Origin of the sequence: Kordia zhangzhouensis (genome assembly GCF_001005305.1) — a bacterium.
GTDB lineage: Bacteria > Bacteroidota > Bacteroidia > Flavobacteriales > Flavobacteriaceae > Kordia > Kordia zhangzhouensis.
The window spans coordinates 346028-576713 of record NZ_LBMH01000003.1 but is presented as its reverse complement, the minus strand read 5'-3'; the positions used below and the strand labels follow the sequence as shown (position 1 = coordinate 576713).

205 protein-coding genes and 6 tRNA genes (2 of these 211 cut by a window edge) are annotated in these 230686 nt (G+C 33.9%); 106 read left to right on the top strand and 105 right to left on the bottom strand.

The genetic code is table 11. The annotated features are described in order from the left end of the window. The 3 genes from AA088_RS05935 to AA088_RS05925 all read left to right on the top strand — a co-directional run. Positions 1-353, top strand: partial view of a hypothetical protein gene (locus tag AA088_RS05935; RefSeq protein WP_046744012.1) — the 3' portion only. Its footprint begins 46 nt before the window's first position; 353 of the gene's 399 nt are visible here — the last part of the coding sequence; the start codon falls outside the window, past its left edge; its stop codon occupies positions 351-353. A 125-nt stretch (positions 354-478) separates the two neighbouring features. After that, positions 479-1033 (top strand): class I SAM-dependent methyltransferase, encoded by a 555-nt coding sequence (locus AA088_RS05930; RefSeq protein ID WP_046744011.1) that lies wholly within the window; start codon positions 479-481, stop codon positions 1031-1033. A gap of 36 nt (positions 1034-1069) precedes the next feature. Further along, positions 1070-2611: a glycine--tRNA ligase gene (locus tag AA088_RS05925; protein WP_046744010.1), complete on the top strand. Its 1542-nt coding sequence runs from the start codon at positions 1070-1072 to the stop codon at positions 2609-2611. A gap of 71 nt (positions 2612-2682) precedes the next feature. On the opposite strand, the gene AA088_RS05920 is transcribed toward AA088_RS05925, so the two are convergent. The 13 genes from AA088_RS05920 to AA088_RS05860 all read right to left on the bottom strand — a co-directional run bounded on the left by AA088_RS05920 (position 2683) and on the right by AA088_RS05860 (position 13326). After that, positions 2683-3249, bottom strand: a complete 567-nt coding sequence (locus tag AA088_RS05920; RefSeq protein WP_052752799.1) for a hypothetical protein — start codon at positions 3247-3249, stop codon at positions 2683-2685. Positions 3250-3356: 107 nt separating this feature from the next. Then, positions 3357-6743 carry a hypothetical protein gene (locus AA088_RS05915; protein WP_082106577.1) on the bottom strand — a complete coding sequence of 1129 codons (3387 nt, stop codon included), beginning with the start codon at positions 6741-6743 and terminating at the stop codon, positions 3357-3359. 132 nt (positions 6744-6875) lie between these two features. Further along, positions 6876-7295: an arsenate reductase ArsC gene (locus tag AA088_RS05910; protein WP_046744008.1), complete on the bottom strand. Its 420-nt coding sequence runs from the start codon at positions 7293-7295 to the stop codon at positions 6876-6878. A gap of 172 nt (positions 7296-7467) precedes the next feature. Further along, the gene (locus AA088_RS05905) at positions 7468-7806 is read right to left on the bottom strand and encodes an ArsR/SmtB family transcription factor (protein WP_046744169.1); all 339 of its coding nucleotides are present in this window, start codon (positions 7804-7806) and stop codon (positions 7468-7470) included. 72 nt (positions 7807-7878) lie between these two features. Then, positions 7879-8613, bottom strand: coding sequence for a hypothetical protein (locus tag AA088_RS05900; RefSeq protein ID WP_046744007.1), 735 nt, complete (start codon positions 8611-8613; stop codon positions 7879-7881). Between the two features lie 111 nt (positions 8614-8724). Then, a complete protein-coding gene (locus AA088_RS05895; protein WP_046744006.1) occupies positions 8725-9111 on the bottom strand; it encodes a VOC family protein in 387 nt (128 codons plus the stop codon). Positions 9112-9123: 12 nt separating this feature from the next. Beyond that, positions 9124-9639 carry a DUF4199 domain-containing protein gene (locus AA088_RS05890; RefSeq protein ID WP_046744005.1) on the bottom strand — a complete coding sequence of 172 codons (516 nt, stop codon included), beginning with the start codon at positions 9637-9639 and terminating at the stop codon, positions 9124-9126. 131 nt (positions 9640-9770) lie between these two features. Next, on the bottom strand, positions 9771-10457 hold the full coding sequence (locus AA088_RS05885; protein ID WP_156168428.1) for a hypothetical protein: 687 nt from the start codon (positions 10455-10457) through the stop codon (positions 9771-9773). 110 nt (positions 10458-10567) lie between these two features. Continuing rightward, positions 10568-10993, bottom strand: a complete 426-nt coding sequence (locus AA088_RS18795; RefSeq protein ID WP_046744003.1) for a response regulator transcription factor — start codon at positions 10991-10993, stop codon at positions 10568-10570. Next, on the bottom strand, positions 10994-11932 hold the full coding sequence (locus tag AA088_RS05875) for a 2-hydroxyacid dehydrogenase (RefSeq protein WP_046744002.1): 939 nt from the start codon (positions 11930-11932) through the stop codon (positions 10994-10996). A gap of 5 nt (positions 11933-11937) precedes the next feature. Beyond that, positions 11938-12303: a cupin domain-containing protein gene (locus tag AA088_RS05870; protein WP_046744001.1), complete on the bottom strand. Its 366-nt coding sequence runs from the start codon at positions 12301-12303 to the stop codon at positions 11938-11940. 152 nt (positions 12304-12455) lie between these two features. Then, on the bottom strand, positions 12456-12656 hold the full coding sequence (locus tag AA088_RS05865) for a hypothetical protein (protein ID WP_046744168.1): 201 nt from the start codon (positions 12654-12656) through the stop codon (positions 12456-12458). Between the two features lie 148 nt (positions 12657-12804). Then, complete coding sequence (locus AA088_RS05860) at positions 12805-13326, bottom strand: GNAT family N-acetyltransferase (protein WP_046744000.1); 522 nt, start codon at positions 13324-13326, stop codon at positions 12805-12807. Between the two features lie 289 nt (positions 13327-13615). Between AA088_RS05860 and AA088_RS18195 the strand changes: the two genes are divergently transcribed. After that, positions 13616-13789: a hypothetical protein gene (locus tag AA088_RS18195; protein WP_156168426.1), complete on the top strand. Its 174-nt coding sequence runs from the start codon at positions 13616-13618 to the stop codon at positions 13787-13789. Between the two features lie 55 nt (positions 13790-13844). On the opposite strand, the gene mgtE is transcribed toward AA088_RS18195, so the two are convergent. The 8 genes from mgtE to AA088_RS05820 form a co-directional block, all read right to left on the bottom strand. Then, positions 13845-15197 carry a magnesium transporter gene (mgtE, locus tag AA088_RS05855; protein WP_046743999.1) on the bottom strand — a complete coding sequence of 451 codons (1353 nt, stop codon included), beginning with the start codon at positions 15195-15197 and terminating at the stop codon, positions 13845-13847. Then, the gene (gene rsmA / locus AA088_RS05850) at positions 15178-15966 is read right to left on the bottom strand and encodes a 16S rRNA (adenine(1518)-N(6)/adenine(1519)-N(6))-dimethyltransferase RsmA (RefSeq protein ID WP_046743998.1); all 789 of its coding nucleotides are present in this window, start codon (positions 15964-15966) and stop codon (positions 15178-15180) included. Before rsmA ends, mgtE begins: the two co-directional genes overlap by 20 nt. 6 nt (positions 15967-15972) lie before the next feature. Continuing rightward, on the bottom strand, positions 15973-16416 hold the full coding sequence (locus AA088_RS05845) for a hypothetical protein (RefSeq protein ID WP_046743997.1): 444 nt from the start codon (positions 16414-16416) through the stop codon (positions 15973-15975). Positions 16417-16420: 4 nt separating this feature from the next. Further along, a complete protein-coding gene (locus AA088_RS05840; protein ID WP_046743996.1) occupies positions 16421-16735 on the bottom strand; it encodes a DUF4286 family protein in 315 nt (104 codons plus the stop codon). A gap of 35 nt (positions 16736-16770) precedes the next feature. Further along, the gene (locus tag AA088_RS05835; RefSeq protein WP_046743995.1) at positions 16771-18555 is read right to left on the bottom strand and encodes a tetratricopeptide repeat protein; all 1785 of its coding nucleotides are present in this window, start codon (positions 18553-18555) and stop codon (positions 16771-16773) included. 367 nt (positions 18556-18922) lie between these two features. Continuing rightward, the gene (gene serS, locus AA088_RS05830; RefSeq protein WP_046743994.1) at positions 18923-20194 is read right to left on the bottom strand and encodes a serine--tRNA ligase; all 1272 of its coding nucleotides are present in this window, start codon (positions 20192-20194) and stop codon (positions 18923-18925) included. A 261-nt stretch (positions 20195-20455) separates the two neighbouring features. Then, positions 20456-21802 carry an HTTM domain-containing protein gene (locus AA088_RS05825; protein WP_046743993.1) on the bottom strand — a complete coding sequence of 449 codons (1347 nt, stop codon included), beginning with the start codon at positions 21800-21802 and terminating at the stop codon, positions 20456-20458. Further along, complete coding sequence (locus tag AA088_RS05820; protein WP_046743992.1) at positions 21792-22724, bottom strand: bifunctional riboflavin kinase/FAD synthetase; 933 nt, start codon at positions 22722-22724, stop codon at positions 21792-21794. The genes AA088_RS05825 and AA088_RS05820 overlap by 11 nt, the downstream gene beginning before the upstream one ends. Before the next feature lie 215 nt (positions 22725-22939). On the opposite strand from AA088_RS05820, the gene AA088_RS05815 reads away from it, so the two are divergent. Beyond that, complete coding sequence (locus tag AA088_RS05815; RefSeq protein WP_046743991.1) at positions 22940-26260, top strand: reprolysin-like metallopeptidase; 3321 nt, start codon at positions 22940-22942, stop codon at positions 26258-26260. A 59-nt stretch (positions 26261-26319) separates the two neighbouring features. Here AA088_RS05815 and pth read toward each other — a convergent pair whose 3' ends face one another. From pth to AA088_RS05800, 3 genes are all read right to left on the bottom strand, one after another. After that, positions 26320-26961: an aminoacyl-tRNA hydrolase gene (pth, locus tag AA088_RS05810; RefSeq protein WP_046743990.1), complete on the bottom strand. Its 642-nt coding sequence runs from the start codon at positions 26959-26961 to the stop codon at positions 26320-26322. Positions 26962-27039: 78 nt separating this feature from the next. Continuing rightward, a complete protein-coding gene (locus AA088_RS05805; protein WP_046743989.1) occupies positions 27040-27642 on the bottom strand; it encodes a 50S ribosomal protein L25/general stress protein Ctc in 603 nt (200 codons plus the stop codon). 25 nt (positions 27643-27667) lie between these two features. After that, a complete protein-coding gene (locus AA088_RS05800; protein WP_046743988.1) occupies positions 27668-28609 on the bottom strand; it encodes a ribose-phosphate pyrophosphokinase in 942 nt (313 codons plus the stop codon). 156 nt (positions 28610-28765) lie between these two features. On the opposite strand from AA088_RS05800, the gene AA088_RS05795 reads away from it, so the two are divergent. Both AA088_RS05795 and AA088_RS05790 read left to right on the top strand, forming a co-directional pair. After that, a tRNA-Leu gene (locus AA088_RS05795) sits at positions 28766-28847 on the top strand. A gap of 642 nt (positions 28848-29489) precedes the next feature. Continuing rightward, positions 29490-29699: a hypothetical protein gene (locus AA088_RS05790; RefSeq protein ID WP_156168424.1), complete on the top strand. Its 210-nt coding sequence runs from the start codon at positions 29490-29492 to the stop codon at positions 29697-29699. A 336-nt stretch (positions 29700-30035) separates the two neighbouring features. Here the strand turns inward: AA088_RS05790 and AA088_RS17565 are convergent, their stop codons facing one another. Beyond that, a complete protein-coding gene (locus AA088_RS17565) occupies positions 30036-31091 on the bottom strand; it encodes a M57 family metalloprotease (RefSeq protein ID WP_052752798.1) in 1056 nt (351 codons plus the stop codon). Between the two features lie 303 nt (positions 31092-31394). Between AA088_RS17565 and AA088_RS05780 the strand changes: the two genes are divergently transcribed. After that, positions 31395-31940 (top strand): hypothetical protein, encoded by a 546-nt coding sequence (locus tag AA088_RS05780; protein ID WP_046743986.1) that lies wholly within the window; start codon positions 31395-31397, stop codon positions 31938-31940. Positions 31941-31979: 39 nt separating this feature from the next. Here the strand turns inward: AA088_RS05780 and AA088_RS05775 are convergent, their stop codons facing one another. After that, a complete protein-coding gene (locus AA088_RS05775; protein WP_046744166.1) occupies positions 31980-33299 on the bottom strand; it encodes a DUF2254 domain-containing protein in 1320 nt (439 codons plus the stop codon). Between the two features lie 159 nt (positions 33300-33458). Here AA088_RS05775 and AA088_RS05770 point away from each other — a divergent pair, with 159 nt between their 5' ends. Further along, positions 33459-33809 carry a hypothetical protein gene (locus AA088_RS05770; RefSeq protein ID WP_046743985.1) on the top strand — a complete coding sequence of 117 codons (351 nt, stop codon included), beginning with the start codon at positions 33459-33461 and terminating at the stop codon, positions 33807-33809. Here the strand turns inward: AA088_RS05770 and AA088_RS05765 are convergent. Then, positions 33793-34248, bottom strand: a complete 456-nt coding sequence (locus tag AA088_RS05765) for an alpha-ketoglutarate decarboxylase (RefSeq protein WP_082106587.1) — start codon at positions 34246-34248, stop codon at positions 33793-33795. The two genes, AA088_RS05770 and AA088_RS05765, sit on opposite strands and share 17 nt — an antisense overlap. A gap of 194 nt (positions 34249-34442) precedes the next feature. Between AA088_RS05765 and AA088_RS05760 the strand changes: the two genes are divergently transcribed. Together AA088_RS05760 and odhB are read left to right on the top strand one after the other, a co-directional pair. Then, the gene (locus AA088_RS05760) at positions 34443-37214 is read left to right on the top strand and encodes a 2-oxoglutarate dehydrogenase E1 component (RefSeq protein ID WP_046744165.1); all 2772 of its coding nucleotides are present in this window, start codon (positions 34443-34445) and stop codon (positions 37212-37214) included. A 101-nt stretch (positions 37215-37315) separates the two neighbouring features. Continuing rightward, positions 37316-38539: a 2-oxoglutarate dehydrogenase complex dihydrolipoyllysine-residue succinyltransferase gene (gene odhB, locus AA088_RS05755; protein ID WP_046743983.1), complete on the top strand. Its 1224-nt coding sequence runs from the start codon at positions 37316-37318 to the stop codon at positions 38537-38539. A 312-nt stretch (positions 38540-38851) separates the two neighbouring features. On the opposite strand, the gene AA088_RS05750 is transcribed toward odhB, so the two are convergent. Continuing rightward, positions 38852-39292, bottom strand: coding sequence for a retropepsin-like aspartic protease (locus AA088_RS05750; protein ID WP_046743982.1), 441 nt, complete (start codon positions 39290-39292; stop codon positions 38852-38854). 127 nt (positions 39293-39419) lie between these two features. Between AA088_RS05750 and AA088_RS05745 the strand changes: the two genes are divergently transcribed. The 8 genes from AA088_RS05745 (at position 39420) to AA088_RS05710 (ending at position 44585) form a co-directional block, all read left to right on the top strand. Further along, positions 39420-40187, top strand: a complete 768-nt coding sequence (locus AA088_RS05745; RefSeq protein WP_046743981.1) for a TatD family hydrolase — start codon at positions 39420-39422, stop codon at positions 40185-40187. Positions 40188-40245: 58 nt separating this feature from the next. Continuing rightward, positions 40246-41274, top strand: coding sequence for an asparaginase (locus AA088_RS05740; RefSeq protein ID WP_046743980.1), 1029 nt, complete (start codon positions 40246-40248; stop codon positions 41272-41274). Between the two features lie 57 nt (positions 41275-41331). Beyond that, positions 41332-41419: transfer RNA gene (locus AA088_RS05735), tRNA-Ser, on the top strand. Positions 41420-41496: 77 nt separating this feature from the next. Further along, positions 41497-42225 (top strand): MotA/TolQ/ExbB proton channel family protein, encoded by a 729-nt coding sequence (locus AA088_RS05730; RefSeq protein WP_046743979.1) that lies wholly within the window; start codon positions 41497-41499, stop codon positions 42223-42225. A gap of 30 nt (positions 42226-42255) precedes the next feature. Further along, the gene (locus tag AA088_RS05725) at positions 42256-42666 is read left to right on the top strand and encodes a hypothetical protein (protein ID WP_156168422.1); all 411 of its coding nucleotides are present in this window, start codon (positions 42256-42258) and stop codon (positions 42664-42666) included. Positions 42667-42668: 2 nt separating this feature from the next. Further along, the gene (locus AA088_RS05720) at positions 42669-43286 is read left to right on the top strand and encodes an ExbD/TolR family protein (RefSeq protein ID WP_046743977.1); all 618 of its coding nucleotides are present in this window, start codon (positions 42669-42671) and stop codon (positions 43284-43286) included. A gap of 14 nt (positions 43287-43300) precedes the next feature. Next, positions 43301-43786: an ExbD/TolR family protein gene (locus AA088_RS05715; protein ID WP_046743976.1), complete on the top strand. Its 486-nt coding sequence runs from the start codon at positions 43301-43303 to the stop codon at positions 43784-43786. Between the two features lie 88 nt (positions 43787-43874). Then, on the top strand, positions 43875-44585 hold the full coding sequence (locus AA088_RS05710) for a porin family protein (protein WP_046744164.1): 711 nt from the start codon (positions 43875-43877) through the stop codon (positions 44583-44585). Here AA088_RS05710 and AA088_RS05705 read toward each other — a convergent pair. The 8 genes from AA088_RS05705 to pyrH all read right to left on the bottom strand — a co-directional run bounded on the left by AA088_RS05705 (position 44580) and on the right by pyrH (position 56093). Further along, positions 44580-45191, bottom strand: a complete 612-nt coding sequence (locus AA088_RS05705; RefSeq protein ID WP_046743975.1) for a hypothetical protein — start codon at positions 45189-45191, stop codon at positions 44580-44582. The genes AA088_RS05710 and AA088_RS05705 overlap by 6 nt on opposite strands. Continuing rightward, on the bottom strand, positions 45192-46649 hold the full coding sequence (gene rpoN, locus AA088_RS05700; RefSeq protein ID WP_046743974.1) for an RNA polymerase factor sigma-54: 1458 nt from the start codon (positions 46647-46649) through the stop codon (positions 45192-45194). A gap of 45 nt (positions 46650-46694) precedes the next feature. Further along, on the bottom strand, positions 46695-47474 hold the full coding sequence (locus tag AA088_RS05695; protein ID WP_046743973.1) for a DUF6263 family protein: 780 nt from the start codon (positions 47472-47474) through the stop codon (positions 46695-46697). Between the two features lie 186 nt (positions 47475-47660). Continuing rightward, the gene (asnS, locus tag AA088_RS05690; protein ID WP_046743972.1) at positions 47661-49103 is read right to left on the bottom strand and encodes an asparagine--tRNA ligase; all 1443 of its coding nucleotides are present in this window, start codon (positions 49101-49103) and stop codon (positions 47661-47663) included. 434 nt (positions 49104-49537) lie between these two features. Next, complete coding sequence (locus AA088_RS05685) at positions 49538-51970, bottom strand: efflux RND transporter permease subunit (protein ID WP_046743971.1); 2433 nt, start codon at positions 51968-51970, stop codon at positions 49538-49540. 47 nt (positions 51971-52017) lie between these two features. After that, positions 52018-54540: a DUF5686 and carboxypeptidase-like regulatory domain-containing protein gene (locus AA088_RS05680; RefSeq protein WP_046743970.1), complete on the bottom strand. Its 2523-nt coding sequence runs from the start codon at positions 54538-54540 to the stop codon at positions 52018-52020. Between the two features lie 182 nt (positions 54541-54722). Continuing rightward, positions 54723-55277, bottom strand: a complete 555-nt coding sequence (gene frr, locus AA088_RS05675; RefSeq protein ID WP_046743969.1) for a ribosome recycling factor — start codon at positions 55275-55277, stop codon at positions 54723-54725. A 108-nt stretch (positions 55278-55385) separates the two neighbouring features. Next, a complete protein-coding gene (gene pyrH, locus AA088_RS05670) occupies positions 55386-56093 on the bottom strand; it encodes a UMP kinase (protein WP_046743968.1) in 708 nt (235 codons plus the stop codon). A 166-nt stretch (positions 56094-56259) separates the two neighbouring features. Between pyrH and AA088_RS05665 the strand changes: the two genes are divergently transcribed. Continuing rightward, positions 56260-56502, top strand: coding sequence for a hypothetical protein (locus AA088_RS05665; protein ID WP_046743967.1), 243 nt, complete (start codon positions 56260-56262; stop codon positions 56500-56502). 85 nt (positions 56503-56587) lie between these two features. On the opposite strand, the gene tsf is transcribed toward AA088_RS05665, so the two are convergent. The 4 genes from tsf to rplM form a co-directional block, all read right to left on the bottom strand. After that, positions 56588-57553: a translation elongation factor Ts gene (tsf, locus tag AA088_RS05660; RefSeq protein WP_046743966.1), complete on the bottom strand. Its 966-nt coding sequence runs from the start codon at positions 57551-57553 to the stop codon at positions 56588-56590. Between the two features lie 104 nt (positions 57554-57657). Continuing rightward, on the bottom strand, positions 57658-58440 hold the full coding sequence (gene rpsB, locus AA088_RS05655) for a 30S ribosomal protein S2 (RefSeq protein WP_046743965.1): 783 nt from the start codon (positions 58438-58440) through the stop codon (positions 57658-57660). 173 nt (positions 58441-58613) lie between these two features. Continuing rightward, positions 58614-59000, bottom strand: coding sequence for a 30S ribosomal protein S9 (rpsI, locus tag AA088_RS05650; RefSeq protein ID WP_046743964.1), 387 nt, complete (start codon positions 58998-59000; stop codon positions 58614-58616). Position 59001: 1 nt separating this feature from the next. Continuing rightward, positions 59002-59457, bottom strand: coding sequence for a 50S ribosomal protein L13 (gene rplM / locus AA088_RS05645; protein WP_046743963.1), 456 nt, complete (start codon positions 59455-59457; stop codon positions 59002-59004). A gap of 381 nt (positions 59458-59838) precedes the next feature. On the opposite strand from rplM, the gene AA088_RS05640 reads away from it, so the two are divergent. Continuing rightward, a complete protein-coding gene (locus tag AA088_RS05640) occupies positions 59839-60771 on the top strand; it encodes a hypothetical protein (RefSeq protein WP_156168420.1) in 933 nt (310 codons plus the stop codon). Between the two features lie 45 nt (positions 60772-60816). Here the strand turns inward: AA088_RS05640 and AA088_RS05635 are convergent, their stop codons facing one another. From AA088_RS05635 to AA088_RS05610, 6 genes are read right to left on the bottom strand one after another with little or no spacing between them, the layout of a single operon-like run. Then, positions 60817-61647, bottom strand: a complete 831-nt coding sequence (locus AA088_RS05635) for a TerC family protein (RefSeq protein ID WP_046743961.1) — start codon at positions 61645-61647, stop codon at positions 60817-60819. A 14-nt stretch (positions 61648-61661) separates the two neighbouring features. Beyond that, the gene (locus tag AA088_RS05630) at positions 61662-62855 is read right to left on the bottom strand and encodes an SGNH/GDSL hydrolase family protein (RefSeq protein WP_046743960.1); all 1194 of its coding nucleotides are present in this window, start codon (positions 62853-62855) and stop codon (positions 61662-61664) included. Positions 62856-62867: 12 nt separating this feature from the next. Beyond that, positions 62868-63830, bottom strand: a complete 963-nt coding sequence (locus AA088_RS05625) for an acyltransferase family protein (RefSeq protein ID WP_046743959.1) — start codon at positions 63828-63830, stop codon at positions 62868-62870. A 2-nt stretch (positions 63831-63832) separates the two neighbouring features. Further along, positions 63833-64492 (bottom strand): methyltransferase, encoded by a 660-nt coding sequence (locus AA088_RS05620; RefSeq protein WP_046743958.1) that lies wholly within the window; start codon positions 64490-64492, stop codon positions 63833-63835. Positions 64493-64503: 11 nt separating this feature from the next. After that, positions 64504-66024: a B12-binding domain-containing radical SAM protein gene (locus tag AA088_RS05615; protein ID WP_046743957.1), complete on the bottom strand. Its 1521-nt coding sequence runs from the start codon at positions 66022-66024 to the stop codon at positions 64504-64506. Between the two features lie 34 nt (positions 66025-66058). Further along, positions 66059-67129 (bottom strand): radical SAM protein, encoded by a 1071-nt coding sequence (locus AA088_RS05610; protein WP_046743956.1) that lies wholly within the window; start codon positions 67127-67129, stop codon positions 66059-66061. Positions 67130-67345: 216 nt separating this feature from the next. On the opposite strand from AA088_RS05610, the gene AA088_RS05605 reads away from it, so the two are divergent. Beyond that, a complete protein-coding gene (locus tag AA088_RS05605) occupies positions 67346-68470 on the top strand; it encodes a hypothetical protein (RefSeq protein WP_046743955.1) in 1125 nt (374 codons plus the stop codon). After that, positions 68467-70056, top strand: a complete 1590-nt coding sequence (locus AA088_RS05600) for a glycosyltransferase family 39 protein (RefSeq protein ID WP_046743954.1) — start codon at positions 68467-68469, stop codon at positions 70054-70056. Before AA088_RS05605 ends, AA088_RS05600 begins: the two co-directional genes overlap by 4 nt. 67 nt (positions 70057-70123) lie before the next feature. On the opposite strand, the gene AA088_RS05595 is transcribed toward AA088_RS05600, so the two are convergent. Together AA088_RS05595 and AA088_RS05590 are read right to left on the bottom strand one after the other, a co-directional pair. Further along, on the bottom strand, positions 70124-71128 hold the full coding sequence (locus AA088_RS05595) for a sensor histidine kinase (RefSeq protein WP_046743953.1): 1005 nt from the start codon (positions 71126-71128) through the stop codon (positions 70124-70126). A gap of 394 nt (positions 71129-71522) precedes the next feature. Continuing rightward, on the bottom strand, positions 71523-72578 hold the full coding sequence (locus AA088_RS05590) for an SGNH/GDSL hydrolase family protein (protein WP_046743952.1): 1056 nt from the start codon (positions 72576-72578) through the stop codon (positions 71523-71525). 216 nt (positions 72579-72794) lie between these two features. Between AA088_RS05590 and AA088_RS05585 the strand changes: the two genes are divergently transcribed. Continuing rightward, a complete protein-coding gene (locus tag AA088_RS05585; protein WP_046743951.1) occupies positions 72795-73628 on the top strand; it encodes a 2OG-Fe(II) oxygenase in 834 nt (277 codons plus the stop codon). Positions 73629-73643: 15 nt separating this feature from the next. Here AA088_RS05585 and AA088_RS05580 read toward each other — a convergent pair whose 3' ends face one another. From AA088_RS05580 to AA088_RS05555, 6 genes are all read right to left on the bottom strand, one after another. Beyond that, the gene (locus AA088_RS05580) at positions 73644-74783 is read right to left on the bottom strand and encodes a lipopolysaccharide biosynthesis protein (RefSeq protein ID WP_046743950.1); all 1140 of its coding nucleotides are present in this window, start codon (positions 74781-74783) and stop codon (positions 73644-73646) included. Further along, entirely contained in the window at positions 74776-75825 is a 1050-nt protein-coding gene (locus AA088_RS05575; protein ID WP_046743949.1) for a glycosyltransferase family 4 protein, read from the bottom strand. Before AA088_RS05575 ends, AA088_RS05580 begins: the two co-directional genes overlap by 8 nt. 42 nt (positions 75826-75867) lie before the next feature. After that, positions 75868-76704: an FkbM family methyltransferase gene (locus AA088_RS05570; protein ID WP_052752795.1), complete on the bottom strand. Its 837-nt coding sequence runs from the start codon at positions 76702-76704 to the stop codon at positions 75868-75870. Between the two features lies 1 nt (position 76705). Beyond that, positions 76706-77632 carry a GNAT family N-acetyltransferase gene (locus AA088_RS05565; RefSeq protein ID WP_046743948.1) on the bottom strand — a complete coding sequence of 309 codons (927 nt, stop codon included), beginning with the start codon at positions 77630-77632 and terminating at the stop codon, positions 76706-76708. 3 nt (positions 77633-77635) lie between these two features. Beyond that, positions 77636-78622: a polysaccharide deacetylase family protein gene (locus AA088_RS05560; protein ID WP_046743947.1), complete on the bottom strand. Its 987-nt coding sequence runs from the start codon at positions 78620-78622 to the stop codon at positions 77636-77638. Positions 78623-78744: 122 nt separating this feature from the next. Continuing rightward, entirely contained in the window at positions 78745-80181 is a 1437-nt protein-coding gene (locus AA088_RS05555) for an ArnT family glycosyltransferase (RefSeq protein ID WP_046743946.1), read from the bottom strand. 100 nt (positions 80182-80281) lie between these two features. Between AA088_RS05555 and AA088_RS05550 the strand changes: the two genes are divergently transcribed. Then, entirely contained in the window at positions 80282-81022 is a 741-nt protein-coding gene (locus AA088_RS05550; protein ID WP_046743945.1) for a glycosyltransferase family 2 protein, read from the top strand. 31 nt (positions 81023-81053) lie between these two features. Next, entirely contained in the window at positions 81054-82472 is a 1419-nt protein-coding gene (locus AA088_RS05545) for a B12-binding domain-containing radical SAM protein (RefSeq protein WP_241483385.1), read from the top strand. A 66-nt stretch (positions 82473-82538) separates the two neighbouring features. On the opposite strand, the gene AA088_RS05540 is transcribed toward AA088_RS05545, so the two are convergent. The 6 genes from AA088_RS05540 to AA088_RS05515 form a co-directional block, all read right to left on the bottom strand. Continuing rightward, positions 82539-83639, bottom strand: coding sequence for an SGNH/GDSL hydrolase family protein (locus AA088_RS05540; protein ID WP_046743943.1), 1101 nt, complete (start codon positions 83637-83639; stop codon positions 82539-82541). A 5-nt stretch (positions 83640-83644) separates the two neighbouring features. Next, positions 83645-84397 carry a class I SAM-dependent methyltransferase gene (locus AA088_RS05535; RefSeq protein ID WP_052752794.1) on the bottom strand — a complete coding sequence of 251 codons (753 nt, stop codon included), beginning with the start codon at positions 84395-84397 and terminating at the stop codon, positions 83645-83647. Then, on the bottom strand, positions 84394-85779 hold the full coding sequence (locus AA088_RS05530; RefSeq protein WP_046743942.1) for a B12-binding domain-containing radical SAM protein: 1386 nt from the start codon (positions 85777-85779) through the stop codon (positions 84394-84396). Before AA088_RS05530 ends, AA088_RS05535 begins: the two co-directional genes overlap by 4 nt. 139 nt (positions 85780-85918) lie before the next feature. Then, positions 85919-86704 (bottom strand): class I SAM-dependent methyltransferase, encoded by a 786-nt coding sequence (locus AA088_RS05525; RefSeq protein ID WP_046743941.1) that lies wholly within the window; start codon positions 86702-86704, stop codon positions 85919-85921. Beyond that, positions 86697-88160: a B12-binding domain-containing radical SAM protein gene (locus AA088_RS05520; protein ID WP_046743940.1), complete on the bottom strand. Its 1464-nt coding sequence runs from the start codon at positions 88158-88160 to the stop codon at positions 86697-86699. Before AA088_RS05520 ends, AA088_RS05525 begins: the two co-directional genes overlap by 8 nt. Continuing rightward, entirely contained in the window at positions 88153-89058 is a 906-nt protein-coding gene (locus AA088_RS05515; RefSeq protein ID WP_046743939.1) for a hypothetical protein, read from the bottom strand. The genes AA088_RS05520 and AA088_RS05515 overlap by 8 nt, the downstream gene beginning before the upstream one ends. 182 nt (positions 89059-89240) lie before the next feature. On the opposite strand from AA088_RS05515, the gene AA088_RS05510 reads away from it, so the two are divergent. Continuing rightward, positions 89241-91868 (top strand): DUF5916 domain-containing protein, encoded by a 2628-nt coding sequence (locus AA088_RS05510; protein ID WP_046743938.1) that lies wholly within the window; start codon positions 89241-89243, stop codon positions 91866-91868. Positions 91869-91983: 115 nt separating this feature from the next. Here the strand turns inward: AA088_RS05510 and polA are convergent, their stop codons facing one another. Then, positions 91984-94815 carry a DNA polymerase I gene (gene polA, locus AA088_RS05505; RefSeq protein ID WP_046743937.1) on the bottom strand — a complete coding sequence of 944 codons (2832 nt, stop codon included), beginning with the start codon at positions 94813-94815 and terminating at the stop codon, positions 91984-91986. A gap of 180 nt (positions 94816-94995) precedes the next feature. Between polA and AA088_RS05500 the strand changes: the two genes are divergently transcribed. Next, complete coding sequence (locus tag AA088_RS05500; protein ID WP_046743936.1) at positions 94996-96306, top strand: metallophosphoesterase; 1311 nt, start codon at positions 94996-94998, stop codon at positions 96304-96306. 87 nt (positions 96307-96393) lie between these two features. Continuing rightward, positions 96394-96690: a thioredoxin family protein gene (locus AA088_RS05495; RefSeq protein WP_046743935.1), complete on the top strand. Its 297-nt coding sequence runs from the start codon at positions 96394-96396 to the stop codon at positions 96688-96690. On the opposite strand, the gene AA088_RS05490 is transcribed toward AA088_RS05495, so the two are convergent. Beyond that, positions 96687-97340 (bottom strand): polysaccharide deacetylase family protein, encoded by a 654-nt coding sequence (locus AA088_RS05490; protein ID WP_046743934.1) that lies wholly within the window; start codon positions 97338-97340, stop codon positions 96687-96689. The genes AA088_RS05495 and AA088_RS05490 overlap by 4 nt on opposite strands. 10 nt (positions 97341-97350) lie before the next feature. After that, the gene (locus tag AA088_RS05485; RefSeq protein WP_046743933.1) at positions 97351-100629 is read right to left on the bottom strand and encodes a DUF2723 domain-containing protein; all 3279 of its coding nucleotides are present in this window, start codon (positions 100627-100629) and stop codon (positions 97351-97353) included. 161 nt (positions 100630-100790) lie between these two features. Here AA088_RS05485 and AA088_RS05480 point away from each other — a divergent pair. The 4 genes from AA088_RS05480 (at position 100791) to AA088_RS05465 (ending at position 105630) form a co-directional block, all read left to right on the top strand. After that, positions 100791-100863, top strand: a tRNA-Gln gene (locus AA088_RS05480). Between the two features lie 338 nt (positions 100864-101201). Beyond that, positions 101202-102872, top strand: a complete 1671-nt coding sequence (locus AA088_RS05475; protein WP_046743932.1) for a peptidase domain-containing ABC transporter — start codon at positions 101202-101204, stop codon at positions 102870-102872. Then, positions 102866-104227: an HlyD family secretion protein gene (locus AA088_RS05470; protein WP_046743931.1), complete on the top strand. Its 1362-nt coding sequence runs from the start codon at positions 102866-102868 to the stop codon at positions 104225-104227. Before AA088_RS05475 ends, AA088_RS05470 begins: the two co-directional genes overlap by 7 nt. 2 nt (positions 104228-104229) lie before the next feature. Beyond that, positions 104230-105630: a TolC family protein gene (locus AA088_RS05465; protein ID WP_174442399.1), complete on the top strand. Its 1401-nt coding sequence runs from the start codon at positions 104230-104232 to the stop codon at positions 105628-105630. A gap of 33 nt (positions 105631-105663) precedes the next feature. Here the strand turns inward: AA088_RS05465 and AA088_RS05460 are convergent, their stop codons facing one another. Next, positions 105664-106488, bottom strand: a complete 825-nt coding sequence (locus AA088_RS05460; protein ID WP_046744161.1) for a universal stress protein — start codon at positions 106486-106488, stop codon at positions 105664-105666. Between the two features lie 155 nt (positions 106489-106643). Here AA088_RS05460 and rimP point away from each other — a divergent pair, with 155 nt between their 5' ends. The 3 genes from rimP to infB are packed head-to-tail and all read left to right on the top strand — an operon-like array spanning position 106644 to position 111210. Further along, positions 106644-107108: a ribosome assembly cofactor RimP gene (rimP, locus tag AA088_RS05455; RefSeq protein WP_046743929.1), complete on the top strand. Its 465-nt coding sequence runs from the start codon at positions 106644-106646 to the stop codon at positions 107106-107108. 13 nt (positions 107109-107121) lie between these two features. Beyond that, positions 107122-108354, top strand: a complete 1233-nt coding sequence (gene nusA / locus AA088_RS05450; protein WP_046743928.1) for a transcription termination factor NusA — start codon at positions 107122-107124, stop codon at positions 108352-108354. Between the two features lie 45 nt (positions 108355-108399). Then, positions 108400-111210 (top strand): translation initiation factor IF-2, encoded by a 2811-nt coding sequence (gene infB, locus AA088_RS05445; protein WP_046743927.1) that lies wholly within the window; start codon positions 108400-108402, stop codon positions 111208-111210. A 74-nt stretch (positions 111211-111284) separates the two neighbouring features. Here infB and AA088_RS05440 read toward each other — a convergent pair whose 3' ends face one another. Next, positions 111285-111683, bottom strand: a complete 399-nt coding sequence (locus AA088_RS05440; RefSeq protein ID WP_046743926.1) for an SPOR domain-containing protein — start codon at positions 111681-111683, stop codon at positions 111285-111287. A 212-nt stretch (positions 111684-111895) separates the two neighbouring features. Between AA088_RS05440 and AA088_RS05435 the strand changes: the two genes are divergently transcribed. From AA088_RS05435 to AA088_RS05345, 19 genes are all read left to right on the top strand, one after another. Beyond that, the gene (locus AA088_RS05435) at positions 111896-113194 is read left to right on the top strand and encodes a cytochrome c3 family protein (protein WP_046743925.1); all 1299 of its coding nucleotides are present in this window, start codon (positions 111896-111898) and stop codon (positions 113192-113194) included. Positions 113195-113227: 33 nt separating this feature from the next. Then, positions 113228-116386, top strand: coding sequence for a TAT-variant-translocated molybdopterin oxidoreductase (locus AA088_RS05430; protein ID WP_046743924.1), 3159 nt, complete (start codon positions 113228-113230; stop codon positions 116384-116386). A gap of 34 nt (positions 116387-116420) precedes the next feature. Further along, on the top strand, positions 116421-117812 hold the full coding sequence (gene nrfD, locus AA088_RS05425) for an NrfD/PsrC family molybdoenzyme membrane anchor subunit (protein WP_046743923.1): 1392 nt from the start codon (positions 116421-116423) through the stop codon (positions 117810-117812). Then, positions 117805-118329 (top strand): DUF3341 domain-containing protein, encoded by a 525-nt coding sequence (locus AA088_RS05420; protein WP_046743922.1) that lies wholly within the window; start codon positions 117805-117807, stop codon positions 118327-118329. The genes nrfD and AA088_RS05420 overlap by 8 nt, the downstream gene beginning before the upstream one ends. Before the next feature lie 8 nt (positions 118330-118337). Beyond that, complete coding sequence (locus tag AA088_RS05415) at positions 118338-118904, top strand: c-type cytochrome (protein WP_046743921.1); 567 nt, start codon at positions 118338-118340, stop codon at positions 118902-118904. Positions 118905-118932: 28 nt separating this feature from the next. After that, positions 118933-120333 carry a DUF4779 domain-containing protein gene (locus AA088_RS05410; protein WP_046743920.1) on the top strand — a complete coding sequence of 467 codons (1401 nt, stop codon included), beginning with the start codon at positions 118933-118935 and terminating at the stop codon, positions 120331-120333. A gap of 26 nt (positions 120334-120359) precedes the next feature. Continuing rightward, positions 120360-121427 (top strand): cytochrome c oxidase subunit II, encoded by a 1068-nt coding sequence (locus AA088_RS05405; RefSeq protein ID WP_046743919.1) that lies wholly within the window; start codon positions 120360-120362, stop codon positions 121425-121427. A 31-nt stretch (positions 121428-121458) separates the two neighbouring features. Beyond that, on the top strand, positions 121459-123255 hold the full coding sequence (locus tag AA088_RS05400) for a cytochrome c oxidase subunit I (protein ID WP_046743918.1): 1797 nt from the start codon (positions 121459-121461) through the stop codon (positions 123253-123255). Between the two features lie 92 nt (positions 123256-123347). Next, on the top strand, positions 123348-124370 hold the full coding sequence (gene ruvB / locus AA088_RS05395) for a Holliday junction branch migration DNA helicase RuvB (RefSeq protein ID WP_046743917.1): 1023 nt from the start codon (positions 123348-123350) through the stop codon (positions 124368-124370). Positions 124371-124531: 161 nt separating this feature from the next. Further along, the gene (locus AA088_RS05390; RefSeq protein ID WP_046743916.1) at positions 124532-125866 is read left to right on the top strand and encodes a cytochrome P450; all 1335 of its coding nucleotides are present in this window, start codon (positions 124532-124534) and stop codon (positions 125864-125866) included. A 3-nt stretch (positions 125867-125869) separates the two neighbouring features. Continuing rightward, a complete protein-coding gene (gene queG / locus AA088_RS05385; protein WP_046743915.1) occupies positions 125870-126796 on the top strand; it encodes a tRNA epoxyqueuosine(34) reductase QueG in 927 nt (308 codons plus the stop codon). Positions 126797-126949: 153 nt separating this feature from the next. Beyond that, positions 126950-129247 (top strand): NADP-dependent malic enzyme, encoded by a 2298-nt coding sequence (locus AA088_RS05380; RefSeq protein WP_046743914.1) that lies wholly within the window; start codon positions 126950-126952, stop codon positions 129245-129247. A gap of 98 nt (positions 129248-129345) precedes the next feature. Next, positions 129346-129927, top strand: a complete 582-nt coding sequence (gene ruvA / locus AA088_RS05375) for a Holliday junction branch migration protein RuvA (RefSeq protein WP_046743913.1) — start codon at positions 129346-129348, stop codon at positions 129925-129927. 65 nt (positions 129928-129992) lie between these two features. Further along, positions 129993-137165 (top strand): T9SS outer membrane translocon Sov/SprA, encoded by a 7173-nt coding sequence (sov, locus tag AA088_RS05370; RefSeq protein ID WP_164484231.1) that lies wholly within the window; start codon positions 129993-129995, stop codon positions 137163-137165. Positions 137166-137241: 76 nt separating this feature from the next. Further along, positions 137242-137622, top strand: coding sequence for a glycine cleavage system protein GcvH (gcvH, locus tag AA088_RS05365; RefSeq protein ID WP_046743911.1), 381 nt, complete (start codon positions 137242-137244; stop codon positions 137620-137622). Then, on the top strand, positions 137615-138007 hold the full coding sequence (locus tag AA088_RS05360; RefSeq protein ID WP_156168418.1) for a VanZ family protein: 393 nt from the start codon (positions 137615-137617) through the stop codon (positions 138005-138007). Before gcvH ends, AA088_RS05360 begins: the two co-directional genes overlap by 8 nt. Positions 138008-138063: 56 nt before the next feature. Then, positions 138064-138780: an energy transducer TonB gene (locus AA088_RS05355; RefSeq protein ID WP_046743910.1), complete on the top strand. Its 717-nt coding sequence runs from the start codon at positions 138064-138066 to the stop codon at positions 138778-138780. Positions 138781-138886: 106 nt separating this feature from the next. Then, complete coding sequence (locus tag AA088_RS05350; protein WP_052752792.1) at positions 138887-139687, top strand: energy transducer TonB; 801 nt, start codon at positions 138887-138889, stop codon at positions 139685-139687. A gap of 425 nt (positions 139688-140112) precedes the next feature. Then, positions 140113-142221, top strand: coding sequence for a hypothetical protein (locus AA088_RS05345; RefSeq protein ID WP_046743909.1), 2109 nt, complete (start codon positions 140113-140115; stop codon positions 142219-142221). 288 nt (positions 142222-142509) lie between these two features. On the opposite strand, the gene AA088_RS05340 is transcribed toward AA088_RS05345, so the two are convergent. Continuing rightward, entirely contained in the window at positions 142510-143403 is an 894-nt protein-coding gene (locus AA088_RS05340; protein WP_046743908.1) for an MBL fold metallo-hydrolase, read from the bottom strand. A 158-nt stretch (positions 143404-143561) separates the two neighbouring features. Here AA088_RS05340 and cyoE point away from each other — a divergent pair, with 158 nt between their 5' ends. The 14 genes from cyoE to tsaB all read left to right on the top strand — a co-directional run bounded on the left by cyoE (position 143562) and on the right by tsaB (position 155725). Then, entirely contained in the window at positions 143562-144473 is a 912-nt protein-coding gene (cyoE, locus tag AA088_RS05335; protein WP_046743907.1) for a heme o synthase, read from the top strand. A gap of 3 nt (positions 144474-144476) precedes the next feature. Further along, positions 144477-145058: a cytochrome c oxidase subunit 3 gene (locus tag AA088_RS05330; RefSeq protein ID WP_046743906.1), complete on the top strand. Its 582-nt coding sequence runs from the start codon at positions 144477-144479 to the stop codon at positions 145056-145058. A gap of 46 nt (positions 145059-145104) precedes the next feature. After that, positions 145105-146187 carry a cytochrome c oxidase subunit 3 gene (locus AA088_RS05325; protein ID WP_046743905.1) on the top strand — a complete coding sequence of 361 codons (1083 nt, stop codon included), beginning with the start codon at positions 145105-145107 and terminating at the stop codon, positions 146185-146187. A 34-nt stretch (positions 146188-146221) separates the two neighbouring features. Continuing rightward, positions 146222-146611 carry a cytochrome C oxidase subunit IV family protein gene (locus AA088_RS05320; RefSeq protein WP_046743904.1) on the top strand — a complete coding sequence of 130 codons (390 nt, stop codon included), beginning with the start codon at positions 146222-146224 and terminating at the stop codon, positions 146609-146611. A gap of 275 nt (positions 146612-146886) precedes the next feature. Next, on the top strand, positions 146887-147588 hold the full coding sequence (locus AA088_RS05315; RefSeq protein ID WP_046743903.1) for a hypothetical protein: 702 nt from the start codon (positions 146887-146889) through the stop codon (positions 147586-147588). 5 nt (positions 147589-147593) lie between these two features. Beyond that, positions 147594-148295, top strand: coding sequence for an SCO family protein (locus tag AA088_RS05310; protein WP_046744158.1), 702 nt, complete (start codon positions 147594-147596; stop codon positions 148293-148295). Between the two features lies 1 nt (position 148296). Then, positions 148297-148827, top strand: a complete 531-nt coding sequence (locus tag AA088_RS05305; protein WP_046743902.1) for a DUF420 domain-containing protein — start codon at positions 148297-148299, stop codon at positions 148825-148827. Continuing rightward, entirely contained in the window at positions 148828-149061 is a 234-nt protein-coding gene (locus tag AA088_RS05300; RefSeq protein WP_046743901.1) for a hypothetical protein, read from the top strand. 135 nt (positions 149062-149196) lie between these two features. Beyond that, entirely contained in the window at positions 149197-149898 is a 702-nt protein-coding gene (locus AA088_RS05295) for an ABC transporter ATP-binding protein (RefSeq protein WP_046743900.1), read from the top strand. Further along, complete coding sequence (locus AA088_RS05290; protein ID WP_046743899.1) at positions 149891-151120, top strand: ABC transporter permease; 1230 nt, start codon at positions 149891-149893, stop codon at positions 151118-151120. Before AA088_RS05295 ends, AA088_RS05290 begins: the two co-directional genes overlap by 8 nt. Positions 151121-151136: 16 nt before the next feature. Beyond that, a complete protein-coding gene (locus tag AA088_RS05285) occupies positions 151137-152399 on the top strand; it encodes an ABC transporter permease (RefSeq protein WP_046743898.1) in 1263 nt (420 codons plus the stop codon). 41 nt (positions 152400-152440) lie between these two features. Next, the gene (locus AA088_RS05280; protein ID WP_046743897.1) at positions 152441-153610 is read left to right on the top strand and encodes an efflux RND transporter periplasmic adaptor subunit; all 1170 of its coding nucleotides are present in this window, start codon (positions 152441-152443) and stop codon (positions 153608-153610) included. 23 nt (positions 153611-153633) lie between these two features. Then, a complete protein-coding gene (locus AA088_RS05275; RefSeq protein ID WP_046743896.1) occupies positions 153634-154965 on the top strand; it encodes a TolC family protein in 1332 nt (443 codons plus the stop codon). An 82-nt stretch (positions 154966-155047) separates the two neighbouring features. Further along, complete coding sequence (gene tsaB / locus AA088_RS05270) at positions 155048-155725, top strand: tRNA (adenosine(37)-N6)-threonylcarbamoyltransferase complex dimerization subunit type 1 TsaB (RefSeq protein ID WP_046743895.1); 678 nt, start codon at positions 155048-155050, stop codon at positions 155723-155725. Here tsaB and AA088_RS05265 read toward each other — a convergent pair. The 4 genes from AA088_RS05265 to AA088_RS05250 all read right to left on the bottom strand — a co-directional run bounded on the left by AA088_RS05265 (position 155722) and on the right by AA088_RS05250 (position 158296). Next, the gene (locus tag AA088_RS05265; RefSeq protein ID WP_046743894.1) at positions 155722-156573 is read right to left on the bottom strand and encodes a mechanosensitive ion channel family protein; all 852 of its coding nucleotides are present in this window, start codon (positions 156571-156573) and stop codon (positions 155722-155724) included. The genes tsaB and AA088_RS05265 overlap by 4 nt on opposite strands. 88 nt (positions 156574-156661) lie before the next feature. Further along, positions 156662-157030, bottom strand: a complete 369-nt coding sequence (locus tag AA088_RS05260; protein ID WP_046743893.1) for a DUF1304 domain-containing protein — start codon at positions 157028-157030, stop codon at positions 156662-156664. 84 nt (positions 157031-157114) lie between these two features. Next, the gene (locus AA088_RS05255) at positions 157115-157315 is read right to left on the bottom strand and encodes a dodecin family protein (RefSeq protein ID WP_046743892.1); all 201 of its coding nucleotides are present in this window, start codon (positions 157313-157315) and stop codon (positions 157115-157117) included. Positions 157316-157390: 75 nt separating this feature from the next. Further along, positions 157391-158296: a NifU family protein gene (locus AA088_RS05250; protein ID WP_046743891.1), complete on the bottom strand. Its 906-nt coding sequence runs from the start codon at positions 158294-158296 to the stop codon at positions 157391-157393. A 433-nt stretch (positions 158297-158729) separates the two neighbouring features. Here AA088_RS05250 and AA088_RS05245 point away from each other — a divergent pair, with 433 nt between their 5' ends. Beyond that, positions 158730-159734, top strand: coding sequence for a PorP/SprF family type IX secretion system membrane protein (locus AA088_RS05245; protein ID WP_046743890.1), 1005 nt, complete (start codon positions 158730-158732; stop codon positions 159732-159734). 71 nt (positions 159735-159805) lie between these two features. Here AA088_RS05245 and AA088_RS05240 read toward each other — a convergent pair whose 3' ends face one another. Both AA088_RS05240 and AA088_RS05235 read right to left on the bottom strand, forming a co-directional pair. After that, positions 159806-160984 (bottom strand): VWA domain-containing protein, encoded by a 1179-nt coding sequence (locus AA088_RS05240; protein ID WP_046743889.1) that lies wholly within the window; start codon positions 160982-160984, stop codon positions 159806-159808. Positions 160985-161033: 49 nt separating this feature from the next. Beyond that, complete coding sequence (locus AA088_RS05235; RefSeq protein ID WP_046743888.1) at positions 161034-162068, bottom strand: SIMPL domain-containing protein; 1035 nt, start codon at positions 162066-162068, stop codon at positions 161034-161036. A gap of 249 nt (positions 162069-162317) precedes the next feature. Between AA088_RS05235 and AA088_RS05230 the strand changes: the two genes are divergently transcribed. The 3 genes from AA088_RS05230 to AA088_RS05220 are packed head-to-tail and all read left to right on the top strand — an operon-like array spanning position 162318 to position 165835. After that, positions 162318-164549 (top strand): tetratricopeptide repeat-containing sensor histidine kinase, encoded by a 2232-nt coding sequence (locus AA088_RS05230; RefSeq protein ID WP_046743887.1) that lies wholly within the window; start codon positions 162318-162320, stop codon positions 164547-164549. Further along, positions 164550-165281, top strand: coding sequence for a LytR/AlgR family response regulator transcription factor (locus AA088_RS05225; RefSeq protein ID WP_046743886.1), 732 nt, complete (start codon positions 164550-164552; stop codon positions 165279-165281). 38 nt (positions 165282-165319) lie between these two features. Continuing rightward, the gene (locus AA088_RS05220) at positions 165320-165835 is read left to right on the top strand and encodes a gamma carbonic anhydrase family protein (protein ID WP_046743885.1); all 516 of its coding nucleotides are present in this window, start codon (positions 165320-165322) and stop codon (positions 165833-165835) included. Position 165836: 1 nt separating this feature from the next. On the opposite strand, the gene murI is transcribed toward AA088_RS05220, so the two are convergent. The 8 genes from murI to AA088_RS05180 form a co-directional block, all read right to left on the bottom strand. After that, the gene (murI, locus tag AA088_RS05215; protein WP_046743884.1) at positions 165837-166616 is read right to left on the bottom strand and encodes a glutamate racemase; all 780 of its coding nucleotides are present in this window, start codon (positions 166614-166616) and stop codon (positions 165837-165839) included. A gap of 182 nt (positions 166617-166798) precedes the next feature. Next, positions 166799-167302, bottom strand: coding sequence for an OmpH family outer membrane protein (locus AA088_RS05210; RefSeq protein ID WP_316931674.1), 504 nt, complete (start codon positions 167300-167302; stop codon positions 166799-166801). A gap of 53 nt (positions 167303-167355) precedes the next feature. Further along, positions 167356-168252 carry an OmpH family outer membrane protein gene (locus AA088_RS05205; RefSeq protein WP_046744157.1) on the bottom strand — a complete coding sequence of 299 codons (897 nt, stop codon included), beginning with the start codon at positions 168250-168252 and terminating at the stop codon, positions 167356-167358. A gap of 47 nt (positions 168253-168299) precedes the next feature. Next, a complete protein-coding gene (bamA, locus tag AA088_RS05200) occupies positions 168300-170921 on the bottom strand; it encodes an outer membrane protein assembly factor BamA (RefSeq protein WP_241483384.1) in 2622 nt (873 codons plus the stop codon). Between the two features lie 7 nt (positions 170922-170928). Further along, the gene (locus AA088_RS05195; protein ID WP_046743881.1) at positions 170929-171669 is read right to left on the bottom strand and encodes an isoprenyl transferase; all 741 of its coding nucleotides are present in this window, start codon (positions 171667-171669) and stop codon (positions 170929-170931) included. An 18-nt stretch (positions 171670-171687) separates the two neighbouring features. Next, positions 171688-172374: a type IX secretion system protein PorG gene (porG, locus tag AA088_RS05190; protein ID WP_046743880.1), complete on the bottom strand. Its 687-nt coding sequence runs from the start codon at positions 172372-172374 to the stop codon at positions 171688-171690. A 100-nt stretch (positions 172375-172474) separates the two neighbouring features. Further along, complete coding sequence (locus AA088_RS05185; protein ID WP_046743879.1) at positions 172475-173362, bottom strand: NAD kinase; 888 nt, start codon at positions 173360-173362, stop codon at positions 172475-172477. Continuing rightward, on the bottom strand, positions 173363-174019 hold the full coding sequence (locus AA088_RS05180) for a CBS domain-containing protein (protein WP_046743878.1): 657 nt from the start codon (positions 174017-174019) through the stop codon (positions 173363-173365). 94 nt (positions 174020-174113) lie between these two features. Between AA088_RS05180 and AA088_RS05175 the strand changes: the two genes are divergently transcribed. The 9 genes from AA088_RS05175 (at position 174114) to AA088_RS05135 (ending at position 184301) form a co-directional block, all read left to right on the top strand. Beyond that, positions 174114-174833 (top strand): pyridoxine 5'-phosphate synthase, encoded by a 720-nt coding sequence (locus tag AA088_RS05175; protein ID WP_046743877.1) that lies wholly within the window; start codon positions 174114-174116, stop codon positions 174831-174833. After that, positions 174830-175600 carry an alpha/beta fold hydrolase gene (locus AA088_RS05170; RefSeq protein WP_046743876.1) on the top strand — a complete coding sequence of 257 codons (771 nt, stop codon included), beginning with the start codon at positions 174830-174832 and terminating at the stop codon, positions 175598-175600. Before AA088_RS05175 ends, AA088_RS05170 begins: the two co-directional genes overlap by 4 nt. A 126-nt stretch (positions 175601-175726) precedes the next feature. Continuing rightward, the gene (locus AA088_RS05165; RefSeq protein WP_046743875.1) at positions 175727-176980 is read left to right on the top strand and encodes an OmpP1/FadL family transporter; all 1254 of its coding nucleotides are present in this window, start codon (positions 175727-175729) and stop codon (positions 176978-176980) included. A 19-nt stretch (positions 176981-176999) separates the two neighbouring features. Next, positions 177000-178514 carry an SGNH/GDSL hydrolase family protein gene (locus AA088_RS05160; protein WP_046743874.1) on the top strand — a complete coding sequence of 505 codons (1515 nt, stop codon included), beginning with the start codon at positions 177000-177002 and terminating at the stop codon, positions 178512-178514. Positions 178515-178746: 232 nt separating this feature from the next. Continuing rightward, positions 178747-180072 (top strand): trigger factor, encoded by a 1326-nt coding sequence (gene tig, locus AA088_RS05155; protein WP_046743873.1) that lies wholly within the window; start codon positions 178747-178749, stop codon positions 180070-180072. A gap of 82 nt (positions 180073-180154) precedes the next feature. Next, a complete protein-coding gene (gene clpP / locus AA088_RS05150; protein ID WP_046743872.1) occupies positions 180155-180847 on the top strand; it encodes an ATP-dependent Clp endopeptidase proteolytic subunit ClpP in 693 nt (230 codons plus the stop codon). A gap of 27 nt (positions 180848-180874) precedes the next feature. Then, positions 180875-182107 carry an ATP-dependent Clp protease ATP-binding subunit ClpX gene (gene clpX, locus AA088_RS05145; protein ID WP_046743871.1) on the top strand — a complete coding sequence of 411 codons (1233 nt, stop codon included), beginning with the start codon at positions 180875-180877 and terminating at the stop codon, positions 182105-182107. A 10-nt stretch (positions 182108-182117) separates the two neighbouring features. Then, entirely contained in the window at positions 182118-182927 is an 810-nt protein-coding gene (locus AA088_RS05140) for a LytTR family DNA-binding domain-containing protein (protein ID WP_046743870.1), read from the top strand. Between the two features lie 117 nt (positions 182928-183044). Beyond that, on the top strand, positions 183045-184301 hold the full coding sequence (locus AA088_RS05135) for a serine hydrolase domain-containing protein (protein ID WP_082106570.1): 1257 nt from the start codon (positions 183045-183047) through the stop codon (positions 184299-184301). A gap of 236 nt (positions 184302-184537) precedes the next feature. Here AA088_RS05135 and AA088_RS05130 read toward each other — a convergent pair whose 3' ends face one another. The 6 genes from AA088_RS05130 to AA088_RS05105 form a co-directional block, all read right to left on the bottom strand. Then, positions 184538-185278, bottom strand: coding sequence for a methyltransferase family protein (locus tag AA088_RS05130; protein WP_046743869.1), 741 nt, complete (start codon positions 185276-185278; stop codon positions 184538-184540). Position 185279: 1 nt separating this feature from the next. Further along, complete coding sequence (locus tag AA088_RS05125) at positions 185280-185858, bottom strand: phosphatase PAP2 family protein (RefSeq protein ID WP_046743868.1); 579 nt, start codon at positions 185856-185858, stop codon at positions 185280-185282. 3 nt (positions 185859-185861) lie between these two features. After that, positions 185862-186422 carry a phosphatase PAP2 family protein gene (locus tag AA088_RS05120; protein WP_046743867.1) on the bottom strand — a complete coding sequence of 187 codons (561 nt, stop codon included), beginning with the start codon at positions 186420-186422 and terminating at the stop codon, positions 185862-185864. 71 nt (positions 186423-186493) lie between these two features. Beyond that, positions 186494-187540: a helix-turn-helix domain-containing protein gene (locus AA088_RS05115; RefSeq protein WP_046744155.1), complete on the bottom strand. Its 1047-nt coding sequence runs from the start codon at positions 187538-187540 to the stop codon at positions 186494-186496. A 243-nt stretch (positions 187541-187783) separates the two neighbouring features. Further along, a complete protein-coding gene (locus AA088_RS05110) occupies positions 187784-189403 on the bottom strand; it encodes an OmpA family protein (RefSeq protein ID WP_046743866.1) in 1620 nt (539 codons plus the stop codon). Positions 189404-189591: 188 nt separating this feature from the next. Then, on the bottom strand, positions 189592-191109 hold the full coding sequence (locus tag AA088_RS05105) for a GH3 auxin-responsive promoter family protein (RefSeq protein ID WP_046743865.1): 1518 nt from the start codon (positions 191107-191109) through the stop codon (positions 189592-189594). 131 nt (positions 191110-191240) lie between these two features. Here AA088_RS05105 and AA088_RS05100 point away from each other — a divergent pair, with 131 nt between their 5' ends. Beyond that, positions 191241-192035, top strand: a complete 795-nt coding sequence (locus AA088_RS05100) for a DUF2797 domain-containing protein (RefSeq protein ID WP_046743864.1) — start codon at positions 191241-191243, stop codon at positions 192033-192035. 57 nt (positions 192036-192092) lie between these two features. Here the strand turns inward: AA088_RS05100 and AA088_RS05095 are convergent, their stop codons facing one another. The 5 genes from AA088_RS05095 to sppA form a co-directional block, all read right to left on the bottom strand. After that, positions 192093-192734 (bottom strand): LysE family transporter, encoded by a 642-nt coding sequence (locus AA088_RS05095; RefSeq protein ID WP_156168416.1) that lies wholly within the window; start codon positions 192732-192734, stop codon positions 192093-192095. An 89-nt stretch (positions 192735-192823) separates the two neighbouring features. Next, complete coding sequence (locus tag AA088_RS05090; protein ID WP_046743862.1) at positions 192824-193348, bottom strand: GNAT family N-acetyltransferase; 525 nt, start codon at positions 193346-193348, stop codon at positions 192824-192826. Further along, positions 193345-196056: an AsmA-like C-terminal region-containing protein gene (locus tag AA088_RS05085; protein ID WP_046743861.1), complete on the bottom strand. Its 2712-nt coding sequence runs from the start codon at positions 196054-196056 to the stop codon at positions 193345-193347. Before AA088_RS05085 ends, AA088_RS05090 begins: the two co-directional genes overlap by 4 nt. A 173-nt stretch (positions 196057-196229) precedes the next feature. After that, positions 196230-196946: a queuosine precursor transporter gene (locus AA088_RS05080; protein WP_046743860.1), complete on the bottom strand. Its 717-nt coding sequence runs from the start codon at positions 196944-196946 to the stop codon at positions 196230-196232. A 172-nt stretch (positions 196947-197118) separates the two neighbouring features. Further along, a complete protein-coding gene (gene sppA / locus AA088_RS05075; RefSeq protein WP_046743859.1) occupies positions 197119-198885 on the bottom strand; it encodes a signal peptide peptidase SppA in 1767 nt (588 codons plus the stop codon). Between the two features lie 267 nt (positions 198886-199152). Between sppA and folK the strand changes: the two genes are divergently transcribed. Further along, positions 199153-200274 carry a 2-amino-4-hydroxy-6-hydroxymethyldihydropteridine diphosphokinase gene (folK, locus tag AA088_RS05070; RefSeq protein WP_241483383.1) on the top strand — a complete coding sequence of 374 codons (1122 nt, stop codon included), beginning with the start codon at positions 199153-199155 and terminating at the stop codon, positions 200272-200274. Positions 200275-200397: 123 nt separating this feature from the next. On the opposite strand, the gene AA088_RS05065 is transcribed toward folK, so the two are convergent. Further along, a complete protein-coding gene (locus AA088_RS05065; RefSeq protein ID WP_046743858.1) occupies positions 200398-200928 on the bottom strand; it encodes an RNA methyltransferase in 531 nt (176 codons plus the stop codon). 284 nt (positions 200929-201212) lie between these two features. Between AA088_RS05065 and mutS the strand changes: the two genes are divergently transcribed. From mutS to AA088_RS05050, 3 genes are all read left to right on the top strand, one after another. Beyond that, entirely contained in the window at positions 201213-203786 is a 2574-nt protein-coding gene (gene mutS, locus AA088_RS05060) for a DNA mismatch repair protein MutS (RefSeq protein ID WP_394332083.1), read from the top strand. Positions 203787-203908: 122 nt separating this feature from the next. Beyond that, positions 203909-203981, top strand: a tRNA-Gly gene (locus AA088_RS05055). Between the two features lie 19 nt (positions 203982-204000). Continuing rightward, positions 204001-204085, top strand: a tRNA-Leu gene (locus tag AA088_RS05050). A gap of 238 nt (positions 204086-204323) precedes the next feature. Here AA088_RS05050 and AA088_RS18770 read toward each other — a convergent pair. Both AA088_RS18770 and AA088_RS05045 read right to left on the bottom strand, forming a co-directional pair. Then, on the bottom strand, positions 204324-204449 hold the full coding sequence (locus AA088_RS18770) for a hypothetical protein (RefSeq protein WP_262494923.1): 126 nt from the start codon (positions 204447-204449) through the stop codon (positions 204324-204326). A gap of 7 nt (positions 204450-204456) precedes the next feature. Continuing rightward, on the bottom strand, positions 204457-204636 hold the full coding sequence (locus AA088_RS05045) for a hypothetical protein (protein WP_046743856.1): 180 nt from the start codon (positions 204634-204636) through the stop codon (positions 204457-204459). A 106-nt stretch (positions 204637-204742) separates the two neighbouring features. Between AA088_RS05045 and AA088_RS17560 the strand changes: the two genes are divergently transcribed. Then, entirely contained in the window at positions 204743-205099 is a 357-nt protein-coding gene (locus tag AA088_RS17560; protein WP_052752790.1) for a helix-turn-helix domain-containing protein, read from the top strand. 918 nt (positions 205100-206017) lie between these two features. On the opposite strand, the gene AA088_RS05035 is transcribed toward AA088_RS17560, so the two are convergent. Together AA088_RS05035 and AA088_RS05030 are read right to left on the bottom strand one after the other, a co-directional pair. Continuing rightward, on the bottom strand, positions 206018-207196 hold the full coding sequence (locus tag AA088_RS05035; protein ID WP_046743855.1) for an acyl-CoA dehydrogenase family protein: 1179 nt from the start codon (positions 207194-207196) through the stop codon (positions 206018-206020). A gap of 105 nt (positions 207197-207301) precedes the next feature. Continuing rightward, a complete protein-coding gene (locus AA088_RS05030; RefSeq protein WP_046743854.1) occupies positions 207302-208015 on the bottom strand; it encodes a tRNA1(Val) (adenine(37)-N6)-methyltransferase in 714 nt (237 codons plus the stop codon). A 78-nt stretch (positions 208016-208093) separates the two neighbouring features. On the opposite strand from AA088_RS05030, the gene AA088_RS05025 reads away from it, so the two are divergent. After that, positions 208094-208285, top strand: a complete 192-nt coding sequence (locus AA088_RS05025) for a hypothetical protein (protein WP_046743853.1) — start codon at positions 208094-208096, stop codon at positions 208283-208285. Between the two features lie 81 nt (positions 208286-208366). Here AA088_RS05025 and rimM read toward each other — a convergent pair whose 3' ends face one another. Together rimM and AA088_RS05015 are read right to left on the bottom strand one after the other, a co-directional pair. Then, on the bottom strand, positions 208367-208894 hold the full coding sequence (gene rimM / locus AA088_RS05020; RefSeq protein WP_046743852.1) for a ribosome maturation factor RimM: 528 nt from the start codon (positions 208892-208894) through the stop codon (positions 208367-208369). A gap of 70 nt (positions 208895-208964) precedes the next feature. Next, complete coding sequence (locus AA088_RS05015; protein WP_046743851.1) at positions 208965-209468, bottom strand: 30S ribosomal protein S16; 504 nt, start codon at positions 209466-209468, stop codon at positions 208965-208967. A 314-nt stretch (positions 209469-209782) separates the two neighbouring features. On the opposite strand from AA088_RS05015, the gene dnaE reads away from it, so the two are divergent. From dnaE to AA088_RS04985, 6 genes are all read left to right on the top strand, one after another. Beyond that, entirely contained in the window at positions 209783-214165 is a 4383-nt protein-coding gene (gene dnaE / locus AA088_RS05010; protein ID WP_046743850.1) for a DNA polymerase III subunit alpha, read from the top strand. A gap of 141 nt (positions 214166-214306) precedes the next feature. Then, positions 214307-214723 carry a carboxypeptidase-like regulatory domain-containing protein gene (locus tag AA088_RS05005; RefSeq protein WP_082106568.1) on the top strand — a complete coding sequence of 139 codons (417 nt, stop codon included), beginning with the start codon at positions 214307-214309 and terminating at the stop codon, positions 214721-214723. Positions 214724-214753: 30 nt separating this feature from the next. Beyond that, positions 214754-215770: a transglutaminase domain-containing protein gene (locus tag AA088_RS05000; RefSeq protein WP_046743848.1), complete on the top strand. Its 1017-nt coding sequence runs from the start codon at positions 214754-214756 to the stop codon at positions 215768-215770. 168 nt (positions 215771-215938) lie between these two features. Beyond that, positions 215939-216259 (top strand): thioredoxin, encoded by a 321-nt coding sequence (gene trxA, locus AA088_RS04995; RefSeq protein ID WP_046743847.1) that lies wholly within the window; start codon positions 215939-215941, stop codon positions 216257-216259. A 172-nt stretch (positions 216260-216431) separates the two neighbouring features. Further along, positions 216432-217361 (top strand): DUF58 domain-containing protein, encoded by a 930-nt coding sequence (locus AA088_RS04990; RefSeq protein ID WP_046743846.1) that lies wholly within the window; start codon positions 216432-216434, stop codon positions 217359-217361. Positions 217362-217447: 86 nt separating this feature from the next. Further along, a tRNA-Asp gene (locus AA088_RS04985) sits at positions 217448-217521 on the top strand. Between the two features lie 263 nt (positions 217522-217784). Here AA088_RS04985 and AA088_RS04980 read toward each other — a convergent pair. Beyond that, positions 217785-218285 carry a DUF456 domain-containing protein gene (locus AA088_RS04980; protein ID WP_046743845.1) on the bottom strand — a complete coding sequence of 167 codons (501 nt, stop codon included), beginning with the start codon at positions 218283-218285 and terminating at the stop codon, positions 217785-217787. A 136-nt stretch (positions 218286-218421) separates the two neighbouring features. Here AA088_RS04980 and AA088_RS04975 point away from each other — a divergent pair, with 136 nt between their 5' ends. From AA088_RS04975 to AA088_RS04950, 6 genes are all read left to right on the top strand, one after another. Beyond that, the gene (locus AA088_RS04975; RefSeq protein ID WP_046743844.1) at positions 218422-218790 is read left to right on the top strand and encodes a BlaI/MecI/CopY family transcriptional regulator; all 369 of its coding nucleotides are present in this window, start codon (positions 218422-218424) and stop codon (positions 218788-218790) included. Then, complete coding sequence (locus AA088_RS04970) at positions 218787-220283, top strand: M56 family metallopeptidase (protein WP_046743843.1); 1497 nt, start codon at positions 218787-218789, stop codon at positions 220281-220283. Before AA088_RS04975 ends, AA088_RS04970 begins: the two co-directional genes overlap by 4 nt. A gap of 12 nt (positions 220284-220295) precedes the next feature. Beyond that, the gene (locus AA088_RS04965; RefSeq protein ID WP_046743842.1) at positions 220296-221435 is read left to right on the top strand and encodes a tetratricopeptide repeat protein; all 1140 of its coding nucleotides are present in this window, start codon (positions 220296-220298) and stop codon (positions 221433-221435) included. Positions 221436-221494: 59 nt separating this feature from the next. After that, positions 221495-221974 (top strand): hypothetical protein, encoded by a 480-nt coding sequence (locus tag AA088_RS04960; protein ID WP_046743841.1) that lies wholly within the window; start codon positions 221495-221497, stop codon positions 221972-221974. A 133-nt stretch (positions 221975-222107) separates the two neighbouring features. Then, on the top strand, positions 222108-222521 hold the full coding sequence (gene parS, locus AA088_RS17555) for a type II RES/Xre toxin-antitoxin system antitoxin (RefSeq protein WP_052752788.1): 414 nt from the start codon (positions 222108-222110) through the stop codon (positions 222519-222521). After that, a complete protein-coding gene (locus tag AA088_RS04950) occupies positions 222521-222985 on the top strand; it encodes an RES family NAD+ phosphorylase (RefSeq protein WP_046743840.1) in 465 nt (154 codons plus the stop codon). Before parS ends, AA088_RS04950 begins: the two co-directional genes overlap by 1 nt. Before the next feature lies 1 nt (position 222986). Here the strand turns inward: AA088_RS04950 and AA088_RS04945 are convergent, their stop codons facing one another. The 4 genes from AA088_RS04945 to AA088_RS04930 all read right to left on the bottom strand — a co-directional run bounded on the left by AA088_RS04945 (position 222987) and on the right by AA088_RS04930 (position 226426). Beyond that, positions 222987-223823 carry a DoxX family protein gene (locus tag AA088_RS04945; protein ID WP_046743839.1) on the bottom strand — a complete coding sequence of 279 codons (837 nt, stop codon included), beginning with the start codon at positions 223821-223823 and terminating at the stop codon, positions 222987-222989. 24 nt (positions 223824-223847) lie between these two features. Beyond that, positions 223848-224264, bottom strand: a complete 417-nt coding sequence (locus AA088_RS04940; RefSeq protein WP_046743838.1) for a hypothetical protein — start codon at positions 224262-224264, stop codon at positions 223848-223850. 96 nt (positions 224265-224360) lie between these two features. After that, positions 224361-225488 (bottom strand): glycosyltransferase family 2 protein, encoded by a 1128-nt coding sequence (locus AA088_RS04935; RefSeq protein WP_046743837.1) that lies wholly within the window; start codon positions 225486-225488, stop codon positions 224361-224363. Further along, positions 225485-226426, bottom strand: coding sequence for a lysylphosphatidylglycerol synthase domain-containing protein (locus tag AA088_RS04930; RefSeq protein WP_162199672.1), 942 nt, complete (start codon positions 226424-226426; stop codon positions 225485-225487). Before AA088_RS04930 ends, AA088_RS04935 begins: the two co-directional genes overlap by 4 nt. Before the next feature lie 90 nt (positions 226427-226516). On the opposite strand from AA088_RS04930, the gene ruvC reads away from it, so the two are divergent. From ruvC to AA088_RS04910, 4 genes are all read left to right on the top strand, one after another. Next, on the top strand, positions 226517-227092 hold the full coding sequence (gene ruvC, locus AA088_RS04925; RefSeq protein ID WP_046743835.1) for a crossover junction endodeoxyribonuclease RuvC: 576 nt from the start codon (positions 226517-226519) through the stop codon (positions 227090-227092). Between the two features lie 63 nt (positions 227093-227155). Further along, positions 227156-227443, top strand: coding sequence for a hypothetical protein (locus AA088_RS04920; RefSeq protein ID WP_046743834.1), 288 nt, complete (start codon positions 227156-227158; stop codon positions 227441-227443). Next, positions 227443-228567 (top strand): radical SAM family heme chaperone HemW, encoded by a 1125-nt coding sequence (hemW, locus tag AA088_RS04915; protein ID WP_046743833.1) that lies wholly within the window; start codon positions 227443-227445, stop codon positions 228565-228567. The genes AA088_RS04920 and hemW overlap by 1 nt, the downstream gene beginning before the upstream one ends. 71 nt (positions 228568-228638) lie before the next feature. Next, positions 228639-229388 (top strand): cyclase family protein, encoded by a 750-nt coding sequence (locus AA088_RS04910; protein WP_046743832.1) that lies wholly within the window; start codon positions 228639-228641, stop codon positions 229386-229388. A 4-nt stretch (positions 229389-229392) separates the two neighbouring features. Here the strand turns inward: AA088_RS04910 and AA088_RS04905 are convergent, their stop codons facing one another. Further along, positions 229393-229785 (bottom strand): hypothetical protein, encoded by a 393-nt coding sequence (locus tag AA088_RS04905; RefSeq protein ID WP_052752787.1) that lies wholly within the window; start codon positions 229783-229785, stop codon positions 229393-229395. A 212-nt stretch (positions 229786-229997) separates the two neighbouring features. Next, positions 229998-230390, bottom strand: coding sequence for a hypothetical protein (locus AA088_RS04900; RefSeq protein WP_046743830.1), 393 nt, complete (start codon positions 230388-230390; stop codon positions 229998-230000). 136 nt (positions 230391-230526) lie between these two features. Between AA088_RS04900 and AA088_RS04895 the strand changes: the two genes are divergently transcribed. Then, positions 230527-230686: the 5' portion of a hypothetical protein gene (locus tag AA088_RS04895; RefSeq protein ID WP_046743829.1), read on the top strand. The gene runs 101 nt beyond the window's last position; the window shows 160 of its 261 coding nt (coding positions 1-160); it begins with the start codon at positions 230527-230529; its stop codon lies beyond the right edge, outside the window.

The following is a 230686-nucleotide window of genomic DNA, read 5'->3' as shown; positions in this document are numbered from 1 at the left end:
CACTCTCGGCAATGACAGTATCTATGATACTTATTTCTATATTCAATTATAATGATAATAAACAGAAAAACGAGTATTTAGAAAAAGAGAAAGTCTTGGTACAAGAAGAATTAACAGAGATTATCAAAAATTATGATCACTTTGGAAAAGTATCAACGACCAAAGCAACACAAGTACAACTAGAAAAAGAAAAAGTGAAAGCATTGCTTAAAAGGATACAAGCAAGCGTATTGGACTATGAAACCATTATTGATTATCGCAAGCAAATGATTGAATTACGTAAAAGTAACCGACAAATGCAGCAAGAACTTAATCAAGGAATGTCTTCTGGTGACATGAACACAAGCTATTAATTCAAGTCTTCTTCGTTTTAAGAAATAGCAAAGAATCCTAAAAAAGTAGTATAATTTCTGAATATTTTCTTTACTTCGCATAGAATAAAAATTGACCACTAAAAAAGTGTAAAAAGGTTCTTCATTTGGATAAATTAAAATTTTTTAGAGAAGCTATACGCGATATTAAAACTTCTGGAACTATTTTTCCCAGTTCACGATTTCTGACTCGAAGAATTGTAAATACAATCGATTTTTCAAAAGCCAAAGTTATTGTTGAGTTTGGACCAGGTAACGGAATTATCACTAAAGAAATTCTCAAAAGAATACCAAAAGATGCTATTTTAATTGCTTTTGAAATTAATGATAAGTTTTTTCAATCTCTTGAAAAAATTAAACATTCACAATTGATTATTGAAAAAGTTTCCGCAGAAAAAGTAGAATCGATTTTAAAAAAACACGGTTTTGATAAAGCAGATTGTATCATCTCTAGTTTGCCTCTTACTAACATTCCCACAGAAATTAGCGACCGAATTTTAGACAATTCGTATAAAGCAATGAAAAAAGATACGCTCTTCGTTCAATACCAATACAGTCTTACATACTACAAAAAACTAAAAGAAGTTTTCAACGATCAGGTCAAATTATCATTTGAAGCATTCAACATTCCTCCCGCTTTTGTATACATCGCAAAAAAATAGCTTGTAGCTGATTCACAAACGTTTTATATTTGCGCCATGGCAAAACAAGACGATCAATTTAAAAAGGTAATATCGCACGCAAAAGAGTACGGTTATATATTTCAATCAAGTGAAATATATGATGGTTTGAGTGCTGTTTACGACTACGCCCAAAATGGTGTAGAACTCAAAAAAAATATACGCGACTACTGGTGGAAGGCTATGGTGCAAATGAATGAAAATATTGTAGGAATTGATGCTGCAATATTAATGCATCCAACCACGTGGAAGGCTTCTGGTCACGTAGATGCATTCAACGATCCGTTGATTGATAATAAAGACTCTAAAAAACGCTATAGAGCAGATGTTTTGGTAGAAGAATATTGTGCCAAAATTGAAGCAAAAATTGAGAAAGAAGTTACAAAAGCAGCAAAGCGTTTTGGAGAGGCATTCAATGAAAAAGAATTTTTAGCAACCAATGGACGCGTTGTAGGATACCAAGAAAAAATTGATAGTATTTTGTCTCGCTTGGCAAGATCATTAGAAAATGAAGACTTGGATGATGTCAAAGCTTTGATAGAAGAATTGGAGATTGCCGATCCTATATCTGGTTCAAAAAATTGGACAGACGTAAAGCAATTCAACCTAATGTTTGGAACAAAGTTGGGAGCTTCTGCAGATACCGCAATGGATTTGTATTTGCGACCTGAAACAGCGCAAGGTATTTTTGTAAACTTTTTAAATGTGCAAAAAACTGGGCGTATGAAAATTCCGTTTGGAATTGCACAAACAGGAAAAGCTTTTCGTAACGAGATAGTGGCACGTCAATTTATCTTTAGACAAAGAGAGTTTGAACAAATGGAAATGCAATTCTTTGTGAAGCCAGGAACTCAGAAAGAATGGTATGAACAATGGAAAGAAAGTCGCTTAAAGTGGCACTTGTCGTTAGGAATGGGAGCGGAAAACTATCGTTTTCACGATCATGAAAAATTAGCGCACTATGCAGATGCTGCTGCAGATATTGAATTTAAATTCCCGTTCGGTTTCAAAGAATTAGAAGGAATTCATTCACGCACAGATTTCGATTTAAGTCAGCACGAAAAATATTCAGGAAAAAAACTTCAATATTTTGATCATGAATCTAAAGAAAGTTATGTGCCGTATGTTGTAGAAACATCTATTGGTCTAGATCGTATGTTTTTAGCTGTTTTCTCAAACTCGTTGGTAGATGAAACTTTGGAAGATGGTTCTGAACGTACTGTATTGCGCTTGCCAGCTGTATTAGCACCAACAAAAGCTGCGGTATTGCCTTTGGTAAAAAAAGATGGATTGCCAGAAATTGCTCGTGAAATTATTGATGATCTTAAGTTTGATTTTAATGTCATCTATGACGAAAAAGATGCTGTAGGTCGTCGCTATCGTAGACAAGATGCCGCAGGAACACCTTTTTGTATTACGGTAGATCATCAAACATTGGAAGATCAAACGGTAACCATTCGTCATAGAGATACAATGGAACAACAACGTGTTAAGATTGAAGATGTTCGAGGAATCATCAATAAGGAAGTAGACATGCGTGCTTGGTTAATGAAGATGTAATAATCTGATATAAAAACATAAAAAAAGCTGTTCCTTAAATAAAGAACAGCTTTTTTATTTTGCTTTTTATTTTAGAATCTATATCCTAAAGAAACACCACCTCTAAAGGTAAACTCTGGAGAATTATCATCTAATCCAATATTACGTCCACCACCAAGTGAAATTTCTAACATGAATCCTCTTTTATTTACCCATTTATTTCCTATTCCAAAACCAGCAGCAACATCAAAATAATCACGTTCTGGAGCATCAACATCAAAAATGCTATCATAATCTTCTCCAGAAGCAAATTTTGTAAATACTTCTACAAATAATCCTTTAGCTCCATAATCTTGCTTGTTAAAAAAGTAGAATCTAAAAAATGGAGTAATAGCAAACTTTTCATAATACCCATCATCACTATCTCTAAAATTAGCAAATAGAGAAGCTCCGTATCCATAAGAAGTATCACTTACACGCTCATAAGTAAGATCGATAGCGGAGAAAAAAGCGGCGTCAAATACGTCTAAACGAAGCTCATTTACACGATTACCTACGTTATAAAAATCATCTTGTTGTGGTGTAGTTTCTTGAGCAAAACTCTGAAATCCTGTAAAAAATAATAATGCTGTAATGCATTGAGTAAAAATTTTTCTCATAATAATTAACGGTTTTGTTGTTACATGTTGCTTGTTATATCAACAATCATACCATCATTAGATTCTAGAAGAAAGAAAAGGTTGCGTAGGCGTTTATAAAATATATGTTAAAAGAACGCTCGTAATTGTACATTCCCTGTATGAATGGTTTTAGAAGTTTCGCTTTTTCTTCCAAAATAAGATAAGTTTAAATCTAAGAATTTGGTTAATTTTTTTTGAAGTAAAAGATTCCAAGTAAAGTTGGTGCCTGGTTGTAACCCTTCAAGCATTTGATACCCAACAGGAGAGAAAGCATTTCCTGAAAAATCATTCGTAAAGTAATTGAACTCACCATTCAACGAAATTTTTTGCTGATTGCTATATGCAAAAGAAACACCTAGTTTTTGTTGAGTTAAAGTTTCCAAATCTCCAATTAGATTTTCTTTGTTTTCAAGCCTATAAAAAAGACTGAAGCGACTATTTCTATTGAATATATAGGATAAAGTAGGTTCTATTTTAAATAGACCAATTTTAAAATTTTTGTTTAAGAAATTTTCTGAAATGCTTTCTGTTTTTCCTGTACTTGCTATAAAATCAGTTAACCAGAAATTGCCAATTTTGTGTGTAAATTGGAGTTGATGTGAGGTATTGATGTTTTCTTGAGATCCAACTGAAAGCAAATTTTTCGATTGAGCGCTCAAATAGGTATATGATGTCGTATATTTTTGTTTTCCCCTATTATAAAACAAAGCATTTCGTAAAGTTTGTGTTAGCCCTAATACATCTTCTTCATTTCTGCTATTAAAAGGATTAAAATTAAAATTATCATTGTTTCGGAGAGTCTTTCTGTCAATTAAAAATGATGTTTGATTGTAAAAATGCGATAAAAATTTCTTTAGTCCTATAGTATTGTTATTGTTCCATTGTGCAGGGTTTAAAGTAATTACCTGACTAAATTTAGTTTGATGTGTTTTAATGAAAATTTGATTGGGCAATAATACACGTACATAAATAGCTTCGTCAGGAAATTGAGCCAATTCAAATTCATTCAACTCTTGAATACCATTGTTGTTATAATCATTCCAAGTATAAACACCTTGTCCAGGATCTACTTGTATATATGTAAATTCTTGTTGCGGTAATGTGCCCGAGTTGGTTTCGTATACCGTATTTAACAAGGCTTTGTTGTCAAATAATCGCTGTTGGTATACAAGACGTGAATTTAAAGACTTTTCATCTTCAATACTTTCATCCTCTTGTTGTAATATTCTATAATTAACAAACAATGATAACTGTGTACGTTCATTTTGAATCAATCGAGAACGCATAAAATAAGTGTTAGAAGCGTTCACTCGTTGTAAATTTTCGTTGCGTAAACTATCATTTACTCGGTGTGTATACCCAATTTCAGCATGAATCTTTAAACTATCACCAACGCCTACAAAACCAGTATAGGCTTTGAATCGTTGGCTAATAGGAGTAAAGTTTTTAGTGGTTATTTCTTTTTGTTCATTACCTTCTAAATCGACACGAGCTCCTATCCAACTTTTCTTGAAACTATAGGCAGTTTTTGCAAATAATCGTAAGAAATCCGATGTAGTTGTGGTGGTTTCACTAGTCAAATAGCTTCCGCTAGATTGCACTCGTAATTTTCCAAACTGTAAATGAGTGTTAAGAACATGTCTATTTCCTGTGGCATTATTGTCAAAATCTAAATATTCAAAACGGTATTGAGCTGTTCCATTTTTTTTGTTTAAAAAATTCAATCCAGCAGCCAAAAATTGTTGAGTTCCTGTATTCAATCGATTCTGTAAGTTCCAATCTCGATTAAACTCAATGGAATATAATCTTTCTATGGTTTGAAATTGTTCGTCAATATGAGTTAAATCTGCAAAACTTTCAATTTTCCAGTTTTTGTCTAATAATTGTTGTTTTACACGAACTTTTGCTGCCAATCCTTGGTTATTTTCATCATCCAAAGAAGAAAATAAATTCTGATCGTTAGTACTAAAACCAACTTCAAATTGCATGTTTGTTTTGTTACTTGGAGTGTAAGCTCCATTTACGACGGCAACTTGTGTTTTTGTTGGAGCAACTAACTGAATAATAGGTTCGTAATTTCCTTGTGGAATGCCTGAAATGGGAGCAATGTATTCATAAATTCGTCCATTAGAAGCGGTGTTGGACAATATATAGTTTCCCTGATTGGCTCCAACAAGCGTAAAACGAACATCAAAAAGGGTGTCATCTGGATTATTGGAAAAAACAAACACTTCAACTCCATTGATGAGTTCTTTCCTATATAAAATTCGATTTTCTGAAAAAGCTTGTTCTACAGCCGAAGGAGCGCTCATTAAATCTTGATTATCTCCAGCCTCACGTAAAATAGAAACTTGTTCTTCAGACAAATTTTGTTGTATAGGTTGATTTTTAGAATCATTTTCAGAATATATATATCCACCTATTTTGAATTTTTTTTGTTCGTATTGTGCACCTCCATAGGCTACAAAACGAGTATAATTGTTGTCTGTAAACTGATACTCCACAGTAATTCGCATTTCAGAAGTAATTGGAAATTTGGACGTAAATGTGATTTCTCCCGCATTGTAATCAATTACATAGTCATTATTTTCTCCACGTTGAACAGGCAAACCATTTACATACACTGTTTCACTACCCGAAACAATCAGAATAAAAAGTTCTTCATTTGGCCCTGTAAGTTTGTAAGGGCCTTGATTGCCTTCTTGGCCTTGAAATCTACTTTGTGTATAACGTCCACGCACCAATGCGCCCGCAGCAAAAAGAGTAGTATTGCTATTTTCGCTTGGTAAATTTGCTGTAATTCCTACACCTTGAACTTTTTTCTGAAAACGCATAAAATCGGTAGATGTATTTTCTAAATTCACATCACCAGCACGAATTTTCCAATTTTTACTTTCCAATTCAATAAACACTTGATCAAATTCGTCTAAGCGTTGCGAATACCCGCTTTCTTGAATAGGAATATTTGCGTCTTGAATTGATGCTCTAAGTGTTACATTTTGGGATATTTTACCAGAGATTTGAAGGTCCAGCTCAGAATTTAAAACTGTATTTTGGTTATTCCCTACAGTAACCCCTCGCGAAATACTTCCAGAAGTATTCAACCCATCAAAAAGGCGAGTGTTTTTAACTTCTTTATTTGAAGATAACGAAACGATTTTATCAATATCAATAGGATTTTCAACAATAACACTGGTATTAAATCCTGAGTATTTTTTTGTGAGAAATTCAGGGTATTTGGTGTAATTGATGTGAATAGAATCCGTTGTGATTTTTGAACGGTCTAAATAAAGAATCGCTTTGGCAAAGTCAACACGATATGCTATTGTATCAATAGGCATACGTTGTGTATCCAAAACTCTGAATTGGAATGGATTGATACTTACCGTATCTAACACAATTGAATCTTTTACGGCTACTTTTTTGGTACGACGATTTTTTGTTTGTCCCTGAAGCTGTACAGTGAAAAACATGCCGATACAAAAAAATAGAAGAAGTGACCTCATCAACAACTAAACTAATTCCAATCAAAAATATTTTAATTTTTGCAGGAAAAGAAGCTTTTTAGTTGAAAGGACTCTTTTTACAGTAAAGATTTACTCGTTTTAACTCAATTCTGTTTCCGCAAATTCTTTACAAAAAGCTTTTATTTGGTTTCGTGTATTTTTAAATGCATTGAAAATTTTTTCTTCAGAGCCGTTGACTTTGGATGGATCGAAAAAATTTTGATGAATACGTTTTGCATTTTTACTAGGAATTACTGGACAGTTTTCTTGTGCATGGTCACAAACAGTAATAATGTAATCAAAATTAATGTTTTTGTATTCGGAAATAGTATTGGAAGTGTTGTTGGAAATATCAATTCCATCAAGTTTCATGATGGCAATTGCTTTTGGATTGACTCCATGCGTTTCAATTCCGGCACTATAAATGGTTGCTTTTTCTTTTGCAAAATGGTGTAAATACCCGTCTGCCATTTGACTACGGCACGAATTTCCCGTGCAGAGTACAAGTACATTTTTCATAATTTTTGGTAGGATTTTAACGTATTAATTTCTGAGGGTTATTTATTTGAAGATTTGGGGATTTTCAGAAATTAATAACAATTATAACAAATGTAAGCAGAAGAATAGTTTTTCGTTTACCTTTCGTCTAAAAATGATGTTATTTTAACATTTGAAGCTGTTATTAAGTATGTTATTGCGAGTTTTTACTTTGGCAATTGACTTGAATTTTTACAAAAAAATCATTGATGTTTCTCCTATATTGATTTAAAAGATTGAGATCAATGGCATAAAAAATATTTTTTCCTTGTGTTTTTTGCTTTAATAATTTGATTCGCTTAATCTCAGAAAGATGTTGAGAAATAGTAGGTTGTGCTAATCCTGTTGCTTTGACTAAATCATTACAATTGCAATATTCATTTTTGCTAATATATTGCAAAATAGAGATTCGTGCAGGATGTCCAAGAACTTTAGTGATTAGGGCAGTTTCGTTTTGATATTCGTCAAAGATGTGATTTTTTGTAATTCCCATAGAAATGTCATTGCAATGTAATATTGCAATAAAGATAAAAAAAGCTGGATACACTCCAGCTTTTTTATGTTTTTATTTTCCAAACAAACGCCTAAAAAAGCTTTTTGTCTTTTTGGAAGCTTCGTCTAAGGTTTCTTTAGCTTCTTCTGTAAATTCCTCCAAACGTTCGCTAGCTTCTTCTGCAAATTCGCTTACCTTTTCCTTTACATCTTCATACACTTCTTTCGCTTCTTCACTAAATTCATTGGCTTTTTCTTTAGCGACTTCTTTGTACTCTTGAAATTTTTCTTTGGCTTCTTCGGCTAGCTCGGCAGCTTTCTCTTTCGCTTCTCCATATACTTCTTTGGCTTCTTCAGCAAAATCAGCCGCTTTTTCTTCTGCAATTTCTTTATATTCTTGAAACTTTTCTTTTGCTTCTTGGCCGTATTCGTTAGCTTTTTTCTTAGCTTCCTCAAACTTTTCTTTGGCATCTTCAGCAAAATCTGCGGTCTTCTCTTTAGCAGAATCAGTAAACTCGTTAAATTTTTCTTTGGCGGCACTAAATGTTTCTTTCGCTTCTGCCTTAAGCTCATCTACTTTGCTTTTGGAGTTTTCCGAAGCTTTATCTTCAATGTTTTCGGCTTTTTCTCGAAGTTCCTCTAATGTGTCTTTAGCAGATTCAAGAGTTTCTTTTACCTCATTTTTTACAGCTTCTTCTTTTTGTTTGATGTTTTCTTTCGCTTCATCTTTTATTTCTTCGGCTTTCGCTTTCGCAGCTTCTGAAGTTTCATCTATTTTTTTCTCCAGATCTTTATTTTTTTCACTCATAATCGTTTTTTTAAGTTGGTTTCTTAAAGTTACTATTTTTTTACTTTTAAGAAACTTTCTATCAATAGGATAACGATAAGTTTACAAATGCAATTTTTTGTTACAAAGATTTTATTGAAATGCAGCGTCAATTGGTTCCCAAAGTTCAATTTTGTTTCCTTCAAGGTCAAGAATCCAACCAAATTTTCCGTATTCATATTCTTCTATTTCACCAACAATAGTAACGCCTTCTTGTCGCAAAGTTTCGAGTAATTCAACTAAATTTTCTACCCGAAAATTCATCATGAATTGTTTTTCGCTAGGTTTAAAATAAGTAGTTTCTTTTGAAAACGGACTCCATTGAGTTGAGCAGTCTTTTCCGTCTTTATCTTTCCACCAAAATGTACATCCGTAGTCATCAACAGGTAATCCAAGATGCGTTCCATACCAATTTTTTAATGCTTTTGGGTCTTCAGTCTTGAAGAAAAACCCACCTAAGCCAGTAACTCTTTTTTTCATGTGTATTTGTTTTTATGATTTTTTATGAAGTAGTAATGAAGAAAGTAATGAAATGATTACGCCAATGACAAATACAATCATAGTCATGGAGAAAAACACAACAAGCGGATTTCCATACGCTTCGTTTTGTTTTCGTAAGGTAAGTTTTTCCAGTCTTATTTCTTCTGTGGAAAGATCTGTTCGAGCGTCTAACAGATTCATTTCATATGCTAAATATTGTTCGGCAAATTCAGGATTAATCCAAGTAATGTATATAGCATCCATCAACCCAAAACCAAGTGCTGTAAAGATAGAAATCAAAGCGCCAATTGTAAAAGCAGTTTTAAAGCTGATTTCCCCATTCAATTCATAATCTTTATGATGTTTAATTCCAAAGTATACAAAAATCAAAGATGTAATCATTGTAGTATATCCTACAATGGCCTGCACTTTAAATGTGTACCCTTGCCCAAAATAAAGTGCTAAAAAGAATAAGACGAATGCAGTAATAAAGCCAAACATTCCGTATTTAAGAACTGTATTTTTCATCTTTATGTAATTTTTAAGTTGCGACCAAAAGTAGTGGAGGCAATACAAACAGGACTCATACGAAAGTACCAATTCATTCCTACGAAGGTACTAATTTTAAGAATGTGATGATTTTAGGATAGTGTAGAAAGTTATTTTATCCAATTCCTAATCGTTGAAGATTCGCTCCACATACCACAAAACACACTTTTTTCAAACACTTGTATTTCATCTTTGCTCAATGAAAAAAATTCAACGCATGTGACATATACTTCATATCCATGAAGTGTATTTTCAAAATTTAAGTTCTTTAGAATTTTTTCATGACGAATAATTCGGTTGATTCTTCTTTCATTAATTAATCGCTTGTGTCTGTAATCGATAAAGTAGTATTGATCATTTTCTTTAAGGATAGTAGCCTTTTTCTTTTTATGAATGAAGCATGCACTTAAACCATATTCAACTGTAATTTGTTCGTTGTTTTTTAAAGATTCAACAGAAGAAAATGTATTCGCAAGTCTTTCACGAGAAGGGTTTTCTGTTTGTAGAATGATTTTTTTGAACTCTCGATCCGATTCAAACGAGAACGCTATAGAATCTACTCCAAAAACAGTATCATATTTAAGTTTGTAGTTTCCTTTTGGTAATTTGTGTAAAATATGTGAATTATTTTTTAAATGACACTGGGTAAATAGTAACGAATCATTCTGATATAGATGGTAATCAGAACTCCTATTCATTTCTTTTTTAGGAACTACCTCAATACGTAAAAAGTTTTCTTGAGCAAATGAGTTTGAGATGATAAGAAATAGTAAATACTGAAATATAACTTTGGTCACAGGCATTTGTATTGAGTTATTCTTATTATTTCAATGAAGATTGTGAACTTTTTTATGTTTATAAAGTTATATTTTGTTAAGTATACTTACGATTGAGTAAAGTGAAATTTTTAGTGAGGTAATATGAAAAGGTCTTTTGCTTTTTGAATGGCTTGTGTACGACGTTTAACGTTTAATTTTGTGTATATGTTTGAAACATGAGTTTTGATTGTACTTTCTGAAACAAATAGGAGTGAAGCAATTTCTTTGTTGGAATGTCCTTCAGCGAGTTTACAAAGAACTTCATACTCACGTTTGCTCAAACCTAAATTTTCAATCTGTGCATGATTGATTACAGAGTTCTTAACGGTTGTTTCTGTATTTTTTAATTGTTTTCGTTTGTTAATATAGATTCCAATGAAGAAAAAAATAATAGCTATGCTCGCAATTATAAGTTCTATGGAAGTATCTCTTCTCATAATAGAGAGTTTGCTTAACTGAAATAGTGCTAGTAAGGCAATGATTAGTATAGTAAAAACAAAAACAGTCTTTTTCATTTAATGAAAATATATTTTGAATTTATCTACAATGGTTTGTGAAAGTTTTTCTTTGCTTTCTTTTGTCCAGCCAGCCACATGTGGTGTTAGTAACACATTTTTTGCTTCTATCAAGTATTGAAATGCCTCGGGTAAATGACCGTCTTGAAATAAATTTTCAAACGAACTTTTTTCATATTCTAATACATCCAATCCTGCACCGAGAATTTTTCCAGATTTGAGTGCTTCAACAAGATCTTGAGTTACAACACTTTTTCCACGAGCGGTATTGATGAACCAAAAATCGTGATAAAACTTTTCAATGAAATCTTTATTAATCATGTTTAATGTGAGCGGTGTTTGTGGAGTATGTAAGCTCAAAACAGTTGCTTGTTCTTGTAACTCTTTCAGCGAGACTTGCGTTGCATTTTCATCGCTTACGTTTTCTTTTAAATCATAACACAAAACATTTACATCAAAACCTCTTAATTTTTTAGCAAATGCTTTTCCCATATTTCCATACCCGATAATGCCAACGGTTTGTCCATCAAGTTCTACTCCGCGATTGGCTTCCCGTAGCCACAAACCTTTTCGTACTTCATTATCAGCTTTGTTAAGTTTGTTCAATAAAGAAAGTAACATGCCTAAGGCATGTTCTCCAACTGCATTTCGATTCCCTTCAGGCGCAGAAATGAGTTGTATTCCTTGTTTTACTGCATATTCTATGTCAATATTTTCTAATCCTGCGCCAACTCTTCCAATAAATTTTAGCTGTGTAGCTTTTGATAAAAATTCAGCGTCAATTTTAAAACGACTACGAATAATAAAACCATCATATTTATGGATTATTTCCATAATTTCTTCTCTTGAAGATGTGTAGTCTTCAAAATTAGAATGACCTAAAGCGTTTAATTGATTGATGAGTAGTGGATGGTTTTCATCCAAATGTAAAATATTCACAGCGATTATATTTTAGGGTATTCAGTTTGTGTTTTTTCATGTTGAACGGTTCCTGTATGTGCTGTTGTTAATTTTTCAAATAATAACACATGTACTTCTTCGCCATTTTTTGTGGTTGGACAATGTTCTACTCCTTTAGGAACAACAATTATTTCACCTTCATTGACGGTAACTGTTTTGTCACGAAATTTCATGTATAATGTTCCCTTTACGACCTGAAACAGTTCGTCTTCATTTTCATGAGAATGCCACACAAATTCATCTTTAATCTTTGCTAAAAGTACTTGCATATTATCAACCACAGCAATTTGATGTGGATGCCATTGTTTGTCGAAAAGTTGGAACTTTTCTTTGATATTGATTGCGTTCATGCAACTAAATTACATGTTTTTTTAGACTTATGTTTATCAAAAATGAAATTCATGTATAAGGTTTATAACTGCATATAAAAAAATAGCATACACTTTTATTGTGCATGCTATTTTCAATTGTTTATTCTTTATTATTGTTAAAAGGTATTTTGTTAGTTGTTATCTGCTTGGATAGCATCTGTGTCTTTTCGATATTTTAAAAGGCCAATTCCTGCAAAGAAAAAAACAGTTCCTAAAATAATCATTGGCCATTGGACATTTCCCATATTCATACTTCCAAAAACAGATAGTACACCAAGGGTTAATGTGATTCCAGCTCCAATTGTTAGTAAAAATCCTAAGGTCTTTATCATATTCATTGTGTGTATTGGTTATGATTCAAAATTAGAGATTTACTTACAGTTGTATGTTACACATATTTTACAGTTTGTTATATAATTTTACTGAATATGAGTTTATTACCCAAAGAGAATGGTAATTTAAATGGGACAGAGTTGTACTTTAACTTGTTTTCATCATTATATTAAAAACAAAGTCTTCTTTACCAATGGTAAATGAGTGTGAATGGTGTTTGTGAAAGTCGTGCTCTTTATAAAAATTTAGTGTTCGCTGGTCTGTATGTAATTCTTTTAGCCAAACATGCTTGATATTTAACTTTTGAATTTCTTCGAAGAAATCTACTTTGAGTTGATTGCCATTTCCTTCTGTGCGATAATCTTTTAAAATGTACAGTTTTTGCAATTCTGCAGCTTCTTTGTAGTGGGTATCAGGAACGGGCATGTCTTTTTTGAGTTTCGCAAAACCTACAGGAAGTGTCTGTGCGTAGGCAATCCAAAAAATATTCTCGCTGTTTTCAATGGAAGCTTTCATTTTTTCCTCGGAAAATTTCTCATTAATATACAACCGGAGTTCTTTTTCTGAAGAAAACAAATTGCCAAACGATTCGGAAAAATTGATTTTAGCCAATAGTGAAATATACTTAGCATCTTCGGGAACTGCTTGTCGTATGGTATGATGTGCCATGCTGTATTTTACCTTTTCAGTAGTTGTGTTGTATGGAGCTTCTTTTTGTTAGTAAACGATGTGAAAAGAAGAATAGTATAGCAGCATTGAGAAAGTTTTTAAGTTTTAACATCACCATTTCTTAATTAATGTTAAATAGCGTACGAATGGTTACAAACATACCTATCTGACGTCAAAATCAAGTCTAAATTTAAGATTTCAAACTATTTTTATTCTGCTAATATGTACTAGTTATGGTGGATTCCGAAAAGCCAAATAGTAAAAAGAGTAGGAGATTAAATTATAGACTATGAAAAAAAATCTTAAATCATTGTTATTAAAGAAATCGGTAGTTTCTGAGTTGAATTCTCAAAGTGCCCAAGGTGTTAAAGGAGGAAATAGAAGTGTATTAACACAGGAAGATACTATGTGTACTTCAAATGCGATAGGTTGTGAGTATACAGTGAATTATACTTGTGGATAAAAAAGCAAGAAATATTGAAGTTTAACGTAGAGCGGACTCGTAAGAGTTCGCTTTTTTAGATGCCAATGATGAGTTTAGCAATTAAAAAGTAAATCAATATTCCAAAAATATCATTACTAGTGGTAATAAATGGACCAGTAGCGATTGCAGGATCTATTCCGCGTTTGTTTAAGAATAACGGAATAAAAGTACCAATGATGCCGGCAACGATGATTACAATTACTAATGAAACAGAAATTGCCAAAGCTGCTGTGGCATCATCTTTCCAAATCCATACTACAATCAAAAGAATGGAAGCCAAAGCAATACCATTGAGCATGGCTAATAGCATTTCTTTCCACAATCTATTGTTAATGCTACCTTTAATATCATCATTTGCTAGTCCTTGTACAATAATTGCACTTGATTGAACTCCTACATTTCCTGCCATGGCTGCTATTAATGGAGTAAAAAAGAATAGAATAGCATATTTGCTAATCATTTCTTCAAAACCTTCCATGATGGCAGCAGCACCAATTCCTCCTACCAATCCTAAAAATAGCCATGGCAAGCGTGCACGTGTGAGTTGCCAAATACTATCACCAGCTTCTACATCTTGTGTAATACCTGCAGCTAATTGATAATCTTTGTCAGCTTCTTCTTTAATAACATCGACAATATCATCAATGGTAATGCGTCCTACCAATCGCTTCATTTCATCTACTACAGGAATAGCTTCTAAGTCATATTTTGACATGACTCTCGCTACATCTTCGGCTTTGTCTCCCACATTTACGTAGTCAACTTTTGGAATATATATATCCTTGATTGGCGTTCGTGTTGATGTTGTAAGTAAGTCTTTTAATGACAGTCTACCTTTTAGGATATCATTATCATCAACTACATAAATGGAGTGTACACGGGTTACTTCTTCTGCTTGCTTGCGCATTTCTCTAACGCAGGTCATGACATTCCAGTTTTCATTTACCCAAACCAACTCTTTTGCCATCAATCCACCGGCAGTATCGTCGTCATAACGAAGTAATTCGACGATTTCTTTTGCGTGTTCTTTGTCTTCTATTTCAGAGATTACTTCTTGAATTCGTTCTTCAGGAAGCTCAGAAATAATATCTGCAGCATCATCAGTGTCTAGTTCATCAATTTCTTCCGCAATTTCTTTGGCAGAAAGATTTTCGAGTATTTTTTCACGTGTATCCTCGTCTAGCTCTGTAAGAATGTCAGATGTTTTTTCACTATCTAGTAATTTGATAAGATAGGTAGCCTGATCAAGATTCAATTCATCAATAATTTCAGCGACATCAGCATAATGCACTTCTTCTAGTAATTCTAGAAGTGTAGCATCTTTTCCTTCTTCAATGAGTTGCGCTACTTGCGCAATGAGTTCTTCGCTAAGTTTGAATGGAATCATTGTCTATCTTACTGGTTAGGTCTATAAAACCTTGAACACTTATTTGTTCAGGTCGTAGCCCAAAGATAGTATCTTCTTTTAAATTATCGGAAAGATTGAATGTTTTTAAACTGTTACGGAGTGTTTTTCTTCGTTGTTGGAAGGCTGTTTTTACAACTCTAAAGAATAATTTTTCATCACATGAAAGTGTATAATCCTTTTTTCTGATAAGTCGCATTACACCCGAATCAACTTTTGGAGGCGGATTGAAAACACCAGGAGGAACAGTGAATAAGTATTCCGCATCATAAAAGGCTTGTGTTAAAACAGATAAAATTCCATAGGTTTTGTTTCCATGAGGCGCACAAATACGTTGTGCTACTTCTTTTTGAAACATCCCGCTAAATTCTGGAATTTGATCGCGCATTTCAAGGGTTTTAAACACTATTTGTGTAGAAATATTGTATGGGAAATTTCCTATTATAGCAAAAGGTTTATCATCAAATGTTTTAGTCAAATCGTATTTTAAGAAGTCTTTTTCCAGAATTCTATCTGAAAGCTGTAAATAGTGTGCTTTTAGATAGTCAACAGATTCTGTGTCAATTTCACAGACATATGTTGTTATCGGTTTTTCGAGTAAATACTTTGTCAAAACGCCCATGCCTGGTCCAATTTCAAGTACATTTTGATATTGATTTAATGTTAGCGTATCTGCAATGCGTTTGGCTACATTTTCATCTTTTAAAAAATGCTGACCGAGGTGTTTTTTAGCTTTGACTTTGTCTGACATACGGATTTAATTAGCAGCTTCTATTTGTTGTATTATGTGCGATTCAATTTTTTGACGATCTTTTTTAGAAAACCAAGAGAGTTCAATGTCAAATTGTTTTCCGTCATGCGAAATCACATAAGGTTCGCTACCTCCTTTGCCTTTGTGATATGATTTTAAGTCAGCGAAATTTCTTTTAAAACGATTCGTTTTAAGCGTAGTGGCGTTTAGTACAATTTGTGGTTTTCCTCTTAAAGCGATAATTACGATGAAAAGTATTGAAATAAGTCCTACAAATCCATTAATTATATATTCAATAGCTACTAAGTTTTTTCTAAATTCAATGCTTAGTTCTTTTGCAATTTTATGAGAGAATAGTGTTGCTATGAAAAAACCAAAAACGAGTACAGCAATAATTAATACTATTTTAATAAGATAAGCATATTGAGAATAATATTTATGTTCCTGCATAGTATTACGCTTTAAAATCTTCAATAATTTTTAATTCTGTGCGGAAACCAAGCATTTTGTCGGCAAACTTTTTCATGCCTTCTTCTCGAAGTCTTGGAGCATCTTCTTCATAATAAGCTTCAAGAGCTTCCTTCGATTTTGCTGTGTATTGAACGGCATAGGTTGTGCCACCCATTTCCTCTTCTACTAATACTTCTACTAAGCGTGCAGACGTAAATTTTCCAGTAGCTAATACATCTGGAATATGTGTTCGAATCCACAATTTGAATTCTTCGTGGATACTGTCGTCAATATTTATGGTAACGTTGTAAATGTACATGCGTGCAATTTGTAATGAACTGCAAAATTACGGTTTTAATTGATAGTATCACCACGTAATTTGCGATATGATTTCTGTGCCGCTACATAATGAATGCTGTCTTGATGATTGAAAATGATTTCTTCAAAGAATTGTTTTGCTTTTTCAGGGTCATCAAAATGATTTAAGTACAGTTGTGCTATTGCAAAATAGGCATCATCTACCAAAATATCATCTTTGTAAAATTCAATAATCTTTTTGTAATTCAGTCTTGCTTTATCATATTCTCCACGTTTTTCATAGAGTTTGGCTTGCATGAATAATGCTTCATCTTCAATTTTTTCACCTTTATGATTTTGTAAAATATCTTCTAAAGTCTCTATGGCTTTGGTATCTTTTTTTTGATATGCAAGTAAATCAGCCTTAGCATATTTTTTGAGTGCCGTTTGCGTAGAATCTTCTAGTGAATTATCGGAAATGATTAACTTTAGCTGCAATGCATCATTAGCGATCAATTGTGATACAGAAGATTTTAATACTTTGAGTTGTGTTTCTGCCCAATCAAAATCGCCTTTGTAGTAACTTGTTCGAGCAACTCGAAAGCGTGCTTCTTGTCCTGTAACATCGTTTTTTAGTGTTTGCTGAACTTGAGAAAAATAAATTAAAGCTTGATTAAATTGTTCTTGGTATACTAAAATATCTCCTAAAGCAAGTTTGATTTCTGCTTGTTGACGCTTATTGAGAGGTTGTTGAAGTGTTTCTTTTAAATATTGTACAGCTGTTTCGGGTGTTTCTTTTTGAAAAGCTAAAAAATTTGCATAATCGCGCTGTAATATTACTGTTTTAAAGTTACGTCCATACGTTTCAAAAAGTGTGTCAAAACGCTTTTGGATTTCGGTATAATTTCCATCTGTAATCGATTCGAGATCAATTTGAATAAGATTTTGTGAAGCACGAATCTTAGTTGCATCTTGATTTGAGTTTTCAATAATATAGTTTAGGATTTCCCGAGCTGTTTCGTGGTCACCATCTTCTATACTTAAGCTAGCCAGTTCAAAAATGCGTTGTAAAGAATAATCACCTTGTGCATAAATTGCTTTTTCTTGAATGAATGCTCGTTTGTATTGTTTTTGTTGAACAAATAACCAACTTAATAACTCATTCCACAATAAATTTGGTTCTTGCTGATTGCGTTTTAGAAGTAACTTTCTAAAAAGAGTATTATTTTCATCATTAGGGTCGTTTCGTAAAAACTGACTGATAATGCGTTGTGCATATCCTTTTTGTTCTACACGATCGCGTATTAAGTCCAAATAGCTAGAAAACATTTTTTCAATTTCACCCTTTTCACCATAAATACGTGCAATGTTGTTCATAAAATTGTAGTTAGGGTTTTCTTCCATAGCGTTTTGGTATACACGCAATGCATAATCTAACAACGATTTTTTTTCAAACGCTCTTCCAACAATATAAGATGATGAAATTTTTCCTTTGCTATACTCAAGAGCATTTTCATAATATTTTTGAGCTGTAATGGTATCTCTTTTAAGATCGTAGTTAAACCCAGTCTCTACTAATAGAATAGGATTGAGCGGAGGTTTTTTCAATTCTTCCAATAAAAGCTTTTCGGCAGTTTCAAAATCTTCCAATTGTTGATGACAATTCACTATTGAAATGAAAAAATTAATTTTTCTAGGAGATTTTTTATAAAGATCTTCAAACGCAATAATCGCTTTTTTGTATTCTCCTTTGTCATAATACTGCTGCGCCAACACTTCATTTTGTCCGTAGCTTTTTACACACATTAATACGCTAAATATAAAAATGAAAAGATTACGCATAGCTGAGCTTTTTGTCAAAGATAGTATAAAGTATGTTAAATAAATGATAATGTATTTTGTAAGGAAAAACGAAGCTCACCGCCATTTAGTATTTAAAAGCGAAATGCCCGAGCAATTGCTCAGGCATTTCTATTAGCTATAAATTCCATAGATTAAAACTATTTAAAACTAGGTTTGGGTGTGTATAGCATTTTTAGTTTAATTTTTTTATCATAAAGTGCACTAGCTATCAATCTATGGAATGCACCAAATGATATGGATTTGATTTCGGGATGACAAACGTAGGAATTCCCACGATAAAAAGCAAAAAAGTTCGATAAACGGTATTATCGAACTTTTTGTATGATGAGGTTTTATTTAATATAGGTTATGAAATCGTCTCAAAACCAGTGTATTTGTGTAATACTTTAGGAATATTGATTCCGTTTTCTGTTTGACAGTTTTCTAAAATTCCAGCCAAAACTCTTGGCAATGCAAGGGCACTTCCGTTTAAGGTATGCGCTAATTCTTTGTTTCCATCTTTATCCTTAATTCGAAGTTTAAGACGATTAGCTTGGAACGTTTCAAAATTAGAAACCGAGCTAATTTCTAACCAACGGTCTTGCGCTGTTGAAAATACTTCAAAATCATAGGTTAATGCAGAAGTAAAACCAAGATCACCACCACATAAGCGTAAAATTCTATACGGAAGTTCTAATTCTTCTAGTATTTCTTTTACATGAGCTACCATGCCATCAAGTGCTGTATAGGAATCTTCTGGACGTTCAATTCGAACAATTTCTACTTTGTCAAATTGATGCAAGCGGTTTAATCCCCGAACATGCGCTCCATAACTTCCTGCTTCACGACGAAAGCAAGGCGTATAACCGGTGCAACAAATAGGCAAACTTTCTGCGGATACTAAGTCTCCACGAAACATATTAGTTACGGGAACTTCTGCTGTTGGGATTAAATATAAATCATCAACGGTAACATGGTACATTTGTCCTTCTTTGTCTGGCAATTGTCCAGTACCAAAACCTGAAGCTTCATTTACCAAATGTGGTACTTGATATTCTGTATAGCCAGCTTCCGTGTTTTTATCTAAAAAATATTGAATTAATGCACGTTGCAAACGGGCTCCTTTTCCTTTATAAACAGGGAATCCGGCACCAGTAATTTTGTTTCCTAATTCAAAATCAATAATGTCGTATTTTTTAGCCAATTCCCAGTGAGGAAGCGCGTTTTCGTGTAATGTAGGAATTGTTCCTGCACGAAATACTTCTTCGTTATCCTCTTCGCTATTTCCACTTGGAACTAACTCATTTGGGACATTCGGAATTGTATATAATAGTTCTGAAACAGCCTGTTCTTTATCTTTTAACTCCGTTTTAAGTGTTTCAGCTTGCGCTTTTAGTTGTGTGCTTTTTTCGCGTAAGATTGCTGCTTTTTGCGGTTCTCCACTTTTAAATAACTGTCCAATTTCTTTGGATAATTTATTAGAAGAAGCCAAAGTATTGTCTAATTCAACTTGCAAACTTCTACGAGCTTCATCAAGGGAAACTACTTCGTTTACAATTTCAGTTGCATCAAAATTTCGTTTCTTCAAAGCGTCAATCACTTTTGCTTTGTTCTCTCTAATAAATTGTAATTGTAACATGTTATGATGTTTTTGGCGTTCCCAAAAGGTTGCCTTAGTGTGCCTCGGCAAACTTTCGGTCAGGCTTTCGGCTATATCTTTGTGCGGTTTTCTATACTATTTTGGTAATTTTTAGAATACTCTAAATGCAAAATCACTTTAAAAAAACACACAAAGGATGTCGCCTCTATCCTTAACGCACGGATTATTGAAGGCACAAAAATAATCAAATTAAGAGAATTGACGTATAAATTTCAATTTAGAATCATACGAAAAATAAAATCATTTTTTTGAAGTAGTAGGGATGCTTTTATACTTACTTTCAAAAGGTAATATCCAATCGTGGTGAGAGAAGTGTGACCATTTTTCAGCAGCTAGATTTATGTTAGGGTCAAATAGTTTTTGATACGGATGATTATTAACTCGAACCCTACCTTCGGCATAGATTTTTACTTCTGTTCCTTTTTGTGCATATTCTTTCTTTAAAAACTGCACAAATTGCCATAGCATATCAGGTTTTACAGCTACTCTTTGCGCTTGTTTAGGAGTTATATAAGTGGCTGGATTTACATAACTGATATTTCCAGTTTTTTGATCAACCACTTTTAGTTGAACATATCCTGTTTTGGAGCGTAGCATCATACGCCAGCTTAAACGGTGGCCTTCTTCTGTCCAAAGAACATCGTCTTTAAAGGTCCAATGACGCAACGGTAGTAATATTTGAAATATAAAGTAAATTGTAAATATAGGAACCGCAATGTTGCGGAAAGGAGGTAAAATAACTTCATTTCCTTGATAAAGTGGTTTGTTTTTTAAGAAAATTGATCGGATTGTTTCAGGTTTAAAAAAGAAGATGCATAATGCTAACGACATGTACGGAAATATTCCGATGTGCAATACGAATGAGTTGAATAAGTGAAAAATAATGGAGCAGATAAAGAAAAAGATCCGTGTACGTTTCCATAGTAATCCAGGAACTACCAATAGGTCAAATCCAATTCCGACATAAGTCAAAGTATAATGAATCCATTTTTGTTGTAGAAATTCGCCAACAATTGGTAAGTTTCGTCGTCCAGCCATTAAATTGGAGGTAACATCACCCGAAATCCAATCAGGATACATTTTGGCAATAGATGCGTATGTATACACAATAAATAGCTGTAGTATAAAGATAATCAAAACCCAATTGGGCATGTGTATCTTCCTAATCTTCGGATTTTTTTTGGCGTCAATTGATAAGTAATGATGTGCAGGTACAATCCACATAAACACACATAACAAAATCAATAGATAATAATGGTTATTGTATGAGGTTTTTTGCATTAAGTAAGCACATGTCCACAAAATGGTAAAAAAGCCCATACTCCACCGATATTTGTAGCCTAGCATTACAAAAAAACCGCAAATTCCCATTAAAGAAAAGTAAAAGTACATTCCGTAACCGGGAAGTGGTTGTAACCATTCAAAGCCAATAAAGGTAAAGGTAAAATCTGGGTCAATAAAAGTGCGTTTTACCCAACCTGTAAATATGGCTCCAAATCCTTCCAAACATATAAGCAAACCAAAAAAAACTCGAAAAACTACGAGAGAAGTATTGTCTACTTGTTTGAAAAGTAATTTATTGAGCATGGTATTTTTGAATTAATATGTGTGAAGCTTCTTTGTCTTTTTCTAACTGTGCCTTCAATTTTTCAACAGAACTAAATTTTCGTTCATCCCGTAATCGTTCTATTAATTGTACTTGTATTTTTTTTCCATAAAGATCTCCTTCAAAATCGAAAAAGTGCACCTCAATAGTTTGTTTTTTTCCAGCAACAGTTGGATTAGTGCCAATATTCATCATTCCAAATACAATTGTGTCGTTAAGTGTACTTTTAACAAAATACACACCTTGCTTAGGAATAAGTTTGTACGATTCTTTAATATGTATGTTTGCAGTTGGGAAATGAATTTGGTTTCCAAGTCCTTTGCCTGAAATTACAGTTCCTGTTAGCATAAATTCGTAGCCCAGATACGTATTTGCTGTCACTATATCTCCTTCATTCAATGCTTTTCTAATTTTTGTAGAACTGATGGTAATATCATCAATTTCTTTTGCTTGAATTTCTTCTACTTTAAAGTCAAAAGCTTCTCCAAACTCTCTCAAATCATCAATATTTGCTGTCCGATTTCTGCCAAAACGATGATCATAACCAATAATAATTTTTTTTAGGTTTAAATGTTCTATTAGAAAATCACGAACAAAATCACGTGCCTTTAAACGTGAAAATTCACGATTAAAAGGATAAATAATTAGAGTATCCAATCCTGTAGCTTCAAGAAGTTGAATACGCTCTTCAATAGTATTAATGAGTTTGATGGTAGCATCTTGTTGGAGTACCATTCGCGGATGCGGAAAAAAGGTGAGTAGCATGGTCGAAAGACCTTCCGACTTAGCAATCAGATTCTCTATTATTTTTTTATGTCCTAAATGTACACCATCAAAAGTCCCAATTGTGATTGCTGAAGGACTTTCGGCTTTGTACTTTTCATGAAAATCTATAGTGTCCACGCTACTTTTTTTACAAAACTATTTAATTCTTTCTCAAAAATTAAAAAAAGACCGTGCAATCTCTAATTTTTTTAGAATAGGATATTCACAGATAAAATAAACAGATTCATCGCTTTATTGTCTTTACTTATCGAAAAAGGGTGCATTTTTTATGTAAATACAAAAAAAAAATCAATTTTTGAGCGCATAAAAAAACCCTAAATCCCATAAAAAACATGAAGCTAACTTTACGCTTCGGTTTTCTTGTGTGCATATTTTTGTTATCTACAGCAGGAATTGCTCAAAGCAATAATTGGAAGAAAAAGAAAACCGTTACAGACTCAGAAAATGTATCAAAATTACACTTATCAGAAGATAAAGTTCAATACTATGAATTAGATTTTGAAAGTTTTAAACAAGAATTAGTCAATGTTCCTGCAAGAGGAACATCTTTTGGCTCTAACACCGTTGTTCGTGTTCCAGGAGCTGAAGGAAAATTAGAAGCTTTCCGACTTTATGAGGCTTCTGTATTTGCGCCAGCATTAGCAGCTGAATTTCCTACTATTAAATCATATGTTGGTTACAGCGAGGAAAACTATGGAGCACAATTGCGTATGAGTATTTCTCATAAAGGAATTCAAACAATGATTTCTTATACAGATGCGCCAACAGTATTTATGCATCCAGCAGGAAGTGGAACTGCTAATTATGTAGTGTATACTAGAGAGGCAAGAACGAGTACTATTGGCGAATTTAATTGTACGACCATTGATGAAGTTCAAAATCGAATTACAAATGAGCAAGCACAGGCAGAAGATGCAAATGACCAAATATTAAGAACATTTCGTTTAGCAGTTTCTGTAACTGGAGAGTATACTGCATATCATGGAGGAACTGTAAATGATGCTATGGCAGCAATTAATGCAACAATGACAAGAGTAAATGCTATTTTTGAAGTAGATATGGCGGTTACTTTTGAATTGATTGCAAATAATAGTAGCTTGGTTTTTACAAATGCAAACTCAGATCCATATTCGAATGCGAATACAGGAACTGGCGGTGCGTGGAATACAGAACTTCAAAACTATTTGACAGGTTCAATCGGTAATGCGGCATATGATATTGGACATTTATTCGGAGCCTCTGGAGGAGGTGGAAATGCAGGTTGTATAGGTTGTGTGTGTGTAGATGATACTGCATCAACAAATGATACAAATAAAGGAAGTGCTTATACTTCACCTGCAGATGCTATTCCAGAAGGAGATACATTTGATGTGGATTATGTAGCTCATGAAATAGGTCACCAAATGGGAGCTAACCATACTTGGGCTTTTAATACTGAAGGAACTGGAGTAAATGCTGAGCCAGGAAGTGGTTCAACAGTAATGGCATATGCAGGAATTACAGGAGCAAACAATGTACAGCAGAATAGTGATCCGTATTTTCACTATCATAGTATCCGTCAAGTATTGGATAATTTGGTAACGCGTACTTGTTGGCAAGCAAATAGTTCGCCAGCTATTGCAAACAATCCTCCAAGTGCCAATGCTGGAAGTGATTATGTCATTCCACAAGGAACTGCGTATGTATTGCGTGGAAGTGCCACCGATCCTGATGGTGGAGATGCACTAACATATTGTTGGGAGCAAACAGATAGCGGACAGGTAACAAACACTTCTTTCGGTCCAACAGTTACTAATGGTTCTATGAACCGCTCGTTGCCGCCAACAAGTTCACCTAACAGATACATTCCAAAATTAAGCAGAGTTGCTTCAGGGAATTTGACACAAACTAACCCAACAATTAATAGTGCTTGGGAAACTGTAGCGACTGTTAACAGAACTATGAATTGGGCGTTGACGGTTCGTGATAGAGAGCCAACAGCAACTGGACTTGGTGGGCAAACAAGCTATGATACCATGTCTATTCAAGTAACAACAACAGCAGGGCCTTTTACGGTAACTTCGCAAACATCTAACGTAAGTTGGGAAATGGGAACATCACAAACCGTAACTTGGAACGTAGCAAATACTAATATTGCACCTGTAAATACTGCCAATGTAAATATTTTATTATCTGTTGATGGCGGAGTAACGTTCCCTTATACCTTAGCAACCAACGTTCCTAACGATGGTTCACAGCAAGTAACGGTTCCGGTAACGCCAGCAACATCACAGGCGAGAGTTATTGTAGAAGGTGCAGGAAATATTTTCTTTGCGATGAATTCTAGCAACTTTACCTTGGTTGAGCCAGATTTTGCTTTGGTTTTTGCAGATAATGACGAAACTGCGTGTCAACCAGCAAATGCAGTATATAACTTTACATATAATGCTTTTAACGGATTTAGCGGAACGACTACATTTTCAACGTCTGGATTGCCTTCTGGAGCTACGGCTACATTCAATCCAACAAGTGCTTCTGTAGATGGAACACCAGTAACATTGACAATTTCAGGAACAGCAGGTGTTGCAAGTGGAAATTATGCTTTTTCTGCCACAGGAACTTCGGGTACTACAACGCGATCTGCAGAAGTTTTGTTGAGTGTATTCCCAAGCAGTTTAACGCCAGTAACCTTAGTTACACCTTCTAACAATGCTACAAACCTTCCTGTCAATTCAACTTTTGATTGGTCAACAAATAGTTTGACAGACGGATATCTTATAGAAATAGCTACCGATCCTGGATTTTCAAGTATTGTAGAGTCAGCAACTGTAGCAAACGCCAATTATACGCCAACTTCATTGGCACAATCAACCACGTACTATTGGAGAGTTGGTGTTTCTAACGAATGTGCTTCTACTGCATATTCAAGTACGTATTCGTTCACTACACAATCGTGTGCGGTTTGTGCTTCGGTAGCCAATACAAGCTTCTTAACTAGTACGACATTGGTAAGTTTTGAAAGTATCAATAGAGTTTCAGCAAAACCTAGCGGATACAGTGATTATACCGCAACGGATATTGCTACCGTAACAAAAGAATCTTCGTATCCAATTACGATAAACGTAAATACAGACGGAAATTATACTACGCGTACACTTGTTTGGATTGACTGGAATCAGAACTGTAGTTTTGACGATCCTGGAGAAGAATATGATTTAGGTTCAGCAAACAATATTGATGACGGACCAACTTCGAATTCTGGGATGATGATTCTCGTACCAAGTACTGCTGCAATTGGTTCAACTACAATGCGTGTTTCTACAAAATATAATGTATTGCCAACTTCGTGTGAAAATGGTGCTGATGCTGAAGTAGAAGATTATAGAATTAATGTGGAAAATACCTTATCAACGGTTGAAAATGAATTGGAAGATTTCGCTATTTGGCCAAATCCTTCTAATGGTCAATTTACAATAAAGTTTACTTCCAGTTCAACAGAACGAGTTTCAATTGATGTTGTAGATGTAAGAGGGCGTATTGTTTTTGCTAATACCTATGATAGTGAAACAAACTTCTCTAAAGAATTGAATCTTACTTCTGCACAAGCAGGATTGTATATGGTACGAGTAAATGATGGGGAACGAGTGAGTATTAAAAAAGTTGTAATTCAGTAAACATATACCGATATCCCTACTAGGCTAAAAATAAAAAGAGAGGTAAAACACCTCTCTTTTTATTTTCCATTAAAATTATTCATAGTATTAGAAATTCCGGAAGTACCAAAGGATTTAATGAGTTCAATGCTTTTTTCAAGGCGTTCAGGAAGTAGTTTGTTTTCTTCTTCATTCCATTCGCCTAGCACATAGTTTACTTGTCGTCCTTTGCTAAAATCGGCACTAATTCCAAAGCGAAATCTAGGGTATTTGGTAGTATTCAATTGTTCTTGGATACTTTTAAGTCCATTATGACCGCCGTCACTTCCTTTAGCTTTTAAGCGAATTGTTCCAAACTCTAAATTTAGGTCATCTGTAATAATTAGTATATTTTCAATGGGGATTTTTTCTTTTGTCATCCAATAGCGAACAGCTTTTCCGCTGAGGTTCATATAGGTGTTTGGTTTTAACAGAATAAAAGTTCGCCCTTTGTGCTTATAAGTTGTTGTGTCTCCAAGTTTGGCTGTTTCAAATTTTAAGTCTTCCTGATGGGCTAAAAAATCTAAAATTTTAAATCCGATATTGTGTCGTGTATTTTCGTATTCGTTGCCAATATTTCCCAAACCAACAATAAGATATTTTTTCATAGGATTTTTTTCTTCTATGTCTAATAGAGGTTTTTTATGTGAATAGCTAAATAGTTTTTTTAAAAACTGAAACATAGCGTGTTTAATTTGTACAAAAATAAAAAAGCATTCCGAAAGGGAATGCTCTTTTTATAGATATCAAATGTTGAGTTTCTATTTCTTTCCAGCTGCTTTTTCTGCTTTGGCAGCTTCTTGAGCGGCTTTCATCGCAGCACGAGAAATTCTTACTTGACAAACAACAGTGTTGTCTGGATGTAATAATTTGTAGTTTTCGTTTGCTAATGAAGTTACATATAATTTATTTCCGATTTGTAACTCAGAAATATCTGCATTGATGTAATCTGGTAAATGCTTAGGTAAAGCTTTAACTTTCAATTTACGTTTGTTTAAACGTAATACACCACCGGCCATTACACCTGGAGATTTTCCTTTGATAGACACAGGAATTTCCATAGTAACTTCTTTGTCTTCGAATAAACGATAGAAGTCAATGTGTAAAATTTTGTCAGTTACAGGGTGAAATTGAATATCTTGTAAAATAGCATTATGTGTAGATCCATCTTCTAATGCAATCACAACTGTGTGCGCATTTGGAGTATACACTAATTTAGAAAATGCTAATTCTTCAGCTGAAAAGTGTAATGGTTTGTCTCCTCCGTATAATACGCAAGGAACCTTTCCAGCATTACGTAAGGCTTTAGTAGCTACTTTGCCCACGCTTTCTCTTTGAGATCCATTGATTGTAATTGATTTCATTCTTCGTGTTTATATTAATAATTAATTACATTAAAAATTTTGAGCTGATTGAAGTATTGTTCTGTACTCGTTGCATTACATCTGCAAATAGTTGTGCACAACTCACTACTTTAATCTTTTTTGACTCTTTGCGTAGAGGAATTGAATCAGTAACAATTAACTCTTCTAATTTTGAATTTTCAATTCGTTCATACGCTTGTCCTGATAATATTGGATGTGTACAGATTGCACGTACAGATAATGCTCCTCTATCCATCATGACTTCCGCAGCTTTGGTTAGTGTTCCGGCTGTATCGACCATATCATCAACCAATACTACATTTTTTCCTGTTACATCACCAATCAGTTCCATATGAGAAATCACATTGGCTTTTTTACGTTGCTTGTAACAAATAACAACGTCACTTTCTAGAAATTTAGAATAGGCATATGCTCTTTTTGATCCACCCATATCAGGAGAAGCAATGGTGAGTTTGTCTAAATTTAAGCCTCTCAAATAAGGTAAAAACACAGTAGAAGCAAATAAATGATCTACAGGTTTTTCAAAGAAACCTTGAATTTGATCAGCATGTAAATCCATAGTGATGATTCGAGTTGCTCCTGCAACTTCTAGCATTTTAGCAATCAGTTTTGCGCCTATCGGAACACGAGGTTTGTCTTTACGATCTTGTCTAGCCCATCCAAAATAGGGAAGTACTGCTGTAATATGACGTGCCGAAGCTCTTTTAGCCGCATCGAGCATTAAAAGCATTTGCATCAAGTGATCTGAATTTGGAAATGTAGATCCTATAATAAATACTCTTGCTCCGCGAATTGACTCTTCAAAAGAAGGTTGAAATTCACCATCACTATAAGTTGAGAACGTAACTTTCCCCAAATCTGTTCCATACTCTTTAGCAATTTTTCTTGCAAGTTCGTCACTTTGCGTACAAGCAAAAATCTTTGGTTCAGGGACAGCGTAAGCCATTTTAAAATTCTGTTTAGTAGTTAGTTAATTGTTGTGTTGTGTCAAATGAGGTGCAAATTTAGAAATTTATTGCAACTCTAAAAGCATTTATTTCTTTTTTTAAGTGATAATTAAAAATATTTTCTAAATTTGCACTCCTTTTACAAAATAAAAGAAGCTCGAGTGGCGGAATTGGTAGACGCGCTGGATTCAAAATCCAGTTCTTTCGGGAGTGTGGGTTCGATTCCCACCTCGAGTACGAAGCAATTTTTTTTCAAATAGAATCCCAGCAGAAATGTTGGGATTTTTTTATGTCTTTTCTTAAAGGTTTAGATTTATAGTTGCCACGGTAGATTTGATCAGAATAATTGTAAATAATCTTATTGGGTGTTCTCGTCTTATAATGCTAGAGATTTGTTTGAGGGTATGGTTTTTTATGTAGTTTGGATTAAATTCAAAAGCATGTAATTAAATAGGTATATAGAAGCAAAATCAAAAAAAGATAAGAGTTAAGCTTTATTCTAGATTAAGAGCCACATGTATAAAAAGTGTGATACATGGATAACAAACGCATAAAGTGATACGAGAAGCTTAAGATGTTATAGATTTTTATATAATAAGGAGGTCTTTTTAGAATGTAATTTAGAACAGTTTAGTTTTAGAAAGCGATAAATAATATAGCATGTTCTTGAATGAAAAAAATAATTTTCTGTAAATCCTTCGTTGAAAAGGTTGATTCAGAAAGCTTTGGGGAGGAAAGAAATTTTTATGAAATTAAATCATAGAAAATGTAAAGATTTTACTCTATAAAAATTAGAGTTTTTTTAACGCTTCTGTGAATGCTATTCTATTTTTTTTTGCGTTCATTTGGTATATTATTAATTTTAAAATCATTTATATCGTGAAAAAAAGAAATTTGAAATCTTTGAATCTTAACAAAAAATCTATTTCTAAATTAAATAATTCTGAATCAAAATTGATTGGTGGAAAAATGGATAGTGGTAATATGCTTTGTGTGCCTGAGCCTCAGCCTGATACTAAAAATCCAGGTACATGTCCTGACAATAGTGGTCTTAGACTTTGTCAATCAAATGTTATTAATTGTAATTAAAAAAGTTTTTTAATCTTCTCAAAGCTGAAGATATAGATTCTGATTAAAGCGAACTTCGGTTCGCTTTTTTTTATCGCTTTTATATTTAATATGTGACTATTGTTATTTGCAACTAGTAATGTATCAATTCAGGTATAACCTATTTTCGGTAATCACTTATACCACATATCATCTGTTTTTTTTCACATATTCAGATTAAAAATTTTAAACTCCAGTTTAATATTCTTAGGAGTAATCTGTCTTAAAATAGGTTTACGGGGTTTTAGATAAATTCAATCAAACCAGCAAAGTTAACTTCGCTGGTTTTTTGTTGTGTGTAAAATTTGGTGTTGAATTTTACCAATTGTAATTGGCTTCTACCATTTTACTTTCGTTTCCGTTAGCATCAACTGCAGTAACCATCATTCGGTAACCATTACGGTAACTAAGTTTAAGTTCTCTGCTGTAACTAGTTGAGGAGCTAGTTCTGTAATGATACCAACCTGTTTTTCCAGTTTCTTTAATATTATTGTAAATCTTATAACTAGTGGCGCCGGGTACAGCATTCCAAGTCATTGTGAGCTCTTCGTCTCCATCATGATATGCTTGTACATTTGTCGGAGCGTTAATTTGTAAAGGGTATAATGTGTTAACAGCGGTTCTGTCACCTGTTGATAGACCGCTACTTAATGTACATGCAGTTCCTCCATTCATTACTGAATTGGAGTCGCTAGTAGGGGTTCCTGAAATATGACTTCCAAATGAAGAATTTGTATGAGCAAATGTTAAACAATGACCAAATTCATGAATCATATTATAAAAGCGTAAATTATTACTTACGCTACAACCACTAAAGCTTAAATTAATGCGAATTCTGTAACCAGGCATTCCGTTAGAAGTTGGGAATTCTGCTGCGGCAATAGTGTTGTTAGGTAATGGAGCTGCATTGTCATTCATTACTTCAATTTCAGGGTTAAATAAAAAACCTCCTTGATATGGCCAGTAATAATCGGTTTCATATAAAAAAATGGAACTTCCTGAATTTGCATTCCAATGTGCCATAGCATTTCTAGTAGCAGTTTTCCAATTAGAAGGTAAAGAAGGGTCAATGCGAACTCCTATAGTTTTATCACTTACTAAATAAGTAGTTCTCCGTTGTTTTGGAGTCATATCATCGTTGGCTAGTTGAGGTCTTCCTGTTTTTGAAAATGTGATGTCATTTCCGACAAGAAAATATGATCCCATATCAACAATGTCTTTTTCTGAAAACCCTAAGTCTTTAATTTCTTTAAAAACCAGCTCTGTTTGGTCTTCTATGAGTACATTTTCATCGTTGATTTGAACGGAATCGGTACTACAACTGTAGATGGTAAGAAATGCAATAACTCCTAATAAATACTTGATTTTTTTCATGTTAAATACGTTTTTGGTTTCTCAAACTTATCTAAAGCATGAAGGTTGTATTTACGGAAAAATACTACTTTCTGTATGGTTACAATAAGATAACGCTTGGGTGAAGATGGCTTAATTATTTGGTAGTGATAAATTTACAAATGATTAAGTTTTAGAGTGTTTTCAATTAATAAAAGTATTTCGGTACATTTTGGACTGCCAATATTTTACTAACTTTAGATTCAAAAACTAATTTATCTGCTTAAAACCCATAATCATAAATGTTTAATCTTAGCATTTTTATGGTGAAAATTGAAAATTCTTATGAAAAAAATAATCTCATTACTTTGTATTGTTTTATGTATTTCCTGTAGTAGTGATGACGGTCCTTCGCAAGCCGAAATAGTGGCAGGGACGTATAAGCTAACAAGTTTGATTCCTAATGTTCCAATTGATACGAACTATGATGGAAGTTTTATAACTTCTGATTTGATAGATATAATTGTTTGTGATGATTTTGGAATGAAGTTGTTTGGAGACGGTACGATTTCAATAAACTTGACAAATCAGTCAGTTAGAGCTAGAAGAGAACAGTATTGGACAGGTTCAAGTTCGTGGGACTATGTTACATATGTGCATTGTTCTGATATTTACGACTTTGAAGGAACTTTTGTGGTTTCAGGAAATGATATTGCTGCTACATTGGAGGTAATTAGTACCGAGGCAAATCCAGAAACATTTGAGATGAATTTTGAAATAAATGATGATATACTCACTTTTGTATATGTCGGTGCTTTTATCACTTCAGATTCTACGGATGCTTATGACTTTCGTGATGTAGAATTTACGGCAGTATTACTAAAGGAATAGTAGTCATTTTACATTTGTTACCTTTACAAATCTCAATACTTAGGTATTTACAGTTGCTTTAAAAAGTAAATACTGTCGTTGTAAATCGTCAATATCGGTTTGCAATGTAAATGATTTTTTACCAGTTTCCATGATAATCTCGGCATATTCTTTTAATGCATTAGTGTGAGAATTTGAATTGTCAGCTTCTAAAATAACAGAGAGAGTCTCCATGAGTTTGATAATAATGAATGGGCTTGTCTTACCGTATTGACGAATTAAATTGAAAGCAGCTTCTAAATATCCTTCAAAAGAATCTTTTGTCACGAGTATACGCATGATATCATTTTCGTCTTTGATAGTTGCATCTGGAATTTTGACCAAAACTAATTTACATAATACGGAGGTTAAGTTGTCAATACATATTACTGCAGTATAAGGATTATTCACGCCTGGAGATAACGCTTTTGAAGCAATTTCAACAATTTGATGAATGCCAAATTCTATATCTTGAAAAAAACTTTTTTGAGTGGCTAGTTTATAACTTTTAAGAAGAGAAAGTTCTTCTTTTTCAGAAAACTCAATAGAAGAATTGTTTTTGAAAAGCTCAAAGATAGGTTGTTCTTTAACAACATAACATCCGGGTTTGTGTAATATTTTGATGATAATTTCTCGTTCCCTTGCGATGCTAACCAAATAATCTAGGTCAAAGTATTGAATATAGCCGCTAGATTCAGATTTAAAATCTCTAATCTTAGTTAATGATTGATGTATCTCTTCCTTGGGCTTAAATATGACATCTTTCTCTATTTGTTCAGGATACATGGTTTGAATGTCATTTTTAATTCGCTCACGCAATTCATTGATTATTTTACTAGGTTGAATACTCATACTGATGCTATGAATAAAAATCACCAATAAAAACACATTAAAAATGGCTAAGAAAATGGCAAAAAGGATAGAAAGATTAGGGATAAAAGCATAGTTATCATTATCTCTAATAGCATTGATTACAATAATTGAGTATAGAAATACACCAACATACTGCCCTAGAACGACTTGGTTAAGTCGTTTATACATAAAATTTTGCAACAATCGCGGGCCAAATTGAGACGAAGCTAATTGCAATACAACAATGGTAATCGAAAAAACGGTTCCAGCAATGCCAACCATCGACCCAGCAATTACGGTCAATACATTTCTGCCAGAATCAGAACTCTCGGAAAAAATAATTTTCAATACACCTTCGGGCGTAAAGGGAAATGTCTTGTCAACGTATAATAAAATAATAGCTGCAAGAATGCTTAGAATAATAATTACGGTAGGGACAAACCAAAAACTATCACGAACTTTTTTAAATAAATACTGTAGGTTGAGCATGTTGGTTTTTTTAAACACTACAAGATATTACTTAAATTTTACTTATAAACACTAAAAATCAGAATCGTAATGAATAGAAAGGCAAAGAGGCTGATACTAAACTTACAATCTTAATCATATAAATTACATTTACGGCAAAGATTTACGTACTTTCGTTAGATGTTAAAAAAGTACAATCATATTGATGAATTATTAGTAGATGCTGCTAAAGAAGCATTATATGAAAAGTTAATTGCGCAGCTCAATAAGGACTTCCGGTTGGCAAACATTGAAGAAACATTCAATGTTCATATAACACCAAAAGAGCTAAAGGCTCAATTGCATGAAATTATCTATAAATTAATCCAAGAGCGATTTACAGAATACCTTAGCTTGCTTTATATCATTGATGTTTCAGAAACTAAAATTAAGGCGCTTGATGGTGCTGACACAATTGTGTTATCTGGACAGGTTGCATTTTTGATTCTAAAACGTGAATGGCAAAAAGTATGGTTTAAAAATAAACTCTAACAAACGGAACTAACGCATCAGCATAAATGCTTTTGTCGTCGTCATGCAACACGTTATAGCGTACTCCAATTGTAATATGATTGGTGGTGTAACCAATTCCAAAAAAGATAGCAGGTTGCCAATAGTTGTCATCTTCAAGAAGGTCGCTTTCAAAATCACGATTTACATTCAAATACTCAAACTCACTGGACAATTGAATCTCAGGAAGGACATTGTATAAAGAGAGAAAACTGCCGCCTACAATTGTAGATTTAAAAAAATCATTGTCATTAAAATATGTGTAATTCAATGCAATTCCAGCAGAAAAACGAGAGTTGAAATCATAAATAGCACTTGGGGCAACGGTTGCGCTAAAAATTCCATTTCCAAAACTCAAACCCAATCCGCCACCAAAACGAATATTTTTCCAAAAATCACTTTGTGTTGAATTTTGATTCATATTTTGAGAAAATGCAGTTGCACACAAAAAAAATAACAAAATCGTAAATTTTGACCGAGAAAAAACAGAATCTTTCATTTCTAAAAAAAGCCTAATAATTAATACTATAAATATATACAAAACATGCGACGTGTTTTTCTCAAAAGTTGTATTTTTGGGGAAATTTTGTCAAAACAAGACAGGAAGAAAAAAACATGGATAGATTTTCCTTTTTAAATGCAGCACATACAGCATATTTTGCTGAATTATACGATCAATATTTACAAAATCCAGATAGCGTTGAGCCAAGTTGGCGCGCTTTTTTTCAAGGATACGATTTCGGAACAACTAGCTACGGCGAAGAAACTTCAGAAGCAGAAGTAATTTCTAACGTTGTAATTCCTGAAAATGTTCAAAAAGAATTTCAAGTTGTTAAGCTAATTGATGGCTATCGCACGCGTGGACACTTATTTACAAGAACAAACCCTGTACGCGAACGTAGAAAATATGAGCCAACCTTAGCGTTGGAAAATTTTGAACTAAGCGAAAGTGATCTTGACAAAACTTTTGAAGCTGGTGAAATTCTAGGAATCGGAAAAACAACTCTTCGAGAAATCGTTGCACACTTAGAACGCATTTATTGCGAATCAATAGGTGTGGAATATATGTACATACGAAAGCCTGAACAAATTAAGTGGATTCAGCAAAAGCTGAACATAAATGATAATCACCCAAAGTTTACTTCAGATCAAAAAAAGCATATTCTTAAAAAGTTAAATGAGGCAGTTTCATTTGAAAACTTTTTGCATACCAAATATGTCGGACAAAAACGATTTTCCCTTGAAGGAGGTGAATCTCTTATTCCTGCCCTAGATGCTGTAGTAGAAGAAGCAGCCAATAAAGGAGTAAAAGAATTTATCTTAGGAATGGCTCACAGAGGTCGTTTAAATGTACTGACAAACATTTTTGGAAAATCTGCTAAAAATATCTTTAGTGAATTTGATGGAAAAGACTATGAAGAAGCGATCTTCGATGGAGATGTTAAATATCACTTAGGACTTACATCTGAACGAGAAACAGATTCAGGTAAAAAAATTAGTATGAACATTGCGCCAAATCCATCACACTTAGAAACGGTTGGAGCAGTGGTAGAAGGTATTGCACGTGCCAAACAAGATCGAAATCACGCTGATAACTTCTCTGAAGTACTACCTATTGTAATTCATGGAGACGCAGCAATTGCAGGACAAGGATTGGTATACGAAATTGTGCAAATGTCACAATTAGATGGTTACAAAACAGGAGGAACTATACATATTGTTATCAATAACCAAGTTGGATTTACTACAAATTATCTAGATGCACGTTCATCAACATACTGTACAGATGTTGGAAAAGTAACACTTTCTCCAGTATTACACGTCAATGCTGACGACGCTGAAGCCGTAGTACATGCTGCTTTATTTGCGTTAGATTACCGAATGACTTTTCAGCGAGATGTCTTTATTGACCTATTGGGATATCGTAAATATGGTCATAACGAAGGAGATGAGCCACGTTTTACTCAGCCGAAACTATACAAGGCAATTTCAAAACATAGCAATCCAAGAGATATCTATGCTCAAAAATTAATTGAGCAAGGTGTGATTGATACTGACTATGTTTTAAACTTAGAAAAACAATACAAAGATTCTTTAGAAATAAAACTTGAAGATTCTCGTAAAGAAGAAAAAACCGTAATCACACCATTCATGCAAGATGCTTGGAAAGATCTAGGTTTGCAGCGTGTTGATGAAAAAGTAATGGAAGAAAAGGTTGATACGAGCTATTCAAAAAATAAACTAGAAGAAATTGCAAAAGCAGTTTCTAAACTACCTGAGGATAAAAAATTCTTGCGAAAAATAACGCGAATTGTATCTGATCGTCATAAAATGTTTTTTGTAGATAATCAGATTGATTGGGGAATGGGAGAAATGTTAGCATATGGCTCATTGCTTCAAGAAGGTTTTGATGTTCGTATTACAGGTCAAGATGTTGAAAGAGGAACATTTTCGCATCGTCATGCAGTAGTCAAAGTAGAAGATTCTGAAGAAGAAATCAAACTATTGGATTATGTAGCAAAAGACCAAGGAAATTTTTACATCTACAATTCATTGCTTTCAGAATATGGTGTGCTTGGATTTGATTATGGTTATGCAATGGCAAGTCCAAATACATTGACAATTTGGGAAGCACAATTTGGTGATTTCAGCAACGGAGCACAAATCATGATTGATCAATATATCTCTTCTGCTGAAGATAAATGGAAAACACAAAGTGGCATTGTAATGTTGTTGCCGCATGGGTATGAAGGGCAAGGAGCAGAACACTCTTCAGCACGTATGGAGCGTTACTTACAATTATGTGCAAAAGACAATATGTTTGTTGCAGACTGTACGACGCCGGCAAACTTTTATCACTTGTTACGTCGTCAAATGAAAGCAAATTTTAGAAAGCCGTTAATTGTTTTTACACCAAAAAGTTTATTGCGCCATCCAAAAGCAGTTTCTACAGTAGAGGAATTTACTAATGGAACGTTCCAAACATTGATAGATGATGCAGAAGCGCAACCGAGCAAAGTAAAAACGTTGGTATTCTGTACAGGAAAATTCTATTATGACCTATTAGAAGAACGTGAAAAGCAAGGAAGAGAAGATGATGTAGCATTGGTACGATTGGAACAATTATTCCCATTGCCAAAAACAAAAATCAGAGAAGTATTAGCAAAATATAGCAATGCAACTGATGTAGTTTGGGCACAAGAAGAGCCTCGAAACATGGGTGCTTACGGACATTTACTAATGCATATGGACGAAGTGAAAAACTTCAGAGTTGCTTCTAGACGATTCTACGGAGCGCCAGCGGCAGGTAGTAAAGTGCGTTCTGAGCGACGTCATAAAGAAGTGATTGCGTACGTTTTTGATAAAACTAAAAATAATATGTATTAGGATTGTATTTCGATTTTGTTCAATACTAATCCTGCGCTTGCTGAGGTAATCGGAGGCAAACGCCAAAAATAAATAAAATAAAAACTAAAATATAGAACACGATGATTTTAGAAATGAAAGTTCCTTCGCCAGGAGAATCCATCACTGAAGTAGAGATCGCAGAATGGTTAGTAGCAGATGGCGACTATGTTGAAAAAGACCAAGCAATTGCTGAGGTTGATTCAGACAAAGCAACGTTGGAGTTGCCAGCAGAAGCTAGTGGAACAATCACCTTAAAAGCTGAGGAAGGCGATGCTGTAGCGGTTGGACAAGTAGTTTGTTTAATTGACACAAGTGCAAAAGCGCCAAATGGAAGCAGTGCGCCAAAAGAAGAGAAGAAGGATGAAGCTCCAAAAGCGGCACCTGTAGCGGAAGCTCCAAAAGCAGCTGCAGAGCCAGCTAAAACGTACGCTTCAGGAAGTGCTTCGCCAGCAGCTAAAAAGATTCTTGCAGAAAAAGGAATGGATGCTAGTGAAGTGAAAGGAACTGGAAAAGATGGTCGTGTTACTAAAGATGATGCAGTAAATGCGCAACCGAGTATGGGAACACCAACTGGTGGATCGCGAGGGAGCGAACGTAAAAAATTATCAATGCTTCGTAGAAAAGTGGCTGAGCGTTTGGTATCTGCAAAGAACGAAACAGCTATGCTTACAACGTTCAACGAAGTAGATATGTCGCCAATTTTTGCGTTGCGTAAAGAATATAAAGAAGACTTCAAAGCAAAACATGGTGTAAGTTTAGGATTCATGTCGTTCTTTACGTTGGCAGTAGTTCGTGCGTTAAAATTATATCCTGCAGTAAACTCTATGATTGATGGAAAAGAAATGATAAGCTATGATTTCTGTGATATTAGCATTGCGGTTTCTGGACCTAAAGGATTGATGGTGCCTGTAATTAGAAATGCGGAAAACTTATCTTTTAGAGGTGTAGAAGCAGAAGTAAAACGTTTGGCATTGCGTGCGCGCGACGGACAAATTACAGTAGATGAAATGACTGGCGGAACCTTTACAATCTCTAATGGAGGTGTTTTTGGAAGTATGTTATCTACGCCAATTATCAATCCACCACAATCAGGTATTTTAGGAATGCATAACATTGTTGAAAGACCAGTTGCTATTGATGGTAAAGTAGAAATTCGTCCAATCATGTACGTTGCGTTATCATATGACCACCGAATTATTGATGGTAGAGAATCGGTAGGTTTCTTGGTGGCAGTGAAAGAAGCATTAGAAAACCCAGAAGAATTATTGATGGATAACAATGTGAGAAAGGCATTGGAATTATAATTCTTTCTAAACATTATAAATTTAAAAAGCACGGTATACTATAATTATCGTGCTTTTTTTATAATAAGGCATAAATATTTATGCAAAACGCAGTCACCAATAAAATTACTTGTATGGTAAAAAGGATGGTAAATCGCTTATTGTTTTGAGTTAGGGAGGTCATCACAATTAGGGTTGATTAATAACGATGTAAAATTCTTCAAAATACAGATTTGAAACAATACGTAAAATTACGTGTTTTTTGCTGCATACTAGCTTTTATAAGTAAAGAGGATGTGTTTTTGTGTAATCTAACTTAGGGATAAAAATGCGTTATTTTAAATACAAGCAGCTCTTGTCGTAGTCAATCACAGCTTTTCCTTTTCGCAAAATATCTGCGCCAATAATACCATGAACTGGTTCGGCTTTATGTTGCGTTAGTGCGGTATTTACATGATCTAAATTAAATAAAACCAAAGCAACGCGTTGTTTGGTCCATTTCCCAATACGTATTTTATTACCTTTTGAAACTTGTGTTTCCATATTGATGGCGCCAGCGCCAGCGGCTTTAATTTCTGAAGCCTTTGCTACTAAATTGAAAGTTTCAATTGCTTCAAAACCTACACATGAAGTAGAAGCACCAGTATCTAAAATAAAACTTCCTTCAACACCGTTAATCTTTGCTTTCATTTCATAATGATTAGTGTTAATACGATTTAGTTTAATTCGTTGATAACCCTTATCAAGCAAAAATTTTCTCAAACTTTTTTTCATATAGTTTTCAGTTGTGATGTTGCGAAAGTACAAATCAAAACAATAGTTTCTGTCAATTGCAAAGGAAATCTAAAGTTTTTAAAAAATACACAACTTGTATTCATCTCTAAAATACTATTTTTGCGACATGATAATTACAGATACGCATACACACCTATATAGTGAAGCTTTTGAAGAAGATCAAAAGGAAATGATGCAACGCGCCATTGATAGTGGTGTGCAACGTTTTTTCGTGCCAGCAATTGACTCAACTTATACAGAACGTATGTTTCAATTGGAAAAAGATTTTCCTAAGGAAGTGTTTCTAATGACAGGGTTACATCCAACACATGTAAAAGAAAATTATAAAGAAGAATTGGCACATGTAGAATACTTATTAACCAACCGAAAATTTTATGCGGTAGGTGAAATAGGGATTGATCTTTATTGGGACACAACTTTTTTAAAAGAACAACAAGAGGCTTTTCAATATCAAATACAATTAGCAAAAAAATATAAGTTGCCAATTGTGATTCATTGTCGTGATGCTTTTGATGAAGTTTTTGAAGTATTAGAAAAAGAAAAAGGAGAAGAGTTATTTGGAATTTTTCATTGTTTTACAGGAACAAAGGAGCATGCAGAAAAAGCAATTAAGTATAATATGAAACTGGGAATAGGAGGTGTTGTTACCTTTAAAAACGGAAAAATTGATCAGTTTTTAGCACATATTCCTATAAAACATATTGTTTTAGAAACGGATGCTCCATATTTGGCGCCAACACCATATAGAGGAAAACGAAATGAAAGCAGTTACATTGTAAATGTATTAGAGAAGGTGGCAAGTATTTATAAAATTTCTACTGAAGATGCTGCTCGAATAACCACTGAAAACTCTAAAGCTGTTTTTGGGGTCTAAATTTCTATCTAAATCTTAAAAATAATATCGCCATCGGGTGATGTAATGAAGAATCAAAATGAATCAACCTAAAATTTTACTCATCTATACAGGCGGTACTATTGGAATGATTAAGGACTTTGCAACAGGTGCTTTGCGTGCTTTTGACTTTGCTAAACTTTTAGAGCGAATTCCTGAACTTTCACACCTAGATTGTAATATAGAAACAGTCGCTTTTCAAGATCCAATTGATTCGTCCAATATGAATCCACAATATTGGATAAAAATGGCATCCATAATTGAGGAAAACTATGAACGATTTGACGGGTTTGTAGTGCTCCATGGAAGTGATACAATGAGTTACTCAGCATCGGTATTAAGTTTTATGTTAGAAAACCTTGCGAAGCCAGTAATATTTACAGGTTCTCAGTTGCCAATAGGAGATTTGCGAACAGATGCCAAAGAAAATTTGATTACATCAATTCAAATAGCATCGCTATGGGATGACCAAGGAAAACCTCAAATTACTGAAGTTGGTTTATATTTTGAATACAAATTATATAGAGCCAATCGAACTACAAAAATAAATGCAGAACATTTTGAAGCATTTGCATCGCTCAACTATCCGCCTTTGGCAGAATCGGGTGTGCATTTAAAGGTGTTTAAAGAAAATTTATGGCGACCAACAAACAATAAAAAATTTAAAGTTCATAAAGAAATAGATAATAATATAGCTATAATTAAACTATTTCCAGGAATAACGCGCGCTAGTATAGAAGGCTTTTTAGCTTCTCCGAGCATAAAAGCTATTATTTTGGAAACTTATGGAGCAGGAAATGCGCCTACCGAAGCATGGTTTTTGGATTTTTTATACGAAATAAAGCAACGAGGAATCATAATTGTAAATGTTACACAATGTTCAGGAGGAAGAGTAATTATGGGGCAATATGAAACTAGTGTAGCGCTTAAAAGCCTTGAAATTATTAGTGGAAAAGATATCACGACAGAATCGGCTGTTGCAAAATTAATGTACCTTTTAGGTAGAAAAATAAATAAATCTGACTTCAAAACAGTGTTTGAAACACAAATTAGAGGTGAAATGTCCTAAAAATAACTAGATATATTTCAAAAACTAATTTTTTTTTTGTTATTTGCCCGACGATATAGAGAGGTGGCCGAGTGGTCGAAGGCGCACGCCTGGAAAGTGTGTATACGGCACAACCGTATCGAGGGTTCGAATCCCTTCCTCTCTGCAGAAATTTATCGTAAATAATTGTAAAATTTTTATATCTTTAACCCGATTAACTAACAAAATTTAAGTTCAAGAGAAATGAAAAAAGGATTTTCTATTATGGCTGTAGCCATGTTAACGATTTTAAATGTAGGTGTTGCAGTAGCACAAGACGCTAACGAGGCAGCAGTAGAGTCACAAGGATTTCACCAAATATTGAAAGATTACTTTATCAAGGGTGGACCTGGATTCATGGGAATTGTATTGTTGTGTCTTATCTTAGGATTAGCAATATGTATTGAAAGAATCATCTACTTAAACATGGCAACAACAAATAACAAGAAATTGTTAGCCAATGTTGAAAATGCATTAGCAACTGGTGGTGTTGAAGCAGCGAAAGAAGTAGCGAGAAACACAAAAGGTCCTGTAGCTTCTATTTTCTATCAAGGATTAGATCGTATGGATGAAGGTGTTGATAATGCTGAAAAAGCTGTTGTAGCGTATGGAGGAGTACAAATGGGACAATTGGAAAGAAACGTATCTTGGATTTCTTTATTTATCGCAATTGCACCGATGTTAGGATTCATGGGAACGGTAATTGGTATGATTCAAGCCTTTACTCAAATTCAAGCAGCAGGTACACTTGATGCTTCGTTAATTGCAGGTTCTATTCAGGTAGCCTTATTAACAACAGTATTTGGTTTGATCGTAGGTATCATACTTCAGATTTTCTATAACTATATTATTGCAAAGATTGATAGTATTGTAAACGACATGGAAGATTCATCTATTTCATTAATAGATTTATTAGTTCGTTACAAGAAATAAGACTATCAACTTTATACAATACTATATCATATGAAATCATTAAAATTAATATTAACAATCTTAGTTGCCGTTATCGCACTGATAGGAGTTATCCTATACGTGATGATTTTATCGGATAAATCAACTGGAAATGGAATGATTGTTGCAGGAGAAGTTCTTGTAATCGTAACTGCAGCATTGGCACTATTTTTTGGTCTCAAAAACTTGGCGACCAATCCGCAAGCATTAAAGAAATCATTGATTTCTTTGGCAGTTTTTGCAATCATCGGTATATTATCGTATGTGTCTGCGAGTGAATCTCCAACACAAGTAGGTGAAATTTCAATCGATGAAAGCACATCTAAATTGGTAGGAACAGGTATTTACATGTTCTACTTTTTAGCAGCAGTCGCAATTTTAGCGATGGTAGGATTTGGAATCAAAAAATCACTTAACAAATAATTATGGGAAGAAGAAACATACCAGAAGTTAATGCAGGATCGATGGCAGATATTGCATTCTTACTTCTTATCTTTTTCTTAGTAACCACAACCTTTGAGGAAGATGCGGGTATCACTAGAAAGTTACCGCCAATTCCGCCAGAAGGAGTTGTTCCGCCTGTCATTAAACAAAAGAATTTGTTTACAGTATTGGTAAATAAGAATAACGATCTTTTGGTTGAAGAAGAATTGATGGAAATTAAAGACTTACGTCAAGCAGCTATCGATTTTCTTGATAACGGTGGTGGAACCAATGAGAAAGGTGAGCCTTGTAATTATTGCAAAGGAAAAAGAAGTGAGGACTCATCAGACCATCCTAATAAAGCAATTATCTCTGTAAGAAATGATAGAGAAACAGAATATAAAACGTTTATTTCTGTTCAGAACGAGCTTGTAGGAGCTTATAATTTCTTGCGTAATAGAGAGTCAATGAGGCTTTATGGACAAAAATATACATCAATGGATTCTATTGCGGCTCATCCGCAAACTGGAGAGTCTCTAAAGGAGGAATTGAATACAAAGCTAGAAGTGATCAGGGAGATGTATCCTTTGAAAATATCTGAAGCAGAAACTAATAATTAAAAAATGTAGTTACTATGTCTAAATTTAAAAAGAAAAAAAGTGGTGAGTTGCCACCAGTATCTACAGCAGCTTTACCAGATATCGTTTTCATGCTATTATTCTTCTTTATGACGGTAACAACGTTTAAAAAAGATGATTATAAAGTAGCACAAAAGTTTCCAGCAGCAGATCAAGTGCAAAAACTTGATAAAACTGATCCTGTGATTTACATTTATGCAGGAAAACCAAGTGAACGTTACCGTAGTGAAGTAGGAACACAGGCTAAAATTCAGTTAAATGATAAATTTGCCGATGTTTCTGAAATCAAAGATTATTGGTTCAACACATTAAATAATGAGCTAGGGCCAGAATTTAGAAATGTTGCCATTACGGCTCTTAAAGTAGATGGTGAAACGAATATGGGATTGATATCTGATATCAAACAAGAACTTCGTGAAATCAATGCTTTAAAGATTAATTACACTACAAGAAAAGGTAATGTAAGTGAAAATCTTAAATAGAAAATCTTAAATTTTACAGATAAAAAAGCACTCTTTTTAGAGTGCTTTTTTTATACTATCTTGCTTATAAGATTAAAAAATGAATTTAATGCATTATTCGCCAAAGCACTTTGTAATTATACTTTTTTCTTTTCTGTTAGGAACTTTATGGTTGCATGCACAAGAAGAAGTCATTCTAGATACAATTCCTGATGAAAATTATAGAGAAGATCAATTTTATATTGGAATAACCTATAATATACTCCAAAATCGTCCTAGTGAGGTTTCTCAAAATAATTTTTCAAGTGGAATTCACTTAGGATTTATTAGAGATTTTCCAATAAATGAGAATAGGAATAAGGCAATAGGTATTGGAATTGGATATTCCTATAACTCCTATTTTCACAACTTGAAAGCTACTGAAACAGACAACGGAATTGTTTACGAAGTCATTAACGGAGATGAGAATTTTAGTAGAAATAAATACAGAACTCACGAGGTAGAATTGCCCATAGAGTTTCGTTGGAGAACTTCAACAGCAACCGATTATAAATTTTGGCGTATTTATGCAGGTTTTAAGTTGGGATATATGTTTTCGGGGATTTCTAAATTTATAGGCGATAGTGGAAAGCTTAAATTTCAAAATGATGATTTTGATAGTTTCCGTTATGGCTTAACACTCAGTGCAGGATATAACACGTGGAATTTTCACTTGTATTATGGGTTGAATGCACTTTTTAAAGACGGAACGAGTACCAACACAGGAGAACGCTTCGAAATGAGTGCAATTAAAGTGGGTTTAATGTTTTATATTCTATGATTGAAACCAATCATACATAGCTAGAAGCTGAGGAATGGTTCCAATAAAAAAGCCAAGTATAAGTTCTATAAGTGTATGTGCTTTCAAATACAAACGTGAAGTTCCTACCAAACCTATGAGTAAAATAAGAATACTCAAAGCAAAGGTAATATTGAGTTGATAAGTAATGCTTAGTACAATTAGAAACATCAATAAGCCTGAAATTCCCATCATATGCATACTTGCTTTTACACGAAACAAAACAAGAGTAAGACAAATAAGCGCCGATACTAAAGAAGCTACAAAGAAATCGAATAATTCTGCAAAAATTGATTGAGGAATAACCTTTGTAATAATCAAGAATAATAGTAATACGTATAAATACAGTGGAATTTTTCGCTGTGAAACATCTTTTACAAAAACAGAATCAATCAGCTTAAATCGTTTTAATAATATAAAAACCAAAATAGGAATGCAGATTGTAAAAATTGCAATGGCAATGGTTACGTCTATTGAAAACTTTCGGTCGTACAATCGTGGCGTAACAAGAAAATACCCCATAGTTGCCATGACTGGAATAAAAATAGGATGAAAAATATATGATATAACGTTAAAAAAAATACGCATCTATATTTTCTTTCGGAGTCGTGCTACAGGAATGTCTAACTGTTCTCTATATTTTGCGACTGTTCTTCGTGCAATTGGATACCCTTTTTCTTTTAATATAGTCGCTAATTTTTCGTCTGTGAGAGGTTTTTTCTTATCCTCATCTTCTATAACAGTCTCTAATATTTTTTTGATTTCACGAGTGGATACATCTTCTCCTTGTTCATTTTTCATAGATTCAGAGAAAAATTCCTTAATCAGTTTTGTGCCGTAAGGTGTGTCTACATATTTACTATTGGCAACTCGCGAAACTGTTGAAACGTCCATATCAATCATATCGGCAATGTCTTTTAAAATCATAGGTTTCAACTTGCGCTCGTCTCCTGTAAGGAAGTATTCTTCTTGATAATGTAAAATTGCATTCATTGTAACCAAAAGTGTCTGTTGACGTTGTTTAATAGCTTCTATGAACCATTTGGCAGCATCTAACTTTTGTTTAATGAATAAAACCGCATCTTTTTGTGATTTTGTTTTCTCTTTAGCATCTTTATAGCCTTTAAGCATCTCATTATATTCTTTCGAAACATGTAATTCTGGTGCGTTTCGTCCATTTAAAGAAAGTTCTAAAACGCCATCTACAATGCGAATAGTAAAATCAGGGACAATATGTTCAATGATTTTTGTATTGCCTGCATACGAACCTCCAGGTTTAGGGTTCAAACGTTCAACTTCTATAATTGCATCGCGAAGTTGTACTTCGGTAACATCAAACTTTTGCAATAATTTTTGATAATGCTTTTTTGTAAAATGCTCAAAAGATTTTTCTAAAATATCTATGGCAAGCTCAATAGATTCTGTAGGTTCTTTTCGCTTTAATTGTATTAAAAGACACTCTTGTAAGTTGCGAGCACCTACACCAGCAGGATCCAATTCATGAACAATAGTAAGTATCTTGTGAATGTTTTCTGTTGAAGTAAAAATATTTTGAGTAAATGCTAAGTCATCTACAATATCTTCAATAGGTCTACGGATGTAACCGCTTTCATCAACACTTCCTATTAGAAATTCAGCAATTTCACGATCTTCGTCAGAAAGTCTAAACGTATTTAATTGATTTTTTAAATGTTGATTGAACGAAGTTCCAGATGCATAAGGGACATTTTTTTCTTCGTCGTCAGCGCTATAATTATTGGCTTGTAAACGATAATTAGGAATTTCATCATCACTCAAGTATTCATCTACATTGATATCTTCTGCACTGATTGATTCGTTTCCATAATCATCATCATATTCATTAGAAAGATCGGCGTCATAATCATCTACTTTTTCCTTTCCACTGTCTAATGCAGGATTTTCTTCCAACTCTTGTTTCAAGCGTTGTTCAAATGCTTGCGTAGGCAGCTGTATCAATTTCATTAATTGAATTTGCTGAGGCGATAACTTTTGAGATAATTTAAAATTTAATTGTTGTTTAAGCATAATATCTTTTCTAACATAGCTTGCCAGCTTGAAAGTCTGAGCAATTTATTTCTTTTCGTAAACTTTGTAAGTGGCAGTTCCGCCACCTGTTTGTAATTTCATTTTTCGTTCTCCAGAGAGAAACCGTTTGCTAGTACGATCGATTTCATATGTCCCATTAGCCGTAGTAGCTTTAAGCATACCACCAATTCCGTCAATTGTCATTGCGACATCAATCATGATTTTGTCAGCAGTAATATCATCTACTGTATATTTGAACACCATTTTTTGAGAAGGTAACAACGGATTTTCAGTCTCATAGTTCCAAGTAGTCCCTACTGTCAAAGGTTCTTTAGGAAATGTAATAGGGCTTGCTGAAAATTGAGAAACAATGGATGCATTTCTGTAAGGAGCATTTTTAAATGCTGCTTCTTTTATCGTTTTTCCATATTTGTCAGTAAGTAATGTAAATTCTTCGTCTAAGTAATCTTTGACTTCATTGTACATTTCCAACTCACTTTCTTTTAGTTTTTTGGTGCTGATTGATTTAATTACTTCAGTGTCAAAACCTTCTTGACTACCAAACATATCAGATTCGTACTTAATTCGTTTTAAAACACCAGTAAACACATAATTACTATCTTTTGTAATCGAATCTAAGGTAAATTGAATTTCGTTGGATTCTTGAAATGAACCCATTTCGTTTGCGCTTGTTTTGGTTTCATAAACCAAGGTTTGTGTAAAACCCTTTTCATAGTTCAAACTTGAACTAACTTTATTGGAGTTTTTAGAGCAGCTTGTTAAAAAGAGCACTAAAATGACAGTTCTTATTACTTTAGTAATCATATATTGGGTTTTACAGTTACACAAATATAAAAAAACCTACCTTGGTTTGTTGAGCCTTACTGCAAAAAATACGAGCGCATTTACTTTAGCTGTAATGTGCTATATGCGAATGTACTTTTTTGCATAAAAAAACCGCCAACAATATTGTTGGCGGCTTATTTATATAATTGAAAACTATTTTAATTTTTAAAACTCTGCGTTTTGTGGGGTTCTTGGGTAAGGAATTACATCTCTAATATTGCTCATTCCTGTAACAAACATTACTAAACGCTCAAAGCCAAGTCCGAAACCAGAGTGTACGGCTGTTCCATATTTTCTAAGCTCTAAATACCACCAAAGTTCTTCTTCAGGAATATCTAAAGCAGCCATTTTCTCTTTTAATACGTCTAAACGCTCTTCACGTTGTGAACCGCCGACAATTTCTCCAATTCCTGGAAATAAAATATCCATGGCGCGGACTGTTTTTTCGTCTTCGTTTAAACGCATATAAAAAGCTTTAATATTTGCAGGATAATCAAATAAGATTACAGGACATTTAAAGTGTTTTTCAACAAGAAAACGTTCGTGTTCACTTTGTAAATCTGCTCCCCATTCGTTAATCAAATATTTAAACTTTTTCTTTTTATTAGGTTTAGAATTGCGTAAAATATCAATTGCTTCTGTGTAACTTACACGCTTAAAATTGTTATCTATTACAAATCGCAACTTTTCTGTCAATGTCATTTCACTGCGTTCAGCCTGTGGTTTTTTCTTGTCTTCTTGAATCAGGCGATCTTCTAAAAATGCTAGGTCATCTGCATTGTGTTCTAAAACATATCCTAGTACAGATTTCATAAAATCTTCTGCTAAATCCATATTGCCATCTAAGTCCATAAAGGCAACTTCAGGTTCAATCATCCAGAATTCTGCTAAGTGACGAGAGGTATTTGAATTTTCGGCTCTAAATGTAGGACCAAATGTGTACACTTTACCAAGTGACATTGCGTAGGTTTCCGCTTCTAACTGTCCAGAAACCGTCAAATTCGTTTCCTTTCCAAAGAAATCCTTAGAATAATCTACATTTCCATCTTCATTAAGAGGTGGGTTTTTAGCGTCCAACGTCGTAACGCGAAACATTTCTCCAGCTCCTTCTGCATCACTACCCGTAATGATGGGAGCATGCATATAATAAAATCCATTGTCATTAAAATACTTATGAATGGCAAACGATAATGACGAACGCAAACGCATAACAGCGCTAAATGTGCTAGTGCGTGTACGCAAATGGGCTTGCTCACGTAAAAATTCTAAGCTATGTTTTTTTGGTTGCATAACTGTTTTAGAGACTTCTTCAGGATCAGCATCTCCTAAAATAGTAATGTCAGAAACTTGAACTTCTACTTTTTGTCCTTTTCCTTGACTTTCTATCAATTCTCCCTTTACAGCGATTGCAGCTCCGGTTCCAACACGTTTTAGTATATTTTCGTCGGTATTTTCAAAATCAACAACACATTGAATATTATGTATTGTGGAACCATCATTTAATGCGATAAAACGATTTGCTCTAAATGTGCGTACCCAACCTTTTACAGTAACTTCTTGTAATAATGTTTCCGAACTCAATAACTCGGCAACTGTGTATGATTTCATCTTTCTAATAATTTAGGCGACAAATATAGTTCATTAACGAAAACTTATGAAATGAGCTATGACAATTTTTGACACAAACTGATATGGTTTTTAGTGAATTCAATTTGACATAGCAAATGCAAAATTACATGCATCTCCTAAAATTGTGTATTCAATTTGTACGAAGAGTATGTTTTTTTAGTATGAGAATTCGTAAAGACGTATAAATACTGGTGAATAAAAGGAATTTACCCACTAAAAAGGGGATTTTTCCCCTTGTCTAAAAGCCCAAAGTTGACATATATTTGTCATGGCTATTAATCAATTGTAATCTTAATTTGTCTTCAATGATTAAGTAAATTAAGGTAGGTTTGGGGGAACCTAATAGAGTCTGAACGCTGTACCAACAGCTTCAGGCTTTATTTTTTGTATTTATATTGGTTTTTAGTCTAAGATTATTCTTCTGTTGATTGGTTGTTTTTACTTTTTAGGCGAACTAGCTCTGAAAGTTTCTTTTTTGGTTTTTCAGGAAGAATTCTAAAATTAGGTTCTTTTAAAACACGTTTATTAGCGATACTTCTTTCTAACGATAATAGTAATGAAGGTAATAATAATAAATTTGCTAACATAGCAAAAAGAAGTGTAGCTGAAACCAATCCGCCCAAAGCGACAGTTCCACCAAAACTGGAAATCATAAATACAGAGAACCCAAAAAATAGAACAATAGAAGTGTAAAACATGCTAACTCCGGTTTCTCGTAAAGCAGCGTATACAGATTTTCTAATTTTCCAGTTATTAGTTCTTAGTTCTTGTCTGTATTTAGCTAAAAAGTGAATGGTATCATCTACAGAGATTCCAAAAGCGATGCTAAATACCAAAATGGTTGAAGGTTTGATAGGAACTCCTAAAAAGCCCATCATTCCAGCAGTAATTAATAACGGAAGTAAGTTAGGAACTAATGATATTAAAATCATACGAAATGACCTGAATAAATATGCCATAAATAATGAAATCAAAAAGATAGCGAGTGATAATGACATAATTAAATTGTCTACTAAATACTTGGTTCCTTTTAAAAACACTAAGGCTTTTCCTGTTAGTGTGACATTGTATTTTCCTTTGAATGTATTGTCAATTTTGTTTTGAAGATTTTCTTGAATACGCTCCATTTTATCAGTGCCAATATCTTTCATAAATGTTGTGATACGCGCATATTGTCCAGTTGAATCTACGAAACTAGAAAGTAAATTGGTTTCTGATTTAGATTTTGCTGCAAACGCCATAATCCAACTATTTTCGTTAGAGGTTGGCAATGTGTAATTTTTAGGTAAACCACCAAAGTAGGCTTGGCGCGAATATTTAGCTAAACTTACAACAGACATTGGTTGTGAGAGTTCTGGGATTTCTACAATAAGCTCTTCTAATTTATCCATCCTTTTTAAAGTAGGAAGTTTAGTGACTCCGTTTTTTCGGTCAGTATCAATCATGATTTCTAATGGCATGATTCCGTCAAATTCTTTTTCAAAGAAACGTATGTCTTTAAAGAAGTCGGCTCGTTGCGGCATATCTTCAATTAAACTGCCAGAAATTCGAATTTGGTAAATTCCAATTATACTGAGTGTAAGTAGTGCTACAGAGGTAATGTAAACAGCAAATCGGTGATGACGTACCATTTTTTCCATCCAACCCACAAAAGCACTAATCCAACGTTTGTTTAAATGATTTAAGTGTTTCTGTTTAGGCAGTGCCATGAAACTGTAAATGATAGGAATAATTAATAACGACAGAATAAAAATAGCAATGATATTTATAGAAGCTACGATACCAAATTCTTTCAATAATTTACTTTCTGTGATAATAAAGGTGGCAAATCCTGCAGCGGTTGTGACATTGGTCATCAATGTAGCATTTCCTATTTTTGAGATAACACGTTGTAAGGATTTTGCTTGATTTCCGTGTTTTTTTATTTCTTGTTGGTATTTGTTGATAAAGAAAATACAGTTAGGAATTCCAATGACGATAATTAAAGGTGGAATTAACGCAGTTAATACCGTAATCTCATAATGCAATAGTCCTAATACCCCAAAAGCCCACATTACACCTATAATTACAACTATCATCGATATAAAAGTGGCACGGAAAGATCTAAAGAAAAAGAAAAAGATTAAACTAGTGATGAGTAGGGCGGCACCAATAAATAACCCTATTTCATCCACAATATTTTGTGAATTGAGTGTTCGTATGTATGGCATTCCAGAAACGCGGAGATCTAATCCGGTTTCAGCTTCAAATTCGGCTATAATAGGTAAAACTTCGTCGTAAATAAAATCTTTTCTCACGGCTGTATTTACGATTTCTTTATCTAAATATACAGCAGTACGAACGGTTCCTTCCTCATTAAAAAGCAAACTTTTATAGAAAGGAAGATTTTGAAAAAGTTCTGTTTGGATAGAATCTACTTGTGCTTGGGTTGTTATTTCGCCAGTAACTAGATTTTCTAATGCAAATCGTTGATTTTCTTGGTCTTTGACTAATTTTTTTAAATTTTCTGTAGAGATGACTGCGCTAACTTCAGGTTTTGCATTAAACCGTTTACTAAGCCGATTCCAAGCATTGAAATTTTTAGGAGTAAACAATGCGCTATCTTTGACAGCAAGAATAATTAAGTTTCCTTCTTCACCAAAAATATCTAAAAACTGGTTGTATTCAATGTTTACAGGATGATTGTCTGGTAATAAGTTTGCTTCTGTATAGGAAAAGCGCATGTTTTTCCATTGAGATCCTAAAAATATTGTCATTCCGATGATTAGTGTCAAAATGACAATTCTATTTCTAAGAATCAGTCGTGCTACACTTGCCCAAAAGCGCGTATTAATCCATTTGATCATTGTTCCATTTTTGCTCGTGCAAAGTTAGGAAAAACGTTTGAAGGCAGCTAGAATCCTAAACTAAAATAATAGGTGAACTTGAATGAAAGGTTATCTTCAAATTTTGGCAAATGATATGCGCCATAACGATACATGAAACTGAGCCCAAAACCAGCAAAGAGTTTGTTAATTTCGAATCCAGATTCTGAAAAACCATGTTTCAAAGAGTTAAAGTTTTGTCCTAAATGACGATCAATATTATCAGCATCACCAATAGCAAATCTTGAAATTAATGTTAGTTCAGGGCGAAATCCTTTACTAATTTTAAAAGGTTTAAATTGATGCTTTGCTTGTAGCATTACATATTTGTCAGAGAAAAATTCGTTGAAATACATGGTTTCAAAACTATTTCTACCAGCAATTGAAAAACGCTGTAATAAAGCATCTTTATTAGGATTGTTAGGAGACGTGTGATATAAATGTGATATTGGAATATCTCCAAACCCTATTCCTCCTATCATTAAGAAAGAAGTAACGCCTTTATCTATAGGATGAATTTCGTGAAGCATGCGGAAATCTAACTTGGTAAAGTTAAAGTCGCCACCTAAAAGATTGTTGATACTTTGTGTTGCTTGAAATGTAAATTGAGGAAATCCTTTTTTGATTTCTGTGCGTCCATGACGTGTTTGCATGTATTCGCTAAATGGATTCCATTGAACGGAGAAAATAGCTTCTGTAAGTTCGTATGAATTGTAAATTTCTCCATTATTCACAAATCCATAATCATATGTTGATTCAACATTGCTCTTTGAAAACATTAAATTTGCTTGTGTTTTAGCAGTAATTTGATGTTCTATATTGGCAGTGATGCGCCTTGTTTCATAAAAAAGATCAATATTAAATAGTCGTGGCTCAAAAAGTGAGAATGCGCGCTTGTCTGTAATAAAGCGAGAGCTTCCAGTTTCTACAAGATCGTCAGTGTATGATATTCCAAACCAAGTTTGCGTGCGTTTGTCTAATCGAGCAGCAGCGCCAACACCAAATTTAAAATCTTTATCTCGTGTTCCGTATACTCCATAGCCATTAATGCGGTATTTGGGTGAAAAATTAGCGTTGGTTACGCCACCAAGTCCCAAACGAAAGGCTTCATAGTTATTATATTTTACTAAGTAGCGCAAATCAAGATCAACATATTTTGTAGGATAGTACCCTTTTAATAGTTTTCTTGCTAAGTAAATATCTTTTTCTACACCTTCTTCCTCAATAATACTATCTAAAACTATATACGTTTCTCTGCCGCGTTTGGAAATACTATCAGTTCGAAATCGACTCCAATAGTTTTCGTCTCTGGTATGTGCTTTTTCATCAATTTCAATTGATAATCCACGTCCATGTATTTCAACAGGCTGATTGATGGTAAGGTCAAAATTTTTTGTTTTAGAGGTTAAATACACAAAATCACTTACATCTTGTTTGTTGGTTCTAACCGTTGTAGTACTATCTTGAGGTTGCTCTGCACTTACTTTAATAGTTGCACCAAATAAAGAAACCGAGTCATCTGTTTTTCCTTTTCGGATTATGATTTCTTTATCTGTTGGGAACCAAACGCCAAATGTTTCATGAAACTCAAAGTTTTGAACAGCTTTTATGTCTATCACACCTTTTATTTCGGCAATTCCTTTTTGCAAAGCGTAAGAATCACGATCAATGTATAAAATACCTTCTAGTCCAGAAGTTTTTCCTTTTTTCTTCGGACTGTAGTAAATCATATAAGCTTCACGATTACTATTGCTTATAGTATCTAGTATTTTGTAATTATATTTTGCTAGGGCATTATTGGCTAAAGGGCCTGCATATGAAGTTCCAAAAAGTTCATATGCATTCTTGTAAAAAGAAAACGATTGAATTTTTATACCCAATAGCTCGTAAATAGGTTCTTTAAAGCCAGCCATGCGAGAAGCTAAAACCTTTTCTCTTTTTCCTTTGGTTTTACTATATGATACTTCACTTACTTTTTCAGTCATGTACATATGGCTGCGTTCCATTTCCTTTTTAAAACTATAGTTGGAAGAATCTACTTCTTTAAAAACGAGCTTTCCTTCTTTTTTTGTGTATACGGAATCAATTTGTCCATTAATGGAGTCTGGATTGGCAGTAACTAATAACTTGTTGTATGAGTTCAGTTTAAAAGATGTCAATTTGCGCTCTGGATCATTTTCTTTTTTGTGGTCAATGGCATCACGAATAATTTGTAATGCTGGATTTTCTTTATTGTATAAGACAACAGCTTCAAGAGCCTCTTGCGATTTTTCTAACCGAATTTTGAGATAAGTTACATTATCTTCAATAGGAATGGTGCGACTTTTATAGCCGATATAAGAAATTTTTATAGAAGTGACTTCCTGAATTAGTTGCAAAGTGAACTTTCCTTCTGCATCTGTGATAGTTCCTTTATTTTTGGATATATATATGTTTGCAAATGGTAGTGCTTCGTTTGTTTCTTGGTCAATTACAACTCCAGAAATGGTTTGTTGTGCATATGCAGCTATAGAAGTGCATAGAAAAATAAAAATCAAGATTGATTTTTTCATCTGTAAAATATGTTTTTAGTGATCAGATGTCTGTTAGTCGATAATCATATAGAATATTGTCAATCACGCTACATACAACTTCTTTATGATTCTTCTTATACTAACGATTATTATTGCATAATGTTACAAAAAATAAAGCGACCTAAGGCCGCCTTTTCTTTAGTTTATTATAAGTTTAACGTTTACACCGTCATAATTTCTTTTTCTTTTACAACGAGGATTTCATCAATCTTTTTTACGTATTTATCAGTAAGAGCTTGAACGTCTATTTCTGCATTCTTTTTAGCATCATCTGAGATGTCTAATTTCTTGATTTCTTTGTTTGCATCTTGACGTGCATTACGAACACCTACTTTAGCGTCTTCCGCTTCTACTTTGGATTGTTTAACCAATTCTCTACGACGTTCTTCCGTTAATGGTGGTACATTGATAATAACCGATTCGCCATTGTTCATTGGGTTGAATCCTAAATTTGCTACTAGAATTCCTTTTTCAATCTCGCCAATCATGCTTTTTTCCCATGGTTGAATGGTAATAGTACGTGCATCAGTGCTATTGACATTGGCTACCTGTGCCAATGGTGTTTGAGAGCCGTAATAATCAACCATTACACTTGATAGCATCGCAGGAGAGGCTTTCCCTGCTCTAATTCCAAGTAACTGTTTAGTTAAATGTGCAATAGCACTATCCATGGATTCTTTTGTAGTATCTATAATAAATGTAACGTCTTCGTTCATATTGTTATTAATTAATGAATACAGTTAAAAATACCGTATGTAATGTCATTACTAAATTATACTATTTTTTTGTTTTATGGAACTTTAAATCAAAAACTAAGCCAAATATTATAAATTAACTTTGGTTCCAATGTTTTCTCCTGAAACAACTTTGAGCAAATTTCCTTTAGTATTCATGTCAAAAACAATGATAGGTAATTCATTTTCCTGACTCAAAGTAAAGGCTGTAGTGTCCATCACTTTTAAGCCTTGTTTTAGTACTTCATCAAATGAAATGTGGTCAAACTTGATTGCTTCTGTATTTTTTTCTGGATCTTCATTGTAAATTCCGTCAACACGTGTTCCTTTCAAAATGACATCAGCATTTACTTCAATAGCACGTAAAACGGCAGCAGAGTCTGTAGTAAAATAAGGGTTTCCGGTACCTGCTCCAAAAATTACCACGCGCCCCTTTTCTAGGTGTCGAATTGCTTTTCTTTTAATATAGGGTTCTGCAACTTCTTTAATTTCTAGAGCAGTTAGTAAACGCGTGTGAACATCGGCATCTTCTAATGCACTTTGAAGAGCAAGTCCGTTAATTACAGTAGCTAGCATTCCCATATGGTCACCTTGTACTCGGTCCATTCCGTTACTCGCTCCAGCAACACCTCTAAAAATATTTCCTCCACCAATTACAATGGCAACTTGAATTCCTAAATCTACTACTTTTTTAATTTCTTCTGCATATTCTGCCAAGCGTTTTGGATCAATTCCGTATTGGCGCTCGCCCATGAGTGCTTCGCCAGATAATTTTAATAAGATTCTTTTGTATTGCATTGCTTCTTGTGATGAGTTTTGCAAATATAGAAAATATTCAAGTCTATGGAAATGTTTTAAGAATGCATTAATAGTTGATTTGTAGGTTTTTTTAAAATTTCTTATCTTAATAAAGAGTTTTAGGTATTAGGTCTAAAACAATTCATAACATTAAAACCAAATTAGTATGAAAACAAAAAAAGTAAAATTGCAATTACGGAAAATTGAAATTTCTAACCTTACCAATTTAAAAGGAGGTGCTTTTGGAGATTCTTTAGTGTTGACAATTAGTAAAAATTTTGTCGATCTCTGTTGTGATACTCAAAAAGATTGTACTGGTGGAGATCCGTGGGGATCAGGAGTTACTTGTGGAGATACAAGTATAGGTGTAGCATGTACAGAAAACGGTTGTCAATCTCCTACAAACTAACATCATGTAAGTTTATGATTTAAAGCAAAAAGGTTCGTCATTTGACGAACCTTTTTTTTGTATATAACTCTTAGAGTTATATTATTTATCCTAAAGATACACGTTTGAATCCTGTTACTTCAACATTTCCGTAAGTCTTTACGTAATCAGCAACTGTTTTCTTCTCGTCTTTGATAAAGTTTTGATCTAACAAACATTGCTCTTTATCTAAAGTTGTATTGTCAGAAATGAATCTTTCCATTTTTCCTGGTAAGATACGATCCCAGATTTGTTCTGGTTTTCCTTCAGCTTTCAACTCCGCTTTTGCATCTTCTTCTGCTTGTTTAAGAATATCTTCAGTCAACTGAGACATAGAGATGTATTGAGGAACATTTTTCAATGTTTTACCTAAACGCTCTAGTTCTTCGTTATCTTTTTCGATAGCGGCAATTCTAGCTTCTGTTTCAGAGGCAACATATGCAGGATCGAAATCTTTGTAAGATAAAGTAGTTGCTCCCATAGAAGCGATTTGCATAGCTAGGTCTTTTGCTAATTCTTCAGCGTTATCAACTTTTTCAGATAAACCTACAACAGCAGCAATTTTGTTAATGTGAACATAAGAACCAACATAAGGAGCTTCGATTTTTTCGAAAGCATTGATATCGATTTTTTCACCGATAACACCTGTTTGTTCAGTTAATTTTTCAGCAACAGTAATTCCACCAAAATCAGCAGCTAAGAATTCTTCTTTTGTATTGTATCCAATTGCTAAATCAGCGAAATCTTTTGCTAAGGCAACAAAACTTTCGTTTTTACCTACGAAATCTGTTTCACATCCTAAAACGATTGCAACACCTACGGTGTTATCATCGTTTACTTTAGCAACAGCTACACCTTCAGAAGACTCACGATCTGCTCTTTTAGCAGCAACTTTTTGACCTTTCTTACGAAGAATGTCAATTGCTTTATCGAAGTCACCTTCAGCTTCTACTAGTGCTTTTTTGCAGTCCATCATTCCTGCGCCTGTAGCTTTTCTTAATTTACCTACTTCTGCGGCTGTAATTTTTGCCATTTTAGTTTGTTTTAATGTTAGTAAGTTCGTTCAACGTGGTCAAAATTTGTAGCAAAGCTAGTCATCTTTATATGATGAACGAACCTATCAACGTTAAATAATAATTATTTTGTTTCTTCGTTTGCTGGAGCTTCTTTTTTTGCTTCTGCTTTTGGAGCAGTAGCTTCTTTCTCCGCTTTTTTCGCTTCTTTTTCAGCTTTTCTCTCAGATAATCCTTCGATTACAGCATCAGTCACGTGAGTTAAGATGTTCTCGATTGATTTAGAAGCATCGTCATTTGCTGGAATTACATAATCTACCTCTCTTGGGTCAGAGTTTGTATCAACCATTGCAAAAATTGGAATGTTTAATTTTTGAGCTTCTTTAATCGCGATGTGTTCACGCTTGATGTCAACAACGAATAATGCACCTGGAAGACGTGTCATATCAGAAATAGAACCTAAGTTCTTTTCTAATTTTGCTCGTAAACGATCTACTTGTAAACGTTCTTTTTTCGATAAAGTCATGAACGTTCCATCTTTCTTCATTCTATCAATAGAAGCCATTTTTTTCACGGCTTTTCTAATCGTTACAAAGTTAGTTAACATTCCACCTGGCCATCTTTCAGTGATGTAAGGCATGTTAGCTTTCCCTGCTTTTTCAGCAACAATGTCTTTAGCTTGTTTTTTGGTAGCAACGAAAAGTATTTTTCTACCAGAAGCTGCAATTTTCTTTAAAGCTTCATTCGCTTCATTGATTTTAGCAGCAGTTTTATATAAGTTGATGATATGGATTCCGTTACGCTCCATATAGATATATGGTGCCATATTTGGATCCCACTTTCTTGTCAAGTGTCCAAAGTGTACACCTGCATCAAGTAATTCTTTTACTTCTATGTTATTTGCCATTTTGTTAATAGTTTACGTTCCGTTGAATTAGCAATACGTAAGTAGCAACGCTTTTTTTGTTGGTCTTACCTATTTAGATGCTAAACTAATTTCCGCATAAGCGAAACAACGACAACATGATTTTAATTTCAATAATAAATGAACAGTACGTTTTTTTGAAAAACGACCAAAAATTAACGTTTAGAGAACTGGAATTTCTTACGAGCTTTCTTCTGTCCGAATTTCTTACGTTCAACCATTCTAGGATCTCTAGTTAACAATCCTTCTGGTTTTAATACAGATCTGTTTTCTGCATCGATTTCGCAAAGAGCTCTTGAAATTGCTAAACGCACCGCTTCAGCTTGTCCAGTTGGTCCACCACCGTATACATTTACGTTTACATCGTAATTGTCAACCGTTTCAGTTAATGTAAATGGTTGTTTTACTTTGTATTGTAATGTTGGTGTAGGGAAATACGTTTCAAATGCTTTTTTGTTTACGGTAATGCTTCCATTTCCTGGAGTAACATATACACGTGCAACAGCGGTCTTTCTACGACCAATTTTGTGAATAACTTCCATGTTACTTTAAATCATTTAAGTTAATAGTAGTTGGTTTTTGAGCTTCTTGTCCGTGCTCAGCACCAGCGTACACTTTTAGGTTACGGAATAAAGCGCTACCTAATTTGTTTTTTGGTAACATTCCTTTCACTGATTTTTCTACTAATTTTGCAGGATCTTTTGCAAAAAGTTCTGTAGCAGAAAGTGTTCTTTGACCACCTGGGTATCCTGTGTGACGAACATATGTTTTGTCAGTCCACTTGTTTCCAGTTAAGTTGATTTTTTCAGCGTTGATAATAATAACGTTATCTCCGCAATCAGCATGTGGTGTAAAGCTAGGCTTGTACTTACCTCTAAGTAATTTTGCTACCTTAGAAGCCATACGCCCTAGCGTCTGTCCTTCAGCATCAACCAAAACCCACTGCTTATCTGCAGTTGCTTTGTTTGCTGAAATTGTTTTGTAGCTTAATGTATCCACACTAATTTTTTTTAATAATTAAACATTCCTATCTCTTAAAAAGAGTTTGCAAAGGTAAGATTTATTCTTTATATAACAAATACATTGGCGAGAATCCTTAAAATAGTTAAATGTATTGGTTTTCATCTACTTATTTTTCTATTTTTTAGTATCGATTTGATCGAAATTGTCTTTAGTCTTGAGGATTGGTAAGGAACAATTCTTGTGGAGGAACTTAAAGAGGTGTTTTTTGTAATTTTTTTTGAGGAAAACCTATATGATTCCTTATTGAAAACGTATTTTTCCTACTATCTTTAACGAAAGTTTATGCGTGTGAAATTTTTGTTCAAATTAAGAAAGTTTATTGTTAACACTAGTATTATAGTCATAATCACTTTACTATTGTTTGAGATATTGTATCGAAATTCTGTAATTGATTTTTATAGAACGGAGGTTAATGCGCTTAATGATGAAAGTACGTTGGCAAAAACTTCAGTTGATTTTTTAGTATTTGGCGATTCGTTTTCAGCAACAGGAAAAGAAATCAATTATATTGAAAAATTGAGAAAAAAGAATCCTTCACTTTCTTTTATGAACGTTAGCGTACCTGGTATTGGTATTCGTCAAGTCAATACGTTTGCAGAAGATAAAATTGAACAATACCAACCAAAAGCAATTATTTACCAAATTTATGTAGGGAATGATCTTATTGATGTAGATCATTTATGGAGTTGGGAAAAATTTTCCTTTGCACGAAACGTCTATTGGGAAGCATCCGATCATTTTTTGAGTTTATCTTACTTAAATCATAAAGCCACTATTTTTAGCGCACATGTAAATAGTAGAACTACAACAATGTCAACTAACGAGTTTAAACCTGCTTATTACGATCAACGTACGAAACGATTTTTAAAATATGACACTTCGTATATACAGAACACGGTGAAGTTGAAAAAAGATTTTGCAGAACGATATCGAACATGGCTAACACATATACACACTTTTGTGGAACGAGTTCCTAAAGAAATTCCTATATATATGGTGTGGATTCCACATTGTGCACAAGTAAATGAGTATTACGTTGATAATTTATGCCAACTAGGTGCTTCTTTTGAAAATAAAGTCAGTATTCTGCAGCAGGAGTATCCATTTATTGTACAAGCAAAAAAGGATTTAAAAGTATACACTAATGTAATCCTTTTAAATCCTTTATCTGTTTTTCAAGCAAATGATACGGTAGAAAACCGCTTGTATTTTGCAAATGACACACATATTACTAACAATGGCAATGTGGTATTGAGTGATTTTTTACAATCAGAGCTCAAACTAAATTGATGGTATAATTGTCGTGTGCTTTTATGAAAAAAGCACGTTGTTGTTTTAGGACGCTTCGTTTTTCTCTGCGGCTTTTTCCATAGCTTCTTTTTTGGCTAATAAATTCTTTTGGTAACGACCTTGAACAATATCTATTAACACAAGTGTAATAATCACAAAATAAAATGTGGTTTTGCTCATTGGCGTAACATGATTTCCAAAAAGTTGTAAATGAGCCAAATGACCTCCTTCTGACAATAACATAATTCCTACGATAAAAAGGATAAATAACCCAAGGACTTCGTACATTTTGTTTTTCTGCAAAAAATTAGACACTCTATCAGCCATAACAATCATTAACAGCCCTCCTAAAACAATCGCAATAGTCATAAGAATCAATTGTGGAGTCGGATCCATATCACTAGTCAATGCCATGGCGCTTAAAATCGAATCGAACGAAAACACCAAATTCATGATTACAATCCAAGTAATGACACTGTTGACAGATTTTTTACTTTTAGCATCTTCCGTTTGCGCATGTTCTTTCATGAGCATCATGTGCCAAATTTCTTTTACTGCGGTATAAATGATAAAAACGCCACCTGCTAGCACAATAATACTATGCCCATTGAAGTCAAATTCTAAAAATGAATTACTATGCATAGATAAAAAAGGCTCTTGAAAAAACTGGATTAACTTTACCAATATGAATAATAAGGCAATACGTAAAATGATTGCGAGACCGACTCCCATTTTACGAACAAAAGATTGTTTTTCTTTAGGAGCTTTTTGTGATTCTAGTGAAATATACAATAGGTTGTCAAAACCTAGAACTGCTTGGAGCAATACAAGCATGAATAATGTAAAAAGACTGTCTAAAGTTAAAAGTTGTTCCATATTTATATTCGAAATTATTGAGTTATTTCTGTTTGTTGTTCAATCTCCGATTGTGTTACACTTGTTTCTTTTTTTACAGTAAGAAGTGGTTGTATGTGTTCAAATATTTTGTTGGCAACAAGTTGGTTTCCAAATTCTCCTGTGTGGCAAAAGTCAAAATAGATAGTTTTCTCGGTAGTGTCAAAAACATCGCTTATGTCAACAAAAGTAGTATCTTTTATCATCAAGGAATCTAAACGAACCTGATTATAAGATAAGGTATACAAGTTTTTATAATACTCTTGCTCTTTATAATAATTTTGTTCGGCTTCGGTTAAATTTTTCTTGGAATAAATATTGGGTTGTAAAAAATTGAAAACTTTAAAGCCATATGCCTGTTCCATACTTTTCGAAATTTGCACTAAACCGATATAATTGTTGGCAATATCTGTTGCCAAAGCATCAGAGCGAGCTTCAAGTTGTATGTATGCATTACCAGAAAATAGTTTACGCTGTAAAGTAGTTATAAACCGGTATAAATTGCTAGAAGTCATAACTAATTTTAGTCTTTTTTTATAACTGTGAGCAATTTTAAACTCTCGTTTTCTATTGTAGGCATTGGTAGGTGATCCTGCTTCATTATTTTGATGTGCAGAGATAATTTCATTAACGCCATCATAAAAAATGACAATATCTGGAATGTTCTTTTTTATCAATTCTCGCTGTAACTGAATATTTTCTGTAGCACGCGTGTATCCGTGGCAGCCAAAATTGGTAACTTCTACATTCTGTTCTGGAAATTTTTGATGAATCAATTTAGATAGCTCTGAAGGAATTGTGTATTCGTCACGTGCTCCCGAACTATACATCGTTGAGCCGCCAAAACAAAATATTTTAATCGCAGTGGCAGAATCTTTCAAAGAAGGGTTTGCTGTTTTGCGTAACCCGTTTTTGTAAATGGTATTGTGTTTGCCACTCATCGGTTTGAAACGGTAATGTAAATACGGTTCCCAAATCATATCTTGTTCGCGTAATTCGCGGTGAATGATCTTGATTTCTTCATCTTCCAGATTTTCATATACGCCAGAAGCAATGATACGTTCGGTATTATTGTCAATCCCGCTTTTGTCATGGTAATGATAAAAAATGCCCAATCCAATTTCTAACAATAAAAAAATGATTAATACATTTCTAAAAAGAATAAAAGCGAATTTGAGTTTGCGTTTCACGACTGTGATGATTTATAAAATATACGTTACTTTTTTGTTGAGTATTATCAAAAGATAACTGGCAATTCCAGATAACAATACGGTTATTACTGTTAGCAATGCCGAATCTAACGTAAAAAAATGATATATCAATACTAAAATTAATGGATGTACCAAATATAATGCGATGGCAAAGTTAGATAACTTTTTGCTGTTTATATTTGATTTTACAGTAAATGTAAAGGCAGTAATCAATAAAATAGGACCAATAAACAAGAAAGAAGCACTCATATTAAAAGTTCCCTCTGTATAAATATTATAACTCAAAAAGCCTTCCAATAGTAGCAATAAAAAACTACAGATTAAAAGTAATAGGACAACAGATTTTTTAATTTTTAAGTGAAATTTGCTGCGATGTATGACGTATCCTATACTTAAAAATGGAAATCCAAAGAATAGAAAATTGCGATATATTGGGGAGTAATTAATCAATTTGACCAATAGCAAAGGTTCTGTAATTGTGTTGTAATTGCTCAATGTTTGTATCGTAAATCCTATAAAATACAATATGAATGCTGAAGTAAGCAAAAAAGTATTTGAGTATTTTCGAAACACATACAATAACAGTCCACCCAAAAAAAGTGCTGCCAAATACCATAAATGGGTAAATCCGAAGAAAAATGTCGAAATGATTTTTAACGGTTGCTCTAATACAGGTGTAATCCAAAAATAACTAAAGATTAACATCCAAATGATATACAAAATTCCTACCCGTTTAATCCAAGCGCGAATGTTTTTTTTTTGAAAAACAGTGTATAAATAGAAGCCGTTGATGCAAAAAAAGAAAGGGATTGTAATTCTAAAAAAATGATTGTTCGTAATGTGGTAGGCAAACTGATTATAATCTAACAGAACTCTACAATGTGTTGAAATAACTAATGTCGCTGCGATAACTTTTAAAATATCAAGCAATATATTTCGTGTAGCTGTTTGCAATGTTAAGACAGTTTTTGAATGCTAAAGATATAGTTTTTCTCTTTTACAACACTTTTTTCAAAGATTAACTCCATATGAAGTTGCTCATTGCTAGCCAATTGCTTGATGTGTTCAATTTCGCAATCTTCCGAAAGAATCATCCATGTATTTATGGCCAAATGATTGGAAAGTTGTGCAAATAAATTTTTGAAATACTCAAAATCTTCTCCGCAAAACCATGCTCGTTCTTTATCATTCTGTGGTGTTTTTGGATAGTATGGCGGATTGATAATCACATAATCAAAGGTTTCCTCAGAAATATTTTCAAACAGATTTGAATAGACCACCTTCACAGGAATTTCATTCTTTTTAGAAGCTTCTTTTAGTGCTCTAATTGCAATTTGATTAATATCAGTAGCTGTTACATTTGCTCCTTTAGAGGCAGCATACAATGAAATAATCCCTGATCCACAACCTAATTCAAGTACTTTTTTGCCTAACAGATTTAAAGGTTTTATATAGTTGAGTAAGATTTTGGTGCTAATGGTAAAATGCGGAGGAAATACTTCAGAGCTAATCTCTACTGTAATATCTTCATACGTAAAAGTTCGTTCTTTGGAGTGATACGTATCAAAGGCAAATTTCACTACAGGAAATAAGATTTTTTTTAACTTTTTAAGCATGTTCTAGCGGATTATTCTGAATAAAAACCTTCTATTTCAGGTTGACGGTATTTCCAGATTTTATGCATGACTTTGATTTCGTATGGAAATTTGTACCATCCATATTTGAATCGGTAACCAGAGGCCATTTTGAGTAACCATTTTTTATACCCTTTAATCCGAAAATCAGAAGCGGTCGGATAATAACCGTTTAATACAGTTTCAAAATTTTGAATCTTATCAATCATATACGGTTTTAACCAAGGCGTTAACGGATTTTTTCGTAAATCGAACTTTTCCCAACTTGGCTCAATCCACTCTTCTAATTTGGTAGGAAATGAAAATCCAGCATCAATAATTTGTTGATATAATTCGGAGCCTTCTGTTGGTACAGGGCTGTACAAATAAATAATAATCTCTGCGTAGGGATTAATGTTTTTAATTTCTCGAATAAAGTTGATATCCCACAAAATTTGCTCGTAGACCTTTTGCTCATTTTTTCCTGGTAAGCCTAATACAAAAGATAACTCGGGAATAATATCTACTTTTTTCATGCGTAGTACAAAATCCTTAATCATTTGACCTGATTGTGTACCTCCTTTATTCATTTGTTTCAACACTTCGTCGTTTCCGGTCTCAGCGCCTAAAAAAATCATTCTACAACCTGCTTTTCGCATGTAATGTAATTCTTCATCCGAATATTTGTTGATGGTGTCAATTCGCCCTTCGCCCCACCATTGAATATTCTCGTTGATCATTAACTCAGAAAATTCTATAACACGCTTTTTAGAGGTAAAAAAGTTATTATCATGAAATTCTACAGCATCAATTCCGTACGTATCTTTAAAATATTTGATGTCTTGATACACATTTGCAGCCGATTTTGCTTTCCAACGGGCATTATAAATTGGAACAACAGCACAAAAAGAACAACTAAAAGGGCATCCCATACTAGAATGATACGCAAAGGTTTTTTGCCCCATAAATGTTTTTGCTAAATATCGTTCTAGTGGATAAAAAGTATTGAAATATTCATACGGATAGGCAGGCAAGGCATCTTGATCAAGCAAGGCTTCTTTGACCGTTTGTACGATTTTACCATTTTCATCTTTGAAGATTAAATTGCGAATCAAGGACAATTTTTCATCACTTTTTCCTTCCAACACATCTAGTAATTGAGGAAACGTATTGTCACCAGGACCATTGATGATATAATCTACATAGCCGGAATTTAAACACACTTTGTATTGATTGGATGCAAAATAACCTCCCCAAATATTGATTGAGTCTGGATATAATTCTTTGATTTTTTTTGTGTAGGGAATTGCTTGTTTCAATTGTGGTCCAGGCATCACAGTTAAACAGAAATATTTAAACTCACCTGTGGCAAAATAATTGGAAATTGTTACCCAAGGGTCTTTTTCCATATTTCCATCCACAAAAACATAGTCATATTTTCCGTGAATTGCTGCGCCTACTTGAATAATAGTATTTGGAATGCGATGTTTTGCATTGGCACTTCGTGGATTGAATATGATGATTTTGTTTCCCATGAATTCTATTAACTAACTGTCCATATTTATTTGCTTAAAAAGCACTGCAACAACGACTACAAGCAGGTAGTAAACCACCATTTTTAGCTAAGTCTGTACGGAATTTAGCCAATACTCGACCATTCCAAATTTGTTTTAAGTTTTCTTCATACAAATTCCCCAATTGTAAATTGTAGCATCTTCCATGTGCAGGAATTACACTTCCGTCAGATTTAATCATAATATTAGTAAAAATGTCATTACACATTTTTCCAATCCTCTTTTCAGGTTGATGATAAAATTCATACAACTTTTGCTTAGAAGCAATTTCTGGGGAAAAGCTCACAGGAAATGTATATGTTTTGGATTTTATTTCTACAATTTCTTCCCACAAAGTATCTAGATCAAAATTGTCAATATTGACTTCATCTACGTTAGAGGCAGTTGCTGGATACGAATGTGCCCAAATTTCATTGTGCATATCGGCAATACGTTGTTCCGTGAAGTTGGAATGCATAAACCCAATCTGTTGTAACGGATAATCTTTAAAAAACTCCAAAAATTCCACTAAATGACCAATATTCCACTCTGTGATTACACAAAAAACACCAATCGTTGCTTTTGGGTTAATCAATAACACTTCTTCAATACCTTCAATGGCTTTTTGAAATGACTTTTTATGTCCACGAATTTCGTTGTGAATATCTTGTGGACCATCTAACGAAATAAATACATCACTATTTGCTACAATTTTAGCTTTCTGCTTTAGTGTTAATGCATTTGTAGTGACAGATGTGTGAATATTTTTCTGTTTAGCATACGCCAACGACGCTTCCAAGTGTTTATACACTAAAGGTTCGGTAAACGCATAGCCTAATTTTGAAGTCGGATAAAAACGCGCCATTTGATCAATAATCTTCTCAATCAATTCTAACGGCATGTGCAAAGGACGTGTTCCCACGAGATTTTGAGCAAAATTCGTTTCCAAATTCTTTGTTCCCACATCGCACATCTTGCAATGTAGATTGCATACATTATTTACACCCAGAATCATCCATTCGGGAGCAAAAAAGTACTTATTTGGTAGTACGCGTTTATTAATCTTTTTTAGTGTGGCAATGCTCATAGCTATTTTCGTACGAAAGTGTAAAACTACAAATCTTAATGGAAAATGTATGTCAAAATATAGATTTTAAATACTGTTACTTTTGTCTTTACTTAAAATGAACCCAATCCAAATTCATTATTTACAATTGTTTGTTGATATTTTTTTAATTCTATGAAAATCTTTCCACATACATGTTATATTTGTTTTTATCAACCATCAACCAACTAAAGAAGCTTGTTTAAAAAATACCTTATAAAACCGCTTAAAAACTTAATAATCATTTTTGGGATTACGTTTGTGTTGCTTGAAATTGTATTGGCGATTTATATTCGTGCCGCAGAAATCAAGATTGAATTGCCAACCTATACATTTCAAAACACACAAAACTTTTGGTTTGATTTGAATGATGATTTTGGAACACTGCACTTGCCAAATGACGAATATCGTCAGAAAAAATACTGTTTTGATGTCGTATATAAAACTAATTCAAAAGGGTTTCGAGATGTAGAGCGTACCATAGAATCTTCTCCAAAGCGTGTCATTGCTTTGGGCGATTCGTTTACAGAAGGTATCGGCGTATTAGCCAATAATCGATTAACGAACTTGTTGGAAACTAACACTCAAATTCCACATTTAAACTTTGGCTTGGCGGGAAATTTTGGTCCGATTCAGTATATGATGCTATATAAAACCTTCGCGCAAAACTATGCGCATGATGCGGTTTTGATAGGTGTTTTACCTTCTAACGATTTTATTGATGATGATTATGATATTGCGTTACACGTTGGAGGAGATCGCTACAAGCCATTTTTAAAAGGAACGTATCCTGACTACGAAATGGTATATCATACTAAAAATAGAGAAGATTCTAAAGCACAACCAACTAAGCAACGTTTCATTCACAAATTGCTTAAAAATTTCACATATTCTTACAATATGTATCGCTATTTAAAGGTCATGCAACGTGTCAAAGCGATTCCTGAAGACGAATTATTGGATACTTCAAAAGTGCCAAGTTATTTTAATTATACGCAAGCGCAATTTGATCGTATGAAATATGCATTGGAAGAAATTAAATGCTTGGCAGGCAATCGACCGGTAATGGTGTATAGCATTCCAATAGAAAAAGAAATCAAAGCCTATCGCCAACATGGGGAAAATCCGTTGGGTAAACAATTAAAAGCGTTTTGCGACAGTGCAAACATTGCATATTTAGACTTATTACCAAAAACAAATCGTTTTAAAGAAGAAGAATACCAAGCATTATTTTTACCGTGTGACGGGCATTGGAGTGAGTCAGGAAATGCCTTCGCTAAAAAAGAAATTCAGTCGTACTTTACCTATTACAAGGGCAAATGAGCGCATTTTTTTATAAATATAAAGATTATCTAGCATTGCTTTTTTTGTGGTTACTGTTGATTGTAATAATCAATCCGATAGGTGATTTTCCATTGAACGACGATTGGTGTTATGGCAAATCAGTCAAAACCCTTACGGAAGAAGGTTATCTAAAACTTTACAATTGGGGAGAAATGACCTTGGTTGGACATGTGTATTGGGGCGCATTATTCACAGAAATTTTCGGTTTTTCTTTTACGGTGTTGCGTTGGTCTACATTGGTAATGGGTTTTGCTACAAGTATTGGTATATACGAACTCTGTAAATTGACTAACATTTCACGGTGGTTTACCTGGATTGGTGTATTGTTATGCATGCTAAATCCGATATTTTTATCCTTGTCGTTTTCATTTATGACCGATGTGCCTTTTATGTGTCTAACAATTTGGACATTTTATTTCTTTGCGAAAGCATTGAAAACAGATCAATGGCAACCGATTTTATGGGCAATCTTCTTTAGTTATTGGGCATTCACCATTCGGCAATTGGCGTGGGTTTTTCCACTCGTGTGGATGATCACGTTTTTGTTGACAAAACAGCGAAATTGGAGAAACTTATTGAAAGCGATTGCTCCTTTGCTAGCAATGGTGCTTTTTTCATTAGTATTCTCGTATATTATGGAATCGAACGATTTGCTACAAGAACGATACAATACGAAATTTCATTTGTTGCTTGACAATATCAAAAACCTACGAAAAGGACTGCTTGTCATTATTTTTTCCTATCTGTTTGAAAGCTTGACGTATTTAGGATTGTTTTTGTTGCCAATTCATCTCTTATATATGCGTCGTTATCAATTCAAAGGCTATATGATTTGGACAATTCTGTGGACTGTTGGCGTGACGTTATATTTGATGAAACTTGGAAAAGTATTGCCAAGTTTAGACAATATTTGGATCGATTTTGGTGTCGGACCAACGACGTTACACGATCATGCGGGTAACTTTACGCAAAGTCCCGATCCGACGGCGCCATATTGGTTTTGGCAAGTCATTACATGCATTGGAATTATTTCAAGCGTTACGTTCATTTTTCAGATTCGTAGAATTATAGTAAGTGTTTTTAAGAAAGAAAAAATAGATTCGCTAGTAGTTCTCTCATTTGTGTTCTTTGTCGTCTACTTAACACCGTTTTTAATTGTTGGTGTGTATGATCGCTATTTATTACCATTACTTCCAATTTCGATTATTTTCTTGGGAACAAACTTGCAACTACTTCCAAAGCGTTGGTCGAAATATGTAAGTTATGGTTTCTTAGGAATTTTAGCGTGGTTTTCTATTAGTGCGGTGCACGATCATTTAGCGTGGAATCGGGTACGTTGGCAAGTTTTAAACGAACTCACGGAAACGGTGCCAAAAAATCAAATACAAGGCGGCGTAGAATACGTTACGTGGAATTTCTTCTCGGAAGATCAAAACAAATGGTGGGAACAAGTTATACCTGTATATACCTTAGTGTTTAAGCCCAACAAAAATCAAAAAGTGATTGAAAAATATACCTATAATCGTTGGTTACCCGGAGAAGGTGTGATGTATTTGGTGGAGTGAGTATAAATCTAACGTTGATGTTGGTTTTATTTAAAAAAGGAGATATTAAAGCTATCTTAAATCTTTTTTATCGTTTCAATTCCTTTGGATATTTAATAATAAACTGCGTTCCTAGTTTTCCATCAGATTCAACATCTATTTTTCCTTGGTGTTTTTCAATGATTTTTTTTACAATGGCAAGTCCTAGTCCGGTACTATTGTAACTGTCTTTTTCTTGTAGCGTTTGAAATACTTCAAAAATCTTTTGCTGGTATTTTGGATCAATGCCTGGACCATTATCTTCAAAGATAATTTTATGAAATTTTGTTTTTTCTATACTAGACACTGTAATTTTACAATGGTCTTTGTCGTTGTATTTAATAGCATTACTGATGAGATTGGCTACCACTTGTGACAATTGCAAACGATCACCCATGACCACAGGAAATTCTCCATGAGTAGCAAACGAAACATTCGGTAGGTCCTTATAATTTGTAAACTCTTCTAGTACTATAGCTTCGAAATCAACAGTAGTAGGGACTATTTTTCCAATTTTAGAATATTGTAAAATTCCATCAATCAAACTTTCTAGGCGCATCACACGATCTTGCATGGTTTCTATATGTGCTTGCACATCTTCGGTTTCACCCGCTTCCAAATCTTCTTTAATAAAGGAAGCCAAACTTGAAATGCCGCGAAGTGGTGTTTTTAAATCGTGAGAAGTAATGTAGGCAAACTGTTCCAATTCTTTATTTTTTAATTCGGTATCGTCTAAATTTTGATATAGTTCCTTCAACTTTAGAAAACTATCCAAACCTGTGCGAACTACTATGAATACAAATAATGAACCCATAAAAAAGATGATGCCTGCTAAAAATGCTAACAATGAAGTTTGTCCCAAAATTACTACGGTAGCAACAGCTAGATATCCTACCAAAAAGACAAACATTAATACTCGTAGTTTTTTCCAATTACCTTGTAATTCACTATTGGGAAGTGTGTCAAATATTTTTTTGGTATACTGTGTACTTAGAAACATAATGACAGCACCAAGTAAAATAAAAGCAGCAATAATATAATCGGAAAAATTCATAAAGTATTAATGGGCAAAATTATAAAAACTTACGTGTGTACTGTTTTTAAGTTGTATTCGTAGCACGTTATTTTTATAAATGTAGCATAAACCGTACACTTATGCAATTTGACTATTGACAAGATACATCTTATTGTAGGTCTAAAAGTAAGAAAAAATAGTTGTTTTGAGTATTTTTTAGTAAATGTAACTTTTTAAGCCTTTTTATTAATGATTTATCAATAAAATAGATGCGGAATTGAAATTATACTATTGTTTTAAGATATCCGCGCTTGCGGAATGGGAGAAACATGACTGTTTTAAGGTTTCCGCGTTTGCAGAATGTGCCAAGCAGCAGGGTTTGAAGCTTTCATATGCATTACGAAGTCTCAAATGTTGTAGCGCAACGCAAATTTTATTCTTTCAACATGATTGTATCGTTTAAAAATGCAGCAATCAGTTCGTGTGCTTTCGGATTGATGTGTAAATCAGCATCCCAATATAATTTTTCAGGCGTATTTTGCAATACAGGCAATAAGTCATAATGTTCCACTTGTTGCTCGTGTAAAAAAGCCATTAATAACTCGGTCATTTCTCGATTGGTTTGCATCGTTTTATCATCCAAATCAAATAGGGTTTGAATTTCTGTTTTAAATTCAGGCTTTACTTCAATTTTGGAAGGCAGCAACGTTACAATTAGTCGAATCTTTTCTTGTTTACAGATTTCTTTGATTTGTAACAAATAGTTCTTTGCCAATTGCATAGTACGTTCTTTTTCATCAGGAAACGACTCGTAATACAATTGTTGTTCTATACCTTGAATATAAGGGAATTCTTGTTCGGCAGCGGATTGAAATTTTCTGCGGAAGCGCATTCGCCAACTTTTATAAATATTAGAAATATTGGTACGATTGTCTTCAAATTTAGCTGCTTCTCTAAAATCATTTCCGGTAAATACATTAATGAGAAACACATCAGGTTTCAAATATTTAAACTTTTGTAAGAAACCGTGATAATTACGAAATGTATAATAGCCCACGCCGCCGTTAAGGCAATTATAAAATGTAGTACTGTCCTTTGCATTTAAATTTTTTTCCCAAATATTAACAAACGATTGGGTGTTGTAGCGCAAAACACCATCGGTATGCGAATCACCTGTAACGAGTACGCGAAATTCATTTGGCAATTTGGTCAACACATCTTCATCATCACGAAAACCTAAGTTGTTAGTTCTGCGCTCGGTAGACATTTTTTGTTGTGGTGTTCCCCAATTGTCATACAAATGTATATTGGGTTTGTGAAGAAACATAGCGGTGGAATCTGGAATAAAATATTCCGATTGCTTTTCATCTGTAAATGAAAAGAAAGTTTGAATGCGATGCACTTCCATATAATACATAACAATTGCCAAAATCAATAATAATCCGCTTAAAACAAGTAAATTGATTCCAATAAGTCGTATGTATTTCATAAAAAGCTTTTGACACAAAGGAACTAATTTTTTATGAAACACAGTGATTGTTGGCTATATGAAGTCTTCCGCATTTTGTAAAATCTTCCAACTTTTTATGAGCTGTACTTTTTTGGGTGTTGAGGTTTTTGACCTTCACTTTTTATTTGACAAAAAGGTGTTTTCAACTATAGTTATTTTATGTACTTTTAGCATTCAAAATACGCCAAGGAATTCATGATTGTTGATTATTCTACAAAAGAAAATACACTTTCCGACGATATACAAAGGTATCAGAAGGCTTTGCCGTATCCGCATATTATTTTTGATAATTTTTTGGAGACTGCTTCCGCAGAGAAAGCCTTAGCTGTATTTCCAAAAATCAAAGACGATGGTTGGATTCATTATGTACATGTAAACGAAAAGAAACACGGATTGAACAAGTTGGAACTAATTCCTGATTTTATTCGTGATGAAATTATCCATGAATTGAACTCGCCAAAATTCATTCAGTATTTAGAACAACTGACAGGAATTTCTAATTTATTGCCAGACACAACTATTGAAGGTGGCGGAATTCACCAAAGTGAGAAGGGTGGATATTTGAATATTCATGCAGATTTTACGGTACATCCACACAAAAAGAATTGGCGACGACGTGTAAATGTATTGGTATACTTAAACAAAGATTGGGACGCGTCTTATGGTGGTGCATTGGAACTTTGGGAAAAAGATATGTCAAAATGTTCGGTAAAAATTGCACCAATCTTTAACAGAGTAGTGATTTTTAATACGGATGAAGACTCGTATCATGGTTTCCCAGATCCGATTACATGTCCTAAAGATGTGACTCGAAAATCGATTGCATTATATTATTTTACAGAAGAAAAAACGGGCTCGTTCAAGCGTCGATCTACGAATTACCGAGCACGACCAAATGATGGTATTAAGGCAATATTTATTTGGTTGGATAAAAAAATGATTTCAATTTATACATGGATTAAAGGAACGTTTGGCATCAACGATGATTTTGTAAGCAAAGTGTTGAACATGTTTCGGAAGAAAAAATAAAAATAGCCTAGCTTTTTAGCCGAACTTTCGATACAATTTGTATGTGAATAGAACAACCCATTGGGCAATACAAACACTCAACAAAACTCCAAAAATCTCATATGTTTCTATAAGAAGAACAATCAAACTTGTACTCACAAAAAAAGCAAATAAACTTACATAAATAATGCTACGTTCTTGATGATTTTTCATAAGTTCCATTACATTAAACGTGTAAAAAAAACTAGGGAGAGCCATTAATGAACCAATGATATAGTATTTGTATCCAAAACCCAATTGAACGAAATACTCCATTACAAACCAAATTATAATTCCCCCTAAGGCTGTTAACGGAATAGAAACAGCATATAAGCGATACTTCATTTTTTGGACAACTTCATCAGATAAACGATATACATGTTTGGTGAACGGAATAACAATGTACGCTGATAACGCCTGTAACATCAAGAATGAGGTGATGAGTAATTGATATTCAGCAAGCTGCGATTTTTCTAAAAAAGAATCTACAATATAAATGTCTGATTTGGAGATTAAAAATCCGCTCAACCCAAGAATGAAGAATGGCAATCCAGATTTGAATTCTGCTAACGAAATTGTTGCAGAAAATGGTTCTTTCCAAAAATATAATTGGATGCTTAATAGAAATACTTTTACAGCAATAGCGATGGCATATATTTGTAAAAACGTTTCTAGTTCAAAAGTTTTTAAAAAAAAGATACTTCCAAAAATGATGACAAATGAAACAATCTCTGAAATGACCTGTGCCGTAAATTTTTGATGATATACAACTAGAGGAAGCAATGATGCGTAACAAAAGGTGAGAAGCACGAGTACAATTGCCCACAAAGCTATAGTGAAAGGAAAAAAGAGCAATAATAGCAACGAAAAAGGCAATAGCAAACTTCGCGATAAAAAATTACTAAAGAATGCATGATACATTTTTCCGGGAGCATTGCTGAATTTTCGAAGCAAATAGTCATAGTTTCCCCAACTGAACATAAACGAAGTAAAATATACCCAAAGCATCACGTTGATTAAACTAGCCCAATCTGTTTTTCCAAAAATTTTCACACCAAACACAACAATCAAAAAGTTGAATGCAGGATTGGCAAATCCGCGAATTGTATTTATTCCGATGGTAAAAATTCTACGCATGATACAAAGATAGGTAAGCGTTGATAGTTTCTGTTTCAGAACCTAGCTGAATGCGTTTTTTTTCTATTTCAGATTTTGAAAGAAGTTCTTTGCAGGCTTCAATCAAATCAATCTTATCGTTGCTTACATACCAATGCTCAGACGATTCTGCAAGTCCAACAGGATATGAAACGATTTGCATGCCCGAATACAAAGCTTCCAAAAATACAAATCCGAACGATTCGTACACACTTGTATGTAATAGGATATTGGCTTGTGCCATTTTTGCTAATACTTCTGGGCGCGATAGTTTACCTTGTAAAGTAATCGTGTTTGCGAGTTGTAAATTTTTGATTTTGGTTTCAAGTTCGTTCTCTAAAAAACCTTCCCCGATTATACGTACGCTGAGATTTTTTTGCGTTTTTGCTACGGCAGAGATGATATCAATAAAATCATCATAATTTTTAATCGGATTTAACGAACCGACACCGAGAATATCTATTGTTTTTTCCTGTATTGGCGGAAACGCATGTGTATCTAAGTGCCACGGAATCACAATTGATTTTAGGTTACATGTTTTAAATAATTGTTCTTGATGATTTGCTGAAAGGGTAACAATTTTTGAATTAGTTTGTGACAGGTATTTTGTGTGCGAATTTTTTTCTAGTGCATCTTGTCCCATGACGGTCACTACATGTGTAACGTGATGCTTTTTTGCAAATCGTTGTCCAATCCGTGAACATTCGCCAATCCAAAAGCTATGAATCACATCAATAGGCTGTTTTTTATGAATTCTTTGAAGTGTTTTTGTTGCTTTTCGCCATGTTTGTAATTTTTTTAAACGCTTATTTTGTCCGTTCAACGAAATCACTTCCATGCCATGCCAACCATATGTTTTTTTAATAAAAGGAAACTGAAATGTAATGATTGTCAATTTACTTTTTGGCAATGCATTTCGTATGCTTTTTAGAAATACTTGCAGTGCTGGAATTGTAGTAGAATCTTCTTCAGAAACTGCAAAACCTGGTGTTAAAAAAACGATATGTAAGTTTGGGTTGTTCATACAGTAGTAGATTCCTGCTTTTGCAAGAATGACATTCGGGCTTTAAATAATCCATTCAACATTTGTAAACACTAAGTCTGTTTCTTTAATTATCGTGGGTTTGGATTGAAGTGTTTCAAAATCAATCAATGTTCCATCACTTTTATACACATAACGATAGGCTTTTAAATCCTCAAAAAGAGGAGCTAATTCTTTTTGTATTTGCTTGCCAAATAGCGAAAACCCGAAGGTTTGTTCCAAACGCAATAACAATTTATTTAAAAATACGGAAGGAACGTGTTTTTGATAGAAATGTTCGTTCAAAAAGTGATAATGAAACGAAACATACAATGTTGGATAGTTTGTTTTTTGCAGTGCTTTTCCAATGGTTGGTAAAATCTTGAACTCAGCACCTTCTACATCCATTTTTATAAAATCTACTTTAGAGATTTTCTCTTTTTCTAAGAATTCATTTAAGGAAATTGTTTCCAATTCCAATGAGTTTTCTGTGTCGCGTTTTCGCTGCAAAATGCTACTACTCGAAGCTCCATAATGCTCACGGGCTGACAAACGAGAACTTTCTTTTTTGTTTGAAATTGCAATCTGATAAGTTTTTACTTTTTCAGCGATGCTTGGATTTAATTGTACGTTGGTGTTCAACTCTTCAAAACACACAGGATCAGGATCGAGTGCATGTACTTCTTTGGCAATTTTGGCAGCATACAATGTTAATACGCCACTCCACGAACCAATGTCTAATACAACAGCATCTTTATCAATAAATTGGTCAAAAATAGCAAATGTATGTGGTTCCCAGTCAGTAGCATTGATATGTGTCCAATAATGCTTGTTTTTTCCTGGATTAATCTGGAATGTATAATTTTTAAGCTGAACTTGCATGCTAAAACGTGTCTAAATCTGAATACGTAAATATAAATTCTTTCAAGTTAATCGTTGGATCAAAATCTAAATAACCGACCAACCACGATTCTTTAGGTTTGGTAATGGTGCTTAATTGAGCTGCCATGATTGAATTTTTATCCACTTGAAATAACAATTGTGTGATTCCTAAGAAAAATGCTTTTCGTTTTAGCTTTTTCAATGCTTTTTCTAAGGTTTCCGCAGAAGGCGCATAAAACAGTCCCACGTGAATAATTGCCTGAATTTTTAGCCAAAACACACAGTCGTCAATTTCTACACAATAATGATTTTTAAAGCTGTTTTTATACCGAATAAAATCATCATCAAACTGTAATCGGAACTTTTCTAAATGCTCTGAAGTCAGTTTTTGAATGGCTTTTGGCGATACAGATTGCTTAAAAAATAGGTTGTACACATTGGTCCAACGCAGTTTATTCAATACTTTTCCTATTGGTACTGTAGAAACTTTTATATGAAAGCGTTGCAAACGCTCATGCTCTTTCCAGCCTAATTTTTTGGTGCTGTAATAGGTGTTCTCACTATGAAAAGCATACACATATTTGATATTGTGTTCACACATAATTTTGTATGCAAACTTTGCTAATTCGTAATGCAATCCTTTCCGTTGATGATCTGCAAGTGTATACGAATCGCAGGCATGTGCTACAAAAATTTCTTCTGTATCATTTTTAAACTTTTGTGGTATGGCACCGTAAAAGGCTACTGGAATATTGTCATAATATGCAATACTGCAAATATAATTTATGCCCAAATAAGACGTGTCGTATTTGTGTTGTAAATAGGAAAGAGAGACTTTTTTGTTAAATACTTTCCAAAATAATTCCTTAATTGCTGGAAAATCAGTTTGGTCAACACGCTTAATGCGATATATTTCTTTGTAGATCATATTTTAAAAGTAAGAACCTTTTAACAAACACGCTAATTGTTGTTCCATAGAAATGTACGGATTCATCACAAAACGATTTTTCCAAGAATCATTTTTTGCATCTTCTTTACTATTGTAATCTACCAATAATATCCTTTTAAATCCTATTTCTTCACAATAATGGGCTAACTCTTTATTGTAATATCCAAACGGAAAAGCAAATTCTGTAACAGGTTTTTCACAAATTTTTTCGAGTTGTTTTTTACTGTTGAGAATTTCTTGTTTCGCTTCTGCCAACGGAATATCTATCAAACTAGCATGTGTTTCGCCATGTGCACCAATGGTAAATAACGGGTGATTGGAAATTTCTTTGATTTGTTGTGCATTCATGAGCATCCAATAGTCTTCATACGTTGTAGGAGGTAAAGTTTTCCAATCGCTAGCAAATACTTCGTAAATCATTTTTAAAACGTCATATGGCAATGCTTTAGCTACATTTTTCATAGAAATTCCGTTCCAAAGGAATTCATTCTTGTTGTTTTTTCGATAGAGATTGCGTTCTAGAACAACTTCTTTTTTGGATGTGTGATATGAAACAATATCCAAAAAATCTGCCCACAAATACGGAGCTTTTTCATGAATTGTAGTAATGTAAAAATTGGCTGGGACATGGTACTTTTCCAAAATTGGAACCGCATATTTGTAATTGTTTAAGTAGCCATCATCAAACGTAATCGCAATATTGAGTGTATTTTTTTTAAATTTTTTTTGATAAAAATCATCTAAAGAAATAACGTTGTAATGTGTAGTAATATATTGGATGAACTTTTCAAAAAATGCCTTTGAAATAAAGCGGCTATTGTATTTAGTTTCTCCAGTTTTGTCGATTCCATGAAAGATAAGAATGCGTTCACCGTAACGATTTTTCAATAAGAACTTTCCCAGGCCAAGTTTGAATAAAATGGTTTTGTATAAGAGTCCTAAGCGATATTTGATACGTAGCCAGAGCATTTTCACATTAATTGATTTGATTTTCAGTAAAAGTATAAAAACTCAACACTCTATTTTGTTTTATTTAGTTGTTCACAGAAAAGAAACGAAAGAAACAATCTTTTCAGCTTTCCACAATTAAATTATTTTTTACTCTCAACTTTGTATAATTTCCATCCTTTTGGATGAGTTTCAAGTACTTTCAATTGGTAGTTATTTTTCATATACTCCCAATTTAACATCGGATTTCTATCTTTCCATTGTACTTTATAACGGTTGGCGTCAAATAAAATTAAATCACCAGACTGAACATTTTCGTATCGTTCTATAAACATATTCTTGTACCCAAAGTTTAATCCGCGCCCTTGCATTGCTAAATCTACATCAAAACTATATAAAGTTGTTCCTTCGTAGGGGTGAATCATCTCAGCGAGTTCTTTTTCGGTAATTGTTCGCGCATAAATTAATTGGAATGTTAGAGCAAAAAAGAATAGCTGCAACATAATAGAAACTACTCCGATTAAAAAACTATTTTTTTTGAAGAATTTGTAGCTCATTAATTTTTCAAAAGCAGGAAACAAGATTAGCAAAATTAATGGAAACACTAAGCCTAAAATTCGAGGATTTTGGAATGGAATTCCTGCTAAAAATAGAATATACAAAGCACTACATATTAATAATGTTTTTTGAGAAAATGAGAAAAGAAGCTTGTAATTTATGAAAGAGATTAGACACAGAATACTTCCCAAAAAGATAAACCCAGGATGAAAAAATACAGATAAAATGTGTGCTAAGTTTGGGAGTAAATACGTCGTGGTTCCGTCTTGTGTAGAAAAACTTCGTGAAAAATAATTTAAAACAGACCAGTCTGCTAAAAATGGATTGGAAGATGCTTCAAATAATGCGCCCCATTGAAATATAAGAAACGGAATGACAACGATAAAGCTTAAGAAACAAGCTGCTAGTAATTGCAAAAATCCTTTTCGCTTCCATACTAAATACAACGCATAGCTAATTAATGGAAATGTAATAAATAATGATGCATATCGTGTCATTATAGCACATGTAGCAAAGAAAAAAATAGGAGCAAGACTAGTACTTTTTACATAGGATTTAAAGAAAAAATAAAATGACAAAACAACAAAAACCAACGTTAAAGCATCAGACATAACAATGAGCCCCATCTTTAAAAGAAAAGGACAAAAAGCGGCAAATATCAATACATAATAAAAGCGAACTGTTGATGTTGGATAGAGTAATCGTAAAGTCTTTAAAATGTATACACAAGTAACAGAAAAACTCAAGCAACTGATAAAATGCAATGCAAAGGCTGTACTTCCAAAGAGGAAACCAATCATACTCCCTAAAGTAGGATAGAGTACTGGCCAATAATAATTTCCAGGATGTTCACCGCCAAGAATGTACTCTTGAATGGCGTTTGCATAACGCAAATACTCATACGCATCTTGACCGTACAGACCATCAAAACCAAAGACTCGCAAAACGAATACTATTAAAAATGGAACAACCAAAAGGATTGCGTTCTCACGAATTGAAGAAGTAAGTTTATACAATTTCAATGATGGTTTTGTTTTGCGTATATAAATATAGTTGTTAAATTGGCGAACATAAAGAAATACGATTATTTTTTGAGCATTTGTTCAAGATAAGCCAAATTTTATGATCAATTCTAAAAAAGTCATCATTGTACTTCCTGCATATAATGCTTCTGAAACCTTAAAAAAAACATATAATGAAATACCGTTTGATATTGTTGATGAAGTAGTATTGGTAGATGATCACAGCACAGATGAAACTTTAAAAGTTGCTTCAGCATTAGGAATTGAACACATCATTAAACACGACGAGAACAAAGGGTATGGGGCGAATCAAAAAAGCTGTTATAAAAAAGCTTTATCGCTAGGAGGCGATATTATTGTAATGCTCCATCCAGACTATCAATATACGCCTAAGTTAATCCATTCAATGGCGTTTTTGATTGCAAATAACGTATATCCAGTAGTGATGGGTTCTCGTATTTTGGGAAAAGGCGCTTTGCGTGGAGGGATGCCTATGTATAAATACATTGCCAATCGTTTTTTAACACTTTTTCAAAACATAGTGATTAATCAAAAATTGTCTGAATATCATACAGGTTTTCGAGCCTTTTCTGCGGAAGTGATTAATGCTCTTGCATTAGATTATAATTCAGATGATTTTATTTTTGACAATCAAATGATTTGTCAAATTTTTAATAAAGGATACGAAATCGCTGAAATTACTTGCCCGACGACCTACTCAAGTGAGAGCTCATCGATTAATTTTCAACGAAGTGTGACATACGGTTTGGGAGTTTTAAAAGTCTCAATTCAATATTTTTTGCATAAAAGAAAAATAAAGTCATTCTCAATATTCAAATAGTCAGTATATTTAGGGAAATTAACCTAACATTTTGAAGAAGCAGAAAGTATTATTGTACAATCCAATCGCTGTGTTTTTTGATATGCCACTTGCTTTATTAGCAATTGGCTCTGCATTGGATACTGATAAATATGAAGTTATTATTATTGATGGGCGTATCGATGCAAAACCTTTAGAAACAATTCAAAAACATATTGATGAAGCTCTGTGTTTTGGAACGACAGTTTTAACAGGAAGACCAATTAAAGATGCTCTAAAAGTTACGCAAGCTGTAAAAAAAATGCGTCAAGATATTCCTGTAATTTGGGGCGGATGGCATACATCTTTGTTTCCAAAGCAAACCTTAGAAGACGAACCGTGTATTGATATAACAGCACAAGGACAAGGAGAAGATACTTTTAGAGAATTGGTGGAAGTGTTTTCTACAAAAGGAGACCTTTCTACAGTGAAAGGAATTTGCTATCGAAACGAAGAAGGGGAAGTAATTAAAAACCCTCCGAGAACCATTGTTCCAATGGATACTTTTGCTGATATTAATTATGAATTAATTGATGTTGAAAAATACTTCGCAAAGAAAGGCCGCAGACAATTAGATTATATTTCGTCTACAGGATGCTATTTTAGATGTACTTTTTGTGCTGATCCATTTGTGTATAATAGAAAATGGACGGCTATTTCACCAGAAGTAATGGTAAATAAATTAGCGCAATTGCATGAAAAATACCAGTTTACAGACCTGAATTTACAAGACGAAACGTACTTTACCTATCGTGATCGAGTGATTGAAATTTCTCAACGAATGATTGAAAAAGGACTCAATTTTACATGGGCAGCTACGATGCGTGCCGATCAAGGTTCGCGTATGTCTGTTGAAGATTTTAAAATTTGTGCTCAATCTGGATTACGACGTTTGTTGATAGGTGTTGAATCTGGTTCTCAAGAAATGATGAACTGGCTAAAAAAAGATATCAAAGTTGAACAAGTGTATATGTGTGCCGAACGTTGCAAAGATTTAGGAATTACAGTACAATTTCCATTTATTGTTGGGTTTCCGGGTGAATCTGACGAAAGTATACGAGAAACAGTAAAGGTAGCGCTAGATCTTAATAGCATGCATCCAAATTTTCATACACCAATATTTTATTTTAAACCTTATCCAGGAACAACTATTACTGAAAATGTAGTGAAAGAAGGTTATAAACTACCTGAAACGGTACAAGAGTGGTCTGATTTTGATATTTTAGGTTCTTCAGGACCTTGGGTGAGTAAAGAAAAATTTGATTTTTTCGAAAAGTTCAAGTTCTACTTAAAGTTTGCGTATTCCAATCAGAAGATGGTATTTAAACCATTACAATTAATAGCGAGATGGCGTTGTAAGCACAAATATTTTAATTTGCCTTTGGAAAAGAAAATGGCAGATACGTTTTTCAAAAAACAACAATTAGCATAGTCTCATTCAGTTTTTTTGTTGAGAATTAATTATTGGCGGATTTCTCACAAAGACGTTTCCATTGGATTATTTTAAAATGGCATTCAATTCCTTTGAGATTTGCTCTGCGGCTAATTTGGCTCCAGACTCATTAAAGTGAAAGTCATCATAAAATGACTCTGTTGTTTTTGGTAATTGTAAGTCAATAAAATCAATATTTTCTTGCTTGCAAACCAATTTTAGGCGTTCATTAAATAACTTCATACCCTGATAAAATGCAGTAGTGCTGTAAAACGCTTCATTATTTTGGAAACCACTCGTTACCATTAACTTTTCGTATTCTTCCTCTAGGTCAGGTCGCCACATAGTGGCTTGCGTAATGAAAACAAGTTTTACGTTTTTTTCATTAGCTAGTTTGATGAGTTGTTTGCAATTTTGTTCATAATGTGCTAATCCTTCAGAAAGGTCAGGTAATTTTTCAATAATTGTAGCGTTCTTTTTTAAAGCTCTAATGTCTATAGCAGTTTCAGTAAGATGGTTTTTATGATTGAAATAAAAAATAAGATTACTTTTTGCTCGCGACGCTAATTTGTATAATGTCAATTGTTTGTAAAAAGGCAAATGATCATCGGGAAGATGCTGAAAAGCAAACTTTTTTAATTGTTCTTTGGAAGAATTTATATATCGTTCAGGAGAAATTAAATACGCGACAAAATCATTCACTCCTTGCATGATTACTACAGTTTTGGTATCCGTCAGTTCTGGTTTATCTAACATATATTCCATTTGCAATATATGATGATTACTGCTATTTCCAGGTCGTCCAAAATTACCAATCCAAAAAGGAGAACCTAATTTTTTTTCGAGTAAAGCCGTCCATGTTTTTTCTTGCGTTAATGCAAAACAAGCGGTAGTACTTCCTCCAAAAACAACCACCTTGTGAGTGGCGTTTTCAAAATTTGAAATAGAACGTGCTCCAAGTTCATCAAAGTGAACTTCAGAATTTTGATGAATTCCAGTGATTTCATTTGAGTCAATTTCCCAAGTAAATCCCGAATTAGGTGTCATCACATAATAATCACTTGGAAAAAGGTTAAAAAAAGACAAAATAAATTCAGCTAAGACCAATAAAATGCATGTAGAAACTAAATAATACAATGTTTTTTGGAAAAGTTTTTTTCTTGCCATTACTTTTACTGTTTAGTCCAACGATACCATGAAAAAGGAGAGTCTTTTTTTCTTAATATTTTATGGATAATGTTCTTTTTGTAGCTGTACAATGTGTCAAATTTTTCCACCAATTTTTGATCATGGTGATGGTAATGATTACTCATTTCGGGTACATTAAGTTCTGTATAATATTCTAAAGTACGTCTTTTTGCATCCAAAATCTCTGAAGTTTTATAAAAAGGACTATCCATAATATGGATTTCCCCATTTTTTTTTAAAAATGATTGTAAAAGAGAAAATAACTCTTGAAAATCAGAAAAATACTGAACTACGCCATTTAATGTTATTATGTCAAATTGCTCTTGAAAAAAGGAAGTAATTTTAAAAATATCTGCATATACAAAACGTAAATTTTCTTTATGAAATACACGTGCGGCTTGTTCCAATTCCTTTCGATTAATGTCTAACCCAATGATTTCATTTTTGGAAGATATAGTAGCAATTTTATTAGAAAACCAACCATTTCCGCAACCTAACGTTAATATACACTGAGCTTGACTTTTTTCCGAAACATATTTTATGAATCGTTCTGTAGATTGAATTCGATACGGCCATTCATCACGATGTAGAAAAGGTAATTTTCGAACTTCATTGTCTGTCAAAATGCGATCTTCTTTTTTGCGCACAGCTAAATAATGCTTCGAAAAATTTGCATCTTCAGGAGTTAGATAATATACATTTTTTTGTTGCGTGATTCGGCTAAAATCTAAGTTCATTTGTACAGTTTCATGGCTGTTTTTGCCAATAGTGATTTAGTTTTAAGCTTCACAGAAGTTAATAAACTTCCATTCTTGCCTCTAAGTTTTTCTTTATTATAATTGACTTCGTTGACAATTCTACGAACAGCATAGTCGTAAAACTTTCGAGAATAGGTTCGAGTAAAATCTATTTCACGATCAGTAGAAGTGTTCCATTCAGGTTGAACCGTAATTTTATCTTTAATTTCATCATACAAAGAAGTCCCTTTTATTGGGTAGGCAACTGTGATGGTAAAATGTGTTGGATTAGCGGCTTTCAAGTAATCAATTGTTTTATTGATATCTTCTTCATCTTCGCCCGGATAGCCTACCATAATAAATGTTCCGCTTTCCATACCTAATGCATTGGTTTTTTGAATAGCAGTTTTTACTACGTCAACTTCAACACGACGATCCATTGCGTCTATAATTTTTTGAGAACCGCTTTCTGCACCAATCCAAATTCTATAACAGCCAGCTTCTTTTAATAATTGCAAAACATTGTCGTTCAAACGTTCGGCACGCGTAATACATTCAAAAGGAATAATGGCGTCTAGCTGAATAATTTCTGCATGAAATTGCTCTAACCATTTATGACTAACTGTAAAAACATCATCGACAAACCAAATACTATCGGGATTGTAGGTTTCTTTGAGCATTTTTAATTCAGCAGCAACTTGGTCTGCAGGTCTTCTCCGGTAACTTTGACCGTATACAGCTGTACTACACCATTTGCATGTGTATGGACAGCCACGTTGTGTACTTACTGTCATGGAGCTTTTTCCATGATACGTTTTCCAAGTCTCTAAATATTTTTCAACTGGAATCGCTGCTCTATTGGGTAAAGGCAATTCTTTTAGACTTTTCATCTTTACACGGGCTGGAGTTTTTATAACTGTTTTGTTTTCCAGATATGCAATTCCAGCAATTTCACTTACATCGCTATTGCGAATAATGGCTTGATAAAGTTCTAATGTAGTTTGCTCGCCTTCTCCGATAATCAAAAAATCTGCACCTGTGTTAAGGTAATTTTCGCAATTGTATGTAATATCTGGTCCGCCAAGCAATATCTTAGGGAAACCATATTGAGCATCTGTTTTTAATGTATGCACCAATTGAATTACATTAATTTTGGTCATCAAATTGGTGTAGATTGCAACAATTTTAGGCTGTTTTTCTTTGATATACTGTAGCTGATCGGATTTTGAATAAAAAGTAGCATCATATACATAATTCTCAACGTCATATTCATTCAAATATGCAGAAATATATAACAAACCTAATGGTGCATACGGACGCATAATCTGTTGTTCTTTCTCATCTTCAAAAAGATAGTATGTATGAGTAAGAAGGATGCTCATTTTTTGACTGCAATTTTTAGATAAACGTAAATATAAAGATGTTTTAGTGACTTGAAAAGTTTGAACTGTAGTATTTACACATTTACAAAGAATCCTTAAAAAGATTGTATCACGTATAATTGAGGTAAGGAGTGCAGGATTAACTTTTTTTCTCTAAAATGATTAAAAAATGATCTGCATATTTTGAAAAAATTGAAGCGGTAAGTATGGAGTCTAACCCTTTACATATAGATATTATTGGAAACTTTGCTGCCAATGAGTTTTCTAGATAGGAAGGAGGAATGGTTACACCTATTGGTTTTATTTTCTTTGGAATAAAATGTTCTCGGGCCAATGCAGAAATATCTTTTGGGTTATAATACCATGTTTTTACATTAACACCATCTACATTAGCGATAACATTTTCATTGGTATTTCGTCGATTTGCTTTGTTTGAATCGCGTTTTATACTAAAATACAAGCGCTCCCATATACAGTGTTTGGGCATAATTACTAATGCCATTTTTCCTTTTGGAAGTAGCAAGTTTGAAGCTGTATGGAAGAATTGGCTAAGTTGATCTTGTGATAAACAATTTAGACCTCCAAAGTTTGAAAAAATCAAGTCAAACTTACACTCAAATGTATTTGTTGAAATTGTATTAATGTCTTGTATTTTAAAGGAGAGATTCGTTGGGTGTGATTTTGCTTGGGCAACCTCAATCATTCCTGAAGAAATATCTGTAGCAATAACATGATGATTTAGTTTTGCAAACTCTATAGCATCAGCGCCTGTACCACAATTTAATTCTAAAATAGATAATTTGTGGGCTTGTTGAATAATTGGGTTGATATATTTGAATACCCGTGCGCGTTGGGCTTTCCCAATGTTAGAATATGTAAACGTGTTATCATATTGAGCTGCTGCTACATCAAAATCGCTATGCATTGGTATTCTCCATATTTTTAAGTTGCAACTTATCTATAAAGGCAGAAGGAATGTAATAGCCAAGTAATAGCATAGAGCGTATCTCTGATTTTTTGATAGAAAAAGGATGTGTAAAGAATTTACGAATATTTTGAAATGCTTGACTTTTTCGAAATTCCTTATGAACATATCGCTGTAATTTCCTATAAAATTTAGTGTTGTAAGTCCCTTTGAACATCATGGCAAGATCATCAGAATCTGTCCAATTAGCTTTAAGTTTTAAATCATCTTTTACCTTGTCATAAAATTTAGTGCCAGGTAATGGATAGGAAACCGAGACTCCAATATTGTCAGGAACCAACTCTTTAATCATGTCAATTGTTTTTTGAATATCTTCTTTGGTTTCTTCTAAATAACCAAATTGAATGAAGAATGCTACACGTATATTTTTTTCTTTTAACAATCGTGTAGCCTCATAGATTTGTTCAACTTTGGTTTCCTTGTCCATAGCATCCAAAATAGCTTGCGAACCACTTTCTGCACCAACCCAAACTTCTTCCAATCCACTTTCCGCTAGAGCATCGATTGTATCTTCTTTTAGTAACAAATCCACACGACTTTGAATATAGTATGAGATTGTAAGCTGCTCTTTTTTAAGTTCTTTATTAAAATTTTGAACCCAATTAGGTTTTAAGCCAAAAATATCATCGCACATCCAAAAACGAGAAACTCCGTAGTTTTCGTTTAAATATTTAATATGCTTGGTAATGTATTCTGGAGAATGAGAATTATAGCGATTTCCATAAATAGGTTTTGCACACCAGTTACATTTAAAGGGACAACCACGAGTTGTTGCCATATTGAGCGTAAATTCATTGCCGCCAGCTTCCCAAATTTTTCTATAAGGTTCAATATCAATTAAGTCCCAAGCAGGCAACGGAAGCACATCTAAATCTCGTAATACGGGATGTTTTGGGTTTTGAATGATTTCACCTTCTTTTTTAAACACGAGTCCTTTAATTCCTGAAGTGTCTTCCTTATTCGATAAGGCATCAACTAATTCTTTTAATGATATTTCACCTTCACCTTGAATGACAAAGTCTGCTCCTGCAGCTAAGTATTTTTCATAATGATCGGTAGAGTCTGAACTGCAAACAATGACATGGCAGCCTAGCTTTTTTGCAATTTGAATCATCTCAAAAGCAGCTTCCCGCATGGCAGTCAAACACATTTTTGTTAAATAATTAAAGCCATCATCGTATAATACAAATATACGAGGTTTGTGTTGCTCTAAATAAGGTTGTATTGTTTTTGGATCCTCTAACAAGTTTGCGTCAAATACACCTACATGATATCCGTTTTCACGTAAATAAGAAGCAGCATACAATGTTCCTAATGGCGGATATGGTGTTTGATTTTTCCACTGTTTCACATCAAACTTGTAGTAATAAGAATGCGAAAATACAATATCAAGCATGTTCTTCAGGTAAATTCAAATTGTATTGTTGTATAACTTCTGTATAGCGTTCGTGCAGTCGTTTTATCACTTTGTTTTGATAATTTTGCGGATGATGTTTTGATACATGTCGAGTTGACTTCATTGCGATATTAAAATCTGCTTTAGCGAGATGACCAAACTTACGAATCCATTTTTTAATTGTTAATCGTTGTAGGTAGTTGTCTAACTTTAATCCTATCGAGCCATTTAAAGCGTTTTGTGTAAATTCTGAAATCCAGCTTTTACGGGTTTCTCTAATTGTACTTGTTTTAAAAATTGGTTTGTTAGGAAAATACGGTTTGGCCCAAGAATTTGCTGATAAAAAGTTCTCAAAAACAGTTTTTCCATACAACGGAATAAGTGTGGCAATTTCAGTAGCCGTAAATAAGTTTTTTTCAGAAATTTCTAACGAATCGGTACTAATGAAATAGTTTACACAAAAATATTTCTTTGAATTCAATAAAAATATTTTTTTGTAAAGCACTAATAGCGTTCGTGCTATCCATAAACGATTAGGTTTGGTAATAATAAAAAAGTCAAAATCACCTTCATCGTCATAATAACCTTTTGACAATGCGCCCGAAAGAGAAACACTTTCTATATATGGGAATTTGGCAATTTTTCGAGAAACTCTTACAGCTTTTGGCATTATTTTTCGAGCCATTTCATTGCCTTTGAGTCTTCTTTCTACACGATCGGGATCATTCACATCTACATAAAAACCATCAAAATTATAGATAACTCCTTTTTCTAAAAGAGTTTCTATTTCTTTATCAACATCTTGCTGACTTTCACTATCTGAAAATTGAAAAATTTCAGTTCGAGTCAACGGATATTTAAAGAGAGAGAAATATAATATGGTTTTTAAAGCACTCACTATTTTTTGTTTTCTAACCAAAAGTACTTAAAAATATATTCTTCATCGGTTCAAATTGGAAGAAATACGGAAAAATCTTTATTTATTTTTTTTCTATATAAGTGTTAATTTTTACCTAAAATTCTTCTTCATTTGACAGGGTTTTATACTTTTATCATCATCAATCAATCAAAATACACTTAATGAAATCTTTCCTAATAGTCTGTTTAGGACTTTTTTGTATTCCCTATTTGGGAATATCTCAAGAAAAAAAAGCCAACATCCCTAAAAGAATTTACACAACCAATAGTGTGAAGGGAGAAGCACCAAAAATTGACGGTATCTTAGATGATGAGAGCTGGAATTCTGTTGAATGGGCAAGCGACTTTATTGAAAATCGACCAGATGAAAATACGCCGCCTACAGAGCAAACGAAGTTCAAAATTATGTACGATGCAAAGTATTTATATGTTGCCGTGCGTGCCATTGATAAAGATCCGGAAAAAATTGTTAAACGTTTGTCTCGACGTGATGGTTTTGATGGTGATTGGGTAGAAATCAACATTGATAGCTATCATGATCTTCGTACTGGGTTTTCATTTACGGTTACAGCAGCAGGTGTAAAAGGAGATGAGTTTATTTCGAACAACGGGAATAATTGGGACGGAAGTTGGAATCCAATTTGGTACACCAAAACAAATGTAGATAGCGAAGGTTGGACTGCCGAAATGAAAATTCCATTCAGTCAGTTGCGCTTTGGAAAAAGTGAAGAACAAGTTTGGGGACTACAAGTACAGCGACGCTTTTTTAGAAAAGAAGAGCGTTCTACATGGCAGCGCATTCCATTAGATGCTCCAGGTTGGGTGAGTGAATTTGGTGAGTTGCATGGTTTAAAGAATATTAAACCGCAAAAACAAGTAGAAATACAACCGTATGTAGTGACAAAATTAGACACGTATCCCGAAGAAACAGGAAATCCTTTTCGAGATGGAGATGATTTTACTTTGAATGGAGGTATAGATGGGAAAATAGGAGTAACTAACGATTTAACATTAGATTTTACCATCAATCCAGATTTTGGACAAGTAGAGGCAGATCCTGCGGCAATTGCTTTGGATGGTTTTCAAATATTTTTCCGTGAACAACGTCCATTTTTTGTCGAGAACAAAAATATTTTTGATTATCGATTTGCAAATGGACAAGACAATGTATTCTATTCTAGGAGAATTGGACGAAATCCACAAGGTTTTCCAAATACAACTTCACAAGAATATGTAGATCAACCACAAAATTCGACAATCATTGGAGCGGCGAAGTTTAGTGGTAAAACTAAAAATGGTTGGTCAATAGGTGTTTTAGAAAGTGTAACTGGGCGAGAATTTGCCGAAATTGATAACAATGGAACACGAAGAAAAGAACTGGTAGAGCCATTAACAAACTATTTTGTAGGGCGTTTGCAAAAGGATTTTAATAAGCGAAATACATTTATTGGAGGAATTTTTACAGCGACAAATCGAAGACTTGAAAATCATTTAGATTTTTTGCATAGAGCAGCCTATACTGGAGGGCTAGATTTTAGACATAATTGGAAAGACCGTACTTTTTATGCAGAAGGGAATGTGGTAGCAAGTCACATAGAAGGAAGTAAAGAAGCTATTGCAAATACTCAAAATTCGTTAACGCATTTATTTCAACGTGTAGATGCAGGACATGTAAATGTTAATCCTAATAGAACTTCGTTAACAGGAACAGGAGGAAGATTAGAATTTGGAAAAGCAGGAGGTGGAAATTGGAGGTATGATACCGGAGTTATATGGCGCTCGCCTGAGTTGGAACTCAATGATATCGGTTTTCTGCGACAAGCGGATGAAATACGTCAATTTGTAAATATTGGGTATCAAACAACTAAATCAGTGGGGAAATTTAGAAGAATTTCCGGACGCTTCTCTCAATTTACTACGTATGATTTTGAAGGAAACTTTAACCGAGTTCAATATGAAGTAAATGGAAACATGCAGTTTCAAAATAACTGGTGGATTGATTTTGGTGGAGCACACAAACCACGAATTTATATCAATACCTTTTTGCGTGGCGGACCTCGTTGGCGCTATTCTGAGGAAAATTATGGATATGCATTCTTCGGAACGGATGAACGAAAAAAACTGCGTACAAGCTGGGGAATGGTTTATTCAAAAGCCAAGCAAAACAATTTTACATTTATAGAAGTTAGTGGAGATGTTACTTATCAACCAACCGATGCAATGCGCATTTCTATTAGTCCAAACTATAATTATAACCCGAATAAAACTCAGTACATTACCGAAGTCAGTAATAATGGAACTCCACGTTATATTTTAGGAACGATTGACAATCAAACGTTGAGTGCTTCTATTCGTTTTAATTATACAATTAACCCTAACTTATCTATTCAGTATTATGGTCAACCGTTTGTGTCGGTAGGTCGTTATACAGATTTTAAATATGTAACCAATTCAATTGCTGACAATTTGTATGATCGTTTCTATCAATATCAACCTAATGAAATTTCCTTTGATGCAGCTTCCGATTCGTATCTTGTCGATGAAGGAGCCAATGGAAGTGTAGAGTATTCCATCGGAAATCCAGACTTTGCTTTTGTGCAGTTTCGTTCAAATTTGGTATTGCGTTGGGAATATATTCCTGGCTCAGAATTGTTCTTAGTTTGGTCGCAAGGAACGACTGGTTTTGGCAACACACGCGATCATTTATTACGCAGTTTAGACAATCAAATTCTAGGGCAACAACCAGAAAATATCTTTTTGATGAAGTTTACATATCGTTTTGTGTTGTAGCTTTCCAAATGCTTGTTGGTTTAAATGCATAAAGCTCCCTTTGTTGCTTATTGTTTATGAAATTAAGGATAAATTTTTTGTCATTCCTGCGGAGGCGGGAATGACATTTATAATTTTAATGTGCTTCCAACCAATTTTGTCCTACGCCAATTTCTACATCTAATGGAACGCTCATTTTAAAAGCATTTTCCATTTCTGCTTTGATGATTGGTTTGATGGTTTCAAGTTCGTCTTTATGTGCATCAAACACCAATTCGTCATGCACTTGAAGTAGCATTTTTGATTGAAAACCTTCTGTTAAAAAGCGTTTGTGAATGTTAATCATTGCTAGTTTAATGATATCTGCGGCACTTCCTTGTATCGGTGCATTTACAGCATTTCGCTCGGCTGCACCACGTACAATAGCGTTTCTAGAGTTGATATCTTTTAAATAACGGCGTCTTCCTAATACGGTTTCAACATAGCCATGTTCCCTAGCAAAGGCAATTTGATTGGAAATAAAGGCTTTGAGTTTTGGATAGGTTTCGTAATAAGTATCAATCAATTCTTTGGCTTCACTTCGTGATAAAGTGGTTTGGTTACTCAATCCGAAAGCAGACACACCATAAATAATTCCGAAGTTTACCGTTTTGGCATTGCTACGTTGCTCACGAGTTACATTTTCTATAGCTACATTAAATACTCTTGAAGCGGTAGAAGCGTGAATGTCTTCTCCATTTTTGAATGCTTCAATCATAGTATCTTCTTTGCTTAAAGCAGCTATAATTCGAAGTTCAATTTGAGAATAATCGGCGGCTAATATGACATAATTTTCATCTCTAGGAATGAATGCTTTACGCACTTCGCGACCACGTTCTGTCCTAATAGGAATATTTTGAAGGTTTGGATTGTTTGAACTTAATCGTCCTGTTGCAGCTACAGCTTGTGCATACACAGTGTGAATACGATTCGTTTTAGTGTTGACTTCACTTGGTAGCGCATCTACATAGGTACTCTGTAATTTTTTATACTGTCGCCACTCTAGAATATCAGTAACAATTTGATGTTCTTTCGCCAGGTATGACAATACATCTTCAGCGGTAGAATATTGTCCAGTTTTAGTTTTTTTAGGTTTGTCAACCAATTTTAACTTATCAAAAAGAATAGGTCCTAATTGTTTTGGGGAACCGATATTGAATTCTTCGCCAGCTTGCTCATAAATACCTTTCTCTAAACGGTCAATATCTACAGTCAATTCTTTGGAAAGTTTTGCTAAAAAGTCTTTATCTAAATTGATTCCTTCTATTTCCATTGCTGAGAGTACACTTACTAACGGTACTTCAACTTCTGAAAAAAGGTTGGTAAGGTTTCCACTTTCTAATTCTTTGATGAAATGTTCTTTTAGCTGATAAGTAATATCCGCATCTTCAACAGCGTATTCTGTTTGTTGATCGAGTGAAACTTCACGCATTGATAATTGATTTTTTCCTTTCTTCCCAATCAAATCTACTATCGAAACAGGTTGATAGTTCAAATAGGTTTCAGATAATACATCCATATTGTGACGCATATCAGGATTAATCAGGTAATGCGCAATCATTGTGTCAAAAATAGGGCCTTTTACAGGCATCTGGTAATTAGATAACACCTTGATATCGTATTTAAGATTTTGCCCTACTTTTTCAATGGTAGTACTTTCAAAAAATGGACGGAATTCTTCTAAAATCTCCTTTGCTGCTATTTGATCTTCTGGGAAAGAAACATAATAGCCTTTTCCTTTTTCCCAAGAAAAAGCGATTCCGACCAATTCTACTTCTAATGCTTTTAATCCTGTGGTTTCAGTATCAAAGCAAACACTAGGCTGTTTCAGCATTTTTTGAAGTAGTATGCGTCGAGACATTGGCGTATTTGCGAGTTGATAAAAATGATCAGTGGTTTGAATTGTTTGATAACCAGTACTCGCAGTTTCTTTGCTTGCGTTCCCGCTTCCAGGTGCAGCAAACAGGTCAAATTGTCCGTCAGCATTTGCTTTATTGGAAGGTTTGCTTGTTTTGACAGTAGGAGTTTCTGTAATTTCAGAATCAGTTTCTGCAAATGTTTTTATAAAATTATCTTTGAGTCGTCTGAATTCTAGCTCTTCAAATAATTCTTTAACTTTATCGAGATCAGGTTTCGACAATTCAAAATCTTCTTCATGAAATTCTACAGGAACATCTAGCATAATCTTTGCTAATTGCTTTGATAGAAGTCCTAATTCAGCACTGGCTTCTACCTTTTCTTTCATTTTTCCTTTTAATTGGTCTGTATTGGCAAGTAACCCTTCTAGACTACCAAATTGGGCTAAGAATTTTTTAGCTGTTTTTTCTCCAACACCAGGTAATCCAGGGATATTATCAACAGAATCTCCCATCATTCCTAAGAAATCAATTACTTGTTCAGGGCGCTCTACGCCAAATTTTTCTTGTACTTCAGGGATTCCCCAAGTTTCGTAACCACCACCAAATCGCGGTCTATAAATAAATACGTTTTCGGTTACCAATTGCGCAAAATCCTTATCGGGTGTTACCATAAAGGTTTGATACCCTTGTTTTTCTGCTTGTACAGAAAGAGTACCAATAATATCATCGGCTTCGTATCCTTCTTTTACGATTACAGGAATATGCATCGCTTTCAAAATATTTTCTATATATGGAATTGCCAATTTGATAGGTTCTGGCGTTTCTTGACGATTTGCTTTATATTCTGGAAAAGCTTCTACACGATCTACACTTCCTCCTTTATCAAAGCAAACAGCCAAATGGTCAGGTCGTTCACGCTTTATAACATCGAGTAACGAATTCATAAAACCCATAATAGCTGAAGTGTCTAAGCCTTTGGAATTAATTCTTGGATTTTTGATAAAAGCGTAATATCCTCTAAAAATAAGTGCGTATGCATCTAATAAAAATAATCGTTTTTGGGCTGCCATGATAATTTATGTTGAAGATGATAAAACTACAAAACTTATCACTCAAACCGAAGCTATTTTTATATTCATTTCATTCCTAACGTGAATTTGAGAGGTATTTAAAAGTAGGCGAATGTTAAAGTTGCTGTAAAACCTTAAACCTATTTAGTAAGAACGTTTAAATTTGTTAAAATTTAATCAATGATACGGTTCCTTATTCCCATCATTTTAGTTTTTATTCTAGAATTATATACATTTTTTGCAATTCGTACGTTGACCAACAGTAAACTGTTGTTAGTTGGTTTTTGGGTATTTACAGTAATTGTATATGGTATTTTTTTCTATCAGATGAATGCTGTGCAGCGAGAAGGTCGTTTTAGTTTGAGTACAGGATATGCGATTGCTTTGTTACTTACACTAACAGTACCAAAATTGTTTGTATTGGCGATTCTGTTTATAGAAGATATTTTTCGTTTTTTCACTTCACTATTTAATTATTTTCAATACAGCGGTGTGACAGTGAGTGAAGCTATTCCTGGTAGGCGAAAGTTTATAAGTCAGTTGGCTTTAGGGATTGCTGCTATTCCTTTTGCTGGGTTTTTATATGGAGTCTTTAAAGGAAGGTATGATTTTAGAGTGATTAAACATACGATGTTTTTTGATGACTTACCAGAAGCTTTTGATGGTTACAAGCTTACGCAAATTTCAGATATACATTCAGGAAGTTTTGATAACAAAGCAAAGATTGAATACGCTGTAGATTTAATCAATGAACAAGAAAGTGATGTGATAGTATTTACGGGTGATATTGTAAATGCTGTAGCAGAAGAAATGCATCCTTGGATTGATACATTTAAGCGATTAAGAGCTCGTGATGGACTGTATTCTGTGCTGGGGAATCATGATTACGGATACTATGCATATGAAACTAAACAAGAAATTATTGATAATCAATCAAAAATTCAAAAAGTCCATACTGATATAGGTTTTGATTTGTTATTGAATGAAAGTAGAACGATACAGCGTGAAGATGAGAAATTGAATATTGTTGGGGTTGAAAATTGGGGCGCTTCACGTCATTTTCCTAAACGAGGTAGTTTAAAAAAAGCTACAGAAAGCCTTCAAAATGGAGAATTCACCATTTTATTATCGCACGATCCTTCACATTTTGACTATACAAAAATGGAACTCCCTAAAAACAAAGAGGGCAAGGAAATTATTAAGTCAAGTGATGTTGTTGATGAATCTAATATTATCAATTTTGATAAAAAGATTCAATTAACTCTTTCAGGACATACTCATGGAATGCAGTTTGGGATTGAAATTCCTTTTTTAAATTTAAAATGGAGCCCTGTAAAATATAGATATCCTCGTTGGGCTGGTTTGTATGAAGAAGCTGGGAAATACCTGCATGTTAATCGCGGATTTGGTGTGTTGGCATTTCCAGGAAGAGTTGGAATTTGGCCAGAAATTACTGTAATAGAGTTGAAAAAACGCAAGAATATAGCATAATTGCCAGAAAATAGTACATTTGTAATAGTGAATTGACATTTTTAAGGTTAAAAATGAATCAATTCTGTAAAACAAAAACATTCGCTTATGTCAAAATTTGGTGAATTAATTAGTGCAGATATTCCAATACTGTTAGACTTTTATGCAGAGTGGAATGATCAATCCAAGTTTATGCATGCTGTGCTTCGTGATGTTGCAGCAGCTGTGGGAGATAGTGCTAAGGTCATAAAAATTGATGTGGATAAAAATAGGGAATTAGCTGAAGCATTACGCGTTAAAGGCTTGCCTACATTGATGATTTATAAAAATGGAGAAATGGTGTGGAGGCAAAGTGGCGAGCAAGACGCTAATACACTTATAGGGTTGATTTCAGAGCATTACTAAATTGTAATTTTTTTGAACTCGTAGCCTAGTTTGTTAAAATGCTGTAACACTTTTGGGAGTGTAAACTGTAATTTTTCAAAAGCTTTTAGGCTGTCATGAAATACAACAATACTACCTTTCTTTGTATTCTTTATAACATTTTCTAAACACTTTTCAGAATTGATTGTTGTGTCAAAATCTGCACTGAGTACATCCCACATGATAATTTTGTAATCTAATTTTGTTAGACGCTTTATTTGGGAAGGTGTTATTTTCCCGTAAGGAGGACGAAATAGATATGGTTTAGAGTTTTTTTTGCTATCAATAAGATTAGAAAAAGTTTTCTCTGCTTTGTCAACATTTTGAATGTAAGAGGTGTTTGATGTTCTCCATCCGTTTACATGGTGTTGTGTATGATTTCCGATTGCATGTCCTTCACGTATCAATTGCTTAAAAATTTCAGGGTATTTCTCTACATTGTCACCAATACAGAAAAAAGTAGCTTTTGCATTAACTTTTGAAAGCTGCTCGATAACCCAAGGTGTAACTTCGGGAATAGGGCCGTCATCAAATGTTAAATAGATGCTCTTTTCAGAAACTGAAAACTCCCAAATTAGTGATGGAGCAAGCCATTTTACTAATTTGGGAGTTTTTGCTGTATAGAATTTCATGTGTAATGAATTACTCTATTTCATCTCCAAACAAAGGTTGAAATTGTTTGGTGTATCCTAAAAATATTGAAGCTTCTTTTTCAAAAAGTTCTTTTTGATCGTTTGCTTGAAGAATCTCAGTTAAACTCTTGTACTTTTCTAAATACCCATAAATATCTTCAATAGCGTTTGCTTGTTGACTTAGAGGTAATGTTTTATAATAGTTGAGATATTCTATATACTTTGTTTTAATTTCATTGTACTTTTCAGTAGCTTTTTCTGTTTGTCCTATTTTAAAATATCCGTCTATAAAAGGTTCATTAAAAATATAATAACCAAAATATTTGATTGGCATTTTTTCAAAAACAAGATCTATGATATCTTCTGCTTTGTCATTTTTTCCTTCAGCAACAAGCTGCTCTACTAGTTTTGCTAAGTTTGTTCTGTATGAAATACTCTGACGTCTAGTTTGTGGATCATGATAGATAGCATCGCTTCCAGAATTTCCCCAATCCCACTTCATAACATTTTCATACATGAGTTCAGTATTAACACGTCCCATGTCATAATTGCTCGGCAATTTTGTTTCAATTGGAATTAATTTATAAACAAGTCCGTCTAGTTGTAAATAATCTTTCATCCATATATATTCTGCTTTGTCAAAACTACCTCCTGTAAAATAAATAGGACGTTTCCAGTCGTTTTGGTTCAATATATCAAGCATCATTAAATTATTCTTATAGATGGCAGTTTTAGGAAGTTCAATGATGATGTGATCTACCATTTTATCATGATCTTTTGGACTTACATATTTTGCGGCATTTTCTTTGTTGACAGGAACTTTAATTTTAGTTACAGGATAGTATATAATATTTCGCTGGCTTGCAGGGATATTTCTATCATCAACTTCGTATACTTCATCAATTAAATATCCGTACTTAGTTTCTTTTTTGTCGCTCAGTACCCAATCCATAAAACGATCTAATTCCCACACAGTGCTGTCTGGAATAGCAGGATGACGTTCATAACGCAGGTAATTACGCGTTCCATATTTGTACTTGTCATGAGTCATTTCAGAAGGAACTGGCTCACTGTCAAATGCTTTTTTCTTCATTTGATCAATGTACCATTCTGTGCCAAGTAAACTTGTGTTAATAGTTCTAATATCAGTACGGTAACCTTCAATGCTTTGCGCATACCAAAGTGCAAAAGAGTCATTGTCACCAATAGTGAAAATCATAGACCCAGCATCTTCTTCTATGGAATCTAAATAAGCTTTTGCAGTAGATTGTGCAGTGTATCGGTTAGATCGGTCGTGATCGTCCCAATTTTGACTCGCCATTAATGCAGGAACGGCCAATAAAGTTATGGTAATAACAATTGGAGCAGCTAATTTTTCGGAGATATAGTTTCTCAATTGTTCAAATAACGCATATACGCCAAAACCAATCCAAATAGCAAACACATAAAAAGAACCTACTAAGGCATAGTCACGCTCTCTTGGTTCAAAAGGTCGTTCATTTAAGAATATTTTTAGGGCTAAACCTGTAAATAAGAAGAATACCAATAGTACCCAAAATTGTTTTGGAGCGCGAAATAGTAAGAAAGTGAATCCAATGAGTCCTAAAATGAGAGGTAAAAAATAATACGTATTTCGAGCTTTGTTAGTAAGAACGTCTGAAGGTAAATTGTCTTGAGAAGCTCCTAAGTGCCATTCGTCAATAAAATTAATACCGCTAATCCAGTTTCCATGATTGTCTAATTTTCCCTGAATGTCGTCTTGCCTTCCTACAAAATTCCACATAAAGTATCGCCAATACATATACCCCATTTGGTAATTTAGCATGTAATATAAATTTTGCCCAAATGTTGGAGGTTTTATATGAACATACTCTCGAATTTGTTTTAAATATGATTCAAAATCTTCCGCGTAAATTTCACCGTTTCTGGCTTTATTTTTAAAATCGTTAATTATTTCAACGATACGTTTATCAGAACGGTATTCAGGTTTAATTTCGAAATCTAATAATCCACTATATTCCATATAGTTTACGGCATGTTCAGAACTCCACATTCTTGGTAAAAAACCTCGATGTCTGCTATCAGAATTCTGTTTAGCTCCTTTCCATTGGTTTACAATGACATATTTATCTAAAGCTTCACTTTTTTCGTAGCGAGGTTTATCATCAATATAAGGCTCTTTTTCATCAAGTCCACCATAAATATCTGTATACATTGGGCCGTATACTACATGTGTTTCAGGGTACTGCTCTAAATTATAATACGCAAGTAGTAAATGGGCGCTTGAAGGTTGATTTTCGTTTACAACTATATCTGAATTGGCTCTAATTGGAATCATCAACCAAGTAGAAAATCCAATTAAAATAAAAGCTAAACATAGTGTAATTGTATTTAGAAGTCTGTAATTTTTTTTGTGCGTATAATTGATTAAAAAGTAAAACAATCCAACAAAAAATAAACCAGCAAGGATATATCCAGAATAAAATGGTAATCCAAAAGTATTCACGAAAAACACTTCTGATTTCCAAAAAATACTAAGTGTGGTAGGCGGTATAAATTTAAAAACAAAGAACAATACTGCAACAGAAATCACATTGGCAAGAATAAAGCCTTGAACAGTTGTTTCTTTATAATTTTTAAAGTAGTAAATCATTCCTAAAGCAGGAATAGTCAATAATCCCATTAAATGAACGCCAAACGCTAGTCCAATAACTAACGATATTAAGACCAACCATCTATCACCTCTAGGTGTGTGCATTTCGTCTGCCCAGCGAAGAGCCATCCAAAATAATACAGACATTAAACAAACAGCCATGGCATACACTTCTGCTTCAACAGCATTGAACCAAAAACTATCAGAGAATGTAAATGCCAAACTACCTACAAAAGCACTACCTAAAACCGCTATTTTTTTATCGTTTGTAAAAATAGGTTCAGTTTTATCTTGGCTACCTTTTGTTTTAAGCAAACTCACTTTTCGAAGCAAATTTGTAGATGACCAGAACATAAAAAGAATTGTAATGGCACTAGAAAAAACCGAAAGGAGGTTAACCATCACGGCAATTTGTTCGTTACTAGTTGCAAAAGTAGCAAATACGGCTCCCATCATTTGATAAAAAGGAGCTCCTGGTGGATGGCCTACTTGTAACTTTGCGGAAGTTGAAATGTATTCTGCGCAATCCCAATAGCTTGCTGTAGGTTCAACAGTTAAACCAAAAGTGATAAATGCTATAAAAAAAACTGTCCATCCTAAGATGATGTTCCATTTTTTGAAATTAAGAGAAGTCATACAATGCTTTTTGATTTTAAGACTAACGGCGAATTTAAGAATTTAAAGCGTACTAGCTAAAAATTTTTGGAAAACGTTAAGAATCATTTTATTTAAAATATTTAAAAAAAATATTTGGACTTCTCAAAGTTTGTTTTAAATTTGCAACCGCAATAAAGCAATGGCCTATGGTGTAACTGGCAACACGTCTGATTTTGGTTCAGAAGAGTCTAGGTTCGAGCCCTAGTAGGCCAACAAAAATCCCTCTCCAATCGGAGAGGGATTTTTTATTTCTACCACTTTTAAGCATGATTTTGTTGTTTTTACGACTCATCAGTCTCTAAATTTCTTTGCTAAGGGTGCTTTTTGTCAAAACTAGCCTCCTCAAATTGTTAAAATATAAATTCATATTTAAGTTGTAAATATCTGATAAACAATTTATTAATTATTTAAAATGTTAATATTAATACCTTTATTTGCTAAAATGATAGTATTGCTATTATATTTGCGTTCGTAAATATTAATTAATGCTTTTCTGATGATTTAGCAGTATATTTACTAAATGAAATTCAAACATTTATAATGTAAAAAGAATGGCAAATACTCAATTATCACCTTGGCGACGTTTTGTTGGCTTGCTTCAATTGGAGAAGAAAGATATTTTACAAATTTTTTATTATGCCATCTTTGCGGGAATCGTGGCGTTGTCACTTCCGCTTGGGATACAATCTATTATCAATTTAATTCAAGGAGCGCAAGTTTCAACTTCGTGGATAGTCTTAGTAATTTTAGTAACGGTAGGAGTAATATTTTCAGGGGCACTACAATTGATGCAATTGCGCATTATAGAAACCATACAGCAACGTATTTTTATGCGTGCTTCTTTCGAGTTAAGTTATCGATTTCCTAAAATAAAAATGAATGAGCTTCGTAATTATTATCCGCCAGAGTTGGCAAATCGATTTTTTGATACACTCACCATTCAAAAAGGACTTTCTAAGATTTTAATCGACGTGCCTTCAGCAGTGTTACAAATTCTCTTTGCATTGATATTATTGTCGTTTTATCATCCATTCTTTATCATTTTTGGAATTTTGTTATTAGCATTAATATTTATTGTTTTTAAATACACAGCAAGAAAAGGATTGCAAACAAGTTTAGATGAGTCTAAAAACAAATACAAAGTAGCGCATTGGATTCAAGAAGTGGCGCGTGCAATGGTCAGTTTTAAGCTATCAGGAAGTACTAGTTTGGCTTTGAAGAAAAATGATGCGCTAGTTGAGGAGTATCTCAAAGCAAGAGAAAGCCACTTTCGTATTTTGGTATTGCAGTTCATTCAAATGATATCGTTTAAAGTATTGGTTACAGCATCTTTGCTGCTTATAGGAGGCGCATTGGTGCTGAATCAAGAAATGAACATTGGACAATTTGTGGCAGCCGAAATTATTATTTTATTGGTTATTGGTTCTGTGGAAAAATTGATAGTTGGTTTGGAATCTTTTTATGATGTTCTTACTTCTATTGAAAAACTTGGGCAGGTTGTTGACAAAGAGCTTGAAATGCAAGAAGGAGAAACGCCTGACTTTAGCTCTGAATTAACAATTGAGCTTGATGGAGTATCTTACGAAGTAGAAAATAGAGAAAAACCAATACTTAAAGACATATCTCTGTTAATAAAACCGCAAAGTAGAATCTTAATTCAAGGTGAAAGCGGTTCTGGAAAATCAAGTTTGTTAAGAATCATTGCAGGAGTAGTTGAACCTACTTCAGGAAGTGTATTTATTAATAAATTTTCTATGGAAAGTGTACACTTAAATTACTACAGATCACATTTAGGTCTTTCACTTTCTGAAGAAACTCCTTTTGAAGGAACTATTCGCGAAAATCTAACTTTTGGTAATGAAGCAGTCTCAGACGAAAAGATTTTTTGGGCTTTAGAAAAAGTAGGATTAACACAATTCATTAAAGAACAACCCAAAGGTTTAAAAACAATTTTAAATCCTGAAGGGAAGCAGATATCGTACAATATTTCTAAAAAAATAGTATTGGCACGTGCAATTATAAAAAACCCCAAAGTACTCATTCTAGAAGATCCATTAGATCAGTTTAATGTTGATGAAAGTAATCGAATTATGGATTTCTTGACCGATTCGTCAAATCCTTGGGCTTTGATTGTGGTAAGTAGTAATACACGTTGGAAAACAAATTGTGGAGGTTTAATCACACTTGATAAAGGTGAAATAAAAAATCGAACAGCATGCTAAACATTACAAATAATACACTCAATAAAAAAGTAAAACTTACGCAGTATGCTTCAGGAAAACTTGTTTTTAACAAGCAATATTACAAGCAGCTCAATAGGTTTTTATTAGCGTTTGCTATCATTGGAATCATTGTTTTGTTTCTTCCGTGGACACAGAACATTTCGGGGCAAGGGCAAGTAACAACTTTACGACCAGATCAGCGTCCACAAACCATTCAATCGCAAATTCCTGGGCGTATTGAACAATGGTTTGTACGTGAAGGAGATTCTGTAAAAAAAGGAGACACTATTTTAAAGATTTCAGAAATTAAAAGTGAATATTTTGACGATCGTTTGGTGGAAAGAACGGGCAATCAAATCAAAGCAAAATCCTCTTCGGTAACTGCTTACAAAGGAAAAATAGATGCGTTACAACGACAAATTTCTGCGTTGGCCAATGAGCGTGACTTAAAATTAGAGCAAGCTCAAAATAAATTGCTTCAAGCGCAACTCAAAATTAAAGGAGATAGTATCGATGTTGAAGCTGCACGTATCAACCAAGATATTGCTCAGCGTCAATACGATCGAACTTTAACATTACAACAAGAAGGGCTAAAGGCGGTAAAAGATGTAGAGGAAAAACGATTAAAGCTTCAGGAAACTCAAGCAAAATTGATTTCGTTGGAAAACAAATATTTGGCTAATAAAAATGATTTAATCAACGCTACAATTGAATTGGCACGAACTAAAGCTAGTTATGCAGACAAAATTTCGAAAGCGCAAAGCGATATGTATACTGCGCAATCGAGTCAATACGATACTGAAGCGCAGGTAACCAAACTCGAAAATGAGTACACAAATTATAAAATACGAAATGATTTGCGTTACATAACAGCTCCTCAAGATGGGTTTATAAATAAAGCGCTTAAAGGTGGAATTGGAGAAACCTTCAAAGAAGGTGAACAATTAGTAAGTATCATGCCTTCCAACTATCAATTGGCTGTTGAAACTTACATTCGTCCTATTGATTTGCCTTTAATTCATATTGGGGAAAAAGTGCGTGTACAATTTGACGGCTGGCCAGCAATTGTATTCAGTGGTTGGCCCAATGTTTCTTACGGAACATATGGAGCAAAAGTTGTAGCAATTGAAAACTTTATCAGTGATAATGGTAAATATAGAATATTGTTAGCGCCAGATGAAGAAGATCATGAATGGCCAAAGGCAATACGAGTTGGTTCTGGAGCTAAAACGATTGCATTACTTGATGATGTGCAAATTTGGTTTGAATTGTGGCGACAACTTAATAGTTTCCCGCCAAATTACTATCAGCCTGACGAAAATAATGCAACTAATAAATCAGCTAAGAAAAAATAATCATGAGGAATATAGTACTGTTGCTTTTATTTCTTTTTTGTCAAAACATAGCGGCACAAGTTGAAAATCCGTTGGACTCAGTTTTATCGTTAGATGAATATTTAGGATACGTAAAAACATTTCATCCAATCGTAAAGCAAGCTAATCTAGTGGTCAATGAAAGTGAAGCAAAGCTTTTGAAAGCGCGTGGTGCTTTTGATCCTAAATTGGAAGTAGATTACAATCGTAAAAAATTCAAGAAAACAGAATATTACGATAAACTTAATGCTACCTTTAAAATTCCAACATGGTATGGTGTTGAACTCAAGGCGAATTTTGAAGAAAATACTGGAGAGTTTCTAAATCCAGAGTTTTCTGTGCCAACAGACGGATTATATAGTGCTGGTGTTTCAGTTTCACTAGCCAGAGGATTGCTAATCAATGAACGAATGGCAATGCTGAAACAGGCGAAGCTATTTACACAACAGGCACAGGCAGATCAACAACTATTGGTCAATGAAATTTTGTATGAAGCCTCTGTTACTTATTTCACGTGGCTTAAATCATACCGGAATAAACAAGTATATGAGTCGTTTTTGGCAAATGCAAAATTACGTTTTGACGGAATCAAAAAAAGCTATAAAGAAGGTGATAAAGCTGCTATTGATACATTAGAAGCAGGACTGACGTTAAACACGCGAAAGTTGGATTTAGAAAAGGCGCGCATCACATATGTTAAATCTACCTTAGAACTTTCAAATTTTTTGTGGCTTACAAATAATACACCTATAGAATTGAAAGACACTATGCGTCCAGATTTGACAACATCCAACCGTATTGATGACATACTGAATGTGTCAGGTTTTGACAATGCTACTTTTGATATTGAAACACATCCTAAAATACAATCTCTCAATTTTAAATATGAAAGTTTAGTGCTTAATAGGCGCTTAAAGCAAAACAATCTACTGCCTCAGGTTGATGTGCAATATAATTTCTTAACACAAACACCAGATGAAGTAGGAACGTTCAATACACAAAATTACAAGGCAGGACTCAATATTCGTTTTCCGCTATTTTTGAGAAAAGAACGAGGAGATCTTCGTTTGGCTAAATTAAAGCTTCAAGATGTAGAATTTGAACGAGTTTCTACACGTGTAACTCTACGAAACAAAATAAACGCAATAACACAAGAAATAGAATCGTTTCAGTTGCAAAATAGACTCACAGAAGAATTAGTTAAAGATTACGAAGTACTTTTACAAGCTGAGGAGCGTAAATTCTTTCTTGGAGAAAGCTCATTATTCTTAGTAAACTCCCGTGAAGCTAAATTGATTGAAAACAAAATCAAAGCAATAGATCTAGAAAACAAATACTTTAAAACCAAAGCAAGTTTGTTTAACATCATGGCCAACATGTTGTAGTGTTTTTTACGAAACCTTAAACGTCTTTAAATATTATATTTTAAAAGTAATCACAGGTCGCAAAGCGTGATTCACTAAATCTTCGCTAATACTTCCATTAAAAAAATGAGCCAATCCTTGTCGGCCGTGAGTACTCATGCCAATTAAATCAGCATCAATAGCACGCGAAAAATTTAAAATACCTGTTTCTACCTTATTATCATTGTAAATATGTAACTCGTAATTAGTAAGGTCATCAAAATCAGCTATAAAGTCATTCATTTTCTTCTCTGCATCAGCAGTAGTTATAAAGCGACTTGGTGTATTGACAAATAACAAGTGAAGTTTTGCATGGAAACTATTGGCAAAATCAATAGCCTGCTCAAACACGAGTTTTTGATCCTTTGAAAAATCGGAGGCAAAAACAAAATTTGACACAGTAAAATTTTCAATATTGTTTTTAATAACAAGAACAGGAGCATCGGCAGTGCGAACTACTTTTTCAGTATTTGAGCCAATAAACATCTCTTTTAAACCTGAAGCGCCACTAGACCCCATAATCACTAAATCGATTTCATGTTGGCGAATTGCCTGTGTAATTCCGTCAAAAGCTTTGTGAGTTTCGACTGTAATATCAACTTTTACACCTTTCATAAAATCTTGTTCAATAGTTTTTTCAAAACGTTCATTGGCAATTTTCATGAATAATAATTGCTCAGGAACATTCAAATTTGTATCTCCCGACAAAAGGTGTGAAGGAAGTTCTAGCATGTGTAGTAAATAAATGGTAGCATCATTTTGTTTTGCTAAGGAAGCAGCAACTCTTAATGCATATTCGGCTTGTTCGGAGAAATCAGTTGGAAGGAGAATTTTTTTCATTACAAATTGAATTTTAGGATGATAACTAAAGTTACAAATAAAATCCTTTGTGCGAATAGTTTTTAAGATTGGAAAAAATGTGTATATTTGCACCGTTAAAAGTAGAAGAGACAAAAAATGAGGGGACATGCAGTCCCCTCTTTTCATACTGAAAAATGCTTAAAGAGAAAGTTTCAAAATTACTAAAGGAAATACTCGAAGAAGAATCTTCGTTGTTTCTTATATCGAAAGAAATCAAGGCAGGAAACAAAATTGTGATTGTTATCGATGGTGATAAAGGAGTTACTTTGAATGACTGTATGAAAGTAAGTCGACACATTGAACACAATCTAGATAGAGAAGAGGAAGACTTTTCGTTAGAAGTGTACTCTGCAGGAATTTCAGAAGGAATTACGCACATTCGTCAGTACCCAAAAAATGTGGGGAGAAAGTTAGAAGTTGTTACGGCAAGTCAAGAGGAAATCTCAGGAACCTTAGTAGAAGCCGATGATGAAAAAATAAAATTGCAATGGAAAGCGCGCGAGCCAAAACCCGTTGGAAAAGGTAAAGTTACAGTTCAAAAAGAATTGGAAATACCTTATGAACATATTGTAAAAGCAAAAGTTATGGTAACATTTTAATTAAAGACATGTCATGGAGAATCTAGCATTGATTGAGTCGTTTTCGGAGTTTAAAGACGACAAGCTTATAGATCGAGTAACGCTAATGGCGATATTGGAAGATGTTTTTAGGAATGCATTAAAGAAAAAATTTGGATCAGATGATAATTTTGATATCATCATCAACCCAGATAAAGGAGATTTAGAAATTTGGAGAAACCGAATAGTAGTAGCTGATGGAGAAGTGGAAGATCCAAATCAAGAAATAGAATTAAAAGCAGCACGTAAAATAGAGCCAGATTTTGAAGTTGGAGAAGACGTGTCTGAAGAAGTGAAATTGATAGATTTAGGAAGAAGAGCTATCTTAGCATTGCGTCAAAACCTAATTTCTAAAATTCATGAGCATGATAATACCACTATTTACAAGAAATTCAAAGATCTTGTAGGTGATATTTATACAGCTGAAGTGCATCACATTCGTCATAGAGCAGTCATTTTATTGGATGATGAAGGAAATGAAGTGGTGTTGCCTAAGGAAAACCAAATTCCTTCTGACTTTTTCCGTAAAGGAGAAAATGTTCGTGGAATTATTGATAGAGTAGAGCTTAAAGGAAATAAGCCTATGATTATTATGTCAAGAACGGCTCCAGAATTCTTGGAAAAATTATTTGAACAAGAAATTCCTGAGGTTTTTGACGGGTTAATTACAGTGAAAAAAGTAGTAAGAATTCCTGGTGAAAAAGCAAAAGTAGCTGTAGATTCTTATGATGATAGAATAGATCCTGTAGGAGCGTGTGTAGGAATGAAAGGTTCTCGTATTCATGGAATTGTTAGAGAGCTTGGAAATGAAAACATTGATGTAATCAATTACACAACAAACTTACAACTATACATCACACGTGCATTGAGTCCAGCAAGAGTAAGTTCACTCAAAATTGATGAAGAAGCAAAACGTGTAGAAGTATTTTTAAAACCAGAAGAAGTTTCAAAAGCAATCGGAAAAGGAGGGTTCAATATTCGTTTGGCAGGACAACTTACAGGGTATGAAATTGATGTATACCGTGAAGGAGTTGAAGAAGATGTAGAGCTTACAGAGTTTTCTGATGAAATTGAAGCTTGGGTAATAGAAGAATTTAAGAAAATTGGTTTAGATACTGCTAAAAGTGTTTTAGATCAGGAAATGGACTTCCTTGTAAAACAAACAGATTTGGAAGAAGAAACTGTTGGGGAAGTGATACGAATCCTTAAAGAAGAATTTGAAGACTAAAAAGCAGTTTTTTATTTAAAAAGAGGGTAAAATTTAAAATAGCTTATGGCTGAACAAAACAAAATAAGGCTTAGTAAAGTACTACGCGAATTAAACATTTCAATCGATAGAGCAATCGACTTTTTATCGCAGAAAGGATATGCTGTGGAAAAAAGACCGACAACCAAAATATCGAAAGAAATATACAATGTGCTATTGGAAGGTTTTCAAACTGACAAAAGCAAAAAAGTAGCTTCTAAAGAGTTAGGAGAAGAAAAAAGAAAAGAGAAAGAGGCATTAAGGGAGCAACTTGTTAAAGAGCAAGAAGAAGCGCAGCGTCAACGTGAAGAACGTGAGAAAGTTGTGCGTGCTAAAGCAAACTTATCTGGACCGAAGACGATTGGAAAAATAGATCTAAACCCTCAAAAAGAAACTCCACAGTCGGAAAAGAAAGAAAAAGAAGCGGAAAAGCCTGCGGTTGAAAAAGCGCCAGAAAAACCTGTTCAGGAAGTAGAAAAACAAGAAAAGCCTGCTGAAAAAGTAGAAATCATATCCAATAGACCTAAGTTCAATAAGCCTAAGCAAGTGCAAAAGGTTGAGGTGGTTAAAAAAGCACCAGAAAAACCTGAACCTGTTAAAGAAACTTCGGCTCCAGTAAAAGAAGAAGAATCTAACGAGCCAGAAAAGAAAGTATTGGAAACGAAATACCAAAAACTTTCTGGGCCAAAAATGACAGGTCAAAAAATTGATCTTACGCAGTTTAATAAAACAAAAAAGAAAAAGGAGGATTCTAAAAAGGAGTCTGACGACAAAAAGCGTAAGCGTAAACGTATTTCTAAAGGCGGAGCAAATCAAAATCAGAATCAAAACCAGTCTAGCGGAAATAATAAATTTGCTGGAAATAAAGGTGCAAACCGTGGAGGAAGTAGAAGAGGAGCAAATCGCAAAGCACCTGTAGCAAAGGTAGAGCCTACGGAAGAAGAAGTACAAAAACAAGTGCGTGAAACGCTTGAAAAACTTCAAGGGAAAAGCAGTAAGTCAAAAGGAGCTAAGTACCGTAGAGATAAACGAGATATTCGTCGTCAAAAAACGGAGGAAGATCTTGAACAACAAGCAGCAGAAAGCAAAGTGCTTAAAGCAACTGAATTTGTAACGGTTGGTGAGTTGGCGACCATGATGGATGTAAGAATCAATGATATCATATCAAAATGTATGATGTTAGGTATCATGGTAACTATGAATCAACGTTTAGATGCGGATACGCTAACAATTGTTGCTGAAGAATTTGGCTTTACGGTAGATTTTGTTTCTGCTGAAATCGAAGAAGCAATTCAGGAAGAAGAAGATGCGCCAGAAGATTTAAAACCAAGAGCGCCGATTGTAACAGTAATGGGGCACGTTGACCATGGTAAAACATCGTTGCTGGATTACATTCGTAACGAAAACGTAATTGCAGGCGAGTCTGGAGGAATCACGCAACATATTGGAGCATATGGGGTAACATTAGAAAGTGGACAACGAATCACATTCTTAGATACACCAGGTCACGAGGCATTTACAGCGATGCGTGCACGTGGAGCTCAAGTTACAGACATTGCTATTATCGTAATTGCGGCAGATGATGATGTGATGCCACAAACAAAAGAAGCAATTAGTCATGCGCAGGCAGCTGGGGTTCCAATTGTCTTTGCAATCAATAAAATTGATAGACCAACTGCAAATCCTGAAAAAATCAAAGAAAAACTAGCAGGAATGAACTTGTTAGTGGAAGATTGGGGAGGAAAAATTCAATCACATGACATCTCGGCTAAAACTGGTTTGGGAGTAAGTGAATTGTTAGAAAAGGTATTGCTTGAAGCTGAATTATTAGAGTTAAAAGCAAATCCAGATAAGAATGCTGTGGGTACTGTAGTTGAAGCGTTTCTTGATAAAGGACGTGGATATGTGTCGACAATCTTAGTACAAAGTGGAACGTTGAAAATTGGAGATTACTTATTGGCTGGTAAGCATAGCGGAAAAGTAAAAGCAATGTTTGATGAGCGTGGTAAAAAAGTGAAAAAAGCCAATCCTTCAACACCTGTTTCGGTATTAGGATTGGATGGTGCACCACAAGCAGGTGATAAGTTCAATGTATTTGAAGATGAAAAAGATGCGAAACAAATTGCTGCAAAACGTACACAATTACTTAGAGAGCAATCTGTAAGAACAACAAAACGTACAACGCTAAAAGATATTGGAAGACGTATCAAAATTGGAGATTTCCAAGAATTGAATATTATCTTAAAAGGTGATGTGGATGGTTCGGTAGAAGCGTTAACAGACTCTTTCCAAAAGTTATCGACTGAAGAGATTGAAGTGAAAATTATTCACAAAGGAGTAGGTGCTATTACAGAAAGTGATGTATTACTTGCAACGGCTTCCGATGCGATTATCATCGGATTTAATGTTCGTCCTGCTGGAAATGCTCGTATGGTAGCAGATAAAGAAGAAATCGATATCAGAACCTATTCAATTATCTACGACGCTATCAATGATGTGAAAGATGCAATGGAAGGATTGTTATCTCCAGAATTAAAAGAAGAAATCACAGGAAATGCTGAAATTAGAGAAACATTTAAGATTTCTAAAATTGGAACGATTGCTGGATGTATGGTAACAGATGGTAAAATTTACCGAAACTCAAATATCCGATTAATTCGTGATGGTGTGGTAATTTACACAGGTGAATTGGCTTCATTAAAGCGTTTCAAAGACGATGTTAAAGAAGTAAGTAAAGGATATGATTGTGGATTGCAAATCAAGAATTACAATGACATCAAAGAAGGTGATATTGTAGAAGCTTTCCAAGAAGTAGAAGTAAAGAAAAAGTTGAAATAAACATTCAACGTGCAATAAATAAAAAAAGGGACTGTCATTGACAGTCCCTTTTTTTGTTTTAGGTATCAAGACCTTTACTTTTTCTTCTTTTTAGGTGTAAAAATAAAAGCGTTAGGAAATGTTTTGTGGACTTCTATCAAATAGCGTTCAGCTTCTAAACTTGTTCTGAAGTTTCCAACCCAAACTTTATAATTGGGTGTTTCAAATTTAATATTTGCAGGAACGTCTCGATACTTAATTTCAAATTGAGACTTAACTTTTTCGGCATTACGCAGATTTCCATTAAAAATTTGAATCTTTAAACGGGAGTCGTTGTCGGTTTCTTCATTGATTTCTTTTTGAAATGTAAGTAATTTATCAATTTTTGGGTCTTGAGAAATATGAATATCGCCTTCTTGTGCGATAGCAATTCCTGAATATAAAAACGATAGTAGTGCTAGAAAAATAATCTTATCTAAGGCTAAAAATCTCATAATGAATACAATTTTATACAAATGTAAAACTAACTAACGAACTAAAGGCTAAAAATGTTATTTAGAATTACTATAAATTACAAATTAAGAGTTCTCTAACATTTCTCAAATTAAACGCTATTTGTATTTTTGCTCAAATTTGGAACATGCATGAGAACGCAAGCAAAAAAATACTTGTAAAAATCATGCCAAATTAAGAAGACTTTATAAATATGAAAAAGGTGAATCACCGTAGTTCAGTTTCAAGAATTTTAGGAATCGCGCTAGTAATGATGCTAGCATTTTCAACTTCTCTATTTGCACAAGATGATGCCGCAGCTAAAGCGGGTGAAGTTTTATTTAAAGCTAATTGTGCAGCCTGTCATAAATTAGATGCAATGTCCACGGGACCAATGTTACGAAATATTGAGGCGCGTTTGGAAGAAGAGCAAGGGTTAGACAGAGAATGGTTGTATAAGTGGATCAAGAATAGTTCTGCTTTAATCAAGTCAGGTGATCGTTATGCAGTTGCGGTGTATGAGCAATATGGAAAACGTCAAATGACAGCGTTTCCGCAATTATCGAATGAAGATATTGATAATATCTTAGCGTATACAGCGCAAGAAAAAGTGACTCCGCCACCAGTTCCTAAGCTAGAAGGGGAGCCTTCTACTGCAGGAGGTTTTTCAAGCGAAATGGTGCTTTGGGCATTAATCGTATTATTCGGATTGTTGGCTTTAGGGTTGTTCTTGGTGAATAAAACACTTCGTAAGTTTGCGATAGCTAATGGAACTGTTAATGTTGAGGAAGAGTCTAAAAAACCTTCTGTTTGGAAAGCATTTGTTCAAAATCAATTCTTGGTTATTGTTTCAGTAATCTTATTGTTGTTAGGTTCGGCGTATTTTGCGTACGGTTACTTTATGCAGGTTGGTGTAGATCAAGGGTATCAGCCAATTCAGCCAATTCATTACTCGCATAGAATTCACGCAGGCGTTAATAAGATAGAGTGTAAATACTGTCACTCTTCTGCAAGAGTGAGTAAGCATTCAGGAATTCCTTCTTTGAACGTGTGTATGAACTGTCATAAGAATATTGCGGAAGTGGCAGAAGAAACTCAGCAAGAAGGATTGACTAAGTATGGTGTTGATTATAACAAAGAAATTCAAAAATTATATACGGCTGTTGGATGGGATCCTACGGCGCAAGACTATGTGAATGAGCAAAAGCCAGTAAAATGGATTCGAATTCATAACTTGCCTGATTTTGTATACTTCAATCACTCGCAGCACGTAACAGTGGCAGGAGTAGAGTGTCAAACTTGTCACGGACAAATTGAAGAAATGGAAATTGTTGAGCAATATTCTCCATTAACTATGGGATGGTGTATTAACTGTCACAGGGAAACAGATGTGAACTTTAGAGGAAGTGCGTACTACGATAAAATTCACGAGCAATTAAAAGAAAAATATGGTGTTGAATCATTCAAGGCGTCTGAAATGGGGGCTTTAGAATGTGGAAAATGTCACTATTAATATTAACTAAGAAGCTAATTTTATATATATAACATGGCATCAAACAAGAAATACTGGAAAAGTGTTGAGGAGTTAAATGAAAATAGCTCTATAGTTGAAACGCTTAGACAGAATGAGTTTGTGGAGGAAATTCCTGTAGATGAATTCTTAGGAAATAAAGAGTCACTTGAATCTTCTTCAACATCTCGTAGAGACTTTCTTAAATATGTTGGTTTTAGTACTGCTGCTGCTACATTGGCAGCTTGTGAAGGGCCAGTAATCAAATCGATTCCTTATGTTGTGCAGCCAGAGAGGATTATTCCTGGTGTGGCAGATTTTTATGCAACAACTATTGCGGATGGATATGATTTTGCAAGTATTTTGATAAAAACGAGAGAAGGTCGTCCAATCAAAGTTGAAAACAATAAAGAGGCAGCTGTTAAAGGAAGTGCGAATGCTCGAGTACATGCATCTGTATTGTCGTTGTATGATAATATGAGAGTTAAGCGGCCGAAGATTGATGGTTCTGATGTTTCTTGGAAAGAATTTGATGGTGAAGTTTCACAAAAACTTCGAACTGTTAGTGATTCAGGGAAACAATTGGTGTTGCTAACACAAACATATGCAAGTCCTTCAACTTCTAAACTGATTGCTGAATTCAAAGCTAAGTATGCTAATGTTCAGCATGTAGTATATGATGCTATTTCTGAGTCAACTGCGTTAGATGCGTTTGAAGCTAAATATGGAGAAAGAGGCTTGGCTGATTATGATTTCTCAAAAGCGGAAGTGATTGTTTCTATTGGGGCAGATTTCTTAGGAGATTGGCAAGGTGGTGGATATGATGATGGATATGCTAAAGGAAGAATTCCAACAGGAAAACATGGGGCAAAAACCATGTCGCGTCATATTCAGTTTGAATCAAATATGACTCTTTCGGGCGCTAATGCAGATAAAAGAGTTCCTTTGTCGCCAACTGATCAAAAAGTTGCATTGGCAAAAATTTATGCTGGGGTAACAGGAAATAGTATTTCTGCTAGAAATTTATCAGATAAAGCTGAAGACGCTATCAAAAAAGCAATTGGGCAAATAAAACAAGCAGGTTCAAAGGCTGTGGTAGTCTCTGGAATCAATGATGTTGATGCGCAAAGCTTAGTGTTGGCGATAAATGAAGCGTTATCAAGTGAAGCTTTTGATAAAGATGCTCCTAAGAAAATTAGAGAAGGTAATGATGCGGCAGTTAATAAGCTTATCAATGATATGAAAGCGGATGCTGTTGGCGGAATTATTATGGCTGGTGTGAATCCAGTGTATACATTGCCAAATGGAAAAGAATTTGGTGAAATATTACAAAAACTAGAGTTGGCTGTTACGTTTACTACAAAAGAAGATGAAACAGCTCAACAATCAAAATATGTAGCTGCTGCTCCTCATTATTTAGAATCTTGGGGAGATGTAGAAATGAAGAAAGGATATTACAGTGTCATGCAGCCTACAATTCGTCCGTTATTCGATACGAGACAATTTCAAGATGCTTTATTGAAATGGACGGGTAATGAGAAAACATACTATGAATATATTAAGGAAACTTGGCAAACAGGTATTCTAAATGGGGCTTCTTGGAATCAAGCGGTTCATGATGGTGTGTTTAAAACAACTGTAGCTGTTAGTTTGGTAGATGAGGCAACTGCGGCTATTGAAGAAGATGCAGTAAGTGTAGAAGAGACTGAAGAAGTAGAGCTAACTACAAGTGCATCTCAACAAGCAAGAAAATTGGCTTCGACAAGTGCGGCAGCAGGAATGGAGTTAGTTTTATATGCTAAAACAGGAATGGGAGATGGGCAACAAGCTAATAACCCTTGGTTGCAAGAGTTTCCTGATCCAATTACAAGAGCTTCATGGGATAACTATTTGACAATTTCTCAAGCAGATGCCGAAGCAAAAGGTTTGAAAAATTGGAATGTAGCTAATGGAGGATTAAATGGAAGCTATGTAAATGTTACAGTGAACGGAAAAACTATTGAAAACGTTCCAGTAATCATTCAACCAGGTCAAGCAAGAGGAACTGTTGGTTTAGCATTTGGGTACGGTAAAAAAGCAGGGATTCAAGAAGAAATGCAAACAGGAGTAAATGCATATCCATTATATGAAGGATTTAATGCTGTTCAAGATGTTGCAATAGAACCTGTTGCTGGAGTGCATGAGTTTGCATGTGTTCAGTTGCACAATACCTTAATGGGAAGAGGTGATATTGTTAAAGAAACAACATTAGAGATTTTCAATACAAAAGATCATCATGTATGGAATCCAATGCCACATGTGTCAAAAAATCATGAAATGATTGATGCGACAGATCCAGGTGCGGATATGTGGGGAGAATTTGATCGTTCTATTGGACATCATTTCAATTTAGCGATTGACTTGAATGCATGTACAGGTTGTGGTGCCTGTGTGATTGCTTGTCACGCAGAAAACAATGTTCCTGTAGTTGGAAAAACTGAAGTTAGAAGAAGTAGAGATATGCACTGGTTGCGTATTGATAGATATTACTCATCTGCAGATACGTTTGAAGGAGATGTAGAGAAGAAAGAAAACATGAGTGGATTATTTGGTGAAGAAGGTTCACTAGGAGGTTTCCTTGAAATGGAAAATCCTGCTGAAAATCCACAAGTAGCTTTCCAGCCTGTAATGTGTCAGCACTGTAATCACGCTCCATGTGAAACGGTATGTCCAGTAGCTGCAACATCTCACGGACGTCAAGGTCAAAACCACATGGCGTACAACCGTTGTGTAGGTACACGTTATTGTGCAAACAACTGTCCGTACAAAGTACGTCGTTTCAACTGGTTCTTATATAACCAAAATGATGAGTTTGATTATCATATGAATAACGATTTAGGTCGTATGGTGTTAAATCCTGATGTGGTAGTACGTTCAAGAGGTGTAATGGAAAAATGTTCGATGTGTATTCAAAAAACACAAAAAACTATCCTTGATGCTAAGCGTGAAGGACGTCAAATCAAAGACGGAGAATTCCAAACAGCGTGTTCTGCTGCATGTAGTTCTGGAGCAATGACTTTCGGAGATATTAATGACAAAGAAAGTAAAGTTGCTGAATTACTAGAAGATGATCGTATGTATCACTTACTTGAGCACGTAGGAACTAAACCAAATGTACAGTATCACGTAAAAGTGAGAAATACAAAAGAAGCATAAAAAGAATTTAATAAGAAACAATTATAAACGGATTATGGCGTCGCATTACGAAGCACCTATAAGAAAACCCTTAGTAACTGGAGACAAAAGTTACCATGATGTAACGGTTGATATCGTTGCTCCAGTAGAAGGAAAAGCTAATAAGCAATGGTGGATAGTATTCTCAATTGCTCTTGTGGCATTCCTTTGGGGAATTGGATGTATCATCTATACAGTATCTACTGGAATTGGAGTTTGGGGTCTCAACAAAACTGTTGGTTGGGCTTGGGATATTACAAACTTTGTTTGGTGGGTAGGTATTGGGCACGCAGGAACACTAATTTCTGCAGTATTATTACTTTTCCGTCAAAAATGGAGAATGGCTATTAACCGTTCTGCAGAAGCAATGACCATTTTCTCAGTAGTGCAAGCAGGATTATTCCCAATCATTCACATGGGACGTCCTTGGTTAGCATATTGGGTATTGCCTATTCCAAACCAATTTGGGTCATTATGGGTAAACTTTAATTCACCTTTACTTTGGGACGTATTTGCGATTTCAACGTATCTTTCGGTATCATTAGTATTCTGGTGGACTGGTTTGTTACCTGATTTCGCTATGATTAGAGATAGAGCGGTAAAACCTTTTCAAAAGAAAATATATAGCATTGTAAGTTTTGGATGGAGTGGTCGTGCTAAAGATTGGCAACGTTTTGAAGAAGTATCATTGGTACTTGCAGGTTTGGCAACTCCATTAGTACTTTCGGTACACACCATTGTATCTTTTGACTTCGCGACATCTGTAATTCCAGGTTGGCATACGACGATTTTCCCTCCATACTTTGTGGCAGGTGCAATCTTCTCAGGATTTGCCATGGTAAACACGCTTTTGATTATCATGCGTAAAGTATGTAATATGGAAGATTATATTACATTGCAACACATTGAGTTGATGAATATCGTAATCATGATTACAGGTTCTATTGTTGGATGTGCATATATAACAGAGTTGTTTATTGCGTGGTATTCTGGAGTGGAATATGAACAATACGCGTTCTTAAACAGAGCAACAGGGCCTTACTGGTGGGCATATTGGGCAATGATGACTTGTAATGTGTTCTCTCCGCAGTTCATGTGGTCAAAAAAGCTTAGAACAAGTATTATGTTCTCGTTTATCATATCAATTGTAGTAAACATTGGAATGTGGTTTGAGCGTTTTGTAATTATTGTAACGTCGTTACATAGAGATTATCTTCCATCTTCATGGACCATGTTCTCGCCTACATTTGTAGATATCGGAATATTCATCGGAACTATTGGTTTCTTCTTTGTATTGTTCTTGTTATATTCTAGAACATTCCCTGTAATTGCACAGGCTGAAGTAAAATCAATTTTAAAATCATCAGGAGAAAAATATAAAAAACTAAGAGACGGTAATCATGAGTAGTAAAGTAATACAAGCAATGTATACCGATGATGATGTGCTAATGTCAGCAGTGAAAAAAGTACGTCAAGAGAATCATCATATCGAAGAAGTGTATACGCCATTTCCTGTGCACGGATTAGATAAAGCAATGGGATTACCTCATACGAGACTTGCTATTACAGCATTCTTATATGGATGTGTAGGGCTATCTGTAGCAGTATCAATGATGTATTACATTATGATCGTTGATTGGCCTCAAAACATTGGAGGAAAACCAAGTTTTAGTTTCTTAGAAAATATGCCTGCTTTTGTGCCTATCATGTTTGAGATGACGGTATTCTTTGCAGCGCACTTAATGGTAATTACATTTTACTTGCGTAGTAAATTATGGCCATTCAAAGAAGCTGAAAACCCAGATCCAAGAACAACAGATGATCACTTTTTAATGGAAGTGTCTGTTCATGGAGATGAAGAAGCGTTAAAAGCTCTTTTATTAGAAACTGGAGCAACTGAAATTAAAGTTACTGAAAAGCATTAATACGAATTATGAAGAGCCTTATAAAAATAGGAGTCGTTTTTGGAGCAGCATTGCTAATGACTTCATGCTTTAATAAATCACAACCAAATTACCAATACTTTCCTAATATGTATGAGTCAGTAGGCTATGAAACATATCAGGAAGTTGATAATGTACCTTATGGTGGATTTGCTGAAAATAATATGGAAGCTCAAACTCCCGCTGAAGGAACTGTGAAAAGAGGTTGGATGCCTTATGAGTATGAAAATACAAATGAAGGATATGCTGCAGCTAAAGCAGAACTTAAAAATCCATTAGAAGCTACTGAAGAAAACTTAGCGAAAGGGAAAGAATTATATGGAATCTATTGCGCAATTTGCCATGGTACGAAAGGAAATGGTCAAGGGCATTTGGTAAAAACAGAAAAGTTTTTAGGAATACCTAGCTACGCAGATAGAGAAATTACTGAAGGAAGTATTTACCATGTATTAATGTATGGTTTGAATAATATGGGATCGCATGCAAATCAATTGGCCGCTAAAGAACGTTGGCAAGTTGTTCAACATGTGTTAAAGCTGAAATCAGAATTAAAATAAGACCAATAACGATATAGAATTATATACAATGTATACGTTTTCAAATAGATTAAGACTTTTTGCAATTATTTCCTTTGTACTTGGAGCCATTATGGTTGGACTTAGTTTTGCCGATGTGCCAGGTTCTGTGGAAGATATGAAAGCAATGGAAGCAGCTCACGGACATGGACATGATTCAGGTCATGGAGAAGCTACTCATGATGATGGTAAAACTGCACATCACGATGAGCACAAAACACATGCTGCTCATGCTGATAAAGAACACCATGGCGATGCACATGGAGCTGATGTTGGTCATCATGATTCTGCTAAACATGATGAACATAAACTAGCACAATTACAAAATAAGCCTTGGGCAGCTGTATACGTTGCAGCATTCTTCTTTATGATGATTTCATTAGGAGTGTTAGCTTTCTATGCAATACAAAGAGCAGCGCAAGCAGGTTGGTCACCAGTATTATTTAGAGTGATGGAAGGAATTACAGCGTATATCATTCCAGGAACAATCATCATTATTTTATTGATTATTGCTTCTGTAATGCACTGGAATCATTTATTTCATTGGATGGAACCTAGCTTATTAGACCCTACTAGCGAAAACTATGACAAATTAACTGTTGGAAAAAGTGGATGGTTAAACGGTACTTTTTTCATCATTAGAGCAGTTGTATACAGTGGAATTTGGATTGCTTATCGTCAAATATCTAGACGTTTATCATTAAAACAAGACGAAGCGAGTGATAATAGCAACTTTAAAAAGAACTTCAGAGCTGCTGCGGTATTCTTAGTATTATTCTTAATCTCTGAGTCTATGATGTCATGGGATTGGATTATGTCTTTCGATCACCACTGGTTTAGTACACTATTCGGATGGTATGTTTTCGCAAGTATGTTTGTATCTGGAATTACAGTAATTGCTTTGGTAACAATATACCTTAAATCAAAAGGATTATTAGAATATGTTAATAACAGTCACTTACATGATTTAGCAAAATTCATGTTCGGTATTAGTATTTTCTGGACATATTTATGGTTCTCTCAATTCATGTTAATCTGGTATTCTAACATTCCAGAAGAAGTAACATATTTCATTACACGAATTGAAGACTATAACTTACCATTCTTCGGAATGCTTGCATTAAACCTTATTTTCCCATTATTAATCTTAATGAATAGTGACTTTAAGAGACTTAATTGGATTATAGTAATCGCAGGAATTGTGATCTTATTTGGTCACTATATAGATGTATTCAATATGGTAATGCCAGCAACCGTAGGACCAAACTGGTCTTTAGGAATGGCAGAAATAGGAGCAATCTTATTATTCTTAGGTCTATTTATATTTGTTGTGTTTACAACATTGACCAAAGCACCATTATTGGCGAAACGAAATCCGTTTATTGAGGAAAGTAAACAATTTCATTATTAATTAATTTCAAAACAGTATAAAATAAGATGACTACTGGTTTACTAACGTTTATAGTACTTATCCTAATTGCAATCGCAATTTGGCAGTTGACGAAGATATTTGATTTATCGCAAGCAAAAGCAGATAATTCTCAAGTAGCGAATGACAAGGATAACAACATTAATGGATACCTCATGATGGGATTCTTAATGTTCATATATGTAATCACAATCATTTCTTTTGTAAAATGGGGAGATTTACCACTTATTGGAATCTCTGCTTCCGAACACGGACCGCAAATAGATACATTAATGATTATTTCATTAGTATTGATTTTCTTCGTGCAAACTGTAACACAGGCTTTGCTACACTACTTTGCATTCAAATATAGAGGAAAAGAAGGAAGAAAAGCATTGTACTATGCAGATAATGATAAGTTAGAATTTATCTGGACAATCATTCCTGTAATTACGTTGGCAGGATTAATTTTATACGGATTGTTTACATGGAACGAAATCATGGATGTAAACATGGATGATGATCCTATTGTGATTGAATTATACGCACAACAGTTTAACTGGAAAGCTCGTTACGCTGGTGAAGATAACGTACTTGGAAAAGCGAATGTTCGTTTGATTGATTTAGGAGATAATCCAAATATCTTAGGATTAGATCGTGAAGATAAATATGCACAAGATGATGTTATCACACAAGAATTACACTTACCTGTTGGTAGAAAAGTAGTCTTCAAAATGCGCTCGCAAGATGTATTGCACTCAGCTTATATGCCTCACTTTAGAATGCAAATGAACTGTGTGCCTGGTATGATTACAGAATTTGCAATGACGCCAACAGTAACTACTGAGGAAATGCGTGAAGAGCCAAAAATTATTGACAAAGTAAAACGTATTAATGATTTAAGAGCTGAAAAAAGTAAAGCATTAATTGCTGATGGTCAAGACGCATTGGAGCCTTACGAATTTGATTACTTGTTATTATGTAACAAAATTTGTGGTGAATCTCACTACAACATGCAGATGAAAGTAATCGTAGAAAGTAAGGAAGATTACGAAAAGTGGATGGCAGAACAAGAAACTTTCGGAAAAAAGAAATAATAAACAAAATTAAAAGATACAATATATAGATATGTCAGCAACAGCAGTACACGCAGGAGATCACGGACACGATCACGGACATCATCATAAGGAGACTTTCATTACTAAATATATATTTAGTCAGGATCACAAAATGATTGCCAAGCAGTACTTAATTACAGGTACTATAATGGGAGTTATTGGAATCATGATGTCTATATTTTTCCGTATGCAAATTGCATGGCCTAAAGAATCATTCACAATTTTTGAAATATTCTTAGGAAACTGGGCACCAGATGGAGTTATGACTGCAGACAAATACCTAGCCTTGGTAACAATTCACGGTACTATTATGGTATTCTTTGTGTTAACTGCAGGATTGAGTGGTACATTTAGTAACCTATTAATTCCATTGCAAATTGGAGCTCGTGATATGGCATCAGGTTTCTTAAACATGGTATCATATTGGTTGTTCTTCATTTCAAGTGTAATCATGGTGATTTCTTTATTTGTTGAAGGAGGAGCTGCTTCGTCAGGATGGACAATCTATCCACCATTAAGTGCCTTACCTGAAGCAATTCCAGGTTCTGGATTAGGAATGACACTTTGGTTAGTATCTATGGCAATATTTATTGCATCATCCTTATTGGGATCATTAAACTACATTGTTACTGTAATTAACTTACGTACAAAAGGAATGTCAATGACAAGATTGCCATTAACAATTTGGGCTTTCTTTGTAACCGCAATTATTGGTGTAGTTTCCTTCCCTGTATTATTATCTGCAGCACTATTGTTAATATTCGATAGAAGTTTTGGAACATCATTTTACTTATCAGATATATTTATTCAAGGAGAAGTATTACACTATCAAGGTGGTTCACCAGTACTATTTGAACACTTGTTCTGGTTCTTAGGACACCCTGAAGTATATATTGTATTACTTCCTGCATTGGGTATTACTTCTGAAATTATTGCGACAAACTCTCGTAAGCCTATTTTTGGTTATCGAGCAATGGTTGCCTCGATTCTTGCAATTGCCTTCTTATCAACAATTGTATGGGGACACCACATGTTCGTATCTGGAATGAATCCATTTTTAGGTTCTGTATTTACATTTACAACATTATTAATTGCGATACCATCAGCAGTAAAAGCATTCAACTATATCACGACACTTTGGAAAGGAAACTTGCAAATGAATCCAGCAATGCTTTTCTCTATCGGATTAGTATCAACGTTTATTACGGGTGGTTTGACAGGAATTATTCTTGGAGATAGTACTCTAGACATCAATGTGCATGATACATATTTTGTGGTAGCACACTTCCACTTGGTAATGGGTATCTCTGCTTTATATGGAATGTTTGCAGGGGTTTATCACTGGTATCCTAAAATGTTTGGGCGAATGATGAATAAAAACTTAGGATATGTTCACTTTTGGGTAACTGCAATCTGTGCGTATGGAGTATTCTTCCCAATGCACTTCATCGGATTAGCTGGTTTACCAAGACGTTATTATACAAACTCTGAATTTCCTTTATTTGATGACTTGGCAAATGTGAATGTAGTAATTACAATGTTTGCAATTGTTGGAGGAGCATTCCAATTAGTATTCTTATACAATTTCTTTGGAAGTATGTTCTTTGGAAAGAAAGCACCACAAAACCCATGGAGATCGAATACGTTAGAATGGACTACACCAGTAGAGCATATACATGGAAACTGGCCAGGAGAAATTCCTCATGTACATCGTTGGGCATATGATTATAGTAAGCCAGGACATGATGAAGATTTCGTTCCTCAAAACGTGCCAATGAAGGATGGTGAAGAGGAAATGCATCACTAATTTATATTGAACTTTAAACTCTTAATAGAAGAGTTCTGAAATAAAAAAAGCCTTTCTACATAGAAAGGCTTTTCTTTTTTATATTTGTTTTAATGAATGAAAATTTAGATCCTACAAATCAAAACTATTCGTCTGAAGAGTTAGATGTCGAAAAAGCATTGCGACCGTTGTCCTTTAAAGATTTTACAGGGCAAGATCAAGTATTAGAAAATCTTCAAGTATTTGTGCAAGCAGCAAATCTACGTGATGAAGCACTTGATCACACACTATTTCATGGGCCTCCAGGATTAGGAAAAACGACCTTGGCACATATTTTAGCAAATGAACTAGGTGTTAGTATAAAAGTGACTTCTGGTCCTGTGTTGGACAAACCTGGAGATTTGGCTGGATTGCTAACAAATCTAGATGAACGTGATGTATTATTTATTGATGAAATACACAGATTAAGCCCTATTGTAGAAGAATATCTTTATTCTGCAATGGAAGATTACAAAATAGATATCATGATTGAATCTGGGCCTAATGCAAGAACGGTTCAAATCAATCTTAATCCATTTACCTTAGTTGGTGCTACGACTCGTTCAGGATTGCTTACAGCGCCTATGAGAGCCCGTTTTGGTATAGCAAGTAGATTGCAATATTATTCCACTGAACTGCTTTCTACAATTGTTCAACGTAGTGCGCAAATATTAAATGTTCCTATTAGTATGGAAGCAGCTATCGAAATAGCAGGTAGAAGTCGTGGAACACCTCGTATAGCGAATGCATTATTGAGAAGAGTTCGTGACTTTGCGCAAATAAAAGGGAATGGGCGTATAGATATTGAAATTGCACGTTTTGGACTCAAGGCCTTGAATGTGGATGCATATGGTTTAGATGAAATGGATAACCGAATTTTATCAACCATCATTGATAAGTTTAAAGGAGGACCTGTAGGCATCACTACGTTAGCAACAGCCGTTTCTGAAAGTGGAGAAACCATCGAAGAAGTGTACGAACCTTTCCTTATTCAACAAGGATTCATTATACGAACACCAAGAGGTAGAGAAGTTACCGAGTTAGCATACAAACATCTTGGGAGAATCAAAGGAGGCATTCAAGGAGGGCTTTTCTAAATATGGATTTGTAGTCACATAGAGAGGATAATGTCTGTTTGAGTGAAATAAAATAAAAGGGTTTCTTTTCAAAATCAGTATTTTAACATTGAATTATGTAAATTTCTAATAGATGAATCTGATAGCTAATAAATTAACTGAGAAGCATTAACCAACGTAAAATGACATATCGCTACCCAAACAAGCTTCCATTCTTTCAGTTATTCTTGCGATCCTCTTCGATCACGCGAAACCCGATTCCGTTTCACAAAGAAGGTTTTTCCAAGCACGGAAGTTCATTTGCGATTAAACCACCGTTTGCCAAAACGGTTATGCTTACACGAGATGCAGAAATCACAAAGCACATTCTTCAGAAAAATCATCGGAACTACAATAAATCTAAAATTCAGACCAAGTTCCTGTCAAAATATGTTGGGAAAGGATTGTTGACGGCTAGTGGTGACTATTGGCTTAAACAACGGCGACTCATTCAGCCTGCATTTCATAAAGAAAAGCTGCAAAAATTAGTTGTTATCATGGAGCGAACAATACAAAAGCAGCTAGAAAACATTCCGGAAAATCAGATAACGGATACCTATCCTATCATGAATGAACTTGCGTTTCATGTCGTAGCCAAATCTTTATTTAATTATTCTTCTGATGAAAATACAATGCATCGATTGCAGAAAATTATCGAGACTTTGCAAGATTTCATCATCAGAGAAATTAGGCAGCCACACAAAAAATGGTGGTACAAAATGACTGGGATGATTCAAAAGCACATGGAATTGGTATATGAAAGTAGGTCTATTATTCATAAAATTATTGAAGAACGCCGGAAATCAAATGAAAATCATGATGATTTACTAGATATGCTGTTGAAAGCTAAATATGAAGACGATGGGACTTCAATGACAAATGATCAATTAATAGATGAAATATTAATTTTTTTTGTAGCTGGTCATGAAACAACGGCAAATGCTTTAACATTTACATTTCACTTATTAGCTACTAATCCAGAAGCATGTCAGAAAGTAATAGCGGAAATCGATACCATTGAGGAAGGACTAAGTGCAATGGGGAAAATAGAGAAATTGACCTATGTAAAATGGTGTATAGAGGAATCTATGCGTTTATATCCGCCTGCTTGGATTACGGATCGTGTAGCAATTGAAGACGATTCGTTTGCGGGTTACCATATAGAAAAAGGGACAATGATTGGTGTTTCGTTCTACGAATTACACCGAAACGAACAATATTGGGAGCGACCTAATGACTTTATTCCAGAACGTTTTTCAGAAGAATCTCGCAAAAAAAATGCAGCCTATTACTTTCCGTTTGGTGCTGGACCACGTATGTGTATCGGAAATGGATTTGCAGTCTATGAAATGATTTTAACAGTATATAGCTTATTAAAAAAATACGCCATAAAATCTGTTGAAAAAGACATACAAATAGCGCCATTAATTACGTTAAAGCCCTTAGGTGCTACTTTGAAATTTACAAAAAGAATGTAGCTGTTGAAAGGAATACAGAAACATACTGAGCTTATCAAAACCGAAGCAAAACGTTTGGGTTTTTTGTCATGTGGAATCTCCAAAGCGGCATTCTTAGAAGAAGAAGCACCACGATTAGAAGCATGGCTCAACAAAAATATGCATGGCGAGATGCAATACATGGAAAATCATTTTGACAAACGATTAGATCCAACAAAACTAGTAGAAGGTTCCAAATCGGTAGTTTCGTTGTTGCTCAATTACTATCCTTCGGAAACACAAAAAGATGTTGATGCACCTAAAATTTCCAAATATGCCTACGGAAAGGACTATCACTTTGTAATCAAAGAAAAATTAAAGCAATTACTAAATTTCATACAAGAGGAAATAGGAGAAGTCTCAGGAAGAGCTTTTGTTGATTCCGCACCGGTGTTAGACAAAGCTTGGGCAGCCAAAAGTGGATTGGGTTGGATTGGTAAACATAGCAACTTACTTACGCAAAAAGTCGGTTCGTTTTATTTTATTGCTGAACTTATCATTGATCTTGAATTAGAATATGACACACCAGTCACCGACCATTGCGGAACTTGTACTGCATGTATTGATGCATGCCCAACACAGGCTATAGTAGAGCCGTATGTTGTTGATGGAAGTAAATGCATTTCCTATTTTACGATTGAACTCAAAAATGAAATACCTGCACATGTTCATGGTAAATTTGATAATTGGATGTTTGGATGCGATATTTGTCAAGATGTCTGTCCTTGGAATCGTTTTTCAAAGCCACACAACGAACCGTTATTTGATCCCCATCCTGAACTATTAGCGATGACTAAAAAAGAATGGGAAGAAATTACACATGAAGTCTTCAATGAAATCTTCAAAAAATCTGCGGTCAAGCGTACCAAATATGCAGGATTAGTCCGGAATATTCAGTTTTTAAAAAAATAAATTCAACTGCGAATAACAGATTACTTATGTAAATTGACGTTAAATATCACGAAACAAACCGTATTAAATTTTTTCCTTTAGTCGCATACTTCTAAATTTGCAAATTCACAGTGTTTGTAAATAAGTTTATTTATAGACGCGAAAGCCATCTATATGAGTAACACAGAACGCAAAAGAAGAGAGGCATTAGTTTATCATGCCAAGCCGAAACCGGGGAAAATAAAAGTAGTACCTACAAAGCGCTATTCTACACAACGTGACCTATCACTAGCCTATTCTCCTGGAGTTGCTGAACCTTGTCTAGAAATCAAAAAAGACAAAAGAAATGTGTACAAATACACGACCAAAGGAAACTTAGTTGCTGTAATTTCCAATGGAACAGCAGTGTTGGGATTGGGAGACATTGGTCCTGAAGCATCAAAACCTGTGATGGAAGGGAAAGGATTGCTGTTTAAAATATTTGCAGATATAGATGTGTTTGATATTGAGGTGGATACCAAAAACGTTGAAAAGTTTATTGAAACAGTCAAAAATATTGCACCTACTTTTGGAGGAATTAATCTAGAAGATATCAAAGCGCCTGAAGCTTTTGAAATAGAGCGCCGACTCAAAGAAGAGCTAGATATTCCTGTAATGCATGATGACCAGCATGGAACAGCTATAATCTCTTCTGCAGCATTGCTCAATGCGCTAGAGATTGCTGAGAAGAATATTGAAGAAGTGCGTTTTGTGGTTTCTGGAGCAGGATCGGCAGCCGTTTCTTGTATGAACTTGTATGTTGCATTAGGAGCAAAACTTGAAAATATAGCTATGTTTGATATTGATGGTTTGCTTCACAAAGGAAGAACAGACCTCTCTCCAATGCAAGCTCGATTCCGTACAGATAAAGAATATGCTTCTCTTGCAGAAGCTATGGTAAACGCAGATGTATTTTTAGGGCTTTCAGTAGGAAATATTGTTACTCAAGAAATGTTACAATCAATGGCGTCTGATCCAATTGTATTTGCAATGGCAAATCCTACACCAGAAATTTCTTACGAAGAAGCAATCGCATCTAGAGAAGATATTATCATGGCAACAGGAAGATCCGATCATCCGAATCAAGTAAACAATGTATTGGGCTTTCCATTCATCTTTCGTGGTGCTTTAGATGTGCGTGCTACTAAGATTAATGAAGAAATGAAAATGGCGGCCGTAAAAGCATTGGCGGCTCTAGCAAAAGAACCTGTGCCTGAGCAAGTAAATATAGCTTATGGAGAAACCAAACTTACCTTTGGGAAAGAATATATCATTCCTAAGCCATTTGATCCTAGACTGATTGCAAAAATCCCGCCTGCGGTGGCTAAAGCGGCTATGGATTCTGGAGTGGCTACTGAGCCAATTGAAGACTGGTTGCGATACGAAGATGAACTTTTGCATAGATTGGATGCTGACAATAAAATTATAAGATTATTACATAATCGAGCAAGAACCAACCCAAAACGAATTGTTTTTGCGGAAGCTGATCATTTAGATGTGTTAAAGGCTGCCCAGTTTGTATATGACGAAGGAATTGCTATTCCAATTCTTCTCGGGAATGAAAAAATAATTCAAGAACTACGTGAAGAGCTCGAATTTGATGGTGATGTAGAAGTGGTTAATCCTAAATCGGATGAGCAAAAGGAAAAAAGAGAGCGTTATGCCAAAATCTATTGGGAAGCAAGAAAACGCAAAGGAGTTTCTCTATTGGATGCGCAAAGCAAAATGCGAGAGCGTAACTACTTTGCCGCAATGATGGTAAATGATGGTGATGCAGACGGACTTATTTCTGGATATTCTAGAAGTTACCCAGCTGTAGTCAAGCCAATGTTAGAACTCATAGGAACTGCCAAAGGAATACAAACGGCGGCTACTACAAACTTAATGATTACAGAACGTGGTCCGATGTTTTTGTCTGACACTTCTATTAATATTGATCCATCTGCTCGTGAGCTCGCAAGAATAGCTCAAATGACAGCTATGACTGTTCGTATGTTTGGTTTAGAACCTAATATTGCTATGTTATCATATTCTAATTTTGGGTCGTCCGAACATGATAAAGCCAAAAAAGTTGGAGAAGCGGTTGATTATTTGCATCGATACTATCCAGATATTAATGTTGATGGAGCAGTGCAATCAGATTTTGCATTGAATAGAGAAATGTTGTCGGCAAAATTCCCATTCTCTAAACTAGCGGGAAAAGAAGTTAATACCTTAGTATTTCCTAATTTAGATGCAGCAAATATTACGTATAAACTGATGAAGGAGCTAAATAAGGCTGATTCTATTGGCCCAATCATGTTAGGAATGAGAAAGCCTGTGCATATTTTGCAGCTTGGAGCAAGTGTTGATGAAATGATTAATATGACAGCAGTGGCGGTTGTTGATGCGCAACAAAAAGAAAAAAGACAACAAGCAAAAGAAGAACTATAAAATACAACACTATATCGTATTAGTATATTAAAGGTGTAAATGGTTAAATAAATGTGAATAAATTTATTACATTTGAAGCTTTAACTAGCAACTAATAAATGATTACTCATATTCAAGGGAAGCTCGTAGAGAAAAATCCAACTGATGTAGTGATTGAATGTAATGGAGTTGGATATTTTATTAATATCTCGCTCACTACGTATTCTCAGATACCCAATCAAGAACTTATCAAGCTGTATACGCATCTTCATATACGTGAAGACGCACATTCATTATATGGCTTTTATCAAAGGTCTGAGCGTGCTATATTCCGATTATTGATTTCAGTGTCAGGAATTGGAACAAGTACAGCCAGAACCATGCTTTCTTCACTTACTTCTGAACAAATATGTGAAGCGATAGGTTCTGGCGATGTTGCAACAATTCAAGGGATTAAAGGAATTGGTGCCAAAACAGCTCAGCGAGTAATCATCGAACTAAAAGATAAAATCTTAAAATTATACGATCTAGAAGAAGTTTCCGTGTCTCAAAACAATACAAACAAAGAAGAAACGTTATCTGCTTTGGAAGTCTTAGGCTATACCCGAAAACAATCTGAAAGAGTCCTTGATAAAATAATTAAAGATATGCCAAATGGAAGTGTTGAAGAAATGATAAAAATGGCATTAAAAAACTTATAATTACTTTGAAAAATAGTACCAACCTTATACCAACATTTTGTAAGAATTCGATTGTCGTACTGATAATGTTTTGTGCAACTTTACTAGTAGCGCAAGAAACGAATACGCAGCAAACTGATTCAACCAAAACGCAAACAGGTTATGCAATTGGTAAAATTCAATTAAAAAATCCTTCGAGTATTGTCTCAAAATATACCTACGACCCTAAGTTGGATCGGTATATATATACAGAAACAGTAGGTGATTATGATATAAGATATCCTTTAATATTAACACCTAAACAATTTAGAGAGTTGTTGTTAAAGGAAAGCATGAAAGGTTATTTCAAAGAAAAACTAGATGCTATTTCTGGTAAAAAAGAAGGTTCGGAAGATGCGCAAAAAAATCTGTTGCCAAAATTCTATATCAACTCAAACTTTTTTGAAAGTATCTTCGGAGGAAATACTATAGAAGTAATTCCTCAAGGTTCGGTAGCAATGGATTTAGGAATTCGCTTTCAGAAAAATGACAATCCGGCATTATCTCCTCGCAATAGAAGTAACCTAAGTTTTGATTTTGACCAGCGTATCAGCCTAAGCTTGTTGGGGAAAGTAGGTGAGCGTTTACAAATCAATGCAAACTACGATACACAATCTACATTTGACTTTCAAAATCAAATCAAATTAGAGTATACACCAACGGAAGATGACATTTTACAAAAAATAGAAGTAGGTAATGTAAGCATGCCACTCAATAGCTCACTCATCACCGGAGCACAAAGTTTATTTGGGGTAAAAACAGAGCTTAAATTTGGAAAAACACGAATTACAGGAGTATTCTCGGAACAACGTTCGCAAACTAGAACCATTACGGCTGAAGGAGGAGGAACAATTGAAGAATTTGCTTTATTTGCGTTGGACTATGATGAAGATCGTCACTTTTTCTTATCACAATACTTTAGAGATAAATACGATTCTGCCTTAGAAACCTATCCGTTTATAAATACCCCGGTAGAAATAACACGTGTTGAAGTTTGGGTAACCAACCGTTCTGCACAAACACAAAATGTACGTAACATTGTAGGTTTACAAGATCTAGGAGAAGCTAATCCTGACAAAACTAAAATAAACCAACCACCAATACCTGCGCCTGCAGGATTTTTCAATGCGGCCAATCCCGATGCTTTTCCTGATAACGAGAACAATGATTACAATCCAGAAGCAATTGGAACGGCGGGCTCTGTACTAACAGAACAAATTAGAGATATAGCAACAATTCAACAAGGTTTTGGAACGGTTTCAGGAAACGTTCAACAAGGATTTGATTACGTATATCTAGAAAACGCACGAAAACTGAACGAAAACGAATATAAAGTTCATACCAAATTAGGGTATATCTCATTAAACCAACGATTAAGTAACGACGAAATATTAGCTGTTGCATTTCAGTATACAGCAAATGGACAAGTATATCAAGTAGGAGAATTTGCCAATGGAGGAATTGATGCAACACAAATAACAAACACTGATACTGATGGAAATCCTACAAACATTCAAAATCAAAATTTAGTTGTAAAACTCTTAAAAAGTGCTATTACGGAAGTCAATGATCCAATTTGGGATTTAATGATGAAAAATATCTATGCTACAGATGCTTATCAGCTAAGTCCTGACGATTTTCGACTTAACATTTTATATACAGATCCGTCTCCTGTAAACTATATCACTGCTGTAGATGGAGGGCCTGCATTGCCCGCAGACGTACAAGATGAAATTTTACTAAAAGTGTTTAATCTTGATCGATTAGACATCTATCAAAATCCTCAAGCCGGAGGAGATGGTTTCTTTGACTATTTGCCAGGAATTACAGTCGATCAAGAATTTGGACGAATTATATTTACAACCGTAGAGCCATTTGGAGAATTCTTATTCGAAAAATTAAGGAATGCTCCAACAGAAGACTATAATAATCCTGCAGATTATAATGCAAACCAAACTCGTTATGTATACAGAACAATGTATACTGAAACAAAAGCAGGAGCGTTGGATGATGCAAATCTCAATAAATTTCAATTAAAAGGACGTTACAAGTCACAAGGAGGAGACGGAATTCCATTAGGAGCTTTTAATGTACCTAGAGGTTCTGTAGTGGTAACGGCTGGAGGACGCGTACTACAAGAAGGAATTGACTATACGGTAAATTATGCGCAAGGGCGTGTGCAAATTTTGGATGAAGCTTTAAAAGCATCCAATACACCAATTGATGTTTCTGTTGAAAATAACTCATTATTTGGACAGCAAAACAAACGATTTACAGGAATTAATATTGAACATCAGTTCAATGAAAACTTTTTAATTGGAGCGACCTACTTAAACTTAAATGAACGTCCAATTACGCAAAAAGCAAACTATGGTGCCGAACCTGTAAATAACTCCATCTTCGGATTTAATGGAAACTATTCTACAGAAGTGCCATTTTTAACACGATTAGTAAATAAGTTGCCAAATATTGATACCGATGTGCCTTCAAATGTATCTGTTCGTGGAGAATTTGCATACTTATTGCCTGGAAGTCCAAAAAATGCAGACTTTCAAGGAGAGGCTACAGCTTATGTTGACGATTTTGAAGGAGCGCAAGCTACTATTGATATCAAGTCGCCTTTAGGTTGGTTTTTGGCAAGTACGCCTGGAACGCCTGGAGATGCTCTGGGAGATAATTTAGGGGGTCAATTTGGAAATGATGAACTAGAATATGGATATAACAGGGCAAAACTTGCATGGTATACTATTGATCCAATTTTCTATGGAAATCAAGCACCTGGTGGAATTAGTGATGACGATGTGTCAAGAAGTGAAACACGTCGTATATTTGTAAATGAAATCTTTCCGCAAACAGACATTGCTCGTGGACAAACAACCGTTCAAACAACACTTGATTTAGCATATTATCCTAATGAAAGAGGACCGTATAACAACAATCCAAACTTTGCTACGCAGCCGCAAACGCAAAATTGGGGAGGAATCATGCGTCCTGTGACTACAACAAATTTTGAACAAGCTAACGTTGAATATATTCAATTTTGGCTGTTAGACCCTTATTTTTCTGATAGCAATACCTCAAGTCAAGGCGGTGAGCTTGTGTTTAATATTGGTAACATTTCTGAGGATATCTTAAAAGATGGTCGTAAACAGTATGAAAATGGTTTGCCAGAAGCTGGAGCGATTAACCCTTTAGTCACACAAACGCAGTGGGCAAAAGTGCCTCAAACACAGTCGTTAGTGTACGCATTTGATGCTGTAGAAGCAAACAGGCAAGCACAAGATGTTGGATTGGACGGATTACCAGACAATGAAGAAGGAGCTAAGTATACAAATTATGCGACACTAGAAGATCCTGCAGCTGATAACTATCAATACTTTTTAAATGCAAGTGGAGATGTATTAAATCGGTATAAAAATTTCAACGGGACACAAGGGAACTCACCAATTGCAGTAACGGATACGAATAGAGGAAATACTACGGTTCCGGATGTAGAGGATATTAACCGTGACCAAACGATGAATACAATTGATAATTACTATCAATTCCGAATTCCAATTAATCCAGGTATTGGGACTTCTACAACGTACATTACGGATGAACGTATAATACCTACTGAGCTTCCAAATCAAACAATAATCAATTCTCGTTGGGTACAATTTAAAATTCCGATTACTGATTTCTATAAACAAAACCCTGATGAACGTATAACGTTAAATGATCTTAGAGCAATCCGTTTTATTCGTATGTACATGACTGGGTTTAATGAACCTACGGTGCTTCGTTTCGCTACGCTCGATTTAATTCGTGGAGATTGGAGGCGTTATAATCTATCATTAGAAGCAAACAATGATGACCCACAAGATGACGGAACACAATTTGATGTAAATATTGTTAATATTGAAGAAAATGCAAACAAGCTTCCGATTGGATATGTAATTCCACCAGGAGTTGTTCGGGAGCAATTAAATAATAATAATACAGTAATACGTCAAAACGAACAATCTCTAGGAATGGTTGTTTGTGACCTTGATGCTGGAGATTCCAGAGGTGTATTCAAAAATATTGATATTGATCTTAGGCAGTATAAAAACTTAAAAATGTTTGTGCATGCTGAATCATTATTTGGGCAAACAAATCAATTAGCAGACCAACAAGCAGTAGCGTTTATTCGTTTTGGTAATGATTTTACTCAAAACTATTATCAAGTGGAAATTCCTTTAAATGTTACTCTTGATAATGAATCTTCGCCTGAAGATGTGTGGAAAAATGAATTTGATATACCACTAGCGTTACTAACACGAATTAAAGCAGCAAACTTTAACAATGCGACAGCCGCTACAGAAGTTGCATACTATAATGAAAATGCCGAAGAAATAGCAAACCAATTCGCACCTTATACTTCTGATGAGCGCATGCGAATAGCAATCATAGGTAATCCAACAATTGGTCGAGTACGCTCGCTAATGGTAGGTGTCAAAAATGCAACGGCAACAAGTTTAGATGCTACAGATACTCCTGTAGGTGGTGTGCCAATTTGCGGTGAATTTTGGTTTAATGAATTACGACTAGCTGAACTAGAAAACCGAGGAGGTTGGGCTGCCGTTGGATCCTTAGATGCAAACTTAGCTGATTTTGCAACGGTTTCTGCAACAGGAAGAGTAAGTACGGTTGGTTTTGGTAACATTGAACAATCACCAAATGAAAGAAGTAGAGAAGAAGTTAAGCAGTATGATGTGGTTACAAATGTAAGCTTGGGGCAATTATTGCCAAAAAAATGGGGAATTAAAATTCCTTTTAATTATAGTGTTGGAGAAGAAATTATTACGCCTGAATACGATCCGTTTTATCAAGATATTCGACTGGAAGATCGATTGGATTTAGCAGAAACACAAGAAGACAAAGATCGAATCACAGAGCAAGCAATTGATTATACCAAGAGAAAAAGCATCAACTTTATTGGTGTTCGTAAAGAACGTGGAGCAGAACAAAAACCACATTTCTACGATGTAGAAAACTTTACATTGTCATATTCATACAATGAAACAGAACATCATGATTATGAAATCAAATCGCTTAGAGATCAAAATGTGCGCGCAGGGTTAGATTATAACTTTAATTTTAAGCCAAAATCTATTGAGCCTTTCAAAAAGAACGATTCACTTTTTACTGGAAAGTATTGGAAATGGTTGAAAGATTTTAACTTCAATCCGCTGCCAACGAGTATTTCTTTAAACTCAAATATTACCAGAAGTTTCAATGATCAAATATATCGTGATCCGTTGTTAGAAGAAGGAAATCAACTGCCGCGTTTACAGCAGCGTAACTTCTTGTTTGACTGGTCATATGCAATCAATTATAATCTGACAAACTCGTTGCGATTCAATTTTACCGCAGCAAACAATAATATTGTCAATAATTACTTTGATGAAAATGGCGATATCAATACTGATTTTGGTATTTGGGATCGATTCTGGGATATAGGTGAACCAAATACACACACGCAATCTTTACAACTTACATATGAATTGCCATTAAATAAGATTCCTACCTTTAGTTTTTTAAATGCGACTTATAGTTATACAGGAGATTTTAACTGGCAACGTGGATCTGATGTGTTGGAACAAGTAGCAGGTGAACGATTAAATACAATTCAGAATGCCAACACGCATAATATCAATGCGTCGTTGGATATGACGCGTTTCTATAAATACATAGGTTTTGTTAAGAAGCGAAAAGGAAATGAGAAAGGAAACTTGCGAAGCGGACGTAATAGTAGACCCGGAGTGCCAGGAAGTACAGGAGATACTGAGCAAGATGAAAAGAAAAATTCAAACAAGGCAAGTGTAGGAACAAAAATATTTAACACATTAGTTGATGTAGTAGGAAGTGTAAAACGTATCAATGTTAGCTACTCTGAAAATAATGGAAAAGTATTGCCAGGATACACACCATCTATAGGATTTATTGGAACATTAAAGCCTTCAGTAGGTTTTGTATTTGGTAGTCAAGCAGATGTTCGATATGAGGCAGCGAGAAGAGGTTACTTGACAGAATTCAGTGGATTCAATCAACAGTTTACACAAGTTCACAATACCAATTTAGACATTACTGCTCAAGTAGAACCCATGAGAGATTTGAAAATTGATGTAGTGGCCAATAGAAATTATTCTGAAAACTTCTCAGAACAATTCAATGTGCAAAACGGAGAGTACATTTCGCTCACGCCAAATCAAGCAGGGAATACCTTTGGAAACTTCGGAATTTCAACAATACTCATAAAAACAGCATTTAAACAAAGTGATGCAGATCGATCTGTAACATTCCAAGAATTTGAACAAAACAGGCAAATTATTGCGCGTCGTTTAGCAATCGCAAATGGGCAACCTTTAACAGATACTGACAACGATGGATATCCAGATGGATTTGGAAAAACCAACCAAGCAGTACTGTTACCAGCATTCTTGGCAGCCTATTCAGGAACAGATGTTAATGATATTAAGCTAGGAGCTTTTAGAGATGTCCCAATTCCGAACTGGACATTAAAATATACAGGGTTAATGCGATTAAAATGGTTTAAAAAACGTTTCAAACGTTTCTCATTGTCGCACGGTTACCGATCAAGTTATACAATTAACTCATTCCGAACAAACTTAGATTATGTAGCAGATGATCCGTTCAGTGATTCAAACTTGGATCAAGGAGGAAACTTCCACAACCAGAATATCTTCTCTAACGTTAATTTGGTTGAACAGTTCAATCCTCTAATTCGAGTAGATTTCGAAATGAAAAACTCTGTCAAAGTATTGGCAGAAGTTAAAAGAGATCGTGCTTTATCGTTAAGTTTTGATAATAATTTATTGACAGAAGTAACTGGGAATGAATATATCGTTGGATTAGGATATCGTTTTAAAGATGTTCGAATCGATACGAGAATAGCAGGAAAGAAAACTACATTAAAAGGAGACTTAAACTTGAAGGCAGATTTGTCGCTACGTGATAACATTACCATTATTCGTAGTTTAGATCTTTTCAACAATCAGGTAACTGCTGGACAAACGTTATGGTCGTTAAAATTTACAGCAGATTATGCGTTGAGTAAAAACCTAACAGCACTATTTTATTACGATCATACATTCTCAGAATTTGCTGTCTCAACAGCATTTCCTCAAACAACTATTCGTTCTGGAATAACACTTCGTTATAATTTTGGAAATTAACAGAAATTGTGGTTGAAAACTTAAAGATAAAAAAGTACATTTGCTCACACGATAACACAAATAACACTTAAAAAAAATGAACATACCAGCTGAATTAAAATACACCAAAGACCACGAGTGGGTAAAAATTGAAGGTGATACCGCTGTCGTAGGAATTACTGATTTTGCTCAAGGAGAATTAGGAGACATTGTATATGTTGATGTTGATACTCTTGATGAAGAAGTGGAAAAAGATGAGGTTTTTGGAACAGTAGAAGCTGTAAAAACAGTATCTGACTTGTTTATGCCATTATCAGGAGAAGTAACTGAGTTTAATGAAGAACTCGAAGACGAACCAGAATTAGTAAACAAAGATCCTTACGGGAAAGGTTGGATGATTAAAATCAACATCAGTAATGAAGAAGAGATTGATCAATTATTAAGTGCCGACGAATATAAAGAGTTGATAGGTGCATAAATATATAAGTACGTTTTTGGCTGTCGCTTGGATGATAACAGTAGCCGTCATTAGCCTGATATCCTTAGAAGGTGCGCCAAAACTTACTTTTTCCTTTGCTGATAAAATCATTCATGCAATAGTATATTGTATATTTTCAATAGTTTGGTTTTATGCTTTTTTTAAAGGAATCACAACTCACTTTTTGCGAAAAAATGCACTACTAGCAAGTGTTATATTTGGAATCATGTATGGAATCCTTATTGAAATTCTACAAGAAACTGTGGTAGAAAATAGACAAGGAGATTGGCAAGATGTATTGGCAAATGTAACAGGCACGCTATTTGCTGTATTACTAATAAAAGTATTTATTGCAAACAATAGAAAGTTAAAAACACAGAATTAATTGTTTTTTCTGCTAAAAAAAAATTAAATTAGCAAACATTAAAACGTATATTTATTATGGAAGCAAAAAAGAATCCAAGTGTTGACTTAAGGAAAAATAGCTTTTTCTATCTTACTTTAGGGTTGGCATTAGTAACATTTCTTATCTGGCAAGGGATGGAGTGGACAGCTTATGACGAAGTTGCTAAAGAAGAAACTGTCGACTTATTGCAAGATGATGAAGAGGAAATGATCCTTACGCAACAAATTCAACAACCGCCACCACCGCCACCGCCACCAGCTCCAGAAGTGATTGAAGTTGTGGAAGATGAAGAAGAAGTGGAAGAAACGGTAATCGAATCTACTGAAACAACAGAAGAAGAAGTGATTCAGGAAGTTGAAACGGTAGAAATTGAAGAAGAAGAAGAAATTATTGAAGATGTACCATTCTCAGTAATTGAAGATGCTCCGATTTTTCCAGGTTGTGAAAAATATTCAAGCAAAGCTGAAAGAAAAAAGTGTATGTCTGAGCAAGTTCAGAAACACGTAAACAAAAAGTTTAATACAGAATTAGCTTCTGATCTTGACTTAGAAGGTGTTCAAAAGATATTTGTTGTTTTTAAAATTGATAAAACAGGAACTATCACTGATGTACGTTCAAGAGCGCCACACCCAAGATTGGCAAAAGAAGCTGAAAAAGTAATTAGAAGTCTTCCAAAAATGAAGCCTGGAAAACAAAGAGGTAAGCCAGTAGGAGTTAACTATACACTTCCAATTGTTTTCAAAGTTCAATAAGAAAATACATTTTTTATATATAAAAGCCTGAGGAATTTCCTCAGGCTTTCTTTTTTGGTACGTTTATTGTTGCTTAACAAAACATTAACATTAAAACCGATTTAATATGAAAAATGTCAATCACACAAAACATGTGAATGCAAATGGTGTACATGAAAGTCACCTAGCAAAAAAGAACGATCTCAAAGTACAAAAAAGCTCGTTCTTGCGATTCTCAGTAAGTCTTGCCCTGAGTCTATTTATTGTTTACACTATTTTTCAAGTACAAACTGTTAAAGAATCTGAAAAAGCTAAAGTTGTTACGCTAATCGCAGATAATGATTTGTATGTATTGGAAGATTTTCGAGTTGAGCAAGAACTAGTAAAAGAGCTTCCGCCTGAAGAAAAAGTAGTTTCAAAGGTTATTTATGATCAATTAAAAGAGATAGATGATGATGCAAAAGAAACTATCAAGGAAGTTTTAAAAACAGAACCAGAAACAAAAAAAGTAACCTCATTTGTAAATACTGATAATGTTTCTGTGGAAGATGAAATTGAAGAAATTGAAGAGCTTCCTTTTGCTTTTGTTGAAGATGCACCTATCTTTCCTGGTTGTGAACAATACAATAGTAAAAAGGAAAGAAAAAAATGTATGTCCGAAAAAATTCAAAAGCATGTCAATAGGAAATTTGACACAAGTTTGGCTGAAGAATTAGGTTTGTCGGAAGGCAAAAAAAGAATAGATGTGTTATTTATTATTGATGAAAATGGTAATGTAACAGGGATTCAAACACGTGCGCCACATCCAAAACTACAAAAAGAAGCTGAGCGAGTTATTCGTGCATTACCAGCAATGAAGCCAGCAAAGCAAAGTAATAAAAGTGTTCGAGTGAAATATAACTTACCAATTATCTTTCATGTAGACTAAGAAAGATTACTTTCTAATAAAAAAGGAAAACCGAGTTATTCACTCGGTTTTTTAGGTATACTTCCTGTGACAAATCATTACATTAACATTAAAACCGATTATTATGAAAAATGTCAACTTAAAGCCTTTGCAAATGTTACCAAGACTTACAAAGAGCATTTAATCAGAAAGTATACTACAAAAGTACGAAAAAGTAGTATATCCTGCTTTTTTTAGGTCTATTTAATCTATTTTATCGTTGGAAGTCACCTTTTTAAAGATAAAAAGTGAAGAAAACAACTTATTTATTTCTCTCTATAAAGAATAAAAATAGAGGAGAAGGTTTTGCTGTTTGTCAAAAGTTATACAAGAATAGGATCTTAGGGAGCAGGATTCAATTAATTTTGTGAAAATATGCTATCTTTCGCATTTATAAAAACTCAAACATGCTGCGTCTTACACCATTATTAGTTCTTATAGCAATTCTATTGAATCAACTAGGTTATAGTCAAAACACTACAGAAACTTTTGAAAAGTATCCAGTATTTCCAGAATGTGAAAATATAGAGATTGCTTCACTTCAAAATTGTTTCAATACAACATTGCATGCGTTTATAGCTGCTAATTTTAAAGAACCAGCAATCGTTCACGATGAAAACTATAATGGAGAGTTTATCGTGTTATTCGAAGTTACAAAACAAGGAGAGTTTAAAGTTTTGTATGTTGATGCGGTATATGAGGAAATAAAAACAGAGGCGAAACGTGTATTTGGCTTGTTGCCTACAATTAAACCACCAATGTATAGTGGAAAACCTACTTACATGCAGTTTACGATGAAGCTATCAATTCCTCTAGGAACAAATAGCATTCAAAATCTTCAGACATCTCCTGAAAAAGAAACCGAACTAGAATCGTTGGCAAAAAAAGAATTTGATGAAGTTAATGAAAAGTTACGTTCCTATAATGATGACCTATTTAAGAGTAATGTGAATATCCCTTTTTCACATGATGCGTATTCTTATTTTGATAGACAAATGAATCTTGTCGGTACGAACAGCCATACTGCTTCAAAACCGTATCTGTATAATACGGTATCTAATTATTATGACTTTAGCGCAAATCAAGAAAAACTAAAAAAAGAAAAAACATCTTGGTTAGGACGAAAATTGTGGAATGAACACATGGTAACAGTAAAAGGAGAAAATTACTGGTTTACTCTTAATCCTATTGTGGATTTGCAAATTGGAAAAAATACGAATAGCGAAGTAGATTATACTTACAACAATACTCGAGGAGTTCAAGTGCAAGGAGGTCTAGGAAAAGGATTTAACTTTTCGGCAACTGTTTTTGAAAGTCAAGGTCGATTTGCAGATTATTTCAATAGATATGCAGAAAGTATTAAGCCTTCAGGAGGTAATCCTGCAATCATTCCAGGAAGAGGAATTGCTAAAGAATTTAAAACAGATGCTTACGATTATCCTGTAGCTGAAGGATATATTTCATATGCTCCTAGTAAAATGTTTAATGTGCAATTAGGGCATGGTAAGAACTTTATTGGAGATGGCTATCGGTCGTTATTTGTTAGTGACGTAACGAGTCCATATCCTTTTCTAAAACTCAACACTTCTTTTTGGAAAATCAAATACACAAATACATGGATGTGGCTTCGTGATGTGCGTCCAGAAGTTACAGAAGATGGGGCCTTCTTAACAAAATACATTGCGAATCACTATTTAAGTTGGAACGTTTCTAAAAAACTAAACATTGGTCTATTTGAATCTGTAATTTGGAAAAATGATAACAATCGCGGATTTGATATCAACTATGTAAATCCGATTATCTTTTACCGCGCAATTGAATTTTCAACGGGCTCTCGTGCAGGAAATGCTATTGTAGGACTAAGTTCAAAATACAAGTGGAATGATAATATCAATCTATATGGGCAATTTATTCTAGATGAATTTTCATTGAACGATATCAAAGAAGGAAATAAAAGTTGGAAAAACAAATATGGGTTCCAAATTGGAGCAAAATATTATAATGCATTCAAAGTTGACAATTTACTAGTGCAGCTCGAATACAATCAAGTGCGTCCATATACATATTCGCATAATGAAGTTGCTACAAATTATGGACACAATAACCAATCAATGGCACATTTGTGGGGAGCAAACTTTAGAGAAGTTATAGGAATTGCTAGATATCATTATAACCGTTGGTTTGGAAGTGCAAAAATAATATATGGTCAACGAGGATTGGACTTTGATTCTTCAGTTGATAATACTAGCTACGGAAGTAATATTTTCCTTGATAACGATAATCGTAATGGAGATACTGGTGTAGCGTTGTTACAAGGAAATAAAACAAATATATTGATAGGTGATTTAAATGTGGGATATATAGTAAATCCAAGGACGAATTTAAAAATATTTGCAAATGTAACTTACAGGAATTTTAATCCTACAGCGACTACCTCTGTTGATTTTAAAGAAACTACAACTTGGTTCAATTTTGGAATTAGAACAGATATTTTTAACTGGTATTTTGATTTTTAACGACAGAATTTATAAATTTGTTACATAGCCTCGAAAATTACTAAAATTACAAGACCAGCCAAATCTCTTGTATGCCCAAACCTATTTATTAAAATGATTAAGCCATTTTTCTTACTACTACTTGTAGTTCCATTTGTTTATTTAGGATATAAATCATTAGATTTATCTGTATACAGAAGAACCCGAAGATCCCATTACATGGTAAAAGAATACCCAGTATTTCTACTGGGCTGTGTCTTTTTCCTAATTGCAGGAACAATTATTTTGAACTATAAAAGTTTACTAGAGCTATTGTAAGCTTTTATAAAATGTTTTTCTTAATACCTCTCCAGAAATAAACCAATCTCCATAACCTAAATCATCATAAGTTTTGGTGAGAAATTTATTTTTGGTGACTTCTTCCTCAGTTTTCCCTGCTTTTATCTCAGTAAGAATATTATTTTTTATAGTTTCAAGCATTGTAATATATGATGCCAATTCGGTTTTATTTGATAAGTTTCTGTGACCAGGAATTATTATAGTCTCATCATTAATCAAAGAGAGCGCTTTTTTTATAGCCGCGATATATCCTTCTACACTTCCTCCAGAACCCAAATCTATATAAGGATATTTTCCTTGAAAATAAGTATCACCCATGTGTAATACATTACTTCTTGTAAAATAAACCATTGCATCACCATCGGTATGGGCTTCATGTACATGAAAAATAAAGATGCGTTCCCCATTAAAATAAAAAGAAACATCTTTTGAAAAGGTAATCACAGGTAGTGCTGTTTCAGGTGAAGCTGGCGTTGTTCTATTGCGTTCTTTATTGAACTGCTCCATGCTCATGCGTTTGCGCACATTTTCATGGGCTACAATCACCGCGCCTTCTTTGCTCATATTCTCATTTCCTCCAGTATGATCTCCATGCCAATGCGTATTGATTAAAAACTTAACAGGCTTATCTGATACTGTTTCGATGGCTTTTAAAATTTTAGGGGTCAAAGGAGCAAATTGATCGTCAATCATAAAAACACCATCTTCGCCAACAGAAATAGCAATGTTTCCTCCTTGTCCAACTAACATATATACATGTTCGGATACTTTGGTAACGTTAATTTGGACTTCTTTTTGTTGGGCAGAGCTAATGGATATTGAGCTTAAGAAAATAAATAAGCAACTAATTTTAAGGAGTTTCATAGAATTTTAGTTTTGAATATGGTCGTTACAAATTGAACTTCCTTTCCAAAGATAAAAATTGAAAAACAAAAACTATTTGTTAAAGCTGCAAAACTGTTTGAAAATCATTGCATACATTGTATTTGTACTTTATCTTTGCAGGAATTTCAGGAAGGTTGATGAAAACGGCATTGAATACGATTAAAAAAACATACTCATTCGCTTCTACAATCGAAGATTTTAAACAACTTACCAAAGTCGGATTGGCAGTAAGCGTAGTTTTTTCTTCACTTGCAGGCTATTTGTTAGCTGTAGGAGCCAACGGATTTAGTTTAAAAGTCTTGACTTTATTGGCATTTGGAGGTTATTTTATGGTAGGAGCTTCCAATGCATTTAATCAGATTATAGAGAAAGATTTAGATGCTAAAATGGATCGTACTAAAAATAGACCCGTAGCTTCAGGTCGTATGTCAGTCACAGTAGCCTTCATTATTGCTTCGCTTTTTACCATTGCAGGGATAGTTATTTTATATATAATTAACCCAAGAACAGCAATGTTTGGGGCGATTTCTATTTTTTTATATACATGTCTGTACACTCCATTAAAAACAATTACACCATTATCGGTATTTGTTGGAGCATTGCCAGGAGCTATTCCATTTATGTTAGGATGGGTAGCAGCAACTGGAAAATTTGGCATTGAACCAGGAATTCTATTTATGATTCAATTTTTTTGGCAATTTCCTCACTTTTGGGCAATTGGATGGTTTCTGTATGATGATTATAAAAAAGGAGGATTTTTTATGTTGCCCACAGGGAAGAAAAATAAAGCTACAGCCTTGCAAATCATTATGTATACTGTATGGCTTGTTTTAATTTCTGTATTTCCAGTAATGGGACTTACGGATGGATTAAAATTATCCATAGTTGCTGCAATTGTGGTATTTTTTACAGGAGTTGGTTTACTATATTATGCAATCCAATTATATAGAAAAATGGACAATGCTTCTGCAAAAGCGCTTATGTTGGCTAGTGTGGGCTACATTACACTAATTCAAATTGTATTTGTAATAGATAAATTTTTACAATAAAACATGGATTTAACACAAGGAACATTTCAGGAAAAGCGAGCAAGGTCTAGGAAAATGATGTTGTGGTTCGCTATGATTAGCATGTTTATGATGTTTGCCGGATTAACAAGTGCATATATTGTAAGTCAAGAACGTCCTGACTGGTTAGATACTTTTGAAATGCCGATAGCTTTTTTATACAGTACCTTGGTAATTGTGGCAAGTAGTGTAACATTTCATTTAGCTAAAAATGCGATTCAAAAAGGATTACAAGGAGTAACAAGCTTATATTTATTACTCACATTGGCATTGGGAATTACATTTGTAATTTTACAGTTTGTTGGGTTCAATCAAATTATAGAAACAGGGTATTATTTTACAGGAGAAGAAAGTACAGTAACAACCTCTTTCTTATACATCGTTACGGTAACCCATTTACTGCACGTTGCGGCAGGTATATTGGTGTTATTGGTTGTAATTTATAATCATTTTAAACAAAAGTATAAACAAGGGCAAACACTTGGTTTAGAACTAGGTGCAATGTTCTGGCATTTCCTAGATTTTCTGTGGGTCTTCTTGTTTTTATTTTTATATTTCTTAAGATAAGAAAAAAACGTAAATTTGAACAATTTTTTAAAAACGTATACTTTTTATGGAAGCTACTGTTTCAAATACAGGTACAGAAGGTAAAGTTTGGGGAGGCGGAAACAAGCCGCTTGGAGCCAGCTATGGAAAAATGATGATGTGGTTTTTTATTCTTTCAGATGCACTCACATTTTCTGGATTCTTAGCAGCGTATGGATTTTCAAGATTTAAGTTTATAGAATCATGGCCTATTGCAGACGAAGTGTATAATCACTTTCCAGGGTCGCACGGAGATAATCCGATGTATTTTGTTGCCTTGATGACTTTTATATTAATTGCTTCTTCTGTAACGATGGTACTTGCAGTAGATGCTGGTCACCACATGAATAAGAAGAAGGTAACTTTCTATATGTTCTTAACCATTATTGGTGGAGGTATTTTCTTAGGTTCGCAAGCGTGGGAATGGACTAATTTTATCAAAGGTTCATACGGAGCATTGGAAACTAAAGGAGGGCAAATTTTACAGTTTGTTGACACACGTATGGCAGAAGGCGATGAAAAAATGAAACGTGTTTCTGTAGAAGATTTTGCAACAGCTTCACATAAAGAAAGACAACAACATACACGTAGTAAAGGGTTGTGGTTTACTTCTGAATCATCTTTGCCAGAATATTCTGTGCAAGATGTCGTAACTGCTTTTAATGCCAACCAGCACTTAGCGGTTCGTACACAACAAATTATTCCAAATATAGAAAAATTAAAAGCTTCTGATAATCCTGCAGATATAGAGAAAGCAGCAAGCATTGAACGTTTGTATGTTAATGCTGATCAAACAGGTCAAAAAGGAGTGTTAACAAGAGCAGAGTCGGAAAGAGCATTGAAAAACGCAATACAATATGTGAAAGGTGCGAACCTTATTCACAATGAATACGGAAATAGATTATTTGCGGATTTCTTTTTCTTTATCACAGGATTTCACGGATTCCACGTATTTTCTGGAGTTGTGATTAATGTAATCATCTTCTTCAATATTTTATTAGGAACCTACGAACGAAGAAAGAATTATGAAATGGTAGAAAAAGTTGGTCTTTATTGGCACTTTGTCGATCTTGTTTGGGTATTCGTATTTACCTTCTTCTACCTAGTTTAAAAATCAAAAAAAGAAATCGCATCATAGTTATATCATGGGACACGATAACACACATAAATTAGAAATATTTCAAGGATTATTAAAGTTCAAATCCAACACTCAAAAAATTTGGGGCGTATTAATCTTTTTATCGATTGTAACGATTATAGAAGTTGGATTGGGTATTGTAAAACCTAAATTTTTAACGGAATGGTATCCTTTAGGAATGAAAGCGTTAAACTGGATATTCATTATTTTAACAATTGTAAAGGCATACTACATTGCTTGGGATTTCATGCACATGCGTGACGAAAAAAGTTCATTGCGTAGAGCAGTTGTTTGGACTGCAGTATTCTTAATTTGCTACTTGGTATTCATCCTTTTACAAGAAGGAACATACATTGAAGGCGTAAAAGCAAATGGATTTGTAAAGTGGGATTTCTAAGAGGATTCAATAATATACACAAAAAGCGGTAAATTAATATTTACCGCTTTTTTTTATAAGTTTTTTTCGAAGCATACCTGTATAAGTTATAGCTTTTAGAAAGATAAAATTAATCACCTGTTAATTCTTTCAAAAAAAGGAACTAACTCGCAAAAAAGTAGCGAATTATAGAGAAAAATAGCAAATCGATTTTTATTTTTGTATAGTCAAAATAAATACCGCAAGAACACGGTTATTTTGAATATTTATAACGGAATTGAACGTAAAAACAACAAATGAAAAAGAAGATTATTTTAGGTGTATTATTCTTATTGCCAGTAACCATTGTTCTCATTCTTCTTTTTACAAATCATAATTACACACCGTTGCCTACTATTAAAGAGAATGTGTCTGAGCTTATTAATTATGAATCTTTTGAAAAGAAAGAAAAGATACAATTTGAGGGTAAAATTACCATTTTAGGTTTTTTAGGCGATAATGTAAGCGGTAGAAAAATAAATGTTTTAAATCTAAACCAAAAGATTTATAAGCGTTTCAGTGGGTTTAAACATTTCCAATTGGTAATGTTGGTTACATCTGGTCAAACAAGAGAGATTGATGATTTAAAATATGAAATCAGTCGATTTGCAGATGAACTTACTGCATGGAATTTTGTGATTGTAGACGAAAGAGAACTCAAGAGAATTCATGAAAGTTTAGAAGTTCCTTTGCTTTTGGATTCAAAATTAAGTTCTGAATTTGTATTCATCATTGATAAAAGTAAAAATCTTCGAGGACGATTTGATGACCGGTCAGATATTGAAGTGCGAGAAGAGGCAGAACCTTATATGTTACATGGATATAATACAACAATCATTTCAGAATTAGCTGGAAAAATGACTGATGATATTCGTATTTTATTTAAAGAATATAGAGGGAAGTCAACCAATGAAAAATCTAACAAAAGACGTACAGAAGAATTAAACAAATCAGAATAATGGATATGAAAAAAAACTATTCATATATCGGAATTGCATTTATCATTCTCATCTTTGGAATTATTTTTATTCCTAGAATAGTAAATGCAGTAAAAGAAGATGCAATCATTGAGAAAGACCGAATGAATATAGAAGGAAAAGAACGTAACCGAAAACTTCTTTATCTTGAAATTAATGAGAAAGCTAGAATGGTTCCTGAATTTATTTTTACAAACCAAGATAGTCTAGAAATTACAAATGCCGATTTTAAGGGAAAAGTAACGGTTATGGAGTTTTTCTTTACGAGTTGCCCAACAATATGTCCGGTAATGAATAGCAATATGCGTACACTTGATGAAGAATTTCACAAAAGAGATGACTTTGCGATTGCTTCATTTAGCATAGATCCAAAAAATGATACACCTAAAGTGCTAAAAGAATATGCTGAGCGATATGGAGTAAAATCTATGAACTGGCATTTTTTAACAGGCGATTTAGATAAAATTCATGAGTTGTCTAACACAGGGTTTAACATATTTACAGGAATCAATCCCGAAGTGGCCGGTGGATTTGAACATCAAGGATATTTTGCTTTGATTGATAAAGAAGGGTTTATCCGTTCACGTAGAGATAATCATGGAAACCCTAAAATCTACTATCAAGGAACTGATGTTGATGAAGTAGAAATGTTGAAAGAGGATATTAAAAATCTATTAGAAGAAGAATAATATGGAAGCAGCTAACGATATTGAAAAAAAATACAAAATTTGGATTATAATTTTATCAATTGCAATTCCATTAGTGGTGGCTATATTATTTGGTGTAAAGCTAGAAAATGTTGAACCATTGACATTTTTACCACCTATATATGCTACAATCAATGGAATCACTGCTGTATTGCTGATTGCAGCTGTAATTGCAATTAAAAATAAAAAAATAAAACTACATGAAACACTCATGAAGATTTGCATAGGTCTTTCTGTGGTATTTCTTGCAATGTACGTAGCTTATCACATGACTTCCGAATCTACAAAATTTGGAGGAGAAGGAGTTGTTGCGGGAATTTATTACTTCATTTTAATTACACATATAGTTTTGAGTATTGCTATTATTCCTTTAGTGTTAATTACATATGTAAAAACTTTAGCAAAGCGTTTCGATAAACATAGAAAAATAGCCAAAATCACATTCCCAATTTGGTTATATGTTGCCATAACGGGCGTAGTTGTATATTTAATGATTTCACCTTATTACGCATAAATGAAAAACAAATATTACATCCTGCTGTTGTTGGTGTGTTTTTCGGCTATTTCTGCAGAAGCACAATGCGCAATGTGTCGAGCAGTACTCGAATCAGAAGCAGATCTTTCACAAGCTAAAGGTGTGAATAACGGAATTGTCTATTTGATGATGATCCCGTATATTTTAGTTGCAATTACAGGATTTTATATATACAAAACGTACAAGAAAAAGTCAGGCGAAAAAAAAACATGATTTTTCTTGTAACGAAATTAGGTTTGTGTAGTCTTATAGATAGTTCATTTTATCAAAAAATAAGATTAACACAATATTAGCAGTGCGAATAATCGCAAATGTGTAATATTGTTAAAAAACTAAACCTAACCAATTATGATTCAGATCAAGGAACTGCACAAATCCTATCGTATGGGAAGCAACCATCTTCACGTACTTAAAGGAATCAATCTTGATATAAAAGAAGGAGAATTCGTTTCAATTATGGGTTCTTCAGGTTCGGGAAAATCTACTTTATTAAATATTATAGGAATGTTAGACGAGGCTGATAAAGGCTCGTATATCTTAGACAATGTTCCAATTAAAAACTTGAGCGAGAAGAAAGCAGCAATCTATCGAAACAAATTCTTAGGCTTTATTTTTCAATCTTTTAATTTGATTAACTATAAGAATGCGGCTGAAAATGTAGCATTGCCTTTATATTATCAAGGAATTTCTAGAAAAGTTAGAAAAGAAAAAGCGTTGTACTATCTTGAAAAAGTTGGTTTGGCTGATTGGGCACATCATTTGCCAAGTGAATTATCTGGTGGGCAAAAACAACGTGTGGCTATTGCTCGTGCTTTAGCATCTGAACCTAAAGTACTACTTGCTGATGAACCAACAGGAGCTTTGGATACGAAAACTTCTTACGAAGTAATGGATTTTTTGCAAGGAATTAATGACGAAGGAAAAACAATATTAGTAGTGACTCACGAACCAGACATAGCAGATATGACCAAACGTATTGTAATGCTAAAAGACGGAGTCATTGAAGAAGATAAAAAAGTACAACAAGTAAGAGCTTCTGAATATGTTTGATCTAGATCGCTGGCGAGAAATATTCCAAACGATTAATAAGAACAAACTGAGAACTCTCCTGGCAGGGTTTACAGTGACACTTGGTATTTTAATTTTCACCATTCTTTTTGGAATGGGTAATGGATTGAAAAATACATTCTATAAATTTTTTCAAGACGATGCGCAAAATACCATATTCATTTATTCTGGATTTACATCTAAACCATTTAAAGGATTCAAAGAAAACAGACGTGTAGAATTCAAAAACGAAGATCTTGAACTGCTAAAGGAAAAGTTTAAAGATCGTATAGAATATACTACTGCGAGAATCACAAATGGAGTCACAGTAAAATACAAAAGTGAGTATGGAAACTATACCGTAAGAGCTGTACATCCCGATCACCAATATTTAGAAAAAACAATTATTGACAAAGGAAGATATATCAATGAAAATGATATTACAAATGATGCGCGAATCGCAGTCATTGGTCGTTTGGTTGAAAAAGATCTTTTCGGGAGAGAAAATGCGATTGGAAAATACTTTACTCTCAATAAAATTGTATTCAGAGTAGTAGGAGTTTTCAGTGATGCAGGCGGAGATAGAGAAGAACGCAATATATATACGCCAGTTACTACGCAACAATTAATTTATAAAAATACCGATAAAATTGATCAAATCAATCTTTCATATAAAATGGAAATTGGACCTAATGGAGCACGAAGATTGGCAAGAGAAATTGAAAAAGTGTTAAAAAACAAACATAATATTGCGCCAAGTGATCCAAATGGGATTTATGTTCAAAGCGTTATTGAGGATTTAGAGCAAAATTTGCAAATTGCCAATGTGTTGCAAATTATTGTGTTATGGATAGGTATAGGAACTTTATTTGCTGGAGTAATCGGTATTAGCAATATTATGGTATATATAGTAAAAGAGCGTACCAAAGAACTTGGAATTAGAAAAGCATTAGGAGCAAAACCAGGTTCAGTAATAGGTATGATTTTGCAAGAAACGATTGTCATTACGATGCTTTTTGGATACATAGGGTTGCTTATAGGAAACTTTGTGTTAAACTCTATGGGCGATAAATTGGAAGATTGGTTTATTACCAATCCTAATGTAAGTCAAGGAACCATTATTATGGCAACGATTATCTTGATTCTTTCAGGACTCATTGCGGGGTATATTCCTGCAAGAAGAGCAGCTAAAGTAAAACCAATAGTCGCATTAAGAGACGAATAAAAAAAAGCCATAAATAATGAAATTTATATTTACTAGAGATACATGGCAAGAAATTTTTGGAGCAATTCGTAAAAACAAATTGCGGACAGTAATCACTATTATTGGTGTTTTCTGGGGAATTTTACTTTTTATCGGTTTGCAAGGTGCTGCAAAAGGAATGGAAAACGGTTTTGAATCAGCATTTAAAGGAATGGCAACGAACAGTATCTTTTTATGGGGGCAACAAACAGGTATTCCATATGGAGGGTACAATCGAAATCGTAGTGTACGTATAGAATTAAGTGATACTTATCGAATAGCTAATCAAATAGAAGGAGTTCAATTTGTAGCACCCAGAAATGCAAAAGGGATTTTTGATGGGGCACCACCTTTAGTCGTGAATAACCTAAAATCAGGCAATTACAAAGTTTTTGGGGATTACCCAGTAATTGATATGGTTTCTAAAAAGAAACTTCGAAAAGGGCGTTTTCTCAACAAGAAAGACATCGATGAAAAACGCAAAATATGCGTAATTGGAGAACGTATTGAAAAAGAACTATTTGAAAAAGGAGAAGATCCAATAGGTAAGTACATCAAGATTAGTAATATCTATTTTCAAGTTGTAGGTGTATATAAACGAAATAATACGGACTTCTTTGAAGGTGATAACTCAATCTTTATTCCTTTTACAACGTATAAAAAAGTGTTCAACACAGGAAATCAAATAGGTTGGATGGTAATAGCGGGATATCCTGACGAAGATATAGTTGCTATCGAACAAAAAGTAAAAACATTATTAAAAAGACGATATTCTGTTCATCCAGATGACGAACGTGCCTTTGGAGCGGCTAATCTAGGAGAAATGTTTGGTAAAATTACAGGGTTTGTAAAAGGGCTTAAATTTACGGCACTTATTGTTGGAATTGCAACCATCCTAGCAGGTGTAATTGCAATTGGGAATATCCTGTTGATTACAGTAAAAGAACGAACTAAAGAAATAGGAATAAGACGTGCATTAGGAGCAAAACCAAGCGAGATTCGAGGGCAAATTATTTTAGAATCTGTATTCCTTACATTGGTGGCAGGAACATTAGGAATTACCGTTGGAGGAATATTATTATCCTTATTAAATCAGGCGGCTAAAAATTGGGAAGATTTCCCATTCGTTAATCCTACGGTTAGTTTAGAATACATAGTTATGGCATTGTTAATAATGGTTGTTTTAGGAACCCTAATAGGACTCATTCCTGCGCAACGAGCCGTAAATGTCAGACCTATTGAAGCATTAAGAGAAGAATAAAAACAACATCGATCAATATATAATTTTAAGAACCAAAGAAAATGAAAAAAGTTTTATTAATCCTATTATTAATTGTATTCCTTATAGGAGCGGTCGCTGCAGGATCATACTTTGTAAATTCAAACAAAAAAAGTATAGAAACTTTTGAAACAGCTACACCTTTCAAGTCATCAATTGTAAGGAAAACAGTTGCAGCAGGAACTGTAATTCCAGAAGATGAAGTAGAAATAAAACCTCAAATATCAGGAATTATTGAAAAGATTTTTGTGGAAGAAGGCGATAAAATCAAAACAGGAGACTTAATTGCTACAATCAAAGTTGTACCTAATGAGCAATCGCTTAATAGTGCTAGAAACCGCATAAAGAATTCACAGATTGTATTGAACAATGCAAAGGTGGCTTACGATAGAAATAAAGCCCTTTTTGATAAAGGAATTATCTCAAGTCAAGAATTTGAAAGAGCAGAACTTTCATACAATCAATCTAAACAAGAAGTAACCAATGCGCAAAGCGATCTTCAGATTATTAAAAAAGGATCTGTTGGAGGTTCGTCTGCAAATACAAATATTAGAGCAACGGTTTCAGGAACAATATTAGAAATTCCTGTAAAAGAAGGAGATCAAGTCATTGAAAGTAATAACTTTAATGCCGGAACAAGTATTGCTACTATTGCCGATCTTGGGAAAATGATTTTTGAAGGAAAAGTTGATGAAGCCGAAGTTGGTAAATTACGACCAAACTCCGAGTTAAAAGTAAATCTAGGAGCTATTGAAGATAAAGAATTTGATGCAAAACTTACGTTTGTTGCACCTAAAGGAGTAGAAGAAAGTGGAGCAGTTCAATTTAAGATTAAAGCTGATGTGTCATTAGATGAAGGTTATTTTATTAGAGCAGGTTATAGTGCAAACGCTTCTATTGAACTTGAGAAAAAAGAAGATATCTTAGTGATTGATGAAGGTTTATTGCGTTTTGATGATAAAAATGATGACAAACCTTATGTAGAAGTTGAAACAGGTGAGCAAAAATTTGAAAAAAGATTTATTGAAGTTGGAATCTCTGATGGAAAAAACATAGAAATCGTTTCTGGATTAAAAGAAGGCGATAAAATTAAAGTATGGAATATCAAAGCTCCGAAAAAAGATGATGAGCAAAAGGATAACAATGCTACAGATGAAAATGACGCTACGGACGACAACGATATAAACGACTAAAACCGAAAATTATAACCATCAACATGAAAAAAATAATACTATATACTTTGTTGCTAGTTGGAGTAATCTCAACAGCTAATGCGCAAAAAAAATGGACACTTAAAGAGTGTGTTGAATATGCATTAGAAAATAGTATTGCTATCAAACAAGCACAATTAGACAGACAAAATACTGAAATTGACAAGAGTGACGCTAAAGGGGCTTTTCTTCCTACAGCAAATGTATCAGCTTCTCACTCGTGGAATATAGGTTTGAGTCAAAACCCACTTACAGGACAAATTGTAACCGCGACACAACAAAACTCTCGAGGTTCATTAAATGTGGGTGTAGATATTTACAATGGACTCCAAAATATCAACAGGTTGCATAGGTCAAACCTAGCAATATTGGCCAATCAATATCAGTTAGACGATATCAAAGACAATGTTTCGTTGCAAGTAGTACAGGCTTTTTTGCAAATTCTTTTTAATAAAGAGTCATTAAAAGTACTTGAAGCACAATATGCTGTGACATTACAAGAACTAAAAAGAACTAATGAACTTGTAAAAGAAGGCGTGTCTGCTAGAAACGAAGTGTTGGAAATAGAAGCCAATGCAGCTACTCAAGAACAACAAATAGTTGCTGCTGAAAATGCATTGCGAATCTCCAAAATTTCACTTGCTCAATTATTATTGCTTAGTAATTATGATGATTTTGATATTGCAGAAGGAAACTATATGATTCCATCTACAACAATTATGAATAATACGCCACGACAAATTTTTGAAAAATCATTAGAAGTGCGCAATGATGTTAAAATCTCTGAAACAAACATCAAATTGGCTGAATATGATTTAAAAATTGCCAAAGGAGCTAAACTGCCAAGTCTTTCAGCTTTTTACGGATTTAGTACAACATATTTTAATAGTGAATTGTTTACAACAGCACCATTCTTTGATCAAGTTTCAGACAACAAGAACCATTCTTTTGGAGTGCAGTTAAATATACCTATACTCAATGGTTTCAGAGCACGAAACAGTGTGCGTAGATCATTGGTCAATATTGAACGAGCTAAATACAATTTAGAACAAACTAAGATTGATCTCGAAGCAACGGTAAATCAAGCATACAATGATACTCGTGGGGCTTTAAAAGCTTATGAGGCTGCCGAAAAAACATTGGTAGCACGTAGAGAAGCTCATAAATATTCTACAGAGCGTTTCAATGAAGGAATGATGAACTCTTTTGATTTTAGTCAATCAAAACAACGATTGGAAAGTGCTGAGTCAGATGTAGTACGTACAAAGTATGATTACATATTCAGATTAAAAATTCTAGAATTCTACTTTGGCTTACCTCTTACTGATTTGCAGTAGAAAGATAATTTAACTCACAAAAAAGCATCAATACTTTTATAAAGATTGATGCTTTTTTATTTTTGTAAAAAATACGTGTCACATGGCCATACGATTATATCTTGAAACTTCTACAACAAATTGTTCGGTGTGTTTAGCAGATGATGAAACAATCTTGTATTTCAAGGAAGAAAATGATAAAAACTATTCTCATTCTGAAAAACTACACGTGTTTATCAAAGAAGCCTACGAACAAGCAAATATTAAACCTGAAGAGGTAAGTGCAGTGGTAGTGGGAAAAGGACCAGGGTCGTACACAGGGTTGCGAATTGGAGTGTCAACAGCGAAAGGATTGTGTTTTGCTTCAACGATTGATTTAATTGCGATTGAAAGTTTGGAAATTTTAGCCAAATCAATTACGGTTGATGAAGGAGTAATTGTTTCATTATTAGATGCTCGAAGAATGGAAGTCTATTCTGCTATATTTGATAATGAACATCAGCAAATAAGACATACCAAAGCTGAAATCATCACCGAAGAATCTTTTGCAGAATACTTAGCAAAAGGAAAAGTATATTTTATAGGAAATGGAGCAGAGAAATGCAAAGGTGTGATTGAACATCCTAATGCGGTTTTTTATGATGAAGTTTACTTTCCATCAGCAAAAAATATGATTTCAATAGCTATAAACAAGCATAAAAAAAACGACATCGAAGATGTCGCTTATTTTGAACCGTATTATTTAAAGGATTTTGTAGTGACAAAAGCCAAAAAAAGTTAGACTTGTTTTTGAATTTCTACACTATGCGGATACGGAATTTCAATGCCAGCTTCGTCTAAGGCAATTTTTCCGTTTTCCATTGTATCAAAAAACACATCCCAATAATCTTCTGTCTTTACCCAAGGACGAACGGCAAAGTTTACTGAGCTGTCTGCTAATTCCAATACTTTTACCATAGGCTCAGGATCTTTTAGCACTTTAGGATGTGAAGTAATTAACTCCATGAGTAATGCTTTTGTTTGCTTGATATCTGCATCATAAGACACACCAAAAACCATATCAACTCTGCGTTTTTCTTCTGCAGAATAATTAATGATGTTTCCATTAGAAAGTTGTCCGTTAGGAATTATAGCCAATTTATTTCCGACAGTATTTACATGAGTAGTAAAAATTTGAATCTCTTTTACTGTTCCCATAACACCTTGCGCTTCAATAAAATCTCCAATTTTATAAGGTTTAAAGATCATAATCAAAACTCCACCGGCAAAGTTTGATAAAGAACCTTGTAGAGCTAGTCCAATTGCTAATCCGGCTGCACCAATAATCGCAGCAAACGAAGTGGTTTCTACACCTAATTTAGATGCCACAACTACGAATAATAAGATTTTAAGTGTCCAACTAAGTAAATCGCCTAAGAATTTTTGTAGAGTGCCATCAATTCCACGTTTGGCCATTAATTTTCTAGAAAAACGAACAAGCAATTGTATTACAAATAATCCAACTATCAAAATAACCAAAGCGGCAATCACTTTTGGTGCGTATTCAAGAGCAATCTCTTTAAATTGTGTAATCCAATCTTTAGAAGCTTCTACAGTATTTTGGGCTTCTGCGGTATTTCCTTCTTGCATAATATATGTAGTTTTTTGTGCGGCAAAATTAATTAATCTTCCATTTTATATGGAGAGATCTTATGCAAAATCTAAGAACTTCTATGAATTAAACAAAAAATCTGTTCAACAGTATAACGATTAAAGCAGCAAAGGCAGGTGTTCCTTGAATAATCAAAATTCGCTTGCTTTTGGTAGAGTAAGCTCCATATAAAGCTGCAACACATACGCAACAAATAAAAAACAAACTCACGTCAATAGCTTTTGTGTATAATGACCAAAACAATCCGGCGGCTAAAAATCCATTATATAAGCCTTGATTGGCGGCTAGTGTTTTGGTTTCTTCTGCAAATGTTTTCGATTTTAATCCGAATGTTTTAATGCCTTTTGGAGTAGTCCACAAAAACATTTCTAAGTATAAAATATATACGTGTTCAATGGCAACTAATGCTATTAAGATGGTTTCAAGTAGTTTCATGGGCGAAAAGTTAGGAAATCTATTTAAAATAAAAAAAGCGTTATCGCATAAGATAACGCTTTTGTATATGATAAGCTTTTTTGCTTATTTTACTTCAAACGTGATTTTTACATTTACACGGAATTCTGTAATAGCATTTTCGTCTACAATAGCACTTTGCTCCTGTACATATACTGAACGAATATTCTTTACAGATTTAGCTGCTTGTTTTACAGCTCTAGCTGTTGCATCTTCCCAGCTTTTCTTTGAATTTGAAAGTACTTCAATTACTTTTAATACTGCCATAATTAGTGTTTTTATAAAGTTACATAATATTTATGCTATAAATTACGGTAATTCTGGCAATAATAAAAGTGTTTTTTACCCGTTAATTGCTACAACTTCGTTAATCTGCCCTTTTAGTAGGTTCTTTAACGTATTTTCAATTCCACTTTTTAAAGTTAGTGTAGATGATGGGCAACCACTACATGCTCCTTGCAGTACAACTTTTACTATTTTTGAGTTAGGGTCATAGGAATCGAACATAATATTTCCTCCATCACTTGCTACAGCAGGTTTTATGTATTCATCAAGAATATTTACAATTTCTTTAGAAATATCATCTAAGGCTTCAAAACTTTCCTTAGATAGCTGTATCTTTTCTTTTTGCTCAACAGGAATGTCTTGTGAGATTACTTCTTTTCCTTCTTGAATATAATTTCGAATAAACTCACGAAGTTCCATTGTAATATCGTTCCAGTCAACCATATCATATTTTGTGATTGATACATAGTTGCGATCCAAGAAAACTTCTTTTACAAAAGGAAAATGAAAAAGTGCTTGCGCTAATGGCGCATATTTAGTCTCGTCAATATTTTTAAACTCATACGTACGCTCTACCACTTTTTTATTTGCCACAAATTTCATTACCGTAGGATTTGGTGTGCTTTCGGCATATATTGTGACAGGCACTGCTTTTTTGGATGTTGCATCTTCGCGAATAATTTCTTTTCCTTCGTTAAGGTAATTTTTTATTTGTTCAGCAACTTCGTCTTGCACGTCTTCCCATTGTACAATATTATAACGTTCAATAGCAATAAAATTTCCTGAGATAAATACAGTTTTTACAAAAGGAAGGTAAAATAATTGTTGAGCTAACGGAGAATCCTTGGCATCGTCAATATTTTTAAATTCGTAACTAGTATGTCTGGTTAAAAAAGTACTAGTTTCAAACTTAATGATAGTTGGATTGCTTGTTTTCTCTATTTGTATTGTGATACCACTCATGGCTTCTTTTTTTTGCAAAAATAACCATTATCGTTGTATTCTTAATGAGGAATGACACAAATTATTCAACTCTCATATAGGCATTGCTATAATTTTATTTTTATTGTTAAAATAATTAAGAGATAATTACGTTTTTAATAAATTGATGCCGGAAATGAAATAGCAAGAAAATCCATTTTGTTAAAATAACATTCTTGCGAAGTTCAACGTATAATAAATTGTGATAAGAATTACATACTTATCAAATAATTTATATATTTGACCAACTGTGTAGCATTTTACAATGCGAAAACACCTGTTAAAAAAGAGTGTTGCGTATAACTAATTGACACACAACAAGTAAAGGCCTCGTTATCAAATAATAAGTTGTATCAAGATCTCAGTAAGTACTTAGATGCATGCTGATATTTTGTACACAAAAAGATAAACACGAATGAATTTTAAAAAATACTTAGCTATTGTTGCCATAGCTTTTGGAGTACAATGCTCTTTTTCACAAGATGGACTTCCTGTGTATGTAGACTATCTATCGGATAATTTATACCTTATTCATCCATCGATGGCGGGAGCTTCCAATACATCAAAAATTAGATTGACTGCTAGACAACAATGGTTTGATGTTGACAATGCCCCATCTTTGCAAACGTTAAGTTTTAACACGCGTTTTGGTGATAAAGTAGGAATAGGTGCAATTGTATATAATGATGAGAACGGAAACTTTTCGCAACAAGGAGCTTATTTGACGTTTGCTTATCACTTACTTTTATCACGAAATAGAGTAGATTTAAATCAGTTGTCTTTTGGATTAAGTACAGGTTTTACTCAGGGAAGTTTAGATGAAACTGGGTTTGATATTATCAATAATCCAGATCCAATTATTTCGGGAACACAGCAAAATGCAACTTATTTTAACGTAGATTTCGGAGCCTCTTATTACTTTTTAGATTTTTATGCACATTTAACAATTAAAAATGCATTGCCAACTCGAAGAGATTTATTTTCTGAAGAATACGAATCAAAAAATCAACGTCGTTATTTGGCTTCTGCTGGATATGTTTTTGGAGGTTACGATAGTGATTGGAAGTATGAACCTTCGTTCATGTTTCAGTATACGGAAGAAACACAAGAATCATCTTTTGATGCCAACATGAAAGTTTACAGAAGTTTAGAGTTTGGTTCTATTTGGGGAGGATTATCTTATAGAAGAAGTTTAGATGGAGCAGAATTCGTAAACGGAACACAAGTTGATAATCAAAAATTACAATACATTACGCCGTTTTTAGGTGTTAATTACAAGAAGTTTATGTTTGCTTATACATATTCGTATCAAGCAAACTCATTGGTACTTTCCAATGGAGGGTATCACCAGATTACGCTAGGATATGACTTTGGACAACGAAGAGATCCTTATGACTGTAACTGTCCTGCGATTAACTAAAAAAGAATTTTACAAAACATAAGAAAGGCTTGCATATTGCAAGCCTTTTTCTATTATAAATAAATGTGTTCTTACCAAGTGTAGTTTTTACGTGCAGCTTGTTTTTTAATTGCATTAATCATTGCGCTTTCTAGATCATCTTTTCCTTTTTCAGTACTCTTTTCAGCAATAAATTTTTTGCGCTGCGCATCTAGTTCACGAATCTTCTTTTGAATTGCTTTTCGTTCTTTTTGTTGTTTTTCTACATATGCTAAGATTTCTTTCTTTGATTTTCCTTTCAATTCTTTAGGAAGATCATCTTCTTTTAGGTCTTCAACTTTTACAGAATTGTTGGCAATTCCATCAACTAAATCCCAAGAAGCATTCGTATAAAAACTAGAACTTTTTGATACAGCTCTGTCTACAGCAATTTCTTCACTAATAGAATTTGCATTATAATCCTGCATTGCTTGTTGTGCTACTTTGTGTTCGGCTTGTATACCATAAGCGACATAAGTTGTATTCAACTTTGAATTGTATTCCATAATCTTTTGGTCGTACGGAGTCTTTATGTGTACAATATTTTTATCTTGAGCAATTGTCATATAATCGCCTTTTCCTGATAGTGCACCATCTTTCCACATCCCAGAAATTCCCTGATTGTAGTTTCCGCAAAAAATAGTATTAACAACTACATCTTTCTCAATAGCGTTGGTAATGGCATCTTTGTAGTGTATTTTTCCTTGCGTAAAAGGTTCATTCCCTGCAATGAATAATAACTTTAAGTCTTTCTTATTAGTTCCCCAATTTAATTGGTCTAGAGATGTCTGAATTACCTGTCCGCAAAATTCATTTCCACCACGTGTAGTGAGAGAAAACAATTTTTCTGAAATCTCGTCTAAGTCATTGCTAAATTGTAAAACCTGACGAATATATCCTTCTTCTGCTGGTAAATTGTCATTGCCATATTCATATAAAGCAATTTCTAAATTAGGTTTCTCATCGTCGCACTTGGCATATGATAATTCGTTAATGATCTCCCATAGCTGTGCTTTTGCTTGATGAATTAATCCGTCCATACTATTACTGGTATCAAGTAATAGCGCAACTTTAATTGTATTCTTCTTTTTTACTTCAATAATCTTCTCTTCAGTTGCTACAGGTGTTCCTGTTTCTAGAACATGAAGTGAAGCAGTGTCATTTTTGGAGTTTCCCTTACATGCCATAGTGATGCAGAGAATTCCAGATAAAAGTACATTCAAATTTTTCATGAGTTTTTCTTTTTAAGTTTTACATTCAATAATGGTATTTGTAATGGAGTTAGTTTGTGGAATCAGTTTTTAGTTCTTTAACATCAATCTTTCCGTCTGGAGAGATTACATAATATTTATGTTCTGTTTTAACCTCTTTTTTAACAGGCTGTTCCTGTTCTTTGGGTTTTGGTGAATAAATCAACTTGATTTGCATACCAATTTGTATAACAGGTTCTAAAATGGAAGCATTCATAACTATATCATAGTTTTCGTATGAAATAGGTTGATAGTAATACGAGGTTTGTTTCTTGGCTTTTGTAACTCCTTTTTTTCGCTGTAAAGCTTCAAAAGAAACACTATTATATGCTTGATAATTTTGGTAAAAATCTTTGGGAAAATAACAATACTTGTCATCTGCCATAATCATATTATAGGCAGATAAATCAATGCCTAAAACTTTATAGTACTCTTTTTGTTCTTGAATTAATTGAACTAAAGAAGTTTGCAGTTTCTTATACACTTCTCGTATATTCTCAATAAAATAATCCACTTTTACCAAATTATAGATTTCATTAGCAGCACATGCAGCTAGAATCTTTTCAAATTGAGCTGTTTCTTTAAATCGGATGTGGATATTTTGTTGAAGTTCAAAACCTTTTGGAACTTCGTTGTATTTTGTGCTAAATAATTTTTTTTCTACCTCGATTTCATATACTGGTACAAAAGAGATTACATCAATCGCAATGGCTTCTTTTGAAATTCCAGCACTAGCTAACTCTTCTCTAACGTTATCAATACGCTCATTGACTAGTTTATGTGTTTCGTCTGCTGTAGGTCCTATTTGCGAAATATTAAAAATAGCAGTGTAAGAAGTTGCTTTTGCATTAAATAATCCATGAACATCTATTGTAATATTGGCATTTGGATTAACATCTCGTCGCGGATTGGAAGATCTAGGTCCAAATCGTTGAGCATTGCCTAATTTTGCAGAAGAAGCAATGTTTTGTCTTGATATTTGTACATTTTGATCATAATTTCCTTTGTGTTGTGCGACTACAAATTGAAGTAAAAATAGACAAATAAAGAAACTTGTTTTTTTCATGATGGTTTATAATTTCTGCTAAAAATACCTGCAAAGAAATCTTGAAAAAAACACGAATGAGTTAACCCATAGGTTCGATGAGTAAAAGAAATCTATTTTTGAGACAAAGCATCAAAAAGGAATTAAAAAAGCATAAAAAATAGCGGTATTGTTGGAAAGGTATTTTACTATATCATTGAAAGTGCGTAAGTTTATCATTCCTAAATGCTATAAAATTCATTTGTAGCATTCATTAAGAGGTCAATATCAATGAAAAGATTGTCTTTTATATTTCTTTTAGTGTGCTTTATTTCTTTTCAGAACGCATGGTCACAGCAAACATCTGAAGAAAATAAAGAAGAAGTAACAGCTTTTTTTGAAGTTCGTGGAGAAATTCGTGGAAAAGAAGATCGAACGCCTGTTACCAATGCTACCATTCGTATTGTTGGAGGAGAAAAGACAACGACAAACTCTTTTGGGCGATTTACAATTCGTACTCGTATAGGAGATCAATTGGTTATAGAACATCCTAGCTTTGGAAAGCAATACCATAAAGTGTCAAGTGACGAATCCATTGTCGTATTAGTAGATGGTTATGGAGCAGAAGATGCGGCTAAAGAAAGTTCTTTAAAAAAGAAGCAAAGGGCAACCGATTTAAAGCTGCACAAAAAACTATTGGATTCTGCAACGCTGTTCAAAAAAAAGGATATCGAAAAAAGCATTCAATATATCGAGAAAGCTTTGGCGACATTATATGATGAAAATAATGAAAAAGAACTGTCAGCTTCTTATCAACTATTAGGTGATATTTATGTGTACTGGAAGCAATATGACTTAGCAGTAAGTAATTATCAAATTGCGTTAAACTTGTATAGTACGAGTCGTTTGTGGATTGCCCTGGGAAAAGCTCAACTTTTAAATGAAGAATATACAGAAGCTATACGGTCATTTGAGCGAATTTTGCGGAACAATTTATCCCGTTATCAACAAATTACTATATATGAAGGGTTGGGTGACGCTCATAAAGCATTAGAGCAATATGACGAAGCATTAAAAAGTTATAATAAAGGATTGTCTATTGCTAAAGAAGATGTAATTACGCCAAAAATTACTGATTTGAATTCTAAGATTGCTGAAAATTATGCGGCAAGCGGTAAAGTGGCAATCGCAAAAAACTATTACAAAAATTCATTGAATTTAGCTTCCGAGCAAAATTTAAACCGCGCTATCGTTGAACAAAATAGAGTGGCAGATTTTTACAATACGACCAATTCGTATGATGAAGAAATTGAGCTTCGCAAAAAAAACCTCAAAGATCTAGAGAAGTCTGGTATAGAAGAAAAAGTAACGGCTGGACGTTTAAAGGATTCTTCTATTATTACACCGCAACGGATTAATTATAAAATAGGGAATGCATTTATTTTACAGGAAAAATATAACGAAGCTGTTCCTTATTTGAAAAAAAGTATTGAAGAAGCAAGCTCAAAAGAAGATCTTATCGTAGAAAAAGATGCAACACGCAAGCTTTCAGAAGCTTATGAATCGTTAGGTGATTTTGAGGAAGCGAAAAAAACATTTGAAGAATATGTAGAGTTAGTTAATGAACTTACGTTACGCAAAGAACAAGAAATTTCACAAGCAAGTCGTTTTCGTAAAAGTATTCAGGAAAATCAAATTCGTATAGCAAGCCTAGAAGCCAATCGCACGTTAGAGCGCGCTCGCAATGAAAACTATATCCGTGAGCAGTTGTTAATAGAAGAAAGTAACAAGCGGCAACAATATACAATATACTCGTTGATTTTTGGAATGACATTGTTGGTCGTAACCATCTATTTACTGTATAGAAATAGCAAACAGCAAAAACTAGCAAATAACCTACTTGCATTAAAATCGTTGCGTACGCAAATGAATCCACATTTTATCTTTAATGCTTTGAACTCAGTGAATAATTATATAGCATTAAATGATGAACGCAATGCAAATCGGTATCTTTCAGAGTTTTCAACACTAATGCGTACTGTGTTGGAAAACTCAGATGAAGATTTTATTCCACTCTCAAAAGAACTAGAATTACTAGAATTGTATGTTCGACTAGAACATATGCGTTTTCAAGATAAATTTGATTATAAAATCAATGTCGATGAACACTTACATGTGTCGGATTTTCAAATCCCGCCTATGTTATTGCAACCATACATTGAAAATGCTATATGGCACGGATTACGCTATAAGGAAGAAAAAGGGTATTTACTCATTAATATCAAAGCAAAGACTAGCGAAATACTTCAAATTATTATAGAAGATAATGGTATAGGAAGAAAACGTTCTATGGAGCTTAAAACAAAAAATCAGTTGCGACAAAAGTCAAAAGGCATGGGAAATATCAAGAAGAGAATCGCTATTTTGAATGATATGTACAAAGACAAAGTAGATGTTTCTATTGAAGATGTTTTTGATGACGGACAAGGGACAAAGGTAGTATTAACACTAAAAAAAGACTAAATGCAATTACAGGCAATTATTGTAGAAGATGAAGAAATCAGTAGAGAAATCTTAAAGAAATATATTGGAAAGTACTGTCCAAACGTAACAGTTATAAACGAAGCTTCCAATATAGATGATGCATTGCAATTGATACGTAATAATGATTTAGATTTGGTCTTTTTGGATGTAGAAATGCCTTTTGGAAATGCCTTTGACCTACTCGAAAAAGTCGGTGATCGTTCCTTTGAAACCATTTTTGTAACAGCCTATGATCATTATGCGATTGAAGCACTTAACAGTCACGCATCTTATTACTTATTAAAACCAATTTCGATTGACGAATTAATTAAAGCAGTAGATCATGTAATAGCAGTAAAAACGAAAGAAGAACGTTTGTCCGATAGCGTAATAGCTACCAAAATTGAAACTGTTAATGGAAAAATTACCATTCCTCAACAAGATGGATTTGAAGTGTTAAATGTTGCAGATATTATTTATTGCAAAGCAGATGATAATTATACAGAAATTTATGTAAATAATTCAAGAATTGTGGTAAGTAAAACACTTAAATACTTTGAAGATATCTTGCAACAATATCCTTTTGCACGTGTTCATAAATCTTATTTAGTCAACGTAAATGAGGTTGTTAAATATAAAAAAGGAAAAGGAGGAAGCGTTGTGCTTAGTAATGGAAAAGAAATAATGGTCTCTTCTACCAAAAAGGCAAATTTATTATCATATTTCAAGTAAAGAATAATTTTGTCAACTAAACTTCAAATTATATATACATGATTATCAAACCTGTTAACGGAAAGTCTCCTCAAATTGGAAATGACTGTTTTATTGCTGAAAATGCGACTATTGTGGGAGAAGTGACTATGGGCAACCAATGTAGTGTCTGGTTCAATGCAGTAATACGAGGAGATGTGCATTTTATCAAAATAGGAGATAAGGTAAATATTCAAGATGGTGCTGTCATTCATGCAACATACCAAACATCACCTACAACTATTGGGAACAATGTTTCTATTGGACACAATGCAATTGTTCATGGCTGTACAGTTCATGACAATGTGTTGATAGGAATGGGAAGTATTGTGATGGATGATTGTATTATTGAAAGCAATAGTATTATTGCTGCTGGTGCAGTTGTTACAAAAAACACACACGTTGAATCGGGAAGTGTATATGCAGGAATCCCAGCAAAAAAAGTAAAAGACGTGAGTGAAGAACTATTAGCAGGGGAAATTCATCGCATTGCAGAAAATTATATAAAATATTCAGGTTGGTTTCAGGAAGAATAAGTTAAAAATCCAATACTTCTGCTGTAAGCCCGTTGGGAAGAATATCATTCAACACTGAAGGTTTTCCATTGGTATAAAATGTGCAAATACCCTTTGTGGTGGTTTCGTTTGATAAATGTAACGATTCTAAAACGGCTTTGGTTTGCTTGGCTACTGCCACTCCAGAATCAATAATAGTGATGTGTTCTGGAAGCATGGTTTTAAGTTTGGGAATCAGATATGGATAGTGACTACAGCCTAATACTAGATAATCAATATTGGCTTTAAGCATAGGTTGTAAATATTCGTGTAGTAGTTTTTCCATTTCAGGAGAGTCTATTTCTCCATTTTCAATAAGAGGTACTAAGCCTTCTCCTTCCTGTTCAATTACATTGACGTTGTTTGTGTAGAGATCGGATGTTTTATGAAATAATTCGCTAGATAGAGTGCCTTTAGTAGCCAATATTCCTATAGTATTGGATTTTGTTTGTAAGGCAGCTGGTTTTATAGCGGGTTCAATACCAATAAAAGGAACCTGATAGTGTTTTCTTAAATGCTGTATTGCATTTGTGGTGGCTGTATTACATGCCACAACAATAAGTTTGCAGCCTTTATTTAAGAGTAATTCTACATTTTTTACGCTTAAAGCGGTAATTTTTTCTTTTCCTTTAGGACCATAAGGAGCATTTTTGCTATCGGCTAAATAGATAGTATGCTCATAAGGCAACAATTGGTGGATTTCTTTCCAAATAGAAGTGCCGCCAATACCAGAATCAAAGATACCAATAGGAGAATTGCTCATAATAGTAAAAGTAAGTAAAAAAACAGTCTGCTCTAAGCGATTTTTAAATCAGGGATTATTTTTTTAGAAAGCGATAAAAGTTAGAAGGTGAAAATTATAAAATCAGTAATCAGGAGGTGGTGGTTTGCACTAATAAAAAAACCGCCGAATGGGCGGTTTTTTTATTAGTGAATCATTCAAAATTATTGAATTCCTAATTCTTTCTTTACAGCTGGCATTAAATCTGTTCCATCTGCTAATAATAACCCTGAACCTGGAGTTCCGTCAAGTACATAAGAAAAACCTTGAGCTCTTGCTACTTTTTGGATTGCATTTAATGCTTTTTCTTGAATTGGCTTTGTTAAGTCAATGTACTTTTGTTGTGCTGTTTTTTCTGCTGCAGCTTGTGCTTCTTGAATACGAACTTCTAAATCTGCTAATTCTTTTTTTCTAGCTTCATTTTCAGCATCTGTTTTGTTTGGAGCTTCATTTGTATACTGCTTTACTTTATTTCTATATTCAGTTACAGAAGCTTGAATATCTGCTCCTAAAGATTGTTGCAATTTGTCAAACTCAGTTTTAGCTTTTTTCATCTCTGGCATTGCACTAATTAGTTCTTGCGTATTAATATGCGCAACTTTTGTTTGTGCATTAGTAAAACTTACTACTCCAAAAAATAATACTGCAATAGCAATTAGTTTTTTCATCTGTTTCATGATTTTCAATTATTTACTTTAAGTGTTATTTGTATTAAGTGTTGTTAATTTCCGCTTCCAGCACCATTGCCTTCTTCGTTTTCTTTATTGTTTTCTTGTTGCTTTTTTCGTTCCTCCGATTTTTTACGCTTTTCTTCTTCTCGTTGTTTACGTTTTTCTTCAGCGGCTTTCTTTTTAGCCTCACGTTCTTCAATCAATTTTTTACGTCTTTCTTCGTATTCTTTCTTTTTAGCTTCGCGTTCTTCTAAACGTTTTTGTTTTCGCTCATCTAAAAGTTTTTGACGTTCTTCTTTCTTTTGCTCAGCAGCTTGTTTCTTTGCTTCAATTTCAGGATTTATTTCCTTTTCGTCATCTTCAAACTTAGATTGCTCATTTTTAGCTTTAATTTTTGCTTCTCTTCCTTTTCGTTTTTCATCTCTATTGATGATTCTAAGTACTTGATCACTGATGTCAAATTTTTTCGAAGAAAAAAGCATTACAACATCTGCCGACTTATCAAATACAAAATCATAACGTTTCTTTTGTGCAATATCCTGAACCGCATTTAGTACTTGATCTTGGATAGGCTTTGCCATATTTTGACGTTGTACCATTAAACTTCCATAAGGGCCAAAACGGTCTTGTTGAAATTTTTGTAATTCTTCTTCCAGAATTTCAATTTCCTCTTCACGTTCGTCAATCAATTCTTTGGTAAGCAATACACGTTCTGCACTCAAATTTTTTTTCATTTGATCGATTGTGGCTTGCTTTTTTTGGATTTCATTTTTCCAACGTTGTGCTTTGGCTTCTAGTTGTGTATTTGCTTCTTGATATGCGGGTACATTTTCTAATATATATTCCATATCAATATAGCCTACTCTTGCACCATTTACACGTTGTTGCGCTTGAACGGAAAAAAGTGATAGAAGCGTTATTACTAAAAAAAGAACTTTCGTTTTCATATCTGTTGGTTTGTTAATAGAAAATATCGTGCCAAAATTAAAATTACTTAAAATTGTTGTCCGATAATGAAATGCGTTTCCCATCCGTTTCGCTGTGTCGTTCCTGGAATTGGATCAAATCCATAACCAAAATCGATACCTAACAATCCGAAGGCAGGCATAAATATACGTAATCCTGCGCCAGCTGAGCGATTAAGCTCAAAAGGATTGAACTCTTTAAACGAATTAAATGATCCTCCAGCTTCCAAAAATGTCAAGGCATAAATAGATGCTGTTTGTTTCAATGTAATCGGATAACGTAACTCTAACGAAAATTTATTGTAAATAGTACCTCCATCAATATCAGAAAGTGATTGGTTTGGATATCCACGCAATGCAATGGCTTCTCTACCATCCAAACTAAAGTTTCCTAATCCATCTCCACCAACAAAGAATCTTTCAAAAGGAATGATTCCTCTATCGTTGTTGTAAGCTCCTAAAAATCCAAAATCAGCCTGTGTTTTTAGTACTAATTTATCAACGATGTTTTGGTACCAAGCACCTTTAAACTTGATTTTGTAAAATTCTAACCATTTAAACTTTTCTTGATCTACTTTTCCACGATTTACAATTGGTGTTTCTCCTGGCTCTAATGTAGGACCTAAATTGGCTGGTTCTCCTGGTAAATTTGCGTTGGCATTTAAGAAATTTCCATTAGCATCTTTCAACTGATATTCTTCTTGGTTTTCTAAATTTCCGTAATCTACGTCATTAAACAGCGAATAAGGTAGTGAAAGTTTTGCACTCACAGAAAATTCTGAACCTTGCATTGGATAAATTGGGTTAGGTCCTGAAGAATTTCTGCTCAAAGCAACAGTATATGAGAAGTTATTTGAGAATCCATTTCCAAAGGTAAATAGCCCCGTATTATAATTTTTTAAGTTGTAATGTTGAAAACTTAAGGCTTGTGATAATACAAAGTAGTCATCTGGTTCAGCTAAACGTTTTGCAAGTCCTACTGACAATCCGGTAATCAAGAAACGTCTGTCTTTATCAGCGCTATTTGTTGCAGGATTGAATAAGAACTGAACTGTATGCGATAATGAGGTTGTGAATTGAACTGGTTTTTTTCCTCCTAACCATGGTTCTGTAAAAGAGAAACTGAAGGTTTGGAAAAATCTACTTGCTTGCGCTCGTAACGCTAATTTTTGTCCATCTCCTGTAGGCAATGGTTTGTACGCTTCTCCATTAAATAAATTACGAATAGAGAAGTTGTTGAATGATAATCCTAAGGTTCCGATGAAACCTCCACCACCGTAACCACCTTGGAGTTCGATCTGGCTTCCTCCGCGTTCAGCTAAACTGTACTCTACGTCCACAGTTCCACTGTTAGGATCAGGATTTTTAATTTCTGGACGAATTTGTTCTGCGTCAAAGAAACCAAGTTGTCCTAACTCACGGATGGTACGAATAATTTTGTCTTTACTATATAATTCTCCTGGTTTGGTTCTAATTTCACGAAATATTACATGATCATTCGTTTTATCATTACCAACAACAGAAATGTTATTGAAATAAGCAGGCTTTCCTTCAATGATACGAATTTCGAAGTCAATCGTGTCATTTTTTGCAGAAACCTCTACAGGGTTGATGTTGGAGAACAAATATCCATTGTTTTGGTATAAGTTGGTAAGATCGTCTGCATCAGGATCGGTTTCATCAGCAATACGTTTTTCTAACAATACTCCGTTATAGGTATCTCCTTTTTTAATTCCCAATAAGCGGTTCAAGTCTCTATCGGTATATACCGAGTTTCCTAAAAAGGTAATATCTCCAAAGTAGTATTTGTTTCCTTCTTCAATCGCAATATCAATATTTAAGGTGTTGTCTTCGTTCCAACTGATGGAATCTTTAATAACACGAGCGTCACGATATCCGTTTTCTTTATATTTTTCAATGATTGAGTTTAAATCTTCTTTATAATCCTCAGGAATGAATTTAGAAGATTTGAAGATGCGTAGAGGGAATTTTTCCTTGGTATTTTTCATTGCTCTACGGAGCTTTTTGTCTTTAAATTGCTTGTTTCCAGAGAAGCGAATATTCTTCACTTTTACTTTTTTACCACGATCTACATTGACAATAATCTTTACATTATTAGTCGCATTGTCAGTAGTATCGGCTTTTGTGGTGATGTCTACTTTGGTATTGTAATATCCTTGTTTTTTGTACTTATTTTGGATAAAGTTCTTTGTGTTAGCTAAGAAGCTTTCCGTTACTTTTTTTCCTTTTTTAAGTTCCGTTTCTTTGATGATTCCTGCGGCTTTATTTTCTTTCAATCCGCGAACTTCAACATCAGAAAGTGTCGGTAACTCTTGAATATTAAGTTCTAAGAAAATCTTATCGCCTTCAATTCGGTCAATATAGAAGTTGATGTCGCTAAATAATTCGAGTCCCCAAAGTTTTTTGATAACGGCACTAATTTCTTCTCCAGGAACCAAAATTTCTTGTCCTTCTCGAAGTTGAGTGTACGTAATGACCGTTTGCTCGTTATAACTTTTTAACCCTGTAACTTTAATGCCTCCAATGATATATTTCTTTCCTTTATCAAAAGTAGTTTCTTGTGCATAAGTGGCGATACTGCAAAACAGTAATAATACTAGTAAAAATGATTGTAGGTACTTTTTTTGCATTAAAATTCTAATTAATTTGTTCGCTTGTTTTTCCAAATCTTCGTTCTCTATTTTGATAATTAATCAATGCTTCGTATAAATGTTCTTTGCTAAAATCTGGCCACAATACGTTAGTGAAATACAGTTCTGCATACGCTATTTGCCATAACAAAAAATTACTTATACGATGTTCTCCGCTAGTACGTATAAGTAAATCTACATCGGGTAAATTTTGCGTGTAAAGATGCTCATTAATAATGGATTCGTCAATAGATTCTAAAGAAATTATATTATTTTTAACTTTATAGCAGATTTCTTTAACAGCATTTTTTAACTCTTCCCTTGAACCATAGCTCAATGCCAGTGTGAGTGTCATGCGAGCGTTATCTTTTGTTTTTTCAATAACTTCAAATAGTTCTTTTTTAGCTTTTTTAGGAAGTGAATCCAATGCGCCAATGGCTTGTAATCGTATGTTGTTTTCTTGTAATAGATTAAGCTCTTTTCGCAAGGAAGAAACCAATAGCTTCATTAATGCATCTACCTCTAGTTTTGGACGGTTCCAATTTTCTGTAGAAAAAGCATATAGGGTTAAATTTTCTATGCCTAATTCAGCGCAAGCTTCTACCGTTTGTCGTACAGCTTTTGTTCCATTTTCATGACCAAATACTCGAAGTTTCCCTTTTTGTTTAGCCCAACGACCATTACCGTCCATAATAACGGCGAGATGTTTTGGCAGAAAGTCTTTTTGTATTTTATCCTCTAAACTCATGTGTGTTTTGCTTGTGTGCTAGTAACAATAGCAGGGTTTTTTTCCAAATGTATATGTTAGCGTAATTCCCATAAACATATACCAGTCATTACTATGTATGTTTCCGAATTTTAAGCTGTCAAATTCTTCCTTATCATTTACAGGATTGCTTCCGTCAATATCGTCTGTAAACGTATAGCGAGCACCTATTTCCAGTCCCAAAATAAATTTGTTTGAAATGGTTGTTTTATATCCCAATACCATCGGAATGGCAAATGTATTATCGTCGCCATATGGAACAATACGATTGTTTTCTAGGAATAAAGTATCATAGTTAAAATAGGAAATTCCCGTAAATAAATATGGAGTTCCTTGAGGTTCAATGTCGTGTAGGTTAAATTCCCAAAAAGTAAACTCTACGCCAATTGATACTTCTGTAATGGTGTTGGTAAATTCAAGTCGTCTGAGTTGTCTGGCAGGATCATCCGAATGAATGTCTTTTCCTTCTAGAAGTGTTCTTGTAAGAGAAGCTCTAAATGAGTGACGCTCACTTCGGTTCCATTTGTAAATAACTCCGTAAGCTAAATGATTAGGATTGATATATTTTGTAGAGCCAACATCGCCAATAAAATTACTGTACCCAACATAGCCTCCAAGTTCATGGAGTTGTGCGTACAAATTTTGGGTTAACGTAAAAGCAACCAACAGTATAACGAGTCTTCTCATAGGTATCAAAAGTTTGCAAATATAGTATTCTCTTTTATTATAGGCAATTCATAAAATAAGCCTATGCCATTTAAACACAATTTGCTACGTTTTATTGCTTTTAATTTCGTTTATCTTCGCCCCAAAGAAGCTTTTTTCTAAGGGTTTTCAAAAAACTTTGTCCTTCAAGTTCTACAAGCTTTACAGTAAAAGGCGCTTTTTTAATGGTTATTATACTATTAATGCTCACTGTGGCTATTCTTGAATCTAAAGAAATAAGGTGCTTGTCTTCGCGACCAGAAACTTCAAGTTGAATTTTGGTATGATCGGGGATAACTAATGGGCGTGCGTTTAAGTTATGAGGAGCAATAGGAGTTAAAACAAAACTATTGTTGTTGGGAGTAATTACAGGACCGCCACAACTTAACGAATACCCTGTAGAACCTGTAGGGGTGGCAATGATAAGCCCATCTGCCCAGTAGGAATTAAGATATTCATCATTTAAGTGTGTTTTTACTGTAATCATCGAAGTGGTGTCTTTTCGAGCAACAGTTACTTCGTTGAGTGCAAAATTCATTGCTAAAATCTCATCATTAGTAGGTAAAGTTTCTACAGCTAGAACACTTCGTTCTATAACAGTAAATTCTTTTTGGATGATTTTTGTAATGGCTTTTTTGATTTCTTCTTTTTGAATAGTAGCTAAAAAACCCAATCGACCAACATTAATCCCTAAGATAGGAATATTAAGGTCTTGAACATAGGTAATGGTTCGTAAAATAGTTCCATCACCTCCAATGCTAAAAAAAAGATCAAAGGATTCGTCAAGATCGCTATAAGATTCAAAGGTTTTATAATTACTAGCTACTTCAACTTTATCAGAAAGTAACTGGTAATAGGTTTTTTCAATATAAATATCTACGCCAAATTGTTGTAAGTTTTGGAGTAAAAAATCAACGTATTCTCCTGAGTCTTGGTGATAAAACTGTCCGTAAATACCAACTTTCTTCATTTATATATTGAGGTATTTGTCTAAATATTCTGAACGATCTTTTAAGCTCTGCATATAGGTATCTTCTGCAAATTCAGATACTATATTATAACTGTAGCGTCTAAACGATTGTACAATTTCGTTCAATCCGGTATTATTTAATTTCAAGGTTACTTGCGCCACGTCATTTTCGATTTTTGAAATAAACGCACCAAGTAAACGTGCATTATTTGATTCAACAATCTGACTAATCTCGCTAAAAGAATAATCTTTAATGCCTTTTTCAACAATTAAAACGCTTCCTAATTCGTGTAAAAAAGGTGTTTCATTGAAAATATTAATAATATCATTTAATTCATAGTAGCCTATATATTGATTCTTGTCATTCAAAATAGGCATAATATTCGCAGAATTTTGTCCAAAAGCCTCCAATACATCAATCCAATTGGTGTGTTCGCGTACAAAAAATTGTTCTAGCGCATATCGATATTCACCTATTTCTTTATCAGCATCAAAACAATGTGAATCGGTTTCGGAGATACATCCTATATATATATCATTTTCCATAATAGGAAGGTGTGAGAATGTAAGTTGATTGAACATCAATTGTGCTTCTCGAACTATATCTGTAACCGTCAAAGGATTGACATCATTAAGTATATATTGAGCAATATTCATAATGGAAATTATTTATGACTGCAAATTAATTAAAAATAACTACTTTCTTCGCATGGTAAGTTTGTATTTTTGTGTTCAGTTAAAAAATAAAGCAATGACTACAAAACTTAGTGTAAACATTAATAAAATAGCTACATTACGTAATTCAAGAGGAGGCGATGTTCCAAATTTGGTAGCATTTGCCAAAGATGTTCAACGTTATGGAGCAGAAGGAATCACAATACATCCGCGGCCAGACGAACGACATATTCGATACCAAGATGCGCGCGATTTGAAACCTATTGTATATACTGAATATAATATAGAAGGAAATCCTATACGAAAATTTATTGATTTAGTGCTTGAAGTGCAACCAACACAAGTAACGTTGGTGCCAGATGCGGTAGATGCTATTACGTCCAATGCAGGTTGGGATACAATTAAAAATAAAGATTTTTTAACAGAGGTCATCGATGAGTTTAAAACTCACGGAATTCGTACTTCTATATTTGTAGATCCAGTAGTTGAAATGATTGACGGAGCTAAAAAAGTAGGAACGGATAGAATAGAATTGTATACTGAAGAATTTGCTCATCAATACAGTTTGGGAAACAAAAAAGCGATACAACCATATATTGATTGTGCTGTTCGGGCTAACGAATTAGGAATTGGAGTAAATGCAGGACACGATTTAAGTTTGGATAATATTCAATTCTTCGCTAGAGAAATTCCAGAACTGTTAGAAGTCTCTATTGGGCATGCATTAATTGCAGAGTCATTATATCTTGGGATTGAAAATGTAGTAAATATGTACTTAAATAAATTGAAGCAATGATAGTACATTCAAACATTATTGGAACTGAAGGAAAACCTTTGTTGATTTTACATGGTTTTTTGGGAATGTCTGATAATTGGAAAACACTAGGGAAAAAAATTGCTAAAGAAGGCTATCAAGTGCATTTGATTGACCAGCGAAATCATGGACGTAGTTTTCATTCAAGTGAATTTAATTATGATCTTCTCGCGGAAGACATAAAGCGGTATTGTCATCATCATAGGTTAGATTATATTTCGCTTATAGGACATTCTATGGGAGGAAAAACGGCTATGACCTTTGCTATGTTATATCCTGAAATGCTTGAAAAGCTAGTGATTGTAGATATTGGGCCTAAGTTTTATCCAGTACATCACGAACAAATTCTCAAAGGACTAGCTGCTATAGAAGCAAAAACATTAACAAGTAGAAGTGATGCGGAAGACATCATGGAAAAATACGTGCCAGATTTTGGGACAAGACAATTTTTATTAAAAAACCTATACTGGCTTGAAAATAAAACGTTAGGCTTACGGGTTAATCTAAAGGTATTAACTGAAAACGTTAGTGAAATTGGAGAAGCACTTTTAGGAAACACAACCTACACCAAAGAAGTGTTGTTTTTAAAAGGAGATAAGTCAGAATATATTCTTACAGGAGATGAAAAGTTAATTCGTCAATTCTTTCCAAAAGCAAGTATTCAAGAAGTCTCAAATTCTGGACATTGGTTGCATGCGGAAAACCCTAAAGAATTTTTTGAAAAAACCGTTCAATTTCTAAATTCTTAAAAAACATTTTAAATTTATTATGAATGCATAATATTTTCGTATAAATCTTGTGTATATCATAATTTGTGCTAATTTTGAAGCACTGATTTTACAAAAATTTAACCTTAAATCATCAATTTAATTATTATGAAAAAACTTTTATTGGTATTGACCATCGCGCTTTCGGCTTCGGTAATGTATGCTGGAGGATATAGAGTCGGAGTTCAGGGTCATAAGCAATTGGCAATGGGACATACGGGAGTTGCTGTTGTAACAAGTGCTGAATCAGCCTTTTTTAACCCAGCAGGTCTAGTATATTTGGACGGGAAGCTTAATGTATCTCTTGGGGCAGCTGCGGTACTCTCAAATACTGTGTATCAAAATAGAGAGTTTGGGTATTCAAGAAAAGCCGATAATCCTTTAGGAACACCTTTTTATGCATATGGAGCTTACAAAATTAATGACTGGTTGTCTGCAGGGATTGCTGTATACACACCTTATGGAAGTAGAGTTGAATGGCCAACAGATTGGGAAGGTTCTCATTTGGTAAATGAAATTGAGCTTTCTGCTATTTTTGTACAGCCAACATTATCTATTAAGGTTACGGATAAATTAAGTATTGGAGGTGGACCAATTTATGTAACTGGTGCAGTAAACTTTAACAGAAACTTATCAAGAAGTTTAACTGATGAGGCAGGAAACCGTTCTAATGTAACTATTGATGCTTCTGGAATTAATGCATGGGGATATTCGGTAGGAGCTATGTTTAGAGCTACAGACGATATTACTCTTGGATTTAACTATCGTTCAAAAATTGATATGGAAGTTGAACGTGGAGATGGAACTGCAGATTTCGAAAACTTACCAGGCGCATTAGCAGGAAGTTTCCCTGATGGAGACTTTACAGCAACATTGCCTTTGCCAGCAGAATTGACTTTTGGTGCTTCATTCAAACCTTCTGATAAATGGTTGATTGCGTTCGATTATACACGTACATTCTGGGACGCATACAAATCGTTAGATGTTCAATTCTTTAACGCAGCAGGATTATCAAGAAACCCAAGAAACTACAAAAACTCTTCTATCTATAAAATTGGGGCGCAATACGAAGCAACACAAAAAGTAACTGTAAGAGCAGGGTTCTATTTTGATGAGTCTCCTATTAGAGATGGATATTTTGCGCCTGAAACACCAAGACCAGATTCAGTAAACTTTACAGCTGGGTTGTCTTATAATTTGAACAGCAAATGGGCGATTGATGCATCTATACTATATGTACACTCTAATGAAATTCAAAATTCATACGATTACTACAGAGAAGCAGGACAGCCTTTGTCATTTGGCGGAGAATATAAATCAAATGCTATTGTAGCAGGAATCGGAGTGTCGTACAAATTATAATCGTAAATAGCAGAAAAAGATGAAAAACAATATAAAATATTTAGCAGTATTAGCGTTAGGATTATTTGCCTGTGAACCAGAATTTGATAACCCTATCGAAGAAAGTGGCACATACTCTAGTGGATCAGCAAATCTATCTACATATGTTGCTGTAGGGAACTCGTTGACGGCAGGATATATGGATGGAACTGTTTTCAGAAGCGGTCAGCAAAACTCCTTCCCAAATATCATGGCGGCACAATTTGCGTACGCTGGAGGAGGAGAATTTACACAACCTTCATATGAAGATGACGTAAATAATGCAGGTGGATTTCTTTTACAAGGAAACCCATTACCAGGATTTGGAACGCGTTTGGTAATTGACGCAAGTCAAGGACGTCCAGAAAATCTAAATGTTACCTCTACGGTAGAAGTGTCAAACTTGCAAGCAACTGCATATAATAATATGGGAGTTCCAGGTGCAAAATCATTCCACCTTGGAGCACCAGGATATGGAAACATAGCAAACTTAGCAATTGGAGCAGCAAATCCTTACTTTGTGCGTCATGCTACATCACCAAATGCAACAGTAATAGAAGATGCTGTATCATTAAATCCAACATTCTTCTCACTATGGATTGGAAACAATGACATATTAAGCTTTGCTACCTCGGGTGGAGCAGGTGTAAATCAAACAGGAAATCCAAACGTTTTATCGTATGGACAAAACGATATCACTGATCCAGGGGTGTTTGCATTTACTTACCAAAGTTTGGTTGATGCATTAACAGCTAATGGAGCAAAAGGAGTAGTAGCTACGTTACCAGACGTTACATCGATTCCTTACTTTACAACTGTTCCTTACAATCCAATTCCAATGGATGCACAAACAGCAGCATTTGTAAACAATGCGTATGCAGCATACAACGGAGGATTGCAATTTGCAGCAGCTAATAACCTAATCACAGCAGAAGAAGCAGCACAACGTACTATTCAGTTTACTGCTGGTCAAAATGCAGTTGTGATTGTTGATGAAGATTTGACCAATCTTAACGGATTTGGAATTCCAAGCTACCGAATGACTACTGCAGATGATTTATTAATTTTACCATCTTCAGGATTCATTGGAACATTAGCAAACCCAGCAGATCCAACATCAGTAAATGGTGTAGGTGTGCCTTTGGCAGACAATTGGGTATTGACAACTACTGAAATTCAGATGGTAAGAACTGCTAGAACAGCATATAACAATGCGATTGTTTCTATTGCGCAAGCAAACGATTTAGCAATTGCTGATATGGCTACTAAATTAGAAGAATTAGTTTCTGGATTACGTACAAGTGATGGGCAGATTTATACAAACAATTATTTTAATGGTTCAAGTGATGCAGTTGCTACAGCTGTTTTCTCATTAGATGGTGTACATCCAAATGCAAGAGGATATGCAATTGTTGCAGACGAATTTATTCGTGTAATCAATGAAAAGTACGGAGCAGAAATTCCAAGAGTAACGGCGGGATATTATCCAGGGGTTACCATTGTTCCAACAAACTAACATATTGTAGTATACAATATAATGAAGCACCGATTATCGGTGCTTTTTTTATGCCCAAAAATGGCTTGATTCTTTTTCTAAAAAACCAAAAAAAGTAATTGTGCTGCTTCTCATATTTAAAAACTTCTGTAATTGCAGTAAAAATAATCTGATATACAATTGTTTAAATAACTTGATTCGCTTTTAAAAATAATGTACTTTTGCAACCCAATTTTCATATCATAAATAGAAGATGAATATAACAAGAGAAAATATTGATGCTTTAAATGCAGTCGTTACTGTTAATATTGAAAAAGATGACTATAACGATAAGGTAAACAAAATACTTACTGACTACAGAAAAACTGCGAACATTCCTGGTTTTAGAAAAGGTCGCGTACCTATGGGGCTTGTAAAAAAGCAATATGGAAAAGCAGTTCTTGTGGATGAGGTAAACAAATTATTACAAGAAAATTTAAACAAATATTTAGTTGAAGAAAAACTAGATATCCTTGGGAATCCTTTGCCAAGAATGCAAGAGGAATTTAACTGGGATGCAGAAACATTTTCTTTTGAGTTTGAATTAGGATTGGCACCTGAGTTTAGTGTAGATTTAAAAGGGAAAGCAATTACTCATTATGATATTGTTGCTGATGATAAAATGATTGATGGTCAGATTGAAAATATTCGTAAACAATACGGGAAATTAATCAGTCAAGATGAAGTAACAGAAGAATCTGAAGTAACAGGAGTTTTTACAAGTGAGGAAAGAGAAATTGAAAACAACGCTACGTTTGGTCTAGACAAGATGAAAGGAAAACGTAATCTTAACAAATTTGTAGGAGCAAAAGTAGGAGATACAATTACCTTAAAAACAAAAGGGTTGTTCAATGATGATCATGATTTGATGAACTTCTTAAAAGTTTCTCACGACGAAGTACACGATTTAGATATTGAAGTAAACTTTAAAATCAACGAAGCTAATAAAAGAGAATTAGCTGAATTAAATCAAGAGTTGTTCGACAAGTTGTTTGGAGAAGGCAATGTAACTTCTGTAGAAGAAGTAAAACAAAAAATCAAAGAAGATGCAGAACGTCAATTCGCACAACAATCAGATCAACGTTTGTTGAATGATGTTACTGAAGAATTGATTGAGAATACTAAATTCGATCTTCCAGCAGACTTCTTGAAAAAATGGATTCAATCTGCAGGTGAACAAGAGTTAACACCTGAGCAAGCAGAAGAAGAATATACAAAATCTGAAAAAGGATTGCGCTACCAATTAATTCAAGATAAATTGGTTAGAGAGAACGAAGTAAAAGTAGAATTTGAAGACTTAAAGTCGTTTGCAAAAGAGATGATTAGAGCGCAAATGGCACAGTTTGGTCAACTTAATCCTAGTGATGAAGAACTAGATAACATTGCAGCTAGAATTTTATCAAATCAAGATGAAGTACGTAGATTAACAGATCAATTATTAAGTCAAAAATTATTAGAACTTTTCAAGGAAAAAGCGAACCTTAAAAAGAAAGAAGTGACTTACGAAAACTTCGTTAAAGAAGTATACGGAGATAGCTAGTAAGAAATAAAATACTTATATTTAAGGCGTTAAAAACTATGATTTTAGCGCCTTTTTTTAATTAAAAAACGAAAAACTCAACATGGACTTTAAAAAAGAATTTCATAAATACGCAACTAAACATCACGGTATCAATAATATGTACTACGACAAAATAGTAAGTCGTATGTCTCCATCTGCCTTCTCTAATCCAGTAGGGATGACTCCGTACATTATTGAAGAGCGTCAATTAAACGTTGCGCAAATGGACGTATTTTCACGTTTAATGATGGATCGTATCATCTTTTTAGGTACAGGAATTGACGATCAAGTTGCCAACATTGTACAGGCACAATTATTATTTATGGAAAGTGTAGATTCTTCCAAAGATATTCAGATATACATCAACTCTCCAGGAGGAAGTGTATATGCTGGTTTGGGAATCTATGATACGATGCAATTCATCAAGCCTGATGTGGCAACTATCTGCACAGGAATGGCTGCTTCAATGGGTGCTGTACTTTTATGTGCAGGAGAAGCTGGAAAACGTTCCGGATTAACACACTCAAGAGTAATGATTCACCAACCACTTGGAGGAGCACAAGGGCAAGCAAGTGATATCGAAATTACAGCAAGAGAAATTTTAATATTAAAAGAAGAATTATATAAGATTATTTCAAAACATTCAGGACAACCTTATGACAAAGTCTACAATGACTCTGATAGAGATTACTGGATGAAAGCTGACAAAGCAAAAGAATATGGAATGATCGATGAAATACTTGTTCGTGAGTAAGCACAACAAGTCAACAATAATGAAATAATGGCGAAAGAAGAATTAGAATGTTCATTTTGTGGGCGAAAAAAGCCTGAAACCAACTTATTGATTGCAGGTTTAGATGCACACATCTGTGATAGATGTATTGAGCAAGCTCATGGAATTGTTCTAGAAGAATCCAAACAATCAAGCAACGACGAATTATCATCTGAATTGGTACTTCGTAAACCGAAACAAATCAAAGCGTTCTTGGATGAATTTATTATCGGACAAGAAGCAACAAAAAAAGTAATGTCGGTAGCAGTATACAATCACTACAAACGATTGTTACAGTCGCCAACTAATGATGATATTGAAATACAAAAAAGTAATATCATCATGGTGGGGCAAACAGGAACTGGTAAAACGCTTATGGCTAAAACGGTGGCGCGTATGTTAAATGTTCCTTTAGCAATAGTAGATGCCACTGTATTAACCGAAGCGGGTTATGTAGGAGAAGATGTAGAAAGTATTTTGACACGTTTATTACAAGCAGCCGATTACAATTTAGAAAAAGCAGAACGCGGAATTGTATTCATTGACGAAATTGATAAGATTGCTCGTAAAAGCGATAATCCTTCTATCACTAGAGATGTTTCTGGAGAAGGTGTACAGCAAGCATTATTAAAATTGTTGGAAGGTACTGTAGTAAATGTGCCACCTAAAGGAGGAAGAAAGCACCCAGATCAAAAATTCATTGAAGTAAACACAGAGAATATTTTATTTGTGGCTGGAGGAGCTTTTGATGGAATTGAACGAATCATTACACGTCGTTTAAATATGCAAGCAGTTGGTTACAGTGCTTCTAAAGAAGACGAAGCAATTGATGCAGACAATCTATTACAGTACATTGTGCCAAAAGACTTGAAAGACTTTGGATTGATTCCTGAAATCATTGGTCGTTTGCCTGTTTTGACACACATGAATCCACTAGATGCACATACGCTAAGAGCTATTTTAACAGAGCCTAAAAATGCAATCATAAAACAATACAAGAAATTATTCGCAATGGATAATATTGAATTTGAAATGACAGAAGGTGCGCTCGAATTTATTGTGGAAAAAGCAATTGAATACAAATTAGGAGCTAGAGGATTGCGTTCACTATGTGAAACAATCTTAACAGATGCTATGTTTGAATTACCTGGTTCTGACGAACAAGAATTGAAAATCAGTAAAACATATGCTGAGAAAAAGCTTTCTAAGGCAGCAATTAAAAAACTAAAAGCGGTATCATAAACAATTCGTGATGCAAGTACAAAATTTTTATATCCAATCAGTAGCAAAACAGCTATTGATTGGATTTTTTATTGGTCTTTGGTTATTCCTGTTTCTCTACTTTGTTGAACCTTATGATATGTATCAACTTCCTAAAAATGAACGCAGATTTGCTGTATTTGGATATAGTGCTGCGGCACTTGTTACATACATACTCGTAATTCCAATTCAATATTTATTGTATAAATGGAAAAACTATTGGAATTTAGTAAAGGAAATACTTTTAGTCTTATCGCTACTATTCATTTCAGGAATTACCAGTTTTATTTTCTTTAAGTATATTTTACTGCCTGATGAACCAAATGCGTATTCGTTTTGGTTTTTCTTTTCACAACGTGTATTTCCAACAGTAATTTTAATGCTGCCTGTAATGATATTTTTGCGTTGGAAATTTGGTGATAAAACGTTGCCAGAAACCATACCAACACTGCAAGAATCTACAATTATTATTAAAGGAGAAAACAAAGCGGAAGTGTTACATATCCAAGCCTCAGAATTGGTATATATAGAGTCTGCTAATAATTATGTAAAAGTACATTACTTGCTCAATGGCACATTGAAAAATGACTTATTTCGTAACAAAATATCTGTCATGCAAAAGGATTTTCCGTTCTTACTCAAAACACATCGTTCATTCTTAATCAATCCTATTCATTTTTTAGAATGGAAACGAGATGCTGCCCAAACAACTCTTATATTAAAACCCGAAACTGTAGAAATACCTGTCTCTAAAACCTACAAAAAAGTAGTAATGGACAAATTCATTAATCCCGCAAAATAAACCGTTCGCCAACGTTAAAACTATTCGCCACTCAAACCGGTTCATTCGCCACAAATACTTGTAAACGCTAAGGAAATGTTAGAATATTGACATGTGATATCAATAAAAATCTAACAAATGAAAACGTCAATTTTTAAAATTTCTACCCTAGTACTTTTACTAATTACTGCACTTTATTGTGAAAGTTGTACAATGGTTTATCGCTCAATTGTACATGGGCAAGCCGATGTTACCGATCATACATGGCAGCCTAAAGTAATTGTAGAAAAAGGAACACAAGAATTTACATTTGCAGTCAATACAAACACAGAGTTGGCTTCCTTTTTAGATGAAACATTACAAGGAAGTAATACCAATGCGTTCATGGTTATAAAAAATGATACTATTATCTATGAGCGTTACTTTAACACATATAATGAAGAATCATTATTGACTTCTTTCTCCGTAGGTAAATCATTTGTATCTGCTTTGATAGGAATTGCACAAGAAGAGGGGTTGCTTCATGAAAAAGACCCTATTACAAAATACTTGCCTGAACTTTTAACTCAAGATAAAGATTTTGAAAAGATTACCATTCAGCACTTGTTGAATATGCAAAGCGGTATCAAATTCGACGAATATCCTATCATCAATCCATTTACAGGAATGGCACGATTGTATTACGGGACTAATATTCGTTCCAAAATAACCAACGGAATGACCATTGAAGAAGCGCCAGGACGTTTCAATTATAGAAGTATTGATACGCAAGTACTAGGAGTAATTCTTGAACGTGTTACTCAAAAACCATTACAAGAATATCTTTCCGAAAAGTTGTGGAAACCTCTAGGAATGAAATCGGACGCTACGTGGACAGTTGATAGCGAACGGAATAAAATGGTAAAAGCATTTTGCTGCCTCAATGCAACTACGGAAGACTTTGCCAAATTCGGACGTTTGTACTTGCAAGGCGGTCAATGGAATGGAGAGCAAATTGTACCAGCGGCTTGGGTAGCAAAAACCGATAGCGGTAAAAAAATACGAAATCATCAAGGATATAAGAACAAGTGGTGGACAAGCTCGCATTATGATATCTTTCCAACTGTAGAAGAAGGAAAAGCCTATGCAGAGGCGAACAACAAACAATTCCTCGGTTCTAAAAAGCTCCAAAGTGGCAACTATGTATGTTATTTTCAAGGCGATGATTACAATGCACTCGGTATCTTAGGTCAGCATGTATATGTAAACCCAACCGAAAATATTATTGTGGTTCGCTTAGGTGATTCGTGGCGACATCACAAATTTTACCTTTCGGAACTTATTTATACATATATAGGCAATGGTCGCTATAAAAAGATGTTGCCAAAAAAAGAAGCAGCAGCCGTTGTAAAGTAGCGGATCATTCTACCAAAACCTCAGCATCAAATCACGGAATCTTCAAGACGTTTTACACAGTTGTTCCGTAGTAGAATTTATTTTGATACGTATCAAACTTTTTTTAATGGGTATTAAAATTTAAAAATGTCTTGAAGGTTTGATGAAAACATCTAGATGAAATTGTGCTATCTAGCATTTGGGTAACTAAATTGTCCGAAGGATTTTACTTTTTAAAACTATACTCTAGAAAATATCTAGTCTAAAACTTTTCTCTTTTTTAGAATTTTCAAAATCAAATAAATGAAAGAGAATAGAAGTGCAGATATAAACCAAAAATCGATTTCTATGGTAAGTTTTCCATTTTCTGCAAAGTCTCCGATACACTCAAAAAACCAAAACACAATAAATACAGCAGCAATCCCGTTTTTTTCTTTCTTTAACACTTTTTTCCAATCAAATGATTGTGTGGGTTTTTGAAAACCTTTGAAACTTGGGATGAAAGCGGGAACTTTATTTGCCCATTCAATATATTCGTTGCCAAACTTCTTTCTCAAAAAGTTTTCTTCTGCATACATGATTCTTTCATAATAGAAGGCGTAAAAGAGAATAAAAGACATTACAAACCAAAAGTTTTCTGTAAGCATTCCTATGCCTAACCACATAAAAAAATTACCAACATATAGAGGATGCCTTACTATGGAGTATACTCCTTTCACATTTAATTGGTCTGCAATTTGTCCATCTTTTGTATTTCTACCCGAAGTGTTTTTTGCAGCAAATCCAACGGTATACACTCTAATTGCAAAACCGAGTAGAGAAACGGCTAAGCATATATATTCAAATGATTCTGTAATCCAATTTTCTTTTCCTTCAATTTCAGTGTATTCTGTATAGCAATGCACTGAAAGGCCAATACCTAATATAATTAATGGTAAGTAACTTCTGTTTTTGAATAAATAATCTCCTTGTGTTTTTAATTCTTCTTGTAGTGCCATGTTAAAATCTGTATAATAAACCTAATTGATATATGTTGTTTTCTTTTGAAAATGTTAGTTTAAAATGGTCTCTTTTGTACGGTGTGGTAAATAAATAAGAACTTCCAATTCCTACTACGATGCCGCCTAATACATCCCATCCATCATGTCTGTCATTTAATCCTTCTATTCTACTATATGCCACAAATCCTGCTAGGGCAAATGCTGGAATACCGTATTTCCATCCATATCTTTTTTGGATAAAAGCAGCGCTTTGAAATGCCGTAGAAGTATGTCCAGAAGGAAAAGCATGTCCATCTGTTGCGCCATCAGGTCTGGGCTTGTTAATAGCATATTTAAGTAAATACGTTACTCCTAAGTTTGTCCCGAAAGATTTTATAAATTGCCAACTTCCTTTGCCATCGTCCATGATTAAAGTAGAAATGAAAGCTGTTGCTGGTAAAGCAATTTGTATCACGTCGCCAGTATCTTGGATAGTTTTTTCATATTTAATTTCTCTAGGACTTTCTTCCTGAGAAAATAATGAAGATGAAAACAATAAAAAGGTAGTTACAAGCAGTGTAAATTCGATTTTTCTCATTTTCTAAAATTTATATGTGAATCCAATCAAAAAACTCTTTTTGTCTCCTGAAAAAGTCAAATCAAAATGTTTCTTTTGATATTCAGTAGTAAATATCAAATTGCTTCCTAGTCCTATGGCAGCACCTGCAAGGATATCAAGTATATCGTGTTTGTTAGAATCAACTCTGCTAGCAGCGGTAAAACCAGCTAGTAGATAGGCAGGAATACTATATGTAAAACCATATCTTCTATGAATATAACCTGCGCTATGAAAGGTTGTTGCGGTATGTCCGGAAGGAAAAGAATTAGTATTACTTAAATCAGGTCTTGATTTGTTTATAGAAAGTTTAAGTCCATACGTAACTAACTCTGTAAAAATTAATCCTTTTGTAAACTGCCATGCTCCTTTAGTGTCCTTAATATAAAAACTGGTGCCTAGTGTAGTTACAGGAACTACTATAAGAAGTACATCGCCTAGTTTTTGAGTAGTTTTTTGTTTTGAATGACTTTCTTGTGCCTCCATAAAAATTACGGAAAAGCAGGTTAAAAGAAGCCAAACTAATTTTAAATTATGTAATCGCATTTTGGAAATTTGTTTCCCAAATAACGAGTTGTAATTGTATTGAATTATCGACTACATGTCCAAGATGTGCATTATGAACTTATTTGTATGTTGTTAGATAACTTTTTTTTAAATTCAGAAGGTGTTAACCCTTTGATTTTCTTAAAGGTATTGTTGAATGAGGATTTTGAATTAAAACCTACTTCCGTTGCCAATCCTAAAAGTGTATAATGCTCATATTTTACGTTTTTAAGACATTTTTCAAATTCTTTTACTCTGTATTCATTGATAAAGTCTTGAAAACTTTTGCCAATATGAAGGTTTAAAATTTCAGAAATGTATTGTCTAGGAATTTGCAAGTGATTGGATAATTTATGTATTGTAAGTTGTGAATCTAGAAAAAGCTTTTCCTTTTCCATTGACTTGATTAAGTTGTCTGTATATCCTTCAATTAATTCAGGTTTTAAACTTGACGTTTTGTATCGAGTTTTTTTAGCAATTGGTATAATTGTGTTCTCTTTACTTAAAAAGTTAAAGGAAATCATGTAAAACACAAAGCTAACCGTTAAGAATAAATAAGAAGTGAGAAGTGAATTGTCTAAAAATCTAAATGTTTCTATTCCGAAAAGAGAAGTAATTTCTTTTATATGAGACAAACTCATTATAATAGTTATAGGAATAATCAAATAAGTGATCCATTTTTTAGACCTGCTTTTTATTTCGCCAAAAAAGATGTAAAATAAATAAAACAAAAAGGAGAATTCAATTAAGAGTTCAATAATTTCAATAGCGAATACCTCTTCAGTATATAGTATTTCCAAGCTTTCAATGGTGAAATAAAGGATATTTGGTAAAAAGAACACCCAATCGGCTTTCCTAAATGTAACTGCTTCGGGATCTAAATATTTATAAAAGAGGAATAAAAATGTTACAAAAAGAGAACTGTCAAATAAAAACCAATCTGCATTTTCAATAAATAGGTTATTATCATCATCTCCTATAATGAATAGTAAGATGGATATGATGGTTCCAAGAAATAAATAAAAACTTACCTTTTTAAAAAGCGCTCTTTTTTTAATTAGCAGAAGAATTAAAAAAATTCCTTGTAATAGTGCTATGATTTGAAAAGTCCTTAACATAACCATAATTTCGGGTTAGTATTAGTAACTACTTATTCTTTAAAAAATTGTTTTGATGTACAATTTTAAATCAGAAGATTGACAAATATCAAATAATGTTGAATGTAAATCCTAGGGATTGTTATTATGTATAGTTTTAAGTTCAATAACTTCTTTCATTGTTTGTCAAAACCAAAATTGCATGTATAAAAAAAGGAACGCAAGAGCGTTCCTTTTTTGGGCAATATCAGTATTATTTACAATTTACTCCACGATTACAAACTCAATTCTGCGATTGCTCTCGTGTTGTGCTTCAGTACAGTTAGACTGACAATCTTCTTTAGGTTGTGTCTCACCGTATCCCTTAGAAACTAAACGGCTAGCGTCAATTCCATTGGTAATTAAATACTTTCTAGCAGATGCAGCTCTCTTATCAGATAACTTTAAGTTGTAGTTTGCGCTACCTCTTGCATCTGTATGTGCGTTGATTTCGATTTTCATCATTGGATTTTCATTCAGCACGTCTATAATCTTATTTAAAGATAAGGTAGACTCGTCTTTAATGCTCCATTTGTTATAATCGAAATAGATGTTTTCAATTTTGATTATTGTTTTCTCAGCTTCTTTTACGATTTCAGCTTTAGCTTGTGGTAACTTAATGGTCACTTTGTGCTTAAAATCATCTCCTCTAAACGATTCGAATACTTCTTCTGTTTCAATAAAACCATCTTTAGAAGCGTGTAATGTATAAGAGTTGTAAGGAATCACAGTAGTAGTGAAAACTCCTTTTTCATCAGAGGTAATCTTATCTACTATACGACCGTACGTATCTACTACAGTAACCGTTGCATTAGGTAATACCATGTTTGTTTTATAGTCTACTACAAGCCCTTGAAGCGTTTGCGTCGTTTTCTCTCTTTTAAAATAGTAAATATCATTTCCGCCTTTTCCTCCAGTTCTGTTAGAAGTGAAAAAACCAGAGTTTGATTGATCCATTAAGAAACCGAAATCATCTTCTGTACTATTTAAAGAGCTTCCCATATTTACAGGGAAATTGAATTTTCCATCGATGATTTTACTTTCAAAAACATCTAGACCACCTAAATTGTAATGTCCGTTAGAAGAGAAGTATAAAGCACTATTATCACCCATAACATATGGATAACGCTCATCTTTATGTGTGTTGATTTCTCTTCCTAAGTTTTTGGGTTCGCTATAGCTACCGTCTTCATTGATTTTTACAGAAAACAAATCGTATCCTCCAATTGATCCAGGAATGTTAGATGAAAAATAGATTGTTTTGTTGTCAGGAGACAAAACAGGGTTTTCAATAGCATATCCTTCTTGGTTAAATGGAAGCATTTCAAAGTTTGTCCATTCGTAATCAACCATTTCAGCTCTGAATATCTTTAAATTATGCTGTCCATTTTCTTCAATACTTCTAGTAAAAAAGACAACGTCTTGTGCACTTGATAAAGCAACAGAACCTTCGTTCCCATCTTTGGTGTTGATAGCTCTTGAAAAATTTACTAAGTTTTTAATTTCTCCTTTCTGATTCAAATCTCCACAATATAAATTGTAAAAACCGTCTGTTTTACTGCTAAATGCACCAATTCGCTTTGCAGAAGAAACAATGATTTTGTCTCTAAAGAATGCAGTTGCATGTTCTGAGTAAGGAGTATTAATGTTTAAGTTTTCAAAGTGATACATAAATCCGTTAGGATCTAATGCTTTGATTGCGCGATTTTTCACGTCTTTTTCCGCTACATTACTGTAGGTTTCACTAGTTTCAATCGCTGATGCCTCTGGCCCTTGTGCATTTGCGAAAGTCACTGTGAGCAGTACTAGTAGAAGAACTAGCACTGTAGGTGTGAATTTCTTCATTTTAAAATTTGGTATTGTACTATTGTTAATAATCTGATAACGTAAATATAAAGCAGGCTTTTTGAACGTTATATTTTATTAGATAAATGACGTGAAAAAACGATAAGTAGTATAAAATAAGGAAACTACAAGGAAAAACCAAGTGTTTTTACCTGTTATAGAATACAGTTTGAAGAACTTAAGAAATGCTATTTTTGGTTCATTTTGAGGAGTTCATCTAAGTAAGTTCGTTGACTTGAAAGTCGAGGAATTTTATGTTGCCCTCCTAATTTGTCTTTTTTCTTAAGCCAATCATAAAATAGCTTTGGACGTGCAACATGTAATTTTAATCTATTAAGAGTGATGTTGTTAAAACGTTTGGCTTCATAATCGGAATTGATATTTTGCAATGCTTCATCTAATAAGAAAGCAAACTCATCAATATTATCAGGAGCTTTGTTAAATTCTATAATCCATTCATGTGCTCCTTTTTCTCGATCATGCATAAATATCGGTCCAGCAGTGTATTCGACAATTTTAGACTTAGTAGCTGCGCATACTTTTTTAAGTGCAGCTTCTGCATTTTCAATAATTAACTCTTCTCCAAAAACGTTGATATGATGTTTGGTACGACCAGTAATTTTGACACGATATGGACTTATAGAGGTAAAGCGTACAGTGTCGCCAATCATATAACGCCATAAGCCTGCATTGGTAGTAATGACCACTGCGTAATTTTTGTCGGCTTCAACTTCAGATAATGGAATTACTTTTTGATTTGCTGTATGAAAAGTTTCCATAGGGATAAATTCATAAAAGATTCCATAATCCAACATTAATAAAAGTTCGTCTGAATCGTTTTGATCTTGGATGGCAAAGAAGCCTTCAGAAGCATTGTATATTTCGTAATATCTAAAATCTGTTTTTGGTAAAATGTTTCGGTATTGTTCTTCATATGGAGCAAAGCTTACACCTCCGTGAAAATAGACTTCTAAGTTTTCCCAAACTTCAAATAAATGAGCTTTTTGGGTTTGCTCTAATACTTCGTTTAGTAATACCAACATCCACGAAGGAACGCCCGCTAGGCTGGTTACATTTTCGCGAAGTGTTTCTTTGATAATCGCATCAATTTTTACTTCCCAATCGCCCATTAAAGAAACTTTATTACTTGGGGTGCTGCTAAATTCTGCCCAAAGCGGCATGTTATCAATTAAGATAGCAGATAAGTCTCCGTAATATGTGCCATTTTGTTCGTATAATTCTTTGCTTCCGCCCAAACGAAGATTTTTTCCATTGAATAGTTGAGCGTTTTCATTATTGTTGAGGTATAAACACAGTAAATCTTTACTAGCAGCATAATGACATAATTCAAGCGAATCACTACTTACAGGAATGAATTTGCTTTTGGCATTGGTGGTTCCGCTTGATTTTGCAAACCAGCGAATGGGTTTTGGCCAAAAAATATTTGATTCACCTCTACGTGCACGTTCTACCATGGCTTGAATGTCTTCGTAAGTAACTACAGGAACTCGTTCACTAAATGTTTTGTAGTCGGTAATAGAAGCGAAATCATGTTGAATACCTATTTCGGTTCTTTTGGCTGTTTGAAGCAAGGACATCAGCAGTTCTAGTTGAACTTCGTTCGGATTTTTTAAAAAGTGTTCTATTTGAGAAAAACGCTTTTTTAAAAACCAAGAAGCGATAGAATTAACTAATGGTATTGGCATTATAAAGTGATTATTCGGTTGTGATTTTAGCTGCTAAAATATGGCTACTCCTAAAAAGTTTGTTACTTTCGTTGTCTTATTTCGAAGGAAATACTCATATTTTAATTCAATAAAAATAGCAAAAATCTTTAATGATGTATCAAGGTGTTTTAACAAAAATGCAAACCGAGTTTGCAAAGCCCATTCAATATTACTTGAATTTTGAAGATGATTTCCTGAATATGAACCAATTACTTGATAGAAAATTGACGCTAAATTTTGAAAAATATGAATGTTTGAATTGTCATTTAGATAAAGAAATTTACCGTCAAGGGTTTTGTAAAAGTTGTTTTTTTGAAATACCAACGGCAGGTGATTGGATTATGCGACCAGAATTGAGTACAGCCCATTTGGATATTGAAGATCGTGACTTAGAATATGAGAAAAAAGTACAGTTGCAACCACATATTGTATACTTGGCATTATCTAGCGAAGTAAAGGTTGGAGTAACGCGTAAACGTCAAGTTCCAACTCGTTGGATTGATCAAGGAGCGATTCAAGCAGTGGAAATTGCTGAAGTACCTAATAGGTATTTGGCAGGTGTAATTGAAGTAGCACTTAAGTCGCACGTGTCCGATAAAACGAATTGGCGAAAAATGCTTCAAAACTTAAATGAAGATGCAGATCTTTTGGAAAAAAAGGCAGCATTAAAACAATATATTCCTGAAGAAGCACGCGATTATTATTTGAGCAATCGAGAAATTGTGGAGCTAGATTTTCCGGTGTTGATGTACCCGCAAAAGATAAAAAGCTTGAACCTTGTAAAAGCTCAAAATTACACAGGAGTTCTAAAAGGAATTAAGGGACAATATTTAATGTTTGAAGATAATACGGTATTCAATATTCGCGGAAACGAAGGGTTGGTTGTGCGTTTAGAAATTTCCTAAAAAAAAGTCTTCTGAACTTGATTGATAATGGTGTTTTTTATTGAAAGTTTTTCTTTACTATAAAAAATAGTTTAATAACTGTACGGAGCCAATGATAACCAACAATGCACCAATGAAACGATTAATGAGCATTGCAGTGTGTTGTACTTTATTTTTAATTAAAATACTGATTCGGCTGTAACTATAAAGAACCACTACTTTTCCTAGATATACACCCAAAAAGAATACAATTATAATAGGTAAAGAAGAATGCATGTTTATCTGCAAGGCATGTTCGTTCAAGTAAGAGATTATAAACAACCAATAAACCAATACAGGCGGATTCAGTAATCCTAAAAATAACCCTGTCAGATAATGTGAAGGCGCATGTCTGTTTTGGGTGGTTTTGTTTTTCTTTTTAAAGAATAAAATACCTCCAATAACAAATAGGGATGTTGCGATGATAAACTGTATCCACTGATTCATATCGATGAATTTTGTAACTGTGGTACTGCAATGTAGGGCATAAAAAGAAAGTACTATTTCGGCAATCCCTGCCGCAAAAGCAATCTTCATAGCATTCCGCATATTGTAATTGAGAGTGGTATGAATCACAGAAATATTAACTGTTCCTAGTGGAATAGCACCAATACACGTAACAATAAAACCAATTATAAAATACATTACAACTTCCATGAACAATTGGTAGGAAGTTTGCAAGATTCATTACAACGTTTTTTGTAAAATACTATATTTTTTCAATGCGTACGGTCACTTTGTTAGCAAGAAGAGAAGGCTTGCTTTTTACATCACCTATTTTTCAATTCATATACAACAGTATCTTCGTTGTCGGTGTCCTTTTTTCCTTCTATGTACACAAAACCGTTTCGTTCTAATAATTTTCTTGAACCTAGGTTGTCTTTATGTGTATAAGCTTCTATTAAATTTAGGTTTAGGGTATGAAATCCAAAGTTAATTACACCTTGTAAGGATTCATTCATAAACCCTTGTTTTTGATATTTAAGACTTAAATCATATCCTATTTCTGCAGTTTTTTGATCTTCGGAAAAGTTCCAAAGACAAATACTGCCTATCATTTCAGGAAATTTATTTTGTGTGATTTTCCAGTAGTAGAGGCTATGTTGTTCAATTCCAGACTTGATTTTTGCTATAAATTCTAAGGCTTTTTCTTTAGTGTCTGCATTAGGTCTTTTTATAAACTGATTTATCTCTTTGTCGGAGCGTAAGTAAGAAATCGTTGCCCAATCAGCATCATTCAGATGAGTTAGCAGTAGTCGTTCGGTTTGTATTTCTTGAAACTTATATTTGTTCATCTATTGGATTGTGTGGTATCAATTACTTTTTCTTGTTGCTTCTTTTCTTCTTCGGCTTTTGCTTTGGCAGCAGCTTCTTCTCGGGCTTTTTGTTCGGCTTCTTTTCGTTTTTGGCGATTGAGTAAGAAGTTGCCAATTGCACTTTTTATTTTATCATCTGTTGAATTTGGCGTAGTAACAGTTGTGTCTTTAGGAGTGGAGTTTCCTTTAATCAAGTCTCCCAAAATTTCATCTACTGTCGTATTGCCTGTTTGGATATTTCCTAAGGCTTCTTGTGCTTTGATTTTGGCTAACTTTTTAGCAAGATCTTTTGTAGCGCTTGCAAGATCAGTAGAAAAGTTTGGCTTAGATAAACTTCCTGAAATTGTACTACTAACAGGTATGGTTATATTTTTAGCTTCTTCCGATTTGATTTGCGAAAGCAGACTGGTAATTTCAATGCCTAAATATGTTGCAGGGATTTCAAATGTGGCGTTATAGTTAAGAGATTGATCAAAACCATGACTCCCAGAAACCGTAATTTGAATATCTTTATAGTTAAAAGAAAATGGGCTCACATTTACTTTTCCTTTGTCAAAAGAAAGTTTTGTCTTTATGTCTTCTATGTTTATTTTATTAAGATCGATAAATGTAAGTTTGTCATTAATTATATTGAAGAGATCGATATTTTGAGTTCGCAATGTGGTTGTCAACAATTCTGCAAACGCATTCCCAGAAATGCTCGTCAACGAAGGAGTATAGTTTTCTTTTAAATCTCCTTTAAGTGAAATTTTGGTGTTTAATTTTCCATTTAATGCTTTGGCAATAGGAGCAATGGTTTGTAGTAACTCTAAGCCGTCAAATGATTTAGATACATCGAAGGAATCCATCACCAAATCCATTGCAAATGTTGGTGTATCTGTTTTGGTAGAAACCAAACCACTCATATTGATTTTTCCATCAAAAACATCGGAGGAAACACCATTTAAGATGGCATCTCCATTTTCAAGTGCCAAACGACCTTTAACATTATTCAACTCAATAGTATCATAATACACTTTTGCAGCGTTTACATTAATAGAACAATCTAAAAAGCTAGGAATTTTTAATGCCTCGCCTTGTTGTACATCTGCACTTTGATTGTTACTTCCGTCCTTGCTTGCTACCATAAAATCATTTACATAAAACGCATTGGAATTTACAGTAAAGTTTCCTTTGAGTTTTCCTTCGTTGAACAAGAAACCGAGTAAATTTTCAATGGTTCCTGTAGCATTAAAATCAGTTTTTCCGCTTTTTGCATCAAACTTTTTGAGGGATATTTTTCCTGGAATAAAATCTAAGGTCGCTTCAGAAATAGACATAGGGTTTACAATATCTTTAGAAGCAAATAAGAAATCTGTAACTCGAAGGTTTCCTGTGTTTTTGATTCGTTGATATTGCTGTGTTTCAATTGCATTCATATCAAAGTTAGTGGTCAAATTAGCGTCTATAATACCGCTTAATTCTTTATCAAATTCTATAGGATATGCTTTGGTAATGTTGGCTAAATTTAGTTTTCCAATAATTTTTGCATTTACTTTTGGGTTCGTGGTCAATTGAGAAAGAGTTCCATTTCCTTGGAAAGAATCTTGGTCAATTTTGAAAGCCAGATTGTTGATTTTTAGATATGTGTCATCTGTAATTCCAGTAGTATTTATCAATTCTGCATTGATATTGATGTTTTGTACGCTTTTAGGTAAATCAGGATATTTAAAAGAAGCATTGTTTGAAATAACCTTGATATCAATCGTTGGGATGTGAGTTTCGTCTACTATTCCTTTAATTTCTCCAGAAACCTCAAAATTTCCAGTCGTATTTACACTAGTACTATTTTTAGCATATGCTTCAGGAATGACTGCGAGAAAATTTTTAAAATCAGACGAAGGCGTTTGCAATTGTAGCTGAACTTCCTGCGCATCTTTCAAAACTTTTACATATCCACTAAATGTTAATGGTAATTGATTAACTAGCGCGTTGTTTTCTAAAAATGTATACGTATTTGTGTTCAAATCCATACCAATCAAAGCATTGAGTTGAACTTGCTGGCGATTAATGTATTTCATATCGCCAATTGCAAATGAAACAAGTGCATTTGTAGTTGTTTTTAGTTTGGAAGTTGCTAGCGAAAAATCCCCAGAACCTTCATGCTGTACATTTTGTAAAGTGAGCAATGTGCGGCTCTTGGTGTCAAAATAATCAATACTTGTATTGCGAATGCGATAGTTATCTATTTTGAATGTAAAATCAGATGTTTTTGTGGCAGTTGGACTTGTAGTTTCTGAAGGTTTTGCAATATCGTAGTTTGCATTTCCGTTCTCGTCAATTTTTAGGTGTAATTGTGCATCATCTATTGTAAAACTATATACTTGAATGGCTTCATCGGCGCCTTTAAACAATTCACCAATTGCAGTGGTGATAGCTACTTCTTTTCCAAAGAAAAGTGTGTCATTTTCAAATGGCGCATTAGTAAGTACTTCAACGTCATTTAGTACAATAGATGCCTTCGGAAAGTTTCTAAAAAAGCTGATATCTACATCCGTAAAATCTACATGGGCATTTATATTTTCATTAATGGAATTTTTTACTAGTTCTATGATTTTACCTTTAAATAAAAAAGGAGCAGCTATTAATAGCGCAGTACACGTCAAAAGTGTAATTCCAACTATTTTAAGTATTCTTTTAATTTTCATTGCTATGTATTTGTACTGTATAAATAAGCGATTTTTTAACTAATTATAGTTAAGAAGATGATAAATTTTTTAAAAATAACGAGACGCGTTAACATCTGAATGAAAAGAGCAAATTTTTCAGCGTTTATACTAAGTTGAAACTATTAATGAACGTTTTTCTAGAAAAAAACAGCTTATACAGCGTAGGAGTCCAAATCAATTTCTTCACCAATTTCAAGCTTAAATCGTTTTCTAAATATGTATACAATTAGGTATAAAAAAGGCGTGTCAATAAAAGCGACAAGCACTTTAAAGATAAAGCCACTAGCAATTAATCCTAAGTAAATATCCCACGGTAAAATTTTAAAAATACATAATAAGGTAATCACCGAAAATGTGTCTACAAATTGAGACGCAAAGGTGGAAAAGTTATTGCGTAACCATAAGTGTTTTCCTTTAGTGAGTTTTTTCCAAAAGTGATACAATTGAATATCTACAAATTGAGCGAACAAGTAGGAAAGCATGGAAGCTAATACTGCCAAAGGCGCATTGCCAAATACTCTCGTGAATGTTTCATCACTTACAGGAGAATTTTTAAGGGCAGGCACATATTTGGAAATATAGATAATGCCTAAAGAGAAGAACGAAGCAAAAATTCCTGCAATTACAACTTGATTGGCTTTCTTTTTCCCATAAATTTCTGAAATGGCATCGGTAATTAAAAACGTAATGGGATAGGGTAGTAATCCTACAGAAATTTTGAATAAACGTTCGCCAAATATTTCCATGTCAAACGGATACCAATAGAAAAATTTCTGAAAAATCAAGTTGGAAACTACTAACGAAGTAATGAATAATGCTGCCAAGTACAAATAGATTCTGGCAGCAAGTTTTTTATCGGCTACTGTCATAAGGTAAATATACTAAAGTTTCAACGATAGTATTTGTGTTATTTTTAATTTTATGGTTCTAGCTCAGATGTCTATCATTATATATGTTTTGGAAAGTTGTTTCTGTAAGCAAATAAAAAGCCTTTCTAGTTATTTACAGAAAGGCTTTTTGTTGGATTAAAAACTAACAAAATTATTTAATCTCAATTTCGTAAGGAAGCAATAACTGCGGTCCTTTCATTTCGGAAATCTGTTTTATTTTTTGAAGAATCATATAGTTTTCGTTACCTAATTCTTCTCTCATTACTTCTTCTTTTGTTTGGATAAATCCTCCTGTGTATTGACTGAGAATGTCTTGAAAATCTTGCTTATAAACAGGTAATTCTTCAATAGAGTACTCTTTAATGTTTGCTGCTTCGGCAGCGGCTTGTAGGGCTTCATCTAACCCACCTATTTCATCTACTAAGCCAATTGTAATTGCATCGCTACCTGTCCAAACTCGTCCTTGACCAATCTCGTCAACAGCAGCTTGCGTCATATTTCGCCCATCAGCGACACGTTTGGTAAATAAATCATAAATATCTTCAATACCTTCTTTAATCAAAGCTCGTTGTTCGTCGGTCATTGGTTCAAATACACTGTAATCTACTGAGTTTTTATTAGTGCCAACCTGCTCTGCATTGATACCGAGATTTTCGGCTAGTTTGTGAATGTTTGGAACAGTTCCAAACACACCAATACTTCCTGTAATTGTGTTAGGTTCAGCAAAAATCTTGTCTGCATTGCATGCAATATAATACCCACCAGAAGCGGCAAGATCACCCATAGAAACAATGACAGGTTTTACTTGTTTGGTACGCTCAATTTCACGCCAAATCAACTCACTTGCCAAGGCACTTCCTCCAGGAGAGTTTACGCGTAATACAATTGCTTTTACATTGTCATTTTCACGTGCCTCTTTTAAAGCTTTATTAATGGAAATTTGCCCTATTGTATGAATATTACCTTCGGTATACATGATTTGACCTTGCGCATAGATTATGGCAATTTTTTCTTTTCCAGTCTTTTTAACATACTGTTTCCCCGTATGCTGTGCATAATCGTAAATGTTGATGCTATTGTATTTGTCTTTTTCTCCCAACGCATTTTTAATGCCTGCTTCATATTCATCTTCATAGCCAATTTTATCGACTAAATTTGAAGCTAAAGCGAGTTCTGCTGTACGTCCGGCCAGCTCATCAGCTAAAGTGTTTAATTGTTCAGGAGAAATATTTCTGTTAGCACCAATCTCTTCACGCATTTTGGTCCAGATAGAATGTAAGAATACGGAAATTTGCTCACGGTTTGCTTCGCTCATTTCTTGGCTTAAGTATCCTTCTACAGCACTTTTATACTTTCCATGACGAATCACTTCCATCTTTACTCCATATTTTTCTTGAAACTCTTTGTAGTACATGCGCTCCATTGCTAAACCTTTAAAATCTAATGCACCTACAGGGTTTAAGTAAATTGTATCGGCTACAGAATTTAAATAGTAATCTTTTTGTGAATAGAAATCTCCATAGGAGACTACAAACTTTCCAGACTCTTTAAAAGCTAATAAAGCGTCGCGTAGTGCTTTGGTTTGTGCCATTCCTGCTTCTAAAGCATTGTTTTTAATGGAAATTCCTTTAATCTTTGGATCATCAGCAGCATGATTTATTGCCTCTATAATATCAAAAAGGCCGTCATACTGTTGCTCGTGAGGAAAAAAAGGAACGTCACTGTAGTCAAATCGTCCAGCGTAATCGTCAATAGGAGCCTCTAATTTCAATTCTAATACAGAATTGTTTTTTACTAAAATTTCATCTTTGCCTGAGCCAGCACTTATAAAAATTAAAAGGAATAAAATTATAAAGCATAAGGCAAAAAATACACCAATTCCAACAACAGTTGAAAGTACTCGTTTTAAAAAGTTCATAGCGTTTATTTTAAATCGTCTTTTTTATTATCACAAAAGTATCTATTAATTCGATACTTAGAAAGTAAGTGTGAGTTTCTTCCTAAATGTTACACTTTACATCTTATTTATGATACTTTTTTCACAAAAAAAAGTATTGAATTTACAAACTTTACTTTTGTTGAAAAGTTGGGTAAATCAGCTTTCTTTTCAATCACTCTGTCCGTTTATTTTGCCTATATTTGGCACTGCAAATTTTTGCAAAATATCTATTCAATCTGTCCGAATTTGTTACACACAACCTACATATCTATTGGGAGTAATGTTGGCGATAAGCGAGCACATCTACAAAATGCACTACAACAACTTTCTGAAAAAATAGGTCGTGTGAGTAAAGTTTCTCCTATTTACCAAACACCTTCATGGGGATTTGACGGAAATGACTTTTACAATGCCTGTGTCGGTTTGCAAACTGCACTTTCGCCTACAGAAATGATGCAAGAAATTTTGAAAATAGAAGTGGTTCTTGGACGTGTCAGAAATAGCCAAAAAGGATATCAAGATCGTACTATTGATATAGATGTTGTTTTTTATGAAGACGAAATTGTAAAGACTGATTTGCTAAACTTGCCGCATCCGCTTGCGCATGAACGTAAGTTTGTGATGCAGCCTTTGTGCGATATTGCGCCTAGCAAAATTCATCCAATATTCAAAAAAACAGTAGCGCAATTGAATGCGCAACTGAAAGGTGATGGAATGCAGATTAGTATTGAAAAATTACAAAATCCAAATAGTAATAAAGATTTTTCCCGATTTAATTATATCGCTATTGAAGGGAATATTGGAGCTGGAAAAACATCATTGGCAACAAAAATAGCAGAAGATTTTAATGGGAAATTAATTTTAGAACGCTTTGCGGATAATCCCTTTTTGCCAAAATTCTATGAAGATAATGGACGTTATGCGTTTCCACTTGAAATGTCTTTTTTGGCAGATCGATACCAGCAAATTTCAGATGATTTAGCACAGTTGGATTTGTTTAAAGACTTTATTGTGTCTGACTATGATGTTTTTAAATCATTGATATTCGCAAAAGTGACTTTGCAACACGAAGAGTACAAGTTATACAGAAAGTTGTTTGATATTATGTACAAGGAAATCCCAAAGCCAGACTTGTATGTGTATTTATATCAAAATACAGAACGATTGCTTCGAAACATAAAAAAGCGTGGGCGTGATTATGAACAGAAAATCCCTTCTGAATATTTAGATAAAATTAATAATGGATATTTAGAATTTATTAGGACACATAAAAATTTGAATGTCAAAATTATTGACGTTTCAGAGTTGGATTTTGTTGCAAATGCTAATGATTATCAGAAAATTATTGCAGAAATTCACGATTTTTAAAATTGACAAAGAACGCAATTCTCTACACGAAGTATTCTTTATTTTCAAAGTTATTGTAGCGAGTACTAACAGTGTGTTTTTAAATGCTTAAATGTAATTTGATGGCTTAAAAAACAGAGTTGTTTAAGAACGAAGTTTGGCAAACAAATCCCACAACACTACGCCTGCACTAACAGAAATATTTAATGAATGTTTTGTGCCAAATTGCGGAATTTCAATTACATAATCACAAGCAGAAACAACAGATTGTTGGACACCTTTTACTTCATTTCCAAAAATAAGAGCATACGTAGTATCTTTTTTAGGTAAAAATTCATTTAGCATCACGGCTTTTTCGGCTTGCTCAATAGCTGCTACTTGCACATTATTTTCTTGTAGTTCTTTTACCAATGTTAAGGTATCTTCACGATATTCCCAAGAAACCGATTCGGTAGAACCCAAAGCTGTTCGGTGAATGTCTTTATGTGGTGGTTTTGCAGTAATTCCACACAGATAAATTTTCTTAATCAAAAAAGCATCACTTGTTCTAAAAACTGAGCCTATATTATTTAAGCTTCTAATATTATCGAGAATAACAATTAAGTTAGTTTTTTGAGACGATTTAAATTCGTCAACACTTAATCGGTTTAGTTCACTATTTTTGAGTTTTCTCATAGGTAATTCGTGAGTTTTCCTTGAATTTAATTAAATTCGCAATGAACTCATTTGGACTTTTAGGATTTAAGTGAAAATTAGGAATTTTAAGTTCTGTTGAAGTATTTTTTTTAAGTTGTATAGCAGCGCTACAGAATTCAAAAAAGACAAAAACAGGTTTTTAAAAGAACAATTTTTTAACAAATACGAAAAGCTCGGATGAGTTCAATTTATATTTTCTGCAAAAATAACACTAAAAAAAGCAAACATTGGCAAAAAGCAGCGCGAAAAAAGTTACGCCCTTAATGAAGCAATACAATAGCATCAAAGGTAAATATCCAGATGCTTTATTGCTATTTCGAGTAGGAGATTTTTATGAAACTTTTGGTGAAGATGCTGTCAAAGCAGCCAATATCTTGGGAATCGTATTGACGCATCGAAATAATGGTGGTGACAATATTGAATTGGCAGGATTTCCTCATCACTCATTAAATACGTATCTGCCCAAACTGGTAAAAGCAGGTGAGCGGGTTGCTATTTGTGATCAATTAGAAGATCCAAAACAAACTAAGAAAATTGTGAAACGAGGTGTTACAGAATTAGTGACTCCTGGAGTGGCTTTTAATGATGAAGTGTTACAAGCAAAAACTAATAACTTTTTGTGTGCGGTGCATTATGGAAAAAAGTTATTAGGAATTTCTTTTTTAGATGTTTCGACAGGTGAATTTATGACAACGCAGGGATCTGAGGAATATATCGACAAGTTATTGCAAAACTTCAAGCCTAGTGAAATCTTGATTCCAAAACAGAAAAAAACAGATTTTGTAGCAACCTTTGGAAACTCTTTCCATGTATTCTATTTGGATGATTGGGTTTTTAAAGCAGATTTTGCGCATGAAAAACTCATATCTCATTTTGATACCAGCTCACTTAAAGGGTTTGGTGTAGAAGATTTGCAAGAAGGTATTATAGCTTCTGGAGCGGTATTGCATTACTTATCAGAAACCAGACATCATAAATTACAGCACATTACTTCAATAGCTCGTATTGCTGAAGACGCCTATGTTTGGATGGATCGCTTTACGGTTAGAAATCTAGAATTATATGCTTCCACAGCGTTTAATGCCATTACGTTATTAGATGTTATAGATCAAACAATTTCGCCTATGGGTGGACGTTTGCTAAAACGCTGGCTAGCTTTGCCTTTAAAAAATAGTCAACAGATTAAGCAGCGCCACGAAGTAGTGAATTATTTGTTTCAACAGGAAGATGAATTACATACAATTCAACATCACATTAAACAAATTAGTGATATTGAACGTTTGATTTCTAAGGTAGCTACTGCAAAAATATCGCCCAGAGAAGTTATACAATTAAAGAATTCGCTAGAAGCAATTGTTCCTATCAAACAAATTACAGGTGCAAGCTCTAATGAGGCGTTAAAAGTGATTGGAGATACAATCCACGAATGTGAATTGTTGCGTTCAAAAATAAAACAAACACTTAATGAAGAGGCGCCAGTAAATATTTTAAAAGGAAACACAATTGCTAGTGGATATTCAGATCAGTTAGATGAGTTGAGAGGTATAGCCTTTTCAGGGAAAGATTATTTAGATAAAATGCTCGAACGTGAAAGTGCTGCAACAGGTATTCCATCGCTAAAAATCGCTTCCAATAATGTGTTTGGCTATTATATAGAAGTTCGAAATACGCACAAGGCTAAAGTTCCTGATACATGGACACGAAAACAAACATTAGTCAATGCCGAACGTTACATTACAGAGGAACTAAAAGAGTATGAAACTAAAATTCTTGGAGCCGAAGAAAAAATTACACAAATAGAGCAAGAATTATTTGGAGATCTTGTAGTGTGGATGAATCAGTACATTAAGGCTGTGCAGCAAAATGCTAATATTATTGCTAAGTTAGATTGTCTATGTGGTTTTGCCTCTTTGGCAAAGGCTAACAATTATGTGTATCCTGAAATAGATGATTCTTACGATTTAGAAATCAAAAATGGGAGACATCCCGTGATTGAAAAACAATTGCCAATAGGAGAAAGTTACATAGCTAATGATGTGTCACTAGATAGAGAGTCTCAACAAATCATTATGATTACAGGCCCTAATATGAGTGGTAAATCTGCTATTTTGCGTCAAACAGCCCTCATTGTATTGTTAGCACAAATGGGAAGTTTTGTTCCAGCAGATGCAGCTAGAATAGGTTTGGTAGATAAAATTTTTACAAGAGTAGGTGCGAGCGATAATATTTCGATGGGCGAATCGACCTTTATGGTTGAAATGAATGAAACAGCATCTATTTTGAACAATATCTCAGATAGAAGTTTAGTGCTGTTGGATGAAATTGGTCGAGGAACTAGTACGTACGACGGAATTTCAATTGCTTGGGCAATTTCCGAGTATTTGCATGAGCATCCTTCACGTGCAAAAACATTATTTGCTACACATTATCATGAATTGAATGAGATGACAGAAATCTTTGATCGTATCAAAAATTATAATGTATCTGTAAAAGAATTAAAAGATAATGTGTTGTTCTTGCGAAAACTTGTAAGAGGAGGAAGCGAGCACAGCTTCGGAATTCATGTAGCGAAAATGGCAGGTATGCCGCAGCAAGTGATTCATAAAGCAAATAAAATTTTAAAGCGATTGGAAAAATCTCATTCTAGTGAAGAACTGGCAGATGATCTCAAAAAAGTAGACGATGATTTGCAACTAAGTTTTTTTAATATGGATGATCCGCTGTTAGAAGAAATCAAGGAAGAAATTTTACTCACAGATATTGATACTTTAACACCAGTTGAAGCCTTGATGAAGCTAAATGAGATTAAGAGGATGTTGCAACGCAAAAAAAAGTAATTGATTACGAGGGGATTAAAAAATAATTTATTCTTTTTCAATAAAACGCTTTGGTATTTAAAGAAATGTATTAAATTTGCATCCGCAATACAGCAATAGTATTGATGTTCATAAACATACTTGCGAAAATAGCTCAGCTGGTAGAGCGCAACCTTGCCAAGGTTGAGGTCGCGGGTTCGAGCCCCGTTTTTCGCTCTATATATAAAAAGTCCAAGCTCGAGTGGTGGAATTGGTAGACACGTTGGACTTAAAATCCAATGACCATTACGGTCGTGCGGGTTCAAGTCCCGCCTCGAGTACATTAGAAAAGCCGAAGTTTCAATACTTCGGCTTTTTTGTTTTTGTTTGTTTCGTTTTGAAATAAGTGGACACAAAATTGACTTATTTATGGATGAACAAGAGGCTACAACGGTAAAGTGGACTCAACACGTTTACAATCGTGGCTTTAATGAATATAAAACACTCCTCTTTATATTGATTGAATCAATATAGCATTCAGGACCTAGATTAACATTCTGGTATATGTACTAATAAAAGTTATTTTCGATGGTAGGGCATCGTGATTGTATTGTCAATGATTTTGAAAGGTGATGACTTGAGTTTTAGCAATGTTTTAAGATAGCTTACGAAGTTTTTAATAGCAATACCTTTTTGTGTAATCATCAATATGCTATTTTCTATATTGATACAGATTTCTACCTATATCCTTTATTACTAATCCTAAAAAAAAGGCTTCTATAATAGCGCATTTAATACCGCAAAGCTCATAGCCATTAATTGCTCCAGAGATAATACCAATTAGAATAACTAATGATTTGTAGGCTTTGTATTGTTTCTTTTTATTACTCATGCAGATGTTTTTTCTTACTTCAAAAATAAAGGTCAAATAAGGGTAATTATGAATAAAGAAGAATAATATTTGAATAATTTATTATATTTACTGCAAATGTATTTTTATGGAGAAAGTAGCCAATAACATTAAAAGAATTCGAGAGTTTAAAAACTTAACTCAACAATATGTGGCTGAGAGACTTGATATTTCACAATCGCAATATCACCGCATCGAATCAGGAGATGCAAAAGTTAAAGAGGAAGTTGTTCATAAAATTGCTGAAATTTTTGAAGTAGAACCGAATCAACTCTATTCATTCGATGAAAGTCATGTTTTTCAGGCGCATTCAATCGGACAAGCAATCAATTACAATTCAGGGAATATTCATTTTTATCAAATTGATGATAAGTTGGAAAAACTATACGAAGATAAGATAGCACTATTAGAAGCGGAAATTGAACGATTGAAGAAAGGAAGATAATTTATTGTTTGACTGTCATAAATTGTTTCACATTTGTTTGTCAATATGTTTTTGATGTGTTGCGTTCATTTTTATTTTCTCAACGCTCTTTTGTTTTTAATAAAGTTCTAGTATCCATTCTATTTGTTAGCTATAAAAAGGAAAATAATTTTTTTTGGTTTTTAAATCATAAATTCCAAACAATCGGAGTGTAGTTATATTCCATTGTGTAATTCATTGTAATTTTATCTATATTCTTCATGAATTTATGTTTTCATTGTATAACTTCTTTTGAATTTATTATACTGTTAATCAGTTAGTTAAAAATAATTTTCTTTGTAAACCTACTATAATTACGGTAAAACCGTACTACAAGTAATGTTTTATCTTATTGCACTCTGAAGATATGATGTAATTTAGCATAAAACATATTGAGGTTTAGGGGAATCTCATTATAATAGTATTATTCTATTAGATAAAAGGGAGTTCATGCTTGTGATGCTCCCTTTTTTTTAGTGTTGCTGAGGAAACTTAGAGAAATATAAAAGTTAGTTATATATTAAATTGAGAAATTAGGGGGTCTCATTTTAGTAATAAAAAACAACTTCCATTGACCTAAAAAGGGATTTCCCAAACTTTCTTAGTCATCTACCTTCATTTTATCTTCAAAAAAATAAAATAATTTATTTAGATTAAATACAAATAGCTATCTTTGCTGTCGAAATAAAGAGGAATTGATATGTCTTTTTTAATTGATATCGAAGAAGTTCAGGCAAAATCAAAGAAGAAGAAAATTAAAATTGCCAAGAACGTAAAAACTAAGTGCTGTAAAAAGTACAAAAAAGGAAAGGATAAGCGTTGTAAGCGTTGTCCTTGTTTTGATTTATTAAAAAAGGCCTCGTAAACGAAGCCTTTTTATGTATTCTGTATCTTTCTATATTATTTGAATGCGTTCAATCCGGTAACATCGAATCCGGTAATTAATAAGTGGATATCATGTGTTCCTTCATAGGTAATTACACTTTCTAAGTTCATCATGTGGCGCATAATCGAATATTCTCCTGTAATTCCCATACCTCCTAACATTTGACGAGCTTCACGAGCGATATTGATAGCCATGTCTACATTATTTCGTTTGGCCATTGAAATTTGTGCAGAAGTCGCTTTCCCTTCATTACGTAATACACCTAAACGCCAAGTTAGTAATTGCGCCTTTGTGATTTCTGTAATCATTTCTGCTAATTTCTTTTGTTGTAATTGGAAGCCGCCAATTGGTTTTCCGAATTGTGTACGTTCTTTGCTGTAACGCAATGCTGTATCATAACAATCCATTGCAGCACCGATAGCGCCCCAAGCGATTCCATAACGTGCAGAATCTAAGCATCCAAGTGGTGCACCTAATCCTGTTTTGTTTGGTAATAAGTTTTCTTTTGGAACTTTGACATTATCAAAAATTAGTTCACCGGTAGCAGAAGCTCTTAATGACCATTTGTTGTGCGTTTCTGGAGTCGAAAATCCTTCCATACCACGTTCTACAATTAGGCCGTGAATTCTTCCTTCTTCATTCTTAGCCCAAACTACGGCAACTTGTGCAAATGGCGCATTGGAAATCCACATTTTAGCACCGTTTAGTAAATAATGGTCGCCCATGTCTTTATAATTAGTGGTCATGCCACCAGGATTCGAGCCGTGATCAGGTTCTGTTAATCCAAAACAACCCATCCACTCACCAGAAGCTAATTTTGGCAGGTATTTTTGACGTTGTTCTTCAGTTCCATACTTCCAAATAGGATACATTACTAGTGAAGATTGTACAGAAGCTGTAGATCGTACACCTGAATCACCACGCTCTATTTCTTGCATGATTAATCCGTAACTGATTTGATCCAATCCTGCACCACCATATTCTTCAGGAATATAAGGTCCAAAAGCACCAATTCCAGCTAAGCCTTCTATAATCTGTTCAGGAAATTCGGCACGCTGTGCGTACTCTTCTATAATTGGAGAAACGTCTCTTTTTACCCATTCGCGGGCAGCATCTCTTACTAATTTATGTTCGTCGGTTAATAGCTCGTCTAAATTGTAGTAATCAGGAGCTTGGAATAAATCTGGTTTCATCTATTTTGTTTTAATAGCATTTTTTAAACACTTAAATTTACAGAAAACCCGTAAATCTCGGTAACAAATGTACTTAATGAAATCTCACAAAACAAAGACTAATTGTTATAATTTTAAATAAAAGTCTTTCGTGAGTGCAATGTAGTCATCTGTGTATTGATGGCGTGTGGTTTCAATAATCAGTTCGGTTATTTGATTTTCTCTTTCTTCAAATGAAAAAGAGAGCAAACTACGCTTATAATCAGTTTCGGGATTTCCTTTTACGTGACAGGTTTTATACGGAAATAAATGGTTTTCTTTTGCAAGTGCGACAAATTGATTGTGCGCTTTGTGCGGAATGATCGTATGAAATGTTCCTTTGGGTTCTAATAGTTTGGCAACACCTTGTAGTAATTCATCAAAAGGCAGCGCATCTGTAAAACGTGCCGTATCACGTTGTGTATTTTCAGTTTTGTAGTTTTCTGTGTAGAAAGGTGGATTGGATACAATGAGATCGTATTTGTCTTCAATTTCATGTACAAATTCATCAAAGCTAGCGTGATAGCAAAACAATCGATCACTCCAAGGAGAGTTTTCAAAATTATCAACCGCTTGCTCATAAGCGTCGTCATCAATTTCTATAGCATCAATTATTTCAGCGTGACTACGTTGAGCAAGTTGCAAAGCGATCAAGCCTGTGCCTGTGCCAATATCCAAAATTGAGAACGGATTGCTTTCTAAAGATGTCCACGCACCGAGCAAGACGCCGTCGGTGCCAACTTTCATAGCAGTCCTATCTTGATGAATGGTAAATTGCTTGAATTTAAAGGGTTTGCTCATAATTGCTTGAAAAATAGTGGGTAACAAAAATAGTAACTCAGAACTTTAGAATGTATAAACCATGAAAATTTTAATCAAATGAAAAAGCAAATTAAAAAGTTGACTTTTATCAAAGAGAAAATCTCAACGTTGCCAGCAAGTCTTGTATTGGGTGGAGCAGCTCCTAATGATGGAGGTGATAAGCCAGTCGATCAAGACAAAGAACCAGTTACATTTATGGCCGAAGGTTGTGGTACTTCCGTACACCGACCTATGTGTGAGGCTTCTTAAAAAGTCGCAAAATTAAGGGAAACATTGTTTTCTTTAAAAAGGGTTCTTCAGAAAGTAGTTATACGTTTTGAAGAACTTTTTTTATTCTAAATACAAATCGATCAAGCCTTTAGGTGCTTCTATAAATATTGTTTTTGCGTCACGATCTACCTTTTTGATAATTTCATCATTCATTGGGATTAACACTTCGATACCGTTGCGGTCAATCTCAAATAGAGGTTGTGAAGTGTTGTCATTTACTCCTGTAATTGTTCCAACAGTTCCAAAAGAAACGTCATTTACAGTAAAACCGATGACTTCATGATAATAAAACTTATTTCCTTCCAACTTAGGTAAGGCAGTTAGAGGTAAATACAATTCACACTTCAACAACTGATCAGCATCTTCTTCTGTTTCCACATCTTCAAACTTAACACGCAACAGATCTGACTTGTGAAGCGAAGATTTTTCAATAAAGAACGGTAAAAAATCACGTCCTAACTGAATAAAAACAGCATCTAGATCTTCATACAACTCTGGTTGATCAGTATCTAACTTTATTAGTAATTCACCTTTAAAGCTATATTTTTTAACAATTTTTCCTAAATAAAAACAATCTTCAATTTGCATATCAATATCATAAAAAAAAGCCTAGCAAAATTACTATTTACTAGGCTAAAAATTATATCAAAGCTATAATTTATTCTTCTTCACCTGCAGGAGTCTCTCCAGCATCTTCAGCAGCATCTTCTATAACAGGAGCGTTTGCGGCAATACGAGCTTCGTTTACAGCTTTTTCAGCTTCTAAAGCTTTTGCTTTTGCTTCTTCTTCAGCTTGAGCTAAACTATCTTTCTTACCTTGAACTTGTCCTTCTTTTTCAGCTAACCAAGAGTTGAATTTCTCATCAGCTTGCTCTTGTGTTAAAGCACCTTTACGAACGCCACCTAATAAGTGGTTTTTGTATAAAGCACCTTTGTAAGAAAGAATTGCTCTTGCAGTGTCAGTTGGTTGTGCACCATTCTGTAACCACTGTACAGCACCGTCAACGTTCAAATCGATAGTTGCAGGGTTTGTGTTTGGATTGTACGTTCCTAATTTCTCTAAGTAACGACCATCTCTTTTTGCACGCGCATCAGCGGCAACAATCCAGTAAAAAGGTTTCCCTTTTTTACCGTGTCTCTGTAATCTAATTTTAACAGGCATAAAAAATTAATTTGTGAGGTTCACGACCTCTATTATTAATAAGAGCGCAAAAATACTATATTTTCTGAAACACAACTACTTAATATTACTTTTTTTAATATTCTTGTTTAAAAAAGTACTGTTTAATCATTACGAATTGCTTTTTTGAATTATTAAAAAGTTAATAACTTGACAATGGTTTATTAAAGTTTGCGCTTCAAAAGAGTTTCTACTGTGCATTTTGTCACTAATGCGGTGTTGATAACTCCACTCCAAAATGCGGAAATAAATTTGTAATTTTATCCGTTCATTTTTCCTCTATACAAAAGCAGCATATGTACTTAATTTTTGATACCGAAACGACAGGTTTACCAAAACGCTGGGATGCGCCAATTTCTGACACCGATAATTGGCCAAGATGTATACAAATTGCTTGGCAATTACATGACGAATTGGGGAACTTAATTGAACATCAAGATTATTTAGTAAAGCCTGAAGGATTCAATATTCCATACGATGCTGAAAAAATTCACGGAATTTCTACTGAATTAGCTGAAGCAGAAGGGATTTCGTTACAAGAAGTTTTGGAAAAATTCAACATAGCACTTTCTAAAACAAAGTTTATTGTTGGGCAAAATGTGGGGTTTGATGTAAATATTATGGGAGCTGAATTCTATCGAGAAACCGTTGCCAATAAATTACAAGAGCTACCAGTATTAGATACGTGTACGGAACATACCGCTAGTTTATGCCAAATACCTGGAGGACGTGGAGGAAAGTTCAAGTTGCCAACATTAACAGAATTACACGAATACTTATTTGGGGTAGGATTTAATGAAGCGCACAATGCAACTGCCGATGTGGAAGCAACAACACGTTGCTTTCTCGAATTAGTTCGTCGTAAAGAGTATACGATTGAGGAGCTAGATGTATTACCTGATTACTTTGAGCGTTTCTCGGAAAATAATCCGCAACCAATCGAAATGATTGGTCTGAAGCATATCAATCTCAAAGCAGCTTCAGACAAAATTCGAGAACAACTAACAAAAACACAGGAAGGTGAGGGAATTTCTCAACAGGAAATTCAAGAAAACATAGAGGTTTTAAAAGAGGCTCCATTTTCGCATCTACACAACCACTCACAATTCTCAGTATTACAATCCACATCAAGCATTGCCGATTTAGTAAAAGCTGCAGGTGATTACAATATGCAAGCTGTTGCAATAACGGATCATGCCAATATGATGGGAGCTTTTCATTTTGTGAGAGAAGTAAGTGGTTACAACAAAGGAATTGAAGCAAAAATTGCTGAAGCCTCAGCAAATGGCGAAGAAACCAATTTGCAACTCATAAAACCCATTGTAGGCTGTGAATTTTTTGTTTGTGAAGACCATTTAGACAAAACGCGTAAAGACAATGGATATCAGATTGTTTTACTGGCTAAGAACAAAAACGGATATCATAACTTAGCAAAAATGTCATCAATCGCATATACGGAAGGATTTTACTATGTGCCTAGAATTGACAAAAATGTAATTGAGAAATATAAGGAGGATGTCATTGTTCTTACAGGGAACCTTTACGGAGAAGTGCCTAGCAAAGTATTGAATGTTGGAGAAGCACAAGCTGAAGAAGCTTTGCTTTGGTGGAAAGAAACCTTTCAGGATGATTTGTATGTAGAAATCATGCGCCACAATCAGGAAGATGAAAATCGTGTAAACGAAGTGTTGATTAAATTAGCGAAAGAACATGATATTAAGTTGGTGGCAACCAATAATACCTACTATATCTCTCAAGAAGATGCTACTGCTCACGATGTTTTATTGTGTGTAAAAGATGGTGAAAAACAAGCAACGCCTATTGGTCGTGGACGAGGTTATCGATATGGATTGCCAAATCAAGAATACTACTTCAAGTCACCTGATGAAATGAAGGCTTTATTCAAAGATTTGCCTGAAGCAATCCTTTCCATACAAGAAATTGTAGATAAAGTTGAGCCTTTTGAATTGGCGCGTGATGTATTATTGCCAGCTTTTGATATTCCAGAAGAATTTCAATGCGAAGAAGATAAAGTTGATGGAGGAAAACGAGGAGAAAATAAATACTTACGTCACTTAACATACGAAGGAGCTAAAAAACGGTATGGTGAAATTACACCTGAAATACAAGAGCGACTCGATTTTGAGTTGGAAACCATTGAAAACACAGGATATCCAGGCTACTTTTTAATTGTAGAAGATTTTATTCGCGAGGCTAGAAATATGGATGTTTCTGTTGGACCAGGACGTGGTTCTGCTGCGGGTTCAGTAGTGGCGTATTGTCTGTGGATAACGAATATTGATCCAATTAAATACGATTTGCTTTTTGAGCGTTTCTTGAATCCTGATCGTGTGTCAATGCCTGATATCGATATTGATTTTGATGATGAAGGAAGAAGCCGAGTCATGGATTATGTGATAGATAAATACGGTGCCAATCAAGTAGCGCAAATTATTACATATGGAACCATGGCGGCAAAATCCTCCATTCGTGATACAGCGCGTGTGCTAGACTTACCACTCAACGAAGCGGATCGAATAGCCAAACTGATTCCGAATACGAAGTTGGAAAAGATTTTTGGAAAATCGGAAGCTGAACTCAAACAAAAATTCAGAGCAGAAGAAGTTGTTCAAATTAGCGAATTGCTTACTCTTTCTGAAGAAAACGGGCTAGAAGCAGAAACCATTAACATGGCACGAGTCTTGGAAGGATCTGTTCGTAATACAGGAATTCATGCTTGTGGAGTCATCATTACTCCTGACGATATTACCAAATTTGTTCCAGTTGCTTTAGCGAAAGATTCTGACATGTATTGCACACAGTTCGATAACTCGGTGGTGGAAAGTGCAGGATTGCTCAAGATGGATTTCTTGGGATTGAAAACGTTGACGTTAATCAAAGACACGGTTAAACTCGTAAAATACAAGCATGGAATTGAGATTGACATCGAAAATATTTCCTTAGAAGATCAAAAAACGTACGAATTATTCCAAAGGGGAGAAACCGTTGGAGTGTTTCAGTACGAATCGCCCGGGATGCAAAAACACATGAAATCGCTCAAACCAACTACGTTTGCCGATCTTATCGCTATGAATGCATTATATCGTCCTGGTCCGATGGAATATATTCCAAGTTTCATCCGAAGAAAACATGGGGAAGAAGATATTGAATACGATTTGGAAGCGTGCCAAGAATACTTGGAAGAAACCTACGGTATTACCGTTTATCAAGAGCAGGTGATGTTGCTTTCGCAAAAACTAGCCGACTTTACCAAAGGTGAAGCCGATGTTTTGCGTAAAGCAATGGGAAAAAAGCAAAAAGCCGTATTGGACAAGATGAAGCCAAAGTTTATTTCGCAAGCATCTGCCAAAGGACACCCGGAAGATAAACTCGAAAAAATTTGGAAAGACTGGGAAGCGTTTGCGGCATACGCCTTCAATAAATCGCACTCAACCTGTTACGCTTGGATTGCCTATCAAACAGCCTATTTAAAAGCGCATTATCCTGCAGAATATATGGCGGCAGTACTATCTAACAATATGAATGATATCAAAACAATTACGTTCTTTATGGAAGAATGTAAACGTATGAAACTAGATGTTCTGGGACCTGATGTGAATGAATCATTCTACAAATTTACTGTAAACGATGATGGAGCTGTTCGTTTTGGAATGGGGGCAATCAAAGGAGTTGGGCATGGCGCAGTGAAAACCATCGTAAAAGAACGTTCAGAAGGAAAATACAAATCTGTTTTCGATTTGGCAAAACGAATTGATTTACGTGCGGCCAACAAAAAAGCCTTTGAAAACTTAGCTTTAGCCGGCGGATTTGATTCCTTTGGCGACACACACAGAGCACAATACTTTCATACAGAGGGCGATGGTGTTACCTTTTTAGAAAAAGCAGTCAAATACGGAGCTAAATTTCAAGAAAATAAAAACTCTGCTCAAGTAAGTTTATTTGGAGAAGCAAGTGAGGTTCAAATTGCAGAACCGAAAGTGCCACCATGTGAAGAATGGGGAACGATGGAGAAATTGGCTCGAGAAAAAGAGGTGGTAGGAATCTATATTTCAGGTCATCCGTTGGATGATTTTAAAACAGAAATGCAGTATTTCTGTAATGGAGATTTAAGTTGTTTCTCTAAAATGGAAGACTATGTGAATCGTGAAATTTCTTTTGGTGGTGTGGTAACAGAAGTGCAACATCGTGTATCTAAAAACGGAAAAGGATGGGCATTATTTATAGTAGAAGATTATAACAATTCTCATGAATTTAGAATTTTTGGAGAAGAATACTTAAAATTCAGACATTTCTTTGTTCCTAATTCATTTGTGTATATCAAAGCATTCATCAAGGAAGGATGGATCAATCGTGATACAGGCAAACGTGGTGAGCCTAGATTGCAGTTCAATTCAATGCAATTGCTGCAAGACGTTATGGAAGCTGCTGCAAAGAAAATAACGATACAATTAGATATAAATGAACTCAAAGAAGAAACATTAGATGTTATCAATGATATCATAACAACACATAAAGGAGATAAGTCGTTGCATTTTACACTATATGAACAAAAAGAAAAGATTAAACTGCAAACACCGAGCAAAAAGAAAAAAGTAAAAATTTCTCAAGAATTGTTGGAAGCATTATCTGCAGAAGATATTTTATATAAGATTAACTAATTAATTGAAAACTTTACCGTAATTTTATATAAGTTCCATTCAGTAAGCGGTTTACTCATTAAAAATACCAGTTTGCTCAATGTAGTTTTACTATTTACACAACAAATGATACATTAGATATCAATAAAAAATAATAGCATTATGAAAACACAGGTGAAAATTTCGAATAAAGCAATATTCATGTTCTTTATGTTAATCGGTTTGGTGGGGTTTACTCCTTTGCAAGCTCAAAATGATAACAGTTCTGCGGAAGCAACACAAGGAAAAACCATCAAAGGAATCGTCACTGACGGAACGAATCCGTTGCAAGACGTAAATGTTACCTTAAAAGGATTTAAAGTAGGAACGGTTACTAACGAAAAAGGAGAATTTACCTTTCCGAGACCACTTAGAGTTGGCGAAGTGTTACAGTTCAGTTATTTGGGTTTTGCTACAAAAGAAGCAAAAATTAAAGCAGACACTAATTTTATCAGAATGGAAATGTCTGAGGAAGTCATTGAAGTGATGGGAAGTCTAAATACTAACAAACGCTACAAATCCAAGAAACGAAAGCAATAACCTTTCTAAAGTCTCACGACTTCTTTTTTGATGAAATTCACACAACTTTTTATGCTTTTTTGTGTATGGCAAGTGCATGCGCAAGTTTCTGATTTTAAAAAAATCAAATTTGACAAAGCAGATAGAATTGCTGCAGAACACAAACATGAAAAGTTAAACAATCTCCCCGTGCTCGTATATACACTCACAAATGAGTTAGATACTGATGTAGAAAAATTCAGAGCTATATTCACATGGGTATGTAGTAATATATCTAATGATTATCAACTATATGCCAAAAATATGCGGAAACGCAGAAAACTCATAAATGATAGCATAGCGTTGAAAGCTTGGAATGAAAAATTTAAGAAAATTGTATTTAAAAAACTTCGAAAGCGAAAAAAAACACTATGTACGGGCTATGCATATTTAATAAAAAAAATGGCAAATTTAGCAGAGATTGAATGTGAAATTGTTCATGGATTTGCTAAAACTAGTACGATTGATCCGGAAAAATTAACAATTCCAAATCACTCATGGAATGCTGTGAAACTTAATGGGAAGTGGTATCTCTGCGATCCTACTTGGGCAAGTGGAATACCAAACCCAGAAAGTTATCAATTTCAATTTCATTACAACGAAGGTTTTTTCTTAGCCGATCCTCAGATTTTTGCAATAAATCACTTTCCGTTAAAAGAAAAATGGTTCTTATTAACTAATAACACTTCACAATCTTTTCAATCTTTTATAGAAGCACCTATTCTTTACAATGATGCTTACCGATATTTTAGTAGTCATTCAAAACCAGCTAAAATGTATCAAAGTGTGCAGCAAAATGACAGTCTTACCTTAGCATTTGATACATATGTGTCTTTTCAAAAAAAAGATGTTCACTTTATCATAGAAAATAGTTTTACAAGTAAAAGGAGAATGCCTAGCTTTATTTCACTCGAAAATCAAAAACTATGCGTGGCATATAAATTTACTACATCTGGATATTATGATGTACATTTGTATGTAAAAGACGATTTAATTTCAACATATACAGTTGAGGTAAAAAAGGACTAAGGTCTTGTATAAAGTCAATTTTTAGAAAACTCATTGTTATACAAATACTTATAAGAAAAAACAATTGCTTTATAATCAAAACAAATGTGAGCTTTGTAAGTTTTGGTAAAATATTTGACTAATATTGCATAATAACTTAAAAAATAACGTTTAAAAAATATAAATAATATGGCTTTAGAAATCACAGACGCAAATTTTGAAGAAATCGTAATGAATAGCGATAAACCTGTATTAGTTGACTTTTGGGCAGCTTGGTGTGGACCATGTAAAATGTTAGGTCCAGTAGTTGAGCAAATTGCTGAAGAGTATGACGGAAAAGCAGTAGTTGGAAAAATGGATGTAGATGCAAACCAACAATATGCAGCGCAATTTGGAGTTCGTAACATTCCTACAGTACTAATGTTCCAAAATGGAGAATTGGTAGGACGTCAAGTAGGAGTTGCTCCTAAAAATGTTTACACAGAAGCAATTGACAAGTTATTAGCGTAAGCAATAACTCATATTCATATCAAGAAAAAGGTTTGGTGTATTTCCAAGCCTTTTTTTGTGCAATTTTTTTCATGTCCATTACTTTGCACTAAAACACTTTACGCAAAATATCCTTGCATGACACTTAAAATTACTATATTTCAGACTCTATTCAGGATAAAATCAATTACGTGTGAACCTACAAAAAGAATTCAATAAAACAGCCGGATTTAAAAACTTGGAATTGCTTGCCAAACAGGTAGTGGAAGGGTTTATTTCTGGAATGCACAAAAGTCCGTTTCATGGGTTTTCGGCAGAGTTTGCGGAACATAAAATTTATAACGCAGGTGAAAGTACCAAGCATATTGATTGGAAATTGTTTGCTAAAACAGATAAATTATATACGAAGCGCTATGAGGAAGAAACCAATTTGAGATGTCATATTATTATTGACAACTCTTCGTCTATGCATTATCCAAATGTTGCAGAACTTTCGTTAGATTCACTCAATAAGATTGGATTTTCTGCACTAGCAACAGCTTCTTTAATGAATATCTTGAAAAAGCAACGAGATGCTATAGGATTAAGTGTGTATTCAGATACATATGATTTTTATGCGCCTGAAAAAGGAAGTGAGCGCCACCATCAATTACTACTAAACACATTGGATGAGACCGTAAAAAATAAACCAATACATAAAAAAACAGCTACATACACATACTTGCATCAAATTGCAGAGAAAATTCATCGTAGAAGCCTTATCTTCCTTTTTACAGATATGTTTCAAGATGGTGTTGAAGACGAAAAACTATTTGAAGCATTGCAACATTTAAAATACAACAAGCATGAGGTAATATTATTGCATGTTTACGATGCTGAAAAAGAACTGAAATTTAATTTTGATAATAAACCAAAGCGTTTCATAGATGTAGAATCTGGAGAGTATATTGATGTATATGCAGATACTGTTCAGGAAAACTATGAAAAAGCGGTTGAAGATTATTTTCAGCGACTCAAGATGAAATGTGCTCAGTATAAAATCAAATATGTTGCAGCAGATATTAATAAAAAATTTGAAAAAATTTTACTTACGTATTTAATTGAAAGACAAAAGTTTGCATAGTTGTAGTGAAAAAACTTTAATTTTTTTTGCAAATATGTTTGCATAAATAGAAATGTAGCGTATATTTGCATCCGCAATCAAGCAACGGTTTGGTAGTTCAGTTGGTTAGAATACATGCCTGTCACGCATGGGGTCGCGGGTTCGAGTCCCGTCCAGACCGCTAAAATTGCAAAAAGCTTCTCCCTCGAAGAGAAGCTTTTTTTGGCAAAAAGATTTAGTTGTGTTGTTTAAGGTAAATCTTTGATTTACCTTGGTTTAGTAGTTAAACCAATGAAAAGCTTTCCTTTTTTCTCCATAGAAAATTGGGATGCTTTTTTATTTTGAAGAAACTTGAAACCCGATAAATTTCTACAAAGGAGGTTAAGTTGCTGGTAACGGCATTCGAAAATTTTCTACTATTTCAATAGTTATTCTAGTTGTGTGCTAAAAAAGTACATTTTTATACGTCCAAAAGTCGTTAATAAAGAAACCTAAATAAATTACCGAAACTATAAGCTTTAAAAGTGTAGAAAAAAGGAAGCCAAGAAATGATCCAAAAGCAGCTTTAAAAGCGTTTGAAGTATCTTTTTTAGCAAATGAAATCTCTCCAATCAAAGCGCCTAAAAAAGGACCTATTATTACGCCTATAGGTCCCATGAAGAACAAACCGAATATCAACCCAATTGTTGTTCCATATACCCCATATTTACTGCCTCCGTATCTTTTAGTTCCAATTGCTGGAATTATATAATCCAAAATAAATACTGCAATTGCAATGAGTAGCGTAATTACTAAAAATGTCCAATCAGTAGGGATTACTTTAGTCATATAAAGAAGTAAAAGTCCCAGCCAACTTGTAATAGGACCAGGAATGATAGGAAGAACACTGCCAATAATTCCTACTAGCATTAATATAAAACCTATGATCGTTAAAAAAATATCCATATAGTTTTTTTGAATAGGTCTTACATAATTGACAAATGTTACATTTTTTAACTAACAAATTAGTTTAAACTAAAAATTTAGTTATATTTGTTTTGTTGAACTAAAAACTTAGTTAAAATAAATAAATCATTTATCTATGAAGCAATTAACGAAAGCGGAAGAAGAAATTATGCAAATTTTGTGGAAATTGAACAAGGCTAATGTCAAAACAATTATTAAGCATTTTGAAGGTTCTAGACCTGCATATAATACCGTTTCAACAATTGTTCGAATTTTAGAAAGCAAAGGATTTGTTGGATATGAAAAAGTAGGGAAAGGTCATGTATACTTTCCGCTTGTGGCACAAGCGGAATATAGTCATCAATCAATTTCAAAATTAGTTAATGGTTATTTTCAAGGATCATTTAAAAGTATGGTGTCGTTTTTTATGCAAAAAAATGATATCAGCACGTCTGAGTTAGAAGATATTCTTCAAGAGATTGAAAAAAACAAGAAAAAATCATGATGGGATATTTTATAAAAGTCGTCACGCTTCAGTTGCTTTTTTTAATTGGTTATGACCTGTTTTTAAAGAAAGAAACGTTTTTTAATTGGAATCGTGTGTATCTGATTTGTTCGTCATTAGTTTCATTTATATTGCCTTTTATTAAAATTGAAAGCTTTCATAATGCTGTGCCTCAAGAATATACTATATTTTTACCAGCAATCGTATTGACACCTGAGAAAACAGTAGCACCTATAGAGGCTACTTGGAACTGGTTTTTAATCATTGGAATTTCAATAAGTTGTCTCTTGTTTGTGTATAAAATTACACAGCTTGTACGATTGCGTTTCCAAGGACATTTTGTGAAACATAATGAGTGTACTATCATTATCATACCCAAAAGCACACTAGCATTTTCAATATTTAACTATGTATTTATTGGAGCAGATATTCACGAGGCAAAACTTGAAGATATTCTTTCGCATGAACTTGTACATGTGAGAGAAAAACATTCCATCGATCTATTATATTTTGAAGTATTACGTATTCTTTGTTGGTTCAATCCATTGGTATATGTTTATCAAAAACGAATTTCAGAACTTCACGAATACATTGCAGATGCTGAAATCGTGAAGCATAAAAATAAATCCGATTATTATGAAAAACTGTTAGCTGAGGTCTTTCAAACACAACATTTTTCATTTACCAATCAATTTTTTAAACATTCATTAATCAAAAAACGAATCAGTATGTTAACAAAACAAAAATCCCGAGAAATTTTAAAGCTTAAGTACTTAGTTTTAATTCCATTACTATTAGTGTCATTGGTGTATAGTTCATGCGAAGACAGCTCAATTGCCGATGTTGAAGGTAATGCAACCGCAACCGAAATTTCCTCAAAAGAGGTACAACTTCAACAATTAATCGAAAAATTTAACAAAACCATTACGACAGAACAAAAATCCAAAGGTTTTGATCCTGATCAATTTTCTGAAGCACAGCAAGAAATTATAAGAAAAATAACTGAATTTGTAGATGCAGAAGATTTGGTGATTTCAACAGGTTTTGGAGAATTACGAATTCTGGGAGATAGATGGAAAAATAAAGTAAAGCAAGAAACAAAAGCAGGTTCAAATTATGATGAATTTGAACAGGAAAGTGTTATGTTTAGTGCGATTGACCAAGCGCCAGTATTTCCTGGTTGTGAAGATAAAGGAACACTTGAAGAAATGAAGAGGTGTTTCTCGAAAGCTATTAGTGCACATGTTTTAGAAACATTTAATACTAAAAATCTAAAACACTTAGATCTACAAGGAGCACAAAGAATTTTCGCTAAATTTTTTATAGATAAACAAGGAAATGTGACAAATCTAGAAGTTCGAGCGGAACATCCTGATTTGGTTGCAGAAGCAGAAAGTGTAATTCGTAAACTTCCGAAGCTTACTCCAGGAATGAAAGATGGAAAACCAGTACGGGTTAAATATGTTTTGCCTATAGTTTTTAGGTTAGATTGATTTTAAAATAAAATGAAAAAACTATTTTATGTATGTGCTATTTGTTTCGCATTCAAAGTGGAAGCTCAAATTTCTACTTTGAGTGTGGCAGATAGTTTATATCAAATGGGGAATTTTTCCAAAGCAATTTCACTATACCAAACATTAGAAAATTCAAACAATAAAAATGTAAACATAGCGAAAGCATATAAAGCACTTGGAAATCTGCAAAAAGCAATCGAAAGTTATGAGAAAGCGCTTGTAAATGATTCATTGAACTCTCTAGTTTTATATGATTATGGGAAGTTGTTATATTCCGTAGGAGATTTGAAAAAATCATTAGTTATTTTTGAAAAACTTAAATCTAAAGATACAACCAACCCTAACTTTCATTATCACTTAGGAATTGCTAAAGAAGGGTTGCTTCAAGAAGATTATATACACTCTTATTTGGAAGCTTTCAAACTAGATAATCAACATCAAAAAAGTATTCATAAACTGATTAAATATTATCTAGAAACAAAAGAAATCGAGAATGCTTCACAAATCATCAAAATAGGGTTGCAAAATAATCCTAATGATGCAAAAATTATTGGCTTTAACGCTCAATTGTATTATTTGCAAAAAAAATATAGAAAAGCGCTTGTATGGTTTGAAAAACTGATTACATCTCGCAAAGCGACTCAATATGTATATGAAAAAGCAGCGTTTTCTGCTTATCGGGTTGGACGTATTTTAAAAGCAATCAGTTATTATGAGGAAGCTTTAAAAAAAGACGAAGGAAATTATTTCTATCATTCACAATTGGCCAAATTGTACTATCAAGATGGAATTCATAAAAAAGCTGAACATCATGCATCACAAGCAATTGTAGCTAAAATGATTGACACTTCGGGTGATTACTATATTCTTGGGTTGGTGCATTTTGATAGAAAAGAATATAAAAAAGCAATCAAACTTTTTAAAATGGCGTTGGAGGAAGACCCAATGTATGAAGCTGCTCAGTTTCAATTGACACTTTGTGCAGATAATTATTATTCTGATTTAAAAGAAAAACTTAACATGTATGAGCGTTTCATAGAAAAATTCCCTAATGGAAACGAAGACATGCGTAAAATTATCAACACGCGTATTCGAGAACTCAAAGAAGAAATTCACTTAAAAGCTGAATAAAACAGCAAAAATTAGTGCATAAATTACGAAAAGTTGTATTTTTCATCATAATTACCAAGATGAAGCAACTGATTACATATTGTGTTTTCATTATTTTGTGTACTTCTTGCGATTTTATCAATAGTGGAGTCGTAAAAGAAGAAACAATTGTGGCACAAGAAAAGCAAGCAATCGACTTGAGTACAGTTGATGAATTTCCTTCCTTTCCAGACTGCGACCATTTAACAGGAGAAACACAAAAAGAATGTTTTTTTCAAACACTTACAAATCAGGTATACGAGCGACTAACTCAAAACGAATTTGTTGTTTCCAAGCGAATTCAAGATACAATTCAAGTTGCTTTAGAGGTTGATTCTAAGGGGATTATTAAATTAGTTCATATTAATAAACAAGTACTTACTGCGCAACAACTCCCAAGTTTAGATAGTTTAATTAATGTAGCTATCCAAAACTTGCCAAAAGCTTCTCCTGCAAATAAAAGAGGAAACCTCGTAGCTACAAAATTTGTACTGCCTATTATTTTAAATGTTGCAGAATAGACTAGCTGCAGCTAATTATTAGTTCGTTCGTTTCTAACGTGTGTTAAAAAAAGATAAAAATACAAGTTGGATACAGTTATATTGATAAAATAGTTGTAAATTTACACAATGTATTAGGTAAAAGTACTAAAATATGGAAGCTCTCACATTAACAAGTTACATCGATAACCGAAACGATTCACCTCAAAACAAATTGAAAGTCATTCACGCAACTAGGAATGGCGTTACGCGTTCAGAGTTGAAAAAATTTAGTATGCGCGTGGCTTTACCTCTTACAAAAATCTCAGAAATTGTTCCGGCTTCTTACTCTACTTTAGCCAAAAAAGCCAGCTATGATAAAGAAGTTAGTGAACGATTGTTTGAAATTGCTGAAGTATATTCAAAAGGCTTTGAAGTATTTGGGGATGAAAAAAAGTTTACCAGATGGCTCAATAAAAAAAGTAAAGTTTTGGGTGGGCAAACCCCTTTTTCTTTACTAGATACGAGTTATGGAGTAAAGTTGGTAATAGATGAAATACGACGTATCGATTACGGAATTTTTGCTTGATGATCGTATTTAGAATTGACAGAGCCAAACGAAAAAACAATTTACTTTCGGGTATCGGAGCTGAAAAAATTGGCGGTCGATGGAACGAAATAGGAACGCGTGCCGTATATACATCACAACATATTTCTTTAGCGTATTTGGAAGTTGTAATGCATTTAGATATTACAGAAGACTTGCCAGATGATCGTATTTTAGTTCATATAGAAATACCCGATGAGGTGATGATTCATGAGTTAAAAAAACTACCTAAAAATTGGAATACTTTTCCTTATAATAGCTATACACAAGAAATCTTTACTCGATTTGTGCAAGAAAACAAATACGCAGTCTTAAAGGTGCCATCAGCGATTGTACGAGATGAGTTTAACTATATTTTAAATCCATTACATCCAGACTTTCATAAAATAAAAGTGATGAAAGTACAGAAATTTACGTTTGACTCTCGTTTATATCATGATGTGTAAATCAACGGTTGTATGGATACTCATTAATCCAATTAAAACCTCTGTTAATCAACTTAAATTTACGTAAGTCGTATTGCTTGGCTTCAATCATAATGGTATCATTTTTATGTATTCCTTTTGCGGTGAGAATGCTATCTTTTAAAGAGTATCGCAAGTCAAAAATATCAGAAGAGTCACGTCTATTTTTTAAATAAATAGTCCTTTCAACAGAATCGATTTTCATTGAATATAGATTGCGCTTATCTTTCATAGAATATAAAGAAAGATATTCTTTTCGTTGAATGACAATACGTTTCCAAATAGATTCATCCGTAATTAGTAAAGGAATAGTGTCATTGTTTTTTACAATTGATGTTATATCATAAATACCATACATATAAGGCTTTGGAACATTTGGTCCATATGATTCGTTGGAAATAATCATTTCAGAAATTGTTGCGTACAAAAAATAACCTATAAGTAAAACTTTTATAACCAAGGCAGTAGTGTTATATGTGCGTTTCTTAAAATAATAAGGAAAACTTCTAGGAATTATCGTTGTTTTGGTAAAAAATACAGCAAAAAGACGTTTCCAATCTTGCATAAAAATGAAAAAGGAGAACATCATCAAATGGAAAGAATAGATTTTTACAGGAATATCATAACACATATTCATCATAAAAACATTCAGCATTACACCAAAACCAACCAATCCTCCTAGCGTACGTGTTCTTCTAAAAATTAGCAGAATCCCAGCCACTACTTCAGCAATTCCTGAAAAAGTGGTATAAGGGCCAGATGCTCCCATAAATGTCCACGCAATTCCCATAGGAGAAGAATCTCCATACGGTTGTATCAAGCGTCCAAGTGAAGGAGCAGGAAATTAAAGAGGTATTATTTTATAGGAACCATAACTAAACATCGCATACATAACGTAATAGGCAATGTAGATAACTAAGAATTTTAATAGGTGAACATAATGTTTTCGTTTACGATCTAATATGCTCCAGATAAGAGTAGCTATAATAGCAATAATTAAATGAGAAAACGTTAAAACATAATAGTAAGTTGTGTCTCCGCTTCCCGTAAAAGACTGTTCACTAGCAATGTCTAACTCAAAGAAAAGTCTTCCAAAAAAAGGAACTATGTTTCCCCACACAGATACATTAAACCAATTAATAATATTGTATAAAAAAGTAAATGAATTTATAGGAAAAGGGAAAATTGATAGGATTGCATAGCTAAAGAAAAAGCGAAATCCAATTTTTTGAAACAAACTCCAAGTTGCATGCTGATTCATGGCGGCATAGATTGGTTATGTGATAAAAATAGATGCTTTTTTTAAAATGTAAGTTAAGCCTGTTTACTTTTAGAGAAAAATTAACATCTTCAACAATCATTTCTTAAAAACTCGTTCTTTCCATGAATACGAAGAAAATAAGGATAAAATTACGATTGTAACTGTAAAAAAAGGATGTATTATTCCGCAAAGAAATAATAAAAAAGGATTGAATTTTTGTTGATGGAATCTTAATATCTGATATAAAAAAAAACTATCAATAACTATTTTAGATATAAAAAGTATGCTTGCAAATTTCCATAAGTAAGGCGTAAATAGTAAGAAAGGAATTAAGCAACAAATACAATTCATTAACATTACAATACTGCCAATGATTTTTCCGGTTGGTAGATGGTAATGTGTGCTTTTTGAAGCCCAACGAATGCGTTGAGCAATCAATTGTTGTATGGTTTCAACAGGAAATGTTTGTACAGTTGCTTGCGTAGCCTTCACATACACTACCTTATTTGGCCAATGTTTTATAAATTTCTCTAACAAAAAGACATCATCACCACTAGCAATAGTATCATTTCCAACGAATCCTTGCACTTCCATAAAAGTTTCTCTTTGGTATGCGAGATTGGCGCCATTACACATAAAAGGAATTCGCAGGCCAAAAGTTCCAATGGTAGTTGCTTGTAAACTTAGAAAATCCAATAACTGAAAATAATGGAAAAGAGTACTATTTGATTGGTAAGTAACAGGTGCTGCTATCATTTTAGGTTGTTTTTGTACAACTTTTTGATTCAATAAAAGCAACCATTTTTTAGGCAAAATACAATCTGCATCAGTAGTAACAATCCATTCACTTTCTGTATGCGAAACTGCAGTAAGAATGGCATCTTTTTTAGGAGAATTGGATTTGCGCTGGTTTGATAAAATCTTTATCCTAACAGAAGGATGCTTTTTTGCAAACTTTTCAATCACTTGAACAGAATTGTCTTCAGAGGCATCATCAACGAATAAAAAATCAACTTTTGAGGTAGGATAGTCTAAAGAAGTAATAGAATCTATGAGTATAGGTAAATTTTTAGCTTCATTTCTAAAAGGGATAATCACAGTAAAAATAGTAGAAGCTTCTATATTTTGATGTCTTGTGGTAGGTAATAGTTTAAAGCCTATTAATAGACTGAAAATTAGAAGTACATAAATGCCAAAAATGAAGCAAAACAAAACAGTAATCATGAAGTAATAGGTTTTTTTTCAGGCGGAAAAGAAAAAGTCATCACATAATAACTGCCAACTATACTAGGGAGTACAAAATTCAAAATCCACATCAAAGCAATAGCAGAAAGAGCTGATACCTCAGAAATTGATAAAAAACTAAAAAGCCATACAGCGATACTTCCTTTTACAACCACATCAAAAATGGACAGCATCGGAACTATGGAAGAAATTAAATACATAGAAGTAATCGCGCTCATGGTCAGGAAATAGGAAGTTGAAATGTCAAAAAGCAATAAAATGTAGTATAATTGATGAGCAAAAACCAAATAGCGAATTGTAGAGAAACCAAGATTTTTTAGATGAATCTCCCAAGGAACACTTTCAAAAAAAGAAAAAAAACGCCTCCATGATGTATTTTGTAATGATGAACGTTTTTGGAATTGACTCCGAATTATAAGTGCAGCAATCAATACTACACAAACAATTACCACGCTGATAGCAAGATATTTGTGGAAGCTGATTTTAAAATGACTTGTAAAAAATATAATACCAATAATGCCAAATATGAGTGTAACAACAAGTTGTCCCATATTTCCAATAAAATTCAAACTGAGAATTTGTATACGCTCTGTTTTGGAAAAAAATAAAGCCTTTGCTCCATACTCACCAATGCGGTTAGGCGTAAACAATGAAGTTGTTAATCCGCCTAGTGTTTGTGCGGCACTTTCTTGAAATGTGAGTAGCTTTACATGCCTTGTAAGCGTTCGCCATTTTAAAATCTCAAAAACCCAGTTCACTACAGTGGCAAACAGCAATAATAAAATAGACCAAAATGTAATGACATGATTGTTGCTTAGCTGTTCAACAAAATCTGTAAACTGTAAAGACGAATGATTGGTAAGTTTTTGGTATATAAAATAAGCGGCAGCAATTACAATCGCTAATTTTACAGCCAACACAAATAATTGTTTAGTTTTGTGAGAAATAAACGTCCGCATGCTACAAAGAAAATCATTTTCCTGACAGCATGGAAGTTTTTTATAAAAATGAATTCGCAGAAAGAAAAACCGAAAACTGAAAAAATAATCCTTGGGATTGATCCAGGAACCACAATTATGGGTTTTGGATTGATCAAAGTGATTGGCAAACAAATGCATTTTTTGCAATTGAATGAATTACAGTTGCAAAAGTATAATGATCATTATTTAAAGCTAAAACTCATCTTTGAACGTACTGTTGAACTTATAGATACATACCATCCTGATGAAATTGCTATTGAAGCTCCTTTCTTTGGAAAAAATGTCCAATCAATGCTCAAGTTAGGACGTGCACAAGGAGTAGCAATGGCAGCAGGATTATCGAGAGAAGTGCCCATAACCGAATATTCTCCTAAAAAAATAAAAATGGCTATTACAGGTAATGGTAATGCAAGTAAGGAACAAGTGGCAAAAATGTTACAAAGTTTATTAAAACTGAAAACATTGCCAACAAACTTAGATTCTACAGATGGTTTGGCTGCGGCAGTTTGTCATTTTTATAATTCAGGTAGAGTTGAGGTTGGAAAAAGTTATTCTGGTTGGGCAAGCTTCGTTAAGCAAAATGAAAAAAGAGTCAAAAAATAATTTAGAATCATCCTTATTATAGAATTCGATACATTCGAATGAAATTGTAACATAATATAAAGTATGACCAATCAAATAGAGCTTTGTAAAAAATGTATACACAAATCGTTTTCTTCTTCACAAGGAATTGTTTGTGGACTAACGAGTGAGAAGCCAACATTCGTAAACAACTGTCCTAGTTTTGAAAAAGATGTTGCGATGGAAAAGAAATTAGCTGATCGACGTGCCGTTGAAGAAGATGTAATATATGATGAAAATGACAAACCGGTTTCTCCTTGGCGAATTGTATTGAGCGTTTTAATTTTCATTCTTGTCATCATTCGTTTAGTAGTACGCTGTAACAATCACTAATGGCAGGAATTTATATTCACATACCTTTTTGTAAACAAGCATGTCACTACTGTGATTTTCATTTTTCCACTTCTTTGGCAAAAAAAGAACGCATGCTTTTAGCTCTGCAGAAAGAATTAATACTGCGAAAAGGGGAATTTGCTCATACGAATGTGGAAACTATTTATTTTGGAGGAGGAACTCCGAGTGTACTTTCGGTAGATGAGATTAATGAAATCTTAAAAGTAGTTTATGAAAACTATCAGGTCATTACAAATCCAGAAGTTACTTTAGAAGCGAATCCTGATGATCTTTCTGAAGAAAAAATAAAAGAATTAACCAACACGCCAATCAATAGATTAAGCATAGGGATTCAGTCTTTTTTTGATGAACATTTGCAAGCTATGAATCGTGCTCACTCTGGGGAAGAAGCAAAAAAATGTCTAGAAGTAGCTGGTAACTATTTTGACAATATTACGATTGATCTAATTTATGGAATTCCCACAATGACTATGGAGCAATGGAAAACCAATTTAGAAATAGCTTTCAATTATAAAATTCACCATATTTCAAGCTATGCTCTTACTGTAGAACCAAAAACTGCTTTGCAAAAAATGATTCTACAAAACAAATATCCTGCAGTTTCTGATGAAGAGGCTTTCGCTCATTTTAATGTATTGGTTGAAAAAACTGCTGACTACGGATTTGTACATTACGAGATTTCAAATTTTGGAAAAAGAGGATATTTTTCAAAACACAATACTTCATATTGGAAAGGAGCGAGCTACCTAGGAATTGGACCAAGCGCACACTCATTCCATACAAAAAGCAGAAGTTGGAATGTATCTAATAATATTAAATACATCAAACAGATTGAAGCAAATAAGTTGCCTTCGATAATAGAACAACTTTCGACAGAAGACCAATACAACGAATATATTATGACAGGTTTGCGAACTATTTGGGGAATTTCACTCGATTATATTCAAAAGGAATTTGGAGAGCATTATAAAGAACACGTTGTAAGAATTGCTCAAAAACATCTCAAAGAAAAAACAATTGAAGTGGTGGATAATACGCTTAAAACAACAGAAAAAGGAAAATTTTTGTGTGATGGAATTGCCTCCGATTTTTTCAAAGTATAATAGTAGGGGAAAAACTCAAAACAGTTTCTTAAAAAGGAGGCTCAAAATAAAATCATTTAGTACTTTTAAGCATGATTTGTACCATACAACGAAAAACTGCCAAATATCAAATAGACTTATCCAAACCGATTGACATTTCTATACCATTGCGTGCCTCCAAAGAAAATGTAAATGCATGGTATTTAGAGGCTCCAAAAATAGAACCTGTGCGTTTTGATAATTGGATAGGAAGTGTAAAAGAAGGAGGAGACGTTAACTTTAATAATATACATTTCAACCCGCATTCTCATGGAACTCATACGGAATGTGTAGGGCATATTACTGAAAAAGTACACTCTGTCAATAAAAGTTTAAAGCAATTCTTCTTTTATGCTGAAGTAATTACTGTTGTTCCCGAAAGAAAAGGAGAGGACATGATTATCTCCAAAAAACAAATACAAAACTGTATAGGGAACAAAAAAAGAGAAGCAATTGTCATAAGAACACTGCCTAATTTTAAAGATAAGAAAGAAAAACAATACTCTAATACCAATCCGCCATATTTAGAAGAAGCTGCGGCTATTTATTTGCGAGAGAAAGGAATTGATCATTTGTTAATTGATCTTCCAAGTGTTGACAAGGAAAAAGATGGAGGAAGTTTGTTGGCACATAACGCATTTTGGAATACCTCGGGAGATATTCGCATGAATGCTACGATAACAGAATTTATATATGTGCCTAATAAGGTAAAAGATGGTGCTTATTTTTTGAATCTTCAAATTGCTCCATTTGAAAACGACGCATCACCTAGCAAACCTATATTATATATGGTTGTCAAATAAAAAGTTAATCGCCTCGAAGATTTTTTTGGATTTCTTTACTTATTTGATCGAGTGTAGGGAAAGATTCTAGTTTGTCACTAAACTCTTTTAACTGTTCTTCTACAATACGTTTGATTTTATTTTCTAAAATTTCATCAATAGATTTACCGTAATCGGGAAGAGGTTCATTTGATTTTTGCACATCAATAATCATTTCTCCTTTTCCAGTAATTAGCCATAATGGATTTAACTCAGGATAAGTATCAATAATTCGTTCTAAAACATCACTTCCAATAGAGGCGTTAGATTTAGATTGCTTACTGGTGTATCCGTTGCCGACTTTTATAGACATATCAAACGCTCTCATACTCATGTTTTTGTGTTTGATAAAGGTAATAATTCTGTCGATTATTTTCATAATATTAAGAAATTAGTGGATGAAAAAATTAATTTTCATAGAAAATAGTTTTTCATGCTAGTAAAACGTCACTAAATATGACAGTAAATCAGCACAAATAAAATAATCATTAAATATACATAATTTTATGATTAGTTATAGTGTTTTTTCTGAAAAGACAGGAATTATATATCGTTAAGTCTAAACTTGGATTTAAAAAAGAGTAAAATGACTCAAGAATTTAAGTTTTCTCGTATCTCTTTTCTAATTTCTTCCATAGAAGGAAATGTATCCAATTTGTCGCTCAAAGTTTGAAGTTGTCTCGATACAATGCGCTCAATTTTATATTCTAAAATCTTATCGATAGAATTTCCTAAAGGCGTCGGTTCCGAATCTACTGTTTGAATGTCAATAATCATCTCTCTTTTTCCTGTAATTAACCAAAGTGGATTCAATTCAGGGTATGTATCGATTATTCTCTCTAAAACGTCACTCCCTACAGATGCCTTTGATTTTGATTGCTTACTTGTGTAACCATTTCCCACGTTAATTGAGCTATCAAACGCACGCATACTCAAATTTTTATGGTGAATAAAGAGGATAATTCTGTCGATTATTTTCATCATTTTTTGAAATTATTCTATATAAAGTTTCTTTATGTAGAAAATAGTTTGTAATATTATACTGTCAGTTCTATAGAGTGCGACATAAAATCGACACAAATATAGCAAATAGTAATTATATATAGACAAAATAGGAGATATGATTCGAAAAGAACAACGTAAAAAATTGAAGGAAGTTTTAGGATATCACTACACAGAAGGAGTTCTCAAAATCTTAAAAGAGAAAAATGTAACTAGTAGAAACGGTAAACCTTACGGGACTTCAATGATTCGAAATGTTTTTAATGGTTTGAATGAAA

Coding starts and splice junctions, on each gene's coding strand:
- AA088_RS05925 (WP_046744010.1), top strand. CDS start 1,070: ATGGCAAAACAAGACGATCAATTTAAAAAGGTAATATCGCACGCAAAA.
- AA088_RS05920 (WP_052752799.1), bottom strand. CDS start 3,249: ATGAGAAAAATTTTTACTCAATGCATTACAGCATTATTATTTTTTACA.
- AA088_RS05915 (WP_082106577.1), bottom strand. CDS start 6,743: ATGTTTTTCACTGTACAGCTTCAGGGACAAACAAAAAATCGTCGTACC.
- AA088_RS05910 (WP_046744008.1), bottom strand. CDS start 7,295: ATGAAAAATGTACTTGTACTCTGCACGGGAAATTCGTGCCGTAGTCAA.
- AA088_RS05905 (WP_046744169.1), bottom strand. CDS start 7,806: ATGGGAATTACAAAAAATCACATCTTTGACGAATATCAAAACGAAACT.
- AA088_RS05900 (WP_046744007.1), bottom strand. CDS start 8,613: ATGAGTGAAAAAAATAAAGATCTGGAGAAAAAAATAGATGAAACTTCA.
- AA088_RS05895 (WP_046744006.1), bottom strand. CDS start 9,111: ATGAAAAAAAGAGTTACTGGCTTAGGTGGGTTTTTCTTCAAGACTGAA.
- AA088_RS05890 (WP_046744005.1), bottom strand. CDS start 9,639: ATGAAAAATACAGTTCTTAAATACGGAATGTTTGGCTTTATTACTGCA.
- AA088_RS18795 (WP_046744003.1), bottom strand. CDS start 10,993: ATGAAAAAGACTGTTTTTGTTTTTACTATACTAATCATTGCCTTACTA.
- AA088_RS05870 (WP_046744001.1), bottom strand. CDS start 12,303: ATGAACGCAATCAATATCAAAGAAAAGTTCCAACTTTTCGACAAACAA.
- AA088_RS05865 (WP_046744168.1), bottom strand. CDS start 12,656: ATGATAAAGACCTTAGGATTTTTACTAACAATTGGAGCTGGAATCACA.
- AA088_RS05860 (WP_046744000.1), bottom strand. CDS start 13,326: ATGGCACATCATACCATACGACAAGCAGTTCCCGAAGATGCTAAGTAT.
- AA088_RS18195 (WP_156168426.1), top strand. CDS start 13,616: ATGAAAAAAAATCTTAAATCATTGTTATTAAAGAAATCGGTAGTTTCT.
- mgtE (WP_046743999.1), bottom strand. CDS start 15,197: ATGATTCCATTCAAACTTAGCGAAGAACTCATTGCGCAAGTAGCGCAA.
- rsmA (WP_046743998.1), bottom strand. CDS start 15,966: ATGTCAGACAAAGTCAAAGCTAAAAAACACCTCGGTCAGCATTTTTTA.
- AA088_RS05845 (WP_046743997.1), bottom strand. CDS start 16,416: ATGCAGGAACATAAATATTATTCTCAATATGCTTATCTTATTAAAATA.
- AA088_RS05840 (WP_046743996.1), bottom strand. CDS start 16,735: ATGTACATTTACAACGTTACCATAAATATTGACGACAGTATCCACGAA.
- AA088_RS05835 (WP_046743995.1), bottom strand. CDS start 18,555: ATGCGTAATCTTTTCATTTTTATATTTAGCGTATTAATGTGTGTAAAA.
- serS (WP_046743994.1), bottom strand. CDS start 20,194: ATGTTACAATTACAATTTATTAGAGAGAACAAAGCAAAAGTGATTGAC.
- AA088_RS05825 (WP_046743993.1), bottom strand. CDS start 21,802: ATGCTCAATAAATTACTTTTCAAACAAGTAGACAATACTTCTCTCGTA.
- AA088_RS05815 (WP_046743991.1), top strand. CDS start 22,940: ATGAAGCTAACTTTACGCTTCGGTTTTCTTGTGTGCATATTTTTGTTA.
- pth (WP_046743990.1), bottom strand. CDS start 26,961: ATGTTTCAGTTTTTAAAAAAACTATTTAGCTATTCACATAAAAAACCT.
- AA088_RS05805 (WP_046743989.1), bottom strand. CDS start 27,642: ATGAAATCAATTACAATCAATGGATCTCAAAGAGAAAGCGTGGGCAAA.
- AA088_RS05800 (WP_046743988.1), bottom strand. CDS start 28,609: ATGGCTTACGCTGTCCCTGAACCAAAGATTTTTGCTTGTACGCAAAGT.
- AA088_RS17565 (WP_052752798.1), bottom strand. CDS start 31,091: ATGAAAAAAATCAAGTATTTATTAGGAGTTATTGCATTTCTTACCATC.
- AA088_RS05780 (WP_046743986.1), top strand. CDS start 31,395: ATGAAAAAAATAATCTCATTACTTTGTATTGTTTTATGTATTTCCTGT.
- AA088_RS05775 (WP_046744166.1), bottom strand. CDS start 33,299: ATGCTCAACCTACAGTATTTATTTAAAAAAGTTCGTGATAGTTTTTGG.
- AA088_RS05770 (WP_046743985.1), top strand. CDS start 33,459: ATGTTAAAAAAGTACAATCATATTGATGAATTATTAGTAGATGCTGCT.
- AA088_RS05765 (WP_082106587.1), bottom strand. CDS start 34,248: ATGAATCAAAATTCAACACAAAGTGATTTTTGGAAAAATATTCGTTTT.
- AA088_RS05760 (WP_046744165.1), top strand. CDS start 34,443: ATGGATAGATTTTCCTTTTTAAATGCAGCACATACAGCATATTTTGCT.
- odhB (WP_046743983.1), top strand. CDS start 37,316: ATGATTTTAGAAATGAAAGTTCCTTCGCCAGGAGAATCCATCACTGAA.
- AA088_RS05750 (WP_046743982.1), bottom strand. CDS start 39,292: ATGAAAAAAAGTTTGAGAAAATTTTTGCTTGATAAGGGTTATCAACGA.
- AA088_RS05745 (WP_046743981.1), top strand. CDS start 39,420: ATGATAATTACAGATACGCATACACACCTATATAGTGAAGCTTTTGAA.
- AA088_RS05740 (WP_046743980.1), top strand. CDS start 40,246: ATGAATCAACCTAAAATTTTACTCATCTATACAGGCGGTACTATTGGA.
- AA088_RS05730 (WP_046743979.1), top strand. CDS start 41,497: ATGAAAAAAGGATTTTCTATTATGGCTGTAGCCATGTTAACGATTTTA.
- AA088_RS05725 (WP_156168422.1), top strand. CDS start 42,256: ATGAAATCATTAAAATTAATATTAACAATCTTAGTTGCCGTTATCGCA.
- AA088_RS05720 (WP_046743977.1), top strand. CDS start 42,669: ATGGGAAGAAGAAACATACCAGAAGTTAATGCAGGATCGATGGCAGAT.
- AA088_RS05715 (WP_046743976.1), top strand. CDS start 43,301: ATGTCTAAATTTAAAAAGAAAAAAAGTGGTGAGTTGCCACCAGTATCT.
- AA088_RS05710 (WP_046744164.1), top strand. CDS start 43,875: ATGCATTATTCGCCAAAGCACTTTGTAATTATACTTTTTTCTTTTCTG.
- AA088_RS05705 (WP_046743975.1), bottom strand. CDS start 45,191: ATGCGTATTTTTTTTAACGTTATATCATATATTTTTCATCCTATTTTT.
- rpoN (WP_046743974.1), bottom strand. CDS start 46,649: ATGCTTAAACAACAATTAAATTTTAAATTATCTCAAAAGTTATCGCCT.
- AA088_RS05695 (WP_046743973.1), bottom strand. CDS start 47,474: ATGATTACTAAAGTAATAAGAACTGTCATTTTAGTGCTCTTTTTAACA.
- asnS (WP_046743972.1), bottom strand. CDS start 49,103: ATGAAATCATACACAGTTGCCGAGTTATTGAGTTCGGAAACATTATTA.
- AA088_RS05685 (WP_046743971.1), bottom strand. CDS start 51,970: ATGATCAAATGGATTAATACGCGCTTTTGGGCAAGTGTAGCACGACTG.
- AA088_RS05680 (WP_046743970.1), bottom strand. CDS start 54,540: ATGAAAAAATCAATCTTGATTTTTATTTTTCTATGCACTTCTATAGCT.
- frr (WP_046743969.1), bottom strand. CDS start 55,277: ATGAACGAAGACGTTACATTTATTATAGATACTACAAAAGAATCCATG.
- pyrH (WP_046743968.1), bottom strand. CDS start 56,093: ATGCAATACAAAAGAATCTTATTAAAATTATCTGGCGAAGCACTCATG.
- AA088_RS05665 (WP_046743967.1), top strand. CDS start 56,260: ATGAAAACAAAAAAAGTAAAATTGCAATTACGGAAAATTGAAATTTCT.
- tsf (WP_046743966.1), bottom strand. CDS start 57,553: ATGGCAAAAATTACAGCCGCAGAAGTAGGTAAATTAAGAAAAGCTACA.
- rpsB (WP_046743965.1), bottom strand. CDS start 58,440: ATGGCAAATAACATAGAAGTAAAAGAATTACTTGATGCAGGTGTACAC.
- rpsI (WP_046743964.1), bottom strand. CDS start 59,000: ATGGAAGTTATTCACAAAATTGGTCGTAGAAAGACCGCTGTTGCACGT.
- AA088_RS05635 (WP_046743961.1), bottom strand. CDS start 61,647: ATGGAACAACTTTTAACTTTAGACAGTCTTTTTACATTATTCATGCTT.
- AA088_RS05620 (WP_046743958.1), bottom strand. CDS start 64,492: ATGCTTAAAAAGTTAAAAAAAATCTTATTTCCTGTAGTGAAATTTGCC.
- AA088_RS05615 (WP_046743957.1), bottom strand. CDS start 66,024: ATGGGAAACAAAATCATCATATTCAATCCACGAAGTGCCAATGCAAAA.
- AA088_RS05610 (WP_046743956.1), bottom strand. CDS start 67,129: ATGAGCATTGCCACACTAAAAAAGATTAATAAACGCGTACTACCAAAT.
- AA088_RS05600 (WP_046743954.1), top strand. CDS start 68,467: ATGAGCGCATTTTTTTATAAATATAAAGATTATCTAGCATTGCTTTTT.
- AA088_RS05595 (WP_046743953.1), bottom strand. CDS start 71,128: ATGAATTTTTCCGATTATATTATTGCTGCTTTTATTTTACTTGGTGCT.
- AA088_RS05590 (WP_046743952.1), bottom strand. CDS start 72,578: ATGAAATACATACGACTTATTGGAATCAATTTACTTGTTTTAAGCGGA.
- AA088_RS05585 (WP_046743951.1), top strand. CDS start 72,795: ATGATTGTTGATTATTCTACAAAAGAAAATACACTTTCCGACGATATA.
- AA088_RS05580 (WP_046743950.1), bottom strand. CDS start 74,783: ATGCGTAGAATTTTTACCATCGGAATAAATACAATTCGCGGATTTGCC.
- AA088_RS05575 (WP_046743949.1), bottom strand. CDS start 75,825: ATGAACAACCCAAACTTACATATCGTTTTTTTAACACCAGGTTTTGCA.
- AA088_RS05570 (WP_052752795.1), bottom strand. CDS start 76,704: ATGCAAGTTCAGCTTAAAAATTATACATTCCAGATTAATCCAGGAAAA.
- AA088_RS05565 (WP_046743948.1), bottom strand. CDS start 77,632: ATGATCTACAAAGAAATATATCGCATTAAGCGTGTTGACCAAACTGAT.
- AA088_RS05560 (WP_046743947.1), bottom strand. CDS start 78,622: ATGCTCTGGCTACGTATCAAATATCGCTTAGGACTCTTATACAAAACC.
- AA088_RS05550 (WP_046743945.1), top strand. CDS start 80,282: ATGATCAATTCTAAAAAAGTCATCATTGTACTTCCTGCATATAATGCT.
- AA088_RS05540 (WP_046743943.1), bottom strand. CDS start 83,639: ATGGCAAGAAAAAAACTTTTCCAAAAAACATTGTATTATTTAGTTTCT.
- AA088_RS05535 (WP_052752794.1), bottom strand. CDS start 84,397: ATGAACTTAGATTTTAGCCGAATCACGCAACAAAAAAATGTATATTAT.
- AA088_RS05530 (WP_046743942.1), bottom strand. CDS start 85,779: ATGAGCATCCTTCTTACTCATACATACTATCTTTTTGAAGATGAGAAA.
- AA088_RS05525 (WP_046743941.1), bottom strand. CDS start 86,704: ATGCATAGCGATTTTGATGTAGCAGCAGCTCAATATGATAACACGTTT.
- AA088_RS05520 (WP_046743940.1), bottom strand. CDS start 88,160: ATGCTTGATATTGTATTTTCGCATTCTTATTACTACAAGTTTGATGTG.
- AA088_RS05510 (WP_046743938.1), top strand. CDS start 89,241: ATGAAATCTTTCCTAATAGTCTGTTTAGGACTTTTTTGTATTCCCTAT.
- polA (WP_046743937.1), bottom strand. CDS start 94,815: ATGGCAGCCCAAAAACGATTATTTTTATTAGATGCATACGCACTTATT.
- AA088_RS05500 (WP_046743936.1), top strand. CDS start 94,996: ATGATACGGTTCCTTATTCCCATCATTTTAGTTTTTATTCTAGAATTA.
- AA088_RS05495 (WP_046743935.1), top strand. CDS start 96,394: ATGTCAAAATTTGGTGAATTAATTAGTGCAGATATTCCAATACTGTTA.
- AA088_RS05490 (WP_046743934.1), bottom strand. CDS start 97,340: ATGAAATTCTATACAGCAAAAACTCCCAAATTAGTAAAATGGCTTGCT.
- AA088_RS05485 (WP_046743933.1), bottom strand. CDS start 100,629: ATGACTTCTCTTAATTTCAAAAAATGGAACATCATCTTAGGATGGACA.
- AA088_RS05475 (WP_046743932.1), top strand. CDS start 101,202: ATGGCAAATACTCAATTATCACCTTGGCGACGTTTTGTTGGCTTGCTT.
- AA088_RS05470 (WP_046743931.1), top strand. CDS start 102,866: ATGCTAAACATTACAAATAATACACTCAATAAAAAAGTAAAACTTACG.
- AA088_RS05465 (WP_174442399.1), top strand. CDS start 104,230: ATGAGGAATATAGTACTGTTGCTTTTATTTCTTTTTTGTCAAAACATA.
- AA088_RS05460 (WP_046744161.1), bottom strand. CDS start 106,488: ATGAAAAAAATTCTCCTTCCAACTGATTTCTCCGAACAAGCCGAATAT.
- rimP (WP_046743929.1), top strand. CDS start 106,644: ATGCTTAAAGAGAAAGTTTCAAAATTACTAAAGGAAATACTCGAAGAA.
- nusA (WP_046743928.1), top strand. CDS start 107,122: ATGGAGAATCTAGCATTGATTGAGTCGTTTTCGGAGTTTAAAGACGAC.
- infB (WP_046743927.1), top strand. CDS start 108,400: ATGGCTGAACAAAACAAAATAAGGCTTAGTAAAGTACTACGCGAATTA.
- AA088_RS05440 (WP_046743926.1), bottom strand. CDS start 111,683: ATGAGATTTTTAGCCTTAGATAAGATTATTTTTCTAGCACTACTATCG.
- AA088_RS05435 (WP_046743925.1), top strand. CDS start 111,896: ATGAAAAAGGTGAATCACCGTAGTTCAGTTTCAAGAATTTTAGGAATC.
- AA088_RS05430 (WP_046743924.1), top strand. CDS start 113,228: ATGGCATCAAACAAGAAATACTGGAAAAGTGTTGAGGAGTTAAATGAA.
- nrfD (WP_046743923.1), top strand. CDS start 116,421: ATGGCGTCGCATTACGAAGCACCTATAAGAAAACCCTTAGTAACTGGA.
- AA088_RS05420 (WP_046743922.1), top strand. CDS start 117,805: ATGAGTAGTAAAGTAATACAAGCAATGTATACCGATGATGATGTGCTA.
- AA088_RS05415 (WP_046743921.1), top strand. CDS start 118,338: ATGAAGAGCCTTATAAAAATAGGAGTCGTTTTTGGAGCAGCATTGCTA.
- AA088_RS05410 (WP_046743920.1), top strand. CDS start 118,933: ATGTATACGTTTTCAAATAGATTAAGACTTTTTGCAATTATTTCCTTT.
- AA088_RS05405 (WP_046743919.1), top strand. CDS start 120,360: ATGACTACTGGTTTACTAACGTTTATAGTACTTATCCTAATTGCAATC.
- AA088_RS05400 (WP_046743918.1), top strand. CDS start 121,459: ATGTCAGCAACAGCAGTACACGCAGGAGATCACGGACACGATCACGGA.
- ruvB (WP_046743917.1), top strand. CDS start 123,348: ATGAATGAAAATTTAGATCCTACAAATCAAAACTATTCGTCTGAAGAG.
- AA088_RS05390 (WP_046743916.1), top strand. CDS start 124,532: ATGACATATCGCTACCCAAACAAGCTTCCATTCTTTCAGTTATTCTTG.
- AA088_RS05380 (WP_046743914.1), top strand. CDS start 126,950: ATGAGTAACACAGAACGCAAAAGAAGAGAGGCATTAGTTTATCATGCC.
- ruvA (WP_046743913.1), top strand. CDS start 129,346: ATGATTACTCATATTCAAGGGAAGCTCGTAGAGAAAAATCCAACTGAT.
- sov (WP_164484231.1), top strand. CDS start 129,993: ATGTTTTGTGCAACTTTACTAGTAGCGCAAGAAACGAATACGCAGCAA.
- gcvH (WP_046743911.1), top strand. CDS start 137,242: ATGAACATACCAGCTGAATTAAAATACACCAAAGACCACGAGTGGGTA.
- AA088_RS05355 (WP_046743910.1), top strand. CDS start 138,064: ATGGAAGCAAAAAAGAATCCAAGTGTTGACTTAAGGAAAAATAGCTTT.
- AA088_RS05350 (WP_052752792.1), top strand. CDS start 138,887: ATGAAAAATGTCAATCACACAAAACATGTGAATGCAAATGGTGTACAT.
- AA088_RS05345 (WP_046743909.1), top strand. CDS start 140,113: ATGCTGCGTCTTACACCATTATTAGTTCTTATAGCAATTCTATTGAAT.
- AA088_RS05340 (WP_046743908.1), bottom strand. CDS start 143,403: ATGAAACTCCTTAAAATTAGTTGCTTATTTATTTTCTTAAGCTCAATA.
- cyoE (WP_046743907.1), top strand. CDS start 143,562: ATGAAAACGGCATTGAATACGATTAAAAAAACATACTCATTCGCTTCT.
- AA088_RS05330 (WP_046743906.1), top strand. CDS start 144,477: ATGGATTTAACACAAGGAACATTTCAGGAAAAGCGAGCAAGGTCTAGG.
- AA088_RS05325 (WP_046743905.1), top strand. CDS start 145,105: ATGGAAGCTACTGTTTCAAATACAGGTACAGAAGGTAAAGTTTGGGGA.
- AA088_RS05320 (WP_046743904.1), top strand. CDS start 146,222: ATGGGACACGATAACACACATAAATTAGAAATATTTCAAGGATTATTA.
- AA088_RS05315 (WP_046743903.1), top strand. CDS start 146,887: ATGAAAAAGAAGATTATTTTAGGTGTATTATTCTTATTGCCAGTAACC.
- AA088_RS05310 (WP_046744158.1), top strand. CDS start 147,594: ATGAAAAAAAACTATTCATATATCGGAATTGCATTTATCATTCTCATC.
- AA088_RS05305 (WP_046743902.1), top strand. CDS start 148,297: ATGGAAGCAGCTAACGATATTGAAAAAAAATACAAAATTTGGATTATA.
- AA088_RS05300 (WP_046743901.1), top strand. CDS start 148,828: ATGAAAAACAAATATTACATCCTGCTGTTGTTGGTGTGTTTTTCGGCT.
- AA088_RS05295 (WP_046743900.1), top strand. CDS start 149,197: ATGATTCAGATCAAGGAACTGCACAAATCCTATCGTATGGGAAGCAAC.
- AA088_RS05290 (WP_046743899.1), top strand. CDS start 149,891: ATGTTTGATCTAGATCGCTGGCGAGAAATATTCCAAACGATTAATAAG.
- AA088_RS05285 (WP_046743898.1), top strand. CDS start 151,137: ATGAAATTTATATTTACTAGAGATACATGGCAAGAAATTTTTGGAGCA.
- AA088_RS05280 (WP_046743897.1), top strand. CDS start 152,441: ATGAAAAAAGTTTTATTAATCCTATTATTAATTGTATTCCTTATAGGA.
- AA088_RS05275 (WP_046743896.1), top strand. CDS start 153,634: ATGAAAAAAATAATACTATATACTTTGTTGCTAGTTGGAGTAATCTCA.
- tsaB (WP_046743895.1), top strand. CDS start 155,048: ATGGCCATACGATTATATCTTGAAACTTCTACAACAAATTGTTCGGTG.
- AA088_RS05265 (WP_046743894.1), bottom strand. CDS start 156,573: ATGCAAGAAGGAAATACCGCAGAAGCCCAAAATACTGTAGAAGCTTCT.
- AA088_RS05260 (WP_046743893.1), bottom strand. CDS start 157,030: ATGAAACTACTTGAAACCATCTTAATAGCATTAGTTGCCATTGAACAC.
- AA088_RS05255 (WP_046743892.1), bottom strand. CDS start 157,315: ATGGCAGTATTAAAAGTAATTGAAGTACTTTCAAATTCAAAGAAAAGC.
- AA088_RS05250 (WP_046743891.1), bottom strand. CDS start 158,296: ATGAGTGGTATCACAATACAAATAGAGAAAACAAGCAATCCAACTATC.
- AA088_RS05245 (WP_046743890.1), top strand. CDS start 158,730: ATGAATTTTAAAAAATACTTAGCTATTGTTGCCATAGCTTTTGGAGTA.
- AA088_RS05240 (WP_046743889.1), bottom strand. CDS start 160,984: ATGAAAAATTTGAATGTACTTTTATCTGGAATTCTCTGCATCACTATG.
- AA088_RS05235 (WP_046743888.1), bottom strand. CDS start 162,068: ATGAAAAAAACAAGTTTCTTTATTTGTCTATTTTTACTTCAATTTGTA.
- AA088_RS05230 (WP_046743887.1), top strand. CDS start 162,318: ATGAAAAGATTGTCTTTTATATTTCTTTTAGTGTGCTTTATTTCTTTT.
- AA088_RS05225 (WP_046743886.1), top strand. CDS start 164,550: ATGCAATTACAGGCAATTATTGTAGAAGATGAAGAAATCAGTAGAGAA.
- AA088_RS05220 (WP_046743885.1), top strand. CDS start 165,320: ATGATTATCAAACCTGTTAACGGAAAGTCTCCTCAAATTGGAAATGAC.
- murI (WP_046743884.1), bottom strand. CDS start 166,616: ATGAGCAATTCTCCTATTGGTATCTTTGATTCTGGTATTGGCGGCACT.
- AA088_RS05210 (WP_316931674.1), bottom strand. CDS start 167,302: ATGAAAAAACTAATTGCTATTGCAGTATTATTTTTTGGAGTAGTAAGT.
- AA088_RS05205 (WP_046744157.1), bottom strand. CDS start 168,252: ATGAAAACGAAAGTTCTTTTTTTAGTAATAACGCTTCTATCACTTTTT.
- bamA (WP_241483384.1), bottom strand. CDS start 170,921: ATGCAAAAAAAGTACCTACAATCATTTTTACTAGTATTATTACTGTTT.
- AA088_RS05195 (WP_046743881.1), bottom strand. CDS start 171,669: ATGAGTTTAGAGGATAAAATACAAAAAGACTTTCTGCCAAAACATCTC.
- porG (WP_046743880.1), bottom strand. CDS start 172,374: ATGAGAAGACTCGTTATACTGTTGGTTGCTTTTACGTTAACCCAAAAT.
- AA088_RS05185 (WP_046743879.1), bottom strand. CDS start 173,362: ATGAAGAAAGTTGGTATTTACGGACAGTTTTATCACCAAGACTCAGGA.
- AA088_RS05180 (WP_046743878.1), bottom strand. CDS start 174,019: ATGAATATTGCTCAATATATACTTAATGATGTCAATCCTTTGACGGTT.
- AA088_RS05175 (WP_046743877.1), top strand. CDS start 174,114: ATGACTACAAAACTTAGTGTAAACATTAATAAAATAGCTACATTACGT.
- AA088_RS05170 (WP_046743876.1), top strand. CDS start 174,830: ATGATAGTACATTCAAACATTATTGGAACTGAAGGAAAACCTTTGTTG.
- AA088_RS05165 (WP_046743875.1), top strand. CDS start 175,727: ATGAAAAAACTTTTATTGGTATTGACCATCGCGCTTTCGGCTTCGGTA.
- AA088_RS05160 (WP_046743874.1), top strand. CDS start 177,000: ATGAAAAACAATATAAAATATTTAGCAGTATTAGCGTTAGGATTATTT.
- tig (WP_046743873.1), top strand. CDS start 178,747: ATGAATATAACAAGAGAAAATATTGATGCTTTAAATGCAGTCGTTACT.
- clpP (WP_046743872.1), top strand. CDS start 180,155: ATGGACTTTAAAAAAGAATTTCATAAATACGCAACTAAACATCACGGT.
- clpX (WP_046743871.1), top strand. CDS start 180,875: ATGGCGAAAGAAGAATTAGAATGTTCATTTTGTGGGCGAAAAAAGCCT.
- AA088_RS05140 (WP_046743870.1), top strand. CDS start 182,118: ATGCAAGTACAAAATTTTTATATCCAATCAGTAGCAAAACAGCTATTG.
- AA088_RS05135 (WP_082106570.1), top strand. CDS start 183,045: ATGAAAACGTCAATTTTTAAAATTTCTACCCTAGTACTTTTACTAATT.
- AA088_RS05130 (WP_046743869.1), bottom strand. CDS start 185,278: ATGGCACTACAAGAAGAATTAAAAACACAAGGAGATTATTTATTCAAA.
- AA088_RS05125 (WP_046743868.1), bottom strand. CDS start 185,858: ATGAGAAAAATCGAATTTACACTGCTTGTAACTACCTTTTTATTGTTT.
- AA088_RS05120 (WP_046743867.1), bottom strand. CDS start 186,422: ATGCGATTACATAATTTAAAATTAGTTTGGCTTCTTTTAACCTGCTTT.
- AA088_RS05115 (WP_046744155.1), bottom strand. CDS start 187,540: ATGTTAAGGACTTTTCAAATCATAGCACTATTACAAGGAATTTTTTTA.
- AA088_RS05110 (WP_046743866.1), bottom strand. CDS start 189,403: ATGAAGAAATTCACACCTACAGTGCTAGTTCTTCTACTAGTACTGCTC.
- AA088_RS05105 (WP_046743865.1), bottom strand. CDS start 191,109: ATGCCAATACCATTAGTTAATTCTATCGCTTCTTGGTTTTTAAAAAAG.
- AA088_RS05100 (WP_046743864.1), top strand. CDS start 191,241: ATGATGTATCAAGGTGTTTTAACAAAAATGCAAACCGAGTTTGCAAAG.
- AA088_RS05090 (WP_046743862.1), bottom strand. CDS start 193,348: ATGAACAAATATAAGTTTCAAGAAATACAAACCGAACGACTACTGCTA.
- AA088_RS05085 (WP_046743861.1), bottom strand. CDS start 196,056: ATGAAAATTAAAAGAATACTTAAAATAGTTGGAATTACACTTTTGACG.
- AA088_RS05080 (WP_046743860.1), bottom strand. CDS start 196,946: ATGACAGTAGCCGATAAAAAACTTGCTGCCAGAATCTATTTGTACTTG.
- sppA (WP_046743859.1), bottom strand. CDS start 198,885: ATGAACTTTTTAAAACGAGTACTTTCAACTGTTGTTGGAATTGGTGTA.
- AA088_RS05065 (WP_046743858.1), bottom strand. CDS start 200,928: ATGAGAAAACTCAAAAATAGTGAACTAAACCGATTAAGTGTTGACGAA.
- mutS (WP_394332083.1), top strand. CDS start 201,213: ATGAAGCAATACAATAGCATCAAAGGTAAATATCCAGATGCTTTATTG.
- AA088_RS18770 (WP_262494923.1), bottom strand. CDS start 204,449: ATGATTACACAAAAAGGTATTGCTATTAAAAACTTCGTAAGCTATCTT.
- AA088_RS05045 (WP_046743856.1), bottom strand. CDS start 204,636: ATGAGTAATAAAAAGAAACAATACAAAGCCTACAAATCATTAGTTATT.
- AA088_RS17560 (WP_052752790.1), top strand. CDS start 204,743: ATGGAGAAAGTAGCCAATAACATTAAAAGAATTCGAGAGTTTAAAAAC.
- AA088_RS05035 (WP_046743855.1), bottom strand. CDS start 207,196: ATGAAACCAGATTTATTCCAAGCTCCTGATTACTACAATTTAGACGAG.
- AA088_RS05030 (WP_046743854.1), bottom strand. CDS start 208,015: ATGAGCAAACCCTTTAAATTCAAGCAATTTACCATTCATCAAGATAGG.
- AA088_RS05025 (WP_046743853.1), top strand. CDS start 208,094: ATGAAAAAGCAAATTAAAAAGTTGACTTTTATCAAAGAGAAAATCTCA.
- rimM (WP_046743852.1), bottom strand. CDS start 208,894: ATGCAAATTGAAGATTGTTTTTATTTAGGAAAAATTGTTAAAAAATAT.
- AA088_RS05015 (WP_046743851.1), bottom strand. CDS start 209,468: ATGCCTGTTAAAATTAGATTACAGAGACACGGTAAAAAAGGGAAACCT.
- dnaE (WP_046743850.1), top strand. CDS start 209,783: ATGTACTTAATTTTTGATACCGAAACGACAGGTTTACCAAAACGCTGG.
- AA088_RS05005 (WP_082106568.1), top strand. CDS start 214,307: ATGAAAACACAGGTGAAAATTTCGAATAAAGCAATATTCATGTTCTTT.
- AA088_RS05000 (WP_046743848.1), top strand. CDS start 214,754: ATGAAATTCACACAACTTTTTATGCTTTTTTGTGTATGGCAAGTGCAT.
- trxA (WP_046743847.1), top strand. CDS start 215,939: ATGGCTTTAGAAATCACAGACGCAAATTTTGAAGAAATCGTAATGAAT.
- AA088_RS04980 (WP_046743845.1), bottom strand. CDS start 218,285: ATGGATATTTTTTTAACGATCATAGGTTTTATATTAATGCTAGTAGGA.
- AA088_RS04975 (WP_046743844.1), top strand. CDS start 218,422: ATGAAGCAATTAACGAAAGCGGAAGAAGAAATTATGCAAATTTTGTGG.
- AA088_RS04970 (WP_046743843.1), top strand. CDS start 218,787: ATGATGGGATATTTTATAAAAGTCGTCACGCTTCAGTTGCTTTTTTTA.
- AA088_RS04965 (WP_046743842.1), top strand. CDS start 220,296: ATGAAAAAACTATTTTATGTATGTGCTATTTGTTTCGCATTCAAAGTG.
- AA088_RS04960 (WP_046743841.1), top strand. CDS start 221,495: ATGAAGCAACTGATTACATATTGTGTTTTCATTATTTTGTGTACTTCT.
- parS (WP_052752788.1), top strand. CDS start 222,108: ATGGAAGCTCTCACATTAACAAGTTACATCGATAACCGAAACGATTCA.
- AA088_RS04950 (WP_046743840.1), top strand. CDS start 222,521: ATGATCGTATTTAGAATTGACAGAGCCAAACGAAAAAACAATTTACTT.
- AA088_RS04940 (WP_046743838.1), bottom strand. CDS start 224,264: ATGAATCAGCATGCAACTTGGAGTTTGTTTCAAAAAATTGGATTTCGC.
- AA088_RS04935 (WP_046743837.1), bottom strand. CDS start 225,488: ATGATTACTGTTTTGTTTTGCTTCATTTTTGGCATTTATGTACTTCTA.
- ruvC (WP_046743835.1), top strand. CDS start 226,517: ATGAATTCGCAGAAAGAAAAACCGAAAACTGAAAAAATAATCCTTGGG.
- AA088_RS04920 (WP_046743834.1), top strand. CDS start 227,156: ATGACCAATCAAATAGAGCTTTGTAAAAAATGTATACACAAATCGTTT.
- hemW (WP_046743833.1), top strand. CDS start 227,443: ATGGCAGGAATTTATATTCACATACCTTTTTGTAAACAAGCATGTCAC.
- AA088_RS04910 (WP_046743832.1), top strand. CDS start 228,639: ATGATTTGTACCATACAACGAAAAACTGCCAAATATCAAATAGACTTA.
- AA088_RS04905 (WP_052752787.1), bottom strand. CDS start 229,785: ATGAAAATAATCGACAGAATTATTACCTTTATCAAACACAAAAACATG.
- AA088_RS04900 (WP_046743830.1), bottom strand. CDS start 230,390: ATGATGAAAATAATCGACAGAATTATCCTCTTTATTCACCATAAAAAT.